Source organism: Streptomyces sp. SCL15-4, from assembly GCF_033366695.1.
GTDB lineage: Bacteria > Actinomycetota > Actinomycetes > Streptomycetales > Streptomycetaceae > Streptomyces.
On record NZ_JAOBTQ010000001.1, the window covers coordinates 6828596 to 7053070 of the forward strand.

The window sequence follows — 224475 nt, forward strand, 5'->3', positions numbered from 1 at the left end:
CGACTACCTGATGACGGCGGGCCCGGCGCCGAAGCCGGCGCTCGGCCGTCAGGACCCCGACGGGATCTGACACCGGGTCCCGGCGGGCCCCGGCGGGAGGGCCGTGGCAGCATCGTCCGCATGCTGCCGCGGTTCGTCCCCCGTCTCCTGGCCGCCTTGCTGGCCTGTCTCGCCGTTCTCCTGGCCGGCTGCTCCGGCGGCTCCTCGCCGGACGCGTCCGCTCCGCCGAGAGCGCACGGCATGGCCACCGTCCCCGTCTCCCGGCTGCCCGCCGAGGCCCGCCGGACGCTGGCCCTCGTCGACCAGGGCGGGCCCTTCCCCTTCGCCCAGGACGGGGCCGTCTTCGGGAACTTCGAGGGGCATCTGCCGAAGCACCGGCGGGGCTACTACCACGAGTACACCGTGCGGACCCCCGGCTCCCGCGACCGGGGCGCCCGGCGCCTGGTCACCGGGCAGGGCGGGGAGGTCTACTACACCGATGACCACTACGACTCGTTCCGGGCGGTACTGAGATGAGCGAAGACCTGACCGGCCGCCTCGTGGTCGCGCTCGACCTCGACGGCGTCACGGACAAGGACGGCCTGATGGACCGCGCGGCCCGGGCCCTGGCGCTGCCCGGCTGGTTCGGCCGCAACTGGGACGCGCTGGCCGACTCCCTGTCCGATCACACGGTCTGGCCCGACGGCGCCGTGGAGAGGGGCCTGCTGATCGTCGTACACGGCTGGCGGCCGTACGCCGGCGCCCGGCCGGAGGAGTGGCGGGTCGCCGAGGAGGTCTTCGCCGAGGCCGCGGACCGGACGCCCGCCCTCACCGTCGCCCTCGCCCTTGGAGGAACCTCCTAGCCGGCCGGTGACGACCCTGGATGTTTTGTCAGGGCATGACAGATGCCCCGACATGGGACAATGAAGTACGTGCTCTTTCCCCCTGGCGCACCCGTCGGGGGGTCACCTCTGATCGACTGGGATGTGCAGCACGTGCGTTTCCTCAATGACATCCAGCCCGCGTACGACCTGACGTACGACGACGTGTTCATGGTGCCGCGCCGCTCCGCGGTGGGCTCGCGTCAGGGCGTGGACCTCGCCTCGCCGGACGGGACGGGTACCACCATCCCGCTCGTCGTCGCGAACATGACCGCCATCGCCGGCCGCCGCATGGCCGAGACGGTGGCCCGCCGCGGCGGGCTCGTGGTCATCCCGCAGGACATCCCGATCGATGTGGTCACCGAAGTGATCTCCTGGGTGAAGAGCCGGCACCTGGTGCTGGACACCCCGATCGTGCTGGCCCCGCACCAGACCGTCGCCGACGCCCTGTCGCTGCTGCCCAAGCGCGCGCACAACGCCGGTGTGGTCGTGGACGAGAACCAGCGGCCCGTCGGTGTCGTCACCGACGCCGACCTCTCCGGCGTCGACCGCTTCACCCAGCTCGAAGTCGTCATGTCCAAGGACCTGCTCCTGCTGGACGCGGACATCGACCCGCGCGAGGCCTTCAACACCCTCGACCAGCACAACCGCCGCTACGCCCCGGCCGTCGACAAGGACGGCAGGCTCGCCGGCATCCTCACCCGCAAGGGCGCCCTGCGCGCCACGCTGTACAGCCCGGCCGTGGACGACCGGGGCAGGCTGCGGATCGCCGCCGCCGTCGGCATCAACGGCGATGTGGCGGGCAAGGCCAAGCAGCTGCTCGACGCGGGCGTGGACACGCTCGTCATCGACACCGCGCACGGCCACCAGGAGTCGATGATCAGCGCCGTCAGGACGGTGCGCGCCCTCGACCCGCAGGTGCCGATCGCGGCCGGCAACATCGTCTCCGCCGAGGGTGTGAAGGACCTGATCGACGCGGGCGCCGACATCATCAAGGTCGGTGTCGGCCCGGGCGCCATGTGCACCACCCGCATGATGACCGGCGTGGGCCGCCCGCAGTTCTCCGCCGTCCTGGAGTGCGCCGCCGAGGCCCGGAAGTACGGCAAGCACGTGTGGGCCGACGGCGGTGTCCGGCACCCGCGCGACGTCGCCATGGCCCTCGCGGCCGGCGCGTCCAACGTGATGATCGGCTCCTGGTTCGCCGGCACCTACGAGTCGCCGGGCGACCTCCAGCACGACGCCCAGGGCCGTGCCTACAAGGAGTCCTTCGGCATGGCCTCCGCGCGTGCCGTACGCAACCGCACCTCGGAGGAGTCGGCCTACGACCGGGCCCGCAAGGCCTTGTTCGAGGAGGGCATCTCCACCTCGCGGATGTTCCTCGACCCGGCCCGCCCGGGCGTCGAGGACCTGATCGACTCGATCATCGCGGGCGTCCGCTCCTCCTGCACCTACGCCGGCGCCGGCTCGCTGGAGGAGTTCGCCGAGAAGGCGATCGTCGGCATCCAGAGCGCGGCCGGCTACGCCGAGGGCAAGCCGCTGCACGCCAGCTGGAGCTGACCGGCCTTACGGCCGCCCGCACGACGGCCCCCGCCGTTCCCGCACCCGGGAGCGGCGGGGGCCGTCGGCGTATCCCGCCGGGTTTGGGAAAACGTGCTCGTCAGGGCCTTGTGCAACGGTCGACAGCTCGCGCGCAACGATTTGTCATTCCGGCCGGATGAACGCAATGATTCTGCGGGGATGCGCAAGGTTGCTGCATTACGCCCGTGAAGGCCCGCCTCGTAGGGTGCTGCGCTAGTACGTGCGTGGCGGGGACCCCGCTCGGTGGGTCCCTGCCCTTCGCAGGCCCACCGGTCCCCGTCCACGAGGGCCGGCTCTCCTGCCGGTCCGCGTCCGCACCACACCGGCAGCGAGAAGGAGCCAGCGCGTGCTCGACCAAGGCGCACCCCCGCAGAACCAGATACCGGCCGCCCCCGCGTCCCCGGGCGTCGCCGCGCGCCTGATGCGTCGCAAGCCCGTGGAACGCCTGGTCGCGGAAGGCGGCCAGGGTGAGGGAGGACAGCTCAGGCGCTCCCTCGGGCTGTGGCAGCTGACCATGATCAGCATCGGCGCCACCCTCGGCACCGGCATCTTCGTCGTCCTCGGCGACGCCGTCCCGGAGGCCGGTCCCGCGATCACGCTGTCCTTCGTGATCGCCGGTCTCACCGCGCTGTTCTCGGCCCTGTCCTACGCCGAACTGGCCGGCAGCATCCCGGTCGCCGGCTCCTCCTACTCGTACGCATACGCAACGATGGGCGAGCTGGTCGCGTGGGTCTGCGGCTGGTGCCTGATCCTGGAGTACGGCGTCTCGGTGGCCGCCGTCGCCGTCGGCTGGGGCGAGTACCTGAACCAGCTGCTGGACGGCACCATCGGCGTCACCATCCCCGACGTGCTGTCCTCGGCCCCCGGCGAGGGCGGTGTCATCAACCTGCCCGCCCTGATCGTCGTCCTGCTGGCGATGGTGTTCCTGCTCGGCGGCGCCCGCGAGTCCGCCCGCGCCAACACGGTCATGGTCTGTGTGAAGATCGTCGCCCTCGTGCTGTTCTGCGCGGTCGGCATCATGGGCTTCAAGTCCGGCAACTACGCCGACTTCATGCCGCTCGGCATGAGCGGCGTCAGCGCCGCGGGCGCCACGCTGTTCTTCTCGTACATCGGCTTCGACGCCGCCTCCACCGCCGGCGAGGAGGCGAAGGACCCCAAGCGGGACCTGCCGCGGGCGATCATGCTGTCGCTGATCATCGTCACCGCGCTGTACGTGCTCGTCGCCGGTGTCGCCGTCGGCGCCTGGAACTGGAAGAAGTTCGACGGCTCCGAGGCATCCCTCGCCGCGATCATGAACGATGTCAGCGGCCAGACCTTCTGGGGCACGCTGCTCGCGCTCGGCGCGGTCATCTCCATCGCGAGCGTGGTCCTCACCGTGCTCTACGGCCAGACGCGCATCCTCTTCGCGATGTCCCGCGACGGCCTGGTGCCGGGAGCGCTCGGCAAGGTGCACCGCAAGACCGGTGCCCCGCGCCTCAACACCGTGATCGTCTCCCTCTTCTGCGGTGTGCTCGCCGCCCTCATCCCGCTGGGCAAGCTCGTCGACGCCACCAGCATCGGCACGCTGTTCGCCTTCGGCCTGGTCAACATCGCGGTCATCGTGCTGCGCTACAAGCGGCCGAACCTGGAGCGCACCTTCAAGGTGCCGTTCGGGCCGGTGCTGCCGGTGCTGGGCTTCCTGTTCTGCGCGTACAACATGTTCAGCCTCGACACCGTGACCTGGGTCGTCTTCGGATGCTGGATGGCCGTCGGGCTCGTGTTCTACTTCCTGTACGGCTATCGCCGTTCCCGTCTCGCGACCGACGACGACCTCGCGGTGACGGCAGTGAAGTGACCGGACCGAAGAAGTGAACGACCCCCTGTGCTGAACGATCTCGACGAACGCATCGTGCACGCCCTCGCCGAGGACGCCCGCCGCTCCTACGCGGACATCGGGCAGCTGATCGGCCTGTCCGCGCCCGCGGTGAAGCGGCGCGTGGACCGGCTGCGGGCCACCGGAGCCATCACCGGGTTCACCGTCCGGGTGGACCCGGCGGCCCTCGGCTGGGAGACCGAGGGGTACATCGAGATCTACTGCCGGAGCAACACCTCTCCGGAGACCATCCAGCGGGGACTGGAGCGCTACCAGGAGGTCGTGGCCGCGTCGACCGTCACCGGCGACGCGGACGCGATCGCCCAGGTCTTCGCCTCCGACATGCGGCACTTCGAACGGGTCCTGGAGCGGATCGCGGGCGAGCCGTTCGTGGAGCGCACGAAGTCCGTCCTGGTCCTGTCACCCCTGCTGCGCCGCTTCTCCTCCGGGGCGCCGGGGTAGGAACGGCACGGCGGTCCGGGGCGCCTCGGCGTCGCCGGCTGCGGGCCGGCGCCCTTTCCGGGCGCCGGGGAGCATCCTCCCCACGACCCGCACCCGGCGCACGACGAGGCGCCCCGTTTCCGTTTCCGGGGACTGCGAGCGGGGCCGCGCAACGAATCGCCGCCCGGCCGCCTTGCGACGCAACGAACCTCGCACGCGCGCGCAACGGCTCCTTCTTGTCCGGCCGAGCGCACCGCCCGTACCGTCTTCCTGACCCCCAGCCCCCTTCCGTTTCCGGTGAGGATCACGCATGCGCACCGCCCTGCTCCAGAGCTCCGGCCGTCCCGGTTCCATCGCCGAGAACCTCAAGGTCCTCGACGAGGCCGCGGGCCGCGCCGCCGCCGCGGGCGCCGGGCTGCTGGCCGCGCCGGAGATGTTCCTCACCGGGTACGCCATCGGCGACGACATCGCGCGCCTCGCCGAGCCCGCCGACGGCGACTGGGCCGACGCGGTCGCCGAGATCGCCACCCGGCACGGCCTGGCCCTCGTCTACGGCTACCCGGAGCGCGACGGCGACACCGTCTTCAACTCCGCGCAGCTGATCTCCGCCGACGGCACCCGGCTCGCCAACTACCGCAAGACCCACCTCTTCGGCTGCTTCGAGCGCGACCACTTCACGCCGGGCGAGCGCCAGGTCGTCCAGGCCGAGCTGAACGGCCTCACCGTGGGCCTGCTGATCTGCTACGACGTCGAGTTCCCGGAGAACGTCCGGGCCCACGCCCTGGCCGGCACCGACCTCCTCGTCGTACCGACCGCGCAGATGCACCCCTTCCAGTTCGTCGCCGAGTCGATGATCCCGGTGCGCGCCTTCGAGAACCAGATGTACGTCGCGTACGTCAACCGGGTCGGCCGGGAAGCGGAGTTCGAGTTCGTCGGCCTCTCCGTGCTCGCCGGTCCCGACGGCGTCGCCCGCGCCCGCGCCGGCCGCGCCGAGCAGCTGGTGCTCGCCGACGCCGACCCCGCCTTCCTGGCCGCCTCCCGGGAGAACAACCCGTACCTGGCGGACCGCCGCCCCGGTCTGTACGGGTCCCTGGTCTGAGCCGCGCGGTCACCCGAAGGAAAGCCGCGGCGCAGCGGCCGCACCACGCCTCACCCCGTTCCACCACGCAAGGAGTCCGTACCCCATGACGTCCACGGTGCCCAACGCCGTCGAGCACACCGACGGGCAGCAGCCGCCGATCACCATGTTCGGCCCGGACTTCCCCTACGCCTACGACGACTTCCTCGCCCACCCGGCGGGCCTCGGCCAGATCCCGGCGACCGAGCACGGCACCGAGGTCGCGGTCATCGGCGGCGGCCTGTCCGGCATCGTCGCCGCCTACGAGCTGATGAAGATGGGCCTCAAGCCCGTCGTGTACGAGGCCGACCAGCTCGGCGGCCGGCTGCGCACCGTCGGCTTCGAGGGCTGCGACGAGTCGCTGAACTGCGAGCTGGGCGCGATGCGCTTCCCGCCGTCCTCCACCGCCCTGCAGCACTACATCGACCTGGTCGGCCTGGAGACCAGGCCGTTCCCGAACCCGCTGGCCGAGGCGACCCCGTCGACCGTGGTCGACCTCAAGGGCGAGTCGCACTACGCCGAGACGATCGACGACCTGCCCCAGGTGTACCGGGACGTCGCCGATGCCTGGAACAAGTGCCTTCAGGAGGGCGCCGACTTCTCCGACATGAACCGCGCGATGCGCGAGCGGGACGTGCCGCGCATCCGGGAGATCTGGGCGAAGCTGGTCGAGAAGCTCGACAACCAGACCTTCTACGGCTTCCTCTGCGACTCCGAGGCGTTCAGGTCCTTCCGGCACCGCGAGATCTTCGGCCAGGTCGGCTTCGGCACCGGCGGCTGGGACACCGACTTCCCGAACTCCATCCTGGAGATCCTGCGCGTCGTCTACACCGAGGCCGACGACCACCACCGCGGCATCGTCGGCGGCTCCCAGCAGCTGCCGCTGCGCCTGTGGGAGCGCGAGCCGGAGAAGATCGTGCACTGGCCGCACGGCACCTCGCTGCGGTCGCTGCACACCGGCGGCGAACCGCGCCCGGCCGTGACCCGGCTGCACCGCACCGCCGGCAACCGGATCACCGTGACGGACGCCAACGGCGACATCCGCACCTACCAGGCGGCGATCTTCACCGCCCAGTCCTGGATGCTGCTGTCCAAGATCGCCTGCGACGACTCGCTCTTCCCGATCGACCACTGGACCGCGATCGAGCGCACCCACTACATGGAGTCCAGCAAGCTCTTCGTGCCCGTGGACCGGCCGTTCTGGCTGGACAAGGACGAGGAGACCGGCCGGGACGTCATGTCGATGACGCTCACCGACCGCATGACGCGCGGGACCTACCTGCTCGACAACGGCCCGGACCGGCCGGCCGTGATCTGCCTGTCGTACACGTGGTGCGACGACAGCCTGAAGTGGCTGCCGCTGTCCGCGAACGAGCGGCTGGAGGTCATGCTGAAGTCGCTCGGCGAGATCTACCCGAAGGTCGACATCCGCAAGCACATCATCGGCAACCCGGTGACGGTCTCCTGGGAGAACGAGCCCTACTTCATGGGCGCGTTCAAGGCCAACCTGCCGGGCCACTACCGCTACCAGCGGCGCCTGTTCACCCACTTCATGCAGGACCGGCTGCCCGAGGACAAGCGGGGCATCTTCCTCGCCGGCGACGACATCTCCTGGACCGCCGGCTGGGCCGAGGGCGCCGTGCAGACCGCGCTGAACGCGGTGTGGGGCGTGATGCACCACTTCGGCGGCACCACCGACCCCTCGAACCCGGGCCCGGGTGACGTCTACGACGAGATCGCGCCGGTGGAGCTTCCCGAGGACTGACCGGGAGACGGACCGAGGCGCGGGCGGCCGGAGCGGGATTCCGGCCGCCCGCGCCTTCGCCGGCGTCCGGGCTCGTCCCGCTCAGCCGGGCAGCGGGGTCAGGAGCATCCGGCCCGCGAAGCCCACCGCCGCGTCCAGCCGCTCGGCGAACTCCTCCACGACGCCGGAGCAGTGCCGCAGCGCCCACAGGGCACGGGCCGCCGCCCAGGCCGCGTCCCGGGCCCGCTCCAGGCTCCAGGCGCCCAGCAGATGGGTGAGCGGGTCGGCGAGCTGGAGCAGGTCCGGGCCCGGCATCAGCTCTTCGCGGACGCGCTCCTCCAGCGTCCCGAGCAGCTCGCCGACCCGGTCGAACTCGTCCTCCAGATCGGCCGGCTCGCAGCCGAGCGCCCGGCAGGTGTCGACCACGGCCAGGGCCAGGTCGTGGCCGATGTGGGCGTTCACGCCGGCCAGCGCGAACTGCAGCGGCCGCACCCCGGGATGGCGGCGGAGCTGGAACAGCGGCCGCCAGCAGGCGGGCGGCCGGCGGTCGGCGGCGGCCGCGTCGACGGCCGCCAGATAGCGCTCGGCGAACCGCACGTCCAGCGTGCTCGCCGCCCGCGGGTCCGGGAACTCACCGGCGGTCAGCCGCCGGCCGACCTCCTCGGTGACGGCGAGGTAGACGCGGTTGAACACGGCGACGCCGTCCCGTGCGGGCAGGTCCGCGTCCAGCGCGCGCATCCGCGCCACGACGGCGTCGACGGGAGTGGTGAGTGCTGCGGGCTGCGCCATGGGGGAAGCGTCCCAGCCCCGGGCCGGCCGGCGCGCCGACCGGCCCGGCGCGTCGCCGGAACGAGGGAACGCCGGACTAGGGCTTGGCGTGCGGCGCCCGCGCGCCCGGCTCGGTGCCGGTCTGCGAGCCGGTCTGCGCGTCCGCCTCCGTGTCGTAGGCCGACGTGCCCTCGTCCAGCAGCGGCTCCTGCTGCTTGAGGTGGGGCGGGGCGAAGGCGCGCAGCGCGTGGTAGCCGGTGATGACGACCAGGGTGCCGAGGGCGATGCCGCTGAGCGAGAAGGTGTCGGTGAACTTCATGGAGACGTTGCCGACGCCGATGATGATGCCCGCGGCGGCCGGGACCAGGTTCAGCGGGTTGCGCAGGTCCACCTTGGCGTGCAGCCAGATCTGGGCGCCGAGCAGGCCGATCATGCCGTAGAGGATGACGGTGATGCCGCCGAGCACGCCGCCCGGGATGGCCGCCACGACCGCGCCGAACTTCGGGCAGAGGCCGAAGAGCAGCGCGAAGCCGGCGGCGGCCCAGTAGGCGGCGGTGGAGTAGACGCGGGTCGCGGCCATCACGCCGATGTTCTCGGAGTAGGTGGTGTTCGGCGGGCCGCCGACGGCCGTGGACAGCACGGAGGCGACACCGTCCGCGGAGATCGCCGTGCCGAGCTTGTCGTCCAGCGGGTCCCCGGTCATCTCGCCGACCGCCTTGACGTGGCCCGCGTTCTCCGCGACCAGGGCGATGACCACGGGCAGGGCGACCAGCACGGCCGACCACTGGAAGGACGGCCCGTGCAGGTGCGGCAGCCCGACCCAGTCGGCGTGCGAGACCCCGGAGAGGTCCAGGCGCCAGTGGTCGGTGACCTTGCCGCCCGGGCCCACGGAGTGGATCTTGCCGAAGACCCGGTCGAACGCCCAGGAGATGCCGTAGCCGAAGACCAGGCCCAGGAAGATGGCGATGCGCGACCAGAAGCCGCGCAGGCAGACGACCGCCAGCCCGGTGAAGAGCATCACCAGCAGGGCGGTCCACTGGTCCTGGGGCCAGTAGGTGGAGGCGGTCACCGGGGCCAGGTTGAAGCCGATCAGCATGACGACGGCGCCGGTGACGATCGGCGGCATGGCGGCGTGGATGATCCGCGCGCCGAAGCGCTGCACGGCGAGGCCCACCAGGAACAGCACGGCGCCCACGACGAGCACCGCGCCGGTCACGGTCGCGCTGGTGCCGCCCTGCGCGCGGATGACGGCGGCCACGCCCACGAACGACAGGGAGCAGCCGAGGTAGCTCGGCACCCGGCCGCGGGTGGCGAGCAGGAAGATCACGGTCGCCACGCCCGACATCATGATCGCCAGATTGGGGTCCAGGCCCATGAGCACGGGGGCCACGAAGGAGGCGCCGAACATCGCGACCACGTGCTGGGCGCCCAGGCCCACGGTGCGGGGCCAGGACAGCCGTTCGTCGGGGCGTACCACCGCTCCGGGCGCGGGCGTGCGCCCGTCACCGTGCAGCTTCCAGCGCACGCCGAGATCCATGGTGGGGTTTCGCTTTCTTACGTACATGAGGGTGGTCCGAACCATTGTGCGGGTATCCGGCGGCTCTCCGCCCACGCGGCTACCTGTGTGAACCGCATTCACATATGCGATCGCTTCACGACTGTGGGTCGGGCACCGCCGCGCTCCGCGAGCCGGCCTCCGCGCGGTCCCCGCGCTCGGCCGCGCCCAGCACGCCCGCGAACGCCACGAGGCCGCACGCCAGCGCCGCCACCACCCAGAAGGACACCGTCAGACTGGTCGCCTGGGCCACCGCGCCGATCAGGCTCGGCGCGACCAGCCCGGAGGCGTACGTGATGGTCGCCACGCCCGCGATGGCCTGGCTGGGACGGGGGCCGGCGTGCCCGGCCGCCGCGAAGCACAGCGGGACGACCACCGCGATGCCGAGCCCCATCAGCGCGAATCCGGCCATCGCCGACGCCGGGTGCTCGGCGCACACGATCAGCAGCCCGCCCAGCACGGCCAGGACACCGCCGGCCCGCACGGTACGGACCGCGCCGAAACGGTTCACCACCGCGTCCCCGGCGATCCGGGCCACCGCCATGGTCAGCATGGAGCCGGTCGTGGCGGACGCCGCCAGCCCGGCCGAGCCGTCCAGCCGGTCCCGCAGGAACACCGCGGACCAGTCCAGGGTCGCGCCCTCGGCGAACACCGCGCAGAATCCGACCGCGCCGATCAGCAGCACCGAACGCGGCGGCAGCGCGAACCGCGGGGGCGGCTCCTCGTCCTCGGCGGGCTGGACGTCCAGCACCCAGGCGCAGACCGTGTACCCGAGGACGAGGAGGACGGCCGAGGCCAGCGCGAAGTGCGCCCGCGCGTCCGCCCCGAGGTGCGCGGCGAGGGTGCCGGCCGCCGACCCGGTCAGCGCGCCGGCGCTCCACATGCCGTGCAGCCCGGACATCACCGACTTGCCGAGCAGCCGCTCGACCTCCACGCCGAGCGCGTTCATCGCGACGTCGGCCATGCCCGAGGAGGCGCCGTAGGCGAACAGCGCCAGGCACAGGGTGACCAGGTTCGGCGCGAGGGACGGCAGCACCAGGGCCAGCGTCCACAGCGCGAGCAGCCCGCGCAGGGCCGTACGGCTGCCGAAGCGGTGCGTGAGGCGGCCGGCCAGCGGCATCGCGCACGCGGCACCGAGCGCCATGAAGGCCAGCGCGAACCCCAGCTGGCCGGCGCTCAGCCCGGCGTGCTCCCGGATCCACGGCACCCGCGTCGCGAACGAACCGGCCACCGAGCCGTGCACGGCGAACACGGCCGCCACGGCGTACCGGGCACGCCGGACCTCCTCGCGTCCGCCGCTCATGTCCTCCATCTTTCTGTGCCTCCCCGGCCCGACCTCGTGTCAACCGGGCGTAAATTATCAGGAACCCTGCCTGATAGATAGGCGCCGATACGACCGCACGACCTCCGAGGCGACCGGACGACCTCCGAGGCGACCGCACGACCGACCCGGCTCCGACGATCTGGGAGGATTCCCGCCATGCCCGCATCACCCAGCACCGCCCGGGCCATCAACGACCGGCTGGCCCTGCGGCTGTTGCAGCAGGAAGGCCCGTTGACGGCAGGGCGGCTGAAGCAGCTGACCGGCCTGTCCCGGCCCACGGTCGCCGATCTGGTCGACCGGCTCACGGCCGCCGGGCTGATCACCGTGGTCGGCGAGTCCGGCGAGCAGCGCCGGGGGCCCAACGCCCGGCTCTACGGCATCGTCGCCGACCGCGCCCACCTCGCCGCGCTCGACGTGCGCACCGAAGGCGTCCTCGTCCTGGTCTCCGACCTGGTCGGGCGGGTGCTCGCCGAGGCGTCCGCGCCGATCGGCGGCGACACCGGGACGGGGCCCGCCGTGGAGCGGGCGGTGACCGCGGTGGAACGCGCCGTGAAGGAGGCCGGCATCGTCGGGACGCCTTCGCGCGAGGGCGTCGCGGAGCGGGGGAGGCTGCACACCGTCGGCATCGGCGCGCCGGGCCTGATCGACCCGGCCACCGGCGACCTCAGGGACTCCGCCGGACTGCCCGCCTGGCACCGCAGCCTGGCCGCCGCCCTCCAGGAACGGCTGCCCGGCACCCGGGTGACCGTCGAGAACGAGACGAACCTCGCCGCCCTGGCCGAACAGCGCGAGGGCGCCGCCCGCGACCGGGACACCTTCGTCCTGCTGTGGCTGGGACACGGCGTCGGCGCCGCCGTCGTCCTGGACGGCGCCCTGCGCCGCGGTGCCTCCGGCGGCACCGGCGAGATCGGCTTCCTGCCGGTGCCGGGCACGAGCACGCTGCCCTCGGCGACCGACTGCGACGGCGGCTTCCACTCGCTGGCCGGGGCGGCGGCGGTCGTCGCGCTGGCGGCGGAGTGCGGGCTGCCGGTCGCCGGCGCGCCGGACGGGCCGGGCGCGGCGCGGGTGGTGGGCGGCGCGGTGGCGCGGGCGTCCGCGGCCGACGAGCGCTTCCTGCACGCGCTGGCCGACCGGATCGCCGTCGGCGCGGCCTCGGTGGCGGCCGTCCTGGACCCCGGGTGCGTGGTGCTCGGCGGAGAGGTCGGCCGGGCCGGGGGAGCGGTGCTCGCGGGGCTGGTGGGGGAGCGGCTGCGCCGGATGTCGCCGCTGGCCACCGAGGTGCGGGCGAGCGGTCTCGGCGGGACGGCCGTGCTGCGCGGAGCACTCCTCACCGCCCGGGAACGGGCGCAGGACGACCTGTTCGGGCCGCCGGAGCGGTAGCCGGCCCCGCCTTGGCGGCCCGGCGGCGGGCAAGGGCCGTCGTCACCGCCGCCGAGCCCGTCCGCACCCTAAAAGGACTAGACCAGTGCGGTCAATGGTCCGGACCAGCCCAACCGCTTGGGCTCGCCGGACGGCTGTCCTCGGCCGTCGCGTGGCGCGAAACCTTCGGTACGCACTGTGAGGGAGGCCACACCGTCCACCCGTATGGACGAGTGACAGGCATGGCACACTGGCCCTGTACCAGAAGCAGCGCACTCCGGGGTCGGTGAAAGTCCGAACCGGCGGTTACAGTCCGCGACCCGGCCGCTTCCAGCGGCCGGTTGACCAGGTGAAATTCCTGGACCGACGGTTAAAGTCCGGATGGGAGGCAGTGCGCGGCGGGCGGGCACGCGTTTTCCGTGTGCGCGCCGCCGTACCGAGGCTCGTCCGTATCCGGACGCGTCCGTCCGGCGACGCATCCGGTGTGCTCACCCGTGGATTCTGTCGTCATCGACAGCCCCGGAGTCCGTGCCCGAAGAGGCAGGAGGACCCGGGAAGTGTTCACCGGAATCGTCGAAGAGCTGGGTGAGGTCACCGCCGTCGAGAACCTCGGCGACGCCTCCCGCTTCCGGCTGCGCGGCCCCGTCGTGACCGAGGGCGCGCGGCACGGCGACTCCATCGCCGTGAACGGGGTCTGTCTCACCGTCGTCGAGCACGAGGGTGACGAGTTCACCGCCGACGTCATGGCCGAGACCCTGAAGCGCTCCAGCCTGGGCGCGCTCGCCGTCGGCTCCCGCGTCAACCTGGAGCGCCCCACCGCCGTCGGCGCCCGCCTCGGCGGGCACATCGTGCAGGGACACGTGGACGGCACCGGCGAGATCCTCGCCCGCACGCCCTCCGAGAACTGGGAGATCGTGAAGATCTCCCTCCCCGCGGACCTCGCGCGCTACGTCGTGGAGAAGGGCTCCATCACGGTCGACGGCATCAGCCTGACCGTCGTGGAGGCGGCCTCGGACCACTTCACCGTCAGCCTCATCCCGACCACCCTCGACCTGACCACGCTCGGCGTGAAGCAGCCCGGCGACCCGGTCAACCTCGAGGTGGACGTCATCGCCAAGTACGTGGAGCGGCTGCTCGCGAGCGGACGGGAGACCGGCCGATGAGCTGGATGAACTCCGAGGCGTTCACCCTCTTCGGCCAGCGCATCATCTGGTCGGACATGATCGGCAACATCCTGGGCCTGATCACCCTCGCCCTCGGCTGGCGCCGCTCCCTGTGGACCTGGCCCGTGCAGTTCCTGTCCGGCCTCGTCCTCTTCGCCGCCTTCTACGGCCATCTGACCGGCAGCGCCGGCAAGCAGGCCGTCGTCATGGCCGTCGCCCTGTACGGCTGGTGGCAGTGGCAGCGCACCCGCAACCGGTCCGGCGACGGCCAGATCACCCCCCGGTTCGCCACCTGGCGCGAGCGCGCGGCCATGGTCGTCGCCGCCGGCGCCGGCACGGTCGCCGTCGCCCTGCTGTTCAAGGCCTACCCGTCCCTGTCCTGGGACCCCTGGCCCGACGCCTACATCTTCGTCGGCACCATCGTCGCGATGTACGCCCAGGCCAAGAGCATGGTCGAGTTCTGGTTCGCCTGGCTGCTCGTCGACCTCGTCGGCGTCCCGCTGAACTTCGCCAACGGCTACGCCTTCTCCGGCTTCGTCTACGTCATCTACGGCGCACTCGTCCTGTGGGGCATGCGCGACTGGTGGCTGCGCTCCCGCAGGGCGGCGCGGCCCACACTGGAAGGAGCGCCGGCATGACCTCGGCACCCGTCCTCCACGACACCCACGACACCCACGACATCGAGAACTTCGCGCTCGACCCGGTCGAGCGGGCCATCGCCGACATCGCCGCCGGGCGCCCGATCATCGTCGTCGACGACGAGAACCGGGAGAACGAGGGCGACCTCGTCGTCGCCGCCGAGAAGATCACTCCCGAGATCGTCGCCTTCATGATGAGCGAGTGCCGCGGACTGATCTGCGCCCCCATGGAGAGCGAGGAACTGGACCGGCTGCGGCTGCCGCAGATGGTCGAGGACAACACCGAGTCGATGAAGACCGCGTTCACCGTCTCCGTGGACGCCACCGCCGCGCACGGTGTGAGCACCGGCATCTCGGCCGCCGACCGTGCCACCACGCTCCGGCTGCTCGCGAGCGGCACGGCCGCGCACACCGACTTCGTCCGCCCCGGCCACGTCTTCCCGCTGCGCGCCAAGGCCGGCGGCGTCCTCGCCCGCGACGGCCACACCGAGGCCGCCGTCGACCTCGCCCGGCTCGCGGGCCTGCGCCCGGCCGGCGCCATCGTGGAGATCGCCGGCGAGGACGGCCGGATGCTCCGGCTGCCCGAGCTGATCCCGTTCGCCCGCAAGCACGGCCTGACGATCATCTCCATCGAGGACCTGATCGCCTACCGCCGGGGCAGCGAGCCCACCGTCCGCCGCGAGGCCGAGACGCGCCTGCCCACCCGGCACGGCGTCTTCACCGCCTACGGCTACCGGTCCACCGTCGACGGCGTCGAACACGTCGCCCTCGTCCACGGCGACCTCGGCGACGGCGAGGACGTCCTGGTCCGCGTCCACTCCGAATGCCTCACCGGCGACGTCTTCGGCTCCCTGCGCTGCGACTGCGGGCCGCAGCTGGACACCGCGCTCGGCCGCATCCAGGAGGAGGGCCGCGGAGTCGTCGTCTACCTGCGCGGACACGAGGGCCGCGGCATCGGCCTGCTGTCCAAGCTGCGCGCCTACGAACTCCAGGAACAGGGCCACGACACCCTGGACGCCAACCTGGAACTCGGCCTGCCCGCCGACGCCCGCGACTACGGCGCCGGCGCGCGGATCCTCGCCGACCTCGGCGTGCGCGGCGTCCGGCTGATGACCAACAACCCCGACAAGACCGACGCCCTCAGGCGCCACGGCATCGAGGTCACCGGCCGGGAGCCGATGCCCGTCCAGGCCGGCGAGCACAACCTCCGCTACCTGCGCACCAAGCGGGACCGGATGGGGCACGACCTGCCCTGGCTCGACACGCCCGCCGTGTCGGCCTGCGGCAACCAGTAAGCGAAAGAGCACGGAGGTAAGACGTGAGCGGCAAGGGTGCACCGGAAGTGTCCGTACGCAAGGCGAGCGACCTCAGGGTCGCCGTCATCGCGGCGCAGTGGCACGAGAAGGTGATGGACGGCCTGGTGGACGGCGCCCTGCGCGCCCTGCACGACCTGGGCATCGACGAGCCGACCCTGATCAGGGTCCCCGGCAGCTTCGAGCTGCCGGTCGCCGCCAAGGTCCTCGCGGGCCGCGGCTACGACGCGGTCGTCGCCCTCGGCGTCGTCATCCGGGGCGGCACCCCCCACTTCGACTACGTGTGCCAGGGCGTCACCCAGGGCCTCACCCAGGTCTCCGTCGACACCGGCGTCCCCGTCGGCTTCGGCGTGCTCACCTGCGACACCGAGGAACAGGCCCTGGACCGGGCCGGCCTGGAGGGCTCCAGCGAGGACAAGGGCCACGAGGCGGTGACGGCGGCCGTGGCGACGGCGGCCACGCTCCGCTCGGTATCCGAACCCTGGCACTAGGCCGCCCGCCACAACGGCTAGGGTGGGGATCACCATGTCCAAGAAGACGTTCGAGGAGCTGTTCACCGAGCTCCAGCACAAGGCCGCCCACGGCGATCCCGCCACCTCCCGCACCGCCGAGCTGGTCGGCAAGGGCGTCCATGCCATCGGCAAGAAGGTCGTCGAGGAGGCCGCCGAGGTCTGGATGGCCGCCGAGTACGAGGGCAAGGAGGCGGCAGCCGAGGAGATCTCCCAGCTGCTGTACCACGTCCAGGTGATGATGGTCGCCCGCGGCATCTCCCTGGACGACGTCTACGCCCACCTGTAAGCCGTACCGCCCACTCCCTCCCGCAGAGAACGAACGAAGGAAGCCGACCTCATGCTGCGCATCGCCGTCCCCAACAAGGGTTCACTGTCCGGCCCTGCGGCGGAGATGCTGCATGAGGCCGGCTACCAGCAGCGCCGCGAGTCCAAAGAGCTGCGCATCGTCGACCCGGAGAACGAGGTCGAGTTCTTCTACCTCCGCCCCCGCGACATCGCGATCTACGTCTCCTCCGGCCGCCTCGACATCGGCATCACCGGCCGCGACCTGCTGATCGACTCCGGTGCCGAGGCCGAGGAGATCCTGCCGCTCGGCTTCGCCCGCTCCACCTTCCGCTTCGCCGCCAAGCCCGGCACCGCGAGCGGCATCGAGGACCTCAAGGGCCGCACGGTCGCCACCTCCTACGAGGGGATCGTCGCCAAGCACCTCGCGGACGGCGGCATCGACGCCTCCGTGGTCCACCTGGACGGCGCCGTCGAGACCGCCATCGAGCTGGGCGTCGCCGAGGTCATCGCCGACGTCGTGGAGACCGGCACCAGCCTGCGCAACGCGGGCCTGGAGGTCTTCGGCGAGCCGATCATGAAGTCCGAGGCCATCGTCGTCCGCCGCACCGGCGCCGACGCCGAGGAACCCAAGGTCCAGCAGTTCCTGCGCCGCCTCCAGGGCGTCCTGGTCGCCCGGACCTACGTGATGATGGACTACGACTGCCGGGTGGAGCAGCTGGAGAAGGCCGTCGCGCTCACCCCCGGCCTGGAGTCCCCGACCGTCTCTCCGCTGCACAACGAGGGCTGGGTCGCCGTCCGCGCCATGGTCCCCGCCAAGGAGGCCCAGCGGATCATGGACGATCTCTACGGCATCGGCGCCCGCGCCATCCTGACCACGGCCATCCACGCCTGCCGTCTCTGAGAGCCGCCGAGAGGTACGCATCAGATGTCCGATCTGCCCGCCCTGCCCGTCACCTTCCGGCCCGGCCGCACCCGTGCGATCCTGCTCACCGCCGGAGTCCTGATCTTCGTGGTGATCTCCGGGATCTCGCTGCTGCTGGAGAACATCGGCCCGGGCTCGCGGCTCAGCTTCGTCGTCACCGGGGCGCTGTGCCTGTGGGTGCTGGCCCGGCTGGCCCGGGTGAAGGTGGTCGCCGAGGAGACCGGCGTCACCGTCGTCAACATCGCCGGTGAGCGGCGCCTGGCCTGGGCGGAGATCCTCCGGGTGAACCTCCGGCCGGGTGACCCCTGGGTGTTCCTCGACCTCAGCGACGGCACCAGCCTGCCCGCCCTCGGCATCCAGCCGGGCATCGCCAAGCGGCAGGCCATCGCCGACGCCCGGACCCTCCGCGAACTCGCCGAGGCCCGCTCCGGCTCACCCGCCCTGCCGCACGAGCCGAGATCTTGATTAATCTGGAGGGCGGAGGCCGTCCCGCTGCGCCTCCGCCCCTGCGCGCCACCCGGTGCACAGGGGTTCCTGCTACCCGAGGAGTGACCCCCTCCGGCGATGGACGGATCGTCCTGTAGTACCCGCGCCACCCCTGCCCGACATAGCGGCAAGGCGGTGGCCGCGTGACCACCCCCCTGCTGCTGCTCGCCGCGGCCTTCCTGCTGATCCTCGCCAACGGATTCTTCGTGGCGGCCGAGTTCGGCCTCGTCACGGTCGAGCGTCCGGAGGCCGAGAAGGCCGCCGCCGACGGCGACCCGCGCGCCCGCACGGTCGTGGAGTCGCTGAAGGAGCTGTCCTTCCAGCTCTCCGGCACCCAGCTCGGCATCACCATCACCTCCCTGGTCGTCGGCATGCTCGCCGAACCCGCGCTGGCCGGGCTGCTGCGCGGCCCGTTCGCGGCGCTCGGCATCCCCGAGGGAGCCGCCTCCGGCGTCGCGGTGGTGACCGGCATGCTGCTGGCCTCCGCGATCCAGATGGTGATCGGCGAACTCGTGCCCAAGAACTGGGCGGTCTCCCGGCCGCTGCAGGTCGCCCGCTTCGTGGCCGGCCCGCAGCACCGCTTCGCCCTGCTGTTCCGCCCGGTGATCTCCGCGCTGAACACGGTCGCCAACCGGCTGGTCCGCGCCCTCGGCGTGGAACCCACCGAGGAGCTGGCCTCCGCCCGCACCCCCGGCGAACTCGTCTCGCTGGCCCGGCACTCCGCCCTGGCCGGCGCCCTGGAGCAGGATACGGCCGACCTGTTCGTGCGCACGCTGTCCCTGGGCGAGCTGACCGCACAGCACGTGATGACCCCGCGCGTGAAGGTCAGCGCCTTGCAGGACTCGGCCACCGCCGAGGACGTCGTCAACCTCACCCGGGCCACCGGCCTGTCCCGCTTCCCCGTCTACCGGGAGAAGATCGACGAGATCGTCGGCATGGCCCACCTCAAGGACGCGCTGGCGGTCCCGGTCCGCGACCGCCTGCGCACCCCGGTCGGCCGCATCGCCCGCAAGGCGCTCCTGGTCCCCGAGACCCTGCCGGTGCAGCCCCTGCTGGCCCGGCTGCGCAGCGAGCAGCCCATCGCGGTAGTCGTCGACGAGTACGGCGGCACGGCCGGTGTGGTCACCCTGGAGGACATCGTCGAGGAACTGGTCGGCGAGGTCCGCGACGAGCACGACGCCAAGGACATGCCCGAGCTGGCCCCCGCCCCGCCCGAGGACGGCAGGCCCGCCTGGGACGTGGACGGCGGCTGCCGCGTCGACCTCCTGCAGCGCATAGGCCTGGAGGTGCCCGAGGGGCCGTACGAGACCGTCGCCGGACTGGTCGCCGACCTGCTCGGCCGGATCCCGGCCCCCGGCGACCGGGCCGAACTGCCCGGCTGGCGGCTCTCGGTCCGCCAGGTCGGCCACTACCGCGCCGAACGGGTCCGCCTGGTCAGGACGTCCCCGGTGTCCGGAGCGACGGAGGCCGTCCGATGACCGTCCTGCAACTGGCCTTCGCCGCGCTGCTCGTGCTCGCCAACGGTTTCTTCGTCGGCGCCGAGTTCGCGCTCGTCTCCGTCCGCCGCAGCCAGATCGAACCGCTCGGCACCGCCCGGGCCCGCCAGGTGCTGTACGGCCTGGAGCGGCTGCCGCAGATGATGGCCGCCGCCCAGTTCGGCATCACCGTCTGCTCGCTGACGCTCGGCGCGGTCGCCGAGCCGACGGTGGCGCACCTGCTGGAGCCGGTGTTCGAGTGGATCCACCTGCCGCACGGCATGATCCACCCCCTCGGCTATGTCATCGCGCTGGCCGCGGTGGTCTTCTTCCACCTGGTCATCGGCGAGATGGTGCCGAAGAACCTGGCCATGGCGGCGCCCGAGAAGGCGGCGCTGTGGCTCAGCCCCGGCCTGGTCTACTTCGCCCGCCTGTGCAAGCCGATCACCGCGGCCCTCGGCGCCTGCGCCCAGGGCATCCTGCGGCTGTTCCGGGTGGAGCCGAAGGACGAGGTGGCGGCGGTCGTCACCACCGAGCAGCTCAACCGCCTGCTGGAGGACTCCGGCGAGGCCGGCCTCCTCGACCCCGAGGAGCGCGAGCGGCTGGAGGACGCCCTCGAACTGGGCTCCCGCCCGGTGACCGACGTCCTGCTGCGCCGCGAGTCCCTGGTCACCGTGGAGCCGTCGGTCACCCCGGGGGACATCGTGGAGCTGACCGCCCGCACGGGCTACTCCCGCTTCCCGGTCGCCGCGACCGGCAAGGGACCCTTCATGGGGTACGTGCACGTCAAGGATGTCCTCGACCTGGAGGACTCCGACCGGGCCGTCCCCCAGCAGGTCTGGCGGCCCATGGCCACGCTCCGCGCCGAGCTGCCGCTCGACGACGCCCTCACGGTGATGCGCCGGGCGGCCACCCACCTGGCCCAGGTGGCCGACGCCTCCGGCCGGATACTGGGCCTCGTCGCCCTGGAGGACGTCCTGGAGACGCTGGTGGGAGAGGTCCGCGACCCGGCGCACCGGGACATGCCGGAGCCCCGGGCGAGCGGCGAACCGGAGGGGGCGCTGGCCTAGCCGACGCCGCCGCTAGGAAGAGGGATCCTGCGGCCCCCGGCCCGACAGCACCTCGCCGTAGGCCTGCATCAGGTCGGGCAGCCGCAGGGTCGCCAGGTCGTCCCGGGACAGGGAGCCGGCGTACGACGACAGCCGCAGGTCGCGGTACGCGCAGCTCTTCTCGTACAGCGTCCGCAGGAACCGTCCGTTGCCCAGCTCGTCGATCCACCCCTGGTCGACCACGTGCCCGGCGATCGACCGCAGCTCCTCCAGCGCCTCCTCGTCCCACTGGTCGCCGTTCTCCGCCGCGAGCACCTTGCCGATCTCGGTGAGTTCCAGCGGCCGGTAGGAAGGGAAGTCCACCCGGGTCGTGAAGCGGGAGGACAGTCCGGGGTTGGCGGCGAGCAGGCGGTCCATGCCCTCCGGATAACCGGCCAGGATCACCACCAGGTGGTCCCGGTTGTCCTCGGCCCGCTTCAGCAGCACCTGGAGCGCCTCGTCGCCGTACGCGTCCCCCTTGCCGTACCCGGAGTTGGACAGCGAGTACGCCTCGTCCACGAACAGCACCCCGCCGATCGCGGAGTCGATCAGTTCGTTGGCCTTCACGGCCGTCTGCCCCAGGTACTCGCCGACCAGGTCGGCCCGCTGGGCCTCCACGAGGTGGTCGCCGCCGAGCAGGCCGAGGGCGTAGAACACCCGGCCCAGGATGCGCGCGACCGTGGTCTTGCCGGTGCCGGACGGGCCGGAGAAGACGAAGTGCCGCTTGGGCGGCTGCACCGGAAGTCCCTGACCGGCCCGCAGCCGGGCCATGTTCAGCTGCGCGGACAGCGCCTTGACCTGGCGCTTGACCGGCTCCAGGCCCACCATGCGCTCCAGTTCGGCGAGCGCCTGCTCGAGTAACGCGGGGTCGGTCGGGCCGGCCGGGATCGGCGAGGCGGTCCCGCCGGGGCCGGTTCTGGTCCGCACGGAGGGATCGGCGACCGACGGCAGCGGACCGGTCGGCGGCTCGGGCTCCGGCAGCCTGAGATCGCGGCCCTCCATGCCGAACAGCGGATCGAACCCGTCCGGGCCGTCCACCGCGTCCTGTCCCGCGCCGGTCAGCGTGATCGCGGCGAGGTCGCCCGTCTCGTCGTACCCGTCGCCCTCGGCGATCGCGGCGAGCCGGGCCGAGGTGTCCATGAAGGCCGGGTCGACCCGGTGCACCGCCCGGTACAGGGGGAGCGCGGCGGCCGACCGTCCCGTCCCCTCGTGCGCCCGCGCCAGCCAGTAGCGCAGCTCCTTGCGCTGCGGCTGCTCGCTGCGGCACCGCATCAGCGCCGCCGACAGCAGTGGTTCGGCCTGGCCGTACATCTCCAGCCGGACCCGGGCCATGCCGCCGAAGAGGCCGGCCTCGATGCCGAGCAGGGGGTCGTCCAGCAGCGGGTCGGTGTGCCGGACCAGCTGCTCCCAGTCCTTGACCAGATAGGCGCGGCAGGCGTGCAGGAAGCGGACCTGGGCGTCGGTGTCGACCGGCGGCAGCCCGGCCAGGGCCCGGTCCAGCTCGGGCACGTGCCGGCCGTCCAGCCAGTGGGAGGCGTGCGCCAGCAGCAGGTCGCGCGGGCTCTCCAGCACCGGCTGCACCCACCAGCCCAGCCAGTACCAGGAGTTGAGGGAACGGCGGTGCCGGGTGCGCTGCTCGCCGAAGCGGTCGCGGTGCCGGAACATGCGCAGCAGCGCGGTGGTGGTGTCGACCCGGAGCGCGTGCAGTCCGAGCCAGGCGTCCGCCATGCCCGGGTCCGTCCGCACCGCGGTGCGGAACTCCTCCTCCGCCTGCGGGTAGGCGCCCACCGTGTAGGCGTCCACGCCCCGCAGCCAGGCGAGGTCGGCCGGCGCCTCGGGGCCCTGCGTGCCGAAGTCCATCCCGTCCCCCCACAGACCTTGCCCCCGTGGTTCACCACCGGGCAGTCGCCCGGTGGCCGCCGCGGTCGAACCGCTGTGCCGCGGACCGGAGTTGCAGGTGCGCGAGGCTCCCGCTCGAAGGTCGCACCGAGGGCATCGTACCCGCGGTGCGGGTGCCTGCCGAAGGGTGCCGCACAGGGCGTTCGGCGAGGTGGGAGCAGACGGGGCGCGCGGCGTTTCGTGACCGAGGGTGAGAGGGCCGGTGCGCCGGCGCGTGGAATCGGGGTCCCGAGGGCAGAACGAAGCCCCCGGTCACGGGGGAACAACCGGGGGCTTCGTGTCGGCGGGCGGCTCCGAAAGCCGCACATTGAGAACGTAAGTCCTGTACGGGCCCTCGGTCAAGCGAAGTTGAGGCACTGGGAGAACTTCTCCCGCAAGAGCCTTCACAACTTCACCACATCGCGGAGGAGTCGTCACCGAGCGTCACATCGAGCGCTGATCCGGGGGGCGCGGCCGGTCCCGGGAGCACCTCGTACCCCCCGGATCGCTGGACTATCAGGAGATCGGCGTGCGGACGTGAGGGGTCGGTGACGAAGTGCGCGCGTTCCGCCGCCACCCATCCGTCCCAGAACTCCCGCTGCTCCGTCCCGTCCCGCCGCCGGCCCCGCGCCCAGGACTCCTCCCGCGGCAGCTCCATCCACAGCAGCCGGGCCAGATGGGGCCGCAGCGCCCGGCGTCCGGCGCCGACGCCCTCGACCAGCACCACGGGCGCGGCCGGCAGCGGACGGGGGTCGCCGAAGGCGCGGGCCCGCCAGTCGTACGGCGTGACGTGTCCGCTCTCGCCGCGCCCGAGCGGTTCGATCACCTGGGTCATCAGCGGGCCGGTCCAGGCGAAGAGCCGGTCATGGCTGGCGAAGTCGTCGAGGTGGACCACCGGGGCCCCGCCCAGCGCCCGCGCCAGCCGTCCGGCGAACGTCGACTTCCCCGATCCGGCGTGCCCGTCGACGCCGATCAGCCGGACCGGTCCCAGGGACGGCGGGAGCCCGCGCAGCCGGGCGGCGAGGTCGTGGATGGCGATTCCCGGGGTTCGAGGTTCGAGGTGTGAGGCGATGTGGGCCGTTTTCCCGTGAAACAGTCTAGTGGCGGACCCGGGCGGTGGCCGGGAGAGGGGCCGGCGGCCCGCGGGAGACGGCGGGCCGTCCGGGCCGGGCCGGGAAAAGTCTCGCCTTGAATCACCGGCCGGCAGCCAGTCAAAGGCGTCGATAAACAATCCGAATCCGGTGACCGATATGTCGAATTCGGCGTTCCGGGTGTGCCCCACGCTGAGTAAGGTGCCTCCTGCGCAACGTGATGCGCCGCACGCCGGACGGGCAGGGGGAACATGGCCGCGGACTTATTCGAAGGGCACTATGTGTGGCATCCGGCGGCCGACGACCGGGTCCTGGCGAGCGTCTGCGTCGACGTGCGCGCCGGGCGCTACCGGTCCGCCGACGAGGCCCTCGCCGACACCCGGACCGACTTCGGGCTGCGCGCCCACCGCTCCCTGGTGCTCGCCTCCGAGGCGGCCGGCACGGATCTGGCGGAGCGCTGGCTCGCCGAGGAGCCGAGCCCCGAGGCCGCGCTGATGTGGGCGCGGGTGGCCGTGCAGCGCGCGCTGCGGGCCGCCGACGCGCGCGACGAACGCGCCGAGGCGTTGGAGCGGATAGCGCTCGCCGCCTGCGACCGGGCCGCCGAGGCGGCCCCCGCCGACCCCACGCCCTGGGTCGCGCGCCTCGCCATGGCCCGGCTGCACCGGCTGCGCGACCCGGCCCCCAAGGGCCTGCTCACCTCCCCGCCCGGCCCCTGGCGGCTGTTCGCGCACATCCTGTCCCTGGACCCCTGGCACCGCGAGGCCCACCACCGGTTCCTGTCCTGCTTCTTCACCCGCCACGGTGGCTCGGTCACCGCCGCCTGGGACGTGGCCGCCTTCCTCAGCCAGCGGGCACCGGCCGACTCCGCGCTGCGGCTGCTGCCCCTGGTGGCCCTGGTGGAGAGCTACAACCCCACCCAGCTGCTCGCCGACCGGGTCTGGGAACAGCCCCAGTGGCGCTCCACGGCGCTGGCGATCTACCAGAACTGGCTGCCCACGGTGTCCGGTTACCGCTTCACCCCGGTGCTCGACCTGGCCTACCTCGCGCACGCGCTGGTGATGGCCCAGCGCGAGTTCGAGGCCCGGGCCGTCTTCGCCGCGATGGGCCCGTACGCCTCCCGCATGCCGTGGAGCGCCTTCGGCGACCCCGTCGAGCAGCTCTCCCGGGCCCGGCGCGCCTGCGGCCTGCCCGTGCCCGGGCCGGGCTGATCGCGCTCGTTTCCCCCACCCCCTGGTCCGCCCCTCCTGTCCCCCTTGTCTCCATCGAGAGAAAGGCCGATCCGTGTCGGAACGGATGTCGACTTCCCGGGCCCGCACCCGGGCCGCGGACACCGTCGTGCTCGACGACGACGCGACGCTGCACGCGATGGGTTATCCGCGCAAGCTGACCCGGCGCTTCAAGGCGTTCGACAATTTCGCGATCTCTTTCACCATCATCAATATCCTCTCGGGTATTTTCTCGTCCTTCGGATTCGGTATGAACGCGGGCGGCCCGCGGATTCTCGTGTTCGGCTGGATCGGCGTCTCGGTGATGGTGCTGCTCATCGGCGCGGCCATGGCGGAGGTCGCCTCCGCCTATCCCACGAGCGGCGCCCTTTATTTCTCGGCCGGTAAACTCGCCAAGCGGCACAAGGGTGCCTGGTCCTGGTTCACGGGCTGGCTGAACTTCGTGGGCCAGATCGGCGGCACCGCCGCCACCGGATACGCCGCGGCCACCTTCATCCAGGTGTTCATCGCGCTCCAGTGGCCCTCCTACCAGCCCACCGCGCACCAGACCGTGCTGATCACGGCCCTGATCATCGTCCTGCAAGGGCTCGCCAACACTTTCACCGTCCAGCTCGTCGCCCTGCTGAACCGCATTTCCGTGTGGTGGCTGCTGATCGGACTCGTCGTGATCGTCGGCGCACTGATCGTGATGCCCGACCACCACCAGTCGGCCTCCTTTGTCACGCATTTCGAGAACAACACCGGCTTCACCAGCGGACTTTACGGCGGCATGCTCGGCCTGCTGGTCACCAGCTGGACCTTCACCGGGTTCGACGGCAGCTTCCACATGTCCGAGGAAACCGTCCAGGCGACGGTCAGCGCACCGAAGGGCATCACCCGCGCCATCGCCTGTTCGGCGATCGCCGGCCTGGTCCTGATGCTGGCACTGGTCTACAGCATCGGCGACTACGCCAAGGTCGCCGGCGCGGCCGCCCCGCCCATCCAGATCCTCATCGACGGCCTCGGGCTGCGCACCGCCAAGGTCCTGCTCCTCATCGTCATCGGCGCGATGCTCTTCTGCGGTCTCGCCAACCTCACCAGCAACACCCGGCAGATCTTCGCCTTCTCCCGGGACGGCGCCATGCCCGGCTCCCGCTGGTGGCACTCGGTCTCGCTGCGCACCCGTACGCCGGTGAAGGCCGTGTGGCTCGCGGTCGGCTGCTCGCTGGCGCTGGTGGTGCCCGGCTGGTGGTCGCACACGGCGTTCACCGCGATCGTCAGTGTCAACGTGGTCGGCCTCTTCCTCGCCTACGCCGTGCCGATCTTCCTGCGGCTGCGGCTCGGCGACGCCTTCCAGCCCGGCCCCTGGCACCTGGGCCGCTGGGGCCGGCCGATCGGCTGGCTGGCGGTGGTGTGGATCGTGCTGAGCAGCGTCCTGTTCATGCTCCCGCAGGCCTCGCCGATCACCGTCGACTCCTTCAACTACGCGCCGATCGCGCTCGCCGCCGTCCTGCTGATCGCCACGGTGTGGTGGTTCGCCACGGCCCGCCGCCGCTTCCAGGGGCCGGTGAGCTACGGCCGGCCCGACGAGGTCGCCGCGATGGACCTGGTCTGACCTCTTCACGGGACGGAGTGCGCGGGGGCCGGCCGAGCGCACGCGGCGAAACCGCGCGCCGGCCCGGTCCCGCGCCTCTCCCGGGCGCCGCCAGTGGCCCAGACCAATATTCGTGGCGCGGCATGCGCCGAAGTGCTGGCAGCGCGATTCGGCCTGCTCCATAGTTACCGCACCGGACCAGCCCGACTCGGACACCCCGGGGGTCGTCGCGCCCATGAGCCAAGCCCAAGAGCCGTCCCGCAGAACCGTCCTGGCGGTGGCCGTCGCCGCGGCGGTGACCGGCACCGCGGCCCCCGTCGCCGCCGCCGCGCCGCGCACCGCGTCCGGCGCCGACGACCCCGCCCCGGCCCGCCCGATCGACTACCACGCCTGGACGACGTACCGCGACTGGCGCTCGGGGACGGCCGAGGGCACCCGGGCCGTCGCCGGACACCGGCCCGGCGTGGTGATCGGCGCCCCGGCCGGCCGCACCGACTATCCCGACCCGCACACCGGCACCACCGCCGCCTGGGAGTACGCCACCTGGACCGGTCCGGCGCACCGGCTCCCCGTGCCCGCGACCGAGGTCGTCGCCTCCTGGAACGCGCACACTCCCGACGGCACCTGGCTCCAGGTCGAGCTGGGCGGCACGTACTCCGACGGCACCGACACACCCTGGTACGTGATGGGCCGCTGGGCGTCCGGCGACCAGGACATCAAGCGGACCTCGGTGGACGGCCAGACCGACGGCAGGAGCACCGTCTGGACCGACACCTTCGCCATCGACGACCCGAGCGGCGGCCTGCGCCTTGCGTCGTACCGGCTGCGCCTGACCCTCTACCGCAGGCCCGGCACGCGGCTGACGCCGACCGTGTGGCGGCTGGGCGCGATGGGCTCCGACATTCCCGACCGCTTCACCGTCCCGGCCTCCACGCCCGGCCTCGCCCAGGAACTGGCCGTCCCGCGCTACTCGCAGGAGATCCACAAGGGCCAGTACCCGGAGTACGACAACGGCGGCGAGGCCTGGTGCAGCCCGACCTCCTCGCAGATGATCATCGAGTACTGGGGCGGCCGGCTCACTCCCGAGCAGCTGTCCTGGGTCGACCCGTCCTACGCCGACCCGCAGGTCTGCCACGCGGCCCGCTTCACCTACGACCACCAGTACGCGGGCTGCGGCAACTGGCCCTTCAACGCCGCCTACGCGGCGACGTTCGGGGGCCTGCAAGGCGTGGTCACCAGGCTCTCCTCCCTCACCGAACTGGAGACGCTGATCGCGGCCGGCATCCCGGCCATCACCTCCCAGTCGTTCCTGAAGAGCGAGCTGACCGGGGCCGGTTACGGCACCGCCGGTCACCTGATGACCGTCATCGGCTTCACGGCCGACGGCGACGTCATCGCCAACGACCCGGCCTCACCGACCGACGAGGCGGTACGGCGCGTCTACAAACGCCGCGAATGGGAGAACATCTGGCTGCGCACCAAGCGCTACAACGCCTCCGGCAAGATCGCCTCCGGGACCGGAGGAGTCTGCTACCTGTACTTCCCGGCGCATCCGACCCCGCACCAGCGCCGGGCGCTCGCGCTCGTGGGGGTGCGCTGAGGAGGCTGTGACCAAGCTCATCGTCGCGAATGCCGTCGCGGGTGGCATGGTGGACGTCAGGGTGGGGGAATCAGCCGTATTCGTCCGATGTCTGTGAGTGAACACCATGACCGCACACCCGGCCACCGCCCCCCGCGCCGTCACCGGCGGCCCCCAGGAAGACGGCCCGAACCTCGTCGAGCACGTCATGGGCTGGGTGCTCGTCGCGGTGTTCGCGATGCTCGTGACCCGGCTCGGACTGCTCTGAACCGACGCCCGCCCGCCGGGACGGCCGACGGGCGGGCGAGGGTGCGGGCGGAGGGCCGGCGCGGCTAGTTGATCGCCTTGATCAGCTCACCGTTCGCGGTGTCGCCGCTCAGCTCCCAGAAGAAGGTGCCGCCGAGACCCTGCTGGTTCTTGTACGTCATCTTCGTGGCGACGGTCGCCGGGGTGTCGTAACTCCACCAGTCGCTGCCGCACTTGGCGTAGGCCGTGCCGGCCACCGTGCCGGTCGCCGGGCACTTGGTCTTGAGCACCTTGTAGTCGTCGATGCCCTGCTCGTACGTGCCGGCCGCCGGACCCGTGGCCGTGCCGCCGGGCGCCGCCTGGGTGACGCCGGTCCAGCCGCGGCCGTAGAAGCCGAGGCCGAGCAGCAGCTTGGAGGCCGGGACGCCGAGGCCCCTGAGCTTGGCGATGGTCGCGGAGGTGTAGTAGTCCGCCTTCGGGATGCCCGAGTAGGAGTTCAGCGGGGAGTGCGGGGCGGTCGGGCCCTTCGCGTCCCAGGCGCCGAAGTAGTCGTAGGTCATCGGGTTGTACCAGTCGACGTACTGGGCGGCGCCGGCGTAGTCCGCCGCGTCGATCTTGCCGCCGCTGGTGGCGTCCGCGGTGATCGCCGCGGTGAGCAGGTTCCCGGAGCCGAACTTCGCGCGCAGCGCGGCCATCAGGTTGCGGAACGCGTCCCGCCCGCTGGTGTCACAGGTGTTGCCGCACGCGTTCGGGTACTCCCAGTCGATGTCGATGCCGTCGAAGACACCCGCCCACTTGGAGTTCTTCACCAGGTCGTAGCAGGACTGGGCGAAGGCGGCCGGGTTCTTCGCGGCCTCGCCGAAGCCGCTCGACCAGGTCCAGCCGCCGAAGGACCACAGGACCTTCAGTCCCGGGTGCTTCTTCTTCAGCTTCAGCAACTGGTTGAAGTTGCCGCGCAGCGGCTGGTCCCAGGTGTCGGCGACGCCGTCCACGGACTCGGCCGCGGTGTAGGCCCGGTCGGTGGCCGCGTAGGCGTCGCCCATGGCGCACTTGCCGCCGCTGACGTTGCCGAAGGCGTAGTTGATGTGGGTCAGCTTGGCCGCGGAGCCCGAGGTCTCGATGTTCTTGACGTAGTACTTGCGGTCGTAGGTGCCCCATTCGGTGAAGTAGCCGACGACCTTGGAACCGGCCGTGGCCTCGGGGGCGCTCGGGGCCGCCGCGGTGGCGGTGCCCGTGCCGGCCAGCAGACCGGCGCCGAGGACGGCGGTACACGCGGCCGACAGGAGCGTCCGGACGAGGGAGCGGTGGGGAGAGTGCATCGGGTGTCTCCTCGTGGGGGAGGGGAAAGCGCGCCGATTGGCATGAACGCGGTAAGGCGTGGCCTGCACAGTAGGAGGACTAGACCAGTAGGTCAATGGTTCGGACCAATTTCACCGACGAGTGAAGCCCGCACGGAATCCTGAAGTGAGCGGTCGTTAACTGGTGACGGGAGGTCGGCGATCGGGCATACTCACAGCGCATGCCGCTGGTCAGCAGCTTCCGAGACCCGGGAGCGGGCGCCTCGGCACAGCGGAACGATCAGGCGGAGCCGCCCCCACCACGGGCCGTTCCGCCGGTGTCCGAACAGGGAGGAGCCCGACGCCATGCCCGACCGCGAACCGCAGCCGGTGGAGCGTCAACTGCCCACGGAAGAGGCGAGGGATCTGCTCGCCCTCGTCCGGGAGATCGCCCAGCGCGAGATCGCGCCGAAGGCCGCCGAGGAGGAGGACGCCGGACGCTTCCCGCGCGAGGTCTTCACCCTGCTCTCCGAGTCCGGCCTGCTCGGCCTGCCCTACCCCGCCGAGTACGGCGGCGGCGACCAGCCGTACGAGGTCTACCTCCAGGTGCTGGAGGAGCTGGCCACGGCCCGGCTCACCGTCGGCCTCGGCGTCAGCGTGCACACGCTCGCGTCCTACGCGCTCGCCACCTACGGCAGCAAGCAACAGCAGGTCGAGCACCTGCCCGCGATGCTGGGCGGCGGCCTGCTCGGCGCCTACTGCCTGTCCGAGCCGTCCTCCGGCTCCGACGCCGCCTCCCTGCGCACCAAGGCCGTCCGCGAGGGCGGGGGAGAGTGGGTGATCGACGGGACCAAGGCCTGGATCACCCACGGCGGCATCGCCGACTTCTACACCGTGATGGCCCGCACCGGCGAGGACGGCCCGCGCGGCATCACCGCCTTCCTCGTGCCCGGCGACGCGCCCGGCCTGAGCGGCGCGGCACCCGAGCGGAAGATGGGCCTGAAGGGCTCGCCCACCGCCCAGGTCCACCTCGACGGCGTCCGCGTCCCGGACGCCAGGCGGATCGGCGAGGAGGGCCAGGGCTTCTCCATCGCGCTCTCGGCGCTCGACTCCGGCCGGCTCGGCATCGCGGCCTGCGCCGTCGGCCTCGCCCAGGCCGCCCTGGACGAGGCGGTCCGCTACGCCGTCCAGCGCCGCCAGTTCGGCCGGCCCGTCGCCGACTTCCAGGGCCTGCGCTTCATGCTCGCCGACATGGCCACCCAGATCGAGGCGGGCCGCGCGCTGTACCTCGCCGCCGCCCGGCTGCGGGACGCGGGCCGGCCGTTCGCCAAGCAGGCCGCCATGGCCAAGCTGCACTGCACCGACACCGCCATGAAGGTCACCACGGACGCGGTGCAGATCCTCGGCGGTTACGGCTACACCGCCGACTTCCCGGCCGAACGCTATATGCGCGAGGCCAAGGTCCTGCAGATCGTCGAGGGCACCAACCAGATCCAGCGGATGGTCATCGCCCGTCACGTGGCGGGCCCGGAAGGTCGCTGAACCGGCCCGTGAGGACCGCCGGAGCCGCCAGCCTGGCCCACTCCGGGTCGTGGCGGCCCGGCACGGTGCGGCCCCGGTCGGCCCAGGCCCGCACCAGATCCCGGTAGATCGGCGGATCCGGGGACGGGGACGGTGCGAGCGTGTGAGCCGGGCGGGGAACGAAGAAGTGGCGCTGACGCCCGGTCGCCGGGTACATGGGGGTCATACCCGGCCAACGCGCCGACGGCCGGCAGGTCACCCCCCGGCGGAATCGAGCGTCAGTCCACCGGAGCGGCCGGCCGCGCGCGGCGAAGGACACCGGACGCGAGCGCCTGGAAGCGCCGGCGGCCGGGCCACCGGCCCGGCCGCGCGGCCAACTGCCGTCGCCCGGCGCGGCGTTCCCCACCGCACGGGCCACGGCCGGCGGGGCGGGCGCGGAAGGCCGTGGCCGCCACCGGCCGGTTCGCACCCGGGTGAAACATGGTCTCGTCCGCCCGCCTCTCCCGGCGGACCCTTGCGGTGCCCGGCCTGTCGCCGGGAGTGCGCCGGAGGCGCCGCGTCGCGGCGGGCCCGGGCACGCCGATGCCGCACCACGGCGGCCTGCGCGCCATGGTGCGGGGCGGATACGGGCAGGGGTGGGCCGGCTCAGGCGGCCTGGCGGCGCATCTCCGGCACGCGCATCGGGCGCGAGCCCGGGCCGCCGACGTGCGAGAAGGGCTGCGTCCGCCAGTTCAGACCCTGGGGGAGCGTGAGCAGCAGCGCGGTGTCCTGCTCCTGCGGCTCGGCGGACTCGTCCGCGGGGCGGGCGTCGGCCGCCGGCCGGCCCGTGCCCGCGCACACCGTGAGCCCGAACGGGTTCCACGGCGAGGCGCACAACGCGTGCTCCGGCAGGAACTCCTCGTCCGCCAGCAGCGCGATCGGCTGCGCGCAGTCCGGGCAGATCACCCGGTACATCTCGAAGGTGTCGTAGGCGTCCAGTTCCTCGTCGTAGGCGTCGGGTTCGACGCCCTCCGGCTCGGGCTCGGCGACCGGCTGGGGCCGCGCGGACGCGGATCGACCAGGGCGATGGGTACTCTGCATGGGATTCTCCCCCTAAGGCTGGGCCGTGAAGGCACTGCGGCCTCGACCACAGCAAGCACTTCCCGTCAGCCCTCCGCGGTAATCACGAGAACATCACGGAGCCCGCCCATGTCGTGTGGCATTCGTCACATGCCGCGCGCAGATGCCCGTCCCGGCGCGTTTTCCGGGGGACGGGGCATGACCTGCGTCTGCGAGGTATCCGTGGAGATCAAGCGCACTGTAGGTTGTGGCGGCATGGAGGAGCTGGACCGTCAGATCGTGCAGCTGCTCGTCACGGACGGGCGGATGAGCTACACCGACCTGGGCAAGGCCACGGGCCTGTCCACGTCGGCCGTGCACCAGCGGGTGCGCAGGCTGGAACAGCGTGGCGTCATCCGCGGCTACGCCGCGGTCGTCGACCCCGAGGCCGTCGGGCTGCCGCTGACCGCGTTCATCTCGGTGAAACCGTTCGACCCCAGCGCCCCCGACGACATCGCGGACCGCCTCGCCGGTGTCCCGGAGATCGAGGCGTGCCACAGCGTGGCCGGCGACGAGAACTACATCCTCAAGGTGCGCGTGGCCACCCCGCACGAACTGGAGGAACTCCTGGCCCGGCTGCGGTCGCTGGCGGGGGTGTCGACGCGGACGACGGTGGTCCTGTCGACGCCGTACGAGGCACGTCCGCCGAAGATCTGACGACGGCACGACGGCCCGCGCCGCGGTCGCCTCCGGACGCGCTGCCGACGCGCCCCCGGTGCGGCCCGCCTCCGGCGCCGGGAGAAACTGTCGGCTATGAGCAACCGCACCGCCGAGCCTCCCAAGACCGTCCTGCTCCGCCGCGGCGAGGTGCACAGCCCCGCCGACCCCTTCGCGACGGCGATGGTCGTCGAGGCGGGCCATGTCGCCTGGGTCGGCTCCGAGGGCGCCGCCGACGCCTTCGCCGACGGCGTCGACGAGGTGGTCGACCTCGACGGCGCCCTGGTCACCCCGGCCTTCACCGACTCCCATGTGCACACCACCGCCACGGGTCTCGCCCTGACCGGCCTGGACCTCTCCGACGCGCCCTCGCTGGAGGCGGCTCTCGCGCGCATCCGCGAGTTCGCCGCCGCCCGCCCCGGCGACCGGGTCCTGCTGGGCCACGGCTGGGACGCCGCCCGCTGGCCCGGCGGCCGGCCGCCGGCCCGCGCGGAGCTGGACGAGGCCACCGGCGGGCGCCCGCTGTACCTGTCCCGCATCGACGTGCACTCGGCGGTCGTCAGCACCGCCCTGCTGGACCTGGTCCCCGCCGGCGTGCCCCGCGACGACGCCCCGCTCACCCGGGACGCCCACCACGTCGTACGGGAGGCCGCCCTCGGCGCCATCACTCCCGCCCAGCGCGAGGAGGCCCAGCGCGCCGCGCTGGCGCACGCCGCCTCCCTCGGCATCGGCACCGTGCACGAGTGCGGCGGCCCCCAGATCTCCTCCGAGGACGACTTCACCGGTCTGCTGCGGCTCGCCGCCGGGACGCCGGGTCCCCGCGTGGTCGGCTACTGGGCCGAGCGGGACACCGCCAAGGCCCGTGAGCTGGGCGCGGCCGGCGCGGCGGGCGACCTGTTCGCCGACGGCGCCCTCGGTTCGCACACCGCCTGCCTGCACGAGCCGTACGCCGACGCCGCCCACACCGGCACCGCCTACCTGGACGCCGACGCCGTCGCCGGCCACGTGGTGGCCTGCACCGAGGCGGGCCTCCAGGCCGGCTTCCACGCCATCGGCGACGCCGCCGTGGCCGCCGTCGTGAAGGGCGTGCGCGCCGCCGCCGAGAAAGTGGGCCTCGCCCGGGTCCGTGCCGCCCGGCACCGTGTCGAGCACGCCGAGATGCTGAGCCCCGAGACCGTCGCCGGCTTCGCCGAGCTGGGCCTGATCGCCTCCGTCCAGCCCGCCTTCGACGCGCTGTGGGGCGGTGAGGACGGCATGTACGCGCGGCGTCTGGGCGCCGAGCGGGCCCGCACCCTCAACCCGTTCGCCGCGCTGCTGCGGGCCGGCGTACCGCTGGCGTTCGGCTCGGACAGCCCGGTCACCCCGCTCGACCCGTGGGGCACGGTCCGCGCCGCCGCCTTCCACCGCACGCCGGAGCACCGGATCTCGGTCCGGGCCGCGTTCACCGCGCACACCCGCGGCGGCTGGCGGGCCGTCGGCCGGGACGACGCGGGCGTCCTGGTCCCCGGCGCCCCCGCCGACTACGCCGTCTGGCGCACGGACCGGCTCGTGGTGCAGGCCCCCGACGACCGGGTGGCCCGCTGGTCCACCGACCCGCGCTCCGGCACCCCCGGCCTGCCCGACCTGACCCCGGGCCGGGACCTGCCGGTCTGTCTGCGCACCGTGGTGGGCGGACGGACGGTGTTCGTACGGCCGGGCGAGTGATCTCCCGGGGCGGCGGGGCCGCGGCCGGTCGCCGCGGCCCCGCCGCCCCACCTGCGCATCCTCCCCGCCGCTCGCCGAGTCGGAGCCGTCGTCCCAGCTCAGAGGGCTGTTGACAGTCGGCGGCCGGGGGCCGGTAGGTTCGGCCGGGTCCACCACCGGCACGCCCGGCCGGGGCGGTTCGCAGGGCTCGTCGCAGCGTCGCTGGGCCGGGGACGGCGTGCCGCGCCGGGGCACCGTCACCGGGAGCCGGGCCCAGCGCCCGCGCCGGCGAGGGAACGTCCCGGACGGCCGGCCGGTGTGACCCGGGTGGGGCCCGGGCGCTCCCTAGACAACGGCTCTCGGCAGATCCGCAGCCAGCGGGTCCCAGGTCGGCCCGAAGGGCGCCGGGCCCCCGCCCGTAGTGGCGGAAAGCCACTCGGCGCGTGGCGGGAAGGTGCCGGAAACCGTCACTCTTACCCCGCTCCCGGGCATTCGACACCACATGATGCCCGTGCCGTCGCGTCTTCCCAGGCCGCGGCCACTATGGTGGACCCCTGCGTACGACATGAAGGGGCAGCAGTGAACGACGGCGACGGGACCCTCGCGGCCAAGGCCCAGGGGAGGCAGTTCGGTCCGCTCGGCACGGCCTTGGTGATCATCCCGACCTACAACGAGGCGGAGAACATCAAGTCCATCGTCGGCCGGGTACGCAAGGCCGTCCCCGAGGCGCACGTACTGATCGCGGACGACAACAGCCCCGACGGCACCGGCAAGCTCGCCGACGAACTGGCCGCCGCGGACGAGCACGTCCGGGTGCTGCACCGCAAGGGCAAGGAGGGCCTCGGCGCCGCCTATCTGGCGGGCTTCCGCTGGGGCCTGGAACACGACTACGGCGTGCTGATCGAGATGGACGCCGACGGCTCCCACCAGCCCGAGGAACTGCCCCGGCTGCTCACCGCCCTCAAGGGCGCCGACCTGGTCCTCGGCTCCCGCTGGGTGCCCGGCGGCCGGGTGGTGAACTGGCCCAAGTCCCGCGAGTTCCTCTCGCGGGGCGGGTCCACCTACTCGCGCCTCATGCTCGACGTGCCGATCCGGGACGTGACGGGCGGCTTCCGGGCCTTCCGCCGGGAGACGCTGGAGGGCCTGGGCCTGGGCGAGGTCGCCTCGCAGGGCTACTGCTTCCAGGTCGACCTGGCCCGCCGCGCGATCAAGGCCGGCTACCACGTCGTCGAGGTCCCCATCACCTTCGTCGAGCGCGCGCTGGGCGACTCCAAGATGAGCCGGGACATCGTGGTCGAGGCGCTGTGGCGGGTCACCGCCTGGGGCGTCGGGGACCGCATCGGCCGGTTCACCGGCAAGGACCGGCCCGCCTAGCACACCGGCCACGGCCGCGGCCGGTCGCTCCCTTATCCGGTGCTGAGCCCCGCCCAGGCACACTGGGGGTATGACGACTGGCGTTCCGACCTCCCCGCACACCGCCCGCCGCCGCTCCCGGCTGCGCAGGTATCTGCCGCTCGGCATCGCCGCGTGGCTGGTGCTGGAGATCTGGCTGCTGACCCTGGTCGCGGGCGCGGCCGGCGGTCCGACGGTGTTCCTGCTGCTCGTCGCGGGCCTCGTGGCCGGCGCCGCCGTCATCAAGCGGGCGGGCCGCCGCGCCTTCGCGAGCCTGAACGAGGCCGTGCGCCAGGGCGGCTCGCCGGCGCGCGGCGGCGGCAACGGCCTGATGATGCTCGGCGGTCTGCTGCTGATCATCCCGGGCCTGGTCTCGGACGCGGCGGGCCTGCTCCTGCTGCTGCCGCCGGTCCAGCGGGCGGTGAGCCGTCTCGCGGAGAACGCTCTGGAGAAGAGCCTGCGCCGGGTCGCTCCGGGCAGCCTGGGAGACGTGTTCCAGCAGGCCCGCATGCACCGTCCCGACGGCAAGGTGGTGCCGGGCGAGGTCATCAGGGACGACGCGCCGTACGACGCGTCGCGGGGCCCCCGCCCGCCGCTGACCCGCTGAGCGGTCCCGTCCGGGCGGACCGCTTCCGCACGGGTGTACGCACAACGACCGCGGGCGCCGTACATGATCTTCATGTACGGCGCCCGCGGTCGTTGTGTCGCGCTGTGAATCGGCCGAGCCCCGCGCGGGGACTAGGCGCTCTTGCGGCTGTCCCTGGGGTGGACCGCGATGTTCATCGCGCCCGAACGCAGCACCGCCAGACGCTCCTCGAGGACCTCTTCGAGTTCCTCGCGGGTGCGCCGCTCCATCAGCATGTCCCAATGGGTGCGCGCGGGCTTGGCCTTCTTCTCCTCAGGGCCGTCGCCGTCCACCAGGAGTGCCTGGGCACCGCAGACCTTGCACTCCCACTCCGGCGGGATCTCCGCCTCCACCGAGAAGGGCATCTCGAAGCGGTGCCCCTTCTCGCATGCGTACTCCACGGCCTGGCGCGGGGCCAGGTCGATGCCGCGGTCCGTCTCGTAGCTGGTCACCACGAGGCGCGTACCGCGAAGAGCTCGCTCACTCATGAATCGTGCCTCCCGGGCTTGTCGCCCACAGGACAGGTGTCGCTGTCGTCGTCATCCGGTCAACGTCCGGTCGGCGGTAAAGATTCCCGTTCCGGGTCATGCGTCGCCGTCGTAGCCGCCCCTTGTTCTACCCACAGGCGCCCGGTTTGTCACATCTGCTAGAAGATGTCACCCAGCGTTTCGGCATCTTTGACGCGCAGTAACGGTACGCCTTGCAGGCCAAACGCGTACACTACCGCTCTTTCGCGCCGAGTGCGAAATCGTATCCGGATCTCTCCCGGGCGGTCAGGCCCAGACGCCGCGCTTTTCCATCACTTCGCGCAGGATGTCGATGCGGTCCGTCATGATGCCGTCCACGCCGAGGTCCAGAAGCCGGTGCATCCGCTCCGCCTCGTTGACGGTCCAGACGTGCACCTGGAGCCCGAGCGCGTGGGCGGCGCGGACGAAGCGGTGGTCGACCACGGGCACGCCCGACCGGGCCTCGGGCACCTGCGCGGCCACGGCCGACCGCCGCACCGCCGCGGGCAGCCCCCAGGAGCGCAGCCTCAGGCCCAGCACACCGCGCGTGCCGAACGAGGTGGCGAGCCCGGGCCCGGCCAGCCGCTGCGCGCGCAGCACCCGCGCCTCGGAGAAGGAGCCCACGCAGACCCGGTCCCAGGCGTTCGCGCGCTCGAGGAGCGCCAGCAGGGGCCGCAGCGCCGGCTCCGCCTTGACGCCGATGTTCCAGCGCACTCCGGGAAAGGTCTCCAGCAGTTCCTCGAACAGCGGCACCGGTTCCCGGCCCGCCACGCGCGCCTGCCGCACCTCCGCCCACGGCAGGTCGGCGATCCGGCCGGCGCCGTCGGTGACCCGGTCCAGCGTGGCGTCGTGGAAGGCGACGAGCCGGCCGTCCGCCGTGGCGTGCACGTCGGTCTCGATGTACCGGTAGCCCAGCTCCACCGCGCGCCGGAACTGCGCCACGGTGTTCTCCAGGCCGTCGGCCGCGCCGCCCCGGTGGGCGAAGGCGATCGGCCCCGGGTGGTCCAGGTACGGGTGGCGCGGCGGAGGCGTCGTCCAGGTCACGGACGCAGTATCGCCCGTTCGGGTGTCCCGGCGGCGACGACCGTGCTGCCCGCCGGTGCCGCCGGGACGGCGAACATCCGCAGGAACAGCTGTGCCAGCGGGCCGATGGACACGGCATACAGCACGGTGCCCACCCCGATGGTGCCGCCCAGCACGAACCCGGTCGCCACCACCGCCACCTCCACCGCCGTCCGCATCAGCCGGATCGACCGGCCGGTGCGCCGGTGCAGCCCGGTCATCAGCCCGTCGCGCGGGCCCGGACCGAAGCGCGCCGCGATGTAGAGGCCGGTCGCCATGCCGTTGAGCACGACGCCGGCGAGGAGCAGGGGGACGCGGGCGGCGAGGGAGTGGACGTCCGGCAGCAGCGCGAGGGTGCCGTCCAACGCCAGACCGACCACGAAGACATTGGAGACCGTGCCCAGCCCGGGCCGCTGCCGCAGCGGGACCCACAGCAGCAGCACGGCCGCCCCCACGATGATCGACAGGACCCCGATGCTGAGCCCGGTCAGCTCCGCGAGTCCCTGGTGCAGCACGTTCCAGGGCTCCAGGCCCAGCCCGGCCGCCACGAGCAGCGCGGAACTCGCGCCGTAGAGCGCGAGTCCGGCGTAGAGCTGGACCAGGCGCCGGCCGAGTCGCCGGCCGGGCGCGGGGGCGCCGGCGGTGGACGCCGTGGACCCGGAGCCGACAGTGGACATGGAAATACCCCCTGAGTGGTGGCGGTGGCCTGACACATGTCACTCTGTGGCTTGGTGATAATCGCCATCCATGGCCAATCCGGGGAAGGTGGACTGATCTCATGGCGCAGTGGACCTCGGCGGTGGGGGCGTCGCAGCTCGCCCGGCTCCTCACCTCCCAGCAGGACCGCCCGGCCGGCCCCGGCACCCGCCGTCCCCCCGCCTACCGCGCCCTCGCCGACGGCATCCGGCTGCTCGTCCTGGAGGGCCGCGTCCCGGTGGCCGCGCGCCTGCCCGCGGAACGCGAGCTGGCCCTGGCGCTCGCCGTCAGCCGCACCACCGTCGCGGCGGCCTACGAGGCGCTGCGCGGCGAGGGCTTCCTGGAGTCTCGGCGCGGAGCCGGCAGCTGGACCGCCGTCCCGGCCGGCAACCCGATCCCCGCGCGCGGCCTGGAGCCGCTGCCCCCGGAATCCCTCGGCTCGATGATCGACCTGGGCTGCGCCTCGCTCCCGGCGCCCGAGCCGTGGCTCACCCGGGCCGTGCGGGGCGCCCTGGAGGAACTGCCGCCGTACGCCCACACCCACGGCGACTATCCGGCCGGGCTGCCCGCGCTGCGCTCGATGATCGCCGAACGCTACACCGCGCGCGGGATCCCCACCATGCCGGAGCAGATCATGGTGACGACCGGTGCGATGGGCGCCATCGACGCGATCTGCCATCTCTTCGGGGGCCGTGGCGAACGTATCGCCGTCGAGTCGCCGTCCTACGCCAACATCCTCCAGCTGATGCGCGAGGCGGGCGCCCGGCTGGTCCCGGTCGCGATGGCCGAGGGACTGTCCGGCTGGGACGTGGACCGCTGGCGTCAGGTCCTGCGCGAGGCCGCGCCGCGCATCGCCTACGTGGTCGCCGACTTCCACAATCCCACCGGGGCGCTCGCCGACGAGGACCAGCGGCGCCGGCTGGTGGACGCGGCGCGCTCGGCCGGCACGGTGCTGGTCGCCGACGAGACGATGAGCGAGCTGTGGCTCGACGAGGACGTGCGGGACGGCGGCATGCCCCGGCCGGTGTGCGGCTTCGACCCGGCCGGCTCCACGGTGATCACGGTCGGCTCGGCCAGCAAGGCGTTCTGGGCGGGGATGCGGATCGGCTGGGTGCGCGCGGCGCCGGACGTCGTCCGCAGCCTGGTCGCCGCGCGGGCGTATGCCGACCTCGGGACGCCGGTGCTGGAGCAGCTCGCCGTGAACTGGCTGTTCAGCACCGGCGGGTGGGAGCAGGCGGTGGAGCTGCGCCGCGCGCAGGCCCGGGAGAACCGGGACGCCCTGGTGGCGGCGGTGCGCCGCGAGCTGCCCGACTGGGAGTTCGAGGTGCCGCGCGGGGGGCTGACGCTCTGGGTGCGCGCCGGCGGTCTGTCCGGGTCCCGGATCGCGGAGGCCGGCGAGCGGACGGGCGTCCGCGTGCCTTCGGGGCCGCGCTTCGGGGTCGACGGCGCGTTCGAGGGCTATCTGCGGCTGCCGTTCACCGTCGGGGGAGCGGTGGCGGACGAGGCGGCGGCCCGGCTGGCCGCGGCGGCGCGCTTGGTGGAGTCGGGCATGACGGGCGGGACGGAGTCGCCGCGCACGTTCGTGGCGTAGGACGGCCCGGGCGCTGGTGACCGCTGTGGCGACCGCGGGCGCCGGTCAGGACTCCGCGGCCAGGGCTTCCGCCGGTACCGGTGTCTTCGCCGGCGTGGTCTTCGAGAGGTCCGCCGGCCCGGTCGCGACCGCGGTGGGCCGCGCGGGCAGCAGGTCCAGCACCGCCTGCCGGTCGGCGTCGCTCGTGGCGTCGTCGTAGGGGTCGGGCGTCCGCGGTACCTGGAGCCGGTGCACCGGGCCCGAGCCCAGCCGCGCGTACCCCCGCCCGGGCGGCACGTGCGCCGGCGGCGTGGTGTGCGGCACCGCCCCGAGCACCGCCTCCACCTGCCGCGGCGCCGCGGCCCCCAGCACGACCCGCGCGCGTGTGTGCTGCCGTACCGCGTCGCCGAGCGTCTCCGCGCTGTCGAACTGCTCGGCGACGACGACGGTCACGTTCGCCGCGCGGCCGTGCCGCAGCGGCACCTGGAGCAGCGCCTGCGGGTCCTTGCGGCCGTCGGCCGCCGCGAGGTGCGTGAAGACGGCGGGCCGGTCCAGCAGGAGCCACAGCGGGCGCCGGGTGTCCTCGGGCGGCGGCTCGCCCGCCTGCCGGGCCAGGTTGACCGCGATGAGCCGCCGCTCGGTCTCCCGCGCGGCCCACTCCAGGCTGGCCAGCGCCCCGGCGAGCGCGCACTCCACGGCCAGGACGCCGTCCCGGCCGGTCAGGCAGGCGTACTCGCCGGTGCCGCCGCCGTCGACGATCAGCACGTCGCCGTGGCGCAGGGCCTGGAGGGCGACGGAGCGCAGCAGGGTGGAGGTGCCGCTGCCGGGGTGGCCGACGGCCAGCAGGTGCGGCTCGGTGGAGCGGATGCCGGTGCGCCAGACGACCGGCGGGACGTCGACCCGTTCCTCTCCGTAGGAGAGGGGAAGCGTGCGCTGGACCTCGCTGGGGTCGGTGTAGCCGAGGACGGTCTCGCCGGGCGCGGTGACGAAGGGCTGGGCGGGGATGTCGGCGGGCAGCGGGGCGAGCGCGGTGACGGTGAGCCGGTTGCCCTCCTCGTCCCAGTCGAAGTGGTACTCGCGGCTCCGCCCGGCCTTGACGGTGAGCAGCTGCTCGACCCGCGCGCGGGCCTCGGGCTCGCCGTCCGGGAAGTAGGCGGGATAGCGGATCACCAGGTGGTCGACGCGGCCGGCGGCGTCGAACTCGTGCTCCTTGAAGGCCTTCTCCCACTCCCCGCCGTGCGCGTACAGCGGCGCCGGGTCGTCGGCACCGGAGAAGTACGGCACCAGGGCCTCGTAGAGCGCCGTGAGGCGTTCGGTCCGGGCGGCGTCGGGGCCGTCGGGCGCCGACGGCGTGCGGTCGCGGCCCTGCCAGGCCGCCGCCGCCATCACGGTGACGACGGCGAGCAGCGGCCCGTACGGCATCAGGGCCACGACCATCATCGCGGAGGCCGCGAGGAACAGCAGCGGCCCGCGCCTGTCCTTGGGCGTGTCCGCCCACCTGCGACGGCCGGCCGAGGCCAGCACGCGCAGCCCGCGCGTGACGGTGATCAGCGGGTGGAGGACGTCGGTGGCGCTGTCGGCCGCCGTCCGGGCCAGTTCCCTGCTCCGGGCGAGCTGCGTCCGGGCGATCTGGGCGCTGTCCTTGCTCAGGATGCGGGGGAGAGGGCGCCGGGCCACTGCTGACTCCTGATCGTGCGTGCGGGCGGTGCGGGCCGGGTCAGAACTTGATGCCGCCGAGGAGGCTGGCGAGGCTCTCTCCCCCGGCTTTGATGCTCGGGGCGATGCCTGTGGTCGACAGGTAGAAACCGAACAGGGCCGACACCGTGGCGTGCGAGCCCTTCAGTCCGTCCTTGCGGAAGAACAGGAAGACGACGATGCCGAGCAGCAGCACGCCTGAGAGGGAGAGGATCATTTGGGGCCTCCTGGTGTCGAAGGTGGGGGACAGTCACCATGAGTTCTTCCAGGATCACAGCATGTATCCATACGATTAAAGGTGCAACCGGGTGAAAAGCGGTGAATTTCGCCCACCCGGAGGAGACGGCCACGGCCCCATTGACCAGGGCTGTTGCCTCCCGCCGGGCCTGTCGGTGATCTTTACCTCGGGCACATCGGGTCATGTGCCCCGAGAGCCAGTACGCTGGCGATTCACTCGTACGAAGCAGTCCCCCAGTGAGCCAAGCAGTCCCCAATCAGCATGGAGAGGCGGTCCGGCCATGAGTGAAGCCCCCGACCCCGAGGTCGTGGAGCTGGCGACCAAGATCTTCGATCTGGCCCGGCAGGGGCAGACCGAGGCGCTCGTGGCGTATGTCGACGCGGGTGTGCCCGCCAACCTCACCAACGACCGCGGCGACTCCCTGGTGATGCTCGCCGCGTACCACGGCCACGCCGACGCGGTGCGCGCGCTGCTCGCCCGCGGCGCCGCCGCCGACCAGATCAACGACCGGGGTCAGACCCCGCTCGCGGGCGCCGTCTTCAAGGGCGAGGCGGATGTGATCAAGGCCCTCCTGGAGAGCGGCGCCGATCCTTCCAAGGGCACGCCGTCGGCCGTCGACACGGCCCGCATGTTCGGCAAGACGGAGCTTCTGGAACTGTTCGGCGCGCGCTGAACCGATTGTTCCGACCAGCAACGACAAGAAAACGGGGGAGGCGGTACGGGGCCGCCGGAAATACGGTCGCGGCAGCACACACCGCGGGTCATCATGACGACGTGATTCACGGACGTGATGGCTGGGCAGAGGTTGCCGCACCGCGCGGGCCGTGACGCGGTCCGCATGGGCCACCGACGAGAGGCAGAGAGAAATGGTCTACAGCAAGCAAGAGACGGCGGGCGCTCCGACGTTGTGTCGCGCGGCCAGGTAACGCGTGTTCACCCGGTTGTGTCGACGCTTGATGTGAGGCTGTTTCCCATGTTCGATCCGGTCATAGCGCCCAGCGGTACCCTGCTCGGGCTGCTCCAGCGCGGCCGTGGCGACGGCACGCTGCACGCGCTGACGGCCCCGCGCGCCGAAGCGCTCGCGGCCCTGAACCACTGTGTGCTGCGCGACCCCCGCCACGACTGGCAGGTGGAGAACCGCTCCCTCTACTACGCCCGCCTCTACCTCGACCTGAACGGCGGGCTGGACACCGTCGAGGCGCACCTCTTCGCCACCGAGGACGTCCTCGACACCGACGAGTCCCGCACCGGCCTGGCCCTGGCCGTCCTCGGGCACCTCGCCTCCTACGGCCGGCGGGACGCCCTGGACCTGCTGCGCAGGTACGCCGCGCACGGCTCCAACTGGGCCTGGGCCCTGGACGAGCTGGCCCTGCGGGACGACGACGCGGGCCTGCGCGCCCTCGCCGCCCCCGTCCTGGCCCGCTTCGCCACCGACCCCGAGGGCGAGGCCGAGCTGGCCGCCGCCGTACGCGACGCCTTCGAACCGCGGCCCTGGCGCTTGTGGGCCGAGGACCCCCGCGAGGCGATCGCCACCCGCGTGCGCGCCGCCCAGGAAGCCGGCTGCTTCGACCGCTGGCAACGGCAGATGCGCCCCACCGGCCCCCGGCCCGGCTGGAGCGTGCGCGCCGTCTTCGAGTGGGCCCAGCAGGGCCTGGACCGCGGTGCCGCCCTCCATGTGCCCGCCGCCCGCTGTCTGGCCGCCGTGGCCGGTCCGGAGGACCGGCCCGAGATCCTCCAGGCCGCCCGGACCGGCGACGACGGAGCCCGCTGCACCGCCCTGCGCTACCTCGCCGACAGCGACGACCCCGGCACCCTCGACCTGATCGAGGCCGCGGTCGCCGACGGGACCGGCGTCGTCGTGGAGGCCGCCGTCGACGCCTTCGAACGGATGCGCGGCGTCGCCGCCGTCGATCGTGCGCGCGGCTGGGCCCGGCGCACCGACGCGCTCGGCGCCGCCGCCGGCCGCATCCTCGCCTGCCGCGGCGGCATTCGCGACCGCGACCTCGTCCTCGCCGCCCTGCGCCAGGCCGTACGCGGCGAGGGTCCCGACGCACCGACCCTGTGGACCCTCGTCGACGGCGCCGGGCGCCTCGGCATCGGCTGCGCGGCCCCCGTGCTGCGCCACATCTACCGCGAGACGGCCTCCTCCCACCTGCGCGGCCGCGCCGCCCGCGCGCTGGCCGCCACCGACCCCTCCTTCGCCGCCGGCTTCGCCGTCGAGTGCCTGTGGGACTGCGAGGAGACCACCCGCGAACTCGCCGCCCGGCACGCCGAGACCGGTGACACCCGGGTCGTGGAGCGCCTGCGCCGCCTGGCCGCCGACCCGGCCGAGGAGGACGAGGTGCAGACCGCCGTACGCAGCCGCTTCGGACCCGACGCCACCCTCGGCTGACCCCACTCGCGCCTCCCGGCCGGGGCGGACGACCGCCCGTTGGGTGAACGACGGACGACCCGTGGGTCAGGACGCCGTGACGAAAGCCTGACCCACGGGGGCGGACGGCCCGACACTCATGGAACGTTCCCCGCGCGCAAAGCGAGTTCGTCCGCAGCGGCGCATGCGACGTCGTACGCGCCTCCCTGGGCGTCGACCCCGTGGAACGCCGTCCGGCGCTCCACGACCCCGGGCTGCGGGCCCACCACGCGCGCGGATGAGACGAGACGCTGCTCCCGATGACCTCCCGGCTCTCCGTGGAGAAGCGGCGCGGCGCGCTCCGGGCCGCCCTCTGCGCGCTCCATGCCCGCGCCGGCGTGCGCCTTGTGCCCGGGCCCGCCGAGACCTACCGGCCGGCCGCGCTGGAGGCCATGGCGTGCGGCACGCAGGCGGCACGCAGGCGGCACGCGCGCGTGCGGAGTGCTTCGGCTGGTAAGCGGCCGCGGAGGCGTTCCTCGCACCCCACGACGCACGGGCCCCGAGCCGCCGCTCCGGGGTGTCAGCGGCGGCGCACCGGTACGAACCTGACCGGCGTGCCCGGCGGCGCCTGCGCGGCGGCCGGCAGGTCGGCGGCGCGCACCACGGCGATCACCGGGTAGCCGCCGGTCGTCGGATGGTCCGCGAGGAAGACCACCGGACGGCCGTCCGGCGGCACCTGGACCGCGCCGAGCACCATGCCCTCGCTGGGCAGCTCGCCGGCCCGGGCCCGCTCCAGGGCGGGCCCCTCGGTGCGCAGGCCGATGCGGTTGCTCGCCGCGGACACCCGGTACGCGCGCGTGGTGAGGTCCCGGACCGCGTCCGCCGTGAACCAGTCGTCGCGCGGACCCAGGGTGACCCGCAGCACCAGCTCCGCGGGCGGACGCGGCTGCGGGGCGCCGTCCACGCGGGCGGGAGCGCCGGCCGGAGGGCCCAGCGGCAGCACCGTACCGTCCGCGAGCGGCGCCGGGCCGAGGCCCGACAGCAGGTCGGTGGCGCGGCTGCCGAGGACCGGCTCCACGGCGATGCCGCCGGTAACGGCCACGTAGCCGCGTACGCCGGCCGTGGCCGCGCCCACCTCCAGCAACTCGCCCGCCGGCACCACGACCGGGGCGCCCCACGCGGCCGGACGGCCGCCCACCGACACCGGGCCCGGCGCGCCGCCGACGGCGACCGCCACCGTCGTACGCGGGCGCAGCGCACAGCCGTCGAGCGTGGTCTCCAGCACCGCGGCGTCCGGCGGATTGCCCACGAGCCGGTTCACCAGCGCCGCCGCGCGCGGGTCGAGCGCCCCGGAGCGCGGCACGCCGAGATGCGCGTACCCCGGCCGCCCCCGGTCCTGCACGGTGGTCAGCAACCCGGCCCGCGCCACGAGGAGCACACGGTCGCTCACGCGCCCACCTCCCCGGCGGCCGGCACCACGGTCCGCGCAGGCGCGGCGGCGCGCGCCCCTCTGACAGCCGCCCGCGTCACGACTCCTCCACCGGAACGAACCGCACCCGCGCCCCCGGTGTCAGCAGCGCGGCCGGCACGCGCCGGTGGTCCCACAGCACCGCGTCCGTCGTGCCGATCAGCTGCCAGCCGCCCGGGGAGGAGCGCGGGTAGACGCCCGTGTACGGCCCCGCCAGCGCGACGGCGCCCGCGGGGACCGCCGTGCGCGGGGTGGCGCGGCGCGGGACGGCGTAGCGGTCCGGGAGGCCGGTGAGGTAGCCGAAGCCCGGTGCGAAGCCGCAGAAGGCCACCGTGAACTCCGTGCCGGCGTGGAGGCGGGCCGCCTCCCGTTCGGTCACTCCCCAGTGCCCGGCGACCGCTGCGAGGTCCGGACCGTCGTAGCGCACGGGCAGTTCGATCAGCTCGCCCGCGCCGGACGGCGCCTCCGGGATCCGCGCGGTGGTCAGTTCCGCCGCCCAGCGGTCCGGTTCGCGAAGACCGTCGAGCAGGACCGTACGGGCGGCGGGGACGATCTCCCGCACGGTGAGCGCGCCCTCCGCGCGGCGGCGCAGCAGCCACGCGTGCAGGGCCCGCGCCTCCTCCCCGGACGCCGCCTCCACGAGGAGCGCCTCGTCGCCCACGGCGAGCGCCCTCACGCGAACGCCTCCACCCGCACGCCCGCCGCCACCAGCCGCTCGCGCACCCGGCGGGCCAGGTCCACCGCGCCGGGCGTGTCGCCGTGCAGGCACAGCGATCGGGCGCGAACCGGGATCCGCGCGCCGGAGTGCGCGATGACCGCGCCGGAGCGCGCCAGGCTCACCGAGCGCTCCACGACCGTGTCCGGGTCGGTCACCACGGCGCCCTCCCGGCCGCGCGGCACCAGCGTGCCCTCGTCGGTGTACGCGCGGTCCGCGAAGGCCTCCGTGACGGCCGGCAGCCCCGCCTCGGCGGCCAGCTCCAGCAGCCGCGAGCCGGGCAGGCCCAGCACCGGCAGCGAGGCATCCGCGAGCCGCACGCCGTCGATCACCGCGCGGGCCTGCTCCGCGTCGCGCACCACCCGGTTGTAGAGCGCGCCGTGCGGCTTGACGTAGGCCACGCGCGACCCCGCCGCCCGCGCGAACACCTCCAGGGCGCCGATCTGGTAGGCCACCTCGGCCGCCAGCTCGGCGGACGGCACGTCCATCGCGCGCCGCCCGAAACCGGCCAGGTCCCGGTAGGAGACCTGGGCGCCGATCGTCACCCCGCGCTCGGCCGCCAGCTCGCACACCCGGCGCATGGTGGCCGGGTCCCCCGCGTGGAAACCGCAGGCCACGTTGGCGCTGGTGACGACGGACAGCAGCTGTTCGTCGTCGGTCAGCCGCCAGCGCCCGAAGCCCTCGCCGAGGTCGGCGTTCAGATCGATCGCTGTCATGGTGTTCTCGTGTCTCCGGTTCTCGTGCGGCGGTTCTCGTGCGGCGGTTCTCGTGCGGGTGGGGCGTACGGCGGTCGCCGTACGGATGGGCCGTACGGCGATTCTCGCGCGGTGGGTCCTCCGGGGACTCCCGTGCCTCAGGCGAGTTCCCTCCCGCGGGTCTCCGGCAGTCCCAGCAGGGCCAGCGCGGCGATGCCGTAGCCGATCGCGCCGAAGACCAGCGCGCCGCCGACGCCCCAGCCGTCCGCGAGGAAGCCGACCACAGTGGGGAACACCGCGCCCACCGCGCGGCCGGTGTTGTACGTGAACCCCTGTCCGGTGCCGCGCACGGCCGTCGGGTACAGCTCGGCCAGGTAGGAGCCGAAGCCGCTGAAGATGGCCGACATGCAGAAGCCGAGCGGGAAGCCGAGCACCAGCAGCAGGGTGTCGGCGCCGTGCGGGATGTTGGCGTACGCCAGGATGCACAGCGCCGACAGCAGCGCGAACAGCCAGATGTTGTTCCGCCGGCCCAGCCGGTCGGTCAGCACGCCGCCGGTCAGGTAGCCGAGGAAGGCGCCGGAGATCAGGAAGGCCAGATAGCCGCCGGTGCCGACGACCGACAGGCCGCGTTCGGACTTCAGGTACGTCGGCACCCAGGTCGCCAGCGTGTAGTAGCCGCCCTGCACGCCCGTCGACAGCAGGCTCGCCAGGAGCGTCGTGCGCAGCAGCCCCGGCGCGCCGTCCCGGCCGGGGCGGAAGACGGCCGTGAACGTGCCGCGCCGCGGGTCCTGTTCCCGGGCCGCCGTCGCCGTCGGGGCGTCGTGCACCCGGCGGCGCAGCCACACCACGAGCAGCGCCGGCAGCGCCCCCGTCCAGAACATCACCCGCCAGGCCAGGTCCTCGCCGACGAAGGAGAAGACCAGCGTGTAGACCACCGCCGCCAGTCCCCAGCCGACCGCCCAGGCGCTCTGGACCGCGCCGAGCGTACGCCCCCGGTGGCGCGCGTCCGCGTACTCGGCGACCAGGATCGCGCCGACCGCCCACTCGCCGCCGAAGCCGAGGCCCTGCAGCGCGCGGAAGAGCAGCAGCGTCTCGTAGTCGGGCGCGAAGCCGCAGGCGACGGTGAACACGGCGTACGTGACCACCGTGATCATCAGGGCCCGGACCCGGCCGACCCGGTCCGCGACCACGCCGGCCGCGGCGCCGCCGACCGCCGAGACCACCAGCGTGACGGTGGTGAACAGACCGGTCTGGCCACTGCTCAGGCCGAAGTACGCGGCAAGCGCCACCATGCTCAGCGGCAGGGTGAAGTAGTCGTAGGAATCCAGGGCGTATCCGCCGAAAGCTCCGCCGAACGCACGCCGGCCGCGCGGGCCGAGGGCGCGCAGCCAGCCGAACGCGCCGTCCTCGGCGGTCCGCCCGCCGGGCGCCTGCCGCATGCCGGCGGAGGGTCCGGACGAGGAGGGTGGTGTCGTGCTCATGGGCACCTCGCAGGAGGGGGACGGAGGGTGCTGGGAAGTGAGCCGTGTCGAGCACCGTAGAGGATCGTTCAACGATCCTTCAATACCCATGTTGTCTCGTTCCGACGTCTGCGCTTGAATTCCGGGCATGGCGAAGCAGCTGACGGGACTGGCCGGCGACCGCGTCCTCCTGGGCCGTACCAGCACCGCGGAGCGGGTCTCCGACATCCTCAGGAGCCGTATCTCCGAGGGCTACTTCCCGCCCGGCACCCGGCTGTCGGAGGACAGCATCGGCGGGGCCCTCGGCGTCTCCCGCAACACCCTGCGCGAGGCGTTCCGGCTGCTCACCCACGAACGCCTGCTGATCCACGAACTCAACCGCGGCGTGTTCGTGCGGGTCCTGACCGTCGAGGACGTGGAGGACATCTACCGCACGCGCGCGCTCGTGGAGTGCGCCGTCGTCCGCGGCCTCGGCGCGCCGCCGTACCGGCTCGGCGGACTGGTCGCGGCGGTCGAGGAAGGACACACGGCCGCCGCCCGGAACGACTGGAAGGGCCTGGGCACGGCCAACATCCACTTCCACCGCGAGCTGGTCGCCCTCGCCCGCAGCGAGCGCACCGACGAGCTGATGCGCAGCGTCTTCGCCGAGCTGCGCCTCGCCTTCCACGTGGCGGACGACCCGCGCCGGCTGCACGAGCCGTACCTCGCCCGCAACGCCCGCATCCTGCAAGCGCTCCAGGCCGGGGACACGCGAGGCGCCGAACGGCTGCTGGAGACCTACCTCGCCGACTCCCTGGAACGGGTCGTCGAGGTGTACCGGCGCCGGGTGGGCGCGGACACGGCCGGCCCCTCCTGAACCACGCGGCCGGCCCTCCCGGGCCGGCCGGCCCGGACCGGTGCGGCCGGTCCTCTTCCGCCTCCGTGACGGCCGTCGCTTCTGGGCCGTTTGGGTCGATGTCGGACCCAGGACCTAGTCTGTGCACCGTGACTTCGCCTGCATCGACGGACCGTGTTCCGTCCCAGCTCAGCGCGGCGCCGCGCCCTGCCCAGGGCCCGGCCGCCGACGAGGGACTGGCGCGCCGGCTGCGCGCGCTCGCCTGCACCGCGCCGCTGCACGACCTGGACGCGCGCAAGGCCAACCTGGCCGGCGAGTACTCGGTGTACGGGATGGCGGAGGTGGCGCTGGCCGCCATCGACCTGGTCACGCTGAACATGGACTTCGACACGGGCGCCGACCACGAACAGGTCGTGGCCCGGCTGGTACCGCGCATCGCCGCCCAGGCCCCGCACCGGTCCGCCGCCGAACACGAGCGCGTGGCCCGCTGGGTCCTGGAGAACCTGATCAACGTCGGCAGCGTGGACCGCGGCTTCCGCGCCGTCTACGGCACCTTCGCGCCGGACGGCACGTACGTCCGCCGGGACTACGACTTCAAGCTGATCGAGGAGGTCCCCGGCCCCGGCGGCACGGTCTACCTGCGCACCACGGACGAGGCGGTCAACGTCCTCGTCGGCGCCCTCGACACGGACGTCACCAGCGCCCAGATCGCCGCCGAGGTCAAGCTGGAGGTGCTGATCAGCCGCGGCCGGCTCGCCGACGCCCAGCTCGCCGCCGAACAGGCCCGCTACCGCACGGTGCAGTACTCCGAGACGCTGCGCCGCGCCCTGGACGCCACCCGGCGCAACGTCCGCGCGGTGGACTGGCTCAACACCGTGCCCGACATGATCGCCGAGGCCCTGGACCACGTCGCCGAGCGCTACCGCCACGAGAACGCCATCCTCACCAACATCCGCAAGGCCCGCGACGAGACCGAGGAGCCCGAGCACAAGCGCCGCGCCGCCGAACTCGTCGACATCGTCAAGGACTGCATCCGGCGCCACACCCAGCTCCAGTCGCGCCTGCTGGAGGCCGGCCCGCTGTTCCGCGCCGAACAGGACCGGCAGGCCTTCGCCACCCCGGCGGCGACGTCCGGGATAGACCTCTACGGCCATCTCGTCGCCCCCGTCCTGCCGCTGCCCCTTCAGCAGGCGATCCGGGTCACCGACGCCTTCTTCGCGCACGGCACCGGACTGCGCACACCGGTGTCCGTCCGGGTCGGCGACCTCGTCGACATCCTGCTGACCCCGCCCGTGGAACGCGAGCACCTGGGCGCGGAGATGCCCGAGCCCGACCTGATCGCCACGCCCGACGACAGCCGGTTCAGCGAGGAACAGCTCGCCGCGGCGACGGACCTGCTGGACCTGCCGCCGGACGCGCCCAGAAGACTGTCCGGACTGCTCGCCGAGGCCAGGGAGAGGGACGGTTACGAGCTGGCCTATCTGGTGGCGCTGCTGGCCGTGCACGCGGCCAGCCCTCCCGTCGGCACCGCCTACCGGCAGGGCGAGGAGAAGCTGCTCTTCGCCGTGGACGACGGCACCGAGCTGGACGATCCCGACTTCGGCGGGGCCGACCTCATCGTGGGCACGGCCCTGCTGGACGCCGCCGGGATGGCGGCCGACCGGACGGAAGCAGCATGACCGAGCACGACCGCGACAAGGAGCCGAACCCGTGACCGAGCACGTCGAGTGGAGCGAGGCGGAGACACCCGCCCCGCCGGCGTCCACCGCCGTCACTCCCGCCGACGCCGCCGACGCGGCCCGGCTCGTCGCCTTCGGACTCCAGCCCAAGCTGGCGCCCGCACGCGACCAGGAGTACGCCGAACTGCTGCGCCGCTACCGCGAGGACCCGGCCTTCGCCCGGCTCGCCGACGCCGTCGCCACCGGACTCGGACTCGTCGTGCTGGAGGTGTCCCCGCGCGCGGGCATGGCCGTCACCGCCGCCGAGGACTCGGTCTTCGCCGTCCGCATGGGCGACTACGCGCGTCGCACCGCCGCCGACTCCGGCGACCGCTTCCTGCACGGCCTCGCCCACCTCGCCGTCGCCGCCCTGGCGTTCCCGCGCCCCGAGGACCTCGCCGACGACTCCTACATCGGCCGGGTCACCGTCAACGGCGTCGACGCCTTCGTCCGGCAGGCCTGCCGCCGCCTGGAGGAGCGTGCCGAGGAGCGCGGCGAGAACACCGACCCGGCGACCGACGCGCCCGGGCTGGAGGCCGCCTGGCGGATCTGGGCCAGGCGCAGCGCCACCGGCGCCACCAAGGACGCCCGCCGCCCCGCCGCCTCCACCACCGGCATCGTCGCCAAGGCCCTGGCCTTCCTCACCGACTCGGGCTTCCTGCAGCGCACCGGCGACGACAGCGGCGGCACCTACCGCACCACCGCCCGCTACCAGCTCCAGGTCCGCGACCTGGCCGGCAACGCCGCGCTGGCCGAACTGTCGGAGCTGGGCGTCGTCCCGGTCACCGACGGCACGGCCACCCTGCTGCCCGCCGAGGACACCGACGACCTGGACCTGGTGGCCGACGCCGGGCTGCCGTTCCACTCCTGAAACCCCCTCCACCGCAAGAACACTGACGAGAGTCCGCCATGTACGAGCTGTCCCGGGTCCGCCTCTACTCCATCGGTCCCGCCGGTGCGCGCTACGCCGACACCGTGCTTGACCTGCGGGGTGTCGGCGAGCCCGTGCCCGACCCGGCGCCCACGCAGGCGGAGTTCTTCGAGGAGGAACCCTCCGGTCCGCCGCGCCGGCCCGCGCCCGCGGGCGTGCTGTTCCTGGAGAACGGCGGCGGCAAGTCCGTCCTGCTCAAGCTGATCTTCTCGGTGATGCTGCCGGGCCACCGCAACACCCTCGGCGGCGCCAGCTCCGGTGTGCTGCGCAAGTTCCTGCTCGCCGACGACTGCGGCCACGTGGCCCTGGAGTGGCAGCACGTACAGACCGGCGAGTGCGTGGTCGTCGGCAAGGTCAGCGAGTGGCGCGGCCGGCAGGTCTCCAACGACCCGCGCAAGTTCGCCGAGGCCTGGTACTCCTTCCGGCCCGGCCCCGGTCTCAGCCTGGACAACCTGCCCGTCGCCGAGGCCACCGCCGTACGGCCGTCCGCCGAGGGCACCTCCGGCGCGCACGGCCGCCGCCGCACCATGAAGGGCTTCCGCGACGCCCTCATGGAGGCCGGCAAGGCCTACCCGCACCTGGAGGTGCACTGGGAGGAGATCCACGAACGCTGGACCGAGCACCTCGGCGACCTCGGCCTGGACCCCGAACTCTTCCGCTACCAGCGCGAGATGAACGCCGACGAGGGCGAGGCGGCCGGCCTGTTCGCGGTCAAGAAGGACTCCGACTTCACCGACCTGCTGCTGCGCGCCGTCACCGACACCCGCGACACCGACGGCCTCGCCGACCTCGTCAGCGGCTTCGGCAACAAGCTCGGCCGGCGCGCCGAGCTGATCGCCGAACGCGACTTCACCGCCGGCTCGGTCGACCTGCTCGGCAGGATCGTGGAGGCCGCCGACGCGCGGGCACGCGCGCGTGACGTGCACACGGGCGCCGAACGCCGTACCCGTACGCTGGCCCGCCGGCTGTCCGCGCGAGCCGTGCGGGAGCGGCTCCGGGCCGCCGACCTCGCCCAGCGGGTCACGGCCGCCGCCTACGCCGTCACCCACTCCGAGGGCGCCCGCGAGCGCAGCGCCCTCATCGCCGCCGAACTCGCCTACCGGCACGCCTCGCTGGCGCTGGCCGCCGCCGAGAAGTCCGCCGCCGCGCAGAAGCGCGAACTGGCCGACGCCCGCACCCTGCACTCCGCCTGGCAGGCCGCCGAGGCCGTGCTGCGCCACCGGGCCGCCGCCGACCGCGTCGCGCGCGTGTCCGCCGCCATCCAGGAAGCCGAACGGGACGCGGCCCCCGCGCTCGCCGCCCGCGCCCAGGCCGCCGTGGACCTCGTACGCGCCCTGCACGCCGCCGCCGGGAGCGCCGAGGCCCTCGCCAACGAGGAGGAGGAGCGCTCCGCCGCCCTCCAGGAGGCCGGCGACCGCGCCCACCGGGACTCCACGACCGCCGCCACCGAGGCGCAGCGGGCCCGCAGCGAGGCCGGACACCTGCGCCAGCGCCTCGCCGAGGTCGAACAGGAGACCGCCGAGGCGGTCCGGGCGGGCTGGCTGGACGACAGCACACCGGACGCCGACCCGGCGCGGGCCGCGCTCGCCGCCAGCGACGCCGAGAAGACCGCCGTGGCCGCCTGGGACACGGCCCGCGAGGCCGCTCGCAGGGCCACCGAGCACGCCCGCGAGGCGGCCTCCGCCGAGTCCCGCGCGGAGCTGACCGCGGCCCGCGCGGCGGACGCGGCGACCGCCGCCGAGCGGGCCCACGAGGCCGAGCGGCGCCTCGCCGAGTCGCTGGCGGCCGAGGAACGGCTGGCGGAACTGCTGAGCCTGCCCGGCGCGCCGAACACGGTCCGCGTGCCCGGCCCCCGCTCCGGAGCCGACGACGCCGTCCCGGCGGCCCGTGCCGCCGCGGAGGGCGCGCTCACGCCCGAGGACCTCGACCGCTTCGCCGACGAACTGCGCGAACTCCTCGACGACGCCGTGTCCACCGCCGAACGGCACCTGTTCGACCTGCGTACGGCCGCCGCCGACGACGCCCGGATCCTCGGCGCCCTCGGCGACGGCGGACTGCTGCCGCCCGGCCCGGACGTGCTGGCCACCGTCGAGTTCCTCGGCGAGCACGGCATCCCGGCGCTCCCCGGCTGGCGCTACCTCGCCCAGGCCGTCGACCCGGCCGACCACGCGCGCGTGCTCGCCGCCCGCCCCGAGCTGGTCGACGGCGTCATCATCACCGACCCGGACACGCACGCGCGTGCCCGCGAGGTCCTCGGCGACGCCGCCCTGCTGCCCCGCTCCGCCGTCGCCGTCGGCACCGCCGCCGCGCTGCTCGCCCCGCCGCCCGCCGCCGGCACCGGCGCCGAAGACGTCTTCCTGGTGCCGCCGAACCCGGCCATGCACGACGAACACGCCGCGGACGAGGAACGCCAGGCCCTGCGCGCCCGGGCCACCGAGCGCGACGAGGAGATCCGCGTCCTCGCCGCCCGCCTCGGCAAGGACCGCGAACTGGCCGCCCGCCTCGCTTCCTGGCGCACCGGCTGCCCCGCCGGCCGCCTCACCGAACTGGCCCGGATTGCCGTGGAGGCCCGCGCGTTCGCCGAGGAGACCGAGGCCGAACTCGCCGAGGCGCGCACCGCGCGCGCGGAGGCCGACGAGACCGCGGCCGAGGCCGCACGGGTCCGCGACGAACGGCAGGAGCGGGCGCAGAAGGCCCGGCGCGCCGCCGACGCCCTCGCCGGCCTCGCCTTCCGGCTCCGCGAGCGCGCCGGCTGGCAGGCGAGACTGCGCGAACTCGCCGACGAGGCCGCCGAGTCCGAGGCCCGCGCCCAGGCCTGCCTGGAGCGCGCCCGCGCCGCCGACGAGGACCGCCGCGCCGCCCAGCGCGCCGCCGACGACGCCCGCCGCACCGCCCGCGCCCTGCGCGCCGAGCGCGCCGAGATCGCCGGCGCCCCCGACGACGTACCCGTGGAGAGCGCCGGCGCCCCCGAGGCGTCCCTGCCCGCCCTCCGCGAGGCCTACCGGGCCGCCTCCCAGGTGTACGAGAAGGTCGGCGTCGGCGCCGACCTGCGCGCCGAGCAGGCCCGCGCCGAGAGCGACGAGAGCGCCGCCCGCGCCGAACTGGACCGGCTCAGCAACAAGGTCCGCACCCGTGCCGAGCAGCTCCTTCAGTCACCCGACGGCTCCGACGGGCCGTCCCGGCAGGCCGCCGCCACGCGTGCCGAGGAGCTGGTACAGCTCCTGGAGACCCGTATGTCGACCGCGAGCGAACAGCTCGGCCGGCTGCGCGGCGAGACCGAACGGCACGCTCCCGAGGACGGCGAGGCGCACACCGAGCTGCCCGAGGAACTCCTCCCGCGCGACGCCGAGCACGCCCAGGCCCTGCTGCGCACCGCCACGACCGAACTCGCCGCCCGCACCGAGGCGCTGGCCGAGGCCCGCGAGGCGCACGCGGAACTGCTGGAGGCCCACCGCGCCGCCGAGGACGCGGCCGGCGGCTTCGACGAGATCGCCGCCATGCTCCGCGACCTGCTGCGCGAGCAGGCGGCCGAGGAGGAGCAGGAGGAGCCGGAGCCGTACCCCGGCACCCTGGAGGAGGCCCGGCAGTCCGCCGCCGAGGCCCGCCGCTCCCTGCGCGGCTGCGCCGCCGACCTGTCCGCCGCCGAGGCCGCCGTGCGCGAGGCGAGCGACATCCTGGTCCGGCACGCCAACTCCACGCGCTACGAGCACGTCCGCACCCCGGCCCGGCAGCAGATCCGGGAACTGCCCGCCTCCGCGCTGCCCGAGCACGCCCAGAAGTGGGCGGACGCGTTCGCGCCCCGGCTGCGCGTGCTGACCGACGAGCTGGCCCAGCTGGAGCGCAACCGCGACTCCATCGTGGACCGGCTGCGCGGCCTCGTGGAGTCGGCGCTCGCCACCCTGCGGTCCGCCCAGCGGCTCTCCCGGCTGCCGGAGGGGCTCGGTGAGTGGTCCGGGCAGGAGTTCCTGCGCATCCGCTTCGAGGAACCCGACCAGGCCACGCTGACCGAACGGCTCGGCGAGGTCATCGACGAGGCCACGCGCGCGGCCGTGAAGAAGAACTCCGACCTGCGCCGGGACGGCATGTCCCTGCTGCTGCGGGGCGTCGCCGCGGCCCTCCAGCCCAAGGGCGTGGCCGTGGAGATCCTCAAGCCCGATGCCGTACTGCGCGCCGAGCGCGTCCCCGTCGGCCAGATGGGCGACGTGTTCTCCGGCGGCCAGCTGCTCACCGCCGCCATCGCGCTGTACTGCACGATGGCCGCGCTCCGCTCGAACGACCGGGGCCGCGACAAGCACCGGCACGCGGGCACGCTGTTCCTGGACAACCCCATCGGCCGCGCCAACGCGACCTATCTGCTGGAGCTCCAGCGGGCCGTGTCCGACGCGCTGGGCGTGCAGCTGCTGTACACCACCGGCCTGTTCGACACGACCGCCCTCGCCGAGTTCCCGCTGGTCATCCGGCTGCGCAACGACGCCGACCTCCGGGCGGGCCTGAAGTACATCAGCGTGGAGGAACACCTGCGGCCCGGCCTGCCGCAGCCGCCCCGGGCCGGGGAGAGCGGGCACAGCGAGATCACGGCGACGCGCATGTTCAGGAAGTCGGCACCGAGCGCGTCGTAGAAGGCGTTCGTCCTTCTTGGTGTTGCGCATCACACGATGAGCCGGGTGATGCGCAACAAGTGAGGTCCTGGTGACGCGGCGGGAACGGGGCCGGGAGCGCCGGTCGGCCGGTGCTCAGAAGCCGTACCCCATCCGCCGGGACAGCTCGGCGCCCGCCGCGACCGTACGCTCGGCCACCTGCGGCAACCGGTCCGCGTCGAGCCGGTACACGGGGCCGGAGACGCTGATCGCCGCGATCACCTCGCCGTCGTGCGCGCGGACCGGCGCCGCCACGGCGGCGAGTCCCGGCTCCAGTTCCTCCACCGTGACGCCGTACCCTTGCCGGACCACGGCCTCCAGCTCGGCGCGGAGCAGCGCCGCCCCGGTGAGCGTGCGGTCCGTGAACCGCGTCAACGGCCGTGCCAGCAAGCCCTCGCGCAGGGTCGGCGGCAGGTGCGCGAGGAGCACCTTGCCGCTGGACGTGGCGTGCAGCGGGGTGCGCCGGCCCAGCCAGTTCTGCGCGGTCACGGCCGCGGTGCCGCGGGCCTGCATGATGTTGACCGCCGCGTCGTCGTCGAGGACGGCGATGTTGACCGTCTCGCCCAGCTCGTCGGCGACCTCCCGGCACACCGGGACGGCCTCCTGCGAGATGTCGAGCCGCACCGCCGCCGCACCCGCCAGGCGCAGTACGCCGGCCCCCAGGTAGTACTTCCCGCGCTCCTTGGCCTGGGCCACCAGGCCCCGGTTCTCCAGGACGCCGAGCAGCCGGAACGCCGTGGACTTGTGGACGTCCAGCTCCGCGGCGATCTCGGTGACGCCCGCCTCGCCGTGCCGGGCGAGGATCTCCAGCACGGTCACGGCACGGTCCACCGACTGCACGGCACCGGCCGCGCCACGGCCGCTGCGCCTCTCCGGGCTCCCCGCCTTCCCGGTCGTCTCTTCGCGGCGGTCAGGCTGCTTCTGTGTGCGGGGCATGGCTCGGCTCTCGTTACCTGGTGGGCCCGTTCGTTGCGTAAGGCGCTACATCGTGCGCGATACGAAACCCGATGCTATCGAAGCGCCCCGCGGACACCCAGGAGTGATCGCGCGGTCCGCTCCAAGGCCCTGCCCCCGGCCGCTCAGGGGTGCGACAGCTGACCGGCACCGCCCCTGCGGCGTATCCGCTCCTGTTCACGCAGGGCCGCACGCTCCTGGCGGCGGCGGGCCCGGCGCTCGCGGCGGAGGGAGCGGGCCGTGCTGCTCGGCTCCGAGACCACGCCGTGCCGCTGGCTCCACACCTGGCGGGTCACCCACACGTCGACCACGGCCCACGTGGCCACCACCGTGCTCGCCACGCCGCTCATCACCATCGGGAAGGCCAGCCAGGACCCGGCCAGCGTGCACAGGAACGCCACCATCGCCTGTATCAGCGTGACCGCGATGACGAGGAGGGCCCGCACCGCCGCAGCACGCACCGGATCGGGCACCGGATGCCGGCGCGCGGGCTCCTCCCGCCACAACGGCCGGTAGTCATACCGCTGTTCGTGGCTGCGCGCCGCGCCGTGATCCGGCGCCCCGCCGCCCCATCGCGTCCGCGCGCGCCCCGCCCCGTGATCCTCGGGCGCCCCGCGCCGTTCCGCCGTGCCCATACCGTGTCACTCCCCACCGCCGGCAGACCGCTCGCCCCGGAATCCCGAAGACCCCGACTCCCCAGTGGCTGCCCGGCTCGCGCTGCTTTACGCCGCCGGAACGCGGGACGCGGCCGCTGTGGCCCATTCCGCCCCCAATTCCCCTAGAGAAGGACGAACGAGACCGCGCGAAGATTCCCGCCGGGCGAAAGAATCCGGCCAACCGTCCGTCGAAGTTCCCACCGGCTACCGGACATGATCCTCCGGATCGCGGTGGCAATCTCCCCCAATGCCCGGACAACTCGCCATCTCTCGGCCGCGATGCGGAACTTCACCCGCCGGACATGTCTTCGAGTTACCTGTGAGGCGGTAGTAGGCTCGCGCCGTTTGCTGACGAACATGAACACCCCCGACCAGCGGGGGTCGAGCTGGGGGAGGCCATGCGCTTTCGCGGGAAGTCGATCCGCCGGAAGATCGTGGCGCTGCTTCTCGTGCCGCTGGTGTCCCTGACCGGTGTCTGGGCCTTCGCCACGGTCTTCGCCGGCCGTGAAGTGGCTCAGTTGTTCCGCGTGTCGGACGTCGTCGAGGACATCGGCTACCCCACCGAGGACACCGTCCGCGTCCTGCAGCAGGAACGCCGCCAGGCCCTGGTCTACCTCGCCGACCCGCGCGCCTCCGAGTCCCTCTCCGCGCTGCACCGCACCCGCGCCGCCACGGACCGGGCCATCGCCACCATCCGCGAGCACGCCGAGGACCCGGACACCCGCTCCGACCTGGAGGCGGACGACCGCGAGCACCTGGCCACCGTCCTGGACGCCTTCGACGACCTCGACTCCCTGCGCCGCGGCGTCGAGGAACGCTCCGTCACCCGGTCCGAGGCGCTCGGCCTCTACAACCGCCTCGTGGACCCCTGCTACGCGCTGCTGGCCTCCCTCGTCGGCATCGACGACGTCGAGGTCGAGAAGCAGGCCCGCGCCCTGGTCAACCTCACCCGCGCCCGGGAACTGCTCGCCCGCGAGGACGCGCTGCTCGGCTCCTCCCTCGTCGTCGGCCGGCTCACCCGGGACGAGACCCGCGACATCTCCGGCCTCGTCGCCCAGCGCACCCTCCTGTACGACATCAGCCTCCCGCTGCTGCCCGCCGCCGAACGCGCACGCTACGAACGCTTCTGGAAGAACGCCGCCACGGCACCCCTGCGCGAAGCCGAACGGTCCGTCATCGCCTCGGACTCCGGCGAGCCCCGCCGGGTCACCGCCAAGAGCTGGGACGCCACCGCCGCCACGGTCCTGGACGAGCTGGGCACCCTCGACGACCAGGCGAGCGACCGCTACCAGAACCGCATGCGCCCCGTGGCCGTCGGCGTCATCGCCCAGGCGGCCGTGGTGGGCCTCCTCGGCCTGATCGCCCTCCTCGTCTCCATCGTCCTGTCCATCCGGGTCGGCCGCGCGCTCATCCGCGACCTGCGCCAGCTGCGCCTGGAGGCGCACGAGGCGTCCGGCGTCCGGCTGCCCAGCGTGATGCGCCGGCTGTCGGCGGGCGAACGGGTCGACGTCGAGACCGAGGTGCCGCGCCTGGAGTACGACAAGAACGAGATCGGCGAGGTCGGGCAGGCGCTCAACACCCTGCAGCGCGCCGCCGTCGAGGCCGCCGTCAAACAGGCCGAACTGCGCGCCGGCGTCTCCGAGGTCTTCGTCAACCTCGCCCGCCGCAGCCAGGTGCTGCTGCACAAGCAGCTCACCCTGCTCGACAGCATGGAGCGCCGCACCGAGGACACCGACGAACTCGCCGACCTGTTCCGCCTGGACCACCTCACCACCCGGATGCGCCGCCACGCCGAGGGCCTGGTGATCCTCTCCGGTGCCGCGCCGTCCCGGCAGTGGCGCCGGCCCGTGCAGCTGATGGACGTCGTCCGCGCCGCCGTCGCCGAGGTCGAGGACTACGAGCGCATCGAGGTCCGGCGGCTGCCGCGGGTCGCCGTCACCGGGCCCGCCGTCGCCGACCTCACCCATCTCGTGGCCGAACTCCTGGAGAACGCCACGGTCTTCTCGCCCCCGCACACCGCCGTCCAGGTGGTCGGGGACCGGGTCGCCAACGGCTTCACGCTGGAGATCCACGACCGGGGACTCGGCATGACGGCCGAGGCACTCCTCGACGCCAATCTCCGCCTCGCCGAGACGCCCGAGTTCGAACTCTCCGACACCGACCGGCTGGGCCTGTTCGTCGTCAGCCGCCTCGCCCAGCGCCAGAACGTCCGGGTCTCCCTCCAGCCGTCCCCGTACGGCGGCACCACCGCGGTGGTGTTCATCCCCGACGCGCTGCTGACCGAAGACGTCCCGGACACCAACGGCCTCGGCTTCCGGCTCGACCGGGACCGCCCGGGCAACGGCCCCGAGCAGGCGCTCGGCCACGGCGGCGGGCCGGCCCCGCTGCGGCTGCCCGGCCTGCCGGCCTCCGTGCTGGCCGGACCGGTGGAGCTGGAGGCGCCCGTCGACCTCGACGCGCTGGACGACTTCCCCGGCGCCCTCCCGGACGAGGACAGCGAGCGCGGCGGCCTGTTCCGCCCCCGCCGGTCCCGCCCCGGCGGCGACGGACAGGCCGACCGGCCGCCGCACCACGAGTCCGGCGACCGGGGAGCCGTACCGCTGCCCCGGCGGCAGACGCCCAAGCTGGTCAGCTCGCACGGCAAGCCCGTCACCGACCAGCGGCCCCGACGCGGCGAACCCGCCCCGGGACCCACCGCCGGCCCGCAGGACACCGACCCGGGCGGACTGGCCCCGCTGCCCTCCCGCCGCCGCGGCGGCGCCTCCCGGCGCCCCGCCGACATCGGCGACCCCGCCGCGGACCGAGCCGCCACCTGGGCCGAGAGCACCGGCGAGACGCCCGAGGCGCCCGCGCTGCCCCGGCGTACCCGGTCCAGGCCGCCCGGCCCCGGCGGCCCGGCCGACCCGGCACCGCCCGCCGGCGGCCCCGCCGGGCCCGTCGGCGACCCGGCCCCGGAGTCCGGCGCCCGGCCGCTGCCCCGGCGGGTACGCCAGGCCAGCCTGGCGCCCCAGCTCAAGCAGGACACCGAACGGCGCGCCGCACGCGCGGCACAGCCCGACGACCGCGACGCCGACGAGGTCCGCAGCAGAATGGCCTCGCTCCAGCGCGGCTGGCAGCGCGGCCGGGAGGAGAACGCCGCGGGCGACGGGGCCCGGGACGGCACAGCACAAGGAACGACCAAGGGAGACGGTCGATGACCGCACCGAAGGCCACCGGCCACACGGCGACGAACAAGGGGGAGCTGAACTGGCTCCTGGACGACCTGGTGGACCGGGTCGCCAGCATCCGCAAGGCCGTCATCCTCTCCGGCGACGGACTGCCGACGGGGGTGTCCAAGGACCTGGCCAGGGAGGACAGCGAGCATCTGGCCGCCGTCGCGTCCGGATTCCACAGCCTCGCCAAGGGCGTCGGCCGCCACTTCGACGCGGGCAGCGTCCGGCAGACCATCGTCGAACTGGACGGTGCCTTCCTCTTCGTCACCGCCGCCGGCGACGGCAGCTGCCTCGCCGTCCTGTCGGACGCCGACTCCGACGTCGGACAGGTCGCCTACGAGATGACGCTGCTGGTCAAGCGGGTCGGCGTGCATCTGGGCACCGCCCCGCGCACCGATCTGCCCGCAGGCGGGTAGTGGGATGGCATGAGCGGAGACGGTCAGGGAAGAAACCACTGGTTCGACGACGAGGCCGGGCCGGTCGTCCGGCCGTACGCCATGACACGTGGCCGCACCACGAGTGAGGGCCAGCACCGCCTCGATCTGATCGCCGTGGTCGTCACGGAGCCCGACGCCGGCGACCCGGAAGCGGACCCGACGATGTCACCCGAGCACGTGGACATCGTCGGACTCTGCCGGGACGAGCCCCAGTCGGTCGCCGAACTGGCCGCGGAACTCGACCTGCCCATCGGCGTGGTCCGCGTCCTCATCGGCGATCTGGTGCACGCCGGTTTCGTCCACGTGACCCGCCCGGTGCCGCCGGCCGAGCTGCCGGACGAGAGTATTCTGCGCGACGTGATCAACGGCCTCCGGGCGCTGTGACCGGCGCGGGAGCGGGGTAGCGACGTGACTGGCCGGCAGTTCCGGGCGGACCGAGGCGGCACCGACACGGGCATCGGCGCGCGGCGCCCGGACGGCCGGACGCTCCCGCGCGAGCGCCCTCCCGGCCGTCACCCGTGGCGTGGCGACGCGCCGCGCGCCGCCCACCGCGATCGTCCCCGCGTCCCGGCTCCCGACGCGAACCGGGTGGAGCGGGCCGGCGGCTCGGTCGCCGGCGTCGGCCGAAACGGCTCGGCCGAGGCCGGCCCCGCGGACGTACTCGTCATCGAAACCCCCGGTGGCGGCGGCTACGGCCGACCGTCGCCCGACCCCCATCAAGCAGGAGAAGAGATCGATGATCTTCGGGCGTTCTGAGCGCGGCAAGCCCCCGGTCGAGCCCGTCACGCTCAAGATCCTCGTGGCCGGCGGCTTCGGCGTGGGCAAGACGACCCTCGTCGGCGCGGTCAGCGAGATCAGACCGCTGCGCACCGAGGAGTTGCTCACCGAGGCCGGGCGGCCGGTCGACGACACCAGCGGTGTGGAGGGCAAGCACACCACCACGGTGGCCATGGACTTCGGCCGTATCACCCTGCGCGAGGACCTGGTGCTCTACCTCTTCGGCACGCCGGGGCAGGAGCGGTTCTGGTTCATGTGGGACGAGCTGTCCGAGGGCGCGCTCGGCGCCGTCGTCCTCGCCGACACCCGCCGCCTGGAGGACTGCTTCGCCGCCGTCGACTACTTCGAACGGCGTTCCATCCCCTTCGTCGTCGGCATCAACTGCTTCGAGGGCGCCTCCCGTTATCCCGCCGAGTCCGTCCGCCAGGCGCTCGACCTGGACGACGGCGTGCCCCTCCTGCTGTGCGACGCCCGGGACCGGGAGTCGGTCAAGGAACTGCTCATCGGACTCGTCCGGCACGCGATGGCGTACACGGCCGAACTCCGCCGGGCCGCCACCGGCTGACCGTCCCGCGTCCGCGCCGCCACCGCCCGCCGGGCACGGCCCGTACCCCCGCCGACCGGAGTACGGGCCGTGGTCCTGTACGGCAGCCGGACCGCTCCGGAGGCCGGGCCGTGGGCCGTGGGCCGTGGCAGATTTGCGCCGTAGTGCCGGATAACACCGGGAATGTACGGCGATGTCGGCCGACACCGGGAAGTTTTCACCGGCGCCGCGGGGGCGTCAAGGCTGTGGACGGCGAGGGTGACACCGGCCCGCCCGCCGCCGTGCGGGTACGGGCGCGCCGGTGAACGGCCCGATGGCCGTACGCCGACGGCCGCGGCAGCGAGTTCCGTTCACCACCGTGGCTCGGCGGCCGCGAATCCGGTCTCCGCCGGGGCCGGGCCCGGGCCGCCGCGCCGGACCTCGTGGCCGGGAAGCCCGGCCCGGCCGAGCACCCAGCTCGCGCCGCGCAGCGCCTTGGCCGCCTTCTTCAGCGGAGCGAGCTGCGCGGCGGCCTGGTGGTGGTCCCCGACGCTGCCCGGCGCGCACACCACGGTCGCCAGGGACAGCGTCACCGGCCGTCCGCCGACCGCCCAGGACGCGTCGAGCACGGCGCTCACCAGCGGATCGAGCGCCTCCTCGTCGGCCAGCACCAGGAAGTCGTCCCCGCCGATGTGTCCCACCCGCGCCTGCCTCGCCACCGCCCGCTGAAGGGCGCCGCCGACCGCGCGGATCAGCTCGTCGCCCGCGGCGAACCCGGCCCCGTCGTTGACCTGCTTGAAGTGGTCGATGTCCAGCCAGCTGAGCGCGAACGCCCGGCCCTCGGAAATCCGCCGGTCCACCTCGCCCACGATCGCGTCCGAACCGGGCAGCCGGGTCAGCGGGTTGAGCCCGGCCGCCTCCTCCACCCGGCTCTCGGCCAGCGCCCGCACCAGATCCGCCAGCCGTACGACGCCCACGCACCGGCCCTGTCCGTCGACCACCGCCACATCGTCCGAGGTCCGGTCCCGGCCGCCGACCGCCACCACGTCCAGCACCTCCCAGGCCGTGGCGTCCACTCCGACCGTGCGGGGCGGGTCGCCCAGTTTGGACGCGGGCCGGCCGGCGTACAGGGCATGCCCGTAGCGGGTCGACATCGACAGCAGGAAGCGCGAGCGGTGCACCGACCGGACGGGCCGCCCGGCCGCGTCCACCAGCAGCACCCCGGAGACGTCCGGGGAACCGGTCAGCAGGGCCCGCACCTGCTCGGCCGGCGCGGACAGCGGCAGTACGGCGGCGGGCCGCACGAACTCCCGCACCGACGGCCCGGACCGGGGCGCGGCCACGGCGGCGGGCGCGAGGGGCGGAACGTAGACGTCCACCACGGGAATCCGGGCCGGCGGCGCGAACAGCTCGCCCTGGGCCAGCTGCGCACCGGCCGCGAGGGCCGCCGCGCACTGGTGCTCGGTCTCCACGCCCTCCACCACGACCAGGGCGCCCAGTTCCTCGCACAGCGTCCGCATCGCCCGCACCGCGGCCGGCCGCGCCAGCAGCGAGGCGTCGAGCTTGACCAGACCGGGGGAGAGGTCGGTGAGCAGCCTGAGAGGTACGTCGCCGTCCCCGATGCCGTCCGCGCTGATCCGGAACCCCTGCTCGCGCAGCGAGGCGACCGCCTCCAGCAGGGCGCGGTGCGGCACGTGCGTGTAGGGCGGGACGATGTCGAGCGTCACCTCCCAGGGCATGCGTCCCGCGCCGCGCACCGCGTCGCGCAGCGGAGTGAGGCCGCCCAGGTCGGCGAGCGTGGCCGCGAACACGTTCAGATGCAGCGGCAGCAGCGACTCCTTGCGCGCCGCGGCCCGGAACGCCAGCACGGCCAGCCTGCCGTCCAGCTCGGGGTCCCGGCGGGCCTCGGCCAGGATGTCGCCGGTCTCCGGGCGGGCGAGTGTCTCCAGTGCGGCGACCGCGCCCGTCCTCAGGTTGACCACCGGCTGGAAGGCGAAGCGGAGAGTATCCGTCCAGGAGTGCACGGGAGCATGATGGCGCCGCCCGCGCACGACCTGGCGCAGTTCATGAGACGTTCACGCAGGATTCCGTGGCGATCACACGGAGTGCGAGGTCCCGCGCCGTCACGGGTTCGCGTGGACGCGGCAAGCCCGTTCCCGCGACGTGATCTGATGGGACGTCAGAAGTGCGCCAGGGGCAATGTGAAATGTGCAGACTGCCGCAGGAACCAAATGGGCGCGAGAGACGTCGTGTTACAGGAGGGGCGGCCGGGGCCGACGGGGGTGATTCCGGCCGCCTCTCCCGATCTGCCCGTTCCTGACACGTCGCTGCCGGAACACGCTCCTTCTGTGATCGGATACAGTCCGCGCGTGTCCGAAACCCAACACCCAACTGCCAACTCCGTGCCGGACTCCCACTGTTCGAGCTGCGGAGCGCCCTTTGGAGAGGGCATCACCGGCTGGCCGCGGACCTGCCCGGCCTGCGGGACCGTCGCCTACCGCAACCCGCTGCCGGTCGCGATCGCGCTCCAGCCCGTGTACGACACCCAGGGCACCTCCCTGGTCGTCATCACCCGCACCGTCGCCCCCGCGCGCGGCGGCACGGCCCTGCCCGGCGGCTACGTCGACCACCGCGAGGACTGGAAGCAGGCCGTCGTCCGCGAACTCCGGGAAGAGACCGGCATCGACGCGGCCGCCCGCGACGTGCGGCTCGCGGACGCCATGAGCGCGCCCGACGGGCACCTGCTGCTGTTCGGTCTGCTCCCCGAACGCCCGGCCGACGGACTGCCGCCCTCCGGCCCCACGGACGAGACCGAGGGCTGGCACCTGCTGCGCCGGCCCGGGGAACTCGCCTTCCCGCTGCACACCGTGGCCGCCGAAGCCTGGTTCGAGGGCCGCTACGTGTGAGCCGGGCCGGTCAGCCCAGTCCGCGTACGCGCACCGGGTGGGGCGGCGCCGTCGCGCCGTCCTCCCGTTCCCGGGTGACCACCACCCGCCCGTCCTGCCGGCGCGCGGCGTAGCGCTCGATCTCCGGTTCCGCCCATCCGTCGCCCGCGTCCGGTACCACCAGGCCGCCCCCGGGCCGCCCGCGCGCGGGCGCCCACACCTCCAGCTCCAGCCCGCCGTCGGCACCCCGCACGGGCAGCACCGCCCCCGCGCGCGCGAAGACCGGCACCCGGGACAGCGGCGCGTCGACCACCACCCGCGCCGGCCCCTCGTAGACCTCCTCCGTCACCGTGTCGTACCAGCGGCCCCGCGGCAGACGCACCGCACGCCGGCCGGTACCGGGATCCAGCACCGGTGCCACCAGCAGGCCGTCGCCCAGCAAAAAAGCGTCCTCGCAGTCGCGCAGCGCCCGGTCCTCCGGCGATCCCCACCACAACGGCCGCACATAGGGCGCCCCGGTCCGCCGGGCCAGATGCGCGAGCGTCAGGAAGTACGGCAGCAGCCGCCGGCGTTCGAGCAGCGCCACGCGCGCGTGCTCCAGTACCTCCGCACCGAACTCCCACGGCTCGCGGCGCCCGGCCCGCGGCCCGGCATGGGTGCGGAACAACGGCAGATACGCGCCCAGCTGGAACCACCGCAGATACAGCTCCGGCGACGGACCGCCGTCGAAGCCGCCCACGTCCGGACCCGAGTACGGCACCCCGCACAGCCCCAGCCCCAGCACCAGCGACAGCGACGCCCGCAACCCCGGCCAGCCCGTCGCCACGGCCCCCGACCACGTGCCCCCGTACCGCTGCGACCCCGCCCAGCCCGAGCGGGACACCACGAAGGGCCGCTCCTCGGGCGCCAGCTCGCGCAGCCCCGCGTAGGCCGCCCGGGCCATGCACAGCGCGTACACGTTGTGCGCCTCACGATGGTCGCCGCCGCGCCCCTCCAAGGCGTGCCGGGCCGACCGGGGCAACGTGGGCTCACCGAAGGCGCTGAACGACGTCGGCTCGTTCATGTCGTGCCAGAACCCCGCGAAGCCCTGCTCCAGCCGCTCCCGGTAGAGCCCGCCCCACCACGCGCGCACGCGCGCGTGCGTGAAGTCCGGGAAGACCGACTCGCCGGCCCGCGCGACACCCTCCACCGCGCGGCCCCGCGCGTCCCGTACGAACGCGTCCACGGCCGCACCGCCGTCGTACACCGCGTCGCCCGGCTCCGCCCGCACCGCCGGCTCCACGACCGACACCAGCCGGATCCCGTCCCGGCGCAGCTCCTCCGCCAGCACCGGCAGCTTGGGAAAGCGTTCCTGGTCGACGGAGAACACCCGGTGGTCTTCAAGGTGGTCGGTGCCGAGATGCACCGCGTCCAGCGGCAGGCCCCGCTCCTGATAGCCGGCGACGGTCCGGCGCACCTCCTGCTCGCCGCCGAAGTCCCACCGCGCGTGCTGGTGCCCCAGCGCCCACGCCGGCGGCAGCGCGGGCGCCCCGGTCAGCGAGGCCCACGTGTACAGCACGCGCGCGGGCGTGCCCACCATCGCCCAGCAGCGCAGCGGCCCGCCGTCCATGTGCACCTCGCACCGCCCCGCCCGGTCGTGCCCGGACCCGGCGCCCTCCGCGCCCTCCCGCAGCACCACCGAGCCGTCCCAGCTGGTGTCGTGGAACACCAGATGCGTGCCCGCGTCCGCCACCACGAGCTGCACCGGCATCGTCAGGTACAGCGGATCGTCACCGGCCCCGAACGCCCGGCCCGGGTCGGTGTTCCACAGCCGGTACCTGCCGTCCCGCAGCCGGGGCCCGGACGACCGCCCGCCCAGCCCGAAGAACCGGGCGTCCGCCGCCACCTCCGACCGCTGCATCCACCGCGCCGCACCCCCGCCGACCGGCTCCCACCAGCGCGGCGGAAGATCCCGCCGCAGCACCACCCCGCCCGGCGTGCACACCTGCACCGCCCCGTGCCGCGACACGACCACCGTCACCCGCTCGGCCACCACCCGCCAGCCGCCGTCCTTGTCCGGCTCCAGCACGGCCCGCGGATCCGGCTCCGGCCCGCTGCCCGCCAGCGCGTACGACGGCAGCGCGTCCGCCCCGTCCCAGCCCCAGAACACCGCTCCGTTCGCCGCCACGACGATCCGCAGCTCGGAGCGGCCGAACCGGATCACACCGCCGCCCGGACCCGGCTCCACGTCCTGCACCCGCCCCGGCACCCGGGCCCGCTCCGGCCCCCGCCGCGGCAGCCCCGCCGCGTCGATACGGCTCCTGCGCCACGCGGCCCGCACGGTGCGCAACCCCCGAGCCGCCCGCCCCGAACCGACCACACTCATCGAACGCACCAGGTCACGACCGTCCATGCTGCTCACCCTGCCACCGAGCGCCTCACGCGCGGGCGCCGTTCAACTGCCGTTCACCCGGGTCCGGGCCACATCTTCACGACCCGGACTATGTGCGGCACACCCTGGTGCGGAAGTCGATCACATGGCATCGTCCGTGTCAGCCGCGTCACGCGCACACCCCAGCCCGTGCGCGGACCGACGCACACGACGCGCACAGCCCGGGAGCCTCCGATGTCGACCGAGAACCCCCAGCCGCTCTGGCAGCCCGATCCGGAACGGATCGCCCAGGCCCGCATCACCCGGTTCCAGGCATGGGCCGCCGAACACCACGGCGCTCCGGCCGAGGGCGGCTACCCGGCCCTGCACCGGTGGTCCGTCGACCGGCTCGACACCTTCTGGAAAGCCGTCACCGAGTGGTTCGACGTACGCTTCTCCACCCCCGGTACGCGCGTGCTCGGCGACCGCGCCATGCCCGGCGCCCAATGGTTTCCCGGCGCCACCCTCAACTACGCCGAACACGCCCTGCGCGCCGCCGCCGACCGCGCCGACGAACCCGCCCTCCTTTGCGTGGACGAGACCCACGAACCCCGCCCGGTGACCTGGTCCGAGCTGCGCCGCCAGGTCGGCTCCCTCGCCGCCGAACTCCGCGCGCTCGGCGTACGCCCCGGCGACCGCGTCAGCGGCTACCTCCCCAACATCCCGGAAGCCGTCGTCGCCCTCCTCGCCACGGCCGCCGTCGGCGCCGTCTGGACCTCCTGCGCCCCCGACTTCGGCGCCCGCAGCGTCCTCGACCGCTTCCAGCAGGTCGAACCCGTCGTCCTGTTCACCGTCGACGGCTACCGCTACGGCGGCAAGGAACACGACCGCCGCGAGACCGTCGCCGAACTGCGCCGCCGACTGCCCACCCTGCGCGCCGTGGTCCACATCCCCCTGCTGGGCACCGCGGCCCCCGAAGGCGCCCTCGCCTGGCCGGAACTGACGGCGGCGGACACCGAGCCCGTCTACGAGCAGGTCCCCTTCGACCACCCGCTGTGGGTGCTGTACTCCTCCGGCACGACCGGCCTGCCCAAGGCCATCGTCCAGTCACAGGGCGGCATCCTCGTCGAACACCTCAAACAGCTCGGCCTGCACTGCGACCTGGGCCCCGAGGACCGCTTCTTCTGGTACACCTCGACCGGCTGGATGATGTGGAACTTCCTCGTCTCCGGCCTCCTCACGGGTACCACGATCGTCCTCTACGACGGCAGCCCCGGCCACCCCGACACCGGCGCCCAGTGGCGCATCGCCGAACGCACCCGGGCCACCCTCTACGGCACCTCCGCCGCCTACGTCATGGCCTGCCGCAAGGCCGGCGTCCACCCCGCCCGCGACTACGACCTGTCCACGGTCGAGTGCGTCGCCACCACCGGCTCCCCGCTGCCGCCCGACGGCTTCCGCTGGCTGCACGACGAGGTCCGCGCCGACCTCTGGATCGCCTCCGTCAGCGGCGGCACGGACGTCTGCTCCTGCTTCGCCGGAGCCGTCCCCACCCTCCCCGTCCACACCGGCGAACTCCAGGCACCCGGCCTCGGCACCGACCTGCAATCCTGGGACCCGAGCGGCAAGCCCCTCGTCGACGAGGTCGGCGAACTGGTCGTCACCCAGCCCATGCCGTCCATGCCGGTCCGCTTCTGGAACGACCCCGACGGCAGCCGCTACCACGACAGCTACTTCGACACCTACCCCGGCGTCTGGCGCCACGGCGACTGGATCACCGTCACCTCCCGGGGCTCCGTGATCATCCACGGCCGCTCCGACTCCACCCTCAACCGGCAGGGCGTCCGCATGGGCTCGGCCGACATCTACGAGGTCGTCGAGCGCCTGCCCGAGATCAGGGAATCGCTCGTCATCGGCGTCGAGCAGCCCGACGGCGGTTACTGGATGCCCCTGTTCGTGCACCTCGCACCGGGCGCCGCCCTGGACGAGGCACTCCTGAACCGCGTCAAACAGGCCATCCGCGAACAGCTCTCGCCCCGGCACGTCCCCGACGAGATCATCGAGGTCCCCGGCATCCCGCACACCCTCACCGGCAAGCGCATCGAGGTCCCGGTCAAACGCCTCCTGCAGGGCACTCCGCTGGAAAAGGCGGTCAACCCCGGCTCCATCGACAACCTCGCCCTGCTCGGCTTCTACGAGGAACTGGCCCGCACCCGCGCCTGACCCACCGGAACATCACCCTCCGCACAGGTCCCGGACCCGCGCCGACCCGACCGCGAGTCCGGGACCGACTACTTCCACACCCGCCACGACCTGCGAAAAAACCCTGCCCTCCCGGTCCGCGACCGCCCGCAGGCCCCCGTTGTCAGTGCCGCCGGTTACGGTGAGTGAGCATTGATCGACCGCGCAATGGGGGAATCATGGCGCACACCGACCACCAGACCATGCGACGCGTCCTGCGCCGCGAGATCGCCGGCACCATCGGCGTCCTCACCGACGACCACGACTTCCGCGCGATGCGGCGCTACCGCAGCTTCACGTTCGACGACCACACGGCATACCTCCGCCAGCTGGAGACGGTCCTGAAGACCCGCGCCGCACAGGGCAGCCACACCACACTCGCCCTGTTCGACCCCGAGGACTACGCCGCGTACTGCGCGGACACCGGCCTCGACCCGGACACCCCGGCCAGCCGCACCCGGTTCACCGCACAGCTCGCGGCCACCGGCCCCACCGTCCCCTACGACGGCCGCCCGCTCGCCGATCTCCTGCCCCGGCTCGTGGACGAAGCCGTCCGCCAGGCCACCTGGGAGTACGCCACCACCCTGCTCACCCGCCTCGGCCCCTGCCCGACCTGCGGCGAGGACATCGGCAGGGCCGCCTTCACCCGCGCCTCCGCACTCCTGGTCCGCATCCTCGACACCGCACCGCCCGGCGAACGGCACCTCGTCTGCACCGTCTCCGGACCACCGGACACCCTCGTCGCCGTCCTGCACGGCGACCAGGACGGCCCCGGCGCCACCCGCCTGGACGAGGCCGAGGCCCTGGAATTCACCAGCGTCCTCGCCCTCGGACTCGCCACCCGCAGCCCCGGCGGACTCGTCATCCGCACCACCGCCGCGGGCGCGCCCGACCGTGTCCACGGCTGGCGACTGCGCGCCGGCACCCTCGAACCCCTGACGGCCGCGGAAGTCTTCGACGCCTACTGCACCGACGTCGAATCCGGCGACCTCATCGCACCCGAGTCCGGCGTCGACTACGGCGCACCCCCCGACCTCGGAGACGACACGCCACCGGACCACCGCCACTGACCCACCACGCACACGTCAGGGGCGCCCCACCCGAAGGCAGGACGCCCCTGACCCGGCACCCGAAGGCACACCGGTACGGCTACTCGCCGGACAGCACCGCCTGAGCCGCCTCGCGCGCCTCCTCGGCACTGTCCGCCGCCCGCGCCGCCGCGGCCGCCCGCTCGCACTGCGCCAGCGTGTACTTCGCCAGCGTCGCGCGGACATACGGAATCGACGCCGAACCCATGGACAAGGAGGTGACACCCAGCCCCGTCAGCACACAGGCCAGCAGCGGATCCGAGGCCGCCTCACCGCACACCCCGCAGCTCTTGCCCTCGGCCCTCGCCGCCTCGGCGGACAGCGCGACCAGGTCGAGCAGCGCCGGCTGCCACGGGTCCTGCAGCCGCGACACGGCACCCACCTGCCGGTCCGCCGCGAACGTGTACTGCGCGAGGTCGTTGGTCCCCAGCGACAGGAACTCGACCTCCCGCAGGATCGACCGCGCCCGCAGCGCGGCCGACGGAATCTCGACCATCGCGCCGAACTTCGCCTGGAGCCCCGCCTCCCGGCAGGCGTCCGCGAACGCCTTGGCGTCCTTGCGGTCCGCCACCATGGGCGCCATCACCTCGAGGTGGACGGGCAGCCCTTCGGCGGCCTTCGCCAGCGCCGTCAGCTGGGTGCGCAGCACCTCCGGGTGGTCGAGCAGCGTCCGCAGGCCCCGCACACCCAGCGCCGGGTTCGGCTCGTCCGCCGGCGTCAGGAAGTCCAGCGGCTTGTCCGCGCCCGCGTCCAGCACCCGCACGACCACACGACCCTCGGGGAACGCCTCCAGCACCTGCCGGTAGGCCTCCACCTGCTTCTCCTCGGAAGGAGCCTTCCTGCTGTCGTCCAGGAACAGGAACTCGGTACGGAACAGACCGACGCCCTCGGCACCCGCCTCGACCGCCGCGGCCACGTCCGCCGGACCGCCCACATTGGCCAGCAGCGGCATCTTGTGCCCGTCCGCGGTCACACCGGGACCCGTCGAGGCGGCCAGCGCCGCCTTGCGCTCGGCGGCCGCGGCCGAAAGCCGCGCCTTCTTCTCCTCGCCCGGGTTCACGAAGACATCGCCCGTGCTGCCGTCCACGGCCACCACCGTGCCCTCGGCCAGCTCACCGGCGCCCGGCAGCGCCACGACGGCCGGCACGCCCAGCGCCCGCGCCAGAATCGCGCTGTGGCTGGTCGGACCGCCCTCCTCGGTCACGAAACCGAGAACGAGCGACGGGTCCAGCAGAGCGGTGTCGGCCGGAGCCAGGTCCCGGGCCACGAGGACATAGGGCTGGTCGCTGTCCGGCACACCCGGCATCGGCACGCCCAGCAGCCGCGCGACGATACGGTTCCGCACGTCGTCCAGGTCGGCAACGCGCCCCGCGAGGTACTCACCGGCACCGGCCAGCAGCTCCCGGTACGCCGCGAACGCGTCGTACACCGCGCGCTCCGCGGTGCTGCCGACGGCGATCCGCCGGTCCACGTCCGCCATCAGCTCGGGGTCCTGCGCCATCATGGCCTGCGCTTCCAGCACGGCCTGGGCCTCGCCCCCCGCCAGGTTGCCGCGCGCCATCAGATCGGCGGCCACGGCGTCCACGGCCTGCCGGGCCCGCCCCTGCTCCCGCTCGGCGTCCTCGGCGGGGATCTGCTTGGCCGGCGGTTCCAGCACCGCCGTGCCCATGTGCCGAACCTCGCCGATCGCCACACCGTGGCTCACGCCGACGCCTCGCAGCGTTGTCTCCATCTCACCCGTCTCCGATAGTGCGGCGGGTCCGGCCGCCGCGGTGGTTGTCCTGTTCGCCGTCCCGGGACGGCACGGCCGTCAGTTCCAGGAGAAGAGGCTCTCGCCGGTCTTCACGTCACCGCTGTCACGCAGATCGGAGAGGGACTCGGCGGTGGCTTCGAGAGCGACGACCGGGCACACCGGGGACTTGCCGGCGGCCTCGACGGCGGCCGGGTTCCAGCGGACGACGGCCTGGCCGCGGCTCACGGTGTCCCCCTTGTTGACGAGCAGCTCGAAGCCCTCGCCGTTCAGCTGGACGGTGTCGATGCCGAGGTGGGTGAGCACGCCGTGGCCGCTCTCGTCGACCACGACGAAGGCGTGCGGGTGCAGGGAGACGATGACACCGTCCACGGGCGCCACCGCCTCGGAGGCCTCGCGCACGGGATCGATCGCGGTACCCGGGCCGACCATGGCCCCGGAGAAGACCGGGTCCGGCACTGCGGCCAGCCCGATGGCCCGTCCAGCGAGAGGGGACGTCACGGTGGTCATGGGAAGCCTCCCAAGGAGTGGAGCTGCTCGCGGGCCGTCACCGCCTGTCCCGGACGGCGCACTGAGCAGCAGCGTATGTCAAATGAACTGGCGGTTCCGGATAGAAGCTACCAGCTAGTGGTCTAGACCACCAACCGCGACGATTTGCACGGCGTTCCGGGCCCCGTGTACAGTCGTACTCCTGCTTGGGGCAGAGAGACGCGAAACAAGTGTCCAGCTCCGAGTGGCAACCAAACTCATCAGATCCTGATCCCTGGATCTTCTTCTGCGTGTTCGCAGGAGGGTGGTCAGAGAGACGCAAAAAGCCTGGTAGAGTTTGAAACGTCGAAGGGAAGCGCCCGGAGGAAAGCCCGAGAGGGTGAGTACAAAGGAAGCGACCGTTCCTTGAGAACTCAACAGCGTGCCAAAAGTCAACGCCAGATATGTTGATACCCCGTCTCCGGTCATCACGGCCGGGACGAGGTTCCTTTGAAAAAACACAGCGAGGACGCTGTGTGCGAGAGGACTATTCCTCCTCTCGCACCGCTCTCGTGATGTGTCATCCCGATTACGGGAAAACATTCACGGAGAGTTTGATCCTGGCTCAGGACGAACGCTGGCGGCGTGCTTAACACATGCAAGTCGAACGATGAACCTCCTTCGGGAGGGGATTAGTGGCGAACGGGTGAGTAACACGTGGGCAATCTGCCCTGCACTCTGGGACAAGCCCTGGAAACGGGGTCTAATACCGGATATGAGCTTCCATCGCATGGTGGAGGCTGTAAAGCTCCGGCGGTGCAGGATGAGCCCGCGGCCTATCAGCTTGTTGGTGAGGTAACGGCTCACCAAGGCGACGACGGGTAGCCGGCCTGAGAGGGCGACCGGCCACACTGGGACTGAGACACGGCCCAGACTCCTACGGGAGGCAGCAGTGGGGAATATTGCACAATGGGCGAAAGCCTGATGCAGCGACGCCGCGTGAGGGATGACGGCCTTCGGGTTGTAAACCTCTTTCAGCAGGGAAGAAGCGAAAGTGACGGTACCTGCAGAAGAAGCGCCGGCTAACTACGTGCCAGCAGCCGCGGTAATACGTAGGGCGCAAGCGTTGTCCGGAATTATTGGGCGTAAAGAGCTCGTAGGCGGCTTGTCACGTCGGTTGTGAAAGCCCGGGGCTTAACCCCGGGTCTGCAGTCGATACGGGCAGGCTAGAGTTCGGTAGGGGAGATCGGAATTCCTGGTGTAGCGGTGAAATGCGCAGATATCAGGAGGAACACCGGTGGCGAAGGCGGATCTCTGGGCCGATACTGACGCTGAGGAGCGAAAGCGTGGGGAGCGAACAGGATTAGATACCCTGGTAGTCCACGCCGTAAACGGTGGGCACTAGGTGTGGGCAACATTCCACGTTGTCCGTGCCGCAGCTAACGCATTAAGTGCCCCGCCTGGGGAGTACGGCCGCAAGGCTAAAACTCAAAGGAATTGACGGGGGCCCGCACAAGCGGCGGAGCATGTGGCTTAATTCGACGCAACGCGAAGAACCTTACCAAGGCTTGACATACACCGGAAAGCATTAGAGATAGTGCCCCCCTTGTGGTCGGTGTACAGGTGGTGCATGGCTGTCGTCAGCTCGTGTCGTGAGATGTTGGGTTAAGTCCCGCAACGAGCGCAACCCTTGTCCCGTGTTGCCAGCAGGCCCTTGTGGTGCTGGGGACTCACGGGAGACCGCCGGGGTCAACTCGGAGGAAGGTGGGGACGACGTCAAGTCATCATGCCCCTTATGTCTTGGGCTGCACACGTGCTACAATGGCCGGTACAATGAGCTGCGATACCGTGAGGTGGAGCGAATCTCAAAAAGCCGGTCTCAGTTCGGATTGGGGTCTGCAACTCGACCCCATGAAGTCGGAGTCGCTAGTAATCGCAGATCAGCATTGCTGCGGTGAATACGTTCCCGGGCCTTGTACACACCGCCCGTCACGTCACGAAAGTCGGTAACACCCGAAGCCGGTGGCCCAACCCCTTGTGGGAGGGAGCTGTCGAAGGTGGGACTGGCGATTGGGACGAAGTCGTAACAAGGTAGCCGTACCGGAAGGTGCGGCTGGATCACCTCCTTTCTAAGGAGCATCTAGCTGCCGCGAGGCAGCCAGAGCCACTACGTCGGCGAATGATCGACGGTGGTTAGCTCATGGGTGGAACGTTGACTACTCGGCACTTTTGACCTGCTGCTCTTCCTAGTACTGCTTCGGCGTGGAACGGAACGAGCGAAGGGATGAGGGTGTCGGGCACGCTGTTGGGTGTCTGAGGGAGCGAACTTCCTCAGTTGCCGGCCCCAGTGCACTCGGACCTTTGGTCTGGGGTGATGGGTGGCTGGTCGTTGTTTGAGAACTACACAGTGAACGCGAGCATCTGTGGCCAAGTTTTTAAGGGCGCACGGTGGATGCCTTGGCACCAGGAACCGATGAAGGACGTGGGAGGCCGCGATAGTCCCCGGGGAGTCGTCAACCAGGCTTTGATCCGGGGGTTTCCGAATGGGGAAACCCGGCAGTCGTCATGGGCTGTCACCCGCTGCTGAACACATAGGCAGTGTGGAGGGAACGAGGGGAAGTGAAACATCTCAGTACCCTCAGGAAGAGAAAACAACCGTGATTCCGGGAGTAGTGGCGAGCGAAACCGGATGAGGCCAAACCGTATGCGTGTGAGACCCGGCAGGGGTTGCGTATACGGGGTTGTGGGATTTCTCTTGATCAGTCTGCCGGCTGGTCGACGAGTCAGAAACCGTTGATGTAGGCGAAGGACATGCGAAAGGTCCGGCGTAGAGGGTAAGACCCCCGTAGTCGAAACATCAGCGGCTCGTTTGAGAAACACCCAAGTAGCACGGGGCCCGAGAAATCCCGTGTGAATCTGGCGGGACCACCCGCTAAGCCTAAATATTCCCTGGTGACCGATAGCGGATAGTACCGTGAGGGAATGGTGAAAAGTACCGCGGGAGCGGAGTGAAATAGTACCTGAAACCGTGTGCCTACAAGCCGTGGGAGCGTCGGACATCAGCTTGCTGGTGTCTCGTGACTGCGTGCCTTTTGAAGAATGAGCCTGCGAGTTTGCGGTGTGTTGCGAGGTTAACCCGGGTGGGGAAGCCGTAGCGAAAGCGAGTCCGAATAGGGCGTTTTAGTAGCACGCTCAAGACCCGAAGCGGAGTGATCTAGCCATGGGCAGGTTGAAGCGGAGGTAAGACTTCGTGGAGGACCGAACCCACCAGGGTTGAAAACCTGGGGGATGACCTGTGGTTAGGGGTGAAAGGCCAATCAAACTCCGTGATAGCTGGTTCTCCCCGAAATGCATTTAGGTGCAGCGTCGTGTGTTTCTTGCCGGAGGTAGAGCACTGGATAGGCGATGGGCCCTACCGGGTTACTGACCTTAGCCAAACTCCGAATGCCGGTAAGTGAGAGCGCGGCAGTGAGACTGTGGGGGATAAGCTCCATGGTCGAGAGGGAAACAGCCCAGAGCATCGACTAAGGCCCCTAAGCGTACGCTAAGTGGGAAAGGATGTGGAGTCGCACAGACAACCAGGAGGTTGGCTTAGAAGCAGCCACCCTTGAAAGAGTGCGTAATAGCTCACTGGTCTAGTGATTCCGCGCCGACAATGTAGCGGGGCTCAAGCGTACCGCCGAAGTCGTGTCATTGCAGCAATAAGCCCCAACGGGTGCTGTGATGGGTAGGGGAGCGTCGTCTGCCGGGTGAAGCGGCACTGGAAGGTAGTCGTGGACGGTTGACGAGTGAGAATGCAGGCATGAGTAGCGATACAAACGTGAGAAACGTTTGCGCCGATTGACTAAGGGTTCCTGGGTCAAGCTGATCTGCCCAGGGTAAGTCGGGACCTAAGGCGAGGCCGACAGGCGTAGTCGATGGATAACCGGTTGATATTCCGGTACCCGCTGTGAAGCGTCAAACATCGAGCATCGTGATGCTAAGGCCGTGAAGCCGTTCCGGACCCTTCGGGGAATGGAAAGTGGTGGAGCCGCCGGACCAAGCGGTTAGTAGGTGAGTGATGGGGTGACGCAGGAAGGTAGTCCATCCCGGGCGGTGGTTGTCCCGGGGTAAGGGTGTAGCCCGAGTGGTAGGCAAATCCGCCACTCTTGCAGGGTGAGACCTGATGCCGAGCCGATTGTGGTGAAGTGGATGATCCTATGCTGTCGAGAAAAGCCTCTAGCGAGTTTCATGGCGGCCCGTACCCTAAACCGACTCAGGTGGTCAGGTAGAGAATACCGAGGCGTTCGGGTGAACTATGGTTAAGGAACTCGGCAAAATGCCCCCGTAACTTCGGGAGAAGGGGGGCCACACCTGGTGATGAGCTTTGCGCTCTGAGCTGGGGGTGGCCGCAGAGACCAGCGAGAAGCGACTGTTTACTAAAAACACAGGTCCGTGCGAAGCCGTAAGGCGATGTATACGGACTGACGCCTGCCCGGTGCTGGAACGTTAAGGGGACCGGTTAGTCACATTTCGGTGTGGCGAAGCTGAGAACTTAAGCGCCAGTAAACGGCGGTGGTAACTATAACCATCCTAAGGTAGCGAAATTCCTTGTCGGGTAAGTTCCGACCTGCACGAATGGCGTAACGACTTCTCGACTGTCTCAACCATAGGCCCGGTGAAATTGCACTACGAGTAAAGATGCTCGTTTCGCGCAGCAGGACGGAAAGACCCCGGGACCTTTACTACAGTTTGATATTGGTGTTCGGTTCGGCTTGTGTAGGATAGCTGGGAGACTGTGAAGCTCGCACGCCAGTGTGGGTGGAGTCGTCGTTGAAATACCAGTCTGGTCGTGCTGGATGTCTAACCTGGGTCCGTGATCCGGATCAGGGACAGTGTCTGATGGGTAGTTTAACTGGGGCGGTTGCCTCCTAAAGGGTAACGGAGGCGCCCAAAGGTTCCCTCAGCCTGGTTGGCAATCAGGTGTTGAGTGTAAGTGCACAAGGGAGCTTGACTGTGAGACCGACGGGTCGAGCAGGGACGAAAGTCGGGACTAGTGATCCGGCGGTGGCTTGTGGAAGCGCCGTCGCTCAACGGATAAAAGGTACCCCGGGGATAACAGGCTGATCTTCCCCAAGAGTCCATATCGACGGGATGGTTTGGCACCTCGATGTCGGCTCGTCGCATCCTGGGGCTGGAGTCGGTCCCAAGGGTTGGGCTGTTCGCCCATTAAAGCGGTACGCGAGCTGGGTTTAGAACGTCGTGAGACAGTTCGGTCCCTATCCGCTGTGCGCGTAGGAGTCTTGAGAAGGGCTGTCCCTAGTACGAGAGGACCGGGACGGACGAACCTCTGGTGTGCCAGTTGTTCTGCCAAGGGCATGGCTGGTTGGCTACGTTCGGGAGGGATAACCGCTGAAAGCATCTAAGCGGGAAGCCTGCTTCGAGATGAGGACTCCCACCCACTTGATGGGGTAAGGCTCCCAGTAGACGACTGGGTTGATAGGCCAGATATGGAAGCCTGGTAACGGGTGGAGTTGACTGGTACTAATAGGCCGAGGGCTTGTCCATTGATGCTCGCGTTCACTGTGTTGGTTCTGAAACCACGACCATGTCGCCCCCTTGGGGGGCGTTCCGGTTGATTGTTTCATAGTGTTTCGGTGGTCATAGCGTGAGGGAAACGCCCGGTTTACATACCGAACCCGGAAGCTAAGCCTCACAGCGCCGATGGTACTGCAGGGGGGACCCTGTGGGAGAGTAGGACACCGCCGAACTCCTTTTGAAGCTCCGGCTCTTGGGCACTGCCCAGGGGCCGGAGCTTTTTTGCGTTGAGGTAAAGTCAGTGAGCATCATCGGCTCGTTTCGCACAGGAGGCCCCCGGGTGGAGGTCCAGGAGACCCGTGTCCAGACGGACCGGGTCCTCACCATCCCCAACATCCTCAGCATGGCACGGCTCGTCGGCGTACCCCTGTTCCTGTGGCTGATCCTCAGGCCGGAGTTCGGCGGTCCGAAGAGTGATGGCTGGGCCCTCCTCGTGCTGGCGTTCAGCGGGGTCAGCGACTATCTCGACGGCAAGCTCGCCCGGCGCTGGAATCAGATCAGCAGCCTCGGCCGGCTTCTCGACCCCGCCGCCGACCGCCTCTACGTGCTTTCGACGCTCCTGGGGCTCACCTGGCGGGAAATCCTGCCCCTGTGGCTGACCGGCCTGTTGCTGGCGCGAGAACTGGTTCTGCTGGTCATGGTGGGCATCCTTCGCCGGCACGGCTATCCGCCGCCCCAGGTGAACTTCCTCGGGAAGGCCGCCACGTTCAACTTGATGTACGCCTTCCCGCTCCTGCTGCTCAGTGACGGAAGTGGTTGGATCTCGTCACTCGGCGCTATTTTCGGATGGGCTTTCGCCGGATGGGGTACAACCCTGTATTGGTGGGCAGGAGTGCTCTACGTGGTACAGGTCCGCCGATTGGTTCGAGCGGACACCATGGCCGATTGAGCTCGGCGATTGTCCTGACATAACGCCTCGATGGCCCGCGGTGTAAAAGTGCGGGACAATCTGGACGGGTGAAGTCGGCTAGACCGTCGTCTCTTGGAGGAGGACGCTTCCGACATGAAGGCCGTCGTGATGGCCGGGGGCGAAGGCACACGCCTGCGCCCCATGACCTCTAGCATGCCCAAGCCGCTCCTGCCCGTGGCGAACCGCCCGATCATGGAGCATGTGCTACGGCTGCTCAAAAGGCACGGGCTCACCGAGACCGTCGTCACCGTGCAGTTCCTGGCATCGCTCGTAAAGAACTACTTCGGTGACGGCGAAGAGCTCGGCATGGAGCTCACCTATGCCAATGAGGAGAAGCCACTCGGTACCGCCGGAAGCGTCAAGAACGCCGAGGAGGCGTTGAAGGACGATGCCTTCCTCGTCATCTCCGGCGATGCGCTGACCGACTTCGACCTCACCGAACTGATCAACTTCCACAAGGAGAAGGGAGCGCTGGTCACGGTCTGCCTGACCCGCGTGCCCAATCCGCTGGAGTTCGGCATCACCATCGTCGACGACGAGGGCAAGGTCGAACGCTTCCTGGAGAAGCCGACCTGGGGACAGGTCTTCTCCGACACCGTCAACACCGGCATCTACGTCATGGAGCCCGAGGTCTTCAACTACGTAGACCCCGACGTGCCCGTCGACTGGTCCGGTGACGTCTTCCCGCAGCTGATGAAGGAAGGCAAGCCGGTCTACGGCTATGTCGCCGAGGGCTACTGGGAGGACGTCGGCACGCACGAGAGCTATGTGAAGGCCCAGGCGGACGTCCTCGAAGGCAAGGTCGACGTCGACATCGACGGTTTCGAGATCTCGCCGGGCGTGTGGGTGGCCGAGGGCGCCGAGGTGCACCCCGACGCCGTACTGCGCGGACCGCTGTACATCGGCGACTACGCCAAGGTCGAGGCCGGCGCGGAGATCCGCGAGCACACCGTCGTCGGCTCCAACGTCGTCGTCAAGAGCGGTGCCTTCCTGCACAAGGCCGTCGTGCACGACAACGTCTACGTCGGCCAGCACAGCAACCTGCGCGGCTGCGTCGTCGGCAAGAACACCGACATCATGCGCGCCGCCAGAATCGAGGACGGCGCGGTCATCGGTGACGAGTGCCTGATCGGCGAGGAGTCGATCGTCCAGGGCAACGTCCGGGTGTACCCGTTCAAGACCATCGAGGCCGGCGCCTTCGTCAACACCTCGGTGATCTGGGAGTCACGCGGTCAGGCGCATCTGTTCGGCGCCCGCGGTGTCTCCGGCATCCTGAACGTGGAGATCACCCCCGAGCTGGCGGTACGGCTCGCCGGTGCCTACGCGACGACCCTGAAGAAGGGCGCCACCGTCACCACGGCCCGTGACCACTCCCGCGGCGCCCGGGCGCTCAAGCGCGCGGTGATCTCCGCGCTCCAGGCCAGCGCCATCGACGTACGCGACCTGGAGAACGTGCCGCTGCCCGTGGCCCGGCAGCAGACCGCGCGAGGCAGCGCCGGCGGCATCATGATCCGGACCTCGCCCGGTGTCCCGGACTCGGTGGACATCATGTTCTTCGACGGCCAGGGCGGCGACCTCTCGCAGGGCGGCCAGCGCAAGCTCGACCGGGTGTTCGCGCGCCAGGAGTACCGGCGGGCGTTCCCGGGCGAGATCGGCGACCTGTACTTCCCGGCGAGCGTCTTCGACTCGTACACCGGGTCGCTGCTGCGCAACGTCGACACGACCGGGATAGCCGAGTCGGGGCTCAAGGTCGTCGTGGACGCCTCCAACGGCAGCGCCGGGCTCGTGCTGCCCAGCCTGCTCGGCAAGCTCGGCGTGGACTCGCTGACCATCAACCCCGGTCTGGACGAGTCGCGGCCCACGGAGACCGCCGAGATGCGGCGCAAGGGACTGGTGCGGCTCGGGGAGATAGTGGCGTCCTCGGGCGCCGCGTTCGGTGTGCGGTTCGACCCGGTCGGCGAGCGGCTGTCGCTCGTGGACGAGAAGGGCCGGATCATCGAGGACGACCGGGCGCTGCTGGTGATGCTGGACCTGGTGGCCGCCGAACGGCGCAGCGGGCGGGTCGCGCTGCCGGTCACCACGACCCGGATCGCCGAACAGGTGGCCGCCTACCACGGCACCCAGGTCGAGTGGACCACCACCTCGCCGGACGACCTCACGCGCGTCGGGCGCGAGGAGGGCACCATCTTCGGCGGCGACGGCAAGGGCGGATTCATCGTCCCCGAGTTCAGCGGCGTGTACGACGGCACCGCGGCCTTCGTCCGGCTCATCGGGCTCGTGGCGCGCACCCAGCTCACGCTGAGCCAGATCGACGCCCGGATCCCGCGGGCGCACGTCCACAAGCGGGATCTGGCGACGCCGTGGGCCGTCAAGGGCCTGGTGATGCGGCGTGTGGTCGAGGCCGCCGGCGATCGCTTCGTCGACACGACCGACGGTGTGCGCGTCGTGGAGACGGACGGGCGCTGGGTGATGGTGCTGCCCGACCCGGCCGAGGCGGTCACCCATCTGTGGGCCGAGGGCCCCGACGACGCCTCCGCGCAGGCCCTGCTGGACGAGTGGTCGGCCGTCGTGGACAGCGCCGGCCGGTAACCACCCACGGGCCCGGGGCCGTCGGTACGGCGTCCCCGGGCCGCATCGAACCGCGTGCGGCGGCAGAAGCCGCCGCACGCGCGCGTGGCGGACAAGTGTCCCCCGAAGGGGCCCGTCCGGCACGCCGGTGGGGCCGTTCGGAGGTACTGCTCGCGACATGCGACGATGTGCGGCATGCCGCAGCAACCCCCCGTTCGGAGCAGCCCCGCGCGGCCGCAGCGCCCCGACGCCTCCATGTCGTTGATCACCAACGTCATGGACCACAGCCTCGACGACGGATACGCCGAGGCCGCCGCCCGCAGGAAGTCCGCGGGCGAGGGCGGTCTGCCGAAGACCCTGCGGGCCAAGCTCGGCCTGGCCGGCGGTCTGGTCCTCGCGGCGCTGGTCGTGACCGTGGGAGCGGCCCAGGCGCGGGTGACGGCGCCCGTGGTGGCCAAGGAGCGCCAGGAGCTGATCGACCGCATCGACAGCGAGACCGACGACGTGGACGAGCTGGAGAGCACCGTCGACAAACTGCGCGACGACGTCGACACGCGCAGGCGGGCGGCCCTGAGGTCGAGCGGCGGCAGCGCCGAGGCGGACCTGGTGGGCCTGTTGTCGGGTGCCACCGCGGTGCACGGCCCCGGTGTGCGGCTCGTCGTGAACGACGCCAAGGAGGCCGCCGGCGGCGGGGACGGCGCCAACCCCCGGGAGACCTCGGGCTTCTCCGACACCGGCCGGGTACGGGACCGGGACATGCAGCGCGTGGTGAACGGACTGTGGGCGTCCGGGGCCGAGGCGGTCTCCATCAACGGGCAGCGGCTGACCGCCCTGTCCGCGATCCGGGCCGCGGGTGACGCGATACTGGTCGACAACAGGCCGCTGGTGCCGCCGTACACGGTGCTGGCGGTGGGGGACGGGAAGAGGTTGGGCACCAGGTTCCAGAACAGCGCCGACGGCCTGTATCTGCATGCCCTGGAGGAGAACTACGGCATCCGCGCCACCATCTCGACGGAGGACGACGTCCGGTTGCCCGCCGCTCCCAGTGTGATCGTACGTACAGCACAGCCGAAGTCCGAGAAAACCGGGAAGGGCACATCGTGATCGCCGTACTGGGCCTCGTCGTGGGAGTCGTGGCCGGCCTGTTGGTCCGGCCCGAGGTTCCGGCGGTCGTCGAGCCGTATCTGCCGATCGCCGTCGTCGCCGCGCTGGACGCCGTCTTCGGTGGTCTGCGGGCCATGCTGGACGGCATCTTCGACGACAAGGTCTTCGTGGTGTCGTTCCTGTCGAACGTGGTCGTCGCCGCCCTCATCGTGTTCCTCGGCGACAAGTTGGGGGTGGGCGCGCAGCTGTCCACGGGCGTCGTCGTGGTCCTGGGCATCCGCATCTTCTCCAACGCCGCGGCGATCCGGCGACACGTCTTCCGGGCGTGACATCCATGAGCGAGCAGAACGACCGCGAGGACCAGAACGCCCGCGCCGACCGGCGTGAGCAGCCCGCTCACCACCTGCGCAGGGAACTGCCGGCCGAGGTGCCGGTGCCCGCGCCCGGTGCCGGGCAGCCGGCCGGACAGCGGCCCCCGCAGCCACAGACGGGCCGGCAGCGGCTCGTCAAGGGCCTGTGGCCGCCGCGCTTCACCCGGGCGCAACTCATCGTCGCCGTGCTGCTGTTCGGCCTCGGCTTCGGCCTGGCCGTGCAGGTGGCGTCCAACAGCGACACCGACAGCGCGCTGCGCGGCGCACGCCAGGAAGATCTCGTACGCATCCTCGATGAACTGGATTCGCGTACTCAGCGTCTTGAGGACGAGAAGCAGGGACTCGAAAAGCAGCGTCAGGAACTGCAGAGCAGTTCCGACCAGGCCGCGGAGGCGCGCCGGCAGACCGCCGAGAAGGCAAGACAACTCGGCATCCTGGCGGGCACCGTGGCGGCCCAGGGTCCCGGCATCACCATGACGATCGAGGACACGAAGGGGACGGTCAAGGCGGACATGCTGCTCGACGCGATCCAGGAGTTGCGCGCGGCCGGCGCGGAGGCGATCCAGGTCAACGGGGTCCGGGTGGTCGCCGGCACCTACTTCGCCGACTCCGACAGGAGTGTCAGCGTCGACGGGAACAAGATCAACGCACCGTATCGTTTCAGGGTCATCGGCAAGCCGCAGGACCTCGAGCCGGCGCTGAACATCCCGGGAGGCGTGGTGCAGACTCTGAAGAAAGAGCAGGCCACGGTGACCGTCGAGCAGTCCGACAAGATCGTCGTGGACGCCTTGCGGCGGGCGGAGCGGCCTGACTACGCTCGGTCGTCCTCCCAGTGAACCGGCGGTGCATGGTGATCGTCGGGCAGGGGCATGAGGTTGCGGGGGGTCGGCGCACCGAAGGGGTGGTGCGTGGTGGAAACTGTCTGGTGGTTACGGACGTTGTGAGAATGTCCGGCTCGGCCGGTGTAGGCAATCAGGGTTCGTCCTGCCCCACGGGCGGGTCTGTTTCGGTCAAGGGGAATCGCCCGTGAAGTTGTTTGCGAAGTTGTTCGGCAAGAGCGCGCGAGAGGGCCGCGACAACGCGACCGCTCGTCATCGCGCGCAGCCTGACGCGGAGGGCCAGCGCCCGCTGTTCCGGGACCAGGTCGCTGGTCCGGGCGGTGACATTTCGGGAGGTCAGGGCGCGGCGTCTGTTGACCCTGCCCAGTCCGGCGGCATAGGTTTCGGGCAACCGTCAACCTCAGGTACGGGTGGAGGGTTTGCCTCCGGCCCGTACGCGTCCAACGCCCCGGCGGGGCAGCCGCGGCAGGAGGATCCGTCCATGTCGGTCCTGGTGTGTACGAGGTGCGGTAACCGCAATGCGGAGAACGCCCGGTTCTGTTCCAACTGCGGGGCGCCGCTGCGTCCCGGGCTGACGCCCGAGCGTGCCTCCGAGACGACGTCCACGATCTCGATCTCCGGGCTGGAGGCCTACGACTCGGAGGCGACCGGCCAGACGCCGCTGCCGATGCTCTCCCCGGAGGCGCAGGCCGCGGTGGACGCGCTGCCGCCGGGCTCGGCGCTGCTGGTCGTGCGCCGTGGGCCGAACTCGGGCAGCCGCTTCCTGCTGGACAGCGACCTGACGACGGCCGGCCGGCATCCGCAGAGCGACATCTTCCTGGACGACGTGACGGTCTCCCGGCGGCACGTGGAGTTCCGGCGCTCCCCGGACGGCTCCTTCACGGTGGCCGACGTGGGCAGCCTGAACGGCACGTACGTCAACCGCGAGCGCATCGACCAGGTCGCCCTGTCGAACGGTGACGAGGTGCAGATCGGAAAGTACCGGCTGGTCTTCCACGCGAGCCGACAGGGCTACTGACCCGCCCCCGGACCGGTGTCCGGGGGGACCCCCAGAGGGAAGGTCCATGCTTCAAACACCGAGCGGCGGTGCCGGAAGCGGTACCGCCGCCAGGGACAGTGGGCTGATGAGCATCGGCACGGTGCTGAACGTGCTGCGCGACGAGTTTCCCGAAGTCACCATCTCCAAGATCCGCTTCCTGGAGTCGGAGGGGCTCGTCGAGCCGCGGCGGACCCCGTCGGGGTACCGCAAGTTCAGCGCCGGGGATGTCGAGCGCCTCGGCCACATCCTGCGGATGCAGCGGGACCACTATCTGCCGCTCAAGGTGATCCGGGAGCACCTGGACGCCATGGAGCGGGGCGAGGCCGTCCCGCTGCCCCTGGTCGGGCGCCAGCGCACCGCGCAGGACGGGCCGGTGCTCGTGGAGGGGCCGACGGTGGCCAGGGTGGGCCGGGCCGAGCTGCTGGCCGCGGCGGACATCGACGACGGCGAGCTGAGGGAATGGGAGTCCTACGGGCTCATCGCTCCCCTGGAGGACGGGGCGTACGACGCCGAGGCCGTCACGGTGGCCTCGCTGGTGGCCGAACTGGGCCGGTTCGGGATCGAACCGCGCCACCTCCGGGTGATGAAGGCCGCCGCCGACCGTGAGGCGGGCCTGGTCGACCAGGTGGTGGCCCCGCTCAAGCGCCACCGCAATCCGCAGACCAGGGCGCATGCCGAGGCCCGCACGAAGGAGCTGGCGGACCTCACGATGAAGCTGCACGCGGCCCTGGTGAAGAGCGCTCTCGGGGTCCGGATCCCCTGAACCGGGGGTCGCCGGGCGGCCGGATCGGGCACCTGTTCCCGGCCCGACTACCCAAACGTCCCGGGCACGGCCTAGGGTTGCTGTGTGAACGAGCTCGATGTCGTAGGTGTCCGGGTCGAAATGCCCTCCAACCAACCGATCGTGCTCCTGCGCGAAGTGGGGGGCGACCGTTACCTCCCCATCTGGATCGGGCCGGGGGAGGCGACGGCGATCGCCTTCGCCCAGCAGGGCATGGCCCCCGCGCGACCGCTGACCCACGACCTGTTCAAGGACGTGCTGGAGGCCGTCGGCCAGGAGCTGACCGAAGTGCGCATCACCGATCTGCGAGAAGGTGTCTTCTACGCGGAGCTGGTGTTCGCCAGTGGGGTCGAGGTCAGCGCCCGCCCCTCCGATGCCATAGCGCTGGCTCTGCGCACCGGCACGCCGATCTACGGCAGTGACACGGTGCTGGACGACGCGGGCATCGCCATTCCCGACGAGCAGGAGGACGAGGTGGAGAAGTTCCGGGAGTTCCTCGACCAGATCTCCCCCGAGGACTTCGGCACCAGCAGCCAGTGAGCCGCGCGGCCGGCCCGTCGGACCAGCGGTGGTGCCGGCGGGATCGGCGGCTCCGTGCCGGCCGGTGTCCCGGCAATTGCCTCCGGCACCGAGAGCGTCCTACGGCCCGCCGCGAGCGCATTCGGCTAGCCTTTCCCCGCGGTGGGACACGGGAAACCACTCCTAGGGTGATTATCACTCGGCGTGCCGAGTGTGGCGATCGTTGACGCACCCCTGGTGACTGCCTACCGTCGAGAAGGCAGGTCAAGGACGGAGGTCGGCGTGAGAACCAGCGGCGACGGTACGGTTGGGGGTGCCCCGGGACGCGGTTTCGGGGAAAGCGGTCCGTACCCGCCCCCGAGTTCGCGGCTGCGCCCAGGCGGGGGACATGCCCATCTCGGCGGCGCGGTGGAGCACGCTCCGCAGCTGCCGACGGCGGTGCCGAACGGCGGAGGGGTGGCGTCCATGACGTCCGAGGAGATCGGCTACCGCGGGCCCACGGCCTGCGCTGCCGCCGGCATCACCTACCGGCAACTGGACTACTGGGCCCGCACCGGCCTGGTCGAGCCGAGCGTGCGGCCCGCCTACGGATCGGGCACCCAGCGGCTGTACAGCTTCCGTGACGTCGTCGTCCTGAAGATCGTGAAGCGGTTCCTGGACACCGGTGTGTCGTTGCAGAACATCCGCACGGCCGTGCAGCACCTCAGGGAACGCGGTTTCCGTGACCTGGAGCGGATGACCCTGATGAGCGACGGCGCCACCGTGTACGAGTGCTCCTCGCCGGACGAGGTCCACGCGCTGCTCCAGGGCGGCCAGGGCATCTTCGGGATCGCCGTCGGCGTGGTGTGGCGGGACGTGGAAAGCGCCCTCTCCCAGCTGCACGGCGAACGCATCGACACCGGCGAGACCCTGGTCGGGCACAACCCCACGGACGAACTGGCGCGGCGCCGCAACCGGGCGGTCTGACCGGCCGGTCCCGCCGGGACCCGCCGGCACCCCCGATTGTCAGTGCCGTGGTGCAGCATCGGACATGTGAGAAACGCGCCCACGATCCTGCATCTCGACATGGACGCCTTCTACGCCTCGGTGGAGCAGGCGTCCAAGCCGAGCCTGCGCGGGAAGGCCGTCGTCGTGGGCGGGCTCGGACCACGCGGTGTGGTGGCCACCGCGTCGTACGAGGCACGGGTCTTCGGAGTGCACTCGGCGATGCCCATGGCCCAGGCGCGCCGGCTGGCGCCCAACGCCGCCTATCTGGTGCCGCGCTTCACCCTGTACCGGGCGGTCAGCGAGCAGGTGATGGCGCTGCTGCGGGAGCTGTCGCCGCTGGTGGAGCCGCTGAGCCTGGACGAGGCGTTCGTGGACCTGGAGGCCGGGGGCGCGGCCTGGGACGAGGAGTCGGCGCGCCGGACCGGGGAGCGGCTGCGGGCGGACATCCGGGCGGTCACCGGGCTCACGGGTTCGGTCGGGCTCGCCGCCTCCAAGATGCTCGCCAAGATCGCCTCCGAGCAGGCCAAGCCGGACGGCCTGGTGCTGATCGAGCCGGGCGCCGAGCGGGAACTGCTCGCGCCGCTGCCGGTGCGTACGCTGCCGGGGGTCGGGCCGGCCACCGGGGACCATCTGCGCAGAGCCGGGATCACCACGGTGGAGGAGCTGGCGGAGGCCGGCGAGGACGAGCTGGTCCGGCTGCTCGGCAAGGCGCACGGGCAGGCGCTGTACGCGATGGCCCTGGCCCGGGACGAGCGGCCGGTGGTGGCCGAGCGGGAGGCCAAGTCGGTGTCCGTGGAGGACACCTATGACGTGGACATCCACGACCGGCTGCGGGTCGGCCTGGAGGTGCGGCGGCTGGCCGACCGGTGCGTGCGGCGGCTGCGCGGGGCCGGGCTGTCCGGGCGGACCATCGTGCTCAAGGTGCGGCGCTACGACTTCTCCACCCTGACCCGCTCCGAGACGCTTCGAGGGCCCACCGACGATCCGGTGGTCATCCGGGAGGCGGCGGCGCGGCTGCTGGACTCCGTGGACACCACCGGCGGAGTACGGCTGCTCGGGGTCGGAGTGTCCGGGCTCGCCGACTACACGCAGGAGGACCTGTTCGCGCAGGCCATGCCGGTGCCGGCGGCGGAGGAGCCGGAGGAGGACGGCGTCGAGACCGAGGCGGAGCAGCCGGACACCGCCGAACGGCAGTGGCGGGCCGGGCAGGATGTGCGGCACGCCGAGTACGGGCACGGCTGGGTGCAGGGGAGTGGGGTGGGGAGGGTGACGGTGCGGTTCGAGACGCCTCGGTCCGGGCCGGGCCGTGTGCGGACCTTCTTCGTCGACGATCCCGCGCTGGCGTCCGCTGATCCGCTGCCGTTGGTCGAGGACCCTTCCGACGCTCCGGAAGGCGCCCGCGACCAGCGGGAAGGGTGCTCTCAGGTCTCCTCCGAACCCGCCAGCTTGCCGAAGTCGTGGTCCGGGAGCGAGGGAGGGGAGGCGGTGTCCAGGCCGTAGTGGTGGTAGAGCTGGAGTTCCTGCTCGGGGGAGAGGTGGCGGCCCACGCCGAAGTCGGGGGCGTCCTTGATCAGGGCGCGGTCGAAGGGGACGCGCAGGCGGCCGTCGACGAGTTCGCTGGGTTCCAGGGGCACGAAGGCGTCCCGGGAGAACAGGCCGGTGCGTATGGCGGCCCACTCGGGCACGCCGGTCGCGTCGTCCAGGTACACCTCGTCGATGGTGCCGATCTTGGTGCCATTGCGGTCGAACGCCTTGCGGCCGATCAGGCTGCGCGGATCGATGTCGGTCTGCACGGTCCCTCTCCCTCCACGTGGTCGCAACTCATCCGTAAGCACTACCAAAGAGCACATTCAAGGAGGCGGCCACTCGAAGACCGCCCCATTGACCCCGCTGGTAGGCTGGCAAGCGGCTGCTGACCCCGCGCGGGAGAGTCCTCCGACCACGTCGGAGGCGCCGAAGGAGCAACTCCTCCCCGGAATCTCTCAGGCCCATGTACCGCACGGACGAGGTCACTCTGGAAAGCAGGGCGGGTGTCGACGGCTCCCGCCCTCACCGACGGTGAAAGCCGGTGCCCGCGGGCGCCCGGTGAAGCTCTCAGGTGCAGATGACAGAGGGGGAGGCCGTCGGGGTACCCGCGCCGGGGTGCCCCTCGCAGGTCGCGTCAGACCAGGAGGCCTCCGCAATGACCGCCCCTCGCATTCCGCTCTCCGAACTCGAAGCGGGCATCCCGTTCGAGCAGCGCCACATCGGGCCCGACCAGGAGGCGCGGGCCAAGATGCTCGCGCAGGTCGGATACGGCTCGCTGGACGAGCTGACCGCCGCCGCGGTCCCGGATGTGATCAAGAACGCCGACTCCCTGGACCTGCCGGGCGCCCGCACCGAGGCCGAGGTGCTCGCCGAACTGCGCTCGCTCGCCGACCGCAACCAGGTCCTGCGCTCCATGATCGGCCTGGGCTACTACGGCACCTTCACCCCGCCCGTCGTCCTGCGCAACGTCATGGAGAACCCGGCCTGGTACACGGCCTACACGCCGTACCAGCCGGAGATCTCCCAGGGCCGGCTGGAGGCCCTGCTGAACTTCCAGACGATGGTCGCCGAGCTGACCGGACTGCCCACCTCCGGCGCCTCCCTGCTGGACGAAGGCACGGCCGCCGCCGAGGCGATGGCCCTGTCCCGGCGCATGGGCAAGAACAAGAAGGGCCTGTTCCTGGTCGACGCGGACGCGCTGCCGCAGACCATCGCCGTGATCGAGACCCGTGCCGAGCCGACCGGTGTGGAGGTCGTCGTCGCCGACCTGGCCGCCGGCATCCCGGCGCAGATCGCCGAGCGCGAGATCAACGGCGTGCTGATCCAGTACCCGGGCGCCTCCGGTGCCGTACGGGACATCAAGCCCGTCATCGACCAGGCGCACGAGCTGGGCGCCCTGGTCACCGTGGCCGCCGACCTGCTCGCCCTGACCCTGCTGACCTCGCCGGGCGAACTGGGCGCGGACATCGCCGTCGGCACCACCCAGCGCTTCGGCGTGCCGATGGGCTTCGGCGGTCCGCACGCCGGCTACATGGCCGTACGCGAGAAGTTCGCGCGCAGCCTGCCCGGCCGCCTGGTCGGCGTCTCCGTCGACGCCGACGGCAACAAGGCCTACCGGCTCGCGCTGCAGACCCGTGAGCAGCACATCCGCCGGGAGAAGGCCACCAGCAACATCTGCACCGCGCAGGTGCTGCTCGCCGTCATGGCCGGCATGTACGCCGTCTACCACGGTCCCGAGGGCCTGCGGACGATCGCGCGGCGCACCCACCGTTACGCCACCCTCCTCGCCGCGGGCCTGGAGGCCGCCGGTGTGGAGATCGTCCACGGCGCGTACTTCGACACCGTGACCGCGCGTGTGCCCGGCCGGGCCGCCGGGATCGTCGCCGCCGCCCGGGACAAGGGCGTCAACCTGCGGCTGGTCGACGCCGACCACGTCTCCGTGGCCTGCGACGAGACCACCGACCGGGCCGGTCTGGAGGCCGTCTGGGCCGCCTTCGGCGCCGAGGCCGACATCGAGGCGCTGGACCGGGCCGCCGAGGACACCCTGCCCGAGGCGCTGCTGCGCACCGACGCCTACCTCACCCACCCGGTCTTCCACCAGCACCGCTCCGAGACCGCGATGCTGCGCTACCTGCGCCGCCTGGCCGACCGTGACTACGCGCTCGACCGCGGCATGATCCCGCTGGGCTCCTGCACCATGAAGCTCAACGCGACCACGGAGATGGAGCCGGTCACCTGGCCCGAGTTCGGGCAGTTGCACCCCTTCGCGCCCGCCGAGCAGGCGCAGGGCTACCTCACGCTCATCCGTGAGCTGGAGGAGCGTCTCGCCGAGGTCACCGGCTACGACAAGGTCTCCCTCCAGCCGAACGCCGGCTCCCAGGGCGAGCTGGCCGGTCTGCTCGCCGTCCGCGGCTACCACCGTGCGAACGGCGACGACCGGCGCACGGTCTGTCTGATCCCGTCCTCCGCGCACGGCACCAACGCCGCCAGCGCCGTGATGGCCGGCATGAAGGTCGTCGTCGTCAAGACGTCCGAGGACGGCGAGATCGACGTCGAGGACCTGCGCGCCAAGATCGAGCAGTACCGCGAGGAGCTGGCGGTACTGATGATCACCTACCCGTCCACGCACGGTGTGTTCGAGGAGCACGTCGCCGACATCTGCGCGGCCGTGCACGAGGCCGGCGGCCAGGTGTACGTCGACGGCGCCAACCTCAACGCGCTCGTCGGCGTCGCCAAGCCGGGCCACTTCGGCGGCGACGTCTCCCACCTGAACCTGCACAAGACGTTCTGCATCCCGCACGGCGGCGGCGGCCCGGGCGTCGGCCCGGTCGCGGTCCGCGAGCACCTCGCGCCGTACCTGCCGAACCACCCGCTCCAGCCGGAGGCCGGCCCGGAGACGGGCGTGGGCCCGATCTCGGCGGCTCCGTGGGGCAGCGCGGGCATCCTGCCCATCTCCTGGGCGTACGTCCGGCTGATGGGCGGCGAGGGCCTGAAGCGGGCGACCCAGGTGGCCGTGCTGTCGGCGAACTACATCGCCAAGCGCCTGGAGCCGCACTTCCCGGTGCTCTACACCGGTCCCGGCGGCCTCGTCGCGCACGAGTGCATCATCGACCTGCGCCCGCTCACCAAGGCGACCGGCGTGAGCGTGGACGACGTGGCCAAGCGACTGATCGACTACGGCTTCCACGCGCCGACCATGTCGTTCCCGGTGGCCGGCACGCTGATGATCGAGCCGACGGAGTCCGAGGACATCACCGAGCTGGACCGTTTCTGCGACGCGATGATCGCCATCCGCGCGGAGATCGAGAAGGTCGGCTCGGGCGAGTGGGCCGCGGAGGACAACCCGCTGCGCAACGCCCCGCACACCGCCGCCGCGCTCGGCGGCGAGTGGGCGCACGGCTACAGCCGGGAGGAGGCCGTGTTCCCGGCCGGTGTCTCGGCCGCCGACAAGTACTGGCCGCCGGTGCGCCGTATCGACCAGGCCTTCGGCGACCGCAACCTGGTGTGCTCCTGCCCGCCGCTGGACGCCTACGAGGACTGAGCGAACCGCCGGTGAACGGCCCCGCCCGGGTTTTCGGGCGGGGCCGTTCGCTCGCTACGGGCCGACCAAGGCGACCCCGGTGGCCTGCACCAGGGCGTGTACGGGGCTGCTCGGAGGCCTCCAGGGTGATGGCGGCGGTCAGGGAGGGGCCGTCGTCCGGGCCGGACCCGCACGGTGGCCATGACCTCGCCCGTGTGGACCTCCGTGACGGTGCCGGGCAGCTGGTTGCGGATGCTCGGGTTCATGGGCACCCACCGTAGGGCGCCGGTCCGCTCAGGCCGGGTATGCGTGGGTCTGGGTCGCCTTGACCGTTGCCCAGACCGGTGCACCGGGACGCAGGTCCAGCTCGGCGGCGGCGACCGTCGTCAGATCCGCCGTGAGCGGCAGCTCTCCGGTGAGGTCGGCGCGGATCTGGTCGCCGTGCGTCTCCAGGCCGGCGACCTCGCAGCGCCACAGGTTGCGGGCGCTGGTGCCGGCGGGCCGGTCCCGGAACAGGGTCACGGCGGACGGCGGGAACGCCACGAAGGCCGGGCCGGACAGCTCCTCCGTCGTCGTGATCGCGGGCCCCGCGTCGAGCCGTACGGTGTGTCCCGCGGCCTGCCCCCGGTAGAGGTTGAGGCCGACGAGCCGGGCGATGTAGTCGGTGCGCGGATGCCGGGCGATGTGGGCGGGGGTGCCCTCCTGCACGACCCGGCCGTGCTCCACGACCACCAGGCGGTCCGCGAGCACCATGGCGTCCAGCGGGTCATGGGTGACCAGGACCGAGACCGCCTCGAACTCGGCCAGGTGGCGGCGGAGCCGGGCGCGGACCTCCAGACGGGTACGGGCGTCCAGGGCCGCCAGCGGCTCGTCCAGGAGGAGCAGGCGGGGGCGGGTGGCGAGGGCGCGGGCGAGGGCCACGCGCTGGGCCTGGCCGCCGGACAGCCGGCGCGGCTTGGCGCCGGCGTGGTCGGCGAGGCCCATGCGGTCCAGCCAGGCCGCCGCCCGGGCCCGGGCCTCGGTCTTGCCCGCGCCCTGGCAGCGCGGGCCGAAGGCGACGTTGTCCAGGGCGGACAGGTGAGGGAAGAGCAGGTAGTCCTGGAAGACGACGCCGACCGGGCGGGACTCGGGGGGTGTGCGCTCCAGAGGGGTGCCGTCCAGGCGGAGGTGGCCGTCCGTGAGCGGGGTGAGGCCGGCGAGGGCGCGCAGGGCGGTGGTCTTGCCGGCGCCGTTGGGGCCGAGGAGGGCGAGGACGTCTCCGGGGGCCGCCGTCAGTGTGACGTCCAGCCGGAATCCGGGACGGTCGACCACGAGGCGGGCGTCCAGGCCGGTGGCCGGGTGCGGGGAGGGAGCGCCGTCGGCGGGTGCGGGTGCGCGGGAGGTGGTGGTGCTGTCGGGGGCCGTGGGCCTGTCGTGGCGGGGGTCGGTGTGGGTCATGGGGTGGTCATCCAGCGGTCTCTGAGGGCGGCCAGGACCGCGATGGAGACGGTGAGCAGGACCAGGCTGAGGGCGATCGCGGCCTCCGGGTCGTTCTGCAGGGCCAGGTAGACCGAGAGGGGCATGGTCTGGGTGCGGCCGGGGAAGTTGCCGGCGAACGTGATCGTCGCGCCGAACTCGCCGAGCGCCCGGGCCCAGGCCAGCACCGCGCCGGCCGCGATGCCCGGCGCGATCAGCGGCAGCGTGACCCGGCGGAACGCGGTGAAGCGGGATGCGCCGAGCGTGGTGGCCGCCTCCTCGTAGCGCGGGTCGGCGGCGCGCAGCGTGCCCTCGACGCTGATCACCAGGAACGGCATCGCCACGAACGCCTCCGCGATCACGACCCCGGTGGTGGTGAACGGCAGGGTGATCCCGAACCACGCGTCCAGCCACTGCCCGACGACCCCGTTGCGTCCCAGGGCCAGCAGCAGCGCCACACCGCCGACGACCGGCGGCAGCACGAGCGGCAGGGTGACCAGGGCCCGTACGAGGCCGCGCCCGGGGAAGTCCGTACGGGCCAGCAGCCAGGCCAGCGGCACACCGAGGACGAGGCTCACGGCGGTCGCCGCGGTCGCGCTGATCAGCGACAGCTGGAGCGCCTGCCACACCTCGGTGCTGCTCAGCTGCTCCGGCAGAGCGCGCCAGGGCGCGCGGACGAGCAGCGCGAGCAGCGGCAGCAGCAGGAACGCCAGCGCCAGCAGGCCCGGCAGCAGCAGCGGCAACGGAACCGCGCGCCGGCCCCGCGCGCCGGTGCGGCGGCGCCGCGGCGGGCGCGTGCGGAGGCCGGTCGCGGCGCCGGGCTCGTCGAGCGAGGTCACGGCTTGAGGAATCCGGCCCGGCCGAGCACCTTCTGCCCCTCGGCGGACCGCACGAGGGCGATGAACGCCTTGGCGGCCTCGGCGTGCTCCGCGTTCTTCAGCACGGCGATCGGATAGTCGTTGACGGCGCCGGCGGACTCGGGGAACTCCACGCCCTCCACCTTGCCACCCGCGGCCCTCACATCGGTCTTGTAGACGACCGCGGCGTCCGCCTCCTTCAGCTCCACCTTGTTCAGGGCGCTCTTGACGTCCTGCTCGTAGGAGACCGGGGTGAGCCTGACGCCGGCGGCGTCCAGGGCCTTCCGCGCGGCGGAACCGCAGGGCACGGTCTTGTCGCACAGAACGACCTTCAGCCCGGACCTGGTGAGGTCCTTCAGGGAGGTCACCTTGTCCGGGTTGCCGGGCAGGGTGGCGATCTCCAGCTGGTTGCGCGCGAACGTGACCGGGGTGCCGGACGCCTCGTTCCCGTCCGTCACGGTCTTCATCGTCCCGGGGCTGGCGGCGGCGAAGACGTCGGCCGGAGCGCCGCTGGTGATGCTCGCGGCGAGGGTGTCGCTGCCACCGAAGTTGAAGCCGACCTCCGTGCCCGGGTGCCGCTGCTCGAACTCCTTGCCCAGGGTCGTGAAGCTCTCCTTCAGGGAAGCGGCGGCGAACACGGTGACCGTGCCGGACAGCTTCGGGGAGGCCGGCGCGTCCGAGGAGCCGGACCCCTTCGTGTCCGACGCGTCCGGCGAGGAGGAGCAGGCGCCGAGAGCCAGTACGGCGACGGCCCCCGCACCGGCCAGTCGCAGCAGCCGCCGGGTCCGGCGCACGGAACGGGTCATCACGGATCTACTCCTCGGTTCTGGGGACAACGGTCGCGCCCTGGCACGCCCGTCGCCCGGCCGTGCGGCGATGATACTGCCGCAGTTGCCAGGCAGAAGTCTCCTGTCGCATCGCATGAGCCGGGAGCTTTGGGTTTGTAGCTTGCATGTGCGTTCGTACGGCGGGACCGTCGGCGGCGTACCCGGTCAGGCGCGGTCGATATGGACGTTCGTGGACTTCACGCGCGCGGTGGCCTCCATGCCGACCTCCAGGCCCAGTTCCTCCACGGCCTCCCGGGTCAGCAGCGAGACGAGCCGGTGCGGGCCCGCCTGGATCTCCACCTGGGCGGCGACATCGCCGAGCTTGATCGCGGTGACGATGCCGGGGAAGGCGTTGCGGACGGAGGTGCGGGAGGTCTCTTCCTCGCCGCCGTCGCCCTTGGCGAGTTCGACGGAGAAGGCGGCGAGGTCCCTGCCGTCGACGAGCCGCCGTCCGGACTCGTCGCGGTGGGTGGCCACGCGGCCGGCGTCGGCCCAGCGGCGGGCGGTATCGGGGCTGACGCCGAGCAGCCGCGCGGCCTGGCCGATCGTGTAGGACTGCATGCCGGTCACGATAGGGCCATCCGCCGGCGGTCAGGGATGTGGGGCTGGCGTGGCGCCGTGGGCTCGCACCCCGGTGAACTGGACGAACGTGGGGCGGCGGCGCCGGTCCGCGCCCGTGCGGGAACCGGCGGCGCCGCCGGCCGACCTGCCCGGGGAGACCGGCCCGGCACCGGCCGAGGAGACCGTCCGGATCGAGCGGCAGCGCGCGGCGGCCACCGGGAGCGGCGCCCGGCCCGTGCCGCGCCGGACAAAGATCGCGGACCCGCCGGCCGGCATGCTGCGGCTGATCACCCGGCCCGGCGTGGTCGCGACCGGACGGCGCGGGCCGGGCCGAGGGCGGAGCCGCGCGGCCGGCTCGGCGCCGCGGGTGACGCCACCGCGCGGCGGAGTGCCGGACACGGATGCCTCCTCGGCCGTGACCCCGGGTCCGGCTCAGCCGGTGTGCACCCGGGGCCGGCGTTCCCGGTCCGGTTCCGCCTCGCGCAGCACCTCCCGGGTGACCGGGGCGACCTCGCCCTGGCCGAAGAGGAAGAAGCGGAGGAAGTTGGCGAACGGATTGCCCTCGGTCCACTCGAAGTAGATGTGCGGGGTGCGGCCCGTGAGGTCCCGGACGTGCAGCAGCAGCGCGGCGAGGGCGTTCGGGATGGAGGCGGACTCCAGCGTCAGCACCCGGTAGCGGCCGTGCAGCACCTCGCCGCGTACGGTCAGCCCCGCCTCGAACTCGGACGGGTCGGTGACCGTGACCTCGACGAAGACGAAGTCCTCCTGCTCCGGCAGATCGTTGTCGGCCTTGGTCTGCTCGGCCTTGTCGCGGTACTCGGCCTTGTCCCGCCGGCCCGGCTCGTTGGCGATGAAACGGATGCGCCGGTGGGCCATGTCCCGGACGAATCGTTCCGCCAGCGGATCCAGCGTCACCCTCGTCACCCGCAGCTCGAAGGCGCGGGCCAGCCGGGACAGCAGCGAGATCAGCATGATCCCGACGATGAAGCAGGCACCGATCTTCACACCGTCCGGACGCTCGATGACGTTCACCACGGTCGTGTAGAGGAACACCGCCGCGATCGCCCCGAACCCGAGCGTCCAGCCGCGTTGGCCCGCCTTGCGCGCGGCGATGGTCACCGCGATCGCCGCCGAGCTGATCAGCACCAGCACACCGGTGGCGTAGGCGCCGCCCTGCTTGTCGACGTCGGCGTCGAAGATCCAGGTCACCAGGAAGGCGACCAGGATGAAGACGATGACCATCGGGCGCACCGCCCGCGCCCAGTGCGGGGCCATGCCGTAGCGGGGCAGATAACGCGGCATCAGGTTGAGCAGGCCGGCCATGGCGGAAGCGCCCGCGAACCACAGGATGGCGATGGTCGAGGCGTCGTACACCGTGCCGAAGACGCTGCCGAGGTACTCGTGCGCGAGGTAGGCGAGCGCGCGGCCGTTCGCCCCGCCGCCCGGCTCGAACTCCCGCTCGGGGATGAGCAGTGTCGTGATGAAGCTGGTGGCGATCAGGAAGCAGCTCATCACCAGCGCGGCGGTGGTCAGCAGCTTCTTGGTGTCCCGGATCCGGCCGGCCGGCCGCTCGTCGGTGTCGCCCGGGTCGCCCTGGACGTGCGGCATGACGGCGACGCCGGTCTCGAAGCCGGACAGGCCGAGGGCGAGTTTCGGGAAGACGATCAGGGCGACGCCGATCATCGCGAAGACGTTGCCGTGCTCCGTGGTCAGGGCGCCGCTCCAGTCGGTGATCACATGCCCGGCGGTGACGACGTGCCACAGGCCGGTGATCACGACGACGAGGTTGAGCGCGAGATAGATGCCGACCAGGGCGACCGCGACGCCGATCGCCTCCAGGAAGCCCTTGAGGAACACCGCGCCGAGCAGGGCCACCAGGAGCAGCGTGATGACCATCTGGTGGCCGTGCAGCGCGCCGGTGAGGTGCGGGTTCTCCACCAGGTGGGTGGAGGCGTCGGCCGCCGAGAGCGTGATGGTGATCAGGAAGTCGGTCGCCGCGAAGCCCAGCAGGGTGAGGACGAAGAGCTTGCCCTGCCAGAAGGAGAGCAGCCGCTCCAGCATCGCGATGGAGCCCTCGCCGCGCGGGCTCTCCTCGGCCACGCGGCGGTAGACCGGCAGGGCGCCGGCCAGGGTGACGACGACGAGCACGATGGTCGCCACCGGTGACAGCAGGCCGGCCGCCAGGGCCGCGATGCCGGGCTGGTAGCCGAGGGTGGAGAAGTAGTCGACGCCGGTCAGGCACATCACCCGCCACCAGCGCTGGCCCTGGTGCGCGGGCTCCGGCTCGGCGTGCGGTCCCGGATGCTGCTTGGCCAGGTCGGACAGGCCCTCCAGCAGCCAGGCGCGCAGGCGGCCGGTACTGGGAGGGTGTTCGGTCGTGGCCATCGGTGTGCTCCTGACATGCGGCGGCTCTTTCCGGCCATCACCCGGACGGCGGCACCAGCGTAAGCAGAGAGTGATGCTCAGGCCCGTGGGTCGGCGGCCCGACGGCGTCAAGCTTGCGTTAAGAATGGCCCGGGAGCGCGAGGGCCGCATGAAGAAGGGGAGGCCGGGAGCGGTGTACCGGCTCGGCGCCGCACGGGTGGGCCGCCGGTGGAGGGACCGGGCATCGACGAGGTGACGGCCACCGAGTGTCATGACGTGGCACCGTCTTAGCGTCCCGGTGAGCGGTCCGAGGTGTCGGGCGGCAGGGCGTGAGTGGCCTGGACCGTCGCCGGCCGGACGTGCGCGCCGGGCGCCGCGGAGAGGAGGCTCGGGCTCTTGCCGGCCGTGGGGGAGCGGCGGTGTGTCGCGGCGTACGGCGCGGATGGGTCCCTGGTGGTCGGGGCGTGCCGTCGCGGAGTGCGGTGGGTGGACATCCGCCGGTCGCCGGGGTGCCGTCGGGCGTGCGCGGCGGGCGGTTTCGCCGGTCGTCGTTCCGGGACCCGCTACTCCAGGCCCGATACCCGGAACACACCTCGGGCCGTATCGCGGTCCACGCGGCGGGCGAGGACGTGCAGGGCGGTCGTACCGGTCAGCAGGAGGCCCGCCGCCTCGGCGCGGCGGGCGCCCTCGTCGAGCCGGTACCACAGGTCCGGGTTGCGGATCAGCACCTCGGGGTCGATCTCGACCCGGCCGCCCCGGATGTCGCGCAGCACCAGCCGCGGGCCGACGCCGTCCACCGGGCGCACCGCGGTCAGCAGGTCGGTACGGACCCGGCGGGTGCGTCCGAGACGGCGGGTGGCCAGCCAGCCCGGGCCCGCCGATACGCGCGCCGGGCACAGGACGAGGAACAGCAGCAGGGCCGTCAGCGGCCACAGCACCGCGCGCCACCAGGTCAGCGAGCCGGCCGCCGTGTCCAGGCACAGCAGCAGCGCGAGCAGCGCGCCGGCGTAGCGGACCGCGCCGCGTACCTCCCCGGCCCACTCCCGGTCGTACGCCACGACCGCGGTGCCGGTCGGGGACGAGCCGGTCACCTGGGGGCGGGTGTCGTCGCGGTGCTCCATGAGGAAGACGGTAGACCCGCCGGCCGCGCGGAGCGCTCCGCGTTGACGGCGTCCTGACGGCCCGGAGGCCGTTCTTGACGCGACCGTATCGCCCACGGCCCGTATCCGCGCACGAGGCCGGCCGGCCAGGGCCGGTGCCGACGCGCAGGTGGCCGCGCGGTGCCACGGCCCGGTGCCCGGCCGGCGGGCCGCCGCGGACATGCGTCGGGGCCGGTGCGCACCGGTGGGTGCGGCCGGCCCCTGGGATTGCTGTGCCGTGCTCAGGCGGCGGTCATCACCTGATCCGCACCCAGCGGGCGGTGCGGGTCGATGATGCTGCCGTCGGGCAGCAGCTCACCGGTGTCCTCGAAGAGCAGGACGCCGTTGCACAGCAGGCTCCACCCCTGCTCCGGGTGGTGCGCCACCAGGCGGGCGGACTCCCGGTCGGCGGATTCGGCTGGCGGGCACGGTGGCTGGTGCTGGCACATGGGCGGGATCTCTCGGTCTGTCGTGATCATGTCCGTCCCCCGTGATGAAAGAGTCGGTCTGCGTCCAGTGTTCTCTCCCGCGCGTCATTCCGCAGGCTTTTCCCACCACCGCTTCTCACAGGTTCATGACGCGTCACCCGCACGGGCGGTTCAGCCCAACCCCGCGGTCCCTTCGGATGGTTCGCACTGGCCGGATGGGACTAGTCCGGCCGGCGTAGGGCCCCGGGAGCCGCCGCGCCCCGGGCCCAGGGGCCCGGAAAACAGTCGTACCCCGCTTCCCGGGCGGGAAGCGGGGTACGCGGGTGTCTGGTCAGGCGGCGGGCGAGCCGAGCGCCGTCGGGCCGAGCAGCGGGAGAGGAGTCGCCCGATGGGTCAGCACCGGAAGCAATTCGGCGACGCGGAAGGGACGGTGCGCCGGAATGCCCGGCGGGGCCGGCGCCAGCGGGACGAGGAGATCGGTGGCGGCCGGATGGCCCTCGGTGCCGTCGCCCGAGCGGTCGCCGTGCAGCCACAGGGTGAGCATGTACAGGCCGGGGACGGACAACAGCCTTGCCTGGTACGGATGTTGGAGGGCCTCGGCCTGCTCCAGGGCGCGCTCGGTGGAGGTGACGTACGGGCCCTCGAAGAAGTGCGAGAAGGTCCAGCCGTCGGGGGTGAGCATGGTGTCGGCCGCGGCCACCGCACGGCCGCCGCACCGGATCAGGAACCGCCAGCCGGCCAGCCGGGTGGCGGACAGGCCTTGCGCGGAGATGCGGTCCCAGACGTGGACCGGCAGCGGGAGTTCGGGTGTCGTGGGCCCCTGCGCGGCGCGCAGGGAAGGAGTGCGCGCCTCGCGGACCGCGGTGGGGGAACCGAGGGCGGCGAGGACGGAGCGCAGGGCGGGCGCGGGGGCAGGAGGAACGTGCAGCGGCATGTGGGTCGCCTCTCATTCGACAGGCGCGGCGGCGCGAGGAGGTGGTGGGGCGGACGGCGCTGTCTGCTCACGGAAGGCCGGAGAGGTGGGGCCCGGGTCGGGTGTGAACGAGGGTGCGGCTCGGCCTGCCGCCCGGCAACCGGGACGGCAGGAACGCCTCGGAAACCAGGTCCGAGGGTGCCACCTCTGCCTTGCGCCGCAGTTTATACGACGTTTGTTCGGCCGACGTTTCGGCTATCCGCTTCCGGTTCCCGGGACAAGGCCGAATTAGGCCGTCGATTTGCCGAACTCATCCCGATTCCCGGTCCGGACCGCCGCCGCTGACCTCGCATTACGCGCCGGTAGCGGTCGGCCGAATGTCGTCGGCGTTTTTCACGAGGTGTTCGGGGCACCCGAGGGAGCAACCTGCGGCATGCCTCGTGAATGTGCCGCCGGGAACATTCCGACAGAGTAACGGGCGGCGGGCCGGTGCGTAACGTTATCGATCGCTTCGGCTGGGCATCATCCCACCTGACCCGGGAGCCCAGCGGCCGGAGCGCCGGCCCGCCCATCCGAGGAGGGACACTTCGATGGGGGAGAAGGTCGTGGCGGGGCAGTTCGACCTGTCCGATCGCCAGCGCTACCGCGAAAAGCTCCAGAAGTGTCTGACGGGGCTGGAGCGGTTGTTGCGGGAGAAGCGATTCGACCGCCCGAAGAATCTCATGGGAGTCGAGATCGAGTTGAATCTCGCCGGCAACGACGGCATGCCGAAAATGTTGAACGGGCAGGTGCTGGAACGTATCGCCAGCCGTGATTTCCAAACAGAACTCGCCATGTTCAACCTGGAAGTGAACATAGCGCCCCACCGGCTGGGCGGCCGGGTATTCGACCGGCTCGCCGAGGAGCTGCGCACCTCGCTCGCCTACGCCGACCGCAAGGCCGGCGAGGTGGACGCGGGCATCGTGATGATCGGCATCCTGCCCACCCTCGGCCGGGACGACCTGGTCTCCTCGAACCTTTCCGAGGTCGACCGCTACACCCTTCTCAACGACCAGATCGTCGCCGCGCGCGGCGAGGACTTCCGGCTCGACATCGACGGCGTGGAGCACCTCGTCTGCACGTCCAAGTCGATCGTGCCGGAGGCCGCGTGCACCTCGGTGCAACTGCACCTCCAGGTCACCCCGGACCGGTTCGCGGACGTGTGGAACGCGGCCCAGGTGACCAGCGCGGCGCAGATCGCCGTGGGCGCCAACTCGCCGTTCCTCTTCGGGCACGAGCTGTGGCGCGAGTCCCGGCCCCCGCTGTTCCTGCAGTCCACCGACACCCGGCCGCCCGAGCTCCAGGCACAGGGCGTACGGCCGCGCACCTGGTTCGGCGAGCGGTGGATCTCCTCCGCCCACGACCTGTTCGAGGAGAACCTGCGCTACTTCCCGGCGCTGCTGCCGATCTGCGACGACGAGGAACCGCTCGAGGTCATCGAGGCCGGCGGAGTGCCCCGGCTCGGCGAACTCGCGCTGCACAACGGCACGGTCTACCGCTGGAACCGACCGGTGTACGGCATATCGGACGGCCTTCCGCACCTGCGCGTGGAGAACCGCGTGCTGCCCGCCGGGCCGACCATCACCGACGTCATCGCCAACGCGGCCTTCTACTACGGCCTCGTCCGCGCGCTCGCCGAGGAGCCCCGGCCGGTGTGGACACGGCTGCCGTTCGCCGCGGCCGAGGCCAACTTCGACGCGGCGTGCCGGTACGGCATCGACGCGCGCTTCGTCTGGCCCCGGCGGGGACGCTACGGCGGCACGGGCGAGGTCGACGCGGTCACGCTGATCCGCGACGAACTGCTGCCGCTGGCCGCGGCCGGGCTGGACGCGTGGGGCGTGGAGGCCGCCGACCGGGACCTCTACCTGGGCGTGATCGAGGAACGCTGCCGGCGCCGGGTCAACGGGGCGTCCTGGCAGGCGGCCACCTTCCACCGGGCCCTGGAACGGGGCCTGTCCCGGGAGGCGGCCCTGGCGGCGACGACGCGCCGGTACGCCGATCTGATGCACGGGGGAGAGCCGGTGCACACCTGGCCGGTGGGCCTGCCGGAGCCGGTACCGCTGGGCTGAGGTCCGGGCACGGCGTGGGGCGGGGTGCGGGCTTCGCGCGTGCTTCTGCGATCCTTGCCAGGCGAGGGCGGCCCACGGGCCCATGAGCCGGCTGGAGGCGGGAGTGCGGGTGGAGGCTGACGCGGTGGCCGGTTCGCCGGCGGAGGCGCGCGTCCCGCGGCGGACGCTGCGGGACGAGACGCTGCTCGTGCTGGCGCTCTCCCTCGGGGCGAGCGGAGTGTCCGCGCTGATCAGTTTCATCGGCTCGGTCACCAAGCCCGGCGGCCTCAAGGACCAGGCGGCCACCCTCAACGCCTCCGCCGCCCCGGGCCGCCCCTGGCTGGACCTGGCCTGGCAGCTCTTCGGCATCGCCAGCGCGCTGGTGCCCGTGGCCCTCGTCGCCCACCTGCTGCTGCGCGAGGGCACGAGCCTGCGCGTCCTCGGCTTCGACCGCACCCGTCCCTGGCCCGACCTGGCCCGCGGCGCCGGGGTCGCGGCCGTGATCGGCAGCACCGGCATCGCCTTCTACCTGGCCGCCCGCGGCCTCGGCTTCAACCTCACCGTCGTCCCCGAGGCCCTGCCGGACGTGTGGTGGAAGTACCCGGTGCTGATCCTGTCGGCGGTGCAGAACGCGGTCCTCGAAGAGGTCGTCGTCGTCGGTTATCTGCTGCGCAGGCTGGGTCAGCTGGGCTGGTCCCCGGCCGCCGCCCTGCTGGCCGGGGCGGTGCTGCGCGGCTCGTACCACCTCTACCAGGGCATCGGCGGCTTCCTCGGCAACATGGTCATGGGCGTGGTGTTCGTCTGGCTGTACCGCCGCTGGGGACGGGTCGGCCCGCTGGTCGTCGCGCACTCCCTGCTCGACATCGGGGCGTTCGTCGGCTACGCCCTCCTCGCGGGCAAGGTGGGCTGGCTGCCGACGGCCTGACCGGGCGGGCCGCCGCCGACCGCTCAGGCGTGCAGTTCGCCTTCGATGACCGTCACCGCGCGGCCGGTGAGCAGCGTGCGCGCGCCGCGCAGGCCGGTACGGACCAGGCCCGTGCGGCGGGAGGCCTGGAGCCCGGTGAGGTCGTCGCGGCCCAGCCGGGGGGACCAGTACGGGGCGAGCGCGGTGTGGGCGCTGCCGGTCACCGGGTCCTCGTCGATGCCGACGTTCGGGAAGAAGCCGCGGGAGACGTAGTCGTAGCCGCGGGCGGGGTCCTCGGCGCGGGCCGTGGCGATTATGCCGCGCGAGGAGTAGGCACCGAGCGCCTTGTGGTCCGGTGACAGCCCGAGGACGGTCTTCTCGTCGGCCAGCTCCACCAGCAGGTCGCCGGTGTTCGGGCCGGTGTCGAAGGCGGCGAGCGGCTGCGCGCCGAGCGCCTCGGCGACCCCGGCCGGCAGCTCGGCCGGGGTGAGCGGTGCGGTCGGGAAGTCGAGGGTGATCGAGCCGTCCGCGGCGGGCGTGCCGATCAGCACGCCGCTGCGGGTCGCGAACCGCACCGGTCCCTCGTGGGCGCCGGTGGTGTGCAGGACGTGGGCCGTGGCGAGGGTGGCGTGGCCGCACATGTTGACCTCGGTGACGGGCGTGAACCAGCGCAGCGCCCAGTCCGCCTCACCGCCCTCGGGCAGCGGGTGCGCGAACGCCGTCTCCGCGTGGTTCACCTCCATGGCGACGTTCTGGAGCCAGTCGTCGTCCGGGAAGACGTCGTCCAGGAGCAGGACTCCGGCCGGGTTGCCGGTGAACGGACGGTCGGTGAAGGCGTCCACGATTCGAATACGCATGGCGCCGACGCTAGCGGCCTCACGGCCCGCCGGACCAAGGCCAATTCGCGAGCGCCGGACTGATTTCCCGTACGGCACCCGCGGCCGTCCGCGCCGGTCCGGCGGCAGGAGAGCCGCACGCGTCGGAGAACCGGCCCGGCCCCTGCGGCGGCGTGACCCCGCCGGAGGAACCGGGGCCGGGACGTCGAGGAGACGGCACCGGCGTCGAGGTGGTGGGCGGTCGTCCGGAGGACGCGTTGCAGCCGTCTGTCCCTGTCCCTGTCCCTGTCCCTGTCCCTGTCCCTGTCCGTGGCCCGGGTCCGTACCGCCGCCTGCCGCCGGGTCCTGTCCGACTCCCGGGCGAGCGCGCGCGTCCACAGGGGGCTCGCCGCCGCCACCCGCCTGTTCATCCGGTTCATTTGGTGATTCTCGCCGGTGCCGATGACCGGTCACGGCCGCTCGTGCCCCTGCGCGGTGGCCGCTCCAGGCCACCGGGCGCCTCGGAGGTCTCGCGTCACCAGGCCGTCCGGTGCGCGCGGAGAGCCGTTCAGGGCGGCCGTCGCCGAGTCCCTGATGAACCGTCAGGTCATGCGACAGAGGCGGTGCGTCTACGGCAAGGCGGCGCGCGTGCTTTTGCGTCACCTCGGCCGAAATCTCCTCCGCAAGGATGAGATCCGGGCCGGCGATGTCCACTCCGCGCGGGACGCCAAAATGGTTCCCCTCGGGGATGTCCCGTCCCCTTGCGGCTGATGAGGTAGGGGATGTGCAACCCCGTACAGCCCACCGGACCGACGCCGGCCCGGCGGCCCGGCACCAGGACGGCGCTGCCGGGCTCGGTGCCGAGCTGGCAGCGGTGGTCGCCGGTGCCCGCCGCAGGGCCGTCCGGGACCGGGACCGGCACACCGACACCGCCCATCTGCTCCACGCCCTGCTGGAACACGACCCCGAGGCCCGCGCCGCCGTGGGCGAACCGCGGCGCCTGGCCCGGCTCCTCGGCTACCTCGTGCAGCGCAGCATCGGCTACGGCCTGCGCTGGCAGGCCGGCGTGGAGGACTCCGGCGCGATCCCCCTCGCCACCGCCCCGGCCGACCGTCCCGGACGGCCGGCCGCAGGCGCCGGGGGCAGGGACGCCGACCGCTGGTCGCCCGCCGCTGCCGCCGCGCTCGCCGAGGCCCGTGCCCGCGCCCGGCGCCGGGGCGCGCCCCGCGTCGCCGGCACCGACCTGCTCGCCGCGCTCGCCGCCGACCCCCGCTCCCGGGCCGTGGAGGTCCTCGAACGCGCCGGCATCGCGGCCTCCGAACTCGTCGCGCGGATCGAGTCCGCCGCACAGGCATGCGCCGACGACGACCGGCAGGAGTGCCTGCGCTCCGCACCGTCCACCAGCTGAGACAGGTGTCAACAGGGGTGACGCTCCTGTCGGCTCCTGTCATCATGTGCCGGTGCATACGTCTGTGACCAGTCAGGACAGTCCCGGCAAGGGAGCCGGGCTCGGCCTCGCACTCGCCTCCGCGCTGGCCTTCGGCGGGTCCGGCGTGGCCGCCAAGCCGCTGATCGAGGCGGGTCTCGACCCGCTGCACGTGGTGTGGCTGCGGGTGGCGGGCGCCGCCGTGGTGATGCTGCCGCTCGCCGTGCGGCACCGCGCCCTGCCGCGCCGCCGGCCCGCGCTGCTCGCCGGGTTCGGCCTGCTCGCCGTGGCCGGGGTCCAGGCCTGCTATTTCGCCGCGCTCTCCCGGATCCCGGTCGGCGTCGCCCTGCTCATCGAGTACCTGGCGCCCGCACTGGTGCTGGGCTGGGTGCGGTTCGTGCAGCGGCGGCCCGTCACCCGTGCCGCCGCGCTCGGCGTGGTCCTCGCGGCCGGCGGCCTCGCCTGCGTGGTGGAGGTGTGGTCCGGGCTGGGCTTCGACGCGCTGGGCCTGCTGCTCGCCCTCGGCGCCGCGTGCTGCCAGGTCGGCTACTTCGTCCTCGCCGACCAGGGCGGCGACGCCGGACAGGCGGCGCCCGATCCGCTCGGCGTCATCGCCTACGGCCTGCTCGTCGGCGCCGCCGTACTGACCGTGGTGGCCCGCCCCTGGCACCTGGACTGGTCGGTGCTGGCCGGCTCCGCCGACCTGAACGGCACCGCCGTACCGGCCGTCGCCCTGCTCGCCTGGATCGTGCTCGTCGCCACGGTGATCGCCTACGTCACCGGAGTGCTGTCGGTGCGCCGGCTGTCGCCGCAGGTCGCCGGGGTCGTCGCCTGCCTGGAGGCGGTCATCGCGACCGTACTGGCCTGGGTGCTGCTCGGCGAGCACCTCTCCGCGCCGCAGGTCGCGGGCGGCGCGATCGTCCTGGCCGGCGCCTTCATCGCCCAGTCCGCCACCCCCGGCGAGGACACCGCGCGGCCGGCCGCCGCCGACAGCGCGGAAAGGGAGTTGTCCGCCCGGGGCACCGCCGCCTAGAGTCCGGACCATGCCGCAGAACGCACTCGTCCTTCCGCCCCCGGCCGCCTGAGGCGGGCCTCCGGGACACTCGCCCGGCGCATCCGCGCCGGGCTGGACGGTGCTGCCCGCAGATGAAGTCAGCGCGTCCCGCCGAGACGGGACGCCTTCGGCCTTCCGCGCTTCCACGCGCGTTTCTGCGGAGAGATCCTGTTGTCGAACAATTCCTCCGGCCTGCCCGTCGGGCGTGGCCTGCTCTATCTGGTCATCACCGGTGCCGCCTGGGGCACCGCGGGTGCCGCCGGCTCGCTGGTCTACCGGACCAGCGACCTGGGCGCCTTCGCCCTCTCCTTCTGGCGCTGCGCGCTCGGACTCGCCTTCCTGCTGGCCGGCCGCCCGCTGCGCCCGCGCGCCCGCCGCACGGCCCCGGCCGCGCCGCCGCGCGGCCGGGCGGTGACGGTGCTCGCCACGGGACTCGGTCTCGCCGTGTTCCAGACCGCCTATTTCGCGGCGGTGGCGTCGACCGGGCTGGCCGTCGCCACTGTCGTGACCCTCGGCGCGGGCCCCGTGCTGATAGCGCTCGGCGCCCGGCTCCTGCTCGGCGAGCGACTCGGTACGGGCGGCGCCGTGGCCGTCGCGGGTGCGCTCGCCGGGCTGGCCGTGCTCACCTTCGGCGGCTCTGCCGCGACCGTCCGTCCGGCCGGTGTGCTGCTGGCCGTGATCTCGGCGGCGGGCTACGGCGCCATGACCCTGCTCACCCGGTGGCGCGGGCGGGACGGCGGCGCCGGCACCGCCGGTACGACGGCGGGCGCCTTCGCCGTGACCAGCCTGTGCCTGCTGCCGTTCGCCGCCCACGAGGGGCTGCTCCCGCACACCGCCCATCCGGCCCGGCTGCTGTGCCTGCTGCTCTACATCGCCGCCGTGCCCACGGCCCTGGCGTACGCGTTCTACTTCGCGGGCGCCGCGGTCGTCCGGTCCGCCACCGTCTCCGTGATCATGCTGCTGGAGCCGGTGACCGCGGCCGTGCTCGCCGTCCTGCTGCTCGGCGAGCGGCTCACGGCGGCCACGGCGGCCGGCACCCTGCTGATGCTCGGCGCCGTCACGGGCCTGGCCGTGAGCGAGGCCCGTGCCTCCGGCCGCACGGAGCCGGCGTCGGCGTGACGGGCCGCCGGCGCGGCCGGGCCGGGTACGGCGGGGCCGGCCGCCGGTGCGGTGACGCCGGTACGACGTGACGGGGCGCGCCGGGCCGTCGGGCCCGGCGCGCCCCGCCGCCGGCTCCGTGCCTCCGCTACCGCGCCGTCAGATAGTCCGGAAGGCCGATGCCGGGGGCCAGGTCGCCGTTGGGGACGGGGGTCTCGTAGCCCTTGCGGAGCGGGACGACGCCGGCCCAGTGCGGCAGCGAGAGGTCCTCGGGCTCGTCGTTGGCGTCGCCGGTGCGGACCTTGGCCGAGACCTCCTGAAGGTCCAGGCGGATCACGGCGGTGGCGGCCAGCTCCTTCTTGTTCGCGGGCCGGGAGTCGGCGGACCGGCCCGGTACGACGTGGTCGACCAGCGCGTCCAGGGCCAGCCGCCGCTCCTCCGGGTCGGTGACCTCGTGCGCGATGCCGTGCACCACGACCGAGCGGTAGTTGACGGAGTGGTGGAAGGCGGAGCGGGCCAGCACCAGGCCGTCGACGTGGGTGACCGTCAGGCACACCGGCAGGCCCGGGTCGGCCTGGCCGGTCATCCGCAGCGGCCGGGAGCCGGTCGAGCCGTGGACGTAGAGCCGCTCGCCGACCCGGCCGTACAGCGTCGGCAGCACCACCGGGGCGCCGTCCCGGACGAAGCCGAGGTGGCACACGTACCCCTCGTCCAGGATCGCGTGCACCAGCTCCTTGTCGTACGACGCACGCTCCGCGGAGCGCGTCGGCACGGTCCGGCCGGTCGGCGAGTAGGCGGCGGGCCGTGTTTCCCCGGTGGTGCCCTGCATGGTCCCCTCCATGGCGATCTCTATTGCACTAGTGCATAATGAGCTTTGTGCTAGGAGAGTATCGGATCGAAGGACGTGGCGCAGCCGAGATCGCGGCCAGCGTCGAACAGGCGGTCGGGTCGGGCGGGCTTCGGCCGGGACAACTCCTGCCGCCCATGCGGGAGTTGGCGGCCCGCCTGGGCGTGAACGCCAACACGGTCGCCGCCGCGTACCGCATCCTGCGCGAACGGGGGGTGATCGAGACGGCCGGCCGCCGCGGCAGCCGCGTCCGTCCCAAGCCGGCCACCACCGGCCGCGAGGAACTGCGCGTCGAGGTGCCCCCCGGCGGCCGCGACCTGTCCACGGGCAACCCCGACCCGGCCCTGCTGCCCCGCCTGGCGCCGGCCCTCGCCGCGGCGGCCGAGCAGGGCGACCGGCGGCCCGTCCGTTACGGCGACGACCCCGTGGACCCGGACCTCGCCCGCCTCGCCCGGGCCGAACTCGACGCCGACGGCGTCCCCGCGGGCCCGCTCACCGTGACCTCCGGCTCCCTCGACGCCGTCGAACGCGTCCTCACCGCGCACCTCAGACCCGGCGACACCGTCGCCGTCGAGGACCCCGGCTGGGGCGGCCTCCTCGACCTCGTCCCCGCGCTCGGCCTGCACACGGCCCCGGTCGGTGTGGACGACGACGGCCCGCGCCCGCAGGACCTGCGCCGCGCCCTGGAGTCCGGAGCCCGCGCGCTGATCGTCACCGACCGGGCGCAGAACCCGACCGGCGCCTCGGTGACCGCCACGCGCGCGCGGGCCCTGCGCGCGGTGCTGCGCGAGCATCCGGGCACCCTGCTCATCGAGGACGACCACGGCCACGGCATCGTCGACCTGCCGCTGCGCCCTCTGGCGGGCGTCACCCGGCACTGGGCCTTCGTCCGCTCCGCCGCCAAGGCCTACGGCCCCGACCTGCGCCTCGCCGTCCTCGCCGGCGACCCCGTCACCGTCGACCGGCTCCGCGGCCGCCAGCGCCTGGGCCCCGGCTGGGTGAGCCTGCTGCTGCAACGGGCCGTGGCCCATCTGTGGGCGCACGGCGCGATCGACCGGGCGGCGGTGGCCCGGTCCTACGGCGCCCGGCGGGACGCCCTGGTCGGCGCGCTGGCGGACCGCGGCGTCACCGCCCACGGCCGCAGCGGCATGAACGTCTGGGTGCCGGTCCCCGACGAGACGGGTGCCATCGCCCGCCTGCTCCAGAGCGGCTGGGCCGTGGCCCCGGGCGCCCGCTTCCGCCTGGCCTCCCCGCAGGCCGTGCGCATCACGGTCTCACCGCTCGCCGAGCAGGACATCGGCGCGCTGGCCGACGCGGTGGCGGCGGCCGTACGCCCCTCTCCGGCCCGCGTCTACGGCTGAGGCGACCCGGCACAGGGCGCGATGGTCCGCGTGTCCACGGCCGTCACGGGCGACGGCGACCGGGAAAAGAGGCGCGCCGGGCCGCGGCGGACCCGCGCCCGCGTGCGCCCCGCTCCCATCACCCGCTCTTCCCCCGCACCTGGGTCAGTGCCGCGCCCGCCAGGACGATCACCGCGCCCACCGGTGTCGTCCACCGCAGCGACTCCCCGAGGATCGCGACCCCCGCGGCCGTGGCGATGACGGGGATGAAGTACGTGACCATCTGGGCGGTGGTGGGCCCGACCTCGGCGACCAGGCCGTACTGGATCAGCACCGCCAGCCCCGTGCCCAGCGCCCCCAGCGCCGCGACGGCCAGCAGCGGGACCGGCGCGAAGTGCTCGGGCACGCCGGTGAACAGGGGCGTCACCACCGCCAGCTGGACCGTGGCCAGCAGCAGCTGCCCGCCGGTCATGGACAGATGGGAGTTGCCCGTGCCGGCCAGCGTCCGCCGGACGTAGATCCACCCCACCGGATAGCTCAGCGACGCCAGCAGCGCCAGCGCCGTGCCCCGGCCGTCCAGCCCGTGGAAGCCCTGCCAGGCGCCGAGCACGGTCAGCACGCCCAGGAACCCCAGCCCCAGCCCGGCCACCCGCACCCGGGACGGCCGGTCCTCGGACAGCGCGACCAGGGACAGGGCCATGCCCCACAGAGGGGAGGTGGCGTTGCAGATGCCGGCCAGGGTGGAGGGGATGGTCAGCTCGGAGTAGGCGAAGAGGGAGAACGGCAGCGCGTTCAGCAGGAACGCGGCGACCGCCATGTGTCCCCACAGCCGGGCCCCGCGCGGAAGCCGCTCCCGCTTCACGGCCATCGTCGCCACCAGCACCGCCGTGCCGAACACCAGCCGGCCCAGCGTGACCTGGAACGGCGCGTACCCGTCGGTCCCCACCTTGATCAGCAGGAAGCTGAAGCCCCAGATCAGGGACAGCAGGCCGAAGCGCAGCCGCCAGTCCAGGCGGGCGCGGGCGCCGCCGGGCGCGGGGGACTCGGGCCGGGTTCGGGATCGGGTGCGGGAGGACGCGCTGATCGTGCTCATGACCTCAACGATGCGGGAGGCAACCTCGTAGCACAATCGAGATTTCCCACCTGGTACCTCTTAGAATCACTTATATGTTGAACCTTGAGCGCCTGCGTACCCTGGACGCGCTGGCCCGCCACGGCTCGGTCAGCGCCGCCGCGGACGCCCTGCATGTCACCACGTCCGCGGTCTCCCAGCAGCTGGGCAAGCTGGAGCGGGAGATCGGCCAGCGGCTGCTCGCCAGGAACGGCCGGGGCGTGCGGCTCACGGACGCCGGCCGGCTGCTGTCGGAGCACGCGGCGCGCATCCTGTCCCAGGTCGAGCTGGCCGAGTCCGACCTGGAGGCGCACCGGGGCCAGGTCGTCGGCGAACTCAGGCTGTCCGCGTTCCCGACCGCCGCCCGCGGACTGTTCCCCGCCGCGCTGGGCGCGCTGCGCACCGAGCACCCGGGGCTGCGGGTGCGCTCCAGCGAGCTGGAACCGGAGCAGGGCATCGCCGGGGTCGTCCGCGGCGATCTCGACCTCGCGGTGGTCCTGGACTGGTACAACAAGCCGATGCCCGTCCCCGACGGCCTGGTCAAGGCGCCCCTGCTGGACGACCCCGCCGACGTCGCCATGCCCGTCGGGCACCGGCTCGCGGACCGGGACGAGGTGGACCTGACCGAGTTCGCCGAGGACGAGTGGATCACCTGGGGCGAGGGCGAGTTCTGCCACGAGTGGCTGATGTTCACCCTGCGCTCCAAGGGCGTCGAGCCGATCGTCGGCCACCGCGCCGGTGAGACCCACACCCAGCTCGGGCTGGTGGCGGCCGGGCTGGGCGTGTGCATAGCGCCGCTGCTGGGCCGGCACCCGGTGCCCGAGGGCGTGGTCCTGGTGCCGCTCCGGCAGCGCGTGCGCCGCCATGTGTACGTGATCTGGCGGGCGGACGCCGACCGACGGCCCTCGATCCGCGCCGCGGTGGAGGCCCTGCGGACGGCCGCGCGGCGGCTCGGTTGAGCCCTACGCCCCGCCCAGCTTCCGGAAGTCCCAGGACACGATCTTCTCCGGGGTCAGCCGGGCCCACGCGTGGCGGCCGTCGTGGGGCATCTCGTCCAGGCCGAGGTTCTTGCGCGCGAACAGCGTCTCGGCCGTGTCCAGTTCGGCGCACAGCTCACCCCGGCGCGGCACCTCGCCCACGAACTCCACCCGGCCGGACAGCTCCGCCCCCCGCAGCTCGTCGTACTCCTCCCCGGAGTCCACCACGACGGCCACCCGGGGATCGCGGCGCAGCTGTGCCCAGCGCCGGCTGCGCACCACGGAGTACAGCCACAGCGACGTGCCGTCCCAGGCGAACCACAGCGCGCTGACATGCGGCATACCGTCGGCCGAGACGGTCGCGACCCGGCAGGTGCGCTGGGTCCCGAGGAACTCGTCCAGTTCGGCCGGCGTCATCATGATCCTCCGGCCCCGGCGCTGCTCGGTGACGGACATGCGGTCCCCTCTTCTCCCACGTCGTGTCAGAGAACTGTCGTGCGGCACCGATCCTCTGGCATCGCGTCAGGAAAGGAAACCGGTCGTCTCCAAGGGGACGTGCCGTGCCGTCGCACGAGCAGCTCGGCGAACTCCTCGATCCCGCCGGTTCGGTCCTGCTCACCGTGGGGCGCCGGCAAGGGGCCGCCGGCCCGGACGGTGCCCTGCCCGACCCGGCCCGCGCGGCACGCGCCTGCGGCACGCCGACGGCGCGGCACCGGCCGCGACGCCCGGCTGTTCCGGGCCGCAGAACGGCTTTCCGTGCGGCAGCGGCCGGCCGGCCGGCAGCACGGCGGTCCGGGCCGCGCCGCCGGTCGAGGTCGCCGAGGAGGACATCGCCGTACGGCCGCCGCACCGGCCGTCCCCGCCGCACGGCACCGATGCCGACGCCCCGCCGCGCCACCTCGGCTGCCGGACGCCGATCGTCACCGGTGTGCAGGCCAACGTCGCCACGCGGTGTTCGACGCCGTCGGCCTCGGCTGCGCCGCCGTGATCCGGCCGACGCCCTCGCGGACGTGTCCGCCGACCGCACCGCCGCGACGCTCCGCCACACCCTGGCGCCGCTCGCCACGCTCACGACGGCCGACGAGACACCCGGCCGCCTCGCCCGGACGCGGTGGCAAGGCGGCCATGGAGGACGGTGACCGGGCTCAGGCCAGCGTGATCTCGTCGCCGGCGACGGTGATCCGCGCGGCGGGCAGCCCCCGTGTCGCGGGTCCCTTCCGCACGCTGCCGTCCGCCACGGAGAACTCGCTGCCGTGGCACGGGCAGACGATCATGCCGTCTGCCACGCTGCTTACCGCGCAGCCCTGGTGGGGGCACTTCACGGAGAACGCCTTGTAGGTGCCCGCCGCCGGCTGGGTGACCACGACACCCTGGTCCTCGAAGATCTTCCCGCCGCCCTCGGGGATGTCGGCGGTCCTGGCGAGCGCGGTGCCACCGCCGGCCGGCGCGGCCCCGGCGGCGGACCCGGCGTCGGACGAGCCGTCGTCCGAACCGCAGGCGGTCAGCGCGGCGGCGAGCCCCGCCGCTCCGGCCGCCGCCATGACGGCACGACGGCCCGGACCGGCGGTGGGGTGGAGCGAGGCGCTGGACATAGGGCGTATCCCTTCGACGGAGCGTTGCGTGGTCCGCCCCGGGGTACGGCCGTACGACCGCGCCCGTTCAATCCGCAGCCGCAGCCGCAGCCGCAGCCGCAGCCGCAGCCGCAGCCGCAGCCGCAGCCGCAGCCGCAGCCGCGCGCCTGCCCGGCGCCGGCCGTCGAAGCCGAGGTCAACCGCTCGGATAGCCTGGCGAAATGCTGCGAACTGTCACCGCGACCCGCTACATCACGCCGCTGCGTGAGGGCGGGTCGCTGCCGGGGCTGGTGGAGGCCGACGACCTCCACGCCTATGTCATGAAGTTCACCGGGGCGGGACAGGGGCGCAAGACCCTGGTCGCCGAGGTGGTGTGCGGGGAACTCGCCCGGCGGCTCGGGTTCCGCATGCCCCGGCTCGTCGCCCTCGAACTGGACCCGGTCCTCGGGCTCGGCGAGCCCGAGCAGCAGGTGCAGGACCTGCTGCGGGGCAGCGGCGGCACCAACCTCGGCATGGACTTCCTCTCCGGCGCCCTCGGCTACGACCCGCTCGCCTTCCCCGTCAGCCCCGAGGAGGCCGGCCGGATCGTCTGGTTCGACGCGCTGATCAACAACGTCGACCGCTCCTGGCGCAACCCCAACCTCCTGGTGCACCGGGGCGAACTGTGGCTCATCGACCACGGCGCGACCATGATCTGGCACCACAACTGGCCCGGCGCCCAGGCCTCGGCGGCCCGCCCCTACGACGCCTCGGACCACGCCCTCGCCCGCTTCGCCCCGGACGTGCGCGCCGCCGCGGCCGACCTCGCCCCCCAGGTCACCGAGGACCTGCTCGCCGAGGTCACCGCCGAGATCCCGGACGTCTGGCTCGACGGCGAGCCGGGCTTCGACAGCCCGGACGACCTGCGCCGGGCCTACACGCGGCCGCTGCTCGCGCGCGCGGCCGTCATCGCCGAGCGGATCACCGGCCTCGGCACCGGAGCGGAGGAGGGCAAGTGAGCGAGCGTCACATCCACATGGCCGGCCATGTCACCGAACGGCACATCACCCGTGCGGGGCAGGGCGGCGACCGGGACGTGTTCGAGTACGCGCTGCTGCGTGTCGTGCCCCGGCTGGAGCGCGGGGAGTGCGTCAACGCGGGCGTGGTCGTCTACTGCCGCGCCCAGGGCTACCTCGGTGCCCGCACCCACCTGGACGAGGCCCGGCTGCGCGCGCTGGACCCGGCCGCCGACGTGGCCGGAGTGCGCGCCGCGCTCGCCGCGGTCGAGCGGATCTGCGAAGGCGGCGAACAGGCCGGACAGGCGGCCGGCGACGACGCGGGCCGGCGCTACCGCTGGCTGGTCGCGCCCCGCTCCACCATCGTGCAGCCCGGTCCCGTGCACACCGGGCTGACCGCCGATCCGGCCGCCGAGACGGAGCGCCTGCTCAACCTCCTGGTGAGGTAATGGATCACACCGGCCGGAGTTGCCGTTGACACCGGGTGCCAGGGCTTCTAGCGTCACGGGTGGAGAAGGTACTAAGCGGTCGCTCACCGCACGAGCGGACCCTCTCCGAGGGTCCGGTAGGTTCTCTCAAGGGCGAGGAGAAACAGCATGTCCACCAACGAACAGCGGGTCGCGGTAGTCACCGGCGCGGCGCGCGGCATCGGTGCCGCCACCGCCGTACGGCTGGCCGCGGAGGGCCGCGCGGTCGCCGTGATCGACCTCGACGAGGCCGCCTGCAAGGACACCGTCGAAAAGATCACCGCCGCCGGCGGCAAGGCCGTCGCGGTCGGCGCGGACGTCTCCGACGAGGCGCAGGTCACGGCAGCCGTCGCCCGCGTCGCAGACGAGCTGGGCGCGCCGACGATCCTCGTCAACAACGCGGGCGTGCTGCGCGACAACCTGCTGTTCAAGATGAGCGTGTCCGACTGGGACACGGTCATGAACGTGCACCTGCGCGGCTCGTTCCTGATGACCAAGGCCGTGCAGCAGCACATGGTCGAGGCCGGCTGGGGCCGGATCGTCAACCTCTCCTCCTCCTCGGCGCTCGGCAACCGCGGCCAGGTCAACTACTCGGCCGCCAAGGCCGGTCTCCAGGGCTTCACCAAGACCCTCGCCATCGAGCTGGGCAAGTTCGGCATCACCGCCAACGCCGTCGCCCCGGGCTTCATCGCCACCGAGATGACCAAGGCCACCGCCGACCGCGTCAAGATGGACTTCGAGGACTTCAAGAAGGCCGCCGCCACCCAGATCCCGGTGCAGCGCGTGGGCGAGCCCGAGGACATCGCCAACGCCATCGCCTTCTTCACCGGCGAGGCGGCCGGCTTCGTCTCCGGCCAGGTGCTGTACGTCGCCGGCGGACCGCTCAACTAAGGGATGCAGAGGTAGCACGGACATGACTGAACTCCCGGAGCTCTCCGGCAGGGTCGCGATCGTCACCGGCGCCAGCCGCGGCATCGGCTACGGCGTCGCCGAGGCGCTGATCGCCCGCGGTGACCGCGTCTGCGTCACCGGCCGCGGCGAGGAGGCCCTGAAGGAGGCCGTCGAGCGGCTCGGCGCCGAACGGGCCATCGGCGTCGCCGGCAAGGCGCACGACCTCGGCCACCAGAGCGAGGTCGTCGAGCGCACCATGGAGGCCTTCGGCCGGGTCGACTTCCTCGTCAACAACGCGGGCACCAACCCCGTGTTCGGCCCGATCGCGGACCTCGACCTCGACGTCGCCCGCAAGGTCTTCGAGACCAACGTGATCTCCGCCCTCGGCTTCGCCCAGAAGACCTGGCACGCCTGGCAGAAGGACAACGGCGGCGCGATCGTCAACATCGCCTCGGTCGCCGGCCTGGCGGCCTCGCCGTTCATCGGCGCGTACGGCGTGAGCAAGGCCGCGATGATCAACCTGACCCAGCAGCTCGCGCACGAGTTCGCGCCGCGGGTACGGGTCAACGCGATCGCCCCGGCCGTGGTCAAGACCAAGTTCGCCCAGGCCCTGTACGAGGGCCGCGAGGAGGAGGCCGCGGCCGCCTACCCGCTGGGCCGGCTCGGGGTGCCCTCCGACATCGGCGGCGCCGCCGCGTTCCTCACCTCCGAGCAGTCCGACTGGATCACCGGTCAGACGCTCGTCGTGGACGGCGGGATCTTCCTCAACGCCGGCGTCGGCTGACCGACTCTTCCGGGCGCCCGGTTTCCGGACGGATCGGCGCCCGGAAGACCGCCTGGCATCCGCCCAGCGGACGGACCGCGCCGTCACCGCCGAGTCGATCAAGTGCCCCTGCTCCAGGGGAGGTTCAGGGGCCCGGGCGCTGCGGTATGGTCTGCCGACCCTTGGTACGGCGGATCGAGGAGCGTGCGCGTGTTCAACCGGAACCGATGCCTGCGCAAGGTCGCGGCGATCGTGTCCCTGTCGCTGGTCGCCGGCTGCGGCCTGCTGTCCGACGACGACCCCGGCGAGCAGGGTCCGATCGTCGTGGGCACCACCAGCGCCCCGAGCACGCTGGACCCCGCCGGAGCCTGGGACGGCTCCTGGGAGCTGTACCGCAACATCTTCCAGACCCTCCTCGCCTACCCGAACGGCGCCACCACCCCTCAGCCCGACGCCGCCCGGGCCTGCGCCTTCACCGACTCCACCAGCCGCACCTACCACTGCGAGCTGCGCGCCGGCCTGAAGTTCGCCGACGGCGACCCGCTGACCGCCGAGGCCGTCCGGCACTCCATCGACCGCATCCGCACCATCGCCGCCCCCGGCGGCCCCGCCGGGCTGCTCGGCAGCCTTGACCGGGTGGAGACCTCCGGCGACCGGGACATCGTCTTCCACCTCGACAAGCCCGACGCCACCTTCCCCTTCGTGCTGGCCACCCCGGCCATGTCCATCGTCGACCCGGACGACTATCCGGCCCACTCCCTGCGCGAGGGCACCGACGTGCACGGCTCCGGGCCGTACCGGCTCCGGTCCTACGAGGAGGGCAAGCAGGCCGTCCTGGTCCGCAACGACCACTACCAGGGCTTCGCCAAGCGGCAGAACGACGCGGTGACCATCCGCTACTTCAAGGACTCCGCCGGCATGGTCGAGGCGCTGCGCGACAAGCGCATCGACGTCACCTACCGCGGCCTCGCCGCCGACGACATCGTCGCCCTCCAGGAGCGCGACGACGAGCACCTGCAACTCGTCGACGGCGCCGGCACCGACATCAGCTACCTGGTGTTCAACCCCGAGGACCCCTGGGCCGGACGGACCGCCGTCCGCAAGGCCGTGGCCCAGCTCGTGGACCGGGGCGCGATCGCGCACAAGGTGTACAAGGACACCGTCGACCCGCTGTACTCGATGGTCCCCAAGGGCCTGACCGGCCACGCCACCGGTTTCTTCGACGACTTCGGCGACCCCAGCGTGCCCAAGGCCCGCAGAATCCTCTCCGACGCCGGCATCACCCGGCGCGTCCCGCTCACCCTCTGGTACACCACCGACCGCTACGGCTCCGAGACGGCCCGCATGTTCCGGGAGCTGAAGCGGCAGCTGGACGGCTCCGGCCTGTTCGCCGTCACCCTCAGAAGCCGCCCCTGGAACACCTATGTGACCGGCTTCCAGAACCAGGAGTACCCGGTGTTCGGGCGCGGCTGGTTCCCGGACTTCCCCGACGCGGACAACTTCATCGCCCCGTTCGTCGGCGAGCACAACGCGCTCGGCACGCCCTATCCGGCCAAGGAGATCACCGGCCGGCTGCTGCCCCACGCGCGCGCGGAGAGCGACCGCGCCGAGACCGTCAAGGACATGGAGGCCGCGCAGCAGATCATGGTGGACGACGCCCGGCTGCTCCCGCTGTGGCAGGGACGGCAGTTCGTGGCGGCCAGCGTCGACATCTCCGGCGGCGAGCAGGCCCTGGACCCGTCGACGATCATGACGATGTGGGTGCTGCACCGCAAGACCAGCTGGTGAGACCCCTCGCGGCGCCGGTTGTCAGTGGTCGCCTGTAGGTTCGGCATCCTGGAAGTGACCGCACGCGGTACCTGAACGACATCGTGAGGACGTTGACGTGACCGACATCGCCATGCTGCCCGAGTCCTGGCGCGGGGTTCTGGCCGACGAACTTCAGCAGCCCTACTTCAAGGAGCTGACCGAGTTCGTCGAGGAGGAGCGGGCGAAGGGCCCCGTCTACCCGCCGCGCGAGGAGGTCTTCGCCGCGCTGGACGCGACGCCGTACGACCGGGTGAAGGTCCTCGTCCTCGGCCAGGACCCGTACCACGGCGAGGGCCAGGGCCACGGCCTGTGCTTCTCGGTCCGTCCCGGAGTCAAGACCCCGCCCTCCCTGCGGAACATCTACAAGGAGATGCAGGAGGAGCTGGGCCTGCCCATCCCGGACAACGGCTATCTGATGCCGTGGGCCGAGCAGGGCGTGCTGCTGCTCAACGCGGTCCTGACCGTCCGGGCCGGCGAGGCCAACTCGCACAAGGGCAAGGGCTGGGAGAAGTTCACCGACGCCGTGATCCGCGCGGTGGCCTCCCGCCCGGACCCGGCGGTCTTCGTCCTGTGGGGCAACTACGCGCAGAAGAAGCTCCCGCTGATCGACGAGACCCGGCACGCGGTGGTGAAGGGCGCGCACCCCTCGCCGCTGTCCGCGAAGAAGTTCTTCGGCTCCCGTCCGTTCACGCAGATCAACGAGGCGATCGCCGCGCAGGGACACGAGCCGGTCGACTGGCGCATCCCGAACCTGGGCTGACGGCCGCACCGGGCTCCGGGCCGGCGGGCGGCTCGTCACCGGCCCCGGACACCGGCGCCGCCTGACCGGGAATCCGCGCGGCGCCGGTTAGCGTCGGCAGCGGACCATTGCCGACAGCCCGGAGGGCACCCGTGGCGGAGCGACAGGAACAGGTGGCGCCGGACACCGTGCTGACGCGGATCGGGCAGGTCGTGATGTTGCACCACGGCGGCGACCGCGAGGAGGCCCGCAGCCGCTTCCTCGGCCTGTGGGCGGAGATCGGCGAGGAGGGCGCACCGCTGCACCGCTGCACCCTCGCCCACTATCTGGCCGACACCCAGGACGACCCGGCGGACGAACTCGCCTGGGACCTGCGGGCGTTGTCGGCGGCCGAGGAACTGGCCGACGGCCGCCCGGGCGCCGACCCGGGCAGTGTGCGGGGGTTCCTGCCGTCCCTGCACCTGAATCTGGCCGCCGACTACGTCAAGCTGGGCCGCGCGGAGGCCGCCCGCAGCCATCTGCGCCGGGCCCGCAGCACCGCGTCCGCCCTCGCCGACGACCGCTACGGCGACGTGATCCGCTCCGCGATCAGCCGACTGGCGCTCCGCCTCGGCGAGGACGGCGAACCGGACGAGGCGAGCGACCCACCGCGCGGCTAGCGCCGCCTCCCGCCGGCCGGTCAGGAGCGCGCGGCGGGCTGTTCCTGGACGACGGCGCCCGTCCGGTGACGGTCGTCGCGGCCCGGTCGGCGCCACCGGACCGGCGCTCCTCCCGCGGGGCTTCCACGGCCTCGCCGACGGATGGCCCCCGTATGCTTCCGGCAAGGCAATCCGCAGGCCAGCGATAGGGGAGAGCACGTGAAGGTCGGCTGCATCGGACTCGGGGACATCGCGCAGAAGGCGTATCTGCCGGTGCTCGGCACGCAGCCGGGAATCGACCTGCACCTGCAGACCCGCACCCCCGCCACCCTGGACCGGGTCGGGGACGGCCTGCACCTGCCGCCCGCCCGGCGGCACACCACCCTGGACTCGCTGCTCGACGCCGGCCTGGACGCGGCCTTCGTGCACGCGCCCACCGCCGTCCACCCCGAGATCGTCACCCGGCTGCTGGAGGCCGGCGTGCCGACGTACGTGGACAAGCCGCTCGCCTACGAACTCGCCGACTCCGAACGGCTGGTGGACCTCGCCGAGCGGCGCGGCGTCTCGCTGTCCGTCGGCTTCAACCGCCGCTACGCTCCGGGATACGCCCAGTGCCTGGACCATCCCCGCGAGCTGATCCTCCTGCAGAAGAATCGGACCGGGCTGCCGGAGGAACCCCGCTCGATGATCCTGGACGACTTCATCCACGTCGTCGACACCCTGCGCTTCCTGGTGCCCGGCCCCGTCGACGAGGTGACGGTGCGCGCCCGTGCCGAGGCCGGGCTGCTCCACCACGTCGTGCTCCAGCTCGGCGGCGACGGCTTCACCGCGCTCGGCGTCATGAACCGGCGCAGCGGCTCCGCGGAGGAGATCCTGGAGGTGTCCGGGCAGGACACCAAGCGGCAGGTGGTCAACCTCGCCGAGGTGATCGACCACAAGGGTCAGCCCACCGTGCGCCGGCGCGGCGACTGGGTGCCGGTGGCCCGCCAGCGCGGCATCGAGCAGGCGGTCCTCGCCTTCCTCGACGCCGTACGCGCCGGACAGGTGCTCAGCGCCCGGGACGCACTGGCGACTCATGAGCTGTGCGAGCGGGTGGTACGAGCGGTGCGGGACCGGCACGCCGCAGCCTGACCGCCCGCACCCCCTCGCACACCCCCAGCGCGGCCAGCACCAGCAGCGCGCCGTACACCGGCCAGTCGCCGTAGCGGACGTACGGCGTGACGCCGTGCGCGAGCGGTACGTCGTACACCCGCGCGCCGCTCGCGGCGGTGCCGAGCCACGGGCCGACGCGCCGCCCGTCCGGGCCGTACACCGCCGAGACGCCGGTGAGGGTCGCGTGCACCATCGGGCGGCCGGTCTCGGCGGCGCGCAGCGCGGCCAGCGAGGCGTGCTGCTCCGGCGCCCAGCTGTGCTGGAAGGACGAGGTCGAGGACTGGCCGAGCAGGACGTCCGCGCCGTCCGCGGCGAGATGCCGGCCGAGGTCCGGGAACGCGGTCTCGAAGCAGATCAGCGGGCCGATCCGCAGTCCGTGCCCGACGTCCAGCACGGTCTGCCCGGTGCCGCGATGCCGGTCCTCGCCGGCGGCCCGGCCCACCGAGGTGGCCCAGCCGAGCAGCGAACGGGCCGGTATGTACTCGCCGAACGGAACCAGCCGCATCTTGTCGTACCGATCGCCGGTCGGCCCGTCCGGGCCGACCGGCACCGCGCTCTTGTAGATGCCGGGCCGGTCGGAACGCCGGGCGTCCACGTTCACCAGCACCTCCGCGCCGGCCGACCGGGACAGCGCCGCCAGCCGCCGGGCCAGGTCCGGCCGGTCCGCGAGGTCGAAACCGACGCTGGACTCGCCCCACACCACCAGGTCGGCACCCTCTCCGGCGAGCCGCCGGGTCAGCCGTTCCTCCCGGTCGAACCGCCGCTCGGCGCTGTCCGGCCCCGCGACCACCCCCGGCTGGACCACGGCGATCCGGGCCCGCCCGTCCACCTCCGGACGCGGCGCCCACGCCCACCCGGCCGACGCCACGGCGGCCGTCGCGGCCAGCGAGGCCACGGCCGGCCCCCGGGACGCGGGCACCGCCAGCAGCACGGCCGCCGCCACGTTGACGGCCACCACCAGGAAGCTGAGCAGCCACACCCCGCCCACCGAGGCCAGCCGCAGCGCCGGGCCCACCTGCCACTGGCTGGCGCCCAGCATGCCCCACGGCCCGCCGAGCCCCTGCCAGGACCGGACCAGCTCCACCGCGAGCCAGGCCGACGGCAGCACCAGCAGCGCGGCGGCACCCCGGCCCGCCGAGGGCAGCCCGCCCAGCAGCCGGCGCACCAGCCATCCCCACGGCGCCCACAGCGCGCCCAGCAGCGCGGCTATCAGGAAGATGAACACGTGCAGGCTCGGCAGCAGCCAGTGGTGGACGGCCAGCAGGAAGCCGAAGCCGCCGCACCAGCCGTCGTACGCGGCCCGCCGCCCGGTCGGCGCCGAGCGGACCAGCAGGATCCACGGCACCAGGGCGACGTACGCCCACCACCACAGGTCGGGAGCCGGGAACGCGAGCACGGGCAGCGCGCCGAGCAGGGCGGCGGCGGCCGAGCGGCGCCAGGGGGAGGTCAGCCAGCGGTCGATCGTCCTCATAGGGAGCCTCCCTACCCACCGATGGCCCCGATGTGCGCGATGGGTTCGCGCGGACGCCGGACGCCGGGCGGCCGTCCGGCTACGGGACGGCGGGCTCCGCGACCGGCGGGCGGCGCCACTTCTCGTGCACGACGACCTCGCGCAGGCGCCAGCCGTCCGGCGTGCGCAGCAGGCCGAAGTCGTACCGGCCGCCGCACAGCAGGTCCGGGGCGGCGGCGCCGGCGGCGCCGGCCAGGCGCATGGGGTTGAGGTAGTCGGCGCGCACCCGGGCGGTGTCGCCGGTGTCGTTCTCCAGGACGCCGAACCGCACCTGCCGGTTGACGATCAGGTGCTGCCGCATGGCGAACCGGGCCAGGTTCTCGCCGAGCCACGCGGCGATCCGTCCCGCGTCGCCCTCGATACCGCCCGCCGAACGGTAGTCGGCCCGTCCGTCCGCCGTGAACAGCCGGCGGTACGCCGCCCAGTCGCCGTCGTCCAGCGCCACCGCGTACGCGGTGACCAGGTCCTCCACGGCCAGCCGGTCCCTCACGGTCGCGAACTCCGCACGCTGCGTCATCGCCACAGTCTTGGCCACGCGGGACGCGGAGCCAAGGGGTCGGCGGGGTGAATATTCGGTGGTGCGAGGCCGCGGCGACGGCCGAACCTGTTCCCCGTGAACGCACACACCGTCGACAGCGAGCCCCTGTACCGCATCCGCGCCCGGCACACGGACACCACGGTCACCGTCTACCAGGCCTACCGCCCGGAGATCGGACGGGCCGCCGCCCGCGCCGGACGCTTCCCCACCGCCTGGAAGCGGGACCGGATGACCTGGGTCAAGCCGTCGTTCCTGTGGATGATGTACCGCTGCGGCTGGGGCACCAAGGAGAACCAGGAGACCGTCCTCGCGCTCGACATCACCCGCGAGGGCTTCGAGTGGGCCCTGCGCCACGCCTGCCTGTCCCACTACGTGCCCGCCCTGCACCCCGACCAGGCGGCATGGAAGCAGGAGCTGGCGCGCAGCCCGGCCCGGGTGCAGTGGGACCCGGAGCGGGACCTGCACCACAACCCGCTGCCCCACCGGTCCTTGCAGCTCGGCCTCGCCGGGCAGGCGGCGGCCCGCTATGCCGACGAGTGGATCGTCGGCATCCGGGACGTCACCCCGCTGGCCGGGCAGATCCACGCGCTGGTACGGGCCGGCGAAACGGAGCGGGCGGGCGCGCTGCTGCCCGAGGAGCCGCCGTATCCGGTGGCCGACGAGGTGCTCGCGCACCTGCGGGCGTAGGGCCGCCGGCCGGGCGTGTCGGGTCGCCGGTGCGACTCAGGCCGCCTCGACGACCCGGCGGCGGATCGCCGCGGCCCACTCGACCACCAACAGCTCGTACGCGGCGCGCTCCTGGGCCGACAGGGTGCCGCCCGCACGCAGCCACAGCGCTCTGATCTGCTCGTTCACCTCGGCGGCGGAGCGTGCGTCATCAGGGGACGGGGAATCGGGGGACATACGGCACAGCCTAGGCCCAAGCCCTGACCGTGCGCTACCACTCGGCTACGCAGACGGTACCGGGTCGGTCACCGGCACCGCGCGGTCACGTGTTCGCGGCCGCGTGGTGCCGGGCGCCGCCCGGGTGTTGCCCAGGTCGCGGGCGGGTCACCGGCACGGCGAAGATGTCCGAAACCGGGGCGTGGCGTCGAGCGGGCGAACTTCCGGAGCGAGCCAGCCATGCATCCGGCTTCCGGCCGCGGAGGCATCGCACCGGAGCAGTGGAGCGACGGCTCCCATGTCATCGCCCCGCTCGGCGGCCCGCAAGATCAGCGCTTCTTGGTCTTCTTCTTCTGCGGCGGGGTCCAGTCGCCTCGGTGCAACTGGCAGCGGGAGTAGCCGATCATTGCCGGGTTCCGGCACCGTTTGCCGGTCTTGGTTTCGGTCGACCCGCACTTCACCTGCTTACCCATTCGTCCTCCCTGTCCGGCCGAAGGTTTCCTGGCTCGAGCCATCGTCACCGCTCAGAGGGGCTCACCGCATCGCCTGCTGTCAGATCCGGCTGATTCACTCTTCTTCGTGCCTGAATCATGACATTTACGTCCTGATGTCGACCGGACCAGCGGCTGTCAGGGGTCCGTCGCCTGGACCGGATCAGGTGTCAGTTCCCCGGAGTTCCGAGCCGTGCAACGTCTGCGGCGAGGAGCAGGTCGGTGAGGCCGGGAGCCCGGAGCGCATTCTCCCGTCGGCTGCCCTACCCCGCCGACTCGGCTGCGTGGGGACTCAACACACCGGCGCTGACCAGCGCGATGATCACAATGCCGAGGGCCACGCGGTACCAGACGAACGGCATGAAGCTCTTGTTGGAGATCCACTTCATGAACCACGCGATGACGGCATATCCGGAGGCGAAGGCGATCACCGTCGCGAACAGGGTCGGGGGCCAGTCCACGTGTCCCTCGCCCAGCGAGTCCTTCACCTCGAAGGCGCCGGAGGCGAGTACGGCCGGGATGGCGAGCAGGAAGGAGTAGCGGGCGGCGGCCTCGCGCTTGTAGCCCATGAACAGGCCGCCGCTGATGGTCGCGCCGGAGCGGGAGACGCCGGGGATGAGCGCGCAGGCCTGGCAGAGGCCGAAGATCAGGCCGTCCTTGACGCCCAGGTTCTCCAGCGTCTTGCGCTGCTTGGGCGCCCGGTGCCGGCGGCCGGTCTCGTCGCGGGCCGCCATCCGGTCGGCGATGCCGATGACCACGCCGACCACGAGGAGCATGGTCGCGGTGATCCGCAGATCGCGGAAGGGACCCTCGATCTGGTCCTTCAGCGTCACGCCCAGCAGGCCGATGGGGATGGAGCCGACGATCACCAGCCAGCCCATCATCGCGTCCTGGTTCCGCCGCATCGTCTTGTCGAACAGCGAGCGGAACCAGGAGGTGATGATCCGGCCGATGTCCTTGCGGAAGTAGATGAGCACCGCGGTCTCGGTGCCGATCTGGGTGATCGCGGTGAAGGCGGCGCCGGGGTCCTTCCAGCCGGAGAACGCGGCGGTGAGCCGGAGATGGGCGCTGGAGGAGACGGGCAGGAACTCGGTCAGCCCTTGGACGAGTCCGAGGACGAGGGATTCAAACCAAGACATGAAGGTATGGCGTCCAAGTGCTGAAAGGAGAAGAGGTGATCATGTGACGAAGGAAGGGTAGCGGGCCCCGCCGACAGCACGGCAACAGGGGCCGCGCACTTCGGCCTTCGCCGGCGACGCGGACTCCGCGGCCCTTCCGTGGTCGCGACTGGTGTAATGGGACGCGCCCGAGGGTTCGGACGACGCGGCCGGGAGGTCTTGGTGAAGACTGATCACTGTCTTCTCATCGACGGGGACGACACGTTATGGGAGAACAACATCTACTTCGAGCGGGCGATCGAGGAATTCCTCGACCTGCTCGGGCATGACTCGCTCTCGCGGGCCGAGCTGCGGCAGGTCCTCGACGACGTCGAGCGGGAGAACTGCCAGGTCTACGGCTACGGCGCGAAGAGCTTCGTACGCAGCCTGCACGACTGCTACGAGCGGGTGCACGAGATGCGGGCGGCGGAGGACCACGGCAGGGCCATCGCCGAGCTGGGCGAGCGCATCCTGCGCCAGGAGCCGGTGCTGATCGCGGGCGTGGAGGAGACGCTGACCGTCCTGCGCACCCGGCACCGCCTGGTCCTGCTGACCAAGGGCGACCACGAGGAGCAGGCGGCGAAGGTGGAACGCTCCCGGCTGGGACCGCTGTTCGAGCAGATCGTCATCGTGCCGGAGAAGACCGTCGAGACGTACGCCACCGTGGTGGAGGACCTGAAGGCCGACACCGCGCGGACGTGGATGATCGGCAACTCCCCGAAGTCCGACATCGTGCCGGCGCTCGCCGCCGGGCTGGGCGCGGTGTACGTCCCGCACCCCGACACCTGGGTGCTGGAGCACCACTCGTTCCCCGAGACCGCCGAACGGCTGCTCTCCGTGGAGCGCTTCACCGACCTGGCCGAGCACTTCTGACGGCCCTCGGCCCCGCCGGTCCCGACGGTCTCACGCGGCCGTCGGCCCGGAGAGCGTCCAGCCCGGGGCCTGCGGGTGCGCCGTCAGGTCCTCGTGGCGTACGGCGTCCCCGCAGGCCTGACACGTCACCACCGGCACCAGTTCGTTGCCGCACGCGTGCTCGACCACCATGGGCAGGCCGGTGCCCTTGCGCAGATGGCGGTCGCCCCATTCCTTGAGGGTCATCAGCACCGGCTCCAGCTCCAGCCCGGCCTGTGTGGGCCGGTACTCGAAGCGCTGCGGGCGCTCGCTGTACAGGTGCTTGGTGAGGATGCCGGCCTCCACGAGCCGGCGCAGCCGGGCGGCCAGGATGTCGCGCGGGGCGCCGATGTTGCGCACGAGCCGGTCGAAGCGGCCGTTGCCCAGGCACACCTCCCGCAGGACGAGCAGGGAGTACTTCTCGCCGACCAGCGCCAGGGCGTCGGCGATCGAGCAGGGACGCGGTTCCTTCGTAGCGGCCATGACGCCAGTCTAGAGGAGGGTTTGTTTTTCCAACCCTGCGAGCTATGGTGAGTCCAGTTTTCCAACTCACCGGTAACCGCGCATCGCCCACAGGGCGGCCAGGGCGGCCAAGGAGGCCCGCACCATGCCAGACGCAGTCATCGTCGAAGCCGTACGCACCCCCGTCGGCAAGGGCAAGCCCAACGGCTCCCTCGCCCACGTCCATCCCGTGCAACTCCTCGCGCACACCCTGCGCAGCCTGGTCGAGCGCTCCGGTGTCGACCCGGCGCTGATCGACGACGTCATCGGCGGCACCGTCGACCAGGTCGGCGAGCAGGCCATGAACACCACCCGGTACGCCCTCCTCGCCGCCGGCTTCCCGGAGTCGGTGCCCGCGACCACCGTGGACCGCCAGTGCGGCTCCTCCCAGCAGGCCGTGCACTTCGCCGCGCAGGGCGTCATCTCGGGCGCGTACGACCTCGTCGTCGCCTGCGGCGTGGAGTCGATGAGCCGGGTGCCGATGTGGTCCAACGTGCCGGCCGGCGCGGACCCGTTCGGTCCCGGTGTCGCCGAGCGCTATCCGGAGGGCCTGGTTCCGCAGGGGATCAGCGCGGAACTCATCGCCGCCAAGTGGTCGCTCACACGCGCGCGGATGGACGAGTTCGCCGTCTCCTCGCACCACAAGGCCGCCGCCGCGTGGCAGGCCGGGCTGTTCGACGCCGAGATCGCGCCGCTGGACGGCGTCGCCCGCGACGAGTGCGTACGGCCCGGCAGCACCCCGGAGATCCTCGCCGGACTCAAGCCCGCCTACTACGACCCCGGCTTCGCCGAACGCTTCCCGCAGATCGAGTGGAACGTCACCGCGGGCAACGCCAGCCCCGTCAACGACGGCGCCTCCGCCGTGCTGATCACCTCCGGTGACACCGCCGCCCGGCTCGGCCTGCGCCCGCTCGCCCGGCTGCACAGCTTCGCCGTGACCGGCTCCGACCCGCTGCTGATGCTCACCGGGATCATCCCGGCCACCGACAAGGTGCTGCGCCGGGCGGGGCTGGAACTGGCCGACATCGACCTCTTCGAGGTCAACGAGGCCTTCGCCAGTGTGGTGCTCGCCTGGCAGCAGGAGACCGGCGCCGACCTCGCCAAGGTCAACGTGCACGGCGGCGCCATCGCCCTCGGCCACCCGCTCGGCGCGAGCGGCACCCGGCTGACCACGACCCTGGTCCACGCCATGCGCGAACGCGGCGCCCGCTACGCCCTCCAGACCATGTGCGAGGCGGGCGGCCTGGCCAACGCGATGATCCTGGAAGGGCTCTGAGACCGGTCACCGCGTCGGGACACGGGCGGACCGTACGGGCACGAGCGGCCCGCGGCCCGACACCCCGCCTCGCACGGCTCACCACCGCGAGCCGACCGGCCCCGCCGCTCACCGGGCCCGCCCCGGCCCGCCGGTTCCGCGCCGCGCGGCTCGCCTGCCGGGCCGCGCCTGCCTCGCCTGCCACCGGCATCGTTCCGGCGCGCGTGGTCGGGCGCCGCGTCTCGCGTGGCGCGCCGTCGTACGCCGGGCAGCGGCCCGTTCACCGGGCCATGCTCCCCAGCGCCCAGCCCCTCATCCGGGCCGTCCGGGCGTGACCGGTGCGGCGGCGCGGCTCGCCGCCGCACCGGTCACGCCCGCTCTGCTTCGGGGTTCACCGGGCCATCGCCCGTCCGGCCGCGGCGATCAAGGCGTCCGTCGCCGTGATGGCGGCCTCCCGGCGGGCGGTCAGCTCGGCGTGGTCGGGGGCGTCGCGGAGGGCGAACGCGGCCAGGGCCGCCCGGCGGGCCGGTTCGGCGAGGGCCGGTTCGAGGACGGAGACCGAGACCAGGGGAGAGGTCACGGCGGAACGGGTGGCGCGGGTCTGTGCCCGGGCCGCCTCGACGGCCTCCGTGCTCGCACCGCTCAGCACCAGGTTCTCCCGGTGCCACAGGGCCCGCCGGTGGTCGCCCAGCGCCGCCACCAGCTCGCCCAGCGCCCCGCGCAGCGCCTCCGCCCTGCGCTCGTCGCGGGCGGCCCGCTCGCGACGCAGTTGGAGCAGCGCGGTCAGCGCGCCGCCGAGCAGCGTGCCGGCCACGGCGATGAGGCTGGACCACATCGGACATCTCTCCTGCGACGGCTGCGCGGGCGGACGCGACGGCTCACCCGGCGCCCAGCCGGTGGCGCTTGCGCCACGCGACCACCGTGCCCGCCAGGGCCGGTACGGCCACGCAGGCCATCGCGATCAGGAAGGCGGGTGAGGTCGGCGCCGACGCGCGGGCGCCGGCGACCGCGTAGGCGGCCGTGTTCGGGATCGAGCCGAGGGCCGTGGCCAGCAGGAAGGGCAGCCAGCCCATGCGGGAGACGGCCGCGCAGTAGTTCGCCGCCCAGAACGGCACGCCGGGGAACATCCGCAGGGCCAGCATGGACCGGAACCCGTGCCGGCTGAGCTGTCCGTCGGCCGCCTTCAGCCAGCGGCCCCGCAGCAGCGGGCGCAGCGCGTCCTGCCCGAGCGCCCGGCCCAGCCCGAACGACACCCCGGCGCCGAGCACCGTGCCCGCGAGCGCCGTCGCCAGCCCCACCTGGGAGCCGAACATCGCGCCCGCGGCCAGGTTCAGCAGGGGACGCGGCACGAACACCACGGTGCACAGCCCGTAGGCCGCCGCGAACACGAGCGCCGCCGCGGCCCCGCCGAGCTGCGGCGGCCAGCCGTGCGTCAGCAGCCGCTGCGGTTCGCACAGCAGCACTCCCGCCGCCCCGCCCGCCAGCAGCGCGAGCAGCAGGGACAGCCGGGCGTAGGGGGACAGCAGGAGCCGCGTGCAGCGGACGAGGAACCCGGGGCGCGGCAGCGCGGGGCCGGCCGGGGCGCCGGGGGAGGCCGGGGCGAGGGCCGGCTGCGGGACGGCGGCCGGGAGAGAGGACGCGGCGGCCGGAGAAGAAGGCGTGGCGGCCGGGGGAGAGGCCGTGGCGGTGCCAGAGCGGTTGGCAGCGAGCATCCGCAGACACTAACCGACGCGCATGTGTGATCGCCGTATGGTCCGAACTCGCCCGTGCCCACGGGGCGTACGGCCACGATGGCCGGCGCCGCCCGGCACGTGCGGCGATGGACGGCCGAAGCGGTCCGGCGCCGCCCGGCGCGCGGTGACCCGGCGCCGCGGGACCCACAATGGTCGGGTGAACGAATCGATACCCGTCTCCCGCGCCACCGACCACGGCACCGCCCGGCTGATGCCCGACGTCGACCGGGAGCGGGCCTGGCTGCTCACGGTCGACGGGGCCCCGCAGTCGTACGTGGACCTGGACGACCCGGCGTACCTGGAGTTCGAGTACGCGCGGCGGCTGGGACATGTGCTGGACACCGTCGCCGAGGCGGGGCGGGCGCTGGACGCGGTGCACCTCGGCGGGGGCGCGCTGACCCTGCCGAGGTATGTCGCCGCCACCCGCCCCGGCTCCCGGCAGGACGTCGTCGAGGCGGACCGGGGGCTGCTGGAGCTGGTCACCGAGCAGCTGCCGCTGCCGGCCGGCGCCGGCATCGCGCTGCACGCGGCCGACGCCCGCGACTGGCTGGAGGCCGCGCCGGACGACCGTGCCGACGTGCTGATCGCCGACGTGTTCGGCGGGTCCCGGGTGCCCGCCCACCTCACCACGCTGGACTACGTCCGCACGGCCGAGCGGGTCCTGCGGCCGGACGGGGTCTACCTGGCCAACCTCGCCGACGCCGCGCCGTTCGGGTTCCTGCGTTCCCAACTGGCCACGCTGGCCGCGGTCTTCCAGGAGATCGCGCTGATCGCCGAGCCCGCGGTGCTGCGCGGGCGGCGGTTCGGCAACACGGTGGTCGTGGCCTCCCACCGGCCCCTCGACACCGCCGCGCTGGCCCGGCGCACCGCGGCGGACGCCTTTCCGGCGCGCGTCGAACACGGAGCGGCGGTGCGGAAGTTCACCGGGTCGGCGCGACCGGTCGAGGAGGCCGACGCCGTACCGTCACCCGAGCCTCCCGACGGAGCGTTCGGCATCGGCTGAGTCGGGCACGGCACCGGTGTCCGCCGGGCCGGTGCCCGGGCTCACTCCACGGTCGGGTCGCCGTGCAGCCGTACCGTGGCGAGGATCTTGTCGACGGTGGCGTCGGACAGCTCGTCCTTGACGCCCTTCGCGCCGTACAGCGTCCACGACACGAAACTGCCCGAGGAGTTCTTGAAGGCGAACGTCACCGCCTTGCCGTCGGTGTCGCACGTGTGCTTCTTCGGCACGCCGGTGACGTACGACGTCGCGACGCTGCCGGTGAGGCCCGACGCGGTGGTGAAGGACTTGGCCTTGCCTATGCGCAGGTACTTCTTGGCGGCCTCCGACTGGTCGGTGAACCCGCCGAACGCGAAGGTGGCCGAGTCGCCCCGGGCGATGCTCGCGGTGTCCTTGGCGCCGCTCTCGCCCTTCGTGCCGCTGCCCGCCAGCGCGTGCGTCTCCTTGTAGCCGCCGTCCTCGGAGGTGCAGTAGTCGGGCTTCAGGAACGAGGCCCCGGAGAAGCCGATGAACGCCGAGCCGTCGCCCTTCGCCTTGTCCTCGAAGAAGGCGAAGACGCCGGGCCGCTGCACCTCCCAGTCCGCGGGCACCTCGAAGGCCGTGCCGTACTTGGGGTTGACCACGACCTTCCAGCCCGCGACGGTCGGCTTCTCCGTCTCGCCGGAGCGGGGGTTGTCGGTCGAGGCGGGCGACGCGGGCGAGGTGGCGGTCGGCGACGGGCCCGTGGTCCGTCCGTCCTTGCCGTCGTCCGCCTCGTCGTCCTTCGAACCGCCGAGCACCAGGAAGCCGGTGACGGCCGCGGTGACCACGACGGCCGTGGCCGCGACGACGGCGACCAGCTTCGTCCGGCCGCCGCCGCGCGGGGGCTCGGGCATCGGCGCGGAGGGCTGGCCCCACTGCGGCTGCTGACCGTACGGAACGGTCTGCGGCTGCGGGTACGGGCCGCTCGGGGGCTGCTGTCCGTACGGGGCTTGCGGCGGCTGTCCGTACGGCTGCGGGTACGGGGTGCCCGCGGGCTGCTGTCCGTACGGGCCCGGCTGCGGGTGCTGCTGGTGTCCGGGCTGCTGGTACGGGTTCGGCTGCTGGTCACCCGGCTGCTGGTACGGGTTCTGCCGCGGATCGTGCCGCGCGTTCTGCGCGCCCCCTGGCGGCTGCTGATCTGGCCACATGGCCCGTAACCCTAGTGCGATTCTCTGGCCAGGCCCTGCTACTCGTGAGTAACATGACGGTCATGAGCGCAGACCAGATGCCGATCGGCGAGATGCTCGCCGCCACCGTGCCCATGGCCCGGACCCTGAACCTGGAGTTCCTGGAGACCACTTCCGAGAAGGCCGTGGTGTCCCTGCCGGACCAGGGCGCGTACCACAACCACGTGGGCGGTCCGCACGCCGGTGCGATGTTCACCCTCGGGGAGTCGGCCAGCGGCGCGATCGTGCTGGCCGCCTTCGGGGACCAGCTCTCGCGTGCCGTGCCGCTCGCCGTACGGGCCGAGATCGCCTACAAGAAGCTGGCGATGGGCGCCGTCACCGCGACCGCGACACTGGGCCGCCCGGCCGCCGAGGTCGTCGCCGAACTCGACGCGGGACAGCGCCCCGAGTTCCCCGTGGCGATAGAGATCCGGCGCGCCGACGGCGCGGTGACCGGCGAGATGAGCGTCCTGTGGACGCTCCGGCCGACCGACCAGGAGAAGTGAGCCGCCACCGGCCGGCCGGCACCGCGCCCCGCCCCGTCGACACCGGGGCGGGGCGCGGCCGTTCGGGGCGGGGTCACCGGATGGCGATCACGTTGGTGGCCTTCGCGCCGACCACCTCGAAGGCGACCCGCTGACCCTCGCGGGTCGTCTGTGTCTCCATGCCGGAGAAAGGGCGCCTCTCGCCGTCCTCGCCGGTGATGATGCCCACGCCGTCCGCGTCGTTGTAGACGGCGATCCTTCCGAGCGGCATCGTCTGCTCCTCCGTGGGTTGCGGAAATCACTGCTCTCCCCCGGTGAGCGAAGCATCACGCACCGTGCCGGGGCCGAGGAAGGGCACATCGGTGCGTCGGCCAGGGTTTGACCGGATGTCGGCGCCGGTCGGGTGCGCGTACGGCCGATAACAGAGTCGGGGATTCCGTCCGTCATCCGGCTTTTTCCGCACGGCAGTCGACCGACGGATCGGACCCCGTTCGGAGATACCAACGGTAACCATTGTGCGAAGGGCCGACTTCACCGCCGGAGGCATTCCGGATCCTTGTTTCCGATGAGCCGCCTGTGCAAGGGTGAGCCTCCCCGCGGGAGGGCAAAGGCGGACGCCGACGTCCGGCCGGCCCTTTAGGTATGCACCAAGCACTGTTTTCCGACAGGACGCCCACGCGCATGCGGTCCTGCGGCTGGAAAGGAAATGTTTCCGTGCAGCCCCCTCACCCCCCACGCCCGCCCCTGCCCGGTCCCGCCGGCGAGTCCGACCGCGCCCTCGTCGCCCGGCTCGGCGGCCCGGACGCCGACGGCCGCCACCACGCCGTCGCGCTGTTGCTCGCCCGGCACTGGCCGGCCACCCGCGACCACGCCGTGGTCTGCCTGGCCGTCGCCGGTCCCACGGCCCAACTGGTCGCCACCGCGGCATTCCATCGGGTGCTCGGCGGTGTGGCGGGCGCCCCGGGCGCCGGCGCGCTGCGCCCGCGGCTGCTCGTCGCCGTCCGTGAAACCGTCCGCGCCTGGGCCGCGGACGACACGGCCTGCGCCGTCCTGCCGGAATTGCGCAAAACCACCGGCGGACGCGGACTGCGCGCGGCAAAGCCCGGCCCCTCGGAAAGCAGACAGCTCGCCGCCCGCGCATTCCGGGCCCTTCCCGACGCCGCGCAATGTCTTCTCTGGCATACCGAGGCCGAGGCCGAACCCATAAACATACCCGCCGGTCTGCTGGGCATCGACACGGTCACCGCGACGACCGCTCTGAAGCGGGCGCGCGAGCAATTCCGGGCCGGTTGCGTCCGCGCCCACCGAGAACTCGCGCCGACCGGGGAATGCCGCTCCTGCAACCGGCTCCTCGACATCTCCGTCCGCCGTGGCGGCCTCCTGCCGCCGGACGCGCACCGGCACCTGACGGACTGCCGGCACTGCCGTTACGCCGCCGAACAACTCGGCCACTTCGACGGCGGCCTGCCCCTGCTGCTCGCCGAGAGCGTGCTCGGCTGGGGCGCCCGCCGCTACCTCGCCTCCCGGCCGGCCCGCACCGGCCGGCAGGAGCGGCCGCCGGCCCCGGAGTGGCCGGCGCCGGCCCCGCCCCGTGCGCCGAGCGGCCGGCACCGCAAGGCTCTTGCCGTCGGCGTCGGACTGACCTCCCTCGCGCTGCTCGCCACCACCCTGGCGGCCCGGACCCGGCCCGATGACAACGGTGTCCCGGGGCCCGGCACCACCTGGGCCGCGCCCGCCGTGGACACCGCTGGACCGGTCGGCACCGCAGGACCGGTCGGCACCGCAGGACCGGTCGGCACCGCAGGACCGGTCGGCACCGCAGGACCGGTCGGCACCGGGGCGCGCTCCGCCGCCTCCTCCGGCGACCGTGCCGAGATCGCCGGCGGCACCTTGCGCGAGCTGGCCTCCGGACGCTGCCTGGACGTGCGCGGGGACCGGGTCGCCGCGGGCGCCGGCGTCCGGCTCGCACCGTGCTCGGCCGCCGTCTCCCAGCAGTGGACCTACCAGGGCGACGGCCTGCTGCGCAGCGCCGCCGACCCGGCCCTCTGCCTCACCGCCGACCCCGCCACGAGGACCGTCGCACTGGCCGGCTGCCCGGCGTCGGCCGCGGAGGCGTCCTACGACTTCACGCTCCACGGCGAGATCCTGCTCCGCCGCCATCCCGGCCTGGCCCTGGCTCCCGGGCCCGGGCTTGGGGTCACGGGCGTGAGCGTCGTGCACCGCGACTACGGGCCCCGGGAGCGGCGGTGGGTGCTGGGGGCGGACGGAGCGCCGCGCGGCGGCGCCGTGCCGGAGGGGCGGCCGAAGGCGCCGGGCGCCACGGATCGCAGGGCTGAGGAACTGCGCCGCCCGCACGGCGTGCGGGTCCGCGAGGGAGAGGGCGGGCAGCTCGGCCGAGCCGATGACCAGCCTGGCCGTGCCGGTGACCACCGGCACGCGTGATGCCGTAGAGGGACGGATGAGGACGGCGTACCGGGGAACGCGGACTCCGGCCGTCCCGCCGGCGGCCGGCCGCCGCTCAGCGAGTCCAGCCCGTGGCGGTGAGGACGTCCTCGGCGACGGCGCGCACGGTGCGCCGGTCGGTGGGGACGCGTACCGTCCCCGGCGGAGCCTCCGCTTCCAGTCGCCTCGCGGCGGCCGCGCTGCGGCGCAGGTGGATGTCGAGCTCGGAGCCGCGTTCCCGCCCGCCGAGACGACGGCGCGCCGTCGCGTCGGTGGCGGTGAGCAGGACGTTGACGAGTCTCGGCGGCGCGGCGGCGGAGAGGGCCTGCCGGATCAGGTCCGGTTCCAGGATGGCGACGGTGTTGGTGTAGATCAGACGGCGCGTGCCCAGCTCGGCGTAGTTGGCCCACAGGGCGGCGAGGTTGCGCCGCGTGATGCGCGTGCGGGAGGGGTCGTCCGGTGGCGCGGGGTGGACGTGGTCCAGGAGATCGCCCTCGATGAGACAGTGCGGGACGCCGGCTTCCCGTAGGAGCACCGACGTCTCCAGGGCCACCGTCGTCTTGCCCACCCCCGAGCGGCCGCCGATCAGCAGTACTTCGATGTCCGTCATGCGCCACACCGTGGCACCGCGCCCGCGACCGGCGCACCGGGGTTTTCTGTGATCGGCGGTGAACACGTGGAAGCCGTGGTCACAGCACCTTCCTTCGGATCAGGCCCGACAGCACCAGCGCACCCGGCAGCAGCGGCACCCAGTCGGTCAGCACCCGGTAGCCGATGACGGTCGCGGTCGCCGTCGCCGGGGCGGAGCCGAAGGCGACCAGCGTCCACACCAGCGCCGCGTCGACCGCGAGTCCGCCCGGCGCGGGTACCGCCCCGACGGCCGTGCCCGCCGCCAGACAGGCCAGCACCACCTGCTCCCACGGCAGTCCCAGCCCCAGCGAGGCCCCGACACAGGCCAGCGCGCCGGCCTGCACCAACGGCATCGCGACGGCCCCGCCCCACAGCGCCAGCACCCGGCGGGGCCGGGCGTGCACCGCGCGCGCGTCGGCCACGGCCGTGCGCAGCAGCCCGGTCACCGGCCGCCGCAACGGCCGTACGCATGTCAGCAGCACCCCCGCCACCGTCACCGCCCCGCCCACGCCCGCGGCGAGCGGCACCAGCAGCCCGCCGTCCGGGATCAGATCCCCGAGGCGCCGCCGGGCCGGCGACACCGCCAGGAACACCACCAGCACCAGCGTCTTCGCGACGGACCTGGCCAGCGAGTACAGGCCGATCGACGCCGTCGCCCGCTCCAGCGGCACACCCTGCCCGCGCAGGAACCGCAGGGTGACGGCGTGCGCGCCGAGCCCGCCGGGCAGCGCGTGGTTGGCGGCGCCGGCGGCGAACTGCGACATCAGCAGCAATCGCGGCGGCAGCGGATCGGGCAGCGCGCCCTGCCGGATACAGGCGGCGGCCACCCAGGTCAGACAGGTGAACCCGGCCCCGGCCACCAGCCATCCCGGCTCGGCCGCGACCAGCCGCCGGATTCCCTCGTACAGCACGGGCCGGTTGGCCACGGCCCAGCCGGCGGCGAGCAGCAGCGGAGCCACGCACAGCACCAGCCGCACCCATCGGGACTGCACACGCCCCGCCGCCGAACGCGCCGGAACCGCACGTTCCGGCTCGGGGACGGTGGATTCCGGACGGGAGACGGCGGCTTTTGCGACGGAGATGGCGGTTTCCGTGCCGGAGCCGGTGGCTTCCGTGCCGGGGCCGGTGGTCTCCGGGCAGGTACGCGGAAGCGGCAGTGGGCGGGACCGGGACGGTGGTGGGGACACGGGACGTCGTCCTTCCGCGGCGGGCCCCTTGCGGGCCTTAAGGGAGCGGGCCGGGCGGAACCGCGTGGAGCCTTCCCCTCCCGCGTGACACGGGGATGACCGGAAACGTAAGGCGTGCGGGCGGAACGGTGCCGCCGGCCGGGCGGGCAGGCGGCCGTTCGGCGCCGACCAGGTAGCCTTCCCTTGGGGCGCGCTTTACATGCGGCGCCCGGACAGCAGGACAGCCTGGTCAGCGACAGGGGAGGAACCGGCGGTGCACGTCCAGGAATGGCTCGACTCGGTGCCTGCCGCCGCCGTCTACGCCGTAGTGGGCCTGGTGATCGGCCTGGAGAGCCTGGGCATCCCGCTGCCCGGCGAGATCATCCTCGTCTCGGCGGCGCTGATGTCCTCGCAGCACACGGGCGTCAACCCCGTCGTCCTCGGCGCCTGCGCGACCGCCGGAGCGGTGATCGGCGACTCCATCGGTTACGCCATCGGCCGCAAGGGCGGACGGCCGCTGCTGGCCTGGCTCGGCAGAAAGTTCCCACGCCACTTCAGCGCGGGCCACGTGGCCACCGCCGAACGGTCCTTCACGAAGTGGGGCATGTGGGCGGTCTTCTTCGGCCGTTTCGTCGCCCTGCTGCGCATCTTCGCCGGCCCTCTCGCGGGCGTCCTGCACATGCCGTACTGGAAGTTCCTGATCGCCAACATCCTCGGCGGCATCTGCTGGGCCGGTGGCACCACGGCCGTCATCTACTACGTCGGCATCGTCGCCGAGGACTGGCTGAAGCGCTTCTCCTACGTCGGCCTGGGCGTGGCCGTCCTCATCGGTCTCGGCTCCATGCTGGTCCTCAAGCGCAAGGCGAAGAAGGCCCAGCAGGAGCACCCGGAACGGGAAGCGGAACCGGTGGGCGCCGGGGAGTGACCGCCGGGAGCTCTCCCTGCGGTCCCGCCCTCACGCGTCCTACGCGTCATGCACCTCACGATGTGCCTTCGCCAGTTCGGCGTACAGCGTGCCGTTGAGGGTCACGCCCTCCCGCTCCTCCTCCGACAGGGCCCGCTTCACCTTCGCCGGCACCCCCGCCACCAGCGACCCGGGCGGCACCACCATCCCCTGCGGCACCAGGGCCTGGGCCGCCACCAGCGAGCCCGCCCCGATCGCCGCGCCGTTCAGCACGGTCGCGCCCATCCCGATCAGGCAGTCGTCCTCCACGGTCGCCCCGTGCACCACCGCGTTGTGCCCGATGGACACCCGCTCACCGACGGTCACCGGGAACCCGGGGTCGGCGTGCAGGGTCACGTTGTCCTGCACATTGGCCCGCGCCCCCACGCTGATGCTCTCGACGTCCCCGCGTGCGACGGCCCCGTACCAGAGACTGGCCCCTTCGTGCAGCGTGACGTCACCGATCACGGACGCCGTGGGCGCCACGAACGCCTCCGGATCGATGCGGGGCTCCTTGCCCCCGATGCCCACGACCAGCGCCTTCTGCGTCATCACCGTCTCCTTGCGTCCGTGCCGTCCCCGCACCGTACGACACCGCGTGGGGCAAAGATCACAGCGGCCCGGCCTCTCGCCGGGGACAACCGGTGAGTAACGTGAGCCCGTGCCGAAGCGCAAGAACACGTTCTCATCCTGGCGCCGCCGCCTGGCCCAGCGCGCCGTCCACGCGGGCTGGGCGTGGGCACAGCGCACGGGCTCGGTCACGGCCGAGCGCCCCGGCCGCTTCCGCTTCGGCGCCATCGGCGAGCACACCCGGCTGGCCTTCCCGCTCGGCACGGTCTTCGGCGAACCCTGGATCCGGCTCGGCTCCTACTGCATCATCGGCGAGCAGGTCACCCTCACCGCGGGCCTGATGCCCGACCTGGACCTCGGCCCGGACCCGATCCTGCGCATCGGCGACGGCGTGGTCCTCGGCCGCGGCAGCCATGTCATCGCGGACACGACGGTGACCATCGGCAGCGACTGCTACTTCGGCCCGTACGTCTACGTCACCTCCACCAACCACTCCTACGACGACCCGCACCAGCCCATCGGCAAGCAGTGGCCGCGCATGGAGCCGGTCGAGATCGGTCCGGGCTGCTGGATCGGCACCGGCGCGGTGATCCTGCCGGGGGCGCGGATCGGCCGGAACGTCGTCGTCGCGGCCGGCGCGGTGGTCCGGGGCGCGGTGCCCGACCACGCGGTGGTGGCGGGAGCGCCCGCCAGGGTCGTACGGCGCTGGACGCCCGACACCGGCTGGCAGCCGCCGCTGCGCACCCCCGCACCCGTGCCGATACCGGACGGCATCACACCGGGCCAGCTGCGCGCCCTGGCCGACCTGGACGAGGAGGCGGTGGCCAGGCTCGCCGCACTGGAGCCCGAGGGCTGACAGGGCCCGTGCCCTGGCTCGCCTCGCTGCCCCGGCCGCTGCCACGGTCTCGGCGGGTTCCGCGGCGCCGGACCCCGCCGGCCGACCCGGCCCCTCGGCCGGGCCGGCGGCCCCGGCACTCGCCGGTTGACGTGGTGTCGGCGGGGCTGGCGGAGCCGGGGTTCGACGGTTGACGCGGTGTCGGCTGGGCTCGTGGAGCTGGAACCCGCCGCTGACGTGGTGTCGGCGGGGCTGGCGGAGCCGGGGTTCGACGGTTGACGCGGTGTCGGCTGGGCTTGTGGAGCTGGAACCCGCCGCTGACGTGGTGCCGGCGGGGCTGGCGGAGCCGGAGTTCGACGGTTGACGCGGTGTCGGCTGGGCTCGTGGAGCTGAAAGCCGACGGTTGACGCGGTATCGACCGGGTTCGCGGAGCTGGAACCCGCCGCTGACGTGGTGTCGGCGGGGCTGGCGGACCCGGAGTTCGACGCTTGACGTGGTGCCGACCGGGTTCGCGGAGCTGGAATCCGCCCGCTGACGCGGTCCCGGCTCGTCTCGGCGTCCTGGGGCCCGGCGGTTGACGCGGCCCCTCGGTCCGGCTCGCGATCCTTGACCCGCGGCCGACCCGGCGCCCCGGTCCGCCTCGCCGCACCGCGCACGTACGGTCGACGGCGCTCCGCGGTCCAGGCGGGCCGGGCGGTCCCGTCGGACCGCTCGCTTTCGAAGGTCCCGCGCGTTCAGCCCGTAGCCAGCAGCAGTGTGCCCAGCAGGGCCAGTCCCGCTCCCGCTGTCTGGATCGCGCGCAGCCGCTCGCTGAGGAAGCCGCGTGCGGCCAGCGAGGTCACCACCGGGTACAGCGAGGCGAGCACGGCCGCGACGGTGACCGGACCGCTCCGGGTGGCCATCGCGTAGGTGCCGTTGGCCGCCACGTCGGCCAGTCCGACGAACGCCAGCGCGGGCAGCGAGGCCCACCGGAAGCCGCCCTCCGGTACGGCGGCCCCGCCGCGCCGCACCGACACCGCGAGCGCGGCCCCGCCCACCGCGACGTTCGTCACCCGCTGCACGAACAGCGCGAGGAACAGCCCGGTGACCGTGGTGGACGCCTCCGCGATCAGCGCGAACACCGTGCCGAAGCCGACCGCCGCGACCAGCGTCATCAGGATCGCGCGCCGCTGCACGGCCGCACCGCGCAACTGGGGTCCGCCCGCGAGGACGACCCCGGTGACGGCGACGGCGATGCCCGCGGCCTGGAACAGACCCGGCCGCTCGCCGAGCACGAGCCCGACGCCGACGGGCACGGCGACGCTGAGGGTGGCGAGCGGGGAGACCACGCCCATCGGGCCGAGGGCGAGGGCCTGGTAGAAGCAGAGCAGGGCCACGGGCCCGACGAGCCCGGCCGCGAACGCGAACCACAGCCGGGGCCCGGCCTCGCTCCAGCCGCCGGTGGCCAGCACGATCGCGCCCAGCACGGCCGCCGCGATGGCCTGCGAGACGACCACGACCGTCAGCGCCGGGGTGCGCCGGGTCAGCAGTCCGCCGCCGAAGTCGGCCAGCCCCCACAGGAGGCTGGTGATCAGGGCGAAGAATGCTGTCATGGCCGGCCTCGCAGTACAGTTCGGTGAACGATCGGGTGCAGCTCACCGTAGTTCAGCAGACTGAACTTGGCTAAACAAAATAATCGACTTCCCGGATATTGGACTCCCTGTGTCGGACCTAGAACTCCTGACCCAGTCCCTGGCGCGCAACGTCAGGCACTGGCGCTCGGTGCGCGGCTTCACGCTGGACGTGCTCGCCGCCCGGGCGGGCGTCAGCCGCGGCATGCTCATCCAGATCGAGCAGGCCCGCACCAACCCGAGCATCGGCACGGTCGTCAAGATCGGTGACGCGCTCGGCGTCAGCATCACCACGCTCCTCGACTACGAACAGGGCCCGAAGGTGCGGATCGTCCCCGCCGAACGGGCCGTACGGCTCTGGCACACCGAGGAGGGCAGTTACAACCGGCTGCTCGCAGGCACCGAGGCCCCCGGACCGCTGGAGATGTGGGACTGGCGGCTGATGCCGGGGGAGACCAGCCCCTCCGAGCCGCACCCCGGCGGTACGGTCGAGCTGGTCCATGTCACCGCCGGCGAGCTGACGCTCACCGTGGACGGCACGGAATACCGCGTTCCGACGGGCGCGAGCGCCTCCTTCGAGGCCGACGTCCCGCACTGGTACGGCAACCAGGGCGAGGTGCCGATGGAGATGGTGATGGCCGTGTCCGTACCGCCCGTGCCGTGAGACGCCGCGACGGCGGCCGGGCCGGTGTTGCTAGCGTGCGGCCATGCGCGCACCCATCGGAGACTTCGAGACCGCCACTCCCGCCCCGGACTGCCTGGACGAGCTGACCGCCCCCGTCGCCGACGCCGTACGCGCCTGGCAGGGCACGGTCGCGGCCGACCAGATCCTCTACGTCGACACCGACCCGCGCTGGGCCGACACCTCCGTCTTCGTGGAGCACTACGGCCGCGACCTGCTGGAGCGGTCGGCGAACTGCGTGGTGGTCGCGGGCAAGCGGGCCGGCGAGATTCGGCTGGCCGCCTGTGTGGTGCCGTCCACCGCCCGGGCCGACGTCAACGGTGTCGTCCGCCGTCAACTGGGCGCCCGCAAGGCGTCGTTCGCCTCGATGGAGACGGCGACCGGCGAGACCGGCATGGAGTACGGCGGCATCACACCGGTCGGACTGCCCGCCGGCTGGCCGGTGCTGGTGGACCCGGCCGTCGTCGACATGCCCTACGTCCTGGTCGGCAGCGGACGCCGCCGCGGCAAGCTCCTGCTCCCCGGCAAGGCCCTCGCCGGCCTTCCCGGCGCCGTCGTGCTGGAGGGCCTCGGCGTGGCGTGACGAGGAGGCCCGGCGACGGCTCAGCCCAGCCGGGGGATCTCGATGGCCGGGCAGCGGTCCATGACCATTTCCAGGCCCGCCGTCCGGGTCCGCTCGTAGGCGGCCGGGTCGACCACGCCCAGCTGGAACCACACCGCCCGCGCGCCCTTCGCCACGGCATCGTCGGCGACCGGACCGGCCAGCTCGCTGTTCACGAAGACGTCGACCACCTCCACGTCGAAGGGGATGTCCGCGAGGGAGGCGTAACCCCGCTCCCCGTGCACCGTCTCGGCCTTGGGGTGCACGGGCACGATCCGCTTGCCGAACCGCTGGAGTGCCAGCGCCACCCCGTACGCGGCCCGGCGCTGGTTGGCGGACAGGCCCACCACCGCCCAGGTGTCGCCCAGCTCGGTCAGGATCCTGCGGATCGTCGCTTCGTCGCCGTACATCGGCCGCCTCCTCGGGCTGCGGGAACTGTCCCGGGGAAACGTCACTGTGGTGGGCGCGGATTCCCGCCGCGGCGCGGCACGCTGTCCGGAATCGGCGCAAGCTGCTGCATACGCCCGCCGACCCGACCTACGCTCGCCCCGTGCTGCGCATCCTCGACGCCCGAACCGGTGAGCCCGTACCCGCCGCGCCCGCCCGGCGCGCCCTGACCCGTATCGAAGCCCACGCCTGCGGACTCGATCCGACGGCCCTGCGGGTCCTGCTCACCGCCGACCTGCTCGTGCGCGCCCTGGAACTGGGCGGCACCCCGGTCTGGACGATCCTCACCGCCCCCCGCCACCAGCCCGAACTGCGCACGGCCGGCACGCGCCTGGCCATCCGCCCCTTCGAGGACAGCCGTGATCTCGCCTCCGGCCTCGGCGAGGCCCAGGCCGTCCACGTGGTACGGCGGGACCGCGCGGAGACGGTGGGGGAGGGTCCGGTGGTGGCGGTGGCCGGCGTGGAGTGGGCCCCGGGGCCCGGCGCCGCGTCCGGGCCGGACGGCGGCCCCGGCGTGCTCGCGACGCTGCTGTCCGACCCCCCGGCCCTGCGCCTGGCCCTGCTCGCCGTACCGCGCGGCGAGCCCGCGCGGCTGGACCCGGCCACGCTGGACGAGGCCGCGCGGACCCTCGCCCGCTGGCGGCGGGCCGTGGCCCGCTGGGCCCGGCGGCCCTCGAGGCCGGTGCCCGGCGAGGTGCGCGAGCGGCTGCGCGCCGCCTGGGAGGACGATCTCGACCTGCCCGCGGTCCTCGGTGTCCTGCGGGACGCGGCGAGCGCGCCCGGCATCCCGGACGGAGCCCGCTTCGAGACGTGCGTCTACGCCGACCGCCTGCTCGCGCTGGACCTCGCGCGCGACCTCGGGAGCCCCGCGTGACCGGGCCGGCCGGCACCGGTCCGCTGCGCCGGCTGGTGGTGCTGCGGCACGCCAAGTCGGCCTGGCCGGCAGGCGTCGAGGACCGGCTCAGGCCGCTCGCGCCCCGCGGGCTGCGGGACGCGCCGGCCGCCGGCCGCGCCCTCGCCGCCGGTTCGCTGCCCGACCTCGCCCTGTGCTCCACCGCCGTACGGGCCCGCCGCACCTGGGAGCTGGTCTCCGCCGAGTGGGCCACGCCGCCGCCCGTGCGCTACGACCGGCGGCTGTACGCGGCCGGCGTGCCGCAGCTGCTGGAGGTGGTGCGCGAGGTGCCGGCCGAGGTGCGCACCCTGCTGCTGATCGGGCACAATCCCGGCCTGGAGGAGCTGGTGCCGGCGCTGGCCGCCGACGCGCTCGACGACACCCTGGACCGGGTACGGGCGAAGTTCCCGACCTCGGCGTTCGCCGTCCTCACCTGGCACGGCACCACCTGGCGGACCCTCACCCCGGGCACGGCCCTGCTCACCTCCTTCACGGTCCCGCGCGGAAGGAAGAAGAGCTAGCCGACAGGGTCCGCCGGGTGCCCGGGGCCGTACGCGACGCCGTCGCGGTGCCGCTCGGGCCGGGCGGGGAGTTCCGCGGCCGGGTGGGCGTGGGCGCCTTCGCCCGGGCCCGCCGTCCCGCCCGCGGCCGGGGAGCGCGATGGTGGCCGTGGAGGGCGTGCACGCGGTCCCAGGCGTCCGCCCAGTCCCCCAGCCGGCTCTCCGGGACGTTCCCGCAGTACCGGACGAAGTTCAGCAGCAGGTCCCGGGCGGGCATCCGGCCCCGCAGAACGGCGCCCAGGGTGCTCTTCGGCAGCAGGCTCACCTTGTTCGCGATGTCGATGTACGCCCTCTCCTCCAGTTCCCGCAGGGTGGGGTGGCCGTTCTCCCGGCACATCTCCCGCATCGCGTGGACGAGCTGCCACGGCTCGGTGATGAACCGCGGCGGCGGGGCCGTGACGCGCGGCGCCGCCCCGCCGTCCGCGGCCTCGTGCCGGGCGGCGGCGGTCCACAGCCGCTTGGCCTCGCGTTCGTCACCCCCGCACACCCGCGTGAACGCCTGGACGGTCCTCCACTTCGGCAGCGCCTCACCCCGCGCCGCCCGGTACAGAGTCGAACGAGTGGCCGGCAGGCCGCTCGCGACAGCGATCCGCGCCATCTGGTCCCAGCTCGTCCCCGACCGCCGGCGCAGCGACTCGAGCCACTGCGCCAGCGTCTCCACGGGAGTGTGCCGTACCAGGGCGCCGGAAGTGCGCCCCATCCCGTTCTCCCTTCACGCCCGCTGCGGAGAGAGGACGGCGACCAGGCCGCGGACCAGTTCCCTGCCCAGCAGCCCGCCGGTGACGACGATCGGGACGACCGCCTCCAGGGCCGTCCCGAGCACCGACAGCCCTGCCGTGACGAGCAGGACGACCACCACCACGACCACGGCCGGAGCGGGCAGCACCCGGCCGCCGGCCCCGGCCGGGCCCTCGACGCACACGGTGCGGGTGGGCGCGTTCTTCTTCAACGTGTCTGCCTCCTCGGCTCGTTGCCACTCGACACCGAGGCCCCGCGTGCCGCCCGCCGGCCTTGCAGAGCCGGCGGACAAGGAGCCTCGCCCCTACCTTCGAGCCCTTCAACGAACGCCGACAAGGCGGTGCTCCCGCGCCGTTTCATCCTGTCCCGGCTGTGGTGGAACGCCCTGAACGCATCGCCGCAGGCCACCGCGAGTCCTCCGCCCGGAGAAGGGGCGACCGTACCTTCCGTGTCCCGCTTCGGCGGTGTAACGGACCTTGAGGTCCCATCGCCCAAAGGGCCAGAGTGGGTCCACTGCCTCGGCACGGGTGACACACGAGGTGTCATGCCCTGTTGCCGAGGCCGAAGCCGCCATGGCCGGAGCCCAGTCGTGCTCCGGCGTGACCGGATTGAGGAGAGGAGGCAGGCATCGGCACACCGATTCATACGACGACGGGGGCGGGCGCGCCTGCCTTCGGCAGCACCCTCGGCCCAGGCCACCGGCCACCGGCCGCCCTCCTTCGGAGGACGACCAGGCAGCGGACCTCCCTGCCCTGCCCGCGGCCGTGGCCCGGTGCCGGTGTCCGCCGGCTTCCCGCCGCCTGCTGCGCCCCGGCCGCGTAGGCGCGGTCCGGTGGTGGTTTCCTGATCGCGGCTTCCCCGGCCGTTGCCACTCGACACAACAGGGGAAACACCGGTCGTGCGCTGTTGCAGCGGCGCGCGCCCACGGGCGGGGCCCGGACCGCCGGGCCCCGCCCGCTCGACGCCCCGGCCCGGCGGGACTCCTCGGACGAGCCGTCTCGACCCGCGACGGTCACGGATAGGCTGGCCGGATGCAGGACGAGTACCGCACAGTCGCCCGCGCGGGCGTGCACGAGACCGAGATCAACCGCTCCCGCTTCCTGTGCGCCCTCGCCCCGGCCGCCACCGAGCAGGAGGCGCAGGACTTCATCGCCGCCGTACGCAAGGAGCACGCCGCCGCCACCCACAACTGCTGGGCGTACGTCATCGGCGCCGACGCCTCCGTGCAGAAGGCCAGCGACGACGGCGAACCGGGCGGTACTGCCGGCGTGCCCATGCTGCAGATGCTGCTGCGCCGCGACATGCGGTACGTGGTCGCCGTGGTCACCCGGTACTACGGCGGTGTCAAGCTCGGAGCGGGCGGGCTGATCCGTGCCTACGGCGGCTCGGTCGGCGAGGCCCTGGACGCGCTCGGCACGATCACCCGGCGCCGCTTCCGGCTGGCCACGGTGACCGTCGACCACCAGCGCGCCGGCAAGGTGCAGAACGACCTGCGCGCCACCGGACGCGAGGTGCGCGACGTCCGCTACGGCGAGGCCGTCACCCTCGAGATCGGCCTGCCGGACGCCGACGTGGACGCCTTCCGGGCCTGGCTCGCCGATGTGACGGCGGGCACGGCCGGCTTCGAACTGGGCGGCGAAGCCTACGGAGACGCCTGATAATTGCCACAAATCGGTCATAACGCCCGTTGGTGCGGCAGGTGATGGCGGCCGGCGCCGGAGCGACCGGCCGTGATGTCGGACCCGGCCGTTAGTCTCGGGGCCCATGAGGATCCTGCACACGTCCGACTGGCACCTCGGCCGGGCCTTCCACCGGGTCAGCCTGCTGGAGGCCCAGGCCGGGTTCATCGGTCACCTCGTCGACGCCGTGCGTGAGCGCGCGGTGGACGCGGTGGTCGTGTCGGGCGACGTGTACGACCGCGCGGTGCCCCCGCTCGCCGCCGTCGAGCTGTTCGACACCGCCCTGCACCGGCTCGCGGACCTCGGCGTGCCCACGGTGATGATCTCCGGCAACCACGACTCGGCCCGCCGCCTCGGCGTCGGCGCCGGACTCATCGACCGCGCGGGCATCCACCTGCGCACCGAGCCGTCCGCCGCCGGCACCCCGGTGATCCTCCAGGACACCCACGGCGACGTCGCCTTCTACGGCCTGCCGTACCTCGAACCAGCCCTGGTGAAGGACGAGTTCGGCGTCGGCAAGGCCGGCCACGAGGCCGTCCTCGGCGCCGCCATGGACCGCGTCCGCGCCGATCTCGCCGGCCGCGCGCCGGGCACGCGGTCCGTCGTCCTCGCCCACGCCTTCGTCACCGGCGGCGAGGCCAGCGACAGCGAGCGGGACATCACCGTCGGCGGGGTGGCCGCCGTACCGGCCGGCGTCTTCGACGGCGCCGACTATGTGGCGCTCGGCCATCTGCACGGCTGCCAGACCATCACCGAACGCGTGCGCTACTCGGGCTCGCCGCTCGCCTACTCCTTCTCCGAGGCCGGCCACCGCAAGAGCATGTGGCTGATCGACCTGGACGCGGACGGCTCGGTCACCGCCGACCGCGTCGACTGCCCGGTGCCGCGCCCGCTCGCCCGTATCCGCGGCACCCTCGACGACCTCCTCGCCGACCCGGGGCTGGCCCGCCACGAGGACGCCTGGGTCGAGGCCACCCTCACCGACCCGGTCCGCCCGGCCGAGCCCATGGCCCGGCTCACCGAGCGCTTCCCGCACACCCTCAGCCTGGTCTTCGCCCCCGAACGGGCCCCCGACGACCCCCGCGTCTCCTACGCCCGGCGGCTCGCGGGCCGCAGCGACGAACAGGTCGCCCAGGACTTCGTCGCCCATGTGCGCGGCGCCGGGCCCGACGCGGACGAGGCCGCCGTACTGCGCGAGGCGTTCGACGCCGTGCGCGCCGACCACACCGCGCGGGAGGTGGCCCGGTGAGGCTGCACCGGCTCGACATCACCGCCTTCGGCCCCTTCGGCGCCACCCACGGCGTCGACTTCGACGCGCTGTCCGCCGCCGGGCTGTTCCTGCTGCACGGCCCGACCGGCGCCGGCAAGACCTCCGTCCTGGACGCCGTCTGCTACGCCCTCTACGGCTCCGTCCCCGGTGCCCGGCAGAGCAGCCAGGGCATGCACCTGCGCAGCGACCACGCCCCGCCCGGTACCCGAACCGAGGTCCGCCTCGAACTCACCGTGGCCGGCCGCCGCCTGGAGATCACCCGGCAGCCCGCGTGGGAGCGGCCCAAGCTGCGCGGCAAGGGCATGACGGTCGACAAGGCCCAGACCTGGCTGCGCGAGTACGACGCCCGGGCCCGCGCCTGGAAGGACCTCAGCCGCTCCCACCAGGAGATCGGCGCCGAGGTGGAACAGCTGCTCGGCATGAGCCGCGAACAGTTCTGCCAGGTCGTCCTGCTGCCCCAGGGCGACTTCGCCCGCTTCCTGCGCGCCGACGCCGAGGCACGCGGACGCCTCCTCGGCCGGCTCTTCGACACCCAGCGTTTCGCCGATGTCGAGAAGCGCCTCGCCGAACGCCGCCGCGCCACCGAGGCCCGGGTGCGCGAGGGCGACACCGCGCTGCTCGCCGACGCCCACCGCATGCAGCAGGAGGCCGGCGACGCCATGGAGCTGCCCGAGCCTGCCCCCGGCGACCCCGGGCTGGCCGAGGCCGTCCTCGAAGCCGCCGCCGTCGCCCGCAGCACCGCCCGGGAACGCCTCGACATCGCCCGCTGCCGGCTCGACGCCGCCGAGTCCGCCCACGCCGCGGCCCGGCACGCCCTGGACGAGGCCCGCGAACTCGCCCGCCTCCAGGACCGGTTCGCCGCGGCCCGGGAGCGCCTCGAGCGGCTCCGGGAACGGTCCGGCGACCACCGCGGGAACCAGGAGCGCATGGAGCGGGCCCGCAAGGCGGAGGCGGTCGCGCCCGCGCTGGAGCTGCGCGAGGAAGCCGACCGGGACCACCGCCGGGCGGCGGAGGCGGAGACCCGCGCGCGCGGAGCGCTCCCCGACGCGTACGCGGGCGCCGACGCGAGCGGACTGGCCGCCGCCGCCCGCCGGGCCGCAGAGGAACTCGGCGGCCTGGACGCGGCCCGGCGCGCCGAACGCCGGCTCGCCGGACTCGCCGAGGAACGCGCCGGACTCGACCGGCAGGAACGCGCCGACGAGGAGGTCCTGCGCGAGGCCGACGCCTGGCTCGCCGACTGGGACACCACCCGCGCCGCCCTCCAGACCCGCGTCGACTCCGCGCAGGAGGCCGCCACCCGCGCCGAACAGCTCGCCGTGCGGCGCGAGCCCATGGCGCGGCGGCTCGCCGCGGCCCGTACCCGCGACCGGCTCGCCGCCGACCTCGAACAGGCCCGGCAACGCGCGGAAGAGTCCGGCCGGCGGGCCCTCGACGCCCGCGCCCACTGGCTCGACCTCAAGGAACAGCGGCTGGCCGGCATCGCCGCCGAACTCGCCGCCCACCTCACCGACGGCGAGCCCTGCGCCGTCTGCGGCGCCACCGCCCACCCCGCGCCCGCGCGCAAGACCGCCGGACACGTCGACCGCGAGACCGAGGACCGCGCCCTCGCCGCCGGCCGGCGGGCCGAGGAGGAGCACGCCGCGGACGAACGGCGGCTCGGCGAGGTCCGCGAGGCCCTGGCCGCCGCCGGCGCCGAGGCCGGCGACACCCCGGCCGCGGAACTCGCCGAGGAGGCCGGCCACCTGGAGCGGGAGTACGCCCGCGCCCGCCGCGACGCCTCCGCCCTGCACGCCGCCCAGCAGGAGCTGCGGCGCGCCGAGCAGGAGCGCGAGCGGCGCCTCGCCGACCGCCAGCAGGCCGCCGTCCGGGCCGCCTCCCGGCTCACCCGCCGCGACACCCTGGAACGCGAACAGGCGCTGCTGGAAGGCGAACTGGAGCAGGCGCGAGGCGGCTCGGCCAGCGTGGCGGCGCGCGCGGCGGAGCTGGAGCGGCTCGCGGCACGGCTGACCGAGGCCGCCGACGCCGTCCGCGCCGCCGAGGACGCCGCCCGGCGGCTGAAGGACGCCGACGCCCGTCTCGCCGACGCCGCCTACCGGGCCGGTTTCGACACCCCCGGGGCCGCCGCCGAGGCCCTGCTGGACCCCGCCGCCCACCGCGAACTCCAGCGCCGCCTCGACGCCTGGCAGCAGGAGGAGGCCGCGGTCCGCGCGGTCCTCGCCGAGCCCGGCACCACGGCGGCGGCCCAGCGGCCGCCCGCCGACCCGGCCGCCGCCGAACGTGCGGCGGCCGCCGCCGAACGGCGGCTGCGCGAGGCCGGCTCCGCGCGCGACGCCGCCGACCGTTGCCGCGCCGAGCTGGACCGGCTCTCCGCGCGCGCCGCCGAGGCGGTGCGCCGGCTCGCCCCGCTGCGCGCCGAGCACGACCGGGTGGCCCGGCTCGCCGCCCTCGCCGCGGGCACCTCCGCCGACAACGAACGCAGGATGCGCCTGGAGTCGTACGTCCTGGCGGCCCGGCTGGAACAGGTCGCCGCCGCCGCGACCGTACGCCTCCAGCGCATGTCGTCCGGCCGCTACACCCTGGTCCACTCCGACGACCGCACCGGGCGCGGCCGCAGCGGGCTCGGGCTGCACGTGGTCGACGCCTGGACCGGGCGGGAACGGGACACCGCGACCCTGTCCGGCGGCGAGACCTTCTTCGCCTCCCTCGCGCTCGCCCTCGGCCTCGCCGACGTCGTCACCGAGGAGGCCGGCGGCGTCCGCCTGGACACCCTCTTCATCGACGAGGGATTCGGCAGCCTGGACGACCAGACCCTGGACGAGGTCCTGGACGTCCTCGACTCCCTGCGCGAACGCGACCGCAGCGTCGGCATCGTCAGCCACGTCCCCGACCTGCGCCGCCGCATCCACGCCCAGCTGGAGGTCGTCAAGGGCCGCACGGGTTCCTCGCTGCGGCAGCGGGGAGCGGCCTAGCGGCCCAGCGGGCGGCGGGGCAAGGGGGAGGAGTACACCACGCTGGTGGTCACCGAGCCCAGTGCGCCGATCCTGCCGGAGACCTCCTCCAGGTGGGACATCGACCGCGCGGCGACCTTGATCACGAAGCAGTCGTCGCCGGTGACGTGGTGCGCCTCCAGGATCTCGGGGGTGGCCGCGACCAGGTCGTGGAAGGGCTTGTAGTTGCCGTTCGGGTAGCGCAGCCGCACGAACGCCAGGATCGGTAGGCCGAGCCGCTCGGGGTCGACCACCGCCGCGTACCCCTGGATCACTCCGGCCTCCTCCAGCCGCCGTACCCGCTCGGTGACGGCGCTCGGCGACATGGACACGGCGCGCGCCAGCTCGGCGTAGCTGGAGCGTCCGTCGCGCTGGAGGACTTCGAGGATGCGCCAGTCGGTGGCGTCCGGGGAATACACGGTCATCCCGGATGGATAGCAGGGAAAACCCCGGCGGGACAAGGGCAGGCCCGTGGATCGGCCCTTCAGGGCGGTGCCCTGCGGACCGTAGATTTCCCGTCATGATCGACACCGCTTCCGAGAACCCCGTCCTGCGGGTCGCCCCCGCCGCGCCGGCCGAGGCCGCCGCCTACTTCCGGGCGAGCCTCGCCTTCCACGCCGACGTCTCCGACGTGGCCGCCGCGCTCGCGGCCGGCGGCGACCCCGGATTCGTCGTCGTGGACACCCGGTCCACCGCCTCCTGGGACCAGGGCCACGTCCCGGGCGCGGTCCACCTGCCGACCGCGCTCATCGGTGAACAGGCCGAACGGCTCCTCGACAGGTCCGTGCCCGTGGTGACGTACTGCTGGGGTCCCGGCTGCAACGGGGCCACCCGCGCCGCCCTCGCCCTCGCCGAACTCGGCTACCGGGTCAAGGAGATGCTCGGCGGCTTCGAGTACTGGGCCCGCGAGGGCTTCGCCTACGAGACCTGGCAGGGCCCGGCCCGCCGGGACGCCGATCCGCTGACCGCGCCCGTCGACGGCGACTGCGGCTGCTGAACGGCCACCGCCGGTCAGCGCAGCCCGTCGAAGGCGACGTGCAGGTGCCGGGGCCCGCGCAGCACGGCGTTGTCCCGGTACGGCGGCGGATCCTCCACCAGGCGGGGGTTCTCCAGCCGCCGGGCCAGCTCGGACAGCGCGATCTGGGTCTCCAGGCGGGCCAGCGGGGCGCCGAAGCAGCTGTGGATGCCGCTGCCGAAGCCGAGGTGCCGGAGGTCCTCGCGGTCCGGGTCGAACCGGTCGGGGTCCTTGAACCGCTCCGGGTCCCGGTTGCCCGCGGCCAGCATCAGCCAGATCCGCGAGCCTCTCGGGATGGTGACCCCGCGCACCTCGATGTCGGTGACGCAGGTGCGCTGCGGCACGAGCTGCACCGGTGGTTCGTAGCGCAGCAGTTCCTCCACGACGGTGACCGACAGCCCCGGGTCCTCCCGCAGCCGCCGCAGGATCTCCGGGTGCCGCAGCAGGGTCAGCATGCCGTTGGTGATCAGGTTGACCGTCGTCTCGTGCCCGGCGATCAGCAGCAGCACCGAGGTGCTGAGCACCTCCATCGTCGTCATCGAGCCGTCCGGGCCCCTGCTGTTCACCAGGTCGGACAACAGGTCCTCGCGGGGCTCCCTGACCCGCTCCTCGACCAACCCGGACAGGTACATGCCGAGCCGCATCCGCGCCTCCCGCGCGGCCCGCTGGTGCTCCGCCGCCTCGTCTCCACCCGGCCGCTTCTGCGGGTCCAGGCTCGCGACCAGCGGGTCCACCCAGGTGCGGAACGTCGGCTCGTCCTCCCGGGGGACTCCGAGCAGCCGGCAGATCACCGTCACCGGGAAGGGATAGGCGAACTGGTCCACCAGGTCCACCCGGCGGGCGTCCCCGAAGCCGTCGATCAGCCCGGTGACGATCTCCCGCATGGCGCCGCGCATGCCCTCGATGCGCCGCGGCCGGTGCGGCGGGCCGAACCCGGTGTTGGCGATGCGGCGCAGCCGGTCGTGCTCGGGCGGGTCCAGCCGCAGGAACGACGGCGGCAGCCCGCCCGTCTCCTCCGGCTCGCCCGGCCCGTCCTCCCCGGCGGCGGCCAGGTTCGCCGCGTCGGAGCTGATCCGCGGATCGTGCAGCAACGCCTCGATGTCGTAGTACGAGCTGATGAGATACGGGCCGCCCTCCTCTTCGTGGAGCACCGGCGTCCGGCGGAGTTCCTCGTACAGCGGATACGGGTCGGCGCGGTTCTTGAAATCGGTGATCTGGCGTGCCAGCGAGGTGTGCGGCATGGCGGTTCCTTGGGGCGTCGGGGCCGGGAGGTCAGTGGCGGGCGGGGTGGAAGACCAGCTGCTGGTCGGCCGGCGAGTAGCCGGTGAGGGTCACCATGGGCCCGTGGGTCGGCAGCGACGGGTCCGGGAAACCGGCCGGCACCGGCTGCCGGCCCTCCGGCCGGCGGTCCGGCGTCGAGAACTCCACCGGGAACGGCGCGCCCCGCTCGATCTGCCGCTGGTAGAACTCCAGCCAGCGCGCGTTGTCGAAGGTCACGGCGGCCACGATCCGTCCCTGGTGGCCGTAGACCCCGACGAACCGGCGCTCGGCGAGCGAACCCTGCGTGATCATGAGCTGCTCGCCCATCGGCGGCACCCCGACCGACTTGATGTTGACCCCGAACATCGACGACCAGAAGGCCGGCATCCACAGGTGCGGGCGCCGGTCGGCGCCGTCGCAGATCATGTTGTGCGCGGCCGTCTCCGCCTGCGCGACGGCGTTGCCCCAGTGCTCCAGCGACAGGAACTGGTAGCCGAACAGCGCGTGCGGGGAGCGTGCCACATCGCCCGCCACGAAGACGTCGTCCGTGACGATGCCCCGGAAGTCGAAGGCCCGGCAGCCCGCGTCACAGGCGATGCCCCGGGGCCCAGCGCCCAGCCCCGACCCGGCCAGCCACTCCGTGTTGCGCAGCGATCCCAGCGACACCACCACCACATCCGCCTCGACGACGCTCTCGTCGGACAGATGCACGGCCCGCACCCTGCCGACCGTGTCTCCTTCCAGCGCCGTCACCGTGACATGGGTGCGCAGGTCCACGCCGTGCTCCGTCGCGAGGTCCGCCGCGACCGCGCCGACCACCCCGCCGAGCGCCCCCACCAGCGGCGCCGCCGCGCGCTCGGCCATGCTGACCGGCAGGCCCGTCTCGCGGCAGGCGGAGGCGACCTCCGAGCCGGCGAACCCGGCGCCGATCACGAACACCCGCCGCGGTCCCGCCTTCAGCCGCCGGGCCAGGTCGGCCGCGTCCTGTCGGGTGCGCAGCACGCACACCCCGTCCAGCCGGGCCTCCTCCTCGTTGAACCACGGCCGGGCCCGCACCCCGGTCGCGATGAGCAGCCGGTCGTACTCCACCTCGTCCCCGTCGGCCAGCCGGACCCGCTTGGCCGCCAGGTCCAGCCCGGTCGCCGCGACACCCAGCCGCCACTTCGCGTCGATCTCCCGGCGGCGCGGCAGCTCCGTGCGGAGCGGGGACGCCATGCCCAGCAGCGCGGACTTCGACAGCGGCGGCCGGTCGTACGGCTCGCACGGCTCGTCCCCGATCAGGGTCAGGTCACCGGCGAAGCCCTCCGCGCGCAGCGTCTCGGCCGCCCGCAGGCCCGCCAGCGAGGCGCCCACGATCACGATCCGACCCTCGCGTCTGAGCCGTTCCACGTGGTCAGCGGACATCGGACGCCTCCTGGGTCCCGCCCGCGCGGTGAAGCCCGTCGGCGGTGATCGCCCGCACCGGGCAGGCGGCCACCGCCCGCGCCACCCGCTCCCGCTGCTCCTCCTGCGGGCACGGGTCGTAGATCAGCGCCTCCTCGCCGTGCATGGCGAAGACATCGGGTGCGAGGAACGCGCACTGGGCGTACCCCTGGCACTTGTTGAGATCGACGACGAGCCTCATCGGCGCTCCGCCCTTTCGAGTGGCGAGGTCCGGCGCGCGCAGCACGGCTCGCGCGGGCGGGCTCCGGACGGCGGTCTCCCCCCGCTCGCCAGCATCGAGCGGGGACCGGGCGCCCGCGCGCCGGGCACGCCGATCGAGTGAGCGCCCGGCGCCCTACCCGGCGTCCCGCCCCGGCCCCGCACCCTGTCCGTCCCCCGGCCCCCGGCCGCCCGCCCCGAGGATGTGCAGGCCGATCAGCAGCGACCAGGCCGGGAAGACGAGTTCCGCCCAGGGCACGTTCGACGAGACGAAGAGCAGGACCAGCACGGTGACGAAGCCCGCGATCGTCAGCGGGCGCGGCAGCACGCCCAGCCGGTGGCCCATGACAGACAGGGACGACACGAACACGGCCGCCATCCGCATGGCGTACCCCGTCATCAGCGTGTAGGCGAGGTGGCGGCCGAAGTCCCAGGCCGCCGACAGCGGCGGCACACCCGGCGGATGGGCCACCGCCAGCACGGCACCCGCCGCCGCGGCGGCCCCGAACAGCGTGGCGGTGAAGACCAGCCCGCTGCCCAGGAAGACGGTGGCGAGGAACTTGTCCTCGACCGCGCCGACGTGCGCGCGGACCGCGCCGAGGAACCACAGGAAGAAGATCCCGGCGAACGGCACCAGCGCGAGGGCCGCCCGCAGCGCGCCGCGCCGCCCGGAGTCCGTGAACCCCCGGACGGTGACCGCCTCGGTTCCCTCCGGGATGGCCAGCCTGACCAGGACCATCGCCGCCGCCAGCAGCGCGAAGACGACCCCGGCCAGACCCGCGGCACGCGGTGTCCGCAGCGCCCTGTGCCCCGGCGCGTTCTCCCGCATGGCCCGGCCCGCCTTTCCGTGTCGGCCCCCGGCACCAGCGGGCCACCTCCGCGCCGGCCGCGCCACCGGGAGACGGCCGTCCGGCGGAGCGGAAAACCGCTCGCGCCTCCCCGGCCGTCCTCCCTAAGGTGGGCGTCCATGCCGACACCTGCCGAACTGCGCCGCGACCCCCTGCCCCTGCGCGGCCGGACCGCTCTCGTCACCGGTGCCTCCCGGCGGGCCGGGATCGGGCACGCCGTGGCCCGGCGGCTGGCCGCCTACGGCGCGAGCGTGTACCTGCACCACCACGTACCGCACGACGCCGCCATGCCCTGGGGCGCCGACAGCCCCGACGCCGTCGCCGACTCCGTACGCGAGGCGCTCGGCGACGTCCGGGCGCGGGTCGTCTCCGGCCCCGGCGACCTGGCCGACCCGGCGGAACCGGCCCGGCTGGTCCGCACCGTGACCGAGGAGTTCGGCCGCTTGGACATCCTCGTGGCCAACCACGCCCTCAGCGGCTCCGACGGCACCCTGGACGACATCGACGCGGCCATGCTGGACGCCCACTGGGCCGTCGACACCCGCTCGGTGCTGCTGCTCGTCCAGGCGTACGCCCGCTCGCGCGCCGCCCTGCCCGAGGACGCCCCCGGCGGACGCGTGGTGCTGATGACCTCCGGCCAGGACCAGGGCGGAGGGATGCCGGGCGAGATCGCCTACGCCTTGCAGAAGGGCGCCCTCGCCTCCGTCACCCGCTCGCTGTCCACCGCGCTCGCCGACCGGCGGATCACGGTGAACGCCGTCAATCCCGGCCCGGTCGACACCGGTTACGCCACCGACGAGGCCCGCGCGGCCGTGGCCGCGCTATTCCCCGCCGGACGCTGGGGCGTGCCCGACGACCCCGCCCGCCTCATCGCCTGGCTGGCCACCGATGAGGCGCACTGGATCACCGGACAGGTGATCAACTCCGAAGGCGGCTTCCGGCGCTGACGCCGGATGAGCGGGGCCGGCAGCCGCCGGCCCCGCGGGTCAGAGCCGCGACAACTCGTCCAGCAGGTCGTCCAGGCCCAGCGAACCCTGCGACAGCGCCGCCATGTGCCAGGCCTTCAGGTCGAACGCGGCGCCGTGCCGCGCGCTCGCCCGCTCCCGGCCCAGCAGCCAGACCCGCTCGCCCAGCTTGTAGCCGATGGCCTGCCCCGGCATGGTCAGATAGCGGGTCAGCTCGCTCTCCACGAAGTCCGCCGGGCGGCTGCTGTGCGCCCCGAAGAACTCCTCCGCCAGCTCCGGGGTCCAGCGCTCGCCCGGACGGAACGGGGAGTCGGCCGGGATCTCCAGTTCAAGGTGCATACCGATGTCGATGATCACCCGCACCGCGCGCATCATCTGCGCGTCCAGATAGCCGAGCCGCTCCTCCGGGTCGCGGAGAAAACCCAGTTCGTCCATCAACCGTTCCGCGTACAGCGCCCAGCCCTCGACGTTGGCGCTGACCATGCCGACCGTCGCCTGGTAGCGGGAGAGGCCGTCCGCCACGTGCACCCACTGCGCGAGCTGGAGATGGTGGCCGGGCACACCCTCGTGGTACCACGTCGAGACCAGGTCGTAGACCGGGAAGCGGGTCAGGCCCATCGTGGGCAGCCAGGTCCGGCCGGGCCGGGAGAAGTCCTCCGACGGGCCCGTGTAGTAGGGGGCCGCCGCACCGCCGGGCGGCGCGACGCACGACTCCACCCGCCGCACCCGCTCGGCCAGTTCGAAGTGGGTGCCGTCCAGTTCCTCGATCGCCCGGTCCATCAGCCCCTGGAGCCAGTCGCGGACCTCGTCCACGCCCTCGACGTGCCGGCCGTGCGCGTCCAGGTGCGCGAGCGCCGCCCACGGCGTCTTCGCGCCGGGCAGGATCTTCTCCGCCTCCTCGCGCATCTCGCCGAGGAGGCGGTGGAACTCCGCCCAGCCGTAGGCGTACGCCTCGTCCAGGTCCAGGTCGGTGCCGTTGTAGTAGCGGGCCCAGCGTGCGTACCGCTCCCGGCCGGCCACGTTCGGGGCGCCCTCGACCGCCGGCGCGTACACCTGACGCAGCCAGTCCCGCAGCTCCACCACGGCGCCGGTCGCCGCCCGCGCCGCCTCGTCCAGCTCCGCGCGCAGCGCCTCGGGTCCCGCGGCGGCGAAGTCCTCGAACCAGCCGCGGCCCTCGCCGGTGCCCGCCCACTCGGTCAGCTGGCCGATGAACGTGGCGGTCGGCCGCGGCGCCGCGAACAGCTTCCGGTCCAGGCCGAGCCGGAGCGAGGCGCGGTAGCCCGCGAGCGCATCCGGCACCGCGCGCAGCCGCTCGGCGATCGCCGCCCAGTCCTCCTCCGTGTCGGCCGGCGTGACCGTGAAGATCTCCCGCACCTCGTGGCCGGGTGTGTGCATGTTGCCGACCTCGCGCAGGTGCTCGCCCGCCTCGTACACGGCGAGCCGGGCGGTCAGCCGCTCCCGCAGCAGCCGCCCGCAGCGCCGTTCGGCATCGCTGTCCGCGCCGGGCTGCCGCTCCGCCTCGTCGAGCCTCGCGAGGGTGGCCCGGGTCAGCCGCGCCTGCGCGTCCCATCCCGCGGGCGAGTAGTCGGGCAGCCGGCTCGAACTCTCCGGCACCCCGAGGTAGGTGCCGGTGACCGGGTCGAGGGCGATGAGGTCGTCCACATAGGCGTCGGCGACCTGACGGGGCAGCGGGATCTGGGTATCGGACATGCGGCCCATCCTCGTACGCCGGAGATCACCGCGTCACCCGCGTACGGCGCGTTTCAGCTCCGGGCGTGGCCGGGCGGCAGCAGCGGCCCGCACTCCCACTGCTGGAACACGAGCCGGGTCTCCACCCGGGCGACCTCGCGCCGTGCCGTGAACTCGTCCAGTACCAGCCGCTGGAGGTCGGCCACGTCCGCGACGGCCACGTGCACCAGATAGTCGTCCGGGCCGGTCAGATGGAACACCGTCCGCGCCTCCGGAAGCGCCCGGATCCGCTCCACGAACGGCCCGACCAGCTCCCGCCGGTGCGGCCGTACCTGCACCGACAGCAGCGCCTGGAGGCCGCGCCCCAGCTTGGCCGGGTCCAGCCGCAGCCGGTGGCCGAGGATCACGCCCGAGCGGCGCAGCCGGGCCACCCGGTCCAGACAGGTCGACGGGGCCACGCCCACCTGCGCGGCGAGGTCCCGGTAGGTGGTCCGGGCGTCGTTCTGCAACAGCCGCAGCAGATGCAGATCCACCGGATCCAGTACGACGGACTCGGCCATGTGCCGAACGTAGCACGGCACTTGGCGCCGGAGAACCGGGCGGTGTTCACCCTTTCGCCCATGGACACAGCGAGCACCGGTGCCTACGACGGAGTACGCACCGCACCGAGAGCCCTGGCCACCGAGGCCGTGCACGCCGGCCGCGACGACCTGGCCCGTCAGGGCCTGCACGCCCCGCCGATCGACCTGTCCACCACCTACCCGTCCCACGACAGCCGGGCCGAGGCCGCCCGCATCGACGCCTTCGCCACCGCCGGCGCGGACCTGGCCGGCCCGCCGGTCTACGCCCGCCTCGGCAACCCGACCGTCGCCCGCTTCGAGACCGCCCTCGCCCGGCTGGAGGGCACCGAGACCGCCGTCGCCTTCGCCAGCGGCATGGCCGCGCTCAGTGCGGTGCTCCTGGCCCGCGCTTCGGCGGGCCTGCGGCACGCCGTCGCGGTGCGGCCCCTGTACGGGTGCAGCGACCACCTGCTGACCGCCGGGCTGCTCGGCACGGAGGTCACCTGGACCGACCCGGACGGCATCGCCGGTGCGCTGCGGCCGGACACCGGGCTGGTGATGGTCGAATCGCCGGCCAATCCGACCCTCGCCGAGGTCGACCTGCGGGCCGTCGCCCGCGCCTGCGGCCCGGTGCCGCTGCTCGCCGACAACACCTTCGCCACGCCGGTGCTCCAGCGGCCGGCCGGACAGGGCGCACGGCTGGTGCTGCACAGCGCCACCAAGTACCTCGGCGGCCACGGCGACGTGCTGGCCGGGGTGGTCGCCTGCGACGAGGAGTTCGCGGGACGGCTGCGGCAGATCCGGTTCGCCACGGGCGGCGTCCTGCATCCGCTGGCCGGCTATCTGCTGCTGCGCGGACTGTCCACCCTCCCGGTGCGGGTACGGGCCGCCTCCGCGACCGCCGCCGAGCTGGCCCGGCGGCTCGCCGCGGACCCGAGGGTGGCCCGGGTGCGCTATCCGCGCCTCGGCGGCGCGATGGTCGCCTTCGAGGTCCACGGCGATCCGCACGAGGTGATCTCCCGGGTGCGGCTCGTCACTCCCGCGGTGAGCCTCGGCAGCGTCGACACGCTCATCCAGCACCCCGCGTCCATCAGCCACCGCATCGTGGACGCCGGTGACCGGCACGACGCGGGCGTCACGGACCGCCTGCTCCGCCTGTCCGTGGGCCTGGAGGACGTGGACGACCTGTGGGCGGACCTGGACCAGGCCCTGGGCGCGGCGCGCGCACGGCAGGGCGCGAGGGCGTTGGAGGAGTCGGTGCGCTGAGACAGGGCCGAGGGCCCGGCGCCGAAGGATCGGTTCGCCGGGCCCTGACGGTGGCTGTCAGTCGCGGTGGGCCGGACTGGTGGGGTGGGGAGCGGCGGAGGGCTGCGGAGGCGCCTCCAGGCGGGCCGTGATGACCAGGGTGCCCTCTTCGATCTGGTAGTCCAGCGGGAGGCCGAGGGCGCGCATCGCGGCGATCATGCCGGTGTTGGACGCCTTGGTCACGGCGTACACGCTCGCGCAGCCGGCCTCCGCGGCCATCGACACCAGCCGGCCGAGGAGTTCGCCGCCGACGCCCCGCCGCTGCCACTCGTCCTCGACCAGCAGCGCGACCTCCGTCTCGTCGCCGTCCCAGAGCAGATGCCCGAGGCCGACGATCCGGCCGGCCGCGGTCTGCGCGGCCAGGGTGCGGCCGAAGCGGGGGCTGAGCAGGTGGTTCAGATAGCGGTCGGCGTCACCGACCGGGCCGTGGTAGCGCAGCCCGAGCGTCCGCGCCGAGCACCGGTCGTGCATCGCCCTGGCCGCGGGCAGGTCCCCGGTGTCCACCCGGCGCACCGTGATGTCGTCGCCCTCGGGCAGCGTCAGCACGTCCTGCCCGCGAGGAATCCGCGGCCCGAGCCGTCCGTCCAGCTCCACCAGCGCCCGGGCGCGCGCGAACTCCGTCGGCGTGAACGGCAGATACGGCCGTTCCACGGTGAGCACCCCGCCCTCGGGCGCCGGCAGCCGCATCACGGTGTCCTCCAGCACCCCCTCGGCCGGCACCGGCAGCGGGCCCCGGCCGGCGCCGGCCGGCGTGCCGGGCAGCGACCGGATCGTGCACCGGCCCAGCAGCTGGCGCAGCGCCAGCGGAAGTTCGGAGGCGTCCAGGGCCGTACGGGCGGCCAGGCCCAGCACCCGGGTCGGCGCGTCGACCAGATCGTGGGCGTCGGCCCGCTCGATCCACGTGGACGTGCCCCCGGCCAGCGCGACCGCCCGGGTGATCCCGGCCGCCGTGAGCGCGCCCGGCGCCCGCAGCAGGAACTCGTCCACCGTGCCGTCGGCCAGCGGGTGGGTCTGGAGGCTGAGGATGTCGACCCGGTGCTCGGCGAGCGCCGTGCACAGGGCGGCCAGGGACCCCGGCTCGTCCTTCACCGTCGTCCGCATCCGCCACAGCGCGCCGGGGCCGGGCAGTCCGGCCGCCGGGGCGCCGGGCCGCTCGGACGGCCCGGCCGGCCGCGTCGCGGCGGTCGGCCGGGCACCGGTATCGCCGGCGGGCGGCGCGTGTCCGTGGCGGCGTGACCACCACACGTGGAAGCCCGCCGTCGCGGCCAGCACGATCGCCGAGATCACGAGCAGGGCCGGCCCGTCCGGGCCGTGCCCGATCAGGTTGGCCACCGCGTCCGCGACGGCCACCGCGGTGAAGAGCGCGGCGAGTTCGACGAGGTCCCGCCGCCAGTGGTGCACGGGCCGCCCGTGCCGGGCCCGGGTCACATCAGGCATCTCTGGAGTCATGCGGCCACTGTGCAGGAGGGGTGTTGCGCGATCACGAACTGATTGTGTCCGATGGGTAAAGCATGCTCCGTCCCTTTTGTTGCATTTTCTACGGCCGACCGGGCGCCCTCCTCGCTCCGGCCGCCCGTCCGCCTACTGCCCGACCCGCCCCGGCTGGAGCGTCCGGCTGAACAGCACGCCGCCGTCCTGCTCGCGCAGCCGTACCGTCAGCTCGCCGCTGTCCCCGTCGATGTCCACCTCGCCGAAGAACTGGTAGCCGCCGGCGGGCGAGACGTTGGACGCGGTCGGTGCCTTCACGAAGACCCGCTCGGGCCCGAACGTGCCGTCCAGCGGGCTCGCCGGGAACGCGCCCGCGTTCAGCGGCCCGGAGACGAACTCCCAGAACGGCTCGAAGTCGGTGAACGCGGCCCGGGACGGCTGGTAGTGCTGGGCGGAGGTGTGGTGCACGTCCGCCGTCAGCCACACCGTGCCGGTGATCCGCCGGTGCTTGACGAACCGCAGCAGCTCGGCGATCTGCAGCTCACGCCCGAGCGGCGCACCCGGGTCGCCCTGGGCCACCGCCTCGAAGTTCGGCCGGCCCTCCGTCGCGTCCGGTACGACGAGCCCGATCGGCATGTCGGCGGCGATCACCTTCCACACCGCGCGCGAGCGGGCCAGCTCCCGCTTGAGCCACTCCAGCTGCTCCCGGCCGAGGATGCCCTCGGGGTCGGTGGTCTGGTCGTCGGGGGAGTTGGCGTTGCGGTAGGTGCGCATGTCCAGCACGAATAGATCCAGCAGCGGGCCCCGGCGCAGCACCCGGTACACCCGGCCGTCCCTGGCGCCCGGCCGCAGCGTGGGGACCGGGAAGTACTCGCTGAACGCCCGCCGGGCGCGCGCCGCGAGGACGTCGACGCTCTTCTCGGTGTACCGGGCGTCGGTCGTGGCGATCACCTCGCCCGGGTACCAGTTGTTGCGCACCTCGTGGTCGTCCCACTGGACGACCGAGGGCACCTGGGCGTTGAAGCGGCGCAGGTTGGCGTCGAGCAGGTTGTAGCGGAAGTTGCCCCGGTACTCGGCCAGGGTCTCGGCGACCTTCGCCTTCTCCTCGGTGGTGACGTTCCGCCAGGTGCCGCCGTCGGGCAGCGCCTGGGTCGCGGAGATCGGGCCGTCGGCGTATATGGAGTCGCCGCTGCACAGGAAGAAGTCCGGGTCCAGTCCGGCCATGGCGTCGTAGATGCGGTAGCCGCCGAGGTCGGGGTTGATGCCCCAGCCCTGCCCGGCGAGGTCGCCCGACCACAGGAACCGCACGCCGTCCCGGCGGCGCCGGGAGACCGTGCGGAAGGTGCCGGTGACGGGCTCGCCGGTGCGGCGCGGGTCGTCCGGGTCGGCGAGCAGCACCCGGTAGTGGATCTGCTCGCCGGAGGGCAGGCCGTGCAGCCGGGTGGTGCCGGTGAAGTCCGTGCCGGCGCCCAGCAGCGGACCGTGCCACCGGCGCGGGTTGCGGAACGACTCGGTGGCCGAGGTCTCCACGATCATCCGGGCGGGCCGGTCCGCGCGCACCCACACCAGACCCGAGTCGGCGCTCACGTCGCCGGTCTGCACGCCCCAGCCCGCCCCGGGCCGGCCGGAGCGGGCGAACGCCGGGGCCGCGCCGGGGCCGACGGGCAGGGTCAGGGCCGCCGACGCGGCGAGCGAGCCGCGCAGAACGCTGCGGCGGCCCGGGAACGGGCGGTGGGACATGGCTGCGCCTCCAGGGACGGGATCCGGCCGGTGTGCACAGCCACACCTACGGGGGCGGCGCGGCCGGCACGCGAACCGGAGGTGAACTCCGCCCGGCCGCCCGGGGCCCTCGGCACCGCTCAGCGGCTGCCGTCCAGGATCACCCGCGCCACCAGCGCCGGGTCGTCGTTCATCGGGACGTGACCGCAGCCGGGCAGCCGCACCAGCCGGGCGTGCGGGATGAGCCGCTTGGCGCGGATGCCCTGGCGGCGCACGAGGATCCGGTCCCGCGTGCCCCAGGCCACCGTGACCGGCAGGCCCGGCACATCGTCGGTGAACCGGACGGCGGCGCCCGCCCGCAGGGTCGCCTCGAAGCCGGTGGCCGTCGCGAGCGCGTGTGTCTCGGCGACCACCGCCGCCGGCGAACGGCGCGCGGGCCGGGCGTAGATGGTGCTGGTCAGCGCCGTACGGCCGGCCGCCGTGCGGGACAGCCCCGCCACCACCGGCGGCGGCAGCCGCCGGGCGATGCCGCGCATGCCGAGCAGCACCGTGAAGGCGTAGCGCCGCTCCGCCCGCGACCAGAAACCGGCCGGGGACAGGGCGGTGACGGAGCGTACGAGTCTGTCCCGGCCCAGTGCGAGCGCCAGCAGACCGCCCAGCGAGTTCCCGGCCACGTGCGGGCGGTCCAGGTCCAGCGCCTCGAACAGGGCGCCGAGCACCGCGTTGGTGGTCGGCAGGTCGTAGGCCAGACCGTCCGGCAGCCCCGGTGACGCGCCGAACCCCGGCAGGTCCACGGCGATCACCTCGCGCTCGGTGGCCAGGATGTCCACGACCGGGTCCCAGGCCTGCCGGTGGTGGCCGATGCCGTGCAGCAGGACCAGCGGTTCACCGCGGCCCACGCGCGCGTAGGACACGGTCACCTCGCCGGGGCCATGGGGGGCGGGGACCTGGAAGGAGACGGTGGCGGACATGGGGTGCTCCTCGTCTGTGCTGCCGGCGGACGCCGTAGACAGCTTGTCAGCAACTGCCTACCGGCGGGTAGCCCTTGGCGGGCACCGGCCCCGATTCCGGGTGGACACCGGCAGGCGGGTCCGATGGGATGGACCCGTGACCGCACAGCCCGCCACCGACGTCTTCGAAGAACACCGGCCCCTGCTCATGGGCGTCGCCTACCGCATGCTCGGCCGGGTCGCCGACGCGGAGGACGTGGTGCAGGAGGCATGGCTGCGCTGGTACCACGCCGACCGCGCGGAGGTTCGCGAACCGCGCGCCTATCTGGTGCGCGTCACCACCCGGCTGGCCATCGACCGGCTGCGCCAGGCACAGCGGCGCGGCGAGGCCTACGTCGGCCCCTGGCTGCCCGAGCCGTACCTCACCGAGTCCGCCGGTACCGCACCGGACTCCGCCGACCGCGCCGTGCTCGCCGACACGGTCTCCCTGGCCGTCCTGGTCGTCCTGGAATCGCTGTCCCCGCTGGAACGGGCGGTGTTCGTGCTCAGAGAGGCGTTCGGCTACCCGTACGCCGAGATCGCCGAGCTGCTGGAACGGACCGAGCCGGCGGTACGGCAGCTCGCCGGGCGGGCCCGCCGGCACGTGGCCGAACGGCGCCCGCGCTACGACGTCGACCCCGCCCGGCGCCGCGAACTGACCGAGCGTTTCCTCGCCGCGGCCGGCGGGGGCGACCTCCAGGGGCTGATGTCCCTGCTCGCCCCGGACGTCCGGCTGGTCGGCGACAGCGGCGGCAAGGCCAAGGCGCCGGTGCGCGTCCTGCACACCGCCGACAAGGTCGGCCGCTTCCTCGTCGGCGCCGCCCGCACCGCCCCGGCGGACCGGACCCATCGCGTCCTGGAGACCAACGGCGGCCCCGCCCTGCTGATCTCGGTCGGCGGCGAGCCCGACAGCCTGTTCCAGGTGGACGTCGCCGACGGCCGCATCACGTCCGTCTACATCATCCGCAACCCGGACAAGCTCCGGCACCTCGCCGGCCGCTGAGCCACCGCCTCCGCCCCGAGCCCCCGCCGTCCCGGCGGGGGCTTCGTCGTACCGCGGACGTCACCGTACGACGGGAGCTTTGCCGCGATGTCACACACACCGCCGCGCGCGAACGCCTCGTGAACGCTTCGCTGCCGGGCGTCCGGATACCGACGAGGCGGCCGAGGATTGGTCTTGACCAAGGGTGAGCGCCGCCCTATGGTCGCAGAGAAGTGCAACAACCTTTAATAAACAAGGGCGCCAAAAACCGCCGGACCACGGCTCTCGCGGAGGACAGGGTGGGGACCACGCAGCTGGAATCGGTACCGGAACCGAAGTACTGGCATCTCAAGACCGTGCTCAGCGAGGCACTCGACTCCGAGTTCTCGGTCGGCGAGATCCTGCCCAACGAACGTGACCTGGCCGCCCGCTTCGGCGTGGCCCGCGCCACGCTCCGCCAGGCCCTCGAACAGCTGGAGCTGGAGGGCCGGCTGCAACGCCGGCGCGGGGTCGGCACCACCGTCGCGCCCCCGCGCGTCGGCGTGGCCGTCGGCACGCGGCGGCACGACTGGCCCGGCGCCGCCGGAGACGCCTGGCAGCCCGTCGACGGCGCCCAGGCGGTGCCGCCGGCCGCCGTCGCCGCCGCGCTGGAGACCGGCGCGGACGAAGTGGTGCACACCGTGCGCCGCTCCCGGATGTCCCACAACCAGCAGGTCGCCACCGAACTGCTCTACATCCCGGCGGCCTCGGTGCCCGGCCTGACCGCGATCGACGCGCCCTCCGGCGCGGCACGCGCGCGTGCGGTGCTGCGGGAGCTTCAGCACCTGCCGCTGGAGGGGGAGGACCGCGCGGTCGAGCTGGGCTCCGCGCGCGCGGAGGACGCACGGGCACTGGACCGGCTCCCCGGCTCTCCGGTCCTCCTCGTCACCACCCGCTTCTTCGCCCAGGGCCGCACCGCCGCCCTGTCGGTGGCGACCTACCGCGCCGACACCTGCCGGCTCACCTTCGGCGACTCGGCGGGGGTCGAGATACACCACGACCCGGAGCAGCGCGCCTCCTGACCTCCGCACCGCCCGGCCCTCCGGACGGACCACACACCCCGCAACGCGGGGCCGCCTGCCGGCCCGCGGCCCCGCGACGAAGTTCGGTCGTGTTCCGCCGGGTCGTTGCCGAGGCGGTGTCCCTGCCCGCGGTGCGACTGAATCCAGCCAGATGACTGCCGTGCCGGTCTGCCGGCGCGGGCCCGCTTCCGTTGTGTTCCGCCGTGTCACCGACGAGATGGCGCATGTTCGCGGCGCGGTCGGGTCCGGCCGGGTCATCGCCGTGTCGGCCTCGCCGGTCCGGGCCGGGGCCGCCGTGGCGGTACGGTGACCCGCGTCCGCGCCACGGCCGGGCTCAGCGCCGCGTCACCGTGCCGTCCACGGCGAACAACTCCTCCTCCACATGGTCCAGGGCCAGCCGCAGCGCCCCCGTGGCGACGGCCGCCTCGCCGAGGACCGACAGCGCCACCCGGGGCGGACGCAGGCAGTAGCGGGCCAGTTCGCGGCGCAGCGGCTCCAGCACGCCGTCCAGACCGGATGCCCAGCCGCCGATCACCACCAGCTCCGGATCGAGCGCCAGCACCAGCGCGGCCACGTCGTGCACCAGCCGCTGGATGTACCGCTCCACGGCCGCCCGCGCCCGCAGATCACCGCCGCGCGCCAGCGCGAACACCTCGGCGACCGCCTGCTCGTCCAGCGGGTGCAACGGCTCGTCGGTGGTGGAGAGCAGCGCCTCCGGCGTCGCCTCCCGGCCCAGCAGATGCAGCGCGCCGATCTCACCGGCCGCCCCGCCGTACCCCCGGTGCAGCCGTCCGCCGATCAGCGAACCGGCCCCGGGGCTCAGCCCGGCCAGCACGAACACCACGTCGTCCGTCTCCGCCGCCGCACCCTTCCAGTGCTCCGCGAGCGCCGCCGCGTTGGCGTCGTTCTCCACCAGCACCGGACAGCGGAAGGACCGGCTCAGCCGCTCCCCGAGCCGCAGCCCCGTCCACCCGGGCAGCGCCGTGCCCAGCCGCACCGTGCCGTCCGCCTCCACGATGCCCGGCGTGCCCACGCCCACCGCGCGCAGCGAACCGCGCGCCACCCCGGCCCGGCGCAGCAGCTCGGCGACCGCGCCGCGCAGCCGGTCGAGCCGCTCGTCCGCCGGGGCCTCCTCGCCGACCTCCTTGGCCTGCGCGCCCAGCACCCGGCCGTCCAGGTCGGACAGGAGCGCGGCGACCCGGTGCGGCCCGATCTCCAGGCCCAGCAGATGACCCGCCTCGGCCCGGAACCGGAACCGCCGCGCGGGCCGCCCCTGCCGGCGCGTGCCGCCCTCGTCCGCCGCCGTCTCCACCACGAGACCGGCCTCGATCAGCCCCTCCACGACGCCCTCGACGGTCGGCCGGGACAGCCCGGTGACCCGGGTCACCTCGGTGAGCGTCGCGCAGTCCGTGGCGCGCAGCGCGTGCAGCACCACCGCGGAATTGATCCTTCGCAGCAGCGAGGGATCGCCGCCGGTCAGCTGCCCCACCGTCCGTCCTCCCAGCTCGCTGGCGTGTTGGCCGGATCGTACTCGGCGGGGCGCACCCCGGCGAGTGCCGGGTTGCGCGCGCGGCCCCGGCCCGCTCAGCCCGGCTCCACGAACCCCGACTCATAGGCCGCGATCACCGCCTGGGTGCGGTCGCGCGCGCCGAGCTTGGCCAAGATGGCGCTCACATGCGACTTCACCGTCTCGGCGCCCACCACCAGCCGCGCGGCGATCTCCGCGTTCGACAGCCCGCGTGCCATCAGCCGCAGCACCTCCGCCTCCCGCTCGGTCAGCCGGGCCCGCTCCAGCGCGGCCCGGGCCGGCCGGCCGCCGTCGCCGTACCGGGCGGCGAGCCGCCGTACGGAGGCCGGGAACAGCAGCGAGTCGCCGGCCGCCACCAGTCGCACCGCGTGCGCGATCTCGGCCGGGCGGGCCCGCTTCAGCAGAAAACCGTCCGCGCCCGCGCGCAGCGCCTCGTACACGAACTCGTCGTCCTCGAAGGTGGTCACCACGAGGATCTTCGGCGGATCGGGCACCGTGCGCAGCACCGCGCGCGTGGCCTCGATACCGTCCATCAGCGGCATCCGGACGTCCATCGCGACCACGTCCGGCCGCAGTTGGCGTACCAGCGGGATGACCGCCGCGCCGTCGGCCGCCTCGCCCGCCACCTCGATGTCGGGCTGCGCCTCCAGCACGGCCCGCAGACCCGCGCGGACCAGGGGTTCGTCGTCGACGAGCAGGACGGTGACCGGCATTCGGACAGCCTAGATCACCCGAGGGGCAGCTCCACCCGCACCCGCCAGTCGCCCTCCTCCGGACCGGTGACGGCGGTCCCGCCGAGCAGCCCGGCCCGCTCCCGTATGCCGCGCAGGCCGCTTCCCCGGCCCGGGCCGGGTATCGCCCCCGGCAGCGGATTGCGCACCTCCAGGACGAGCGCGCCGCCGGTGACCCGGACCCGGGCCCGCACCGGCACCGCGCCCGCGTGCCGCAGCACATTGGTGAGCGCCTCCTGGAGGATGCGGTAGCCCTCGCGGGACACCGGTCCCGGCACAGCCTCCACCGGACCCGTCACCTCCGCGTCGATCTTCGCCCCCGAGGCCCGCGCCGACTCCAGCAGCCGGCCGGCGTCGGCCAGCGTGGGCCGCGCGCTCACCGGGCGTTCGGCCTCCCGCAACACGCCCAGCACCCGTTCCAGATCCTCCAGCGCGGCCCGGCCGGTCTCCTCGATGGCGCCCAGCGCCCGGTCGGTGAACTCCGGGTCACCGGCCGCGCGCGCGGCACCGGCCTGCACCACCGCCAGCGTCAGGGCGTGCCCGATCGAGTCGTGCAACTCCCGTGCGATCCGGGTGCGTTCCAGCAGTTGCTCGGTTCGCTCCTCCAGCGCGGCCAGCCGCTCGGCCGCCGACGGCCCGAGCAACCGGCGCGCGGCGGCCGTGATCAGCTCGCCGAGCCCCACGGCCACGCCGTAGAAGACGAGCAGCGGCAGCGGTGCCAGCAGAGCCCAGGCGCGGTGCGGCGGCAGCCGGTCCAGCAGCAGGATTCCGGCCGGGGCGCCGCCCCACGCGCACTGCGCCAGTTCGAAGGTGAGGATGGGCAGCCACACCGAGGCGAACACGGCCGCGCCGCCGAGCAGCATGCGCAGCTCCAGCCACAGCACCGTGCGCAGCCGGTCCCGCCAGTTCGCCGCCGGTGCCTGGGAGATGCCCGGCTCCGGCTCGCCGGGCGTGAGCATCAGCAGTGCCTGAATCCCCTCGCCGCGCCGCATCGCGGGCACCAGACCGAGCGGGACGAGGAACAGCGCGGGCATCCACGGAGTCGTCGGGTCGATGAACAGCCAGACGCTGACCATCAGCATGGGCACCCACAGATGCAGCAGGCGCGTGTACGTCGTCGCGCGCAGCAGCGGGCGCAGAAGGCGGGACATGACCTCATCGTCGCAGCCGGCACCGGCGGCAGCCCTCCCCCGCGAGGGGGAGACGGTCCCCGCCGGCGGGGGATGTTCCGGTCGCCGCGCCGGGCCAGGCTGGTGCCATGACCAGCATCGACGTTCGCGACCTGACCAAGGAGTACGGCGGCCGGCGGGCCGTGGACGGCCTCACCTTCAGCGTCGGACCCGGCCGGGTCACCGGCTTCCTCGGGCCCAACGGCGCCGGCAAGTCCACCACCTTCCGCCTCCTCCTCGGCCTCGACCGGCCCACCGCCGGCACCGCCGCCATCGGCGGCCGGGCCTACGCCCGGCTCCGGGAACCCCTGCGCCGGGTGGGCGCCCTGCTCGACGCCGGGGCCGCGCACGGCGCGCGCACCGCCCGCGGCCATCTGCTGGCCCTCGCCGCGAGCAACCGCATACCGGCCCGCCGGGTCGACGAGGTCCTGGAGGAGACGGGCCTCGCCGCCGTGGCCGGGCGCCGGGTGCGGACGTACTCCCTCGGCATGCGCCAGCGGCTCGGCATCGCCGCCGCCCTCCTCGGCGACCCCGAGGTCGTCCTGCTCGACGAACCCGCCAACGGCCTCGACCCGGAGGGCATCGTGTGGATCCGCACCCTGCTGCGCCGGCTCGCGGCACAGGGCCGTACGGTTCTGGTCTCCAGCCATCTCATGGGCGAGACGGCCGCGTTCGCCGACCATCTGCTGATCCTCGGCCGGGGCCGCCTGCTCGCCGACACACCGGTCAAGGACTTCATCCACGCACGCGTACGGCCGCACGTGCGCGTCCGCACCAGCGACCCCGCCGCCCTCGCCGACCTGCTCGCCCGGCACGGCCACGACGCCTCCCGCGAGGAGGACGGGGCCTGGTCCGTTCGGCACGCGCGGGCGGACGACCTCGGCCGGCTGATGTCCGAGGCGGGCGTCCCCGTCCTGGAACTCGCCGCCCGGGAGGCCACCCTGGAGGAGGCCTACCTCGATCTGACCGCGGCCGAAGCCGAGTTCACCGCACCGCACCAGGAGGCCTGACCATGCCTTTCGTCCCCGTCCTCCACGCCGAGTGGATCAAGATCCGCACGCTGCGCTCCCAGTGGTGCGCGCTCGCCGCGATCCTCGTCGCCACCGCCGCGTTCTCGGCGCTCGCCGCGGCCGACGCCGACGACACGGACCCGCTGTTCTCGGTGTTCTTCGGCGTCGGCTTCGGGCAGATCGCCGCGATCGCCTTCGGTACGACGGCCGTCGCCGCGGAGTTCCGGGGCGGAGCGCTGCGGCTGACGCTGGCGGCGGTGCCCGACCGGGGCCGCTGGTTCGCCGCCAAGGTGACGGCGATCGCTCTGCCGGCGCTGGCCGTCGGCCTGCTCACCGGGTTCGCCACGCTCCTGGTGGGCCGGGCGGCCCTCGGCCCGTCCGCGCCCGGCTGGGCGGAGGGAGTGCGCGGCGTGGTCGGCTGCGGTGTCCACCTGACGCTGATGGCCCTGTTCGCCGCCGGACTCGCGGCCGTGCTGCGCAGTGGAGTCGCGACCCTCTCCGTGCTGATCCCGTTCCTGCTGATCGTGTCCTTCGTCATCGGAGACCTGTCCGGCTCGGTCGCCGACTTCCTCCCCGACCGGGCCGGCCAAGTGGCCCTGCACAGCACCTGGGACGGCGCACTCGGCCCGTGGAGCGGTCTCGCGGTGGCCGCGCTGTGGACGGCGGCGGCCCTGACGGCGGGCGCCTGGAGCGTGCGGCGCAGGGACGCCTGACGGAGGACCAGTTGTCAGTGGTGCCCGCTTTACTGGACCGCATGGACATCGCGGAGTGCCTGACCCTCATCGAGCTGCTGTGCGCCCGGGAGTTCCCGGCGGCGCCCGGCAGGACGGAGCACGGCGAGAGCGGTCCCGGCTATCACATAGCCGCCTTACAGACCAGCGAGGAGTTCTGGGAGGGCGACGGCAGCGAACGGGAGGAGACGGAGGCGCAGTACGAGGCCGACCGGGACGGCCTCGCCGAGCGGCTGGGCGAACGATGGGGCAGTCCCCGGCACTTCAGCCTGTACAGCGTGCTGGAGCGGACCATGGCGGGCGAGGAGATCCCCGAGCCCTGGGCCGGACTCGGCGGGCACGTCCCGGACGTCCTCCTGTGGCGGGCGCCGGAGACGGACCGCTGGGTCGCCCTTGGCGTCTCCCAGTGGGACAAGGAGTTGCCCTTCCAGTTGCTCGGCATAGTGACGGAGACGGACCCGCCGTGAGACGGGTCCGGGCCGCGACCGATTGGGAGCGCTCCCAATCGCTGGTACGGGGCTCCGGTCCCGCCGGAGCCCCGTCGGTTGTCAGCTGGTGGGGAAGGAGTCGGCCGTGCTGATGCGGCTCTTGATCAGCGCTCCGGACTCGGTCAGCACACCGCTGCTGCTGTAGTCGCTGCCGTTGCAGGTGCCGGGCTTGAGCGCCGCGCTGCTCTCGTCGGCGTCGGAGTAGGTCCAGTTCGCGTAGCTGATCTTCAACTGGTCGAGCAGGTCCAGCCAGGCCGTGGTGCTGGTCCGGTCCATCGCCCCGCCGCCGGTGGCGCTCACCGTGCCGAACTCGGTGACGAACAGCGGCAGCTTCGAGGCCGCCCGGCTCACCGTGGCGCGGTAGTTGTCCTTGTGGCTCGCGGCGTAGAAGTGGAACGTGTACATGATGTTGGTGGCGTTGACCGGGTTGTTGACGACCTCGGTCTCGCTGGAGCCGTCCGAGACGCCCAGCGAGGACCAGCCCCGGGTGCCGACGATGATCACGGCGTCCGGGTCGGCGGCCCGGATCACCGGGATGACCTGCTCGGCGTAGTTCTTGATGGCGGTCCAGCTCACGCCGTTGGGCTCGTTGGCGATCTCGTAGATCACGTTCTTCTTGGCGGCGTTGCGGGCGGCGACGGACGCGAAGAAGGTCTTGGCGCGGTCCAGGTTGTAGTTGGGGTCACCCGGCGTGAGGGTGTGGAAGTCGATCAGGGCGTACATGCCCCGGGCCTCGGCCATGTCGACGAGGCTGTTCACCCGGCTGGTGAAGCCCGCCGGGTCGGTCTCGTAACCGTTCTCCTGCACGTACATCGCGATGCGCAGCAGGTCCGACTTCCAGTCCTTCGCCAGCGCGTCCAGCGACGCGCTGGTGTAGCACTTGCTGAACCACTGGATGCCGTGCGTGCTCATGCCCCGCAGCTGGATGGGGCGGTTGTACTGGTTGCACAGGTTCACACCGCACACGTGCAGCTGCCCGTTGACGTCCACGGGAGTGCCGTTGCTGCCCGGGTCGGGGTTTGACGGCGTATCCCCGACGGAGCCGGTGCAGGCGACGCCGTTGAGCGTGAACGCCGAGGGCTTGGGGTTGGAGCCGGTGAAGGAGCCCGTGAATCCGAGGTCGGTGGACGCGCCGGTGGCCAGGGTGCGGTTCCAGTCGACGCCGGCGGCGCTGACCGTGGAACCGGACTGCGACCAGGTGGCGTTCCAGCCCTGGACGACCTTCTGCCCCGCGTCCGGCAGGGAGAACTTCAGCGTCCAGCCGGTGACGGGATCACCCAGGTTGGTGATCTTCACTCCTGCCTGGAAGCCGCCCTGCCACTGGCTGGTGACGGTGTAGTCGACCTTGCAGCCGGTGGCGGCTGCCGCCGGCTGGGGGCCGGCCAGTGCCGTGAGACCCAGCGCCGTGGCGCAGGTCGCCAGCAGGGCCACAATGCGTTTCAAAGCGTTCCTCCTCGTGTGAAGCGGGAACAGCACGATGGGAGCGCTCCCAAAACCCATCGGCCCGAGACCGTACACGGTGCGTGGGTGCGCGTACAGACATGCGACCGTGAACGATGAGGCGCCGCGTGTGACCGCTGCTCAGAGGCGGTCCGGCACAAAAGGCGCTACACGGCCCTGCCCGGCCTTCCGGGCATCGGACGGGTCAGCCGGTCGCGCCGGCCGCCTCGCGCAGCCGCCCGAACTCCTCCGCCATGGTGGCCGCGGTCCAGTGCGCGTTCAGCCCGCTGGGGTTGGGCAGGACCCAGATCCGGGTGCCGCCGATGGTCCGCTCCTGCGGGCCCACCTTCGCGGTGCGGTCGCCGAAGGCCGTGCGGTAGGCGGTCACGCCGACGACGGCCAGCCATCCGGGCCGCAGCCGCGTCACCTTCCCGGTCAGCAGCCGGCCGCCCTCGACGTACTCCTCGGTGGTCAGCTCGTCGGCCCGCGCGGTCGCCCGGGCCACGACGTTCGTGATGCCGAGCCCGTAGGACAGCAGCTCCCGCTGCTCGGCCGGCTTCAGCAGCCGGGGAGTGAAGCCGGACCGGTGCAGCACCGGCCAGAAGCGGTTGCCGGGCCGGGCGAAGTGGTGGCCGGTCGCGGCCGACATCAACCCGGGGTTGATGCCGCAGAACAGCACGCGCAGGCCGTCCGCGACCACGTCCGGGACGAGGCGGTCGCGGGCGGCCTCCAGCTCCGCCTGGGTGAAGCGCGGGGTGCGGGACGCGCGGGTCAGAGGATCGCTCCGGGGGTGTAACCGGCCGCCTCGGGATACTGCTCGACGACCTTCTCGATCCGGGCGACGACCGTGCCGACCTGGCCGGCGGCGGCGCCGGTGAAGGACAGCTTGTCGGCCATCAGCGCGGCCAGCTGCTCCCGGTCCAGCGGCAGACGCTCGTCGGCGGCGAGCTTGTCGAGCAGGTCGTTGCGCTCGGCACCCTGCTCGCGCATCGCCAGCGCGGTGGCGACCGCGTTCTCCTTGATCGCCTCGTGCGCGACCTCCCGGCCGACCCCGGAGCGCACCGCGCCCATCAGCACCTTGGTGGTCGCCAGGAACGGCAGGTAGCGGTCCAGCTCGCGGGCGATCACCGCGGGGAAGGCGCCGAACTCGTCGAGCACCGTCAGGAACGTCTCCAGCAGGCCGTCCAGGGCGAAGAAGGCGTCCGGCAGGGCCACCCGGCGCACCACCGAGCAGGACACGTCGCCCTCGTTCCACTGGTCGCCCGCCAGCTCGCCGGTCATCGAGGCGTAGCCGCGCAGGATCACCATCAGGCCGTTGACGCGCTCGCAGGAACGGGTGTTCATCTTGTGCGGCATCGCCGAGGAGCCGACCTGGCCCGGCTTGAAGCCCTCGGTGACCAGCTCGTTGCCGGCCATCAGCCGGATCGTCTTGGCCAGCGACGACGGGGCCGCGGCGAGCTGCACCAGCGCGGTGACGACCTCGTAGTCCAGCGAGCGCGGGTAGACCTGGCCGACGGAGGTGAAGGCCTGCGAGAAGCCCAGGTGCCGCGCGATGCGGTCCTCCAGCTCGGCGAGCTTGGCGTCGTCCCCGCCCAGCAGGTCCAGCATGTCCTGCGCGGTGCCGACCGGGCCCTTGATGCCGCGCAGCGGGTAGCGGGCGAGGAGTTCCTCGACGCGGCCGTGGGCGACGAGCAGCTCGTCGGCGGCGGTCGCGAACCGCTTGCCGAGGGTGGTGGCCTGCGCGGCCACGTTGTGCGAGCGGCCGGCCATGACCAGCTCGGCGTACTCGCCGGCCAGCCTGCCCAGGCGCGCCAGCACGGCCACCGTACGGTCGCGCATCAGCTCCAGCGACAGCCTGATCTGCAGCTGCTCGACGTTCTCCGTGAGGTCACGGGAGGTCATGCCCTTGTGCACGTGCTCGTGCCCGGCGAGGTCGTTGAACTCCTCGATCCGCGCCTTCACGTCGTGCCGGGTGACCTTCTCGCGCTCGGCGATCGAGGCCAGGTCGACGGTGTCGAGGACGCGTTCGTAGTCGGCGATCGCCTCGTCCGGCACCTCGATGCCGAGGTCCTTCTGGGCCCGCAGCACGGCGAGCCAGAGCCGGCGCTCCAGCCTCACCTTCTGCTCGGGCGACCAGAGCGTGGCGAGCTCGGCCGAGGCGTACCGTCCGGCGAGGACGTTCGGGATGCGGGGCTTGGCGGGCGCTGAAGTCACGTGTCCAGAGTCTACTGGCGATTAGTGCAGGCCAGCGCCACGCCCTCGTTGGGCGGAAGCTACGAGACGCACGCCACTTCCGACTAGGCCCGCGCTTCGTAGGGCAGCAGTTCCGGGCGCTTGGGCGGGCGGCCGTCGCCGGAGGAGCGGCCGGTGAGCCGGCGGCCTATCCACGGCAGCAGGTGCTGCCGGGCGAAGCGCGCGTCGGCGATCCGGCGGCTGACCCAGCCCGGCGGGGCGGTCACCGCCATCGGTACGTGCCACTCGGTGTCCTCCGGCTCGTACCCGAGCGTCTGCCACACCGCCTCCGCGACCCGGCGGTGTCCCTCGGCCGTCAGGTGCAGCCGGTCCACGTCCCACAGCCGTGGGTCCGCCAGCGCGGGCGCCCCGTACAGGTCGACCACCACCGCGCCGTGCTTGGCGGCCAGCTCGTCCACGCAGGCGAACAGCTGCTCCATGCGCGGCCGGAACCGCTCCAGCACCGGGCCCCGGCGGCCGGGACTGCGCATCAGCACCAGCTGCTTGCAGGAGGGCGCCAGCCGCTCCACGGCCTCGGTGAGCAGGTCCCGGACCCGGTCCATGTCGCACTTGGGGCGCAGGGTGTCGTTGAGCCCGCCGACGAGGGTGACGACGTCGGCGTTCATGGCCGCCGCCACCTCCACCTGCTCGTCGACGATCTGCCCGATCAGCTTCCCGCGGACGGCGAGGTTGGCGTACCGGAACCCGGGCGTACGGGCGGCCATCCGTGTGGCGAGGACGTCCGCCCAGCCTCGGTAGGAGCCGTCGGGCAGCAGGTCCGACATGCCCTCGGTGAAGGAGTCGCCGACCGCGACGAGGCTGGTGAACGGGGGAGAGGCGGGATTCGTCTGCATGGCGAGAGCGATGGTAACCCGGCGCCATACCCGCCGGTCGGTCGCCCTGGTACCGAGGAAGCGCGGCCCCTGGCCTCACCCCGGCGCGGGCTGGCCGAACAGCTCCCGCAGCACGTCCTCCATGGTCACCAGGCCCGCCAGCCGTCCGTCGTCGCCGAGTACGGCGGCGAGGTGGGTGCGGCTGCCGCGCATCGCGGTGAGCACGTCGTCCAGCGGGGTGCTCTCCCGGACCCGCGCGATGGAGCGCATGTCCCGCAGCCGGAACGGCATGTCCCGGGGCGAGGCGTCCAGCGCGTCCTTGACGTGCAGGTAGCCCACGATCCGGCGGCCGGTGTCGACCACCGGGAAGCGGGAGAAGCCCGACTCGGCGGACAGCCGCTCCAGCTGCTCGGGGGTGACGCCCACGCGCGCGTAGACCACCCGGCGCAGGGGCACGACCACGTCCCGCACCGGCCGGCTGCCCAGCTCCAGGGCGTCGTGCAGGCGCTCCTGCGCCCGGCCGTCGATCAGGCCCGCCTGGCTGGCGTCCTTGACGATCTCGGCGAGTTCGGTGTCAGTGAACGTCGCCGACACCTCGTCCTTGGCCTCCACCCGCAGCAGCTTCAGCAGCCCGTTGGCGAACGCGTTGATCGCGAAGATCACCGGGCGCAGCGCCCGGGACAGCGTGACCAGCGGCGGGCCGAGCAGCAGCGCGCTGCGCACCGGTTCCGCCAGCGCGATGTTCTTGGGGACCATCTCGCCGAGCAGCATGTGCAGATACGTGGCCAGCGCCAGCGCGATCACGAAGGAGACCGCGTGACCCGCGCCCACGGGCATGCCCACCGCGTGGAACACCGGCTCCAGCAGATGCGCGATCGCCGGCTCGGCGACCACGCCGAGCACCAGCGTGCACAGCGTGATGCCGAGCTGGGCGGCGGCCAGCAGCGCGGACACGTGCTCCAGACCCCACAGCACGCTGCGGGCGCGGCGGTCGCCTTCCTGGGCCAGCGGTTCGATCTGGGAGCGGCGCACGGAGATCAGGGCGAACTCGGCGCCCACGAAGAAGGCGTTGACGACCAGGGTCGACAGGCCGATCAGCAGCTGTACGGCGGTCATCGCGTGTCCTCCCGCGTCCCTCGGGCCGCGCCGGCCCCGTGGCCGCGCCCCGTCCGGTCCCGCCACCTGGTCCCGGCGCCCCGTCCGGCCCCGTCGGACGGGCCGGTCCGTTCGTCGTCCAGGGGCGCGTGCAGCAGCAGCCGGGCGGCCCGGCGGCCGGAGGCGTCCACGACGTCCAGGCGCCAGCCGGCCACCTCGACGCTGTCGCCGGTGGCGGGTATCCGGCCCAGCTCGGTGGCGACCAGGCCGGCCAGGGTCTCGTACGGTCCCTCGGGCGCGCGCAGTCCCACCCGCGCGAGCTGGTCGGTGCGGGCGGCGCCGTCCGCCGCGTACAGGGCGCGGCCCTGCTCGTCGGCGCCGGCCGGGGCGAGGTCGGGCGTCTCGTGCGGGTCGTGCTCGTCCCGCACCTCGCCGACGACCTCCTCCACGATGTCCTCCAGGGTGGCCACGCCGGCCGTGCCGCCGTACTCGTCGATGACGACGGCCATGGTGCGCCGGCCGCCGAGCCGGTCCAGCAGCCGGTCCACGGTCAGCGACTCGGGCACCAGCAGCGGTTCGCGCATGATCTGCGCGACCGTGCGGTGGCACCGCTGGTCGGCGGGGACGGCCAGCACGTCCTTGATGTGTGCGGTGCCGACGACGGAGTCCAGGCTGCCGCGGTAGACCGGGAACCGGGACAGTCCGGTGGCCCGGGTGGCGTTGGCGACGTCCTCGCAGGTGGCCTGCATGTCCAGGGCGACGACCTGGACGCGCGGGGTCATCACGTTCTCCGCGGTGAGGTCGGCCAGGTTCAGGGTGCGGACGAACAGCTCGGCGGTGTCGGGCTCCAGCGCGCCCTCCTTGGCGGAGTGCCGGGCGAGGGCGGCCAGCTCCTGCGGACCGCGCGCGGAGGCCAGCTCCTCGGCCGGTTCGACGCCGAGGCGGCGCACGAAGTGGTTGGCCGTGTTGTTCAGGTGGGTGATGAAGGGCCGGAAGGCCGCGCTGAACCAGCGCTGGGCGTTGCCCACCCGCTTGGCCATGGCCAGCGGCGAGGAGATCGCCCAGTTCTTCGGCACCAGCTCGCCGACGACCATCAGGAAGACCGTCGACAGGGCCGTGCCCAGGATCAGCGCGACCGAGGTCGCGGCCGACCGGGACAGTCCCAGCGCCGTGAAGGGGCCCGCGAGCAGCTTGGCGATCGAGGGCTCGGCGAGCATGCCGACCACCAGGTTGGTGACGGTGATGCCGAGCTGGGCGCCGGAGAGCTGGAACGTCAGGTTCCGTACGGCTTTCAGGGCGCCCGGGGCGCCGCGCTCGCCGCGGGCGGCGGCCCGCTCCAGCTCGCCGCGTTCCACCGTGGTCAGCGAGAACTCGGCCGCCACGAAGGCACCGCAGGCCAGCGACAGCAGGATCGCGAGCAGGAGGAGGAGCACTTCGGTCATCGGGTCACCCCCGTCCCAGGATCGGACAGGACAGAGGGGTGCGCGCGGTGTCGCGGACTGGGAGGCTCGCCCATGGGCGGACGCTCACAACCTTTCATAGAGGGCCGAGTGCTCCCTCAAGGGTAAAGGATGAGCAAAGAAGCCTTCCGGTCTCAGTCCGTGAGCGGCTTCACCCAGCGCCGCCAGTGCTCCTCGGGCCCGTAGCCGGCCGCGCGCCACGCGTGCCGCGCTCTCTCGTTGCGGACCAGCACCATCGCGTCCGCGCGCCGCCCGCCGAGCCGTACGAACCGCTCCTCGGCGGCGGCCAGCAGCGCCGAGCCGATGCCCTGCCGCCGCCGCTCCGGGTGCACCGCGAGCCGGTACAGATGGCACCGCCAGCCGTCGAAGCCGGCGATCACCGTGCCCACCAGCCCGCCGTCCCGCTCGGCCAGCAGGAGCGCCCCGGGATCCCGGGTCACCAGCCGCTCCACCCCGGCCCGGTCGTCGCTGATGCTCGTCCCCTCGGCAGCCGTCCTCCAGAAGGCGAGGACGGAGTCGAGGTCGGCGGGTACGGCGGCACGTATGCGCAGATCGGTCATGCCCTCATCATGATCGGGCACGGCCCGGCGGCCCACGGGGTTTCCGTCAGGCGGACTCCTCGCGCAGCCGTGCCATCACCGGCGCGAACGCCTCCATGAACGGCTCCAGCACGGTCAGGTAGGTGAACCCGTACCGCTCGCGCTGCGCCCGTACCTTCGCCACCACGTCCTCGAGCGGACCGGCCAGCACGATGGGCAGGGCCACCGCCTGCTCGGAAGTGAGCCCGCTCTGCCGCTCCAGCAGCGGCTTCAGCACCGGCTCGGGGTCGTCGGCGACGGCCACCAGCTGGATCAGCAGGTTCAGCTCGGCGGGCGTCGCCCGGTGCCGCGCCAGCGCGCGGTAGCGGGCCACCCGCTCGTCCAGCTCCTCGGCGGTCAGCGGGTCCAGCGTGCCGGGCGTCCTGCCCGGCCGGGCCCCGGTGAACGCCGCGATGTCCGCGTGCCCGGCGGTCAGCCGGAGCATCCGGTCGCCGTTGGCGCCGATCAGCACCGGCACCCGGGACTGCGCGGGCCGCGGCCGGTGGTCGTCCGAGCCGAGCAGTCGGTCCAGCTCCCCGATGGTCCGCTCCAGATGGTCCACCCGCTCGCGCGGCGAACCGTACGGCAGTCCGGCCGCCTCGTGCTCCGCCTGCGTGTAGCCGGTGCCGAGGCCCAGTTCGAGCCGGCCGCCGGTCAGCGCGTCCGTGGTCGCCACTTCCCGGGCCAGCAGCGCCGGGTTCCAGAAACCCGCGTTCAGTACGAACGTGCCGACCCGCGGCCGCTCGGTGGCCTGCGCCGCCGCGACGAGCGCGGGGAACGGCGCGGGCAGGCCGAGGTGGTCGGGGACGAGGATCACGTCGTATCCCAGCTCCTCCGCGCGCCGGCACTTGGCACGCCACTCGGCGGCGGGCGCCGCATCCAGCAGGTTGACTCCGAAGCGGAACGGACGCGACATGAACTCTCCTCGATTCACTGACGACTTGAGCTGCGTCGATTCCATCATGTCCGCCCCGGCGCGAGCATGTGCCGGTGATCACCGCGAGACCGGCGCACGGGTTCCGGGCCCGCGCCACCGTGCGCCCTTGCCGCCGCTAGCACCCCGGCGCTAGCGTCGAGACATGGCGAAGACCCAGCTGAACGTGCGGGTGGACGAGGGCACCGCCCGCGTGGCCCGCGAGCGCGCCCTGGCCCGCGGCATCAGCGTCAACCGCTATATAGAAGAGCTGGTCAGACAGGACGCCGGGGAGACGGGCCGGACGTTCGTGGAGGCCGCCGCCGACTTCATGAAGCAGTACGCGTCGGTGTTCGCCGAGGAGTCCGCCGAGGCGCACGGCACCGGACCGGGGGACGGCCGCCGCGGGTCCTCCGCCTCCGTCAGGCCCCTTCCCGAAGCCGGTCCGCCGCACCCGGCGCCCTGAAGCGGATGCCTTGAACGACCTCCGTATCGACCTCGCCTGGCTGCTCATGCTCGCCGAGCAGAAGACCCCGGGCGACCCGCAGGTCACCGACTGGGGAGCCCTGGTCGCCGCCGTGGCCCGGCACCGGGCCGAGATATTCGGCGTCCCCGTCTACACCGACCCGTACGCCCGCGCCGCCTCCCTGCTCCAGCTGCTCATCCACGTCCCCGCCCTGGAACGCGCCAACGCCCTGTTCGCCTCCGCCGTCGCCTACGCCTATCTGGTCGCCAGCGGCGAGAAGATCACCACCACTCCCGAGCAGGTCCGCGACCTCGCCCGGCTGGTGAAGGACGGTGCGGCGGGCGTCGACGACATCGCGCGCGAGCTGCGCCGCTGGAGCGGCTGAAACCAGCGGCCGTCCCGCTCCCGCCGTACGTCGCCGAGCGCCCGCCGGACATCCCGTGCGCCGCTCGGCACCTTCCGGATCGCCTCGGCGGCCGGTGCGGACGGCTCCTCGATCCGTTCCCGACGGTCACCCGCCCGGACGGGGACCGCGGACCGGCCGCCGAGGCGTCCGCGCCGGCCAAGGCCGCCCCAGAGTTCACTGCTCCGCCGGCCGCCCCGGCTACGCGGCCTCCCGGGCGCGGAACGCCTCCGCGTCCCAGGTCCCGTCCAGCCGGGGAGCCAGCCAGCCGGGCGCGGCGGTACGGAACTCGGCGGGCGGCAGCGCCCCCGCGCCGGCGGGCAGCGCGCCGAGCAGCGGGGCGCCGGCCACCTCCGGCAGATCGGCCACGTTGCAGCGGGCGGCCAGGTCCGGGTCGCCCGGCCAGCTGCCGATCACCACACCGGCCAACTCCAGCTGACGGCGCCGCAGTTCGCGCGCCGTCAGCTCCGTGGCGTTGAGCGTGCCGAGCCCGGCCCGCGCGACGAGCAGCACCGGCGCGTTCAGCAGCCGGGCCGCGTCGGCCAGCGTGCCGCCGTCCGCGTCGAACCGGACGAGCAGCCCGCCCGCCCCCTCGACCAGCACCAGATCGTGCTCGGTGGCCAGCTTGGCGGCCCGCTCGGCCACCTCGCGCGGACGCACCGGCGCCATCCCGGCCCGCCGGGCCGCCGTGTTCGGCGCCAACGGCTCCGGGAACCGGGCCGTTTCGTCCGCCGTGACCGGTCCCGCGAGCCACGCGACCTCGTCCGCGTCCCCGCGCTCGTCCGGCCGCACACCCGTCTGGGCGGCCTTGAGCACGGCCACCGACCGCCCGGCCGCGAGCGCCGAGGCGGCGACGGCGGCGGTGGTGACGGTCTTGCCGACCTCCGTGTCCGTGCCCGTGATCACCAGTACCCGCATGTCATCCCTCCCGCGCCGCGGCGCACACCGCGCGCGCGATCCGTGCCACGTCCTCGTCCGAGGCGACGTAGGGCGGCATCGTGTAGACCAGGTCGCGGAACGGGCGCAGCCACACGCCCGCCCGTACCGCCGCGTCCGTCGCGGCCCGCATGTCGACCGGGTGGTCGAGCTGGACGACCCCGATGGCACCGAGGACGCGGACGTCGCGCACCCCGGGAAGGTCCCGCGCCGGGGCCAGCCCCTCGCGCAGTCCCGCCTCGATCCGCTTGACCTCGCCGAGCCAGTCCTGGCCCAGCAGCAGTTCGACGGAGGCGCAGGCCACGGCCGCCGCCAGCGGGTTGCCCATGAACGTCGGGCCGTGCGCGAGCACCGGGACCTCGCCGCGCGAGATGCCGTCGGCCACCCGGCCGGAGCACAAGGTGGCCGCCAGCGTCAGATAACCACCGGTCAGCGCCTTGCCGACGCACATCACATCGGGGGCGACGGCCGCGTGGTCCGCCGCGAACAGCGCGCCGGTGCGGCCGAAACCGGTGGCGATCTCGTCGAACACGAGCAGCACGTCGTGCGCGTCGCACGCCTCCCGCAGCACCCGCAGATACCCGGGGGAGTGGAAGCGCATCCCGCCCGCGCCCTGCACCACCGGCTCCACGATCACCGCGGCCAGCTCGTCCGCGTGCCGGGCGATCAGCTCCCGCAGGTGCTCCGCGTACGACTCCTCGTACCCGGCGGGCGGCGGGTCCGCGAACACCTGGCGCGGCAGCACACCGGTCCACAGCTCGTGCATCCCGCCCTCGGGGTCGCACACCGACATCGGCTGCCAGGTGTCACCGTGGTAGCCGCCCCGCCAGGTCAGCAGCCGCCGCTTGGCCGGCCGGCCCAGCGAACGCCAGTACTGCAGGCACATCTTCACCGCGACCTCGACCGACACGGACCCCGAGTCGGCCAGGAAGACATGCTCCAGACCGTCCGGTGACAGGTCGACCAGAAGCTTCGCGAGCCGGACGGCGGGCTCGTGCGTGAGCCCGCCGAACATCACATGGCTCATCCGGCCCAGCTGTTCGCGCGCGGCCTCGTTCAGGACCGGGTGGTTGTAGCCGTGGATGGCCGACCACCACGACGACATGCCGTCGACCAGCTCGCCCGAACCGTCCGCCAGCCGCAGCCGGACCCCGCTCGCCGCCTCCACGACGAGCGGGTCCACCCGGCCGGGCATGGGGCCGTACGGATGCCACACATGCCGCCGGTCCAGCTCCAGCAGCTCCGCGACGCCCAGCTCAGGCATTGGGCGCGAGGTCCGTACCGGCACCCCTGCGGCGGACGGCGACGAGGTCGGTACGGGGATCGGCGGCGGCCGGCACGCCCGCCGTACCGCACACCCCGCCGCCCTCGTGCGAACCGCAGCCGGCCTCCGCGTGCGAGCCGCAGCCCGCCTCCGCGTGCGACCCGCACCCGTGCGCGGCCCCGGCCCGGTGCTCCGGCAGCGTCACCTCCCCGGCGCCCTCCACCTCGAACCCGGCGTCCGCGATCATGTCCAGGTCGGCCTTGCCGGCCTGGCCCTCGCTGGTCAGGTAGTCGCCGAGGAAGATGGAGTTGGCCAGGTGCAGCGCCAGCGGCTGCATGCTGCGCAGATGGACCTCGCGGCCGCCCGCGATACGGACCTCCACGTCCGGGCAGACGAACCGGACCATCGCCAGGATCCGCAGGCAGCGCTGCGGGGTGAGGTTCCACTCCTTGGCCAGCGGAGTGCCCTCGAACGGGATCAGGAAGTTCACCGGCACCGAGTCCGGGTCCAGCGCGCGCAGCGAGAACACCACGTCCACCAGGTCCTCGTCGCTCTCGCCCATGCCCGCGATGAGACCCGAGCAGGCGGACAGACCGGCCGCGTGCGCCTTGCGCACCGTGTCCACCCGGTCGGCGTAGGTGTGGGTGGTGGTGATGTCCCCGTACGTGGACTCCGAGGTGTTGAGGTTGTGGTTGTAGGCGTCCGCGCCCGCCGCCCGCAGCCGCTCGGCCTGGCCGTCGGAGAGCAGACCGAGGCAGGCGCATACCTCGACGTCCTCGTTCTGCTCCTTGATCGCCTTGATGGTCTCCGAGACCCGGTCCACGTCCCGGTCGGTCGGGCCGCGTCCGCTGGCCACCAGGCACACCCGCTTGGCGCCGCCCGCGAGGCCCGCGGCGGCGGCCTGGGAGGCCTCGTCGGGCTTGAGCCAGGTGTACTTCAGGATGTCGGCCTTGGAGCCCAGCCGCTGGGAGCAGTACGAGCAGTCCTCGGGGCACAGGCCCGACTTGAGGTTGACCAGATAGTTGAGTTTCACCCGTCGCCCGAACCAGTGCCGGCGTACCTTTCCGGCCGCGGCCACCACGTCGAGCAGGTCGTCATCGGAGGTGGCCAGCACGGCGAGCGCTTCCTCGCGCGTCGGCGGTTCGCGCCGAAGCCCCTTGTCCACCAGCGTGTTCAGCAGGTCCATGAGCCACGATCCTGTCCTACGGAACCGCTCCCGGCCAAGGAGACTTGGCACAACACAGACGGTTCATCGTGTGGGTATTGCCACATCCTGGGCGGCCGACCGTGCCGCTAGGGTCTGTTCGATACCTACAAAAGCACCGGAGGAGCCATGGCGTTCGGCTGGATCGACGAGCAGGCCGAGGCGCGCCGCCGCGCCGGGCTCGTGCGCACCCTGCGCCCGCGTCCCGCCGACTCGCCGCTGCTGGACCTGGCGAGCAACGACTACCTGGGCCTGTCCCGCCACCCCGAGGTCACCGAGGGGGCCGCCGAGGCCGCCCGGTGCTGGGGCGGCGGCTCCACCGGCTCCCGGCTGGTCACCGGGAGCACCGAGCTGCACGCCGAACTGGAGCGCGCGCTGGCCGCGTTCTGCGGGTTCGAGGCGGCTCTCGTGTTCTCCTCCGGGTACGCCGCGAACCTGGCCGCGGTGACCACGCTCGGCCCGCACGGCTCGCTGATCGTCTCCGACGCGGGCAACCACGCCTCCCTCATCGACGGCTGCCGGCTCGCCCGGGGCGAGACCCAGGTCGTCGGGCACGCCGATCCCGAGGCCGTGCGCAAGGCGCTGGGCACGCACGGCGGCGCCGCGATCGTCGTCTCCGACACGGTGTTCTCGGTCGACGGGGACCGGGCGCCGCTGGCCGCGCTGACCGCGGCCTGCCGGGAGTACGGCGCGGGACTGGTCGTGGACGACGCCCACGGCCTCGGCGTGCTGGGCGACGGCGGCCGGGGAGCGCCGTACGCGGCCGGTCTGGCGGGCGCCGACGACGTGGTGGTCACGGCCACCCTGTCGAAGTCGCTGGGCAGTCAGGGCGGTGTGGTGCTGGGTCCGGAGCGGGTGATCGGCCATCTGGTCAACGCGGCGCGGACGTTCATCTTCGACACGGGTCTGGCGCCGGCGGCGGCCGGTGCCGCGCTGGCGGCGCTGCGGCTGCTGGAGCGCGAGCCCGGACGGGCGGCGCGGGCCCGCGAGGTGGCCGCGGAACTGCACGCACGGCTGACCGCCGCGGGCCTGGAGGCGGTGCGTCCGGACGCCGCGGTGGTCTCCGTGCGCGCTCCGTCCCCGGAGCGGGCGGTGCGCTGGGCGGCCGACTGCCGCTCGGCGGGGCTGGCCGTGGGCTGTTTCCGTCCTCCCTCCGTGCCCGACGGCATCTCACGGTTGAGGCTGACCGCACGCGCGGACCTCTCCGAGGCCGAGGTCGAACGTGCTGTACGCGTCATCGGCGAAACACGACCGTGAGTCGGCGTGACACGGCCGTGTGCCGCACGAAAACGATGGAATATTGAACGAAATTGAGCGGGACGGTCAGAGCGGTCGAGGTGGTCAGAGCCCGGTCACGAATCCCGTCCAGCTTTCGGGGGAGAAGAGCAGGGCGGGTCCGGCCGGGTTCTTCGAGTCGCGCACGGCGAGCAGTCCGGCCGCGGGGCCGGAGCGCGGCCGTGCCGTCTCCACGCAGTTGTTCGCGCCCGTGCTGCGGCTGCTGCGCAGCCAGCGCACGTCGTGCAGGTCGGTACTGGCAGGGACGTTCCGAGGCAGAGCGGACATGGTGCCTCCTTACGCGCCGTCACCTATCCCGGCGATGTAGTCCAACGAGTCCTCGGGGGAAAGGGCGTGGAACTGAAGGGTGCTGAAGGCCTCGGAGTAGGCCATGAGGTCTTCTTTCCGTTCCAGGTAGAGGCTACTCGTCAGCTGGTCGAGAACAACCACGTCCAGATCAGAAGTGCTCGGAAATGAGAAGATAACGAAAGGCCCGGTGAGGCCGATATGCGCCCCCGCGGTGAAGGGCAGCACCTGGAGCCGTACCTGCGGCAGGCGGGCGGCCTCCATCAGCCGCCGGCGCTGCCGGGCCATCACTCCCGGGCCGCCCACCTCGCGGCGCAGCACCGCCTCGTCCAGTACGGCGCTCAGCGCCAGCGGCGGGTCCGACCGCAGCACGTCCTGCCGGGCCAGACGCACCTCCACCAGCGTGTCCAGGCGGTCCTCGTCCAGGTCCTTCACGGCGGCCCGGGTCACCGCGCGGGCGTACTCGGCGGTCTGGAGCAGACCGGGCACCACCGTGGTCTCCAGGGTGCGCATCGCGCTCGCCTGTGACTCCAGGCTGATGAAATCGCGGTAGGTGGGCGGCAGTACGCCCCGGTAGGCGTGCCACCAGCGGTGCCGGCCGCTCGTCTCCTCCGACCCCGCCAGTATCAGCAGCAACTCCCGTAGATGCCTGTCCCGCACTCCGTAGGCATCCAGCAGCAACCGCAGATCGGCCGGTTTCACGCCGCTGGCGCCCGTCTCGATACGGCTCACCTTCGACTGGTGCCAGCCGACCAGCCGGGCCGCCTCACCACTGGTGAGCCCGGCGTCGCTGCGCAGCGTGCGCAGTTCGGCGCCGAGCTTGCGACGGCGTACCGCGGGACCGTTCTGCATGGCTCCTCCTTACTCCGTCCGGACCGTCCCGATACGGTCTCGCGTCGCAGAGTTCACCGCTTCGAGCGACAGATATATGCATATCTTGGTGGATCGCCCCCCGTGACCGTCCCGGTGATGGCAGTCTGACGGACAAGCACCAGTCCGGGACCGTACTCGAACCCACCGCTGTACGGAGGACCACGGTCCCGTTGGGAAAGGGACGACCTCGCCATGGCAGACCATCTGGAAGCCTCCGTCACTCTGCCGAGCGATCCCGCCTCGGTGTCGGCCGCCCGCTCCTACGTCGTGGGCACGCTCGCGGAGTGGGGCCTGCCGTCGGACACCGAGACGGCCGACACCGTGCGGCTCATCGTCTCCGAACTCGCCACGAACGCCGTCCAGCACACGTTCGGCCAGTCACCCACCTTCACGGTCGACATCGCGCTGCGCCAGGACGAACAACTGCGCATCGGAGTCACGGACAGCCATCCCCGGTTCCCGAAGAGACTGCCCGCGGCGGTCCAGCAGGACAACGGGCGCGGCATGGTGATCATCCGCTGGCTCACCGCGGAGTGCGGCGGCCGGCTCCGCGTCCGCCCGACCCGCGAGGGCGGCAAGACGGTCTCCATCGAACTGCCCTGGACCCTCCCGGCGGCACCGGTCCCGGTCGGCCGGCCACCGGAAGCCCCGGCACGCTGACCCGGCCCGGCGGAAGTACGGCAAGGATCTTCGCGAGCGGATACGTTTCGCCTGCGCGCACCGAGGACTCGGCGCCACGTCCCCCCATCCGTGAGCCCCGCGCCGGGGCAGGCACGCGGGGGCGGGAGGCGAGCCCAGCGGACCCGCTGCTGCCCACGCGGACGGTCCGGAGCCGCGGTCAGCCGTGGGAAGGGCCGGGCCGTACGTCCCGCTGGAGGACGGCTCCGTTGCTGTCTCTGTATCGGCGGGCAGCGGACCCACCGGGGCGGTGCTCGGCGGCGGCAGAAGCGGGCGCGCTCCACGAGCGCGCTGGTGCTGTCCTGGCGTCCTTGTGCCGGCGGGTGGTGGGCGCGTTCCGGGGTGCGGCGGTTGAAGCCGGGGTGTTCCGGTGGCGTGGGTTGCCGGTGGCAGAGGTGTGTTCCGGTGGCGCTCGGCGGTGGTGGTGGTCGGGTGCGTACCGAGGCTGTCCCGGCGTCTCTGTGCCGGCGGGCGGCGGACCCGTCCGGGTGGTGCTCGGCGGCGGCAGAAGCGGGAGCGCCGCCGGTGCCGACGGCAACCGGTGCGTTCCGGTGTTGCCGAGGCGTGCGATGCCGGCAAAGCGTCCCGGTCGTCCGGGACGTGCCGGGTGGCGGTGGAGACGCCGCTCGGTCGGCGTGTGGCGGGTCCCGTCGGTCCGCCGGGGCAACTCGGCCGGCCCCGAGCCTTCCCCCGCCCGTACGCGGCGGGGGAAGGCTCGTCGGGTACTACGGGGCCCGATCCGAGCCGTCAGGCCGCCCGTACGCTCCGGGAGGCGGCAGGCCGGCCCGGTGCCCGCCCGCACGCCCCCGAGGCGGCCGCGTCGCACCCCGGGCCGCCCGAGTGCTCAAGGCGGGCTCCGGGGAGCGCCGGTGGCGCTGGAGCGGCCCTGCCGGAGCCGCTCGGGGCCGTGGGCGGGTCAGCTGACCCGGCCGTACCAGACGCTCCTGGTCCAGATCTTCTGGAGCTTCACCACGTCCCCGGTCTTGGGGGCGTGCCAGATCTTGTTGTGGCCGGCGTAGATGCCGACGTGGTAGACGCTGGAACCCGAGTGGAAGAAGACCAGGTCGCCGACCTTGCGGTGGCGGGCGGAGACGTGGTGCGTCTTGTTGTACTGCTGGGCGGCGGTACGCGGCAGCTTCTTGCCGGCCTTCTTGAACGAGTAGAGCGTCAGACCCGAGCAGTCGAATCTGTGCGGCCCGGTGGCGCCCCACCGGTACGGAGAGCCCTTCTTCGAGGCCGCGACCTTGAGTGCTTTCGTCGCGATGGTCGCGGCGGAGGCGTCGGTGGCGAGACCGGGCACCGCGATCGAGCCGCCCACGGCGGCGAGAGTGAGTGCCGAGGCCGTGCCGGCCCGGGCCATCAGCGACGGGACTCGATTGAGCGCAGTCATGCGCAACCCTTCGTCAGCCGCCTGTGAAGGATGACCTGTCGGATTCGGGCTGGCGAAGTAGCCCGGCCGCGTTGCCACGGCTTCACCCCAAGGGCTGCTCGGAACCTCCGCCCCGCGCCCGACTCTGTGTCGGACTGCTGGACATCCGTTCCGGCGACCCGCCTTGCTTGGGTCCTCCACTCCTGCCGATCCACTCCGTCGACCGGTCATCCGGGCGGCGGCAGGACTCGGCGTCCGCCCGGATCGCCCCGCCGCGGTGGCGGGGGCTTGTCGTCAGACAGGGATCTTGGCTCAGATCTGTCTGAAAATCCCAACGGAATCGGGGATTTGTGGCGTTACTCACCACTCACCCGTTCGGGTGGACAGTGGTCCGTTCGAGGCCCCGTCAGATCATCGTCGTAGCCCCGGACCTGGGCAGATGTGTCTCCGTGGTGACCCATGGACCCATGCCTTGCGCAACTCGGGAGACCCGGAATCCGATCGGGATGTACACCGGTCGGCGGTACGTCGTTCGGGCCGTTTCAACTCCGGTCCGAACGACGCGTGTCGACGCGGCGGCGCCGTCGGGCCGGACCGGCGTCCGCCTCAGCCGACGCCGTCCGGCGGGAGCGCGACGCGAGCGGCCCGGCGCTCGCCGTCCAGCACCCGCAGTGCCCGTGCCAGCGTGTCCCCGTGCAGCTCCGTCTCGCCCCGCTCGTGCATCAGCGCGAGCGCGTCCCGCAGCTCTGCCGCCTTGCGCACCAGGGCCTGGGCGGCGCGCAAGGCGCCGTAGGAGGGTCCGTGCCGGGCCGGATTGACCCGGCCGAGCAGGTCGACGGCCTCCAGATAACGATCGATCAACTCGCCCTCGGCGCGGGTCAGCGCGGGCAGCGGCGGCAGGTCCGGCAGCACGGGCGGCTCACCTCGCCTCCGGTGCGCCGGGCGTGTCGCGGCGGGCGGGCACGACGGCGTCGACCAGGCCGTACGCCAGCGCCCCGGGAGCGTCCAGGATCAGGTCGCGTTCCAGGTCCTCGTGGACCCGCGCGGCCGTGCGCCCCGTGTGCCGGACGAGCATCTCCTCCACGGTGGCGCGGACCCGGGCCAGCTCGCCGGCCCGGACCAGCAGGTCGCCGGGCCGGCCGCGCACCGGCTCGGACAGCGCGGGCTGCCGGATCACGGCCCGGGCGCCGGGCAGCATGAACCGCTTGCCCGGGGCGCCGGCCGCGAGCAGCACCGCGGCGAAGGCGGCGGCCTGCCCCAGGCAGTAGGTCGCCACGTCGCAGCTGACGTAGCGCATCGTGTCGTAGACCGCCGCCATGGCGTCGAAGGAGCCGCCGGGCGAGTTGACGTACAGCGTGATGTCCCGGTCCGGCGCCTGGTGCTCCAGATACATCAGCTGGGCCGTGACGTCGCTCGCCGCCGCGTCGTCGACCGCTGTGCCGAGGAAGACGATCCGGTCCTGGAAGAGCCGCGCGTACGGGTCCAGGGTGCGCACCGTGCCAGCGGTGCGCTCGGTGAACTCGGGCAGGACGTGCCGGGCGGACGGTCGGTGCATGGACATACGCCTCCTCTGACGAGGCCCCGATGGGCTCGACTTCTGTACAGAATGTACAGTACGTACGCCACGTTATGATGGGGGCATGGCCTACGAGATTCCGGTGACGCAAGCCAGGGCTGAACTCGCCGACCTGATCAACCGCGTGGTGTACGGCGGTGAGCGCGTCGTCGTGACCCGGCACGGCAAGCCGCTGGTCGCGCTGGTCTCGGCCGCCGACCTGGAGCGGCTGGACGCGCTGGACGAGGCGGGCGAGACGGGCGAGGAGCGCGTCGTCAGCTCCGTCTCGGCGGTCGGCGGGGCCGGTGCCGTGCCGCGCGAACGGCAGCGCTTCGGGATAGCGGCGGAGCACCGCCGGCCGGACGCCCCCTGAGCCCGCTCCCGCCTCCGCGGGAGAGCCCGCCCGTTGTCTCTGCGGCATCCCATGACGCGGTCATGCACCGGCCAAAGTCTGGTTAACGTCGTTGAAACTCCGGCGTTCTAGCCTGCCCATCCACGCCATCTGGGGTTTTTCTGCCCGGGATTGAGGACGATCCGGGGATTTGTCTGTGTGTTACACCTATCCCCGTCGTGGTGGCTGCGGCGACCGGACCCCGCACGGTCCGGAGCAAGGACAATGAGGTGGGACGTGCAACTGACCCCGCATGAGCAGGAGAGGCTGCTGATCCATGTGGCGGCCGACGTCGCCGGGAAGCGCAAGGCCCGCGGGCTCAAGCTCAATCACCCCGAGGCGGTCGCCCTCATCACGTCGCACATCCTGGAGGGCGCGCGCGACGGCCGCACGGTCGCCGAGCTGATGTCCTCCGGCCGGAAGGTCCTGACCAGGAACGACGTCATGGACGGGGTCGCCGAGATGATCCATGACGTGCAGGTGGAGGCCACCTTCCCGGACGGCACCAAGCTCGTCACCGTCCACGAACCGATCATCTGAGGCGGCCCGCGGTGATTCCCGGAGAGATCCTGTTCGCGGACGGCCCCGTCACCTTCAACGACGGTCGTGACGTCACTCGTCTGACGGTGCTCAACGCCGCCGACCGGCCGGTCCAGGTCGGCTCCCACTACCACTTCGCCGAGGCCAACCCCGGCCTGGACTTCGACCGCGCCGCCGCCCGCGGCAGGCGCCTTAACGTCGCCGCCGGCACCGCCGTCCGCTTCGAGCCCGGCATTCCCGTCGAGGTCGAGCTGGTGCCGCTGTCCGGCGCCCGGATCGTGCCCGGGCTGCGCGGCGAGACCGGAGGTGCCCTCGATGCCTGAGATCGCCCGCGACGCCTACGCCGACCTGTTCGGCCCCACCACCGGCGACCGGATCAGGCTCGCCGACACCGATCTGCTGATCGAGATCGAGGAGGACCGCTCCGGCGGTCCCGGCGCCTCCGGCGACGAGGCGGTCTTCGGCGGCGGCAAGGTCATCCGCGAGTCCATGGGCCAGTCCCGCGCCACCCGGGCCGAGGGCGCCCCCGACACCGTGATCACCGGCGCCGTCGTCGTCGACCACTGGGGCATCGTCAAGGCCGACGTCGGCATCCGCGACGGCCGGATCACCGCCCTCGGCAAGGCCGGCAACCCCGACACCATGGACGGTGTCCACCCCGACCTGGTCATCGGCCCCGAGACCGAGATCATCGCGGGCAACGGCCGCATCCTGACCGCCGGCGCCATCGACGCCCACGTCCACTTCATCTGCCCCCAGGTCGCCGACGAGGCGCTGGCCTCCGGCATCACCACCCTGGTCGGCGGCGGCACCGGCCCCGCCGAGGGCTCCAAGGCCACCACCGTCACCCCCGGCCCCTGGCACCTGGCCCGGATGCTGGAGGCGATGGAGGCCTACCCGGTCAACGTCGGCTTCCTCGGCAAGGGCAACACCGTCAGCCACGCGGCGATGCTCTCCCAGATCCGCGGCGGCGCCGTCGGCCTGAAGCTGCACGAGGACTGGGGTTCCACGCCCGCCGTCATCGACGCCGCGCTCACCGTCGCCGACCGCACCGGCATCCAGGTCGCCATCCACACCGACACGCTGAACGAGGCGGGCTTCGTCGGCGACACCCTCGCCGCGATCGCGGGCCGGGGCATCCACTCGTACCACACCGAGGGCGCCGGCGGCGGTCACGCGCCCGACATCATGACCGTGGTCTCCCAGGCCAACGTCCTGCCCAGCTCCACCAACCCGACCCGGCCGTTCACCGTCAACACCACCGAGGAACACCTCGACATGCTGATGGTGTGCCACCACCTCAACCCGGCCGTCCCCGAGGACCTGGCGTTCGCCGAGTCCCGGATCCGGCCGTCCACCATCGGCGCGGAGGACGTCCTCCACGACCTCGGCGCGATCTCGATCATCTCCTCCGACTCCCAGGCGATGGGCCGCGTCGGCGAGGTCGTCCTGCGCACCTGGCAGACCGCGCACGTCATGAAGCGCCGGCGGGGCGCGCTGCCCGGCGACGGCCGCGCCGACAACCACCGGGTACGGCGCTATGTCGCCAAGTACACCATCAACCCGGCGCTCGCCCAGGGCCTCGCCGCCGAGACCGGCTCCGTGGAGAGCGGCAAGCTCGCCGACCTGGTGCTGTGGGAGCCCGCGTTCTTCGGGGTCAAGCCGCTGCTGGTGATCAAGGGCGGGCAGATCGCCTACGCGCAGATGGGCGACGCCAACGCCTCCATCCCCACTCCGCAGCCGATCCTGCCCCGCCCGATGTACGGCGCCATCGGCCGGGCCCCGGCCGCCAACTCGGTCAACTTCGTGTCCGGTCTGGCGCTCGAGGACGGGCTGCCGGAGCGCCTCGGGCTCGGCAAGCGGTTCGTGGCGATCGAGTCCACGCGCGCGGTCACCAAGGCCGACATGCGGGAGAACGACGCCCGGCCGGACGTCCGGATCGACCCCGACAGCTTCGCCGTGCACATCGACGGCGAGCTGGTGGAGGCCACGCCGGCCGCCGAACTGCCCATGGCCCAGCGCTACTTCCTCTTCTGACGGGCGTTTTTTCCGATGACACGGGCAGCACTGCTCGTCCTGGCCGACGGCCGCTTCCCCGCCGGAGGGCACGCGCACTCCGGCGGGGCCGAGGCCGCCGTCAAGGCCGGACGCATCACCGACGCCGCGAGCCTGGAGGAGTTCTGCCGGGGCCGGCTGCACACCACCGGGCTGGTCGCGGGCGCGCTGGCGGCGGCGGCCGTCCTCGGCTGCGACCCGCGCGAGCTGGACGCGGCGGCCGACGCGCGCACCCCGTCCCCGGCCCTGCGGGCCGCCGCCCGGCGCCTGGGCCGGCAGCTGCTGCGGGCCGCGAGGGCCGGCTGGCCGTCGGCCGAACTCGACGCACTGGCGCGGGAGTTCCCCCGAGGCGCGCATCAGCCGGTGGTGCTCGGGACGGCGGCCCGGGCGGCCGGACTCGCACCGCAGGACGCGGCCTACTGCGCGGTCTACGAGAGCGTGAGCGGGCCGGCGACGGCCACCGTGCGGCTGCTGAGCCTCGACCCGTTCGACGCGACGGGCGTGCTGGCCCGGCTGGCGCCCGAGCTGGACCGTGTCGCGGACGCGGCGGTGGAGGCGGCACGGGCGGTGGCAGCCGAGGGGGCCGACGCGCTGCCGGCCGCTTCGGCACCGCTGCTGGAGGTCATGGCCGAGGCCCACGCGGCGTGGCCGGTCCGGCTGTTCGCGTCATGAGCCCGCCCGCCCGGCCGAAGAGCAGTCCCGTCCCCCCACCGGTCCCAGGCCTCTCGCACAAGGAGCCGTCCATGCATCTCGACCACTCCCACTCCGCCCCCTCCGCCGTCAGCGCGGACGCCCACCGCCCGGACGGGACCCGCCGTGCCCTGCGCGTCGGGCTCGGCGGGCCCGTCGGGTCCGGAAAGACCGCCACCGTCGCCGCCCTGTGCCGCGCGCTGCGCGACGAGCTGTCCCTCGCGGTCGTCACCAACGACATCTACACCCGCGAGGACGCCGAGTTCCTGCTCCGCGAGGCCGTGCTGCCGCCCGAGCGGATCACCGCCGTGGAGACGGGCGCCTGCCCGCACACCGCGATCCGCGACGACATCTCCGCCAACCTCGAAGCGGTGGAGGACCTGGAGGACGCGGTCGGCCCGCTGGACCTCATCCTCGTGGAGTCCGGCGGCGACAACCTCACCGCCACCTTCTCCAAGGGACTCGTGGACGCGCAGATCTTCGTGATCGACGTGGCCGGCGGCGACGACATCCCGCGCAAGGGCGGCCCCGGCGTCACCACCGCCGACCTGCTCGTGATCAACAAGACCGACCTCGCCCCGTACGTCGGCTCCGACCTCGCCCGGATGGCCGCCGACGCCAAGGCGCAGCGCGCCGAACTCCCGGTGATCTTCCAGTCGTTGCGCGGCGAGGCCGGGGTCGCCGACGTGGCCGCGTGGGTGCGGGGGCGGCTCGCCGCGTGGGCGGCATGACCGTCGCCGGGGTCCGGGCGAGGGCCCGGATCGTGGCCCGCGCCGACGGGCGCGGCGGTACGGCCCTGCCCGTCCTGGACGGCGAGGGCCCGCTGGCGCCGCGCCGCACCCGGTCCGCCGGTTCCTGGGCGAAGGTCGTGCTCGTCGGCGCGATGAGCGGACCGCTCGGCGGCGACCGCTTCACCCTCCGGGCCCGGGCGGAGGAGGGTGCCCGGCTGCACGTCGGGTCGGCCGCCGCCACTCTCGCCCTGCCCGGCCAGGCCAAGGACGAGGCCCGGTACGACGTCCGGCTCGACGTGGCCGACGGTGCCGAACTGCGCTGGCTGCCCGAGCAGTTGATCTCCGCCCACGGCAGCGACCTGTACGTCACCACCCGGGCCGAACTCGGCGCCGGCGCCCGGCTCGTGCTGCGCGAGGAGCAGGTGCTGGGCCGGGCCGGGGAACAGTCCGGGCGGCTCACCAGCCGGCTGACCGTCCGGGTGGCGGGCCGGACCGTGCTGGACCAGGAGCTGGCCTGCGGACCCGGCGCACCGGGCGGCTGGGACGGCCCGGCGGTGCTGGCCGGCCATCGGGCGGTAGGCCAACTGGTTGTCGTCAGACCGGAGTTCGCGACGGACCCGCCGTCCGCGCGGATGCTCGGCGGGTACGCGGCCCTCGTCCCGCTCGCGGGCCCCGCGGCGCTCGTCAGCGCGGTGGCCCCCGACGCGTTGAGTCTGCGCCGGACCCTGGACGGGGTACTGGCCGAACTCGGCTGACCCGCGCCCCGAAAGGCACGGTGAACGGCGCGACCTGCCACGACGAGCGCCGCGGACCGGCGACGGCATGACGCGGCCTCATGGCGTGACGCTTCCCTCAACGGGACATGATCATCCGGTTATCGGATTGGTAAAGATGCCCGGCAAACCCTGTCCCCGGCTGCCTCACAGCCGAGAGGATCCCCGTCTGACCACTCGCATCGAGGTAGGGGGAGGGGCCCACGTGAGGGACAACAGACCGAAGAGCCGCCTGCTGGCACTCGGTTCCGCCGGAGTACTCGTCACCGCCACACTGATCGCCGGCGCCGTGTCGGCGCCCGTGGCCGGTGCCGCCTCCCGGCCCGCACCGGACCGGGAGGCCAAGGGCGCCGAGACAGCCGCCGCCCGGGCCGCCAAGGCGGGCATCAAATGGCAGGACTGCCCGGACGACTGGGGGCTGGAGAAGCCCATCCAGTGCGGCTGGGTCAGCGTGCCGCTCGACTACGCCCACCCCTACGGCAAGCAGATCAAGCTCGCCGTGGACCGCATCGGCAACACCGGCACCAAGAAGGAGCGCCAGGGCGCGCTCGTCTACAACCCCGGCGGCCCCGGCGGCTCCGGTCTGCGCTTCCCGCGCCGGGTCACCACCCACAACGCCATCTGGGCGAACGCCGCCAAGGCCTACGACTTCGTCGGCTTCGACCCGCGCGGCGTCGGCCACTCCACGCCCATCTCCTGCGTCGACCCGCAGGAGTACGTCAAGGCGCCCAAGCCGGACCCGGTGCCGGACAGCGAGGCCGACAAGACCGCGCAGCGCAAGCTGGCCCGCGCGTACGCGGAGGGCTGCGCCGAGCGCAGCGGCGCGATGCTGCCGCACATGACCACCCCCAACACCGCCCGCGACCTGGACGTCATCCGCGCCGCGCTCGGCGAGAAGAAGCTCAACTACCTCGGCGTCTCCTACGGCACCTACCTCGGCGCCGTCTACGGCACCCTCTTCCCGGGCCACCTGCGCCGCATGGTCGTGGACAGCGTGGTCGACCCCTCCCGCGAGAAGATCTGGTACCAGGCCAACCTGGACCAGGACGTCGCCTTCGAGGGCCGCTGGAAGGACTGGCAGGACTGGGTCGCCGCCAACGACGCCGCCTTCCACCTCGGCACCACCCGCGCCGCCGTCCAGGCCAAGTGGCTCCAGCTGCGCGCCACCGCGAAGAAGCACCCGATCGGCGGCGTCGTCGGTCCCGCCGAGCTGACCTCCTTCTTCCAGAGCGCGCCGTACTACGACTCCTCGTGGGTGCCGGTCGCCACGGTCTTCAGCAAGTACGTCGCCGGTGACACCCAGGCGCTGGTCGACGCCGCCGCCCCCGACCTGTCGGACACCGCGGGCAACATCGCCTCCGAGAACGGCAACGCCGTCTACACGGCCGTCGAGTGCGCCGACGCCAAGTGGCCCACCAGCTGGCAGAAGTGGAACCGGGACAACACCCGGCTCCACAAGGACCACCCCTTCCTGACCTGGTCCAACGCCTGGATGAACCTGCCGTGCGCCACCTGGCCGGCCAAGCAGCACACCCCGGTCGACGTCACCACCCACAAGGGCCTGCCGAAGGTGCTGATCGTGCAGTCCACGCGGGACGCCGCCACCCCGTACGGCGGTGCCGTCGAGCTGCACAAGCGCTTCAAGGGCTCCCGCCTGATCACCGAGAAGAACGCGGGCTCCCACGGCGTGACCGGCCTGGTCAACCCATGCGTCAACCAGCGTGTCGACGCCTACCTGCTCAAGGGCGCGCTGGACGGCAAGGACGTGACCTGCGCCCCGCACGCCACGCCCAAGCCGTAACCGCAGCACCACGCCGACCAGGGGCGGCCGGAAGCTCCGGCCGCCCCTGGCCTATGCCGCGTACCAGGCGTCCTCCGCCGCGTAGTCGAACAGGTCCGGATACGCCCGCGCCAGCAGCGGGAACGCCTCCCGCCAGTCCCGCCCGCGCAAGCTCCCGGCCAGCCACTCCACCGTCCGTGGCAGGCTCTGCTCGTACGACACCACCGGCCGGTAGCCCAGCTCCCGCGCGGCGGCGGACATGTCGTACACCACCGGCAGCGGCACCGACCACGGCGTGCGGCCCACCGAGCCCACCGGCGGACCGTCCAGGCACACCGTCCGGGTCGTGGCCCCCATCACCGCGTCGACCGCCGCGCCGATGCCGGCGGCCGTCGGCGCCTGCTCGTCACAGGCGTTGAGCACCCGGGAGCCCGGCCGGGCCGCCGCCAGCCGCACCAGCTCGGCGAGGGTGCGGGTGCTCGACGGATGGAACCGGCTCTCTCCCCGGTACGCCAGCACCCGCCGCCCGCGCCCGTCCAGGTTCCGCTTGACGAAGTACAGCTCGCGCGGCAGCGGGCTGTACGGCCCGTGCACCGCGCCCGCCCGCAACACGGTGACCGGCAACCTCCCGCCCGCCGCCAGGAGTTCCCGCTCCAGCGCGGCCTTGCGGGTGCTGTAGGTGGCCTCGCCCGGCGCGACCGTCGGCTGGGTCTCGGGGATCGGCACCGGGTACACCGGGAAGCCGTCCGGCTCGCCCTGGGTGTCGAAACCCCGCCCGGCGCCGTCCTCGTACACGGCCACGCTGGAGATCACCACCGCCGAGCCGATCCGGTCCGCGAGAGACGTCAGCTGCCGGCCGTGCCCGGCGTCGTAGGCGACCACGTCGACCAGCAGCTCGCAGCCGTCGCCCACCAGCGCGGCCAGGGCGTCGCCGTCGGCGCGGTCCAGCCGGGCCGTTTGCACCCCCGCGTCCCAGCCCGCGTCCCGGCTCCCACCGCGCGAGGCCGCCGTCACCGCCCAGCCGTCCCGGGACAGCGCGTCCACCACCGGGCGGCCGATCTGCCCGGCCGCCCCGATCACCACAGCTCTTCTCATGCCGCGAGCGTAGGCACGCCCGCCGGCGCCGGGCGGGCCTTCTGCCGACGGCAGAGGTCAGCCGAGCGGGGCCCGGGGGAACCTGCGCGCCCTCGCGGCCTGGCGCTCCTTGACGACGGCCGCGTACTCGTCGACGTACTCCTGCCCGGACAGGGTCAGGATCGCGTGGACGATCTCGTCGGTGACCGCCCGCAGCACCGCCTTCTCGCCTTCCATTCCGGCGTAGCGGGAGAAGTCCAGGGGCTCGCCGAAGCGGATCGTCACCGGACGGATCCGCGGCACGACCCTGCCCGGCGGCTGGGCCTCGAACGTGCCGATCATCGCGCAGGGCACCACCGGCACGCCTGCCGTCAGCGCCATCACGGCGACCCCGACCTTGCCCTTGTAGAGCCTGCCGTCGTGCGACCGCGTGCCCTCCGGATAGATGCCGAGCAGCTCGCCCCGGCGCAGCACCCCGAGGCCCTCGCGGATCGCCGCCCGCCCCGCCTCCTTCCCGGAGCGGTCCACCGGGATCTGCCCGGCGCCGCGGAAGAAGAACGCGGTGAGCCGGCCCTTCAGTCCCGGACCGGTGAAGTACTCGGCCTTGGCGAGGAAGGTGATACGGCGTTTCAGCACCGCCGGCATCAAGAAGTGGTCGGAGAACGACAGATGATTGCCCGCGATGATCGCCGGACCCGACGCGGGCACCCGCTCCAGCCCCTCGATCCGGGGCCGGAAGACCAGTCTGAGCAGTGGACCCAGCAGCACGTACTTGAGGAGGTTGTAGAACACGGCTCGCCTCACTCCGTCAGGCCGGCGGCGCACCGGCGGCGGTGCGGCACAGGGGCCGGACGGCCGGCCCGAGCGCCCCTTGTCCTCATCTGCTGCCCCGTTCCCCGCGACCAGTACCGCGCCGCGCGGCGTACACCGTCCGGTCGCCCGCGCGCCGTGCCGCCCGACCAGGCGCGCGGACGGTCGGCGGGCCTCGTCCGCGCGCCGTCGCACGCCCCCGTACGATGACCCCATGCACGCCACCGGACAGCACCTTCGGCGACCGCTTCGGCGGTACCGCCCGCTGTTCGTGCTGGCGGTGCTGGTCGGGCTGCTGGGCATGCACGCCCTCGCGCCCGGCGGCGGTGCGGGGCACGCGGAACACGCCCGCGGCGCGCACATGACGGCCGCGCTCGGCGCCGTCGACGACTGTCCGGGCGGCGACGGCCACGGCGGCGGCCACCGGCTGCACCACGCCGACCCCAGCTGCGCCTCCGGCGCGCCGGACGACGGGCCGCAACTGCCCGCGCCGGCCCCGGACCCGGTGACCGGCCCGGCCCCGGTCCGCTGCCCGCTCGCCGCCCGCGCCACCGCGCCGGACGGCGCCCGCGCCCCGCCCGACCTGGCCGAACTCCAGCTCCTGCGGATCTAGAGGCCGCCCCGGCCGCGCCCGCCCCGCCGCACGCGGGGCCCGCGGCCGTGCGCACGCGTGCCTCACATCCCTTTCGAGCAGCAGGAGTTCTCCGCATGACCACCCGTACCCTGACGCGCCGCGCCGCCCTCGCCGTCGTCGCGCTGACCTCCGCCCTCGTCCTGGCCGCCTGCGGCGGCGACGGCGACGACAGCGACCACGGCGGCACCGGCCACACCGGTCACGGCGCCTCGGCCGCCTCCGCCGCGCCGAGCGCGTCGGCCGGCGCGCACAACGCCCAGGACGTCGCCTTCGCGCAGGGCATGATCCCGCACCACCGGCAGGCCCTGGAGATGGCCGGACTCGCCGCCGGCCGCGCCTCCTCGGCGCGGGTGAAGGACCTCGCCGCCCGCATCGAGAAGGCGCAGGACCCCGAGATCCGCACCCTGACCGGCTGGCTGAAGTCCTGGGGCGAGCAGGTCCCGATGGCCGGCATGGACCACTCCGGTCACGCCGGGATGACCGGGATGATGAGCGAGGCCGACATGGCCGCTTTGAAGAAGGCCACCGGCAAGGACTTCGACACCCGGTTCCTGTCGCTGATGGTCGAGCACCACCAGGGCGCCGTCGAGATGGCCACCACAGAGAAGCGGAAGGGCCGCTCCGGCGACGCCAAGGCCATGGCGGACGCCATCGTCACCGCGCAGGACGCCGAGATCAAGGAGATGAAGCGGCTCCTCGGCGCCGGCTGACACGAGGGCGGGGGCCGGTAGCGTCACCGGTCCCCGCCCGCGCGTGCCTCAGGCGAGCACCTTCTCCAGCGCGCCCAGCGCCGACCGCAGTTCCTCCGCCGTGACGGTCAGCGGCGGCGCCAGCCGGATCGTGGAGCCGTGGGTGTCCTTCACCAGGACCCCCTCGCGCATCAGCCGCTCGCTGATCGCCCGGCCGGTGCCGAGCGCCGGGTCGACGTCCACACCGGCCCACAGCCCGCGCGCCCGGAACCCGGTCACGCCCCGGCCCACCAGCTCCGTCAGCCCGTCCCGCAGGATCACCCCCAGCTCGGCCGCCCGGCGCTGGAACTCACCCGTCTCCAGCAGCCCGACCACGGCCGTGCCGACCGCCGCGGCCAGCGGATTGCCGCCGAACGTCGACCCGTGCTCACCCGGGTGCAGCACCCCCAGCACCTCGCGCCGGGCCACCACCGCCGACACCGGCACGATGCCGCCGCCCAGCGCCTTGCCGAGCAGCAGCAGGTCCGGCATCACGTTCTCGTGCTCGACGGCGAGGGTACGGCCGGTGCGGCCGAGGCCCGACTGGATCTCGTCCGCGATGAACAGACAGCCCGTGCGGCGGGTCAGCTCGCGCACCCCGGCGAGATAGCCGTCGTCCGGCACGATCACACCCGCCTCGCCCTGGACGGGCTCGATCAGCACCGCCGCCGTGGTGGCGTCGACGGCCGCCTCCAGCGCGGCCAGGTCGTTGTACGGCACGACCTTGAAGCCGGGCGTGAAGGGGCCGAAGCCGGCGCGGGCCGTCTCGTCCGTGGAGAAGCCGACGATCGTCGTCGTCCGGCCGTGGAAGTTCTCCGCCGCGACCACGATCGTCGCCCGGCCGGCCGGCACGCCCTTCACGTCGTACGCCCACTTGCGGGCGACCTTGATGCCGCTCTCCACGGCCTCCGCGCCGGTGTTCATCGGCAGCACCATGTCCAGCCCGGTCAGCTCCGCGAGCCGCTCGGCGAACTCGGCCAGCCGGTCGTTGTGGAAGGCGCGGGAGGTCAGGGTGAGCCGGTCGAGCTGGCGGTGGGCGGCGTCGATCAGCGCCGGGTGCCGGTGGCCGAAGTTCAGGGCCGAGTAGCCGGCCAGCATGTCGAGGTAGCGGTTGCCCTCCACGTCCTCCACCCAGCTGCCCTCGGCCCGGGCCACGACCACGGGCAGCGGGTGGTAGTTGTGCGCGAGCACCGGTTGCTCCGCGCGGATCAGCTCGTCGGACGTACGGGGGCGCGCGGGTGCGGTCATCAGCGGATCTCCTGGGTGCAGCACTTGATGCCGCCGCCGGCCTTGTGCAGCTCGGACAGGTCGACGGGGACGGGGACATAGCCGTGGCCGGCGAGGCGGCCGGCGAGCGCCTCGGCCCGTGGGGCGATGAAGACGTGCCGGCCGTCGGACACGGAGTTCAGGCCGAACGCCAGCGCGTCCGCGCGGGTGGCGAGCACCGCCTTCGGGAACAGCCGCCGGAGCACTTCCCGGCTGCCCGGCGAGAACGCCTCGGGGTAGTAGCAGATGTTGTCGTCGTCGAGCGCGAACAGCGCCGTGTCCAGGTGGTAGAAGTACGGATCCACCAGCCTGAGACCGATCACCGGCCGGCCCAGGAACTCCTGCGCCTCCCGGTGCGCCTCGGGCGTGGTGCGGAACCCGGTGCCGGCGAGCACGTACCGGCCCGTCCACACCAGGTCGCCCTCGCCCTCGGCCACCGACTCGGGCCGGTACACGTCGTAGCCGGCCGCCTTGAACCAGGTGTCGTAGTGCTCCGATTCCGGGCGTCGCTGACGGGCGTGGAAGAGGGAGCCGAAGACCCGGCCGCCGACCACGAAGGCCGCGTTGGCGGCGAACACCATGTCCGGCAGGCCGGGGACCGGCTCCACGCGCTCGACGGTGTGATCGTGATCCTCGTACGCGCGGACCAGCGACCGCCACTGCTCGCGGGCCAGATCCACGTCGACGGGCCGGCCGGGGTGCATCCAGGGGTTGATCGCGTACTGGACGGCGAAGTGTCTGGGTTCGCAGACGAGGAATCGCCGGGGACGCGGCACACAACGTTCGGTCACAGAGGGTGCCCTCCGCTTTCCTGTGTGTCACTGAGGGGGTGAGACCACGGTAGAAAGGGAGGCAGACGGGCGACAAGCGCGGAAAGCTGCGCGGATGTGCAGCATCACTGCGTTCTCACCGGGGCGCACGCACGACTCCTGCGCGCCGGGGACACGACTCCGCGCGCCCGACCGGACGGCGTACGGCGTCCCGCGCGCCCGGTGCGGTCATCCGGGGGCCGCGTGGGTGGCGCCCGCCTCCGGGCTCTCGGGGAGCAGGTGGGACAGCACCATCACGCTGATCGTCTTGCGGATGAACGGCTCGGCGCGGATCCGCTCCAGCACCTCCTCGAAGTGCTCCACGTCCCGGGCCCGCACGTGCAGCAGCGCGTCGGCGCCGCCGGTCACCGTCATGGCCGCCGCGATCTCCGGATGGTTGCGGACCACCTCCGCCAGGCGCCGGGGCGGGGCCGCGCCCTCGCAGTACACCTCGACGTACGCCTCCGTGCGCCAGCCCAGCGCGGCCGGCCTGACCGTCGCCGTGAACCCGGTGATCACCCCGGTCTCCCGCAGCCGGTCCACGCGCCGCTTGACGGCCGTCGCGGACAGCCCCACGTCCACGCCGATCTCCGCGAAACTGGTCCGGGCGTTCGCCATGAGGGCCGTGACGATCCGGCGGTCCAGCTCGTCGAACGCGGGTGTCCTGCTGTTCATGCGGGCACTGTAGCCAGCTCCCGCGCGCCGTGGCTCAGGACCGGACGACGATCGCGGCGAGGGTCAGCAGACCCAGCACCACCCAGCCGAACCACAGCCAGCCGTTGCTGCCGAGCGTGACCGTGTAGGCGGTCACCAGCACCAGCGTGCCGGCCGTGAGAGCCCCCATCGTCTTGGTGGAACCGTTCGTGGAACCGGGCATCGCGACACCCTCCTCGTGGTCCGTCCCGACCCATGGTGCCCCCATTCCCGCCCGGGCGGGATACGGCGACGGGCCGGAGCCCCCGGCTCCGGCCCGCGAAGGACGCCCGACTCAGCCCTTGCGGGCGCTCAGCGAGGCCAGGTAGGCGTTGTACGCCTCCAGCTCCTTGTCGCCGTCCCGGTCGGCGGCCCGGTCCTGGCGCTTGGCCTGCCGCTGCTCGGAGCGGTACCACTGGAACAGCAGCGCGATCAGCACCAGCACCGACGGAACCTCGCTGAACGCCCAGGCGATGCCGCCGGCGGAACTCTGGTCGGACAGCGCGTCGATGCCCAGCGAGGCCGGCGGGTGCTCGAAGGTGCTCACCATGGGCGTGGACGCCATCATCAGGGCGATACCGAAGAACGCGTGGAACGGCATGCCCGCGAACAGCTCCAGCATCCGCATCAGATGACCCGGCCGGTGCGGACCGGGGTCCACGCCGATGATGGGCCAGAAGAACACCACACCGACCGCGAGGAAGTGCACCATCATCGCGATGTGCCCGGTCTTCGAGCCCATCAGGAAGTCGAACAGCGGGGTGAAGTACAGGGCGTACAGGCTCGCGATGAACAGCGGGATGGTGAACGCGGGATGGGTGATCACCCGCATGTACCGGCTGTGCAGCAGCATCAGCAGCAGCTCGCGCGGCCCCTTGCGGCCCTTGCCGACGGCCGGCAGCGCGCGCAGCGCCAGCGTGACCGGGGCGCCGAGCAGGATCAGGATCGGCGACAGCATGCTGATCACCATGTGCTGCACCATGTGCACGCTGAACATGACCATGCCGTAGTCGTTCAGCTTGGTGCACATCACCAGCGCGATGGTGAGCACACCGACGACGTAGGAGACGGTACGGCTCACCGGCCAGGCGTCCCCGCGCCGCCGCAGCCGGACGACACCCCAGCCGTACAGGGCCAGCCCGGCCAGACAGGCGACGAGGAAGAACGGCTCCGCCGACCACTCGAGCCCTCGCCCCAGCGTGAACGGCGGCAGATCCATCGTCATGCCGTGCCCGCTGTGATCCATCCGCCGGCTCCTGTTTCGTGGGGGTTGTGCGAGTTGTCCGCCCCAAGAGTAGAACCGCCCCCGGTCGCGGCCGCGACCGGGGGCGGGTTGTTCTTCTGTGAACTACAAGACGCACTCCGCCTCGGCGTACCGCTCGGTCGGGACCGTCTTCAGCGTCTCCACGGCCTCGGCCAACGGCACCATGACGATGTCCGTCCCGCGCAGCGCGGTCATCGCCCCGAACTCGCCCCGGTGCACCGCCTCCACCGCGTGCCACCCGAACCGCGTGGCCAGCACCCTGTCGTACGCCGTGGGCGTCCCGCCCCGCTGCACATGCCCGAGGATCACCGGCCGGGCCTCCTTGCCGAGCCGGTGCTCCAGCTCGACCGACAGCTGCCGGGCGATGCCCGCGAAGCGCTCGTGGCCGTAGACGTCCGTGCCGCCCTCGTCGAACTCCATGGTGCCGGGGCGCGGCTTGGCGCCCTCCGCGGCGACCACGATGGCGAACCGCTTGCCCGCCGCGAACCGCTCGCCGACCTTCCGCGTCAGCTCCTCGATGTCGAAGGGCCGCTCGGGCACGACGACGGCGTGGGCGCCGGCCGCCATGCCGGAGTGCAGCGCGATCCAGCCGGTGTGCCGGCCCATGACCTCCACGATGAGCACCCGCTGATGGGACTCGGCGGTGGTCTTCAGCCGGTCCAGGGCCTCGGTCGCCACGGTCACCGCGGTGTCGAAACCGAAGGTGACATCGGTGACGGCGATGTCGTTGTCGATGGTCTTGGGCACGCCCACGATGGGCAGCCCGTTGTCCGAGAGCAGCCGGGCCGCCTTCAGGGTGCCTTCGCCGCCGATCGGGATGATCGCGTCCAGGCCCAGCTCCGCCACATGGCCCCGGGCCCGCTCCACGCCGTCGCGCAAGTGCTCCGGGCGGACCCGGGAGGAGCCGAGGACGGTGCCGCCGCGGGCCAGGATGCCGGACACGGCGTCGAGGTCGAGCTTTCGGTAGTCGCACTCCAGGAGGCCTTTCCAGCCGTCCCGGAAACCGATGACCTCGTCGCCGTGGTCGACGACGGCACGGTGCACGACGGACCGGATGACGGCATTCAGGCCGGGGCAGTCGCCGCCGGACGTGAGGACACCAATGCGCATAGCCCGAATTACCTTCTCAACGTGGGCCGGGTGAACCGGACCACGTTGTCCGGCGGATTCCCGGCCACCCTACCGGCGCCAGGGGGTGGCTCCGTAGCGGGCGTCCGCCTGCTGGACGCGCCCGCACATGTGAGCGGTCGAGCCGTCAGGCGGGCCCGCCGGGAGTCTGCCGGAGCACGCCGGAATCCCGCTGAGGGGACGGTCGCGCGGGCTGCCGTCCCGTCCCTTTCCAGCCGGTCAGGCGGGCTGCTGGGCCGCCGCGATGCGCTCGTTGCGCAGCGCCTCGTACCAGCGGTCGTCGATCGGCGGCAGCGCGTTGACGTCGAGCGCCAGCTTCAGCAGCAGGTCGGCGATCAGCGGGTTGCGGGCGAGGACCGGCCCGTGCATGTACGTGCCGAAGACGGTCCCGTTGTACGCGCCCTCCGTGCCGTCCCCGGTGCCGTTGCCCTTGCCGATCTTCACCCGGGCGAACGGGCGGGCGGTGGGGCCGAGGTGGGTGACGCCCTGGTGGTTCTCGAAGCCGGTCAGCGGAGGCAGCCCGAGCTGTGGGTCGATGTCCCCGAGGACGTCGCCGACGCACCGCTCGCCCTCGCCGCGCACCGACACCACGTCGAGCAGGCCGAGGCCCGGCTCGCGCTGGCCGAGGTCGTTGATGAACTCGTGGCCGAGGATCTGGTAGCCGGCGCACACCGAGAAGACGATCGCGCCGTTCTCCACCGCGCGGTGCAGATGGCCGTCCCGGCGCAGCCGCTCGGCCGCGAGCCGCTGCGGACGGTCCTCGCCGCCGCCGATCAGATAGATGTCGCCGGAGGTCGGGATCGGCTGGTCGCTGCGCACGTCGAGCCGGGCCACGTCCAGGCCGCGCTGCCGGGCCCGCCGCTCCACGACGAGGGCGTTGCCCTGGTCGCCGTAGGTGCTCAGCAGGTCCGGGTAGATCCACACCAGCCGCAGTTGGTTGTCGCTCATGAGGTGATCGCCCCTTCGAAGATCAGTTGCCGACGCGGCGGCGCAGGTCCTGGAACGCGGTGTAGTTCGCGATGACCTCGATCCGGCCCGGCGGGCACATCTGCACGGCCTGGTCGAGGCTGTCGCAGACCTGGAAGTGCTGGTTCGCGACCTCCAGACGGACGGCGAGGTCCAGCTTCCGGTCGCCGATGACGAAGATCGGGTGGCCGGTCAGCCGGGTGTAGTCGACGTCCCACAGCCAGGAGGTGTCGGTGCCGTCGGCCCCGCGGGCGTTCACGGACAGGATCACCGGCGCCGGCGGCGGGTCGATCAGGGAGAACGTCTCCAGCCAGCCGGCCGGGTTCTTGGCCAGCAGCAGCCGCAGATCGCGGTTCTGGAACTGGACGACGTCGTACCGGCCGGCCACGGCCTGCACCTGGTACATCCGCTCCAGGGCGACCTGCGGCGGCACTCCGAAGACGGCGGCGACGGCGGCGGAGGAGGCGGCGTTGGCCTTGTTGGCGCGGCCCGGCAGCTGGAGGTGGATCGGCCAGGCGGACCCGTGCGGGTCCAGCACGTGGTCGCCGGAGAGCGCCCAGCTCGGCGTGGGCCGGCGGAAGCCGCACTCGCCGCAGAACCAGTCGTCGCCGGGGCGCTGCATCACGCCGCCGCACGACGGGCAGGACCAGGCGTCGTCCTTCCACATCTGCCCGGCCGCGACCCAGACCACGTTCGGGGAGGAGGAGGCGGCCCAGACCACCAGCGGGTCGTCGCAGTTGGCGACGACGACGGCCTTGGTCCCGGCCAGGCCCTCGCGCCAGTTCTCGGCGAGCATCCGGGTCTCGGCGGCGCGGTCCAGCTGGTCCCGCGAGAGGTTCAGCAGGGCGATGCACTTGGGGTCGGTGTCCCGGGCCACACCGGCCAGGTACTTCTCGTCGACCTCGATGACGCCGAACTTCGCGTCCGAGCCGCCCGCGAGCGCGGAGGTGATGCCGGCCGGCATGTTGGCGCCGAGCGCGTTGGACACGACCGGGCCCGCGGCGCGCAGCGCCTCGGCGATGAGCCGGGTGGTCGTGGTCTTGCCGTTGGTCGCCGACACCAGGACGACGTCCAGGCTCTGGGCGAGCCGCCCGAGCAGGTCGGGGTCGAGTTTCAGCGCGACCCGGCCGCCGATCACCGACCCGCTGCCGCGTCCCGCGGCGCGCGATGCCGCAGCGACCGCCTTGCCCGCGGTCACGGCCAGCTTGGCCCGCGGCGAGAGCGGGTCCGAGTTGCCTGCCATCAGTTCTCGATCCTCCTTGCGTACGCGCCGCGCCTGGGGCCATCCGGCAGCGTGGTGGGACCCTCAGCCTATCGAGATCCATTCGCACACCCGAATCCCGGCCCAAACCCTTGCGCGGCGGGCGTGAGCTGAACGAACCGTACCCTTGCCGCCATGCGACACGGTTCCATTCCGGGCGCCCGCGGGCGCGTCCGGCCTCTCACCCTGCTCGGCGACGCGCCGCTGCGCGAGCCCTGCCGGGACGTCACCGACTTCGGCCCCGCCCTCGCGGACCTCGTGGAGGACCTGTTCGCCACGATGTACGCGGCGCGCGGTGTCGGACTGGCGGCGAACCAAGTGGGCGTGCCCCTGCGGGTGTTCGTCTACGACTGCCCCGACGACGAGGACGTGCGCCACCTGGGTCATGTGGTGAACCCACGGCTGGTGGAGGCGGACGGTGTGGTGATCCGGGGACCGGAGGGCTGTCTCTCGCTGCCGGGCCTGGAGGCGGGCACCGAGCGCTACGACCACGCGGTGGTCGAGGGCCGGACGGTGACCGGGGAGCCGGTCACCGTGCACGGCACCGGCTTCTTCGCCCGGTGCCTGCAGCACGAGTGCGACCACCTGGAGGGCGGGATCTACGCCGACCGTCTGACGGGATGGCGTCACCGGAGGCTGATGCGGCAGGTCTCCCGCGCTCCGTGGCACCGGGGGAGCGGCACGGAGCGCTAGCGCGGGTGCGGCCGGGAGGGCGGGCGTCAGAACCCGGGGCCGCCCACCCGGTCGCCGGCGGCGGCCAGGCGTCCCCACAGCAGGTCGGCGAGGGAGCGCACCAGGTCGGCGCGGGAGCAGGGACGTTCGCCGAGCCACCAGTCGCCGGCCGCGTGCATCATCCCGACGATCCCGTGGCCCCACACCCGGGCCAGCCGCTGGCTCTCCGGGCCGAGGTCCACGCGCTCCTCGATGACCTGCGCCAGCTCCTCGCCCATCCGCCGCAGCAGCGGCACGGAGTGCTTGCCGACGTCGAAGCCCTGCTCGCCGCCGGTGCCGCCCTCGGCCGGATGCATCAGGAACCGGTACACCTGGGGCCGTGCCTCGATCGCGGCGAGATAGGTGTCCAGGGTGGACTCGACCCGCTCGCGCCGGCCGGCCGGCGCGTCCAGCGCCGCCCGCAGCGAGGACAGCAGGGCGTCGGTGTGCCGCTTGGCCAAGGCCGCGTAAAGACCGCCCTTGTCGCCGAAGTGCCGGTAGAGGATCGGTTTGGTGATCCCCGCTTCCGCCGCGATCGCGTTCATCGACGCCTGCGGGCCGTCGCGCAGCACCACCCGGTCGGCGGCCTCCAGCAGCTCGCGCCGGCGGCGGTCGGCGGACCGCTGCTGCTCGGTCCGCTGTGTGGTGTCCATGTGCTCTCCCCACCCGTGCTGATTCGGTGACGCCTGCGCAAACTAACACTGACCGCGGCCTCGGCATCGAACGGGAGGGCGAGGGGCCCGCGGCGGTTGACATTCCTACCGGCCGGTAACAGACTCTCGTTACCGTTAGTAACATCGCACCGCCGCTGGAGGGGACATGGCCGAGTTCACCATGGAGCTGAACGACGAGCAGAAGGAAGTCCGGGACTGGCTCCATGGCTTCGCCGAGGACGTGATCCGCCCGGCGGCGGCCGAGTGGGACGAGCGCGAGGAGACGCCCTGGCCCGTCATCCAGGAGGCCGCGAAGGTCGGCATCTACTCCCTCGACTTCTACGCGCAGCAGTACTTCGACCCCACCGGCCTCGGCATCCCGATGGCGATGGAGGAGCTGTTCTGGGGCGACGCGGGCATCGCCCTGTCCATCGTGGGCACCGGCCTCGCCGCCGTGGGCGTCCTCGCCAACGGCACCGACGAGCAGATCGGCACCTGGATCCCGCAGATGTACGGCGACCAGAACGACGTCAAGGTCGCCGCGTTCTGCTCCTCCGAGCCCGACGCCGGCTCCGACGTGGCCTCCATGCGGACCCGGGCCGTGTACGACGAGGCCAAGGACGAGTGGGTGATCAACGGCACGAAGACCTGGGCGACCAACGGCGGCATCGCCAACGTCCACGTGGTCGTCGCCGTCGTCGACCCGGAGCTGGGCTCCAAGGGCCACGCCTCCTTCATCGTCCCGCCGGGCACGCCCGGCCTGTCCCAGGGGCAGAAGTTCAAGAAGCACGGCATCCGCGCCTCGCACACCGCCGAGGTCGTCCTCGACAACGTCCGGGTGCCCGGCTCCTGCCTGCTCGGCGGCAAGGAGAAACTGGACGAGCGGCTCGCACGGGCCCGGGAGAAGGCCAAGGCCGCCGGGGGCGAGCGCGTGAAGAACGCGGCCATGGCCACCTTCGAGGCCTCCCGGCCGGCCGTCGGCGCCATGGCCGTGGGCACCGCCCGCGCCGCCTACGAGGTCGCGCTCGACTACGCGAAGACGCGCGAGCAGTTCGGGCGGCCGATCATCGACAACCAGGGCGTGGCCTTCCAGCTGGCGGACATGCGCACCCGGATCGACGCGGCGCGGCTGCTGGTGTGGCGGGCCTCCTGGATGGCGGTCAACGGCAGGCCGTTCACCGCGGCCGAGGGGTCCATGTCCAAGCTGTTCGCGAGCGAGACCGCGAAGAAGGTGACCGCGCAGGCCGTCCAGATCCTGGGCGGCAACGGATACACGCGCGAGTACCCGGTGGAGCGGATGCACCGGGACGCCGCGATCTACACCATCTTCGAGGGGACGAGCGAGATCCAGCGGCTGGTCATCGCGCGGACGCTGTCGGGCATGCCGATCCGCTAGCGCCGCGGCGGAGCCGCACACCGCGTACGGCTCCGCCCTCTCACCGGTGCTTCAAAGGCGTGAGCTGCTCGATGTCGTACTTCGCCCGCAGCGCCTCGATCGCCTCCTGGTCCGGCGGACCTCCGTCGGCCAGGATCTCCAGGAGTTCCTCGAAGTAGCGTTCGTGGTCGGGCGGGGGAGAGGCCTGGAAGAACATCTTCGCCGGGGCGTCCGTGGGGTTGGCGAAGGCGTGGGGGCAGCCCGGCGGTACGACGATGACCGTGCCCGGTGTCGCGCGCACCACCCGGTTGCCCGAACGCGACTGCCACCTCTGCCAGTTGTCGGGCGTACGGATGCGCGGCTCGAAGGCGAGGACGTCCAGCTCGCCTTCGAGGACGTAGAACAACTCCTCGCTGCGCGTGTGCACATGGGCGCCGACGTCGAAGCCGGGCGGGACCTCCACCTCGAAGGTGGAGGCCATCCGCGAGTGGGTGCCGGTGACCTTGAACGTCACCCGCTGGGCCGGGGTCTCGACGACACGGCCGCGCCCCGGTGGCACGTACAGTCCCTCGATCTCGGTCATGGGCGGCTCACCACGTCACCGGCAGGGCCTCGGGACCGCGGATCAACGCGCCTTTCCTGAACGGCACTTGGTCCGGCGGCACGGCCAGCCTGAGGCCCGGTACCCGGTCCAGCAGGGCGTCGGCCAGCAGCTCCTCCTCCAGGCGGGCCAGGATGCCGCCGGGGCAGTAGTGCGGGCCGAAGCCGAAGGCCACGTGCGGGTTGGGGCTGCGCGAGACGTCGATGGTGTCCGGGTCGGGAAAGACCTCGGGGTCGCGGTTGGCGGCCACGTAGGAGACGTAGACCGGGTCACCGGCGCGGATGCGGACACCGCCGATCTCCACGTCCTCCAGGGCGATGCGGGACAGCCCGACCGCGTTGCGGTGCGGGATGTAGCGCAGGAGTTCGTCGATCGCCCGCGGCCGGAGCCCGGGCTCCGCGCGCAGCCGTTCCAGCAGCCGGGGACGGGTCAGCAGCAGGTAGAAGAGCTGTCCGCTGTTGCTGGTGACCGCCTCGCCGCCGATCTGGAGGAGGACGGCGAGGCCGACGGCCTGGTCCCGGGTGATCTCCCGGCGGCCCACTGCGGCGCCCAGCAGCGAGGTGACGTCCTCGCCGGTGCCCTGCCCGCGCCGCCCGATCAGCCCGGCGAAGTACGCGGCCATCTCCCGCTTGGCCCGCTCGCTGATCCGCTTGCCGTGCGAGGAGGAGAGGATCAGCCCGGTCCAGGTGTGCAGGGCGTGCCGGTCGCCGGCCGGGACGCCCATCAGCTCGCAGATCACCGCGATCGGGAACGGGCCGAGCACCGCGCTGGTGAGGTCCGCGGGCGGGCCGCCCCGCAGCAGCTCGTCGACCAGCTCGTCCAGCTGGGCGCGCGCCTTCTCGCGGACCCGTTCCACGCCCTTGGCGGTGAACGCGGCGGCCACCGAGCGGCGCAGCCGGGTGTGTTCGGGCGGATCGAGGAAGCCGACCGCGCCCGGTTCGGGGATGAAGTGCGGGGCGAGGCGGGTGACCTGCTTGGCCATGACCGCCTCCCGGCTGAAGCGGGGGTCGTTCGTCACCCGGCGCACGTCCTCGTACCGGGTGACCAGCCAGGCCCAGCCCTCGCCGTGCGGCAGCTGGACCCGGGTGAGCGGGCCCTCCGCCATCAGATCGGCCAGCACCCGGTCGAAGTCGGTCCCGGGCAGATCGAGCGCCGGCCAGTGCCTCACCGGGGGCAGGGTCTCGGGGAGCGCCGGCGCGGTCACCGCCCGGCCCCGTCCCCGTCGGCCCAGCGGCCGACCGTCATCTCGGCGGTGATACCGGGGCCGAACCCGGCGAGCAGCCCGCGCGCCCGGTCCTCGGCGCCGCCCTCGTCGAACAGCCGGCGCAGCGCGTCCAGGACGACGGCGCTGGCGATGTTGCCGTACTCGGTGAGCGTGGCCCGGCTGAACCGGAACGCGTGCGGATCGACCTCGAGGAACTTGCTCAGGTCGTCGAGTATGCGCGGACCGCCCGCGTGGATGATGTAGAAGTCCAGGTCGGACGCGTCCCAGCCGTGGGTGCCGGCCAGTTCCCTGAGGGCCGGGGCGAGCGGCTCCATGGTCGTCGGCACCCGCTTGTCCAGCAGGAAGTGGAAGCCGGTCGCGCGCACGTCGTAGGCGATCCAGTCCTCCGTCTTCGGGATCAGGTAGGAGCCGTTGCGCTCCAGGCGGACGCCCCGGCCGCCGCGCCCGCGGACCACGGCGGCGGCGATGCCGTCGCCGAACAGCCCGTTGGAGAGCAGCGAGCCGATGCCGAGGTCGGTGGGCTGGTAGCACAGCGAGCAGAACTCGCAGGCCACGATGAGCGCGTTCGCGTGCGGATAGGCCGAGCAGAAGTCGTGCGCCCGGTTGATCGCCGCGCCGCCGGCCGCGCAGCCGAGCTGGGCGATCGGGAGCTGGCGAGTGGTGCTGTCGAAGTCCATCTCGTTGATCAGCCAGGCCGTGAGCGAGGGCATCATGAAGCCCGTGCAGGACACGTAGATGATCACGTCGATGTCGCTGGTGAGCAGTTCCGCGTCGTCCAGCGCCCGCTGGATCACGGCGGGGACCCGGGCCTTGGCCTCGGCCTCGTAGAGCTTGTTGCGCTCCTCGAAGCCCGGATGCCTGAGGGTTTCCTCGATGGGCTGGACGATGTGCCGCGTCTTGACGCCGGTGTTCTCGATCAGCCTGAGGGCCAGTGACAGTTGTGGGTGGTCGGCGTGGCGGGAGCGCGCCAGCTCCAGCGTCTCCTCCATCGTGATCACGTACTCCGGGACCGACACCGAGGGCTTGCACAAGGTCGCCATGAACCGTCCCTGCTTTCCGCGTTCCGGAAGGCTTTCGCCCGCCGGTCAGAAGGTGGGTTCGCGCCTGTGGGCGCTCCCTCCACCGTCACCCGGGAGGGCGATGGATCTCGCGTTGGGTTACTCCGAACCGGGGACGCGGGGTCCGGCCCGACGGGCGATTCATGCCCCCGGACGAGGGAAAACAGCAGGACAGCCGTTACCTCCGGGCCGACGGCGGCGGTTCGTCCGCCTGCCGCCGGGTACCCGGTGAGCGCGGTGGCGGGCGGTCTACTGCGTTCCGCTGCTGTGCGCGATGCACGCGACGTCGATCCGGTCGGCCAGCTTGGCCAGCTCGATCGTCAGCGCGGCCACGGTGTCCTCGTCGAGCGCCTGCTCGCCCGCCTCGACCAGGTGCAGCCACCGCGCGCCCACGGTCCGCAACAACTTACTCACGTCGGCCGCCGAGACCTGCAAGGCCCCGCGGTCGTCGACGATCAGAGGCAGGGTCACTTCGCGGTTCACAGGACGGGATGGTAGTCGCGCGGCCCTCACGCACCCTGCCAAACCGTGGTGATGTTGCAGAACTCCCGGATTCCGTGCCCGGACAGCTCACGCCCGTACCCCGAGCGCTTCACCCCGCCGAACGGGAACGCCGGATGGGAGGCGGTCATCCCGTTGACGTACACCGAACCGGCCTCCAGGTCCCGGACGAACCGCTCGACCTCGCCCTCGTCCCGGGTCCAGACGTTGGAACTCAGGCCGAAGGCCGAGTCGTTGGCGATGAGCACGGCCTCGTCCACGTCCTCCGCCCGGTACAGCGTGGCGACCGGTCCGAACGCCTCCTCGCGGTGGACGCGCATCTCCCGCGTGATGCCGGCGAGCACGGTCGGCGGGTAGAACCAGCCGGGCCCGTCCGGCCGCTCGCCGCCGCACAGCACCCGCGCGCCACCGCGCCGGGCGTCGTCGACCAGCTCCACCAGATCCTCGCGGGCCCGCTCGCCGGCCAGCGGACCGATCTCGGTGTCCTCCGCCAGCGGGTCGCCGATCTTGAGGGCCCGCATGCCCGCGACGAACTTCTCGGCGAAGGCGTCGTGGACGTCGGTGTGCACGATGAACCGCTTGGCGGCGATGCAGGACTGCCCGTTGTTCTGCACGCGCGCGGTCACCGCGACCTCGGCCGCGCGGTCGAGGTCGGCGGAGGGCATCACGATGTACGGGTCGCTGCCGCCCAGCTCCAGCACCGTCTTCTTGATCATCTCGCCGGCGGTGGACGCGACCGCCCGGCCCGCCGGTTCGCTGCCGGTCAGGGTGGCCGCCTTGACCCGTTCGTCGCGCAGGATGTCGTCCACCGCGCCGGAGCCGATCAGCAGCGTCTGGAAGCAGCCCTCAGCGAAGCCCGCCCGGTGGAACAGGTCCTCCAGGTACAGGGCCGTCTGCGGCACGTTGGAGGCGTGCTTGAGCAGGCCGACGTTGCCGGCCATCAGGGCGGGCGCCGCGAACCGGACGACCTGCCACAGCGGGAAGTTCCACGGCATCACGGCGAGCACCGGGCCGAGCGGCCGGTACCGCACCCGTACCCGCAAGGCACCGGAGTCGCGCACGTCCGCCTCGGCGGGCTCCTCGTCGGCCAGCAGCCGTTCGGCGTGCTCGGCGTACCAGCGCATGGCCTTCGCGCACTTCGCCGCCTCCGCGCGGGCCTGCCGGACCGGCTTGCCCATCTCGGTGGTGACGACCCGGCCGATCTCCCGCTGGTCCTCGTCCAGCAGATCGGCGGCCTTGTTCAGCAGCCGGGCGCGCTCGGCGAACGAGGTCGTCCGGTACGTACGGAACGTGGCCTCGGCCAGCTCCAGCCGGCGTTCCAGTTCGTCCTCGTCCATGGGCTCGTACGTCTTGAGCGTCTCGCCGTTCGCCGGGTTCACCGTTGCGATGGGCATGACCGACCTCCCTGGGAGCGGGCTTGTCTCGACCTTCGCGCGCGGCCCGGCAAGTCGCAACGCGACAGGTCCTCGGGTCAGCCCGAGTGCTCCGCCAGCCGGTCGAGAAACGCGGCCTGCGCCGTGATGATCACCGCACGGGCCCGGTCCAGCCCCCACCACGCCACCCGGTCCAGCTCCGGGAACTCCTGCCGCCGGCCGGAGCGCGGCGGCCACTCCATGGTGAAGGTCCCCGGGTCGATCGTCTCCGGGTCGAGGTCCGCCTCCACCGCCCAGGCCGTGACGATCTTGCCGTTGCGCTGCACGACCTCGCCCAGCGGTACGGCCTCCCCGTCGGGCGGCGCCACCCCCAGCTCCTCCCGGAACTCCCGCCGGGCCGCCTCCCAGGCCGGCTCCGCGGGGTCGTACTCGCCCTTGGGCACGGTCCAGGCGCCCGCGTCCTTCTTCGCCCACAGCGGGCCGCCCATATGGCCGAGCAACACCTCGAGCCCCCGGCCCGTGTGCCGGAACAACAGCAGTCCCGCGCTCCGCTTCACCGTCCGCACCGTCACGGTCCGGCCTCCGGGTGGGCTGCCAGCAGGGCCTGGACGGTGTCGGCCTCCTCGGGGCGCTTGTCCTCGCGGTAGCGGATCACGCGGGCGAAGCGGAGGGTGACACCGGCCGGATAGCGGGTGGAGCGCTGGAGTCCGTCGTAGGCGATCTCCACGACGAGTTCGGGGCGCACCCGGACCACCCGGCCGTCGTCCTCGACCGCCAGCTCCTCCAGCCGTCCGGTCTGCCAGGCGAGCATCGCGTCCGTCATGCCCTTGAAGGTCTTGCCGAGCATCGCGAAGCCTCCGTCCGGGGTGCGGGCGCCGAGATGGAGGTTGGACAGCCGGCCGGTGCGCCGGCCGTGGCCCCACTCGGCGGCCAGCACCACCAGGTCCAGCGTGTGCACGGGCTTGACCTTCAGCCAGGACGCGCCGCGCCGGCCCGCGCTGTAGGGCGCGGCCAGGCCCTTGACCACCACGCCCTCGTGGCCCCGGGCCAGGGTGTCGGCGAGGAACCGTTCCGCCTCCGGGATGTCCCCGGGCCCGGAGACCAGCGTGCGCCGCACCCGCATCGGCCCGGGCACCAGCCGGGCCAGCTCGGCGTGCCGCTTGGCGAACGGCAGGTCGAGCAGGTCGCGGCCGTCCACCGCGAGGGCGTCGAAGAAGACGGGGGAGACCGGGACCTCCTCGGCCGCCCGTGCCACGTCCGTGCGCGAGCCGACCCGGCCCGCCGTCTCCTGGAAGGACCGGGGCCGCCCCGCCGCGTCCCAGGAGATCACCTCCCCGTCCAGGATGAACCGTTCGCCCGGCAACGCCAGCGCGGCGGCGGTGACTTCGGGCAGCCGGCCGGTGATGTCGTCCAGGGTGCGGGTGTGGACGCGCACCCGGTCGCCGTCCCGGTGCACCTGGACCCGGATGCCGTCCAGCTTCTCCTCCACCGCGCAGGCGCCCAGCTTCTCCACCGCCTCCGCCACCGACGACGCGCTGTGCGCCAGCATCGGCAGCACCGGGCGGCCCACCGTGAGCCGGAACCGCTCCAGCGCCGCCGGCCCCTCGCCGAGCAGCGCCCCGGCCACCGTCTGGAGCGACCCCGCGAGCATCACGGCCCGCCGTACGTCCGCCGGGTCCGCGCCGGTCGCCCGGGCCAGGCCCTCGACGGCCACCGCGTCCAGGGCGCCCTGGCGGACCTCGCCGGTGAGCAGACCGAGCAGGAAGCGCTGCTCGGCCTCGGTGGCCGCGCCCATCAGCTCGCCGACGATCCGGGCCCGCTCCGCCTGGGCGCCGGGCCCGGCCACCTCGCCCAGCTCGCCGAGCCGGGCGTCGACCTCGCGCACGGTGAGCGTCGGCTCGGCGGCCGGCGGCACCGGGCGGCCCAGCACCTTCCAGCCGACGCCGAGCCGGCCCTGCGGCAGCCGCCCGGCCAGATAGGGGATGACGATCGGCGCGTCCGCCGCCTCGGCCTCCCGGAACAACTCCGCGAGCAGCGCGGTCTTGCGGGACCGCGCCGCCGTCGCGGCGACCTCCCGGGACACCTCGGCCAGCCGGGTCAGCAGCATGTCCCCAGAGTGCACCGCGGGCGCCGGGTCTACACCCCCACGGCCGCGTCGAGGTCGGCCGTCAGCAGTTCCGCGTTGATCGCCGCGCCCGCCCGGTACCCCCCGCTCACCGCGTTCACCACCTGCTCGGCGTATCCGCTCGCGTTGCCCGCAGCCCACAGCCCGGGCACGCTCGTCAGGCCCCGTTCGTCGGTCACCGGGTAGCTGCCGAACGGGGTCTCGCGCAGCTCGGCGCCCAGCTTGACGAGCAGACCGTTGTTCGGGACGGCGCGCGGGGCGGCGTACAGCACCGCGCGGTCGTGCACCGAGCCGTCCGAAAGCCGCACCCCGGTGAGCCGGTCGCCGGTGACCACCAGTCCCGCCACCTCGCCGGGCACCACCGTGACCCCGGCGGCGGCCAGCCGGCGCAGGTCCTGGTCGGTCAGGTCCGCCTCGTCCACCCGGTGCAGGAAGAGCCGTACGTCCTTCGACCACTGGGTGACCATCAGCGCCTGGTGCACGCTGAGCGGCGAGGTGGCGAGGACGCCGGTCGGCAGGTCGCGCACCTCCCAGCCGTGGCAGTACGGGCAGTGCAGCACGTCCCGGCCGAACCGCTCGGCCAGTCCCGGCACCGGCGGCAGCTCGTCCGTCAGACCGGTGGCGATCACCAGCTGCCGGGCCCGCACGGTCCGGTTCCCGGCGAGGGCGACGGTGAAGTCCGCCTCCTTCACCGCGTCCACCACCCGGTCTTGGACCAGCTCCACCCCGTAGCGGGCGATCTCCGCGCGCCCCACCGCCAGGAACTCGGCCGGGGACATGCCGTCCCGGGAGAGGTACCCCTGCATGTGCGCGGACGGCGCGTTGCGCGGCTCGCCCGCGTCGACCACCAGGGTGCGGCGCCGGGACCGGCCCAGCACCAGCGCGGCGGACAGCCCGGCCGCCCCGCCGCCGACGACGACCACTTCGTACTTCTCGGTCATGGTGACCACCTCCGCCCCGACCGTCGCCCACGCGGTGCCGCATTGACAAACAGCTTTGCCGAATCTGCAATAAGGACATGAGTACCGACGACGTTCTCGCCGAGGTCGGCCCCCGGCTGCGCCGGCTCCGCAAGGACCGGCAGGTGACCCTGGCGGCGCTGTCCGAGGCCACCGGCATCTCCGTGAGCACCCTCTCCCGGCTGGAGTCCGGTCTGCGCAAGCCCAGCCTGGAGCTGCTGCTGCCCATCGCCCAGGCCCACCAGGTCCCGCTGGACGAACTGGTCGGCGCCCCGCCGGTCGGCGACCCCCGGGTGCGGGCCCGGCCGATCACGCGGCACGGGCGCACCCTGTATCCGCTGACCCGGCAGCCCGGCGGGCTCCAGGCCTACAAGGTGATCGAGCCCCCGCGCGGCACCGAGCCCGACCCCCGTACCCACGAGGGCTACGAATGGCTGTACGTGCTCTCCGGGCGGCTGCGCCTGGTGCTCGGACAGCACGACGTCGTGCTCTCGCCGGGAGAGGCGGCCGAGTTCGACACCCGCGTGCCGCACTGGTTCGGGCCGGACGGAGACGGCCCGGTGGAGTTCCTGAGCCTGTTCGGACCGCAGGGGGAGCGGATGCACGTTCGGGCGCGGCCGGCCCGGTCGTGACGGCCGCCGCGTCCGAGGAGTCCCGCCGGCTGTTCCCTGATCGGCAAGCGACCGCTTAGTATGCGGTCGGACCCGGTCAGACGAAGCAGTCCCGTGGAGGCCCCGCATGCAGGCATGGCAAGTGCACGAGAACGGCGAGCCGAGCGAGGTGATGCGCCTGGCGGAGACGGAGCGGCCCACGCCCGGTCCCGGCCAGGTGCTGCTGCGGGTGCGCGCCGCCAACGTCAACTTCCCCGACGCGCTGCTGTGCCGGGGCCAGTACCAGGTGCGCCCGCCGCTGCCCTTCACGCCCGGCGTGGAGATCTGCGGCGAGACCGAGGACGGCCGCCGGGTGATCGCCAACCCCGCGCTGCCGTACGGCGGTTTCGCCGAGTACGCCGTCGCCGACGCCCGCGCCCTGCTTCCCGCGCCGGACGCGCTGGACGACGCCGAGGCCGCCGCCCTGCACATCGGCTACCAGACCGGCTGGTTCGGCCTGCACCGGCGCGCCCGCCTGGCGGCCGGGGAGACCCTGCTCGTGCACGCCGCCGCCGGAGGCGTGGGCAGCGCCGCCGTCCAGCTCGGCAAGGCGGCCGGCGCCACCGTGATCGGTGTGGTGGGCGGCGCCCGGAAGGCCGACGTCGCCCGGGAACTGGGCTGCGACGTGGTGATCGACCGGCGCGCCGAGGACGTCGTCGCCGCCGTGAAGGAGGCCACCGGCGGCCGGGGCGCCGACGTGGTCTACGACCCGGTCGGCGGCGAGGCCTACACCCAGTCCGCCAAGGTCGTCGCCTTCGAGGGCCGGATCGTCGTCGTCGGCTTCGCCGGCGGTACCATCCCCGCCCCCGCCCTCAACCACGCCCTGGTGAAGAACTACTCGATCCTCGGCCTGCACTGGGGCCTGTACAACACCAAGAACCCGGAGCTGGTCCGGCACTGTCACGAGCAGCTCACCGAGCTGGCCGCGCGGGGCGCGGTGCGGCCGCTGGTCAGCGAGCGGGTGCCGCTCGCCGGCGCGGCCGGTGCCGTACAGCGGGTCGCCGACGGGGTGACCACCGGCCGGATCGCCGTCGTACCGGAGAACGGAGCCGCCGCATGACCGACACCGAAGAACTGCGCAGCCGCACCCGGGAGTTCCTCGCGCAGCACCCGCCCGCGAGCACCGACCGCCTGGACTTCCTGCGGGCCCGGTTCGACGCCGGCCTCGCCTGGGTGCACTACCCGGAGGGCCTCGGCGGCCTCGGCGCCCCGCGCTCCCTCCAGGCCGTCGTGGAGGCCGAGCTGGAGGCCGCCGGCGCCCCCGACAACGACCCCCGGCGCATCGGCATCGGCCTCGGCATGGCCGCGCCGACCCTCCTCGCGTACGGCACCGAGGAGCAGAAGCGGCGCTATCTGCGGCCCCTGTGGACCGGGGAGGAGGTCTGGTGCCAGCTGTTCAGCGAGCCCGGCGCCGGCTCCGACCTGGCCGCGCTCGGCACCCGGGCGGTCCGTGAAGGCGACGGATGGGTGGTCGACGGGCAGAAGGTGTGGACCTCCAGCGCCCATCTCGCCCGCTGGGCCATCCTGATCGCCCGCACCGACCCGGGCGTGCCCAAGCACCAGGGCATCACCTACTTCGTCTGCGACATGACCGACCCGGGCGTGGAGGTCCGGCCGCTGCGCCAGATCACCGGCGAGGCCGAGTTCAACGAGGTCTTCCTCACCGGCGTCCGCATCCCCGACGACCGCCGCCTCGGCGCGGTCGGCGACGGCTGGCGGGTCGCCCAGACCACGCTCAACAACGAACGCGTCGCCATCGGCGGCATGGCCCAGCCCCGCGAGGGCGGCATGATCGGCCCCGTCGCGAAGACCTGGCGCGAACGCCCGGAACTGCGCACCCACGAACTGCACCAGCGGCTGCTGACGCTGTGGGTGGAGGCCGAGGTGGCCCGGTTCACCAGCGAGCGGCTGCGCCAGCAGCTCGTCGCCGGCCAGCCCGGACCCGAGGGCGCCGGCATGAAGCTCGCCTTCGCCCGCCTCAACCAGGAGATCAGCGGCCTGGAGGTGGAACTGCGGGGCGAAGAGGGCCTGTTGTACGACGACTGGACCATGCGCCGACCCGAACACGTCGACTTCACCGGACGCGACGCCGGCTACCGCTATCTGCGCTCCAAGGGCAACAGCATCGAGGGCGGCACCAGCGAGGTGCTGCTGAACATCGTGGCCGAGCGCGTCCTGGGCCTGCCCGCCGAGCCGCGCACCGACAAGGACGTCGCCTGGAAGGACCTCGCCCGATGACGGATCTGCTGTACTCCGAGGAGGAAGAGGCGCTGCGCGCCGCCGTCCGCGACCTGCTCACGGACCACTGCGCACCGGCCGGCGTGCTCGCCCGCACCGAGTCGGACGCGCCTCACGACCGCGCCCTGTGGAAGTCCCTCGCCGAGGACATGGGCCTGGCCGGTCTCCTGGTGCCCGAGGAGCAGGGCGGCCAGGGCGCCTCCCACCGCGAGGCGGCCGTCGTCCTGGAGGAGCTGGGCCGGGCCGTTGCCCCGGTGCCGTACCTCACCAGCGCGGTCGTGGCCACCGAGGCACTGCTCGCCTGCGGCGACGGCGAACTGCTGGGACGGCTGGCCTCCGGGCGGACCATCGGCGCCCTGGCGGTCGGCCTGCACACCGGCCCGGCCGCCGGCATCAGGACCGTCCGGGCGGAGAACGGCACCCTGCACGGCGAGCTGACCGGGATCGCGGACGCGGCCGCCGCCGACGTGCTGCTCGTCCCGGCCGACGACGGCGGCCTGTACGCCGTCGCCGCCGATG

Annotated in this window: 213 protein-coding genes, 3 rRNA genes, 2 pseudogenes and 3 riboswitches (2 of these 221 only partly in view); of the genes and pseudogenes, 116 read left to right on the top strand and 102 right to left on the bottom strand. The window is 72.9% G+C overall.

Features of this window, described 5'->3' with window-relative positions; genetic code table 11:
* From SCK26_RS30690 to SCK26_RS30725, 8 genes are all read left to right on the top strand, one after another.
* Positions 1–70 carry the final stretch of a sugar-binding transcriptional regulator gene (locus SCK26_RS30690; RefSeq protein WP_318204585.1) on the top strand. Its footprint begins 974 nt before the window's first position, so 70 of the gene's 1044 nt are visible here — the last part of the coding sequence; its start codon lies off the left edge, out of view; it ends in the stop codon at positions 68–70.
* Positions 71–120: 50 nt separating this feature from the next.
* Positions 121–516 (top strand): ribonuclease domain-containing protein, encoded by a 396-nt coding sequence (locus SCK26_RS30695; RefSeq protein WP_318204586.1) that lies wholly within the window; start codon positions 121–123, stop codon positions 514–516.
* On the top strand, positions 513–842 hold the full coding sequence (locus SCK26_RS30700) for a barstar family protein (protein ID WP_318204587.1): 330 nt from the start codon (positions 513–515) through the stop codon (positions 840–842). The genes SCK26_RS30695 and SCK26_RS30700 overlap by 4 nt, the downstream gene beginning before the upstream one ends.
* Before the next feature lie 132 nt (positions 843–974).
* Positions 975–2417, top strand: coding sequence for a GuaB1 family IMP dehydrogenase-related protein (locus tag SCK26_RS30705; protein WP_318204588.1), 1443 nt, complete (start codon positions 975–977; stop codon positions 2415–2417).
* Positions 2418–2784: 367 nt separating this feature from the next.
* A complete protein-coding gene (locus tag SCK26_RS30710) occupies positions 2785–4272 on the top strand; it encodes an amino acid permease (RefSeq protein ID WP_318204589.1) in 1488 nt (495 codons plus the stop codon).
* Positions 4273–4299: 27 nt separating this feature from the next.
* The gene (locus tag SCK26_RS30715; RefSeq protein ID WP_030620185.1) at positions 4300–4752 is read left to right on the top strand and encodes an Lrp/AsnC family transcriptional regulator; all 453 of its coding nucleotides are present in this window, start codon (positions 4300–4302) and stop codon (positions 4750–4752) included.
* Between the two features lie 289 nt (positions 4753–5041).
* The gene (locus SCK26_RS30720) at positions 5042–5830 is read left to right on the top strand and encodes a carbon-nitrogen hydrolase family protein (RefSeq protein ID WP_318204590.1); all 789 of its coding nucleotides are present in this window, start codon (positions 5042–5044) and stop codon (positions 5828–5830) included.
* Between the two features lie 85 nt (positions 5831–5915).
* Positions 5916–7613, top strand: a complete 1698-nt coding sequence (locus SCK26_RS30725) for a flavin monoamine oxidase family protein (RefSeq protein ID WP_318204591.1) — start codon at positions 5916–5918, stop codon at positions 7611–7613.
* An 81-nt stretch (positions 7614–7694) separates the two neighbouring features.
* On the opposite strand, the gene SCK26_RS30730 is transcribed toward SCK26_RS30725, so the two are convergent.
* From SCK26_RS30730 to SCK26_RS30740, 3 genes are all read right to left on the bottom strand, one after another.
* Positions 7695–8381, bottom strand: coding sequence for a DUF5995 family protein (locus SCK26_RS30730; RefSeq protein ID WP_318204592.1), 687 nt, complete (start codon positions 8379–8381; stop codon positions 7695–7697).
* Between the two features lie 76 nt (positions 8382–8457).
* The gene (locus SCK26_RS30735; RefSeq protein WP_318204593.1) at positions 8458–9897 is read right to left on the bottom strand and encodes a uracil-xanthine permease family protein; all 1440 of its coding nucleotides are present in this window, start codon (positions 9895–9897) and stop codon (positions 8458–8460) included.
* A 115-nt stretch (positions 9898–10012) separates the two neighbouring features.
* Positions 10013–11218, bottom strand: a complete 1206-nt coding sequence (locus tag SCK26_RS30740) for an MFS transporter (protein WP_412080795.1) — start codon at positions 11216–11218, stop codon at positions 10013–10015.
* A gap of 177 nt (positions 11219–11395) precedes the next feature.
* Here SCK26_RS30740 and SCK26_RS30745 point away from each other — a divergent pair, with 177 nt between their 5' ends.
* From SCK26_RS30745 to SCK26_RS30790, 10 genes are all read left to right on the top strand, one after another.
* Positions 11396–12619: an ROK family transcriptional regulator gene (locus tag SCK26_RS30745; RefSeq protein ID WP_318204595.1), complete on the top strand. Its 1224-nt coding sequence runs from the start codon at positions 11396–11398 to the stop codon at positions 12617–12619.
* Positions 12620–12866: 247 nt separating this feature from the next.
* A riboswitch (FMN riboswitch) is annotated at positions 12867–12997 on the top strand.
* Positions 12998–13155: 158 nt separating this feature from the next.
* A complete protein-coding gene (locus tag SCK26_RS30750; RefSeq protein ID WP_318204596.1) occupies positions 13156–13761 on the top strand; it encodes a riboflavin synthase in 606 nt (201 codons plus the stop codon).
* Positions 13758–14399, top strand: a complete 642-nt coding sequence (locus SCK26_RS30755; RefSeq protein ID WP_318204597.1) for a nicotinamide mononucleotide transporter family protein — start codon at positions 13758–13760, stop codon at positions 14397–14399. Before SCK26_RS30750 ends, SCK26_RS30755 begins: the two co-directional genes overlap by 4 nt.
* Complete coding sequence (locus SCK26_RS30760; protein ID WP_318204598.1) at positions 14396–15694, top strand: bifunctional 3,4-dihydroxy-2-butanone-4-phosphate synthase/GTP cyclohydrolase II; 1299 nt, start codon at positions 14396–14398, stop codon at positions 15692–15694. The genes SCK26_RS30755 and SCK26_RS30760 overlap by 4 nt, the downstream gene beginning before the upstream one ends.
* A gap of 23 nt (positions 15695–15717) precedes the next feature.
* Complete coding sequence (gene ribH, locus SCK26_RS30765) at positions 15718–16203, top strand: 6,7-dimethyl-8-ribityllumazine synthase (RefSeq protein WP_318204599.1); 486 nt, start codon at positions 15718–15720, stop codon at positions 16201–16203.
* A 34-nt stretch (positions 16204–16237) separates the two neighbouring features.
* Positions 16238–16510, top strand: coding sequence for a phosphoribosyl-ATP diphosphatase (locus SCK26_RS30770; protein ID WP_007491392.1), 273 nt, complete (start codon positions 16238–16240; stop codon positions 16508–16510).
* Positions 16511–16561: 51 nt separating this feature from the next.
* Positions 16562–17410, top strand: coding sequence for an ATP phosphoribosyltransferase (gene hisG, locus SCK26_RS30775; protein ID WP_318204600.1), 849 nt, complete (start codon positions 16562–16564; stop codon positions 17408–17410).
* Positions 17411–17434: 24 nt separating this feature from the next.
* Positions 17435–17896, top strand: coding sequence for a PH domain-containing protein (locus SCK26_RS30780; protein ID WP_318204601.1), 462 nt, complete (start codon positions 17435–17437; stop codon positions 17894–17896).
* Positions 17897–18060: 164 nt separating this feature from the next.
* Positions 18061–19395 carry a hemolysin family protein gene (locus SCK26_RS30785; protein ID WP_318204602.1) on the top strand — a complete coding sequence of 445 codons (1335 nt, stop codon included), beginning with the start codon at positions 18061–18063 and terminating at the stop codon, positions 19393–19395.
* On the top strand, positions 19392–20462 hold the full coding sequence (locus SCK26_RS30790; protein WP_318204603.1) for a hemolysin family protein: 1071 nt from the start codon (positions 19392–19394) through the stop codon (positions 20460–20462). Before SCK26_RS30785 ends, SCK26_RS30790 begins: the two co-directional genes overlap by 4 nt.
* Before the next feature lie 12 nt (positions 20463–20474).
* On the opposite strand, the gene SCK26_RS30795 is transcribed toward SCK26_RS30790, so the two are convergent.
* Both SCK26_RS30795 and SCK26_RS30800 read right to left on the bottom strand, forming a co-directional pair.
* On the bottom strand, positions 20475–22340 hold the full coding sequence (locus SCK26_RS30795; RefSeq protein ID WP_318204604.1) for an AAA family ATPase: 1866 nt from the start codon (positions 22338–22340) through the stop codon (positions 20475–20477).
* A 430-nt stretch (positions 22341–22770) separates the two neighbouring features.
* Entirely contained in the window at positions 22771–23430 is a 660-nt protein-coding gene (locus tag SCK26_RS30800; RefSeq protein WP_318206130.1) for a hypothetical protein, read from the bottom strand.
* A gap of 270 nt (positions 23431–23700) precedes the next feature.
* Here SCK26_RS30800 and SCK26_RS30805 point away from each other — a divergent pair, with 270 nt between their 5' ends.
* The 4 genes from SCK26_RS30805 (at position 23701) to SCK26_RS30820 (ending at position 28095) form a co-directional block, all read left to right on the top strand.
* Entirely contained in the window at positions 23701–24657 is a 957-nt protein-coding gene (locus tag SCK26_RS30805; protein WP_318204605.1) for a hypothetical protein, read from the top strand.
* A gap of 85 nt (positions 24658–24742) precedes the next feature.
* Positions 24743–26269: an amino acid permease gene (locus SCK26_RS30810; protein WP_412080796.1), complete on the top strand. Its 1527-nt coding sequence runs from the start codon at positions 24743–24745 to the stop codon at positions 26267–26269.
* Positions 26270–26483: 214 nt separating this feature from the next.
* On the top strand, positions 26484–27848 hold the full coding sequence (locus SCK26_RS30815) for a peptidase C39 family protein (protein ID WP_318204607.1): 1365 nt from the start codon (positions 26484–26486) through the stop codon (positions 27846–27848).
* A 106-nt stretch (positions 27849–27954) separates the two neighbouring features.
* The gene (locus SCK26_RS30820) at positions 27955–28095 is read left to right on the top strand and encodes an SCO1431 family membrane protein (RefSeq protein ID WP_318204608.1); all 141 of its coding nucleotides are present in this window, start codon (positions 27955–27957) and stop codon (positions 28093–28095) included.
* A gap of 64 nt (positions 28096–28159) precedes the next feature.
* Here SCK26_RS30820 and SCK26_RS30825 read toward each other — a convergent pair whose 3' ends face one another.
* Positions 28160–29392: a glycoside hydrolase family 18 protein gene (locus tag SCK26_RS30825; protein WP_318204609.1), complete on the bottom strand. Its 1233-nt coding sequence runs from the start codon at positions 29390–29392 to the stop codon at positions 28160–28162.
* A 324-nt stretch (positions 29393–29716) separates the two neighbouring features.
* On the opposite strand from SCK26_RS30825, the gene SCK26_RS30830 reads away from it, so the two are divergent.
* Entirely contained in the window at positions 29717–30892 is a 1176-nt protein-coding gene (locus tag SCK26_RS30830; protein ID WP_318204610.1) for an acyl-CoA dehydrogenase family protein, read from the top strand.
* Positions 30893–31516: 624 nt separating this feature from the next.
* Here the strand turns inward: SCK26_RS30830 and SCK26_RS30840 are convergent.
* Positions 31517–31951: a hypothetical protein gene (locus SCK26_RS30840; RefSeq protein ID WP_318204612.1), complete on the bottom strand. Its 435-nt coding sequence runs from the start codon at positions 31949–31951 to the stop codon at positions 31517–31519.
* Positions 31952–32185: 234 nt separating this feature from the next.
* Between SCK26_RS30840 and SCK26_RS30845 the strand changes: the two genes are divergently transcribed.
* The 4 genes from SCK26_RS30845 to fxsA all read left to right on the top strand — a co-directional run bounded on the left by SCK26_RS30845 (position 32186) and on the right by fxsA (position 36308).
* Positions 32186–32626 (top strand): Lrp/AsnC family transcriptional regulator, encoded by a 441-nt coding sequence (locus SCK26_RS30845; protein ID WP_318204613.1) that lies wholly within the window; start codon positions 32186–32188, stop codon positions 32624–32626.
* Between the two features lie 96 nt (positions 32627–32722).
* Positions 32723–34330 carry an amidohydrolase gene (locus SCK26_RS30850; protein ID WP_318204614.1) on the top strand — a complete coding sequence of 536 codons (1608 nt, stop codon included), beginning with the start codon at positions 32723–32725 and terminating at the stop codon, positions 34328–34330.
* 558 nt (positions 34331–34888) lie between these two features.
* A complete protein-coding gene (locus SCK26_RS30855) occupies positions 34889–35683 on the top strand; it encodes a polyprenol monophosphomannose synthase (RefSeq protein WP_318204615.1) in 795 nt (264 codons plus the stop codon).
* Positions 35684–35753: 70 nt separating this feature from the next.
* Positions 35754–36308 (top strand): FxsA family membrane protein, encoded by a 555-nt coding sequence (gene fxsA, locus SCK26_RS30860; protein ID WP_318204616.1) that lies wholly within the window; start codon positions 35754–35756, stop codon positions 36306–36308.
* 131 nt (positions 36309–36439) lie between these two features.
* Here the strand turns inward: fxsA and SCK26_RS30865 are convergent, their stop codons facing one another.
* From SCK26_RS30865 to SCK26_RS30875, 3 genes are all read right to left on the bottom strand, one after another.
* A complete protein-coding gene (locus tag SCK26_RS30865) occupies positions 36440–36814 on the bottom strand; it encodes an RNA polymerase-binding protein RbpA (protein ID WP_003977404.1) in 375 nt (124 codons plus the stop codon).
* Positions 36815–37099: 285 nt separating this feature from the next.
* Positions 37100–37876, bottom strand: a complete 777-nt coding sequence (locus tag SCK26_RS30870) for a glycerophosphodiester phosphodiesterase (protein WP_318204617.1) — start codon at positions 37874–37876, stop codon at positions 37100–37102.
* Positions 37873–38571 carry a hypothetical protein gene (locus SCK26_RS30875; protein ID WP_318204618.1) on the bottom strand — a complete coding sequence of 233 codons (699 nt, stop codon included), beginning with the start codon at positions 38569–38571 and terminating at the stop codon, positions 37873–37875. Before SCK26_RS30875 ends, SCK26_RS30870 begins: the two co-directional genes overlap by 4 nt.
* Positions 38572–38672: 101 nt before the next feature.
* Between SCK26_RS30875 and SCK26_RS30880 the strand changes: the two genes are divergently transcribed.
* Positions 38673–40181, top strand: coding sequence for a PLP-dependent aminotransferase family protein (locus tag SCK26_RS30880; RefSeq protein WP_318204619.1), 1509 nt, complete (start codon positions 38673–38675; stop codon positions 40179–40181).
* A 45-nt stretch (positions 40182–40226) separates the two neighbouring features.
* Here the strand turns inward: SCK26_RS30880 and SCK26_RS30885 are convergent, their stop codons facing one another.
* Together SCK26_RS30885 and SCK26_RS30890 are read right to left on the bottom strand one after the other, a co-directional pair.
* Positions 40227–41837, bottom strand: a complete 1611-nt coding sequence (locus tag SCK26_RS30885; protein ID WP_318204620.1) for a hypothetical protein — start codon at positions 41835–41837, stop codon at positions 40227–40229.
* A gap of 40 nt (positions 41838–41877) precedes the next feature.
* Positions 41878–42072, bottom strand: coding sequence for a hypothetical protein (locus tag SCK26_RS30890; RefSeq protein ID WP_030620070.1), 195 nt, complete (start codon positions 42070–42072; stop codon positions 41878–41880).
* Between the two features lie 301 nt (positions 42073–42373).
* Between SCK26_RS30890 and SCK26_RS30895 the strand changes: the two genes are divergently transcribed.
* The 3 genes and pseudogenes from SCK26_RS30895 to SCK26_RS30905 all read left to right on the top strand — a co-directional run.
* Positions 42374–42766: an ankyrin repeat domain-containing protein gene (locus tag SCK26_RS30895; RefSeq protein WP_318204621.1), complete on the top strand. Its 393-nt coding sequence runs from the start codon at positions 42374–42376 to the stop codon at positions 42764–42766.
* Between the two features lie 300 nt (positions 42767–43066).
* On the top strand, positions 43067–44485 hold the full coding sequence (locus SCK26_RS30900) for a HEAT repeat domain-containing protein (RefSeq protein ID WP_318204622.1): 1419 nt from the start codon (positions 43067–43069) through the stop codon (positions 44483–44485).
* A gap of 134 nt (positions 44486–44619) precedes the next feature.
* Positions 44620–44957: pseudogene (locus SCK26_RS30905) on the top strand (glycosyltransferase family 1 protein); the annotation flags it as partial.
* Positions 44958–45023: 66 nt separating this feature from the next.
* Here the strand turns inward: SCK26_RS30905 and SCK26_RS30910 are convergent.
* The 4 genes from SCK26_RS30910 to SCK26_RS30925 all read right to left on the bottom strand — a co-directional run bounded on the left by SCK26_RS30910 (position 45024) and on the right by SCK26_RS30925 (position 48802).
* Positions 45024–45893: a biotin-dependent carboxyltransferase family protein gene (locus tag SCK26_RS30910; RefSeq protein ID WP_318204623.1), complete on the bottom strand. Its 870-nt coding sequence runs from the start codon at positions 45891–45893 to the stop codon at positions 45024–45026.
* Between the two features lie 76 nt (positions 45894–45969).
* Positions 45970–46587 (bottom strand): allophanate hydrolase subunit 1, encoded by a 618-nt coding sequence (locus SCK26_RS30915; protein ID WP_318204624.1) that lies wholly within the window; start codon positions 46585–46587, stop codon positions 45970–45972.
* Complete coding sequence (locus tag SCK26_RS30920) at positions 46584–47342, bottom strand: LamB/YcsF family protein (RefSeq protein ID WP_318204625.1); 759 nt, start codon at positions 47340–47342, stop codon at positions 46584–46586. Before SCK26_RS30920 ends, SCK26_RS30915 begins: the two co-directional genes overlap by 4 nt.
* A gap of 137 nt (positions 47343–47479) precedes the next feature.
* A complete protein-coding gene (locus SCK26_RS30925; protein ID WP_318204626.1) occupies positions 47480–48802 on the bottom strand; it encodes an MFS transporter in 1323 nt (440 codons plus the stop codon).
* A 127-nt stretch (positions 48803–48929) separates the two neighbouring features.
* Here SCK26_RS30925 and SCK26_RS30930 point away from each other — a divergent pair, with 127 nt between their 5' ends.
* The 4 genes from SCK26_RS30930 to SCK26_RS30945 all read left to right on the top strand — a co-directional run bounded on the left by SCK26_RS30930 (position 48930) and on the right by SCK26_RS30945 (position 56884).
* Positions 48930–49637: a GntR family transcriptional regulator gene (locus SCK26_RS30930; protein ID WP_318204627.1), complete on the top strand. Its 708-nt coding sequence runs from the start codon at positions 48930–48932 to the stop codon at positions 49635–49637.
* Positions 49638–49765: 128 nt separating this feature from the next.
* Entirely contained in the window at positions 49766–51295 is a 1530-nt protein-coding gene (locus tag SCK26_RS30935; RefSeq protein WP_318204628.1) for a hypothetical protein, read from the top strand.
* Between the two features lie 31 nt (positions 51296–51326).
* Complete coding sequence (locus tag SCK26_RS30940) at positions 51327–52205, top strand: hypothetical protein (RefSeq protein ID WP_318204629.1); 879 nt, start codon at positions 51327–51329, stop codon at positions 52203–52205.
* A gap of 38 nt (positions 52206–52243) precedes the next feature.
* Positions 52244–56884, top strand: a complete 4641-nt coding sequence (locus SCK26_RS30945) for a hypothetical protein (protein WP_318204630.1) — start codon at positions 52244–52246, stop codon at positions 56882–56884.
* 114 nt (positions 56885–56998) lie between these two features.
* Here the strand turns inward: SCK26_RS30945 and SCK26_RS30950 are convergent, their stop codons facing one another.
* Both SCK26_RS30950 and SCK26_RS30955 read right to left on the bottom strand, forming a co-directional pair.
* A complete protein-coding gene (locus tag SCK26_RS30950; RefSeq protein WP_412080797.1) occupies positions 56999–57838 on the bottom strand; it encodes an IclR family transcriptional regulator in 840 nt (279 codons plus the stop codon).
* 143 nt (positions 57839–57981) lie between these two features.
* Positions 57982–58491 carry a hypothetical protein gene (locus SCK26_RS30955; protein ID WP_318204631.1) on the bottom strand — a complete coding sequence of 170 codons (510 nt, stop codon included), beginning with the start codon at positions 58489–58491 and terminating at the stop codon, positions 57982–57984.
* Between the two features lie 419 nt (positions 58492–58910).
* Between SCK26_RS30955 and SCK26_RS30960 the strand changes: the two genes are divergently transcribed.
* From SCK26_RS30960 to SCK26_RS30975, 4 genes are all read left to right on the top strand, one after another.
* The gene (locus SCK26_RS30960) at positions 58911–61709 is read left to right on the top strand and encodes a nitrate- and nitrite sensing domain-containing protein (RefSeq protein WP_318204632.1); all 2799 of its coding nucleotides are present in this window, start codon (positions 58911–58913) and stop codon (positions 61707–61709) included.
* The gene (locus SCK26_RS30965) at positions 61706–62140 is read left to right on the top strand and encodes a roadblock/LC7 domain-containing protein (protein WP_318204633.1); all 435 of its coding nucleotides are present in this window, start codon (positions 61706–61708) and stop codon (positions 62138–62140) included. The genes SCK26_RS30960 and SCK26_RS30965 overlap by 4 nt, the downstream gene beginning before the upstream one ends.
* Before the next feature lie 9 nt (positions 62141–62149).
* Positions 62150–62545, top strand: a complete 396-nt coding sequence (locus SCK26_RS30970; RefSeq protein WP_318204634.1) for a DUF742 domain-containing protein — start codon at positions 62150–62152, stop codon at positions 62543–62545.
* Between the two features lie 352 nt (positions 62546–62897).
* Entirely contained in the window at positions 62898–63503 is a 606-nt protein-coding gene (locus SCK26_RS30975) for an ATP/GTP-binding protein (protein WP_318204635.1), read from the top strand.
* Positions 63504–63832: 329 nt separating this feature from the next.
* On the opposite strand, the gene SCK26_RS30980 is transcribed toward SCK26_RS30975, so the two are convergent.
* Positions 63833–65485, bottom strand: coding sequence for a GGDEF domain-containing protein (locus SCK26_RS30980; RefSeq protein WP_318204636.1), 1653 nt, complete (start codon positions 65483–65485; stop codon positions 63833–63835).
* 345 nt (positions 65486–65830) lie between these two features.
* On the opposite strand from SCK26_RS30980, the gene SCK26_RS30985 reads away from it, so the two are divergent.
* Positions 65831–66367 carry an NUDIX domain-containing protein gene (locus SCK26_RS30985; RefSeq protein ID WP_318204637.1) on the top strand — a complete coding sequence of 179 codons (537 nt, stop codon included), beginning with the start codon at positions 65831–65833 and terminating at the stop codon, positions 66365–66367.
* 10 nt (positions 66368–66377) lie between these two features.
* On the opposite strand, the gene SCK26_RS30990 is transcribed toward SCK26_RS30985, so the two are convergent.
* Positions 66378–68738 (bottom strand): glycoside hydrolase family 31 protein, encoded by a 2361-nt coding sequence (locus tag SCK26_RS30990; protein ID WP_318204638.1) that lies wholly within the window; start codon positions 68736–68738, stop codon positions 66378–66380.
* Between the two features lie 213 nt (positions 68739–68951).
* Here SCK26_RS30990 and SCK26_RS30995 point away from each other — a divergent pair, with 213 nt between their 5' ends.
* Both SCK26_RS30995 and SCK26_RS31000 read left to right on the top strand, forming a co-directional pair.
* Complete coding sequence (locus SCK26_RS30995; protein ID WP_318204639.1) at positions 68952–70919, top strand: acetoacetate--CoA ligase; 1968 nt, start codon at positions 68952–68954, stop codon at positions 70917–70919.
* A 197-nt stretch (positions 70920–71116) separates the two neighbouring features.
* Positions 71117–72007, top strand: a complete 891-nt coding sequence (locus SCK26_RS31000; RefSeq protein WP_318204640.1) for a hypothetical protein — start codon at positions 71117–71119, stop codon at positions 72005–72007.
* 79 nt (positions 72008–72086) lie between these two features.
* On the opposite strand, the gene ptsP is transcribed toward SCK26_RS31000, so the two are convergent.
* Both ptsP and SCK26_RS31010 read right to left on the bottom strand, forming a co-directional pair.
* Positions 72087–73757: a phosphoenolpyruvate--protein phosphotransferase gene (ptsP, locus tag SCK26_RS31005; RefSeq protein WP_318204641.1), complete on the bottom strand. Its 1671-nt coding sequence runs from the start codon at positions 73755–73757 to the stop codon at positions 72087–72089.
* A 78-nt stretch (positions 73758–73835) separates the two neighbouring features.
* Complete coding sequence (locus tag SCK26_RS31010; RefSeq protein WP_318204642.1) at positions 73836–74285, bottom strand: PTS glucose transporter subunit IIA; 450 nt, start codon at positions 74283–74285, stop codon at positions 73836–73838.
* Between the two features lie 560 nt (positions 74286–74845).
* On the opposite strand from SCK26_RS31010, the gene SCK26_RS31015 reads away from it, so the two are divergent.
* The 13 genes from SCK26_RS31015 to SCK26_RS31075 all read left to right on the top strand — a co-directional run bounded on the left by SCK26_RS31015 (position 74846) and on the right by SCK26_RS31075 (position 90438).
* Positions 74846–76372, top strand: a 16S ribosomal RNA gene (locus SCK26_RS31015).
* Positions 76373–76668: 296 nt separating this feature from the next.
* Positions 76669–79790 (top strand): 23S ribosomal RNA (locus SCK26_RS31020).
* A gap of 85 nt (positions 79791–79875) precedes the next feature.
* Positions 79876–79993: ribosomal RNA gene (gene rrf / locus SCK26_RS31025) — 5S ribosomal RNA — on the top strand.
* The 16S, 23S and 5S rRNA genes sit together here, the layout of an rRNA operon.
* 107 nt (positions 79994–80100) lie before the next feature.
* A complete protein-coding gene (locus tag SCK26_RS31030; RefSeq protein WP_318206132.1) occupies positions 80101–80709 on the top strand; it encodes a CDP-alcohol phosphatidyltransferase family protein in 609 nt (202 codons plus the stop codon).
* Positions 80710–80823: 114 nt separating this feature from the next.
* The gene (locus tag SCK26_RS31035) at positions 80824–83319 is read left to right on the top strand and encodes a mannose-1-phosphate guanyltransferase (protein WP_318204643.1); all 2496 of its coding nucleotides are present in this window, start codon (positions 80824–80826) and stop codon (positions 83317–83319) included.
* A 165-nt stretch (positions 83320–83484) separates the two neighbouring features.
* Positions 83485–84402, top strand: coding sequence for a DUF881 domain-containing protein (locus SCK26_RS31040; RefSeq protein ID WP_318204644.1), 918 nt, complete (start codon positions 83485–83487; stop codon positions 84400–84402).
* Complete coding sequence (locus SCK26_RS31045; RefSeq protein ID WP_003988855.1) at positions 84399–84731, top strand: small basic family protein; 333 nt, start codon at positions 84399–84401, stop codon at positions 84729–84731. Before SCK26_RS31040 ends, SCK26_RS31045 begins: the two co-directional genes overlap by 4 nt.
* Before the next feature lie 5 nt (positions 84732–84736).
* Complete coding sequence (locus tag SCK26_RS31050) at positions 84737–85609, top strand: DUF881 domain-containing protein (protein WP_318204645.1); 873 nt, start codon at positions 84737–84739, stop codon at positions 85607–85609.
* A 190-nt stretch (positions 85610–85799) separates the two neighbouring features.
* Complete coding sequence (locus tag SCK26_RS31055; RefSeq protein WP_318204646.1) at positions 85800–86630, top strand: FHA domain-containing protein; 831 nt, start codon at positions 85800–85802, stop codon at positions 86628–86630.
* A 46-nt stretch (positions 86631–86676) separates the two neighbouring features.
* Positions 86677–87414, top strand: a complete 738-nt coding sequence (locus SCK26_RS31060; RefSeq protein WP_318204647.1) for a MerR family transcriptional regulator — start codon at positions 86677–86679, stop codon at positions 87412–87414.
* Positions 87415–87498: 84 nt separating this feature from the next.
* Positions 87499–87972 (top strand): bifunctional nuclease family protein, encoded by a 474-nt coding sequence (locus tag SCK26_RS31065; RefSeq protein WP_026253112.1) that lies wholly within the window; start codon positions 87499–87501, stop codon positions 87970–87972.
* Positions 87973–88233: 261 nt separating this feature from the next.
* Positions 88234–88917 carry a MerR family transcriptional regulator gene (locus SCK26_RS31070; RefSeq protein ID WP_318204648.1) on the top strand — a complete coding sequence of 228 codons (684 nt, stop codon included), beginning with the start codon at positions 88234–88236 and terminating at the stop codon, positions 88915–88917.
* 66 nt (positions 88918–88983) lie between these two features.
* On the top strand, positions 88984–90438 hold the full coding sequence (locus SCK26_RS31075; protein WP_318204649.1) for a DNA polymerase IV: 1455 nt from the start codon (positions 88984–88986) through the stop codon (positions 90436–90438).
* On the opposite strand, the gene SCK26_RS31080 is transcribed toward SCK26_RS31075, so the two are convergent.
* Complete coding sequence (locus tag SCK26_RS31080; protein WP_318204650.1) at positions 90360–90731, bottom strand: PRC-barrel domain-containing protein; 372 nt, start codon at positions 90729–90731, stop codon at positions 90360–90362. The two genes, SCK26_RS31075 and SCK26_RS31080, sit on opposite strands and share 79 nt — an antisense overlap.
* Positions 90732–90851: 120 nt before the next feature.
* Positions 90852–90946: riboswitch (glycine riboswitch) on the top strand.
* A gap of 174 nt (positions 90947–91120) precedes the next feature.
* Here SCK26_RS31080 and gcvP point away from each other — a divergent pair.
* Positions 91121–94006 carry an aminomethyl-transferring glycine dehydrogenase gene (gene gcvP / locus SCK26_RS31085; RefSeq protein ID WP_318204651.1) on the top strand — a complete coding sequence of 962 codons (2886 nt, stop codon included), beginning with the start codon at positions 91121–91123 and terminating at the stop codon, positions 94004–94006.
* Here gcvP and SCK26_RS38045 read toward each other — a convergent pair.
* The 9 genes from SCK26_RS38045 to SCK26_RS31130 form a co-directional block, all read right to left on the bottom strand.
* A complete protein-coding gene (locus SCK26_RS38045; protein WP_412080798.1) occupies positions 93994–94251 on the bottom strand; it encodes a TOBE domain-containing protein in 258 nt (85 codons plus the stop codon). The two genes, gcvP and SCK26_RS38045, sit on opposite strands and share 13 nt — an antisense overlap.
* A gap of 28 nt (positions 94252–94279) precedes the next feature.
* On the bottom strand, positions 94280–95422 hold the full coding sequence (locus SCK26_RS31095; protein WP_318204652.1) for an ABC transporter ATP-binding protein: 1143 nt from the start codon (positions 95420–95422) through the stop codon (positions 94280–94282).
* Positions 95419–96279: a molybdate ABC transporter permease subunit gene (gene modB, locus SCK26_RS31100; RefSeq protein ID WP_318204653.1), complete on the bottom strand. Its 861-nt coding sequence runs from the start codon at positions 96277–96279 to the stop codon at positions 95419–95421. The genes SCK26_RS31095 and modB overlap by 4 nt, the downstream gene beginning before the upstream one ends.
* On the bottom strand, positions 96276–97103 hold the full coding sequence (gene modA / locus SCK26_RS31105) for a molybdate ABC transporter substrate-binding protein (protein ID WP_318204654.1): 828 nt from the start codon (positions 97101–97103) through the stop codon (positions 96276–96278). Before modA ends, modB begins: the two co-directional genes overlap by 4 nt.
* Before the next feature lie 186 nt (positions 97104–97289).
* Complete coding sequence (locus SCK26_RS31110) at positions 97290–97685, bottom strand: TOBE domain-containing protein (RefSeq protein WP_318204655.1); 396 nt, start codon at positions 97683–97685, stop codon at positions 97290–97292.
* A 432-nt stretch (positions 97686–98117) separates the two neighbouring features.
* Positions 98118–100070 (bottom strand): amino acid transporter, encoded by a 1953-nt coding sequence (locus SCK26_RS31115; protein ID WP_318204656.1) that lies wholly within the window; start codon positions 100068–100070, stop codon positions 98118–98120.
* Positions 100071–100612: 542 nt separating this feature from the next.
* Positions 100613–101170 carry a hypothetical protein gene (locus tag SCK26_RS31120; RefSeq protein WP_318204657.1) on the bottom strand — a complete coding sequence of 186 codons (558 nt, stop codon included), beginning with the start codon at positions 101168–101170 and terminating at the stop codon, positions 100613–100615.
* Between the two features lie 260 nt (positions 101171–101430).
* Positions 101431–101637 carry a DUF5999 family protein gene (locus tag SCK26_RS31125; protein ID WP_318206133.1) on the bottom strand — a complete coding sequence of 69 codons (207 nt, stop codon included), beginning with the start codon at positions 101635–101637 and terminating at the stop codon, positions 101431–101433.
* Between the two features lie 310 nt (positions 101638–101947).
* Positions 101948–102550, bottom strand: coding sequence for a hypothetical protein (locus SCK26_RS31130; RefSeq protein ID WP_318204658.1), 603 nt, complete (start codon positions 102548–102550; stop codon positions 101948–101950).
* Positions 102551–103119: 569 nt separating this feature from the next.
* Between SCK26_RS31130 and SCK26_RS31135 the strand changes: the two genes are divergently transcribed.
* Together SCK26_RS31135 and SCK26_RS31140 are read left to right on the top strand one after the other, a co-directional pair.
* Positions 103120–104637, top strand: a complete 1518-nt coding sequence (locus SCK26_RS31135) for a glutamate--cysteine ligase (RefSeq protein ID WP_318204659.1) — start codon at positions 103120–103122, stop codon at positions 104635–104637.
* Between the two features lie 82 nt (positions 104638–104719).
* Entirely contained in the window at positions 104720–105541 is an 822-nt protein-coding gene (locus tag SCK26_RS31140) for a CPBP family intramembrane glutamic endopeptidase (RefSeq protein ID WP_412080799.1), read from the top strand.
* 23 nt (positions 105542–105564) lie between these two features.
* Here the strand turns inward: SCK26_RS31140 and SCK26_RS31145 are convergent, their stop codons facing one another.
* Complete coding sequence (locus SCK26_RS31145; RefSeq protein ID WP_318204660.1) at positions 105565–106377, bottom strand: PhzF family phenazine biosynthesis protein; 813 nt, start codon at positions 106375–106377, stop codon at positions 105565–105567.
* A 742-nt stretch (positions 106378–107119) separates the two neighbouring features.
* On the opposite strand from SCK26_RS31145, the gene SCK26_RS31150 reads away from it, so the two are divergent.
* The 3 genes from SCK26_RS31150 (at position 107120) to SCK26_RS31160 (ending at position 109934) form a co-directional block, all read left to right on the top strand.
* A complete protein-coding gene (locus SCK26_RS31150; protein ID WP_318204661.1) occupies positions 107120–107743 on the top strand; it encodes a Clp protease N-terminal domain-containing protein in 624 nt (207 codons plus the stop codon).
* A 46-nt stretch (positions 107744–107789) separates the two neighbouring features.
* The gene (locus SCK26_RS31155; protein ID WP_318204662.1) at positions 107790–108794 is read left to right on the top strand and encodes an EamA family transporter; all 1005 of its coding nucleotides are present in this window, start codon (positions 107790–107792) and stop codon (positions 108792–108794) included.
* A gap of 192 nt (positions 108795–108986) precedes the next feature.
* Positions 108987–109934, top strand: coding sequence for a DMT family transporter (locus SCK26_RS31160; RefSeq protein ID WP_318204663.1), 948 nt, complete (start codon positions 108987–108989; stop codon positions 109932–109934).
* Between the two features lie 127 nt (positions 109935–110061).
* Here SCK26_RS31160 and SCK26_RS31165 read toward each other — a convergent pair whose 3' ends face one another.
* A complete protein-coding gene (locus SCK26_RS31165; protein ID WP_318204664.1) occupies positions 110062–110742 on the bottom strand; it encodes a pyridoxamine 5'-phosphate oxidase family protein in 681 nt (226 codons plus the stop codon).
* A 47-nt stretch (positions 110743–110789) separates the two neighbouring features.
* On the opposite strand from SCK26_RS31165, the gene SCK26_RS31170 reads away from it, so the two are divergent.
* A complete protein-coding gene (locus tag SCK26_RS31170; RefSeq protein ID WP_318204665.1) occupies positions 110790–112121 on the top strand; it encodes an aminotransferase class I/II-fold pyridoxal phosphate-dependent enzyme in 1332 nt (443 codons plus the stop codon).
* A gap of 118 nt (positions 112122–112239) precedes the next feature.
* On the opposite strand, the gene SCK26_RS31175 is transcribed toward SCK26_RS31170, so the two are convergent.
* Complete coding sequence (locus SCK26_RS31175) at positions 112240–113193, bottom strand: DMT family transporter (protein ID WP_412080800.1); 954 nt, start codon at positions 113191–113193, stop codon at positions 112240–112242.
* Between the two features lie 74 nt (positions 113194–113267).
* On the opposite strand from SCK26_RS31175, the gene SCK26_RS31180 reads away from it, so the two are divergent.
* Positions 113268–114170 carry a LysR family transcriptional regulator gene (locus tag SCK26_RS31180; RefSeq protein WP_318204667.1) on the top strand — a complete coding sequence of 301 codons (903 nt, stop codon included), beginning with the start codon at positions 113268–113270 and terminating at the stop codon, positions 114168–114170.
* A 3-nt stretch (positions 114171–114173) separates the two neighbouring features.
* On the opposite strand, the gene SCK26_RS31185 is transcribed toward SCK26_RS31180, so the two are convergent.
* Positions 114174–114644: a pyridoxamine 5'-phosphate oxidase family protein gene (locus tag SCK26_RS31185; protein WP_318204668.1), complete on the bottom strand. Its 471-nt coding sequence runs from the start codon at positions 114642–114644 to the stop codon at positions 114174–114176.
* A gap of 104 nt (positions 114645–114748) precedes the next feature.
* Between SCK26_RS31185 and SCK26_RS31190 the strand changes: the two are divergent.
* A pseudogene (locus tag SCK26_RS31190) lies at positions 114749–115327 on the top strand (cysteine hydrolase).
* A 6-nt stretch (positions 115328–115333) separates the two neighbouring features.
* Here the strand turns inward: SCK26_RS31190 and SCK26_RS31195 are convergent.
* Complete coding sequence (locus tag SCK26_RS31195) at positions 115334–115780, bottom strand: Rieske (2Fe-2S) protein (RefSeq protein ID WP_318204669.1); 447 nt, start codon at positions 115778–115780, stop codon at positions 115334–115336.
* 200 nt (positions 115781–115980) lie between these two features.
* On the opposite strand from SCK26_RS31195, the gene SCK26_RS31200 reads away from it, so the two are divergent.
* The 8 genes from SCK26_RS31200 (at position 115981) to SCK26_RS31235 (ending at position 123192) form a co-directional block, all read left to right on the top strand.
* A complete protein-coding gene (locus SCK26_RS31200) occupies positions 115981–116757 on the top strand; it encodes a HipA family kinase (RefSeq protein ID WP_318204670.1) in 777 nt (258 codons plus the stop codon).
* On the top strand, positions 116754–117203 hold the full coding sequence (locus SCK26_RS31205; RefSeq protein WP_318204671.1) for a DUF3037 domain-containing protein: 450 nt from the start codon (positions 116754–116756) through the stop codon (positions 117201–117203). Before SCK26_RS31200 ends, SCK26_RS31205 begins: the two co-directional genes overlap by 4 nt.
* Positions 117204–117350: 147 nt before the next feature.
* Positions 117351–118112, top strand: coding sequence for a 3-oxoacyl-ACP reductase FabG (gene fabG, locus SCK26_RS31210; protein WP_318204672.1), 762 nt, complete (start codon positions 117351–117353; stop codon positions 118110–118112).
* 22 nt (positions 118113–118134) lie between these two features.
* Positions 118135–118896: an SDR family oxidoreductase gene (locus tag SCK26_RS31215; RefSeq protein WP_318204673.1), complete on the top strand. Its 762-nt coding sequence runs from the start codon at positions 118135–118137 to the stop codon at positions 118894–118896.
* Between the two features lie 189 nt (positions 118897–119085).
* Positions 119086–120663 (top strand): ABC transporter substrate-binding protein, encoded by a 1578-nt coding sequence (locus SCK26_RS31220; protein WP_318204674.1) that lies wholly within the window; start codon positions 119086–119088, stop codon positions 120661–120663.
* A 97-nt stretch (positions 120664–120760) separates the two neighbouring features.
* Positions 120761–121444, top strand: a complete 684-nt coding sequence (locus SCK26_RS31225) for a uracil-DNA glycosylase (RefSeq protein ID WP_318204675.1) — start codon at positions 120761–120763, stop codon at positions 121442–121444.
* 131 nt (positions 121445–121575) lie between these two features.
* Positions 121576–122082: a hypothetical protein gene (locus SCK26_RS31230; protein WP_318204676.1), complete on the top strand. Its 507-nt coding sequence runs from the start codon at positions 121576–121578 to the stop codon at positions 122080–122082.
* 198 nt (positions 122083–122280) lie between these two features.
* Positions 122281–123192 carry a Gfo/Idh/MocA family protein gene (locus SCK26_RS31235; RefSeq protein ID WP_318204677.1) on the top strand — a complete coding sequence of 304 codons (912 nt, stop codon included), beginning with the start codon at positions 122281–122283 and terminating at the stop codon, positions 123190–123192.
* On the opposite strand, the gene lnt is transcribed toward SCK26_RS31235, so the two are convergent.
* Both lnt and SCK26_RS31245 read right to left on the bottom strand, forming a co-directional pair.
* On the bottom strand, positions 123110–124684 hold the full coding sequence (gene lnt / locus SCK26_RS31240) for an apolipoprotein N-acyltransferase (protein WP_318204678.1): 1575 nt from the start codon (positions 124682–124684) through the stop codon (positions 123110–123112). The two genes, SCK26_RS31235 and lnt, sit on opposite strands and share 83 nt — an antisense overlap.
* Positions 124685–124763: 79 nt before the next feature.
* Positions 124764–125240, bottom strand: coding sequence for a nuclear transport factor 2 family protein (locus SCK26_RS31245; protein WP_318204679.1), 477 nt, complete (start codon positions 125238–125240; stop codon positions 124764–124766).
* Positions 125241–125336: 96 nt separating this feature from the next.
* Between SCK26_RS31245 and SCK26_RS31250 the strand changes: the two genes are divergently transcribed.
* Positions 125337–125948 carry a DUF4291 domain-containing protein gene (locus SCK26_RS31250; protein ID WP_318204680.1) on the top strand — a complete coding sequence of 204 codons (612 nt, stop codon included), beginning with the start codon at positions 125337–125339 and terminating at the stop codon, positions 125946–125948.
* A 36-nt stretch (positions 125949–125984) separates the two neighbouring features.
* Here the strand turns inward: SCK26_RS31250 and SCK26_RS31255 are convergent, their stop codons facing one another.
* The 3 genes from SCK26_RS31255 to SCK26_RS31265 all read right to left on the bottom strand — a co-directional run bounded on the left by SCK26_RS31255 (position 125985) and on the right by SCK26_RS31265 (position 127773).
* On the bottom strand, positions 125985–126164 hold the full coding sequence (locus SCK26_RS31255; protein WP_318204681.1) for a hypothetical protein: 180 nt from the start codon (positions 126162–126164) through the stop codon (positions 125985–125987).
* A gap of 308 nt (positions 126165–126472) precedes the next feature.
* Positions 126473–126616, bottom strand: coding sequence for a hypothetical protein (locus SCK26_RS31260; RefSeq protein WP_318204682.1), 144 nt, complete (start codon positions 126614–126616; stop codon positions 126473–126475).
* 281 nt (positions 126617–126897) lie between these two features.
* Positions 126898–127773 carry an undecaprenyl-diphosphate phosphatase gene (locus SCK26_RS31265; RefSeq protein WP_318204683.1) on the bottom strand — a complete coding sequence of 292 codons (876 nt, stop codon included), beginning with the start codon at positions 127771–127773 and terminating at the stop codon, positions 126898–126900.
* 201 nt (positions 127774–127974) lie between these two features.
* Between SCK26_RS31265 and SCK26_RS31270 the strand changes: the two genes are divergently transcribed.
* Positions 127975–128664, top strand: a complete 690-nt coding sequence (locus tag SCK26_RS31270) for an HAD family hydrolase (protein WP_318204684.1) — start codon at positions 127975–127977, stop codon at positions 128662–128664.
* Positions 128665–128694: 30 nt separating this feature from the next.
* Here the strand turns inward: SCK26_RS31270 and SCK26_RS31275 are convergent, their stop codons facing one another.
* The gene (locus SCK26_RS31275) at positions 128695–129165 is read right to left on the bottom strand and encodes a winged helix-turn-helix transcriptional regulator (RefSeq protein WP_318204685.1); all 471 of its coding nucleotides are present in this window, start codon (positions 129163–129165) and stop codon (positions 128695–128697) included.
* Positions 129166–129289: 124 nt separating this feature from the next.
* On the opposite strand from SCK26_RS31275, the gene SCK26_RS31280 reads away from it, so the two are divergent.
* Entirely contained in the window at positions 129290–130459 is a 1170-nt protein-coding gene (locus SCK26_RS31280; RefSeq protein WP_318204686.1) for a thiolase family protein, read from the top strand.
* 370 nt (positions 130460–130829) lie between these two features.
* On the opposite strand, the gene SCK26_RS31285 is transcribed toward SCK26_RS31280, so the two are convergent.
* Entirely contained in the window at positions 130830–131273 is a 444-nt protein-coding gene (locus SCK26_RS31285) for a protein kilB (RefSeq protein WP_318204687.1), read from the bottom strand.
* Positions 131274–131316: 43 nt separating this feature from the next.
* Positions 131317–132150: a TVP38/TMEM64 family protein gene (locus SCK26_RS31290; RefSeq protein WP_318204688.1), complete on the bottom strand. Its 834-nt coding sequence runs from the start codon at positions 132148–132150 to the stop codon at positions 131317–131319.
* A gap of 178 nt (positions 132151–132328) precedes the next feature.
* Here SCK26_RS31290 and SCK26_RS31295 point away from each other — a divergent pair, with 178 nt between their 5' ends.
* Entirely contained in the window at positions 132329–133174 is an 846-nt protein-coding gene (locus tag SCK26_RS31295) for a fused MFS/spermidine synthase (protein ID WP_318204689.1), read from the top strand.
* A gap of 41 nt (positions 133175–133215) precedes the next feature.
* Here the strand turns inward: SCK26_RS31295 and SCK26_RS31300 are convergent, their stop codons facing one another.
* A complete protein-coding gene (locus tag SCK26_RS31300) occupies positions 133216–134046 on the bottom strand; it encodes a hypothetical protein (RefSeq protein ID WP_412080801.1) in 831 nt (276 codons plus the stop codon).
* Between the two features lie 96 nt (positions 134047–134142).
* Here SCK26_RS31300 and SCK26_RS38050 point away from each other — a divergent pair, with 96 nt between their 5' ends.
* Both SCK26_RS38050 and SCK26_RS31305 read left to right on the top strand, forming a co-directional pair.
* On the top strand, positions 134143–134349 hold the full coding sequence (locus SCK26_RS38050) for a hypothetical protein (RefSeq protein WP_412080802.1): 207 nt from the start codon (positions 134143–134145) through the stop codon (positions 134347–134349).
* Positions 134350–134402: 53 nt separating this feature from the next.
* Positions 134403–134864, top strand: coding sequence for a DUF4442 domain-containing protein (locus tag SCK26_RS31305; RefSeq protein ID WP_318204691.1), 462 nt, complete (start codon positions 134403–134405; stop codon positions 134862–134864).
* 73 nt (positions 134865–134937) lie between these two features.
* Here the strand turns inward: SCK26_RS31305 and SCK26_RS31310 are convergent, their stop codons facing one another.
* On the bottom strand, positions 134938–135114 hold the full coding sequence (locus tag SCK26_RS31310) for a hypothetical protein (RefSeq protein ID WP_318204692.1): 177 nt from the start codon (positions 135112–135114) through the stop codon (positions 134938–134940).
* 443 nt (positions 135115–135557) lie between these two features.
* Between SCK26_RS31310 and SCK26_RS31315 the strand changes: the two genes are divergently transcribed.
* The gene (locus SCK26_RS31315) at positions 135558–137285 is read left to right on the top strand and encodes a ricin-type beta-trefoil lectin domain protein (RefSeq protein WP_318204693.1); all 1728 of its coding nucleotides are present in this window, start codon (positions 135558–135560) and stop codon (positions 137283–137285) included.
* Positions 137286–137361: 76 nt separating this feature from the next.
* Here SCK26_RS31315 and SCK26_RS31320 read toward each other — a convergent pair whose 3' ends face one another.
* Both SCK26_RS31320 and SCK26_RS31325 read right to left on the bottom strand, forming a co-directional pair.
* A complete protein-coding gene (locus SCK26_RS31320; protein WP_318204694.1) occupies positions 137362–137895 on the bottom strand; it encodes a hypothetical protein in 534 nt (177 codons plus the stop codon).
* 79 nt (positions 137896–137974) lie between these two features.
* Positions 137975–138997 carry a lysylphosphatidylglycerol synthase transmembrane domain-containing protein gene (locus tag SCK26_RS31325; RefSeq protein ID WP_412080871.1) on the bottom strand — a complete coding sequence of 341 codons (1023 nt, stop codon included), beginning with the start codon at positions 138995–138997 and terminating at the stop codon, positions 137975–137977.
* Positions 138998–139355: 358 nt separating this feature from the next.
* Between SCK26_RS31325 and SCK26_RS31330 the strand changes: the two genes are divergently transcribed.
* Positions 139356–140006: a DedA family protein gene (locus SCK26_RS31330; RefSeq protein ID WP_318204696.1), complete on the top strand. Its 651-nt coding sequence runs from the start codon at positions 139356–139358 to the stop codon at positions 140004–140006.
* 39 nt (positions 140007–140045) lie between these two features.
* Here the strand turns inward: SCK26_RS31330 and SCK26_RS31335 are convergent, their stop codons facing one another.
* Positions 140046–140576 (bottom strand): gamma carbonic anhydrase family protein, encoded by a 531-nt coding sequence (locus SCK26_RS31335; protein WP_318204697.1) that lies wholly within the window; start codon positions 140574–140576, stop codon positions 140046–140048.
* A gap of 109 nt (positions 140577–140685) precedes the next feature.
* Between SCK26_RS31335 and SCK26_RS31340 the strand changes: the two genes are divergently transcribed.
* A complete protein-coding gene (locus SCK26_RS31340; RefSeq protein ID WP_318204698.1) occupies positions 140686–141450 on the top strand; it encodes an acyltransferase in 765 nt (254 codons plus the stop codon).
* A gap of 713 nt (positions 141451–142163) precedes the next feature.
* Here the strand turns inward: SCK26_RS31340 and SCK26_RS31345 are convergent.
* Entirely contained in the window at positions 142164–143021 is an 858-nt protein-coding gene (locus SCK26_RS31345; RefSeq protein WP_318204699.1) for an EamA family transporter, read from the bottom strand.
* Between the two features lie 109 nt (positions 143022–143130).
* Here SCK26_RS31345 and SCK26_RS31350 point away from each other — a divergent pair, with 109 nt between their 5' ends.
* Both SCK26_RS31350 and SCK26_RS31355 read left to right on the top strand, forming a co-directional pair.
* Positions 143131–143703 carry a helix-turn-helix domain-containing protein gene (locus tag SCK26_RS31350; protein WP_318204700.1) on the top strand — a complete coding sequence of 191 codons (573 nt, stop codon included), beginning with the start codon at positions 143131–143133 and terminating at the stop codon, positions 143701–143703.
* A gap of 43 nt (positions 143704–143746) precedes the next feature.
* Positions 143747–144304, top strand: a complete 558-nt coding sequence (locus tag SCK26_RS31355) for a YbaK/EbsC family protein (RefSeq protein ID WP_318204701.1) — start codon at positions 143747–143749, stop codon at positions 144302–144304.
* Positions 144305–144324: 20 nt separating this feature from the next.
* Here SCK26_RS31355 and SCK26_RS31360 read toward each other — a convergent pair whose 3' ends face one another.
* Positions 144325–144732, bottom strand: coding sequence for a CoA-binding protein (locus SCK26_RS31360; RefSeq protein ID WP_318204702.1), 408 nt, complete (start codon positions 144730–144732; stop codon positions 144325–144327).
* Positions 144733–144872: 140 nt separating this feature from the next.
* On the opposite strand from SCK26_RS31360, the gene SCK26_RS31365 reads away from it, so the two are divergent.
* Both SCK26_RS31365 and SCK26_RS31370 read left to right on the top strand, forming a co-directional pair.
* Positions 144873–145643, top strand: coding sequence for a hypothetical protein (locus SCK26_RS31365; protein WP_318204703.1), 771 nt, complete (start codon positions 144873–144875; stop codon positions 145641–145643).
* Entirely contained in the window at positions 145640–146182 is a 543-nt protein-coding gene (locus SCK26_RS31370; protein WP_318204704.1) for a histidine phosphatase family protein, read from the top strand. Before SCK26_RS31365 ends, SCK26_RS31370 begins: the two co-directional genes overlap by 4 nt.
* On the opposite strand, the gene SCK26_RS31375 is transcribed toward SCK26_RS31370, so the two are convergent.
* A complete protein-coding gene (locus SCK26_RS31375) occupies positions 146151–146921 on the bottom strand; it encodes a hypothetical protein (RefSeq protein ID WP_318204705.1) in 771 nt (256 codons plus the stop codon). The two genes, SCK26_RS31370 and SCK26_RS31375, sit on opposite strands and share 32 nt — an antisense overlap.
* A 12-nt stretch (positions 146922–146933) precedes the next feature.
* Positions 146934–147170 (bottom strand): hypothetical protein, encoded by a 237-nt coding sequence (locus SCK26_RS31380; RefSeq protein ID WP_318204706.1) that lies wholly within the window; start codon positions 147168–147170, stop codon positions 146934–146936.
* A gap of 820 nt (positions 147171–147990) precedes the next feature.
* Between SCK26_RS31380 and SCK26_RS31385 the strand changes: the two genes are divergently transcribed.
* The 3 genes from SCK26_RS31385 (at position 147991) to SCK26_RS31395 (ending at position 152877) form a co-directional block, all read left to right on the top strand.
* Positions 147991–148617, top strand: coding sequence for a YigZ family protein (locus SCK26_RS31385; protein ID WP_318204707.1), 627 nt, complete (start codon positions 147991–147993; stop codon positions 148615–148617).
* Between the two features lie 106 nt (positions 148618–148723).
* Positions 148724–149887, top strand: a complete 1164-nt coding sequence (locus SCK26_RS31390) for an exonuclease SbcCD subunit D (RefSeq protein WP_318204708.1) — start codon at positions 148724–148726, stop codon at positions 149885–149887.
* Positions 149884–152877 (top strand): SMC family ATPase, encoded by a 2994-nt coding sequence (locus SCK26_RS31395; RefSeq protein WP_318204709.1) that lies wholly within the window; start codon positions 149884–149886, stop codon positions 152875–152877. The genes SCK26_RS31390 and SCK26_RS31395 overlap by 4 nt, the downstream gene beginning before the upstream one ends.
* Here the strand turns inward: SCK26_RS31395 and SCK26_RS31400 are convergent.
* Positions 152874–153320: an Lrp/AsnC family transcriptional regulator gene (locus tag SCK26_RS31400; RefSeq protein ID WP_059248055.1), complete on the bottom strand. Its 447-nt coding sequence runs from the start codon at positions 153318–153320 to the stop codon at positions 152874–152876. The two genes, SCK26_RS31395 and SCK26_RS31400, sit on opposite strands and share 4 nt — an antisense overlap.
* Positions 153321–153415: 95 nt before the next feature.
* Here SCK26_RS31400 and SCK26_RS31405 point away from each other — a divergent pair, with 95 nt between their 5' ends.
* Positions 153416–153892 (top strand): rhodanese-like domain-containing protein, encoded by a 477-nt coding sequence (locus SCK26_RS31405; protein ID WP_318204710.1) that lies wholly within the window; start codon positions 153416–153418, stop codon positions 153890–153892.
* Between the two features lie 14 nt (positions 153893–153906).
* Here the strand turns inward: SCK26_RS31405 and SCK26_RS31410 are convergent, their stop codons facing one another.
* The 4 genes from SCK26_RS31410 to SCK26_RS31425 form a co-directional block, all read right to left on the bottom strand.
* On the bottom strand, positions 153907–155151 hold the full coding sequence (locus SCK26_RS31410) for a cytochrome P450 (protein WP_318204711.1): 1245 nt from the start codon (positions 155149–155151) through the stop codon (positions 153907–153909).
* A 31-nt stretch (positions 155152–155182) separates the two neighbouring features.
* A complete protein-coding gene (locus SCK26_RS31415; RefSeq protein ID WP_318204712.1) occupies positions 155183–156574 on the bottom strand; it encodes an NAD(P)/FAD-dependent oxidoreductase in 1392 nt (463 codons plus the stop codon).
* On the bottom strand, positions 156564–156794 hold the full coding sequence (locus SCK26_RS31420; protein WP_318204713.1) for a ferredoxin: 231 nt from the start codon (positions 156792–156794) through the stop codon (positions 156564–156566). Before SCK26_RS31420 ends, SCK26_RS31415 begins: the two co-directional genes overlap by 11 nt.
* A 153-nt stretch (positions 156795–156947) precedes the next feature.
* A complete protein-coding gene (locus SCK26_RS31425; RefSeq protein WP_318204714.1) occupies positions 156948–157640 on the bottom strand; it encodes a hypothetical protein in 693 nt (230 codons plus the stop codon).
* Positions 157641–157778: 138 nt separating this feature from the next.
* On the opposite strand from SCK26_RS31425, the gene SCK26_RS31430 reads away from it, so the two are divergent.
* On the top strand, positions 157779–158606 hold the full coding sequence (locus SCK26_RS31430) for an SDR family oxidoreductase (protein WP_318204715.1): 828 nt from the start codon (positions 157779–157781) through the stop codon (positions 158604–158606).
* Between the two features lie 39 nt (positions 158607–158645).
* Here SCK26_RS31430 and SCK26_RS31435 read toward each other — a convergent pair whose 3' ends face one another.
* Both SCK26_RS31435 and SCK26_RS31440 read right to left on the bottom strand, forming a co-directional pair.
* The gene (locus SCK26_RS31435) at positions 158646–160334 is read right to left on the bottom strand and encodes a DUF885 domain-containing protein (protein ID WP_318204716.1); all 1689 of its coding nucleotides are present in this window, start codon (positions 160332–160334) and stop codon (positions 158646–158648) included.
* Between the two features lie 53 nt (positions 160335–160387).
* Complete coding sequence (locus SCK26_RS31440) at positions 160388–160873, bottom strand: Lrp/AsnC family transcriptional regulator (protein WP_318204717.1); 486 nt, start codon at positions 160871–160873, stop codon at positions 160388–160390.
* A gap of 60 nt (positions 160874–160933) precedes the next feature.
* Here SCK26_RS31440 and SCK26_RS31445 point away from each other — a divergent pair, with 60 nt between their 5' ends.
* Positions 160934–162139: a trans-sulfuration enzyme family protein gene (locus SCK26_RS31445; RefSeq protein WP_318204718.1), complete on the top strand. Its 1206-nt coding sequence runs from the start codon at positions 160934–160936 to the stop codon at positions 162137–162139.
* Between the two features lie 57 nt (positions 162140–162196).
* Here SCK26_RS31445 and SCK26_RS31450 read toward each other — a convergent pair whose 3' ends face one another.
* The 3 genes from SCK26_RS31450 to SCK26_RS31460 form a co-directional block, all read right to left on the bottom strand.
* Positions 162197–163627, bottom strand: coding sequence for a GNAT family N-acetyltransferase (locus SCK26_RS31450; RefSeq protein WP_318204719.1), 1431 nt, complete (start codon positions 163625–163627; stop codon positions 162197–162199).
* Between the two features lie 132 nt (positions 163628–163759).
* Positions 163760–165346: an alkaline phosphatase D family protein gene (locus SCK26_RS31455; protein ID WP_318204720.1), complete on the bottom strand. Its 1587-nt coding sequence runs from the start codon at positions 165344–165346 to the stop codon at positions 163760–163762.
* 119 nt (positions 165347–165465) lie between these two features.
* Entirely contained in the window at positions 165466–166296 is an 831-nt protein-coding gene (locus SCK26_RS31460; RefSeq protein ID WP_318204721.1) for an alpha/beta fold hydrolase, read from the bottom strand.
* Positions 166297–166432: 136 nt separating this feature from the next.
* On the opposite strand from SCK26_RS31460, the gene SCK26_RS31465 reads away from it, so the two are divergent.
* Positions 166433–167317, top strand: a complete 885-nt coding sequence (locus tag SCK26_RS31465; RefSeq protein ID WP_318204722.1) for an RNA polymerase sigma-70 factor — start codon at positions 166433–166435, stop codon at positions 167315–167317.
* Positions 167318–167595: 278 nt separating this feature from the next.
* Positions 167596–168357 carry a GntR family transcriptional regulator gene (locus tag SCK26_RS31470; RefSeq protein WP_318204723.1) on the top strand — a complete coding sequence of 254 codons (762 nt, stop codon included), beginning with the start codon at positions 167596–167598 and terminating at the stop codon, positions 168355–168357.
* Positions 168358–168691: 334 nt separating this feature from the next.
* Here SCK26_RS31470 and SCK26_RS31475 read toward each other — a convergent pair whose 3' ends face one another.
* The 3 genes from SCK26_RS31475 to SCK26_RS31485 form a co-directional block, all read right to left on the bottom strand.
* Complete coding sequence (locus SCK26_RS31475) at positions 168692–169846, bottom strand: ROK family transcriptional regulator (protein WP_318204724.1); 1155 nt, start codon at positions 169844–169846, stop codon at positions 168692–168694.
* A 95-nt stretch (positions 169847–169941) separates the two neighbouring features.
* Entirely contained in the window at positions 169942–170598 is a 657-nt protein-coding gene (locus SCK26_RS31480; protein ID WP_318204725.1) for a response regulator transcription factor, read from the bottom strand.
* Between the two features lie 14 nt (positions 170599–170612).
* On the bottom strand, positions 170613–171767 hold the full coding sequence (locus tag SCK26_RS31485) for a sensor histidine kinase (RefSeq protein WP_318204726.1): 1155 nt from the start codon (positions 171765–171767) through the stop codon (positions 170613–170615).
* Between the two features lie 107 nt (positions 171768–171874).
* Here SCK26_RS31485 and SCK26_RS31490 point away from each other — a divergent pair, with 107 nt between their 5' ends.
* From SCK26_RS31490 to SCK26_RS31500, 3 genes are read left to right on the top strand one after another with little or no spacing between them, the layout of a single operon-like run.
* On the top strand, positions 171875–172795 hold the full coding sequence (locus tag SCK26_RS31490; RefSeq protein WP_318204727.1) for an ATP-binding cassette domain-containing protein: 921 nt from the start codon (positions 171875–171877) through the stop codon (positions 172793–172795).
* Between the two features lie 2 nt (positions 172796–172797).
* Entirely contained in the window at positions 172798–173508 is a 711-nt protein-coding gene (locus tag SCK26_RS31495) for an ABC transporter permease (protein ID WP_318204728.1), read from the top strand.
* Positions 173509–173549: 41 nt separating this feature from the next.
* Positions 173550–173993 (top strand): hypothetical protein, encoded by a 444-nt coding sequence (locus tag SCK26_RS31500; protein WP_318204729.1) that lies wholly within the window; start codon positions 173550–173552, stop codon positions 173991–173993.
* Positions 173994–174074: 81 nt separating this feature from the next.
* Here the strand turns inward: SCK26_RS31500 and SCK26_RS31505 are convergent, their stop codons facing one another.
* The 8 genes from SCK26_RS31505 to SCK26_RS31540 all read right to left on the bottom strand — a co-directional run bounded on the left by SCK26_RS31505 (position 174075) and on the right by SCK26_RS31540 (position 182568).
* Complete coding sequence (locus SCK26_RS31505) at positions 174075–175457, bottom strand: cellulase family glycosylhydrolase (RefSeq protein ID WP_318204730.1); 1383 nt, start codon at positions 175455–175457, stop codon at positions 174075–174077.
* A gap of 202 nt (positions 175458–175659) precedes the next feature.
* On the bottom strand, positions 175660–176154 hold the full coding sequence (mug, locus tag SCK26_RS31510) for a G/U mismatch-specific DNA glycosylase (RefSeq protein ID WP_397952410.1): 495 nt from the start codon (positions 176152–176154) through the stop codon (positions 175660–175662).
* A 71-nt stretch (positions 176155–176225) separates the two neighbouring features.
* On the bottom strand, positions 176226–177668 hold the full coding sequence (gene purB / locus SCK26_RS31515) for an adenylosuccinate lyase (RefSeq protein ID WP_318204731.1): 1443 nt from the start codon (positions 177666–177668) through the stop codon (positions 176226–176228).
* 83 nt (positions 177669–177751) lie between these two features.
* Positions 177752–178540 (bottom strand): SGNH/GDSL hydrolase family protein, encoded by a 789-nt coding sequence (locus tag SCK26_RS31520; RefSeq protein ID WP_318204732.1) that lies wholly within the window; start codon positions 178538–178540, stop codon positions 177752–177754.
* A 75-nt stretch (positions 178541–178615) separates the two neighbouring features.
* The gene (locus SCK26_RS31525) at positions 178616–179635 is read right to left on the bottom strand and encodes a hemolysin family protein (RefSeq protein ID WP_318204733.1); all 1020 of its coding nucleotides are present in this window, start codon (positions 179633–179635) and stop codon (positions 178616–178618) included.
* On the bottom strand, positions 179632–181056 hold the full coding sequence (locus SCK26_RS31530; protein ID WP_318204734.1) for a hemolysin family protein: 1425 nt from the start codon (positions 181054–181056) through the stop codon (positions 179632–179634). Before SCK26_RS31530 ends, SCK26_RS31525 begins: the two co-directional genes overlap by 4 nt.
* A 152-nt stretch (positions 181057–181208) precedes the next feature.
* Positions 181209–181634: a GNAT family N-acetyltransferase gene (locus SCK26_RS31535; RefSeq protein ID WP_318204735.1), complete on the bottom strand. Its 426-nt coding sequence runs from the start codon at positions 181632–181634 to the stop codon at positions 181209–181211.
* Positions 181635–181680: 46 nt separating this feature from the next.
* Positions 181681–182568: an LLM class F420-dependent oxidoreductase gene (locus SCK26_RS31540; RefSeq protein WP_318204736.1), complete on the bottom strand. Its 888-nt coding sequence runs from the start codon at positions 182566–182568 to the stop codon at positions 181681–181683.
* Positions 182569–182731: 163 nt separating this feature from the next.
* Here SCK26_RS31540 and SCK26_RS31545 point away from each other — a divergent pair, with 163 nt between their 5' ends.
* Together SCK26_RS31545 and SCK26_RS31550 are read left to right on the top strand one after the other, a co-directional pair.
* Positions 182732–183031, top strand: coding sequence for a toxin-antitoxin system HicB family antitoxin (locus tag SCK26_RS31545; RefSeq protein WP_318204737.1), 300 nt, complete (start codon positions 182732–182734; stop codon positions 183029–183031).
* Positions 183032–183041: 10 nt separating this feature from the next.
* Positions 183042–183416, top strand: a complete 375-nt coding sequence (locus SCK26_RS31550; protein WP_318204738.1) for a fic family toxin-antitoxin system, toxin component — start codon at positions 183042–183044, stop codon at positions 183414–183416.
* A 219-nt stretch (positions 183417–183635) separates the two neighbouring features.
* On the opposite strand, the gene bioD is transcribed toward SCK26_RS31550, so the two are convergent.
* The 3 genes from bioD to bioB are packed head-to-tail and all read right to left on the bottom strand — an operon-like array spanning position 183636 to position 186820.
* Positions 183636–184352, bottom strand: coding sequence for a dethiobiotin synthase (bioD, locus tag SCK26_RS31555; RefSeq protein WP_318204739.1), 717 nt, complete (start codon positions 184350–184352; stop codon positions 183636–183638).
* 1 nt (position 184353) lies between these two features.
* Entirely contained in the window at positions 184354–185634 is a 1281-nt protein-coding gene (locus SCK26_RS31560) for an adenosylmethionine--8-amino-7-oxononanoate transaminase (protein WP_318204740.1), read from the bottom strand.
* Entirely contained in the window at positions 185627–186820 is a 1194-nt protein-coding gene (gene bioB, locus SCK26_RS31565) for a biotin synthase BioB (protein ID WP_318204741.1), read from the bottom strand. Before bioB ends, SCK26_RS31560 begins: the two co-directional genes overlap by 8 nt.
* Before the next feature lie 147 nt (positions 186821–186967).
* Here bioB and SCK26_RS31570 point away from each other — a divergent pair, with 147 nt between their 5' ends.
* A complete protein-coding gene (locus SCK26_RS31570) occupies positions 186968–188095 on the top strand; it encodes an 8-amino-7-oxononanoate synthase (protein ID WP_318204742.1) in 1128 nt (375 codons plus the stop codon).
* Between the two features lie 84 nt (positions 188096–188179).
* Here SCK26_RS31570 and SCK26_RS31575 read toward each other — a convergent pair whose 3' ends face one another.
* On the bottom strand, positions 188180–188401 hold the full coding sequence (locus SCK26_RS31575; RefSeq protein WP_318204743.1) for a DUF397 domain-containing protein: 222 nt from the start codon (positions 188399–188401) through the stop codon (positions 188180–188182).
* Positions 188402–188410: 9 nt separating this feature from the next.
* Positions 188411–189271 carry a helix-turn-helix transcriptional regulator gene (locus SCK26_RS31580; RefSeq protein ID WP_318204744.1) on the bottom strand — a complete coding sequence of 287 codons (861 nt, stop codon included), beginning with the start codon at positions 189269–189271 and terminating at the stop codon, positions 188411–188413.
* 213 nt (positions 189272–189484) lie between these two features.
* Here SCK26_RS31580 and SCK26_RS31585 point away from each other — a divergent pair, with 213 nt between their 5' ends.
* On the top strand, positions 189485–189952 hold the full coding sequence (locus tag SCK26_RS31585; protein ID WP_318204745.1) for an ATP-binding protein: 468 nt from the start codon (positions 189485–189487) through the stop codon (positions 189950–189952).
* Between the two features lie 934 nt (positions 189953–190886).
* On the opposite strand, the gene SCK26_RS31590 is transcribed toward SCK26_RS31585, so the two are convergent.
* The 3 genes from SCK26_RS31590 to SCK26_RS31600 form a co-directional block, all read right to left on the bottom strand.
* On the bottom strand, positions 190887–191360 hold the full coding sequence (locus SCK26_RS31590) for a C40 family peptidase (protein WP_318204746.1): 474 nt from the start codon (positions 191358–191360) through the stop codon (positions 190887–190889).
* A 2-nt stretch (positions 191361–191362) separates the two neighbouring features.
* Positions 191363–191494: riboswitch (cyclic di-AMP (ydaO/yuaA leader) on the bottom strand.
* 451 nt (positions 191495–191945) lie between these two features.
* The gene (locus SCK26_RS31595) at positions 191946–192251 is read right to left on the bottom strand and encodes a hypothetical protein (protein WP_318204747.1); all 306 of its coding nucleotides are present in this window, start codon (positions 192249–192251) and stop codon (positions 191946–191948) included.
* A 7-nt stretch (positions 192252–192258) separates the two neighbouring features.
* Entirely contained in the window at positions 192259–192894 is a 636-nt protein-coding gene (locus SCK26_RS31600; RefSeq protein WP_318204748.1) for an ATP-dependent Clp protease proteolytic subunit, read from the bottom strand.
* Between the two features lie 85 nt (positions 192895–192979).
* On the opposite strand from SCK26_RS31600, the gene SCK26_RS31605 reads away from it, so the two are divergent.
* From SCK26_RS31605 to SCK26_RS31640, 8 genes are all read left to right on the top strand, one after another.
* Positions 192980–193267, top strand: a complete 288-nt coding sequence (locus tag SCK26_RS31605; RefSeq protein ID WP_318204749.1) for a type II toxin-antitoxin system Phd/YefM family antitoxin — start codon at positions 192980–192982, stop codon at positions 193265–193267.
* Between the two features lie 255 nt (positions 193268–193522).
* Complete coding sequence (locus SCK26_RS31610) at positions 193523–193825, top strand: urease subunit gamma (RefSeq protein ID WP_318204750.1); 303 nt, start codon at positions 193523–193525, stop codon at positions 193823–193825.
* Between the two features lie 11 nt (positions 193826–193836).
* The gene (locus SCK26_RS31615; RefSeq protein WP_318204751.1) at positions 193837–194148 is read left to right on the top strand and encodes an urease subunit beta; all 312 of its coding nucleotides are present in this window, start codon (positions 193837–193839) and stop codon (positions 194146–194148) included.
* On the top strand, positions 194141–195862 hold the full coding sequence (locus SCK26_RS31620) for an urease subunit alpha (RefSeq protein ID WP_318204752.1): 1722 nt from the start codon (positions 194141–194143) through the stop codon (positions 195860–195862). The genes SCK26_RS31615 and SCK26_RS31620 overlap by 8 nt, the downstream gene beginning before the upstream one ends.
* A 15-nt stretch (positions 195863–195877) precedes the next feature.
* On the top strand, positions 195878–196552 hold the full coding sequence (locus SCK26_RS31625) for an urease accessory protein UreF (RefSeq protein ID WP_318204753.1): 675 nt from the start codon (positions 195878–195880) through the stop codon (positions 196550–196552).
* Between the two features lie 71 nt (positions 196553–196623).
* A complete protein-coding gene (gene ureG, locus SCK26_RS31630) occupies positions 196624–197301 on the top strand; it encodes an urease accessory protein UreG (RefSeq protein WP_318204754.1) in 678 nt (225 codons plus the stop codon).
* The gene (locus tag SCK26_RS31635) at positions 197298–198056 is read left to right on the top strand and encodes an urease accessory protein UreD (protein WP_318204755.1); all 759 of its coding nucleotides are present in this window, start codon (positions 197298–197300) and stop codon (positions 198054–198056) included. Before ureG ends, SCK26_RS31635 begins: the two co-directional genes overlap by 4 nt.
* Before the next feature lie 223 nt (positions 198057–198279).
* Positions 198280–199875, top strand: a complete 1596-nt coding sequence (locus SCK26_RS31640) for an alpha/beta hydrolase (RefSeq protein WP_318204756.1) — start codon at positions 198280–198282, stop codon at positions 199873–199875.
* Positions 199876–199926: 51 nt separating this feature from the next.
* Here the strand turns inward: SCK26_RS31640 and SCK26_RS31645 are convergent, their stop codons facing one another.
* Positions 199927–200949 (bottom strand): NAD-dependent epimerase/dehydratase family protein, encoded by a 1023-nt coding sequence (locus SCK26_RS31645; protein WP_318204757.1) that lies wholly within the window; start codon positions 200947–200949, stop codon positions 199927–199929.
* Positions 200950–201006: 57 nt separating this feature from the next.
* Positions 201007–201720: a lysophospholipid acyltransferase family protein gene (locus tag SCK26_RS31650; RefSeq protein WP_318204758.1), complete on the bottom strand. Its 714-nt coding sequence runs from the start codon at positions 201718–201720 to the stop codon at positions 201007–201009.
* Positions 201721–201952: 232 nt separating this feature from the next.
* On the opposite strand from SCK26_RS31650, the gene SCK26_RS31655 reads away from it, so the two are divergent.
* Entirely contained in the window at positions 201953–202351 is a 399-nt protein-coding gene (locus tag SCK26_RS31655) for a DUF6153 family protein (RefSeq protein WP_318204759.1), read from the top strand.
* A gap of 95 nt (positions 202352–202446) precedes the next feature.
* Complete coding sequence (locus SCK26_RS31660) at positions 202447–203082, top strand: DUF305 domain-containing protein (protein WP_318204760.1); 636 nt, start codon at positions 202447–202449, stop codon at positions 203080–203082.
* A gap of 48 nt (positions 203083–203130) precedes the next feature.
* On the opposite strand, the gene rocD is transcribed toward SCK26_RS31660, so the two are convergent.
* The 8 genes from rocD to SCK26_RS31700 all read right to left on the bottom strand — a co-directional run bounded on the left by rocD (position 203131) and on the right by SCK26_RS31700 (position 210469).
* Entirely contained in the window at positions 203131–204348 is a 1218-nt protein-coding gene (gene rocD, locus SCK26_RS31665) for an ornithine--oxo-acid transaminase (protein ID WP_318204761.1), read from the bottom strand.
* On the bottom strand, positions 204348–205157 hold the full coding sequence (gene ddaH, locus SCK26_RS31670) for a dimethylargininase (RefSeq protein ID WP_318204762.1): 810 nt from the start codon (positions 205155–205157) through the stop codon (positions 204348–204350). Before ddaH ends, rocD begins: the two co-directional genes overlap by 1 nt.
* 207 nt (positions 205158–205364) lie before the next feature.
* Positions 205365–205850 (bottom strand): Lrp/AsnC family transcriptional regulator, encoded by a 486-nt coding sequence (locus tag SCK26_RS31675; RefSeq protein ID WP_318204763.1) that lies wholly within the window; start codon positions 205848–205850, stop codon positions 205365–205367.
* A 34-nt stretch (positions 205851–205884) separates the two neighbouring features.
* Positions 205885–206052, bottom strand: coding sequence for a hypothetical protein (locus SCK26_RS31680; protein WP_318204764.1), 168 nt, complete (start codon positions 206050–206052; stop codon positions 205885–205887).
* Between the two features lie 111 nt (positions 206053–206163).
* The gene (locus SCK26_RS31685) at positions 206164–207114 is read right to left on the bottom strand and encodes a cytochrome c oxidase assembly protein (RefSeq protein WP_318204765.1); all 951 of its coding nucleotides are present in this window, start codon (positions 207112–207114) and stop codon (positions 206164–206166) included.
* 102 nt (positions 207115–207216) lie between these two features.
* Positions 207217–208242 carry a 6-phosphofructokinase gene (locus SCK26_RS31690; protein WP_318204766.1) on the bottom strand — a complete coding sequence of 342 codons (1026 nt, stop codon included), beginning with the start codon at positions 208240–208242 and terminating at the stop codon, positions 207217–207219.
* 237 nt (positions 208243–208479) lie between these two features.
* A complete protein-coding gene (locus SCK26_RS31695) occupies positions 208480–209208 on the bottom strand; it encodes a type 1 glutamine amidotransferase (protein WP_030775198.1) in 729 nt (242 codons plus the stop codon).
* Positions 209209–209230: 22 nt separating this feature from the next.
* The gene (locus SCK26_RS31700; RefSeq protein WP_318204767.1) at positions 209231–210469 is read right to left on the bottom strand and encodes a MurT ligase domain-containing protein; all 1239 of its coding nucleotides are present in this window, start codon (positions 210467–210469) and stop codon (positions 209231–209233) included.
* Between the two features lie 153 nt (positions 210470–210622).
* Between SCK26_RS31700 and def the strand changes: the two genes are divergently transcribed.
* Complete coding sequence (def, locus tag SCK26_RS31705) at positions 210623–211180, top strand: peptide deformylase (RefSeq protein WP_318204768.1); 558 nt, start codon at positions 210623–210625, stop codon at positions 211178–211180.
* Between the two features lie 26 nt (positions 211181–211206).
* Here def and SCK26_RS31710 read toward each other — a convergent pair whose 3' ends face one another.
* The gene (locus tag SCK26_RS31710; protein WP_318204769.1) at positions 211207–211851 is read right to left on the bottom strand and encodes a TetR family transcriptional regulator; all 645 of its coding nucleotides are present in this window, start codon (positions 211849–211851) and stop codon (positions 211207–211209) included.
* Positions 211852–212017: 166 nt separating this feature from the next.
* On the opposite strand from SCK26_RS31710, the gene SCK26_RS31715 reads away from it, so the two are divergent.
* Complete coding sequence (locus SCK26_RS31715) at positions 212018–213247, top strand: acyl-CoA dehydrogenase family protein (RefSeq protein ID WP_318204770.1); 1230 nt, start codon at positions 212018–212020, stop codon at positions 213245–213247.
* Between the two features lie 40 nt (positions 213248–213287).
* On the opposite strand, the gene SCK26_RS31720 is transcribed toward SCK26_RS31715, so the two are convergent.
* The 8 genes from SCK26_RS31720 to SCK26_RS31755 all read right to left on the bottom strand — a co-directional run bounded on the left by SCK26_RS31720 (position 213288) and on the right by SCK26_RS31755 (position 221050).
* On the bottom strand, positions 213288–213809 hold the full coding sequence (locus SCK26_RS31720; RefSeq protein ID WP_318204771.1) for a cupin domain-containing protein: 522 nt from the start codon (positions 213807–213809) through the stop codon (positions 213288–213290).
* A 7-nt stretch (positions 213810–213816) separates the two neighbouring features.
* The gene (locus SCK26_RS31725; RefSeq protein ID WP_412080872.1) at positions 213817–215004 is read right to left on the bottom strand and encodes a cytochrome P450; all 1188 of its coding nucleotides are present in this window, start codon (positions 215002–215004) and stop codon (positions 213817–213819) included.
* Positions 215005–215027: 23 nt separating this feature from the next.
* A complete protein-coding gene (locus tag SCK26_RS31730) occupies positions 215028–216092 on the bottom strand; it encodes a type III polyketide synthase (RefSeq protein WP_318204773.1) in 1065 nt (354 codons plus the stop codon).
* 267 nt (positions 216093–216359) lie between these two features.
* Positions 216360–216593 (bottom strand): DUF6213 family protein, encoded by a 234-nt coding sequence (locus tag SCK26_RS31735; protein WP_318204774.1) that lies wholly within the window; start codon positions 216591–216593, stop codon positions 216360–216362.
* Positions 216594–216619: 26 nt separating this feature from the next.
* Positions 216620–218005: an NADP-dependent succinic semialdehyde dehydrogenase gene (locus tag SCK26_RS31740; RefSeq protein WP_318204775.1), complete on the bottom strand. Its 1386-nt coding sequence runs from the start codon at positions 218003–218005 to the stop codon at positions 216620–216622.
* Positions 218006–218082: 77 nt separating this feature from the next.
* A complete protein-coding gene (locus SCK26_RS31745; protein ID WP_318204776.1) occupies positions 218083–218556 on the bottom strand; it encodes an NUDIX domain-containing protein in 474 nt (157 codons plus the stop codon).
* Entirely contained in the window at positions 218553–220091 is a 1539-nt protein-coding gene (locus SCK26_RS31750) for an ATP-dependent DNA ligase (RefSeq protein WP_318204777.1), read from the bottom strand. Before SCK26_RS31750 ends, SCK26_RS31745 begins: the two co-directional genes overlap by 4 nt.
* Positions 220092–220120: 29 nt before the next feature.
* Entirely contained in the window at positions 220121–221050 is a 930-nt protein-coding gene (locus SCK26_RS31755; RefSeq protein WP_318204778.1) for an NAD(P)/FAD-dependent oxidoreductase, read from the bottom strand.
* 77 nt (positions 221051–221127) lie between these two features.
* Between SCK26_RS31755 and SCK26_RS31760 the strand changes: the two genes are divergently transcribed.
* From SCK26_RS31760 to SCK26_RS31775, 4 genes are all read left to right on the top strand, one after another.
* Positions 221128–221700 (top strand): helix-turn-helix domain-containing protein, encoded by a 573-nt coding sequence (locus SCK26_RS31760; RefSeq protein WP_318204779.1) that lies wholly within the window; start codon positions 221128–221130, stop codon positions 221698–221700.
* Between the two features lie 106 nt (positions 221701–221806).
* On the top strand, positions 221807–222778 hold the full coding sequence (locus SCK26_RS31765; protein ID WP_318204780.1) for an NADPH:quinone oxidoreductase family protein: 972 nt from the start codon (positions 221807–221809) through the stop codon (positions 222776–222778).
* Entirely contained in the window at positions 222775–223956 is a 1182-nt protein-coding gene (locus tag SCK26_RS31770; RefSeq protein WP_318204781.1) for an acyl-CoA dehydrogenase family protein, read from the top strand. The genes SCK26_RS31765 and SCK26_RS31770 overlap by 4 nt, the downstream gene beginning before the upstream one ends.
* Positions 223953–224475, top strand: the beginning of a protein-coding gene (locus tag SCK26_RS31775) for an acyl-CoA dehydrogenase family protein (protein WP_318204782.1). 551 nt of this gene lie beyond the right edge of the window; the window shows 523 of its 1074 coding nt (coding positions 1–523); it begins with the start codon at positions 223953–223955; its stop codon lies beyond the right edge, outside the window. The genes SCK26_RS31770 and SCK26_RS31775 overlap by 4 nt, the downstream gene beginning before the upstream one ends.

Coding starts and splice junctions, on each gene's coding strand:
- SCK26_RS31740 (WP_318204775.1), bottom strand. CDS start 218,005: ATGCCCATCGCAACGGTGAACCCGGCGAACGGCGAGACGCTCAAGACG.
- SCK26_RS31110 (WP_318204655.1), bottom strand. CDS start 97,685: ATGCAGTCCTACACGATCGGCCAGGCCGCGCGGCTGCTCGGCGTCAGC.
- SCK26_RS30745 (WP_318204595.1), top strand. CDS start 11,396: ATGCCCGCATCACCCAGCACCGCCCGGGCCATCAACGACCGGCTGGCC.
- SCK26_RS30840 (WP_318204612.1), bottom strand. CDS start 31,951: ATGCAGAGTACCCATCGCCCTGGTCGATCCGCGTCCGCGCGGCCCCAG.
- SCK26_RS31115 (WP_318204656.1), bottom strand. CDS start 100,070: ATGGCCACGACCGAACACCCTCCCAGTACCGGCCGCCTGCGCGCCTGG.
- SCK26_RS30995 (WP_318204639.1), top strand. CDS start 68,952: ATGTCGACCGAGAACCCCCAGCCGCTCTGGCAGCCCGATCCGGAACGG.
- SCK26_RS31415 (WP_318204712.1), bottom strand. CDS start 156,574: ATGTCCGCTGACCACGTGGAACGGCTCAGACGCGAGGGTCGGATCGTG.
- SCK26_RS31495 (WP_318204728.1), top strand. CDS start 172,798: ATGCCTTTCGTCCCCGTCCTCCACGCCGAGTGGATCAAGATCCGCACG.
- SCK26_RS31145 (WP_318204660.1), bottom strand. CDS start 106,377: ATGCGTATTCGAATCGTGGACGCCTTCACCGACCGTCCGTTCACCGGC.
- SCK26_RS31120 (WP_318204657.1), bottom strand. CDS start 101,170: ATGGAGCACCGCGACGACACCCGCCCCCAGGTGACCGGCTCGTCCCCG.
- SCK26_RS30950 (WP_412080797.1), bottom strand. CDS start 57,838: ATGCCCCGCACACAGAAGCAGCCTGACCGCCGCGAAGAGACGACCGGG.
- SCK26_RS31300 (WP_412080801.1), bottom strand. CDS start 134,046: ATGCCCGAGCCCCCGCGCGGCGGCGGCCGGACGAAGCTGGTCGCCGTC.
- SCK26_RS30880 (WP_318204619.1), top strand. CDS start 38,673: ATGGCGCAGTGGACCTCGGCGGTGGGGGCGTCGCAGCTCGCCCGGCTC.
- SCK26_RS31130 (WP_318204658.1), bottom strand. CDS start 102,550: ATGCCGCTGCACGTTCCTCCTGCCCCCGCGCCCGCCCTGCGCTCCGTC.
- SCK26_RS30925 (WP_318204626.1), bottom strand. CDS start 48,802: ATGAGCACGACACCACCCTCCTCGTCCGGACCCTCCGCCGGCATGCGG.
- SCK26_RS31530 (WP_318204734.1), bottom strand. CDS start 181,056: ATGACCGAAGTGCTCCTCCTCCTGCTCGCGATCCTGCTGTCGCTGGCC.
- SCK26_RS31310 (WP_318204692.1), bottom strand. CDS start 135,114: ATGCCGCTCGGAAGGATCGCCGTCTACAACGACGCGGACGGCGTGGGC.
- SCK26_RS31525 (WP_318204733.1), bottom strand. CDS start 179,635: ATGACCGCCGTACAGCTGCTGATCGGCCTGTCGACCCTGGTCGTCAAC.
- SCK26_RS30790 (WP_318204603.1), top strand. CDS start 19,392: ATGACCGTCCTGCAACTGGCCTTCGCCGCGCTGCTCGTGCTCGCCAAC.
- SCK26_RS31560 (WP_318204740.1), bottom strand. CDS start 185,634: ATGCCTGAGCTGGGCGTCGCGGAGCTGCTGGAGCTGGACCGGCGGCAT.
- SCK26_RS31485 (WP_318204726.1), bottom strand. CDS start 171,767: ATGTCCCGCCTTCTGCGCCCGCTGCTGCGCGCGACGACGTACACGCGC.
- SCK26_RS31680 (WP_318204764.1), bottom strand. CDS start 206,052: ATGCCCGGTTCCACGAACGGTTCCACCAAGACGATGGGGGCTCTCACG.
- SCK26_RS31355 (WP_318204701.1), top strand. CDS start 143,747: ATGCGCGCACCCATCGGAGACTTCGAGACCGCCACTCCCGCCCCGGAC.
- SCK26_RS31685 (WP_318204765.1), bottom strand. CDS start 207,114: ATGGATCACAGCGGGCACGGCATGACGATGGATCTGCCGCCGTTCACG.
- SCK26_RS30720 (WP_318204590.1), top strand. CDS start 5,042: ATGCGCACCGCCCTGCTCCAGAGCTCCGGCCGTCCCGGTTCCATCGCC.
- SCK26_RS31520 (WP_318204732.1), bottom strand. CDS start 178,540: ATGCAGACGAATCCCGCCTCTCCCCCGTTCACCAGCCTCGTCGCGGTC.
- ureG (WP_318204754.1), top strand. CDS start 196,624: ATGCATCTCGACCACTCCCACTCCGCCCCCTCCGCCGTCAGCGCGGAC.
- SCK26_RS31760 (WP_318204779.1), top strand. CDS start 221,128: ATGAGTACCGACGACGTTCTCGCCGAGGTCGGCCCCCGGCTGCGCCGG.
- SCK26_RS31260 (WP_318204682.1), bottom strand. CDS start 126,616: ATGGGTAAGCAGGTGAAGTGCGGGTCGACCGAAACCAAGACCGGCAAA.
- SCK26_RS30990 (WP_318204638.1), bottom strand. CDS start 68,738: ATGGACGGTCGTGACCTGGTGCGTTCGATGAGTGTGGTCGGTTCGGGG.
- SCK26_RS31545 (WP_318204737.1), top strand. CDS start 182,732: ATGGCGAAGACCCAGCTGAACGTGCGGGTGGACGAGGGCACCGCCCGC.
- ptsP (WP_318204641.1), bottom strand. CDS start 73,757: ATGGAGACAACGCTGCGAGGCGTCGGCGTGAGCCACGGTGTGGCGATC.
- SCK26_RS30830 (WP_318204610.1), top strand. CDS start 29,717: ATGCCCGACCGCGAACCGCAGCCGGTGGAGCGTCAACTGCCCACGGAA.
- SCK26_RS31645 (WP_318204757.1), bottom strand. CDS start 200,949: ATGAGAAGAGCTGTGGTGATCGGGGCGGCCGGGCAGATCGGCCGCCCG.
- SCK26_RS31165 (WP_318204664.1), bottom strand. CDS start 110,742: ATGCAGGGCACCACCGGGGAAACACGGCCCGCCGCCTACTCGCCGACC.
- SCK26_RS31345 (WP_318204699.1), bottom strand. CDS start 143,021: ATGACAGCATTCTTCGCCCTGATCACCAGCCTCCTGTGGGGGCTGGCC.
- SCK26_RS30845 (WP_318204613.1), top strand. CDS start 32,186: ATGGAGGAGCTGGACCGTCAGATCGTGCAGCTGCTCGTCACGGACGGG.
- SCK26_RS30735 (WP_318204593.1), bottom strand. CDS start 9,897: ATGGATCTCGGCGTGCGCTGGAAGCTGCACGGTGACGGGCGCACGCCC.
- SCK26_RS31195 (WP_318204669.1), bottom strand. CDS start 115,780: ATGTCCAGCGCCTCGCTCCACCCCACCGCCGGTCCGGGCCGTCGTGCC.
- SCK26_RS31715 (WP_318204770.1), top strand. CDS start 212,018: ATGGCCGAGTTCACCATGGAGCTGAACGACGAGCAGAAGGAAGTCCGG.
- SCK26_RS31500 (WP_318204729.1), top strand. CDS start 173,550: ATGGACATCGCGGAGTGCCTGACCCTCATCGAGCTGCTGTGCGCCCGG.
- SCK26_RS31455 (WP_318204720.1), bottom strand. CDS start 165,346: ATGTCCCACCGCCCGTTCCCGGGCCGCCGCAGCGTTCTGCGCGGCTCG.
- SCK26_RS31405 (WP_318204710.1), top strand. CDS start 153,416: ATGATCGACACCGCTTCCGAGAACCCCGTCCTGCGGGTCGCCCCCGCC.
- SCK26_RS30955 (WP_318204631.1), bottom strand. CDS start 58,491: ATGGGCACGGCGGAACGGCGCGGGGCGCCCGAGGATCACGGGGCGGGG.
- SCK26_RS31435 (WP_318204716.1), bottom strand. CDS start 160,334: ATGTCCGATACCCAGATCCCGCTGCCCCGTCAGGTCGCCGACGCCTAT.
- SCK26_RS31140 (WP_412080799.1), top strand. CDS start 104,720: ATGAGCCGGCTGGAGGCGGGAGTGCGGGTGGAGGCTGACGCGGTGGCC.
- SCK26_RS30795 (WP_318204604.1), bottom strand. CDS start 22,340: ATGGACTTCGGCACGCAGGGCCCCGAGGCGCCGGCCGACCTCGCCTGG.
- def (WP_318204768.1), top strand. CDS start 210,623: ATGCGACACGGTTCCATTCCGGGCGCCCGCGGGCGCGTCCGGCCTCTC.
- SCK26_RS30700 (WP_318204587.1), top strand. CDS start 513: ATGAGCGAAGACCTGACCGGCCGCCTCGTGGTCGCGCTCGACCTCGAC.
- SCK26_RS31540 (WP_318204736.1), bottom strand. CDS start 182,568: ATGTCGCGTCCGTTCCGCTTCGGAGTCAACCTGCTGGATGCGGCGCCC.
- fxsA (WP_318204616.1), top strand. CDS start 35,754: ATGACGACTGGCGTTCCGACCTCCCCGCACACCGCCCGCCGCCGCTCC.
- SCK26_RS31420 (WP_318204713.1), bottom strand. CDS start 156,794: ATGAGGCTCGTCGTCGATCTCAACAAGTGCCAGGGGTACGCCCAGTGC.
- SCK26_RS31215 (WP_318204673.1), top strand. CDS start 118,135: ATGACTGAACTCCCGGAGCTCTCCGGCAGGGTCGCGATCGTCACCGGC.
- SCK26_RS31360 (WP_318204702.1), bottom strand. CDS start 144,732: ATGTACGGCGACGAAGCGACGATCCGCAGGATCCTGACCGAGCTGGGC.
- hisG (WP_318204600.1), top strand. CDS start 16,562: ATGCTGCGCATCGCCGTCCCCAACAAGGGTTCACTGTCCGGCCCTGCG.
- SCK26_RS31445 (WP_318204718.1), top strand. CDS start 160,934: ATGGACACAGCGAGCACCGGTGCCTACGACGGAGTACGCACCGCACCG.
- SCK26_RS31765 (WP_318204780.1), top strand. CDS start 221,807: ATGCAGGCATGGCAAGTGCACGAGAACGGCGAGCCGAGCGAGGTGATG.
- SCK26_RS31255 (WP_318204681.1), bottom strand. CDS start 126,164: ATGTCCCCCGATTCCCCGTCCCCTGATGACGCACGCTCCGCCGCCGAG.
- SCK26_RS30930 (WP_318204627.1), top strand. CDS start 48,930: ATGGCGAAGCAGCTGACGGGACTGGCCGGCGACCGCGTCCTCCTGGGC.
- SCK26_RS30975 (WP_318204635.1), top strand. CDS start 62,898: ATGATCTTCGGGCGTTCTGAGCGCGGCAAGCCCCCGGTCGAGCCCGTC.
- SCK26_RS31060 (WP_318204647.1), top strand. CDS start 86,677: ATGCTTCAAACACCGAGCGGCGGTGCCGGAAGCGGTACCGCCGCCAGG.
- SCK26_RS31200 (WP_318204670.1), top strand. CDS start 115,981: ATGCTGCGAACTGTCACCGCGACCCGCTACATCACGCCGCTGCGTGAG.
- SCK26_RS31770 (WP_318204781.1), top strand. CDS start 222,775: ATGACCGACACCGAAGAACTGCGCAGCCGCACCCGGGAGTTCCTCGCG.
- SCK26_RS31290 (WP_318204688.1), bottom strand. CDS start 132,150: ATGCTCGCTGCCAACCGCTCTGGCACCGCCACGGCCTCTCCCCCGGCC.
- SCK26_RS31590 (WP_318204746.1), bottom strand. CDS start 191,360: ATGACTGCGCTCAATCGAGTCCCGTCGCTGATGGCCCGGGCCGGCACG.
- SCK26_RS31440 (WP_318204717.1), bottom strand. CDS start 160,873: ATGGCCGAGTCCGTCGTACTGGATCCGGTGGATCTGCATCTGCTGCGG.
- SCK26_RS31180 (WP_318204667.1), top strand. CDS start 113,268: ATGTTGAACCTTGAGCGCCTGCGTACCCTGGACGCGCTGGCCCGCCAC.
- SCK26_RS30945 (WP_318204630.1), top strand. CDS start 52,244: ATGTACGAGCTGTCCCGGGTCCGCCTCTACTCCATCGGTCCCGCCGGT.
- SCK26_RS30695 (WP_318204586.1), top strand. CDS start 121: ATGCTGCCGCGGTTCGTCCCCCGTCTCCTGGCCGCCTTGCTGGCCTGT.
- SCK26_RS31285 (WP_318204687.1), bottom strand. CDS start 131,273: ATGTGGTCCAGCCTCATCGCCGTGGCCGGCACGCTGCTCGGCGGCGCG.
- SCK26_RS31750 (WP_318204777.1), bottom strand. CDS start 220,091: ATGCTGCTGACCCGGCTGGCCGAGGTGTCCCGGGAGGTCGCCGCGACG.
- SCK26_RS30755 (WP_318204597.1), top strand. CDS start 13,758: ATGAGCTGGATGAACTCCGAGGCGTTCACCCTCTTCGGCCAGCGCATC.
- SCK26_RS31175 (WP_412080800.1), bottom strand. CDS start 113,193: ATGAGCACGATCAGCGCGTCCTCCCGCACCCGATCCCGAACCCGGCCC.
- SCK26_RS31535 (WP_318204735.1), bottom strand. CDS start 181,634: ATGACCGATCTGCGCATACGTGCCGCCGTACCCGCCGACCTCGACTCC.
- SCK26_RS31575 (WP_318204743.1), bottom strand. CDS start 188,401: ATGTCCGCTCTGCCTCGGAACGTCCCTGCCAGTACCGACCTGCACGAC.
- SCK26_RS30725 (WP_318204591.1), top strand. CDS start 5,916: ATGACGTCCACGGTGCCCAACGCCGTCGAGCACACCGACGGGCAGCAG.
- SCK26_RS30810 (WP_412080796.1), top strand. CDS start 24,743: ATGTCGACTTCCCGGGCCCGCACCCGGGCCGCGGACACCGTCGTGCTC.
- SCK26_RS31720 (WP_318204771.1), bottom strand. CDS start 213,809: ATGACCGAGATCGAGGGACTGTACGTGCCACCGGGGCGCGGCCGTGTC.
- SCK26_RS30820 (WP_318204608.1), top strand. CDS start 27,955: ATGACCGCACACCCGGCCACCGCCCCCCGCGCCGTCACCGGCGGCCCC.
- SCK26_RS31425 (WP_318204714.1), bottom strand. CDS start 157,640: ATGCGGGAGAACGCGCCGGGGCACAGGGCGCTGCGGACACCGCGTGCC.
- SCK26_RS31625 (WP_318204753.1), top strand. CDS start 195,878: ATGACACGGGCAGCACTGCTCGTCCTGGCCGACGGCCGCTTCCCCGCC.
- SCK26_RS31245 (WP_318204679.1), bottom strand. CDS start 125,240: ATGACGCAGCGTGCGGAGTTCGCGACCGTGAGGGACCGGCTGGCCGTG.
- SCK26_RS31695 (WP_030775198.1), bottom strand. CDS start 209,208: ATGAGCGACAACCAACTGCGGCTGGTGTGGATCTACCCGGACCTGCTG.
- SCK26_RS31095 (WP_318204652.1), bottom strand. CDS start 95,422: ATGACCCACACCGACCCCCGCCACGACAGGCCCACGGCCCCCGACAGC.
- modA (WP_318204654.1), bottom strand. CDS start 97,103: ATGACCCGTTCCGTGCGCCGGACCCGGCGGCTGCTGCGACTGGCCGGT.
- SCK26_RS31400 (WP_059248055.1), bottom strand. CDS start 153,320: ATGACCGTGTATTCCCCGGACGCCACCGACTGGCGCATCCTCGAAGTC.
- SCK26_RS31490 (WP_318204727.1), top strand. CDS start 171,875: ATGACCAGCATCGACGTTCGCGACCTGACCAAGGAGTACGGCGGCCGG.
- SCK26_RS31390 (WP_318204708.1), top strand. CDS start 148,724: ATGAGGATCCTGCACACGTCCGACTGGCACCTCGGCCGGGCCTTCCAC.
- SCK26_RS31585 (WP_318204745.1), top strand. CDS start 189,485: ATGGCAGACCATCTGGAAGCCTCCGTCACTCTGCCGAGCGATCCCGCC.
- SCK26_RS31635 (WP_318204755.1), top strand. CDS start 197,298: ATGACCGTCGCCGGGGTCCGGGCGAGGGCCCGGATCGTGGCCCGCGCC.
- bioD (WP_318204739.1), bottom strand. CDS start 184,352: ATGCGGGTACTGGTGATCACGGGCACGGACACGGAGGTCGGCAAGACC.
- SCK26_RS30920 (WP_318204625.1), bottom strand. CDS start 47,342: ATGACAGCGATCGATCTGAACGCCGACCTCGGCGAGGGCTTCGGGCGC.
- SCK26_RS31265 (WP_318204683.1), bottom strand. CDS start 127,773: ATGTCTTGGTTTGAATCCCTCGTCCTCGGACTCGTCCAAGGGCTGACC.
- SCK26_RS30730 (WP_318204592.1), bottom strand. CDS start 8,381: ATGGCGCAGCCCGCAGCACTCACCACTCCCGTCGACGCCGTCGTGGCG.
- SCK26_RS30770 (WP_007491392.1), top strand. CDS start 16,238: ATGTCCAAGAAGACGTTCGAGGAGCTGTTCACCGAGCTCCAGCACAAG.
- SCK26_RS30875 (WP_318204618.1), bottom strand. CDS start 38,571: ATGTCCACTGTCGGCTCCGGGTCCACGGCGTCCACCGCCGGCGCCCCC.
- SCK26_RS30760 (WP_318204598.1), top strand. CDS start 14,396: ATGACCTCGGCACCCGTCCTCCACGACACCCACGACACCCACGACATC.
- SCK26_RS31000 (WP_318204640.1), top strand. CDS start 71,117: ATGGCGCACACCGACCACCAGACCATGCGACGCGTCCTGCGCCGCGAG.
- SCK26_RS30850 (WP_318204614.1), top strand. CDS start 32,723: ATGAGCAACCGCACCGCCGAGCCTCCCAAGACCGTCCTGCTCCGCCGC.
- SCK26_RS30960 (WP_318204632.1), top strand. CDS start 58,911: ATGCGCTTTCGCGGGAAGTCGATCCGCCGGAAGATCGTGGCGCTGCTT.
- SCK26_RS30965 (WP_318204633.1), top strand. CDS start 61,706: ATGACCGCACCGAAGGCCACCGGCCACACGGCGACGAACAAGGGGGAG.
- SCK26_RS31675 (WP_318204763.1), bottom strand. CDS start 205,850: ATGAACAGCAGGACACCCGCGTTCGACGAGCTGGACCGCCGGATCGTC.
- SCK26_RS30805 (WP_318204605.1), top strand. CDS start 23,701: ATGGCCGCGGACTTATTCGAAGGGCACTATGTGTGGCATCCGGCGGCC.
- gcvP (WP_318204651.1), top strand. CDS start 91,121: ATGACCGCCCCTCGCATTCCGCTCTCCGAACTCGAAGCGGGCATCCCG.
- fabG (WP_318204672.1), top strand. CDS start 117,351: ATGTCCACCAACGAACAGCGGGTCGCGGTAGTCACCGGCGCGGCGCGC.
- SCK26_RS31480 (WP_318204725.1), bottom strand. CDS start 170,598: ATGCCGGTCACCGTCCTGCTCGTCGACGACGAACCCCTGGTCCGCGCG.
- bioB (WP_318204741.1), bottom strand. CDS start 186,820: ATGGACCTGCTGAACACGCTGGTGGACAAGGGGCTTCGGCGCGAACCG.
- SCK26_RS31035 (WP_318204643.1), top strand. CDS start 80,824: ATGAAGGCCGTCGTGATGGCCGGGGGCGAAGGCACACGCCTGCGCCCC.
- SCK26_RS31580 (WP_318204744.1), bottom strand. CDS start 189,271: ATGCAGAACGGTCCCGCGGTACGCCGTCGCAAGCTCGGCGCCGAACTG.
- SCK26_RS30895 (WP_318204621.1), top strand. CDS start 42,374: ATGAGTGAAGCCCCCGACCCCGAGGTCGTGGAGCTGGCGACCAAGATC.
- SCK26_RS31450 (WP_318204719.1), bottom strand. CDS start 163,627: ATGACTCCAGAGATGCCTGATGTGACCCGGGCCCGGCACGGGCGGCCC.
- SCK26_RS31700 (WP_318204767.1), bottom strand. CDS start 210,469: ATGGCAGGCAACTCGGACCCGCTCTCGCCGCGGGCCAAGCTGGCCGTG.
- SCK26_RS31185 (WP_318204668.1), bottom strand. CDS start 114,644: ATGTCCGTCACCGAGCAGCGCCGGGGCCGGAGGATCATGATGACGCCG.
- SCK26_RS31385 (WP_318204707.1), top strand. CDS start 147,991: ATGCAGGACGAGTACCGCACAGTCGCCCGCGCGGGCGTGCACGAGACC.
- SCK26_RS31305 (WP_318204691.1), top strand. CDS start 134,403: ATGAGCGCAGACCAGATGCCGATCGGCGAGATGCTCGCCGCCACCGTG.
- SCK26_RS31660 (WP_318204760.1), top strand. CDS start 202,447: ATGACCACCCGTACCCTGACGCGCCGCGCCGCCCTCGCCGTCGTCGCG.
- SCK26_RS30780 (WP_318204601.1), top strand. CDS start 17,435: ATGTCCGATCTGCCCGCCCTGCCCGTCACCTTCCGGCCCGGCCGCACC.
- SCK26_RS31275 (WP_318204685.1), bottom strand. CDS start 129,165: ATGGCCGCTACGAAGGAACCGCGTCCCTGCTCGATCGCCGACGCCCTG.
- SCK26_RS31600 (WP_318204748.1), bottom strand. CDS start 192,894: ATGCACCGACCGTCCGCCCGGCACGTCCTGCCCGAGTTCACCGAGCGC.
- SCK26_RS31040 (WP_318204644.1), top strand. CDS start 83,485: ATGTGCGGCATGCCGCAGCAACCCCCCGTTCGGAGCAGCCCCGCGCGG.
- SCK26_RS30740 (WP_412080795.1), bottom strand. CDS start 11,218: ATGAGCGGCGGACGCGAGGAGGTCCGGCGTGCCCGGTACGCCGTGGCG.
- SCK26_RS31050 (WP_318204645.1), top strand. CDS start 84,737: ATGAGCGAGCAGAACGACCGCGAGGACCAGAACGCCCGCGCCGACCGG.
- SCK26_RS31010 (WP_318204642.1), bottom strand. CDS start 74,285: ATGACCACCGTGACGTCCCCTCTCGCTGGACGGGCCATCGGGCTGGCC.
- SCK26_RS30865 (WP_003977404.1), bottom strand. CDS start 36,814: ATGAGTGAGCGAGCTCTTCGCGGTACGCGCCTCGTGGTGACCAGCTAC.
- SCK26_RS31460 (WP_318204721.1), bottom strand. CDS start 166,296: ATGTCCGCCACCGTCTCCTTCCAGGTCCCCGCCCCCCATGGCCCCGGC.
- SCK26_RS31135 (WP_318204659.1), top strand. CDS start 103,120: ATGGGGGAGAAGGTCGTGGCGGGGCAGTTCGACCTGTCCGATCGCCAG.
- SCK26_RS30815 (WP_318204607.1), top strand. CDS start 26,484: ATGAGCCAAGCCCAAGAGCCGTCCCGCAGAACCGTCCTGGCGGTGGCC.
- SCK26_RS30970 (WP_318204634.1), top strand. CDS start 62,150: ATGAGCGGAGACGGTCAGGGAAGAAACCACTGGTTCGACGACGAGGCC.
- SCK26_RS31410 (WP_318204711.1), bottom strand. CDS start 155,151: ATGCCGCACACCTCGCTGGCACGCCAGATCACCGATTTCAAGAACCGC.
- SCK26_RS31710 (WP_318204769.1), bottom strand. CDS start 211,851: ATGGACACCACACAGCGGACCGAGCAGCAGCGGTCCGCCGACCGCCGC.
- SCK26_RS31730 (WP_318204773.1), bottom strand. CDS start 216,092: ATGGCGACCTTGTGCAAGCCCTCGGTGTCGGTCCCGGAGTACGTGATC.
- SCK26_RS31280 (WP_318204686.1), top strand. CDS start 129,290: ATGCCAGACGCAGTCATCGTCGAAGCCGTACGCACCCCCGTCGGCAAG.
- SCK26_RS31125 (WP_318206133.1), bottom strand. CDS start 101,637: ATGTGCCAGCACCAGCCACCGTGCCCGCCAGCCGAATCCGCCGACCGG.
- lnt (WP_318204678.1), bottom strand. CDS start 124,684: ATGAGGACGATCGACCGCTGGCTGACCTCCCCCTGGCGCCGCTCGGCC.
- SCK26_RS31320 (WP_318204694.1), bottom strand. CDS start 137,895: ATGACGGACATCGAAGTACTGCTGATCGGCGGCCGCTCGGGGGTGGGC.
- SCK26_RS31690 (WP_318204766.1), bottom strand. CDS start 208,242: ATGCGCATTGGTGTCCTCACGTCCGGCGGCGACTGCCCCGGCCTGAAT.
- SCK26_RS31605 (WP_318204749.1), top strand. CDS start 192,980: ATGGCCTACGAGATTCCGGTGACGCAAGCCAGGGCTGAACTCGCCGAC.
- SCK26_RS31335 (WP_318204697.1), bottom strand. CDS start 140,576: ATGACGCAGAAGGCGCTGGTCGTGGGCATCGGGGGCAAGGAGCCCCGC.
- SCK26_RS31655 (WP_318204759.1), top strand. CDS start 201,953: ATGCACGCCACCGGACAGCACCTTCGGCGACCGCTTCGGCGGTACCGC.
- SCK26_RS31570 (WP_318204742.1), top strand. CDS start 186,968: ATGGCGTTCGGCTGGATCGACGAGCAGGCCGAGGCGCGCCGCCGCGCC.
- SCK26_RS31430 (WP_318204715.1), top strand. CDS start 157,779: ATGCCGACACCTGCCGAACTGCGCCGCGACCCCCTGCCCCTGCGCGGC.
- rocD (WP_318204761.1), bottom strand. CDS start 204,348: ATGACCGCACCCGCGCGCCCCCGTACGTCCGACGAGCTGATCCGCGCG.
- SCK26_RS30890 (WP_030620070.1), bottom strand. CDS start 42,072: ATGATCCTCTCCCTCTCAGGCGTGCTGCTGCTCGGCATCGTCGTCTTC.
- SCK26_RS31755 (WP_318204778.1), bottom strand. CDS start 221,050: ATGACCGAGAAGTACGAAGTGGTCGTCGTCGGCGGCGGGGCGGCCGGG.
- SCK26_RS31620 (WP_318204752.1), top strand. CDS start 194,141: ATGCCTGAGATCGCCCGCGACGCCTACGCCGACCTGTTCGGCCCCACC.
- SCK26_RS30900 (WP_318204622.1), top strand. CDS start 43,067: ATGTTCGATCCGGTCATAGCGCCCAGCGGTACCCTGCTCGGGCTGCTC.
- SCK26_RS38045 (WP_412080798.1), bottom strand. CDS start 94,251: ATGAACCCGAGCATCCGCAACCAGCTGCCCGGCACCGTCACGGAGGTC.
- SCK26_RS30825 (WP_318204609.1), bottom strand. CDS start 29,392: ATGCACTCTCCCCACCGCTCCCTCGTCCGGACGCTCCTGTCGGCCGCG.
- SCK26_RS31375 (WP_318204705.1), bottom strand. CDS start 146,921: ATGGGGCGCACTTCCGGCGCCCTGGTACGGCACACTCCCGTGGAGACG.